Source organism: Bradyrhizobium sp. GW821-FHT13H05, from assembly GCF_058804065.1.
Genome location: NZ_JBXAPO010000002.1, coordinates 170,713 through 401,398, shown reverse-complemented (window position 1 = coordinate 401,398; position 230,686 = coordinate 170,713). Strand labels below are relative to the sequence as shown.

Below are 230,686 nucleotides of genomic sequence, written 5' to 3'. Positions count from 1 at the left end.
CGCAGGGCCGAATTGCACCAATGTCGCCATCGGTGGCGCCGGGAAAGATCGGCTCTATATCACGGAGTCAGCGACCGGCAGCGTGCTGGTCGCTGATATCGGCAGCCTCTAGAGCATCTGAAGGACCAGACATGAACACAAAACCCTTCGGCAAGACCGGCGCCAACGTCTCCGTCATCGGGCAGGGCACCTGGTATCTCGACCATGGCGACCGCAAGCGCGCGATCGCGGCGCTTGCGCACGGGCTCGATCTCGGCATGACGCATATCGACACCGCCGAGATGTATGGCGATGCCGAGCTCGTCATCGCCGACGCCATCGTCGGCCGACGAGACGAGGTGTTCCTCGTCTCAAAGGTACTGCCGAGCAATGCTTCGCGTCGCGGCACCATCACAGCCTGCGAGCGCTCGCTGAAGCGGCTCAAGACCGATCGCCTCGACTGCTATCTGTTGCACTGGCGCGGCTCGTATGCGCTCGAGGACACCGTCGCTGCATTCGAGGAGCTGGTGAAAGCGGGCAAGATCAAATCCTGGGGCGTCTCCAATTTTGATGCCGACGATCTCGACGAGATCCTCGATGTCTCCGGCGAAGGACGCATCGCCTGCAATCAGGTGCTCTATCATCTCAAGGAACGCGCGATCGAGCACGCCGTGATCCCGTGGTGCGAGAAGCATGGCGTCGCCGTCGTCGCCTATTCGCCCTTCGGTCACGACGATTTTCCCGCAAGCAACAGCAAAGGCGGCGCCGTACTGGCTCGCATCGCGGACGCGCGGCGCGTGACACCGCGTCAGGTCGCGCTGAGCTTCCTCACCCGTGCGACTACGGTGTTCGCGATCCCGAAGGCGTCGTCGGCGGAACATGCCAGCGAAAATGCGGCGGCCGGCGATCTCGTGCTGACGAAAGAGGAGATTGCGGCGCTCGATGCGGCGTTTCCGCGCGGTCCGAAACCGCGTGGTCTGCCCATGCTGTAGTGCAGCAAAGGCCTATTATTAATGGAGTATTGACGCGCGCGGACCTCAGTGCATATCGGCATCCTGTTTTCGGAAGTTGTGAAAGCGGCGCATTTGTCGTTTTTTACAACCGTTCCCGAATCGTATTTTCCCAGGTTCCAGCCGTGACACCGCCGCCCGCCGTAGCCGCAAGGCTCGACAGTATTGCCATGCCCATGCCGGAGAAGAAGGAGACGCGCCGCGCACCTGCGCGCGTCGATCATCCGTTCAAGGGCATCGCGTTGATCCTGTTGTCGACGGTGTTTCTCGGCTGCTCCGACACCGCCGCGAAATATCTCTCGACGAGCCTGCCCTCGATCGAGATCACCTGGATCCGCTTCCTCACCTTCGCGCTGATGTTCACGCCGGTGATGCTGCGGTCCTCGCCGTATTACGCGATGCGCACCGATCGTTTCGGCATGCATGTGATGCGCGGTGCGGTGCTGCTTGGGTCCTCGCTGTTTTTCATTACCGGCCTGGGCTTCCTCCCGATCGCGGAGGCGTCTGCTACTGGCTTCGTCGCGCCGCTGTTTGTCACTGCGCTCTCGATCCTCTTCCTCGGCGAGAAGGTCGGCATGCGCCGCTGGTTCGCCACCGCTCTCGGTCTCATCGGCGTGCTGATCATCCTTCGGCCGGGCACCGGCGCGTTTCATCTGGCCGCGTTCTTCCCGGTCGTCTCGGCGGCGTGCTGGGCCGGCACGCTGATCCTGACGCGCATGATGAGCGGCCGCGAGGCCGTCGTCACCACCATGGCCTATTCTTCGCTGACGGGCCTTGCGATCCTCACTGCAATCGTGCCGTTCGTCTGGGTGACGCCGTCCTGGACCGCGATCGCGCTCGGCATCTTCATCGGCGTCGCCTCGACCGCGGGCCAGTGGATCGTCGTGCTGGCCTATCGCTACGGCGATGCCTCGGTGCTGGCACCGTTCTCCTACTCGCAGCTGTTGTGGGTCAGCATTCTCGGCTTCTTCATCTTCGGCGAGGTGCCGAGCATCTGGACCATCATCGGCGCAGCCTTCATCGTTGCCAGCGGTCTTTACATCGCCCATCGCGAGCGCGTCCGCCGCGCCCAACTCCTGGTGCTGGAAGAGCGTTCCCCGAACGCCTGACACAATATCTCAGCGCCACTTCGTGCTATCAATGGCTCCAACCACAAGGGAGGAGCCGGATGCGCGCCGCGATTTTCAGGAACGGTGAGATTGTCGTTGGCGAGATGGCCGAGCCGAAGCCGGGCCAGGGCCAAGTCCTGGTCAAGACGCTCGCCTGCGGCATCTGCGGCTCCGACCTGCATGCGCGCCAGCATGCCCACCGCATGGTGGAGATGTCGCGGAAGGTCGGGCGCAAGCCGATGGATCTCACCCGCGATGTCGTGTTCGGCCATGAATTCTGCTGCGAGATCGTCGATTATGGTTCCGGCACAACGCGCAAGCTCAAGCCCGGCACCCGCGTCTGCTCGCTGCCGGCGCTGGTGACGCCGCAGGGCATCGAGGGCATCGGCTATTCCAACGACAATGTCGGCGGCTATGCCGAGGCGATGCTGCTCAGCGAAGCACTGCTGCTCGAAGTGCCCAATGGTCTTGCGCCCGAACACGCCGCGCTGACGGAGCCGCTCGCGGTCGGTGTTCACGCCGTGGCGAAAGCCAACATCCGTGGCGGCGAAGTGCCGCTGGTCATAGGCTGTGGCCCGGTCGGGCTCGCGGTGATCGCCGCGCTGAAGATCAGGGGTCTGCATCCGATCGTCGCCGCCGATTATTCGCCGACGCGCCGCACGCTCGCGGCCAAGCTCGGCGCGGACATTGTGGTCGACCCAAAAGTGTCGCAGCCCTATACGACCTGGGCCGAGCACGCCCAGATGTCGGACGCCGAGAAGGCGGCGCGGCCGCCGCTTCAGGCGATGCTACCGGCGCTGAAGCCCGCGATCATCTTCGAATGCGTCGGTGTGCCGGGCCTGTTGCAGCAGGTGTTCGAGGGCGCGCCGCGCGATGCGAAAATCGTGGTGGTCGGCGTCTGCATGGAGAGCGACAGAAACGAGCCCATGCTCGGCATCATGAAGGAGCTCAATGTCCAGTACGTGCTTGGCTACACGCCGGAGGAGTTTGCGGCGTCACTCCGCCTGATCGCGGAAGGTCAGGTGGATGCGGCCGCGATGGTGACGGCGGAAGTGGGCCTCGACGGCGTTGCGAAGGCGTTCGCCGACCTCGCCAATCCCGAGGCGCACACCAAGATCATCGTGCAGCCATGGCGATGACTTTTCTTTGTAGGGTAGATTAGTTAGCCGAAGGCGTAACCCACCCTACAAGACCGTCGTCAATATTTCGCAGGCACATACATCTCCGGCGGAATCGGTCCGCGGTGATAATCGGGATTGCGCACGCGCGGCGGCAGCACCACCGGTGCTCGGGCGACCTCCTGGTAGGGCATCTGGCTGAGCAGATGCGCGATGCAGTTGAGGCGGGCGCGCTTCTTGTCGACGGCATCGACGATCCACCACGGCGTATCAGGCAGGTGGGTGTGCTCCAGCATCGTCTCCTTGGCCTTGGTGTAGGCCTCCCAGCGGCTGCGGGCCTCGACGTCCATCGGGCTCAGCTTCCACTGCTTGAGCGGATCCCTGATGCGCATGCTGAAGCGGAACTGCTGCTCGTCGTCGGTGATCGAGAACCAGTATTTGATCAGGATGATGCCGGAGCGGATCAGCATCCGCTCGAACTCCGGCACGGTCTTGAAGAATTCCTGGTACTGCTCGTCAGTGCAGAAGCCCATCACGCGCTCGACGCCGGCGCGGTTGTACCAGCTGCGGTCGAACAGCACCATTTCGCCGCCGGCCGGCAGGTGCGCCACGTACCGCTGGAAATACCATTGCGTGCGTTCGCGCTCGCTCGGTGCCGGCAGCGCAGCAACGCGGCAGATGCGCGGATTGAGGCGCTGGGTGATGCGCTTGATCACGCCACCCTTGCCGGCGGAGTCGCGGCCCTCGAACAGTACCACGACCTTCTTCTTCTCGCTCTGCACCCAGTCCTGCAGCTTGACCAGCTCGCCCTGGAGGCGGAGCAGCTCCCGGAAATAGAGCCTGCGATCCACCGACGGGCGGAGCGCGTCGGTCTCGTCCAGCAGCTCGTCGAGCCTGCTGTCATCGAGCTCCATCTCCAGCTCTTCGTCGAGATCGTCGGTCATTTCCCGGATGATGCGCTCGCGTTTGGCCATTTCAGGGGTGCGGTCGGAAGCGGTCATGGGTCCTTCTTTCGGCAGAGTGCCTGTCGCCCGTGACCATCGACGGGGTTTGTTGCGGCCATGTGACAGTCGGCTCTACACCGGCAGTGCGATCGAATATTTGACCTGGCTGAGCGCAAAGCTCGACTCGATCGAGGCGATGCCGTCGAGCCGGGTCAGCTTGGTCTTCAGGAAGGTTTCGTAGGAGGCGAGGTCGGCCGCCACCACGCGCAAGAGATAGTCGCGGTTGCCGGTCATCAGATAGCATTCCAGCACCTCGTCCCATTTCGAGATCGCGCGCGCGAAACGGTTGAGGTCCTCTTCCTTCTGCCGCGCCAGCTTGATCGAGATGAAGACGCTGACATGCAGCCCCAGCGCCTTCTGGTCGACGGTCGCGATGTAGCGCGAGATGACGCCGCGCTCCTCCAAGAGCTTGACCCGGCGATGGCACGGCGACACCGAAAGCCCGACCTTGTCGGCGAGATCCTGCATGGTCAGCCGGCTGTCGTTCTGGAGGTAGCCGAGGATTTTGCGGTCGATGGCGTCGAGCTCTGGCATTGGAATGAAACCTGTATTTCGTGGGCTATTGTTGGTATGGTATCCTAATATAGGCGGGTATGACGCGATAAATTGGGAAATCTGGCCCGGTCCGCAGGGGTATGATCCGCCTTATTTTCCGGAGCATCGCCATGCCCGTCGATTCCGCGCGTCTTGAAACCCTGACTGCCCTTAGCCGCAAGGCGCTGTGGCTGTCGTCCTGGACCATCCACCACGCCAACCACATCCGCTCCAACGCGGACGGGTTGAAGGTCGGAGGCCATCAGGCCTCGTCCGCCTCGCTCGCCACCATCATGTCGGCGCTGTACTTCTCGGTGCTGCGGCCCGAGGACCGCGTCGCGGTGAAGCCGCATGCGAGCCCGGTGTTCCACGCCATCCAGTATCTGTTCGGCCGACAGAGCCGCGAGAAGCTGGAGAACTTTCGCGGCTTCAAGGGCGCGCAGTCCTATCCCTCGCGCACCAAGGACGTCGACGACGTCGATTTCTCGACCGGCTCGGTCGGCCTCGGCGTCGCGCAGACGCTGTTCGCCTCGCTGGTGCAGGACTACGTCAAGGCGCATGGCTGGATGAAGGACCGCCGCGAAGGGCGGATGATCGCGCTGGTCGGCGATGCCGAGATGGACGAGGGCAATATCTTCGAGGCGCTGGCGGAGGGCTGGAAGCACGGCCTGCGCAACACCTGGTGGGTGGTCGACTATAACCGCCAGTCGCTCGATGCGGTCGTCCGCGAAGGCCTCTGGGAAAAGTTCGAGACCGTGTTCCGCAATTTCGGTTGGGACGTGGTCATCGTGAAATACGGCCGGCTGATGCGCGAGGCGTTTGCGGAAGCGGGCGGCGAGGCGTTGAAGCGCTGGATCGACAACTGCCCGAACGCGCTCTACGCAGCGCTGTGCTTCCAGGGCGGCGCGGCTTTCCGCAAGCATCTGCATGACGAGATCGGCGACCAGGGCCCGATCACCAAGCTGATCGACAAGCGCAGCGACGAGGAGCTGCTGGCGCTGATGTCGAATCTCGGCGGCCACGACATGGCGAGCATGCTGGACGCGTTCGAATCCATCGATCACGATCGCCCGGTCTGCTTCATCGCCTACACCATCAAGGGCGTCGGCCTGCCGTTCCAGGGCCACAAGGACAACCACGCCGGCCTGATGACAGTCGCGCAGATGGAGAAATATCGCGAGAGCCAGAACATCCGTCCCGGCCATGAATGGGACAGATACGAGGGCCTCGCGCAGGATGCCGCCGAACTCGACGCCTTCCTCGCGCGCGTGCCGTTCAACCGGGACGGCCGCCGGCTGACCGCGCCCGTCGTCGAGGTCCCCCGGCAACTGGCGTTCAAGCCTGCGCCGCAGATGTCGACCCAGCAGGGCTTTGGCCTCGTGCTGAACGAGATCGCGCGCGGCGACAGCGAGCTGGCACAGCGCATCGTGACGACCTCGCCCGACGTCACGGTCTCAACCAATCTCGGCCCGTGGGTGAACCGGCGCGGCCTGTTCGCGCGCGGCGAGAAGGCGGACTTATTCCGCAGCGAGAAAATTCCCTCCACGTTCAACTGGGACTTCTCGCCCAAGGGCCAGCATCTCGAGCTTGGGATTGCCGAGATGAACCTGTTCATCATGCTCTCGGCGCTCGGCTTGTCGCACCAGATCAACGGCGCGCGGCTGCTGCCGGTCGGAACGCTCTACGATCCCTTCATCGAGCGCGGCCTCGATGCGCTGAACTATGCCTGCTACCAGGATGCGCGCTTCATGGTAGCGGCGACACCCTCGGGCATCACGCTGGCGCCGGAAGGCGGCGCGCATCAGTCGATCGCGACGCCGCTGATCGGCATGGCGCAGGACGGGCTCGCCTCGTTCGAGCCGGCCTTCGTCGACGAACTCGCCGTGATCATGGGCTGGGGGTTCAGCCACATGCAGCGCGATCCGGGTGAGGGCGGTTCCGTCTACCTGCGACTGTCGACGCGCAGCATCGAGCAGGCGCAGCGGATCATGACGCCGGAGCTCGAGCAGGGCATCACCGACGGCGCCTATTGGCTGCGCAAGCCGGGTCCGAATGCCGAACTCGTGATTGCCTATACCGGCGCGGTCGCGCCTGAAGCGATCGAGGCGACCGGCTTCATCGGCGAGAGCCGCCGCGATATCGGCCTGCTCGCGATCACCTCGGCCGATCGTCTCCACGCAGGTTGGACCGCCGCACGGAAATTGCGCCGTGACAGGCGCGGCGTGCAACACCTCAGCCATATCGAGAAGCTGCTGGCGCCGCTGCCGCGCGATTGCGGCATCGTGACCGTGATCGACGGCCATCCAGCTGCGCTCGGCTGGCTCGGCAGCGTCCGCGGCCATCGCGTCGAGGCGCTCGGTGTCGAGCAGTTCGGCCAGACCGGCAGCATCGCGGACCTTTATCGGCACTACGGCATCGACGCCAACGCCATCATCGATGCGGCCGAAAGCCTCACCACCGGCGCGCCGGTGCTGCATCGGAAAATGGCGGTGTAGTCGAGGCAACCTGGCAGTCATTCCGGGGCGATGCGAAGCATCGAACCCGGAATCTCGAGATTCCGGGTTCGCGCTAATGCGCGCCCCGGAATGACGGCCGGGCCACCTTGCCTCGTTCCCGCCATCGGCTCATATATCCTCCGTCCGCCGCAACGCTGGCCCCGCATATGGCGGGTTCAATTGCCGGCGCTTTCGTGCAAGGATGCCTGCCGAAACGCCCCCACCATGCCCCCAAGAAGAGGTTAACGATGGTCAATCGCATGCAATTCTACATCGACGGTGCCTGGGTCGATCCCGCCGTCAAGAAGTCCACCGCCGTGGTCAATCCGGCGACGGAAGAGGCGATGTACGAGGTTGCGCTGGGCTCCAAGGCTGACGTTGACAAGGCGGTTGCCGCCGCCAAGCGCGCCTTTGCGACGTTCTCCCAGACCAGCCGTGACGAGCGCGTCGCGCTGCTCACCAAAGTCATCGAGGTCTACAAGGGCCGACTCAAGGAGATCGGCGCTTCGGTCTCCGACGAGATGGGCGCGCCGCTGCCGATGGCGGAAAAACTCCAGGCCGGCGCCGGCCTTGGCCATCTCATGACCACGCTCGACGTGCTCAAGAACTATCATTTCGAGGAGCCCGTCGGCACCGCCATGGTGCTGCGCGAGCCGGTCGGCGTGGTCGGCATGATCACGCCCTGGAACTGGCCGCTGAACCAGATCGCCTGCAAGGTCGCGCCCGCGCTTGCCGCCGGCTGCACCATGATCCTGAAGCCGTCGGAATTCACTCCGACTTCGGCGCTGATCTTCGCGGAAATCCTCCATGAAGCCGGCGTGCCGAAGGGTGTGTTCAACCTCGTCAACGGCCTCGGCCCCGAGGTCGGCGCTGCCATGAGCGAGCACCCCGACATCGACATGATCTCGTTCACCGGCTCGACCCGCGCCGGCATCGATGTGGCCAAGCGCGCCGCGCCGACCGTGAAGCGCGTCAGCCAGGAGCTCGGCGGCAAGTCGCCGAACGTCATCCTCGAAGGTGCCGACCTCACGAAGGCGGTGACCGGCGGCGTGATGCACATGTTCAACAACTCCGGCCAGTCCTGCAACGCGCCCTCGCGCATGATCGTGCCGCTGTCCAAGATGAAGGAAGTCGCCGCGATCGCGAAGGTGGTCGCCGACAAGACCAAGGCCGGCGATCCCCGTGCCGAAGGCACCACCATCGGCCCGGTCGTCAACCGCGGCCAGTGGGACAAGATCCAGGGCCTGATCAAGAAGGGCATCGACGAGGGCGCAACGCTCGTCGCCGGTGGCCCGGGCTTGCCCGAGGGCGTCAACAAGGGCTTCTACGTTCGTCCGACCATCTTCGCCGACGTCACCCCTGACATGACGATCGCCCGTGAAGAAATCTTCGGACCGGTGCTGACCATCATCGGCGCCAAGGACGAAGCCGAGGCCGTGCACATCGCCAACGACACGCCCTATGGCCTCGCCGGCTATGTCTCGGGCGCTTCCGTCGAGGACGCCAAGCGCGTCGGCCGCCAGATCCGTGCCGGCAACGTCAACCTCCAGGGCGTGCCCAACGACCGCAGCGCGCCGTTCGGCGGCTACAAGCAGTCGGGCAACGGCCGCGAGTGGGGCAAGTACGGCCTCGAGGACTTCCTCGAAGTGAAGGCGGTTGCGGGCTTCAACGCGGCGTAAGTTTCAGCGCCTGACCAAACAAAGCGCCGGAGCGGGAAACCGCTCCGGCGTTTTTCTTGTAGCCCGCATGGAGCGAAGCGTAATGCGGGACCGGTCCCCGGATTGCGCTTCGCTCCATCCGGTCGAAGTCTATCCTTCGTCATTGCGAGCGAAGCGAAGCAATCCAGAATCTTTCCGCGGAGACAGTCTGGATTGCTTCGTCGCAAGAGCTCCTCGCAATGACGAGGAAAGAGACTATCCTCCCAACGCGCCCTGCGTGTTCACATACAGCGCGTAGATCGACTGGCTGGCCGCCATGAACAGGCGGTTGCGCTTGACGCCGCCGAAACAGAGATTGGCGCAGCGTTCGGGAAGCGCGATGCGGCCGATCATGACGCCGTCGGGCGCGAACACCACGACGCCATCGAGCTCGGGATCGCCCATGCCCCAGCCGCACCAGAGATTGCCGTCGATGTCGCAGCGCATGCCGTCAGGCGTGCCCGGACCTGCATCGATGTGAACGCGCTTGTTGGAAATCGCTGTGCCGTCGGCCGAGACGTCATAGGCGAGGATTTTGCGGTTCGGCACGCCGCGCGATTCCACGACGTAAAGAATCTTTTCGTCGGGCGAGAAGCAAAGCCCGTTCGGCCCGAGCACGCCTTCGGCGACGATGGTCGCCTTGCCGGTCTCCGGATCGAGCCGGTAGACATTCGGATCGATCTCGCTCTCGGCCTTGTAGCCCTCGTAATTGCCGAGCAGGCCGAAGGTCGGATCGGTGAACCAGATCGAGCCGTCGGATTTCACCACGACGTCGTTCGGCGAGTTGAGCTTCTTTCCGCCAAACGAGTCCATCAGCACGGTGATGCTGCCGTCATATTCGGTGCGGGTGACGCGGCGCCCGCCATGCTCGCAGGTGATGAGCCGGCCCTGGCGGTCGCGCGTATTGCCATTGGCGAAATTGGAGGGCTTGCGGAACACGCTGACGGCGCCGGTCTCCTCCTCCCATTTGATCATGCGCTGGTTCGGGATGTCGCTGCACAGGAGATAACGCCCGTCGCCGAACCACACCGGGCCCTCGGCCCAGCGCAGGCCCGTCGCCAGCCGCTCCACCGCCGACAATTTCAGCCAGTATTTTTCGAAGCGGGGATCCAGTGCTTTGATCGCGGGATCGGGGTAGTAGCTCGCCGGCCGCCAGCCTGACCGCTCCTGGGTCTGGGACGATGCCTCATTCATGTCGGTTCTCTCGTTTCGTTCCCTCTGGACAATGCTGCTATCATTAGAGACACGTGACGGCAAATCGACCACCAACGGCGAGGAAAGACATGCCGCGTATCTTGATGACGGGAGCTTCGGGCGGAATCGGAACGCGTCTGCGCAAACTGCTGCCGCCGATCTATCCGGATCTGCTGCTCAGCGATATCCGCAAGCCCGCCGATCTCGGCCCCAACGAGCAGTTCAAGGCTGCGGACCTCGCCGACCTCGCGCAGGTCGAGGCGCTCTGCGAGGGCGTCGATGGCATCATCCATTTCGGCGGCTATTCGGTCGAAGGGCCCTGGGACGACATCCTCCAGGCCAACATCATCGGCGGCTACAATCTGTTCGAGGCCGCCTACCGCAAGGGCGTCAAGCGCGTGGTGTTCGCCTCGTCCAATCACGTGGTCGGATTCTACCCGCGCCACCACAAGATCGGCACCGACGTCACCGTGCGCCCCGATGGGCGCTATGGCGTCAGCAAGGTGTTCGGCGAAGCGGTCGGCTCGCTCTATGCCGACAAGCACGGGCTGAAGGTCACCTGCATCCGCATCGGCAATTGCGACGAGCGGCCGCTCGATCATCGCCGCATCGCGATGTGGCTCAAGCCGGAAGATCTGGTGCAGCTCTGCCAGATCGGGCTCGAACATCCCGACATTCATTTCGAGATCTTCTACGGTGTGTCCCTGAACGAGCGCGCCTGGTGGGACAACCACCGCGCCTACGAATTCGGCTATCGCCCCACCGGCCGCTCCGAGGATCATGTGGCGCACGCCATGGCCGAACAGGCCAAGCTGAAGCCCGATCCGATCGGCGACCATTTTCAGGGCGGCGCGTTCTGCAGCAACGAATTCGATGGCGATAAGAGCCGGATTATTGATTGGAATAAGCGGTAACGTTTGTCGCGAACGCAGATGCGCTCCCTCGCCCCGTTCTTACGGGGAGAGGGCTGGTGTGAGGGGCTGTCTCCGCAAGGACGATAGAGGTTAGGCTCGCAGCCACTCACCACGCGTCGTTGCGAGCGCAGCGAAGCAATCCAGAGTCTTTCCGCGGAGGGATTCTGGATTGCTTCGCTGCGCTCGCAATGACGTGTTGAGGGAGCGCTGCTGCCAGTGAGCGTATGACTCGCGAAGGCGAAGGAGCGGCTGCGCTAGCCCTCTTCCCCAGCAATCCTCGCCAGATAATCCTTCTTGCTGAACTGCATGTGATCGACGCAGAGCTGCGCCAGCGCCCAGCTGTCGCGGCCCTTCAGCAGCTCGATCATCAGCTCGTGCTGGCGCCGCGACTGCGCGAGGCCGTCGCGGTCGGCGAGGTTTTTCGCACGCATCGGCAGCGTCAGGTTCATGTAGTCCTGGAGCGAGCGCACCAGATAGGGATTGCCGCAGGCGGAGAACAGCGCGAGGTGGAAGGCGTCGTTGGCCTCGTGGATGCCGCGGAGGTCTCGCACATCGGCTTTCGCGCAATACTGCAATTGCAATGCGGTCAATTCGTCGATCAGGCTTTGCGGCGCGGGCAGGGGGATCATCAGCGCGGCCTGCCGGGTCAGCATCTCCCGGACCTCGTAGATCTGCCGGACTTCCTCGGCCGAGTAGAACCGCACGGTGGCGCCGACATTCTTCTCGCGGCGGACGATGCCGCGGCGCTCGGCGTCGACCAGCGCTTGGCGCACGAAATGGCGGGAGGTGCCGTAAGCCGACATCAGCGCGTCCTCGGTCAGGCGCGCGCCCGGCGGCAGGCGGCCGAAGATGATGTCCTCCTCCAGCCGCGCGACGACGTCGTCCGGATCGTCGCGCCTGATAGCCATGGCGTCTGCGGTACGAATGTCGGACATGCCCTCGGCCTCCGGTTTGGGGCCGGTCTGTCTTGTGGAGCAGGGAAGGACCAGATTGTCAATAATTTGTGTCCGTCGGACGGGTGTGGGCCAGAATTGGCGCCTCTGAGCACCTGCGTTATTGACAATCGGGGGGCGCGATGTACCACAATGGCAAGGTGAATGGAGTGGCATGATGACGAGTGGCTTGCGCAAGGGTCTGACGAGCTATGGCGATGCCGGCTTCTCGCTGTTCCTGCGCAAGGCGTTCATCAAGGCCATGGGCTATTCCGACGACGCGCTGGAGCGCCCGATCGTCGGCATCACCAACACCTACAGCGACTACAATCCCTGCCACGGCAACGTCCCGCAGATCATCGAGGCCGCCAAGCGCGGCGTGATGCTGTCGGGCGCGATGCCGTTCGTGTTTCCGACCATCTCGATTGCCGAGAGCTTTGCGCATCCGACCTCGATGTATCTGCGCAATCTGATGGCGATGGACACCGAGGAGATGATCCGGGCGCAGCCGATGGATTCGGTGATCGTGATTGGCGGCTGCGACAAGACGCTGCCAGCGCAGGTGATGGCTGCGATCAGTGCCGATTTGCCGACCGTGGTCATTCCCGTTGGCCCGATGGTGGTCGGCCATCACAAGGGCGAGGTGCTGGGTGCCTGCACCGACTGCCGCCGTCTCTGGGGCAAGTACCGCGCCGGCGAAATGGACGATGCCGAGATCGAGGCCGTCAACGGCCGCCTTGCGCCGTCGGTCGGCACCTGCATGGTGATGGGCACGGCCTCGACCATGGCCTGCATGATCGAAGCCATGGGCCTGTCGCTGCCGATGAGCGCGACGATCCCGGCGCCGCATGCCGAGCGCTTCCGTCTGGCGGAGGCGAGCGGCCGTGTTGCCGCCGAGATGGCCAAGACCAAGGGGCCGAAGCCGAGCGAGCTGTTGACGCCGGCCTCGTTCAGGAACGCGCAGGTCGTGCTCCAGGCGATCGGCGGTTCGACCAACGGCCTGATCCACCTGACCGCGATGGCGCATCGCTCGCCGCATCGGCTCGATCTCGAAGTGTTCGACCAGATCGGCCGCGAGGTGCCGGTGCTGATCGATCTCAAGCCGTCCGGCGAGCACTATATGGAGCATTTCCATCACGCCGGCGGCGTGCCGAAATTGCTGGCGCAGCTCGGCGACCTCGTCGATCTCGATGCCAAGACCATAAGCGGCCAGACGCTGCGCGATGTCGTCGCCAACGCGGAAGACGTGCCGGGCCAGGACGCGATCCGTCCACGCGATAATCCGATCAAGAAGGAAGGCGGTCTCGCCGTCCTGCACGGCAATCTCGCGCCGCGTGGTGCCGTGATCAAGCAATCGGCCGCGAGCCCAAAACTGTTGCAGCACACCGGGCGCGCGGTGGTGTTCGAATCCGTCGAGGACATGACCTTGCGGGTCGACGATCCCGAGCTCGACGTGACCGCCGACGACGTGCTGGTGCTGCGCAATGCCGGCCCCAAGGGCGCGCCCGGCATGCCCGAGGCCGGCTATCTGCCGATCCCGAAGAAGCTCGCGCGCGGTGGCACCAAGGACATGGTGCGCATTTCGGATGCGCGCATGAGCGGCACCGCGTTCGGCACCATCGTTCTACACATCACGCCGGAATCCGCCGTCGGCGGGCCGCTGGCGCTGGTGAAGAACGGCGATATGATCAGCCTGGATGTTGCCAGGCGCAGCATCGAGCTGCTGGTCGATGCGGCCGAGCTGGAGCGCCGGCGTGCAGCTTTGAAGCCGGCGGCCGCGCCGGACGAGACCAAACGCGGCTATGCCTGGCTGTTCGACAAAACCATCTTGCAGGCCGACGAGGGCTGCGACTTCGACTTTATGCAGAGGACTGGACCAAAGACTGAGACGGGGTGATCAACCACCCGAACGAACGCTCAGACCGCACAAGCGGCGGGCGATAAAACAGGGGGAAACGATGATTGCACGATCCATGCCGAGATTCTTGCATGGCTTGGCGGTTCTGTCCGCCATGCTGTTCGTCACCGGGGCCGGGGCACAGGAGGTGAAGCATTATCGCTTCGCCTATGACCAGCCGCGCAACACCGGCTATTCCATCGCGGGTGACCTGTTTGCCGACAAGCTCAAGGAATTGAGCAAGGGCACCATGATCATTGACCAGTACCCCGGCGCGCAGCTCGGGCAGGAGCCGCAGGTGCTCCAGCTCGTGAAAGCCGGCGACGTCGAGTTCGCCATCATCTCCTCGGCCAACACCGCGACGATCTCGCCGCAGGCCGGCGTGATGTCGCTGCACTTCCTGTTCCGCGACGAGAACCATGTGATCAAGGGGCTGGCGGATCCCCGCGTGTTCGAAGCCCTCAAGACCATGATCGACGAGACCACGCAGGGCCTGCACGTCATCGCGACGGGCTCGCAGGGTGTGCGCCACATGTACTCCAAGCGGGAGATCCACAATGTCGCCGATATCAAGGGCCTGAAGATCCGCGTGCAGGCGACCGCGACCGAGGACATGATGTTCCCGGCCTATGGCGCCCAGACCGTCCACATGCCGTTCGGCAGCGTCTACACGAGCTTGCAAACCGGCGTCGTCGACGTCGCCGAGAACAGCATCAACGTCTACCTCGTCAACAAGCACTACGAGGTGGCGCCGGTCCTCAACATCACCGAGCACGAGGCCAACAACGCGCTGGTGTTCATCTCCGACAAGCTCTGGCAGAGCCTGTCGGCCGAACAGAAGGGGTGGGTGCAGGCGGCGGCCAACGAGATCAGCTCGAAGGAGCCGGCCAAGGCGTTCGATCTGGAACGTAGTGCGGCCGAGAAGCTGAAGAAGATGGGCGTGAAGATCGTCGATAACGTCGACAAGAAGAGCTTTACGGCGATCGCCGATCCCTATCTCGACAAGCTCGCCAAGGAGCTCGGCCCGCACGCCGAGAAGATCAAGAATCTGATCCGGTCGATCAATTAGATCGCCCGCGCAACACGGTGCGCTCCCTCTCCCGCTTGCGGGAGAGGGTTGGGGAGAGGGTGTCTCCACGGAGGGACAAACCCCCAGAGGAGAGAGCCCTCACCCGGCGCGCGGGACGATGCTTCGCATCGCCCGGGACGCGCCGACCTCTCCCGCAAGCGGGAGAGGTGTAGCCAACCCGCAGCCGGGAGCAACAATGCCCATCGCCGACAAACTGCTGGTGCAACGCCAACGCCACCTGAAATGGCGCCGGCTCGACTGGCTCGAGCTGGCGCTGATGATCCTCTGCGGCGTGCTCTGCTTCGGCTTCTCGCTGTCGGTGACGGCCGATATCGTCACCCGCACCATCGGCCATCCTTGGCTGTGGCTTCAGGAGGTGACATCGACGCTGTTCGTCTACGCGATCTTCGTTGGAACGGCAGCTGCGACGCGGCGCAACGACCACCTCTATCTGACCGCGATCTCCGAGGCGATGCACGGCACGCCGCGCGTTATCGTCGAAGTGATCATCCGCCTTGTCGTGCTTGGCGTCGCCTTTTGTCTGATCTGGTACGGCTACCAGAACTATCTCCGGGGCTTCGGCAGCTTTCGTCTTCCGTCGGGCACGCCGATCGCCTCGCTCTATGCGATCATTCCGCTCTCGGGGGTGCTGATCGGTCTGTTCACCATCGAGCAGCTGGTCAACGGACTGCGCAACGGCTTTGATCATCCCGAGCCGCCTGAGGAGGACACCGCACCCGTGATCGCGGAAACGCAGGTGAGGGCGCAGCCGTGAGCGCACCTGTCGTTCTGGCGTTGATGTCGATCTGCTTCCTGTCGTTCGGCTATCTCGGCGTGCCCGTGCCGTTCTCGCTGATGGCCGGCGTGTTCATCGGCGCGCTTCTCTCCGATGTCTCGCTCGCGGCGATCATCCAGAAGATCTTCGATGGCGTGGATTCCGAAGCACTGCTGGCGATCCCGTTCTTCCTGCTGGTTGGCGAGCTCATGAGCTCGGCCAATGTGGTGGTGCGAATAGCCAACCTGTCGGTGTCGCTGGTCGGGCATATCAGGGGGGGACTGTCGCAGGTCGTCGTCGTCTTCAGCATGTTCTTCTCGGAAATGTCGGGCTCGACCACCGCCGACGTCGCCGTGATGAGCCGAGCTTTGGGCGGCCCGATGAAGCGCGAGGGCTACGAGCCCGCCTTCATCGCTGCCATCATCGCATCGGCCTCGACCATCGCGGCGCTGGTGCCGCCGAGCATCACGGCGGTGGTCTATGGCGCCGTCGGCAACGTCTCGATCGCCGGCCTGTTCATGGCAGGCGTGGTGCCGGGCCTGATGATCGGCTTCGGCCTGATGATCTATTGCTATTTCTTCGGCCCCTCCGGCCTGCGCAAGCCGCGCGCCCCGCTGCGGCAGGTGGTGTTCGCGGCCGGCGATGCGGCCCTGCCGCTGATGATCCCCGTTATTTTGCTCGGCGGTATTCTCACCGGCTGGTTCACGCCGACGGAAGCCGGCGTCGTGGCCGTGGTCTGGATCATCCTGGTCGTGATCCCCGCGCTCAACCGCGGCCATATCAGGAAGATCCCGTACGATTTCTGTCTTGCTGGCCTGATCTTCTCGCTGCCGCTGGTGACGATCGGCGCCGCCAACGCGTTCGGCTGGATGCTCGCCTATTTGCGCGGCGCCAGCTACATCGCGGATGTGATCACCTCGATCGCCGGCAATGATCCGCATCTGATCATGCTGCTGATGGTGCTGCTGTTCACCGTTGTCGGCGATTTCATCGAGCCGGTGCCGACCATCATCATCTTCATGCCGCTGGTGAACGCGCTGACGGAAGCGGGCGACATCAACGGTGTCCACATGGGCGTGGTGCTGATCGCAACCCTCGCCTTCGGCTTGATCACGCCGCCTTATGGCCTGGTGCTGCTGATGGCGTCGAAATTCGTCGGCATCAGTTTCGCCAAGGCCTTGCGCGCCGCGTTGCCGATCTATGTGGTGTTCCTGGCGACGATCGCGTTCGCGATCTACTTCCCGAGCGTGGTGTTGTGGCTGCCGCAGCAGGTGCTGCCGGAGTCGGTCGGCTGCTTCAAATCGCCGGCGGGAACGGGCTACATCTGTCCCAAGTGATCTTCTTAAGTGACGACTTGCTCGACGCACCATGCGTGGTGTTCGCGTACGTAACGAAACGGCGTGCCGTGGCTATTCTTGAAATAGCTGCCAGCGAGCGCCTTCGCCATACCTTGCATCACCGCGTCGTGGCAGACGAACAGCAGGTCGTCGCCGGGATGACGGTCGAGCCACGCGGAGACGCAAGCCAGCGACCGTTCGGCCATGGCATCCCAGTTCTCGCCGTCGGCGGGCAGGATCGAGACGAGGCCGGTCGCGGACGTGACGCCGTGCTTGATCATGAGGTCGCGGACGGGCAGGCCCTCGAAGCTGCCGAAATCGAACTCGATGATGCCGTCGTCGATCGCAAGCGGTACCGAGATCGCGTCCGCGATGATCTCGGCCGTTCGCGCCGCGCGCACCAGCGGGCTTGCGACGATGCGGCTGATGCCGACACCGCGCAACATGCTGGCTGCCTCGTGCGCCTGCCGCAGGCCGTCCTCGTTCAACGGGTTGTCCGTCCGGCCCTGAAAAAGCCCCTGCCGGTTCCAATCGGTCGCGCCGTGGCGCAGGCCGTAGAAGGTGCGCGCAGGTGTCACTTCGACTTGCTCGTGAACTTTTTCACGGCAACGCGAAAATCCTCCGTGTTCATCGCCATGATGATCTTGTGCTCTTCGGCGTCGAGCTGCTGTTTGACCGGCGTGGTCGTGGCCGCATAGACCAGCGACTTGGTGCCGGATATCGCAGCGGGCGGGTTCTGCGCCAGCCGCTCGGCGAGTTGTCGCGTGGCGGCCTTCAGCTCGGTCGCGGGAACGGTCTTCACGACCAGGCCCCATTCATGGGCCTGCTGCGCGGTAAAATTGTCCTCGGCGAGGAAGATCTGCAACGCGCGGCGGGAGCCGACCGTTCCGACGATGCCGACCGTCGAGCCGCCATCCGGCGACACGCCGATCTTGGCATAGGCCGGCGTAAACTTGGCGTCATCAGCGGCGATGCAGAGATCGGTGACAAAGGCGAGGCCCATGCCGGCGCCGGCGGCCGAACCATGCACGCTGGACAGCGAGATCTTCGGCATGCGCCTTACGATCTCGATGAAGGCGTGATAGTGCTTCAAGAGCTCGCCAACCACCGGCGTCACCGTGCCCGCTTCGGCGGCGGCTCCAATCGTCTGAAGATCGCCGCCAGCCGAGAAGGCGCGGCCTTCGCCTTCGATGACCAAAACCCGGATGGCATCGTTGTCCTCGATATACGCCGCGAGCTGCTCGAGCTTCTGCGCAATCGCGAGGTTGATCGAGTTGAATGCGGCGGGGCGGTTGAGCGTGATGGTCGCGATCGGGCCGTCGATCCGCAGCAAGGCGGGATCGTCGGGCTGGGAAACGGGAGCTGGCATCTGAGAAATCCCCGGCATGAGGTCGTTCGTGCGACTAAATCGCAGAAGGCGAGGGGTGACAATCCCCGCCTGCCGCCCTTGCGCAACGGGGAACGATAGGCTCAAATGGGGCCTGCCTTTGTTGAGGGACGGACACGAGCGCCGGCTCCTCCTGGGCAAGCAAGCCAAAATCAGCGCGAGAGGAGACGACATGGGTGACGCTCGTGTCTTGCGGAAATGGGCTGTCCAATGACTGATGGCCCGGTGATCATTGTTGGTGCCGGCCATGGTGGCTACCAGGTCGCGGCATCCCTGCGCCAGGCGGGTTTTTCCGCTCCAATCTGCCTGATCAATGACGAGGCGCATCTGCCCTATCAGCGGCCACCTTTGTCCAAGGCGTACATCAAGGGTTCCGCCGGGCCCGAGAGCCTGATGTTCCGGCCGGAGAAGTTTTACCAGGACCAGAGGATCGAGCTGATCGCCGGCCGCGCCGTGTCGATCGACCGCGCCGGGCACAAGGTCCTGCTCGCGTCGGGCGAGACGCTGCCCTACGGCCACCTGATCCTGGCCACGGGCGCGCGCAACCGGCTGCTTGATCTGCCCAACGCCAATCTGCCCGACGTGAAATATCTGCGCATCCTGGACGACAGTGAGGCGCTGCGCAAAATCATGCCGTCGAAGACACGGGTGGTCGTGATCGGCGCCGGCTTCATCGGCCTCGAATTCGCCGCCACCGCGCGGATCAAGGGCCTCGAGGTCGACGTGCTCGAACTCGCCCCGCGCGTGATGGCGCGGGCGGTGACGGCGGAGGTCTCCGAATATTTCCAGGCCCGGCATCGCGAGGCCGGCATCCGCATTCATCTCGGTGTGCAGGCAACCTCGATCGAGGCCGAGAACGGGAAAGTCACCGGCGTCAGTCTCAGCGACGGACGGCACCTGCCGGCCGACCTCATCGTGGTCGGCGTCGGCGTGCTGCCGAATATCGAGCTCGCGGCGGAGGCGGGGTTGCCGGTTGCCGCCGGCATCATCGTCGACGAATACCTCTCGACGGCTGATCCCGACATCTCCGCGATCGGCGACTGCGCGCTGTTCGCCAGCCCGCGGTTCGGCGGCTCGCTGCGGCTGGAATCGGTGCAGAACGCCACCGACCACGCCCGCTGCCTCGCGGCGCGGCTGACCGGCGACCGCAAACCCTATGACGGCCATCCCTGGTTCTGGAGCGACCAGGGCGACGACAAGCTCCAGATGGCGGGCCTCACCACCGGCTACGACCGCGTCGTGCTGCGCGGCGATCCCGCCAAAAAGGCGTTTTCCGCGTTCTGCTACAAGGGCGAGAAGCTGCTCGGCATCGAGTCCGTCAACCGCGCCGGCGATCACATGTTCGGCCGCAGATTGCAGGCCATGGACCGCTCGATCACGCCGGAGCAGGCCGCGGATGAAGGTTTCGATCTGAAGAGTGCGCTGGCGTGACCTTCTCCCTCTCCCCGTTCTTACGGGGCCGCGACGAGCTTCGCTCGCGCTGAGAGGGTCGGGGTGAGGGGGGCTCTCCGCGAGGGCGGTGACAGTTTGATTCGCGGAGAGTCCCCCTCACCCGGAATCCGCGCTTTCAGCGCACATTCCGGCCTCTCCCCGCAAGCGGGGAGAGGCGAAGGAAGAATCGCGCACTAAAGAACAGCCGCCACTTCCGCGGCCGTCGGCATCGAGGGCCCCGCACCCATACGCTGTACGCTGATCGAAGCCGCGGCGTTGGCGAAGGCGAGGGCGGCGCGCAAGGCGGCGCCATCAGCCAGTTGCGCCGCGAGCGCACCCACAAAGCAATCGCCGGCGCCCGTAGTGTCGACCGCCTTCACCGCACGGCCGGGCACCGCAAACTCCTCGCTGGCAGCGAGCGCAAGTACGCCGCGCTTGCCGAGCGTGATGCAGATGGTCTGGTCCGCGCGCGCCTGAAGTTTTCGCGCGACGTCGATGATCCGCGTCGCGGTATCATCTTCAGAGAGCTCAACGCCAGCGAGGAAGCCGAGCTCGGTCTCGTTCAGCACGAGGATGTCGACGAGCGCGAGCAGCTCGCCGGACATCTTTTGCGCCGGCGCAGGGTTGAGCAGCGTCGTCGCTCCGGCGCTACGGGCGCGCTGGAAGTACGCGGCAATCGTCGGCAGCGGGATCTCGAACTGGCTGACAGCGACATCGCCCTTTGCCAGCGGAACGGAGGCCACATCCTCCGCGCTGACCAGCGCATTGCTGCCGGGGATGACGACGATGGTGTTGTCGGACTCGGCGACGGTGATGATCGCGGTGCCGGTATGCGTGTCGGCTTCGTGCACAGAGCCGAGATCGATGCCCTGAGCAGCGAGAAATGCCCGCAGCTCCGCCCCGAACGCATCCTGCCCCAGCCGCCCGATCAGCGTGGTCCGCGTCCCAAGCCGCGCGGCCGCGACCGCCTGGTTCGCACCCTTGCCGCCGGGAAAATACAGCACCTGTTTGCCGGCGACCGTCTCGCCGACCTTCGGGTGGCGATCGGCTGTCGCCACCACATCCATGTTGATGCTGCCGGCGACGAAGACGCGCCCCATAACTGCTCCTGCGAAGTCCTAGACCCTGACCTCGAACTCGTGCCTGACCTTGGCAATGTCCACGAGCGTCGGCAAGCCGGCCTCGTTGCCGAGCCGCTGGATCTTGAAGGTCGAGGCTGCCCGGGCAAAGTCAAAGTGCTCGCGCCAGCTTTTGCCGGGATGCGCCAGATACGAATAGACATAGGCGCCATGGAACACGTCGCCGGCGCCATTGGTATCGATCACGCGCTCGCGCGGGATCGGCATCGCCGGCATGATCTCGGTCGCGCCGGTTTCGTTGTACCAGAGCAGGCCCTTCTCACCCATCGTGACGCCGCCGATCTTGCAGCCGCGGGCCTTGAGATAGTCGAGCATCTTCTCCGGCGTCAGGTCCATCTGCTCGCACAGGCGCTCGGCAACGATGGCGACGTCGATGTACTCGAGCAGCTCATGCGTGTTGGTGCGCAGGCCGCCGCCGTCGAGCGAGGTCAGGATACCGGCCTCGCGGCAGACTTTTGCATAGTGGAGCGCGGCATCGGGCTGATGGCCGTCGACATGCAGCACGCGGCAGCCGCCGAGATTGAGGATCGGGAAGGGGTGGATGTGATCGTCGTCGCGGCATCGGACGATGGCGCGCTTGCCGTCCTTGGGCATGATGAAGGACAGCGAGGACTGGTTCACCTTCCGCCCATGCAGCGAGATTCCGTACTTCGCGCACATGTCCATGAACATGCGGCCGAGCCAGTCGTTGGCCGCGGTGGCGACGAGATCGGGCACGATGCCGAGCTTGGCGCAGCAGAACGCCGCCGTCACCGCATTGCCGCCGAAAGAGACCGCGTAGTCGGTTGCCACGTGCTTCTCGTCGCCGGTCGGCATGTGGTCGGTGATGAAGACGACGTCGATATAGGTCTGTCCGATAAAGAGAGCCTGCATTGGTTGTCCGTGATGCGCTGGGTGGTCCCGGCCGGCTGCTTACCTTAGCACCGCTTCTGCAGGAGCCAAAAATATTCGCAAGGCCAAAATATTCGCGAAGTCATGGCGATAGGCGCTTGAGGTCGGCCTGGGGCCGGAATACGACCGTGGCAGGGCCAGCGTTGCCCCGGGCAGAGCCAGCGCCCCTTTCAGGCGTTTCGGTTCCGGCCCCGTCGGGAGGGAGGGAACATGATCACCGGCCTCGATCACGTCGTCGCTCTGGTCAGGGATATCGGTGCGGCCAAGGCGGCCTATCAGACGCTTCTGGGGCGCGCGCCGGCCTGGCAGAATTCCGGCGAGGGCGCCGACCGGGTGCTGTTCACCCTCGACAACATGACCATCGAGCTGATGGCGCCGAGCGGCTTCAGCGTCACCGCCGACCGGATGCGTGCGCTGCTTGACGACCACGAGGGCGTGCTGGCCAGCCTGTGCTTTCGTGTCGCAGACATGAGCCGGATGCACCGGCGCCTGGACCGGGTGGCGCTCAAGCCCGATCCGGTTGCTGAGGTCGAGAGCAGCGACGCCGTCACCGATGCCGTGCTGCACTGGAAACGCACGCGCGCCGCCACCGAACTCACGCGCGGCGTGCGCATGTTCTTCCTCGAGCTGGCCGACGAGCGTCCCAAATCCGCCGTGACCGACATCGCGCCGATCGACGCGCTCGACCATGTCGTGATCACCACCGAGGATTCCGATCGTGCTGCCGCGCTCTATGGCGCGCGGCTCGGGCTCGATCTCGCGCTCGACCGCTCGCACCAGGATTGGGGCCAGCTGATGTTCTTCCGCTGCGGCGACCTCATCGTCGAGGTGGTGCGCCGCCCCGTAGCCGGTGGCGATTCCGCGCATGATCGTCTCTGGGGCCTGAGCTGGCGGGTCGCCGACATCGACGCCACGCGCGCCCGCCTAATCGCGGGCGGACTCGACGTCACCGAAGTCCGCAACGGCCGCAAGCCGGGCACGCGGATCATGACGGTGCGGACCGGCACCTGCGGCATCCAGACGGTGCTGCTGGAACGCTCGCCGAAGCCGGTGGAGTGACGGGCGACAGTCTTTCCACCCGTCATTGCGAGCGAAGCGAAGCAATCTAGAATCCCACCGCGGTAGCAGTCTGGATTGCTTCGTCGCTTCGCTCCTCGCAATGACGGCGAGTGCGTGGTAGAGGACGTATCAGACCACCCAGCGAGCACCCGGTTTGGCGAAGGCGAAGGCAAAGCGAACTCTGAAATGGCAGCGCGACCCCGAGGGGATGCGGCTGCGCATTCTCGAAGCGGCCAAGCAGGAGTTTTCCACCCACGGGCTCGCCGGCGCGCGCGTCGACCGCATCGCGGCCAAGGCCGGCGCCAACAAGCGCATGCTGTACTACCACGTCGGCAACAAGGACGAGCTTTACCTTGCGGTGCTCGAGGGTGCCTACGACAAGATCCGCAGCGAGGAGCGGGGGCTCGATCTCGAGCATCTCGATCCGCCCGAGGCGATCCGCCGCCTGATCGAGTTCACCTGGACCTATTTTCTCCGCAACCCTGAATTCCTGTCGCTGCTCCAGACCGAGAACCTCGCGCGCGCAAAGCACCTGAAGAAATCGACCAAGGTCAAGTCGATGCATTCGCCCTTCGTCGAGATGATCCGCACCGTGGTGCGGCGCGGCGTCGAGAGCGGCGACTTCCAGGTCGCGGTCGATCCGGTGCAGCTCTACATCTCGATCGCGGCGCTCAGCTTCTTCTATCTCTCCAACTCGGCGACGCTGAGCGTGATCTTCGGCCGCGACCTGCTCGCCAAGGACGCCAAGGACGAGCGCCTCGCGCACATGGCCGGCCTCGTGCTGGCGGCGCTGACGGGGCAATCCGCCGAATTATTCGCGATCGCGAAGACGCCGAAGTCGCGCGCTGCGGTGGCCCAGACGGCTTAGCCCGTAGCCCGGGTGGTCTCGTGCCCCGGACGCAGCGCAGCGCTCTTGCGGTGCGCTGCAGAGCCGGGGCCCATGCAACCGCCGAGTGCGGCGCCCTGGGTCCCGGCTCTGCGCAGCAACGCGATAGGGCGTTGCAGCGCGTCCGGGACACGAGAGCGTCGGCTCCGCCACTCGCCAACACCCCCGGAACCGGCCCAAAACGTCACAGGGAAATCTCTGGACAGTATTTATCCAACGGGTTAATTTCTCTCCACAACGAAGAAGAATGCCGGGAGTTGAGACGTGGCCGAACCGAAGCCGCAAAACGCGGTGTCCAAGATGCTGAATGCGGCCTGGGTTCGGCCGTTTTTGTTCCTGGTCTTCATCATCGTCGCCTGGGATATCGCGATCCGCATCTTCAGGATTCCCGCCTACCAGATCCCGTCGCCGGGCGATGTCCTCGCCGTGCTGCGCACCGACTGGCCGGAACTGCTGCGCCAGTCCTGGCCGACGACTTATGCGACCGTCTGCGGCTTTATGCTCTCCGCGCTGTTCGGCATTCCCATCGCGATGCTGATCGCGGGCTCGAAGACGGTGGAGAGCTACGTCTACCCGCTGCTGGTGTTCTCGCAATCCGTACCGAAGATCGCGATCGCGCCGCTGTTCGTGGTCTGGTTCGGCTTCGGCATCATTCCCAAAGTGATCTCGGCGTTCCTGCTCGGCTTCTTTCCGGTGGTGGTCTCCGCCGTGCAGGGCTTCAAGTCGGTGGATCCTGATATGGTCGATCTCGCCCGCGCCATGCAGGGCAGCCGCTTCCAGGTGTTTTGTGCGGTGAACCTGCCGCATGCGCTGCCCGCGATCTTCTCGGGGCTGAAAGTGTCGGTGACGCTTGCCGTGGTCGGCGCCGTCGTCGGCGAGTTCGTCGGCTCCAATTCCGGCATCGGCTACGTGATGCAGCGCTCGATCGGAACCTTTGATCTGCCGACAATGTTCGCAGCGCTGGTGATCCTGGCGCTGCTCGGCGTGGTCCTGTTCTGGATCGTGGACCGGATCGAGAAGCTGGTCATTCCCTGGCATGTCAGTCAGCGCGAGGACGTGATTTTCGCCTCTTAACAAAAACCAAGGCAACGAACGGCCACCAACGGCCGTCGCAACAAGGGCAAGGGAGAGTGACGATGAAGCGGTGGATAGGAGTTGTTTCGGCGGCGCTGATGGTGTTCGCGGCAGTGCCCGCACAGGCAGCCGACAAGGTCGTGCTGATGCTGAACTGGTACGTCTATGGCGAGCACGCGCCGTTCTATTACGGCAAGGCCAAGGGCATCTATGCTGCCGAAGGCATCGACCTGGAGATCCAGGAAGGCCGCGGCTCCGCTGCGACCACGCAGGCTGTCGCCGCCAAGACCGCTGATTTCGGCTATGTCGACGTTCCCACCATGATGCGCGCCGCGATCAAGGGTGCGCCCGTGGTCGCGACCGGCGTGCTGCTCCAGACCTCGCCGATGTCCGCGATGGGCTTCGTCGACAAGAACATCAAAAAGCCCGAGGACATCAAGGGCAAGACCGTGGCGATCACGCCGGCGGACTCCATGACCCAGATATGGCCGCTGTTCCTGAAGAAGACCGGCCTGAAGGAAAGCGACTTCACCACTGTGGCCGGTGACGGCCAGACAAAACTCAACGCCGTCATCAACGGCCAGGCGGATCTGCTGCTCGGCTACGTCATGGACCAGTCGATGAAGATCAAGGATGCCACCGGCAAGGATGTGTTCCCGATCAAGTTCGCCGACTACGGCATCAACATGGTCTCATCAGGCATCATCGCCAACGCCGACTATGTGAAGGCCAATGCCGACCTCGTCCGTCGCTTCATGTCGGCGACGACCAAGGCGGTCGAAGCGGCCGAGAAGGAGCCGAAGGCGGCGGCGCAATCGATCCTCGATGCCAACCCGAAGGGCGGCAAGATCGACACGCTGACGCAGGGGTTTGAGCTGACCATCCCGCTCTACCGGACCGCGGAGACCAAGAACAAGCGTCCGTTCCAGGTCACCGACCAGAACATGACCGAGACCGTCAACCTGCTGGTCGAATATGGCGGGCTCGATGCCAAGGCCAAGGAGAACCCGAAGGCCTTCTACACCAACGACTATCTGCCGAAGAGTGGCTCGTGAGCGCATCCGTCATTGCGAGCGAAGCGAAGCAATCCAGACTGCCTCTGCGGGAAAACCCTGGATTGCTTCGTCGCTTCGCTCCTCGCAATGACGGGGCTGAGATTTTTGTTCCATCGGATGTGACTGAATGATTCCGAACAAGGCCAGTTTAGCCGACCAGCCGGCCGCGCATCTGAGACTGGTGAGCGACCGGGTTGCGGGAGCGTCGGGCATCAAATTGTCCGGCGTGTCGAAGACGTACCGGACGCGCGACGGCGATGTGCCGTCGCTGCGGCCGCTCGACTTCCACATCAATGACGGCGAGTTCTTTGTCGTGGTCGGCCCCTCCGGCTGCGGCAAGTCCACGCTGCTCAAGCTGATCTCGGGCCTGCTGCCGCCCACCACGGGCGAGATCCTGGTCGAGGGCGAGAAGGTGACGGCGCCGCACGGCAATGTCGGCATCGTCTTCCAGAACGCGCTGCTGCTGCCATGGCGCAACATCCTGTCGAACGTGATGTTGCCGATCGACATGAAGCGGTTGCCGCGGCAAACATATCTCGATCGGGCCAGGGCGCTGTTGAAGATGGTCGGGCTCGAAGGCTTCGAGAAGAAGCTGCCCTGGCAGCTGTCCGGCGGCATGCAGCAGCGCGCCTCGATCTGCCGCGCGCTGGTGCACGATCCCAAGATCATGCTGATGGACGAACCGTTCGGCGCGCTCGACGCGCTGACGCGCGAACGCATGAATGTCGAGCTGATGCGGATCCAGCGCGAGACCAGGAAGACGGTGCTGCTGATCACGCACTCGATTCCGGAGGCCGTGTTCCTCGCCGACCGCGTGCTGGTCATGACCGAGCGTCCCGGCGCGGTCGCCGCGATCTATGACGTGCCGCTGCCGCGCCCGCGCTCGCTCGACGTGATGGCCGATCCTGTCTTCACGGAGCTCGTGCAGCGCATCCGCAAGCATTTCTTCTCGCAAGGTGCATTGGACTAAGGCATGGGATCGGACTTGCACGCGACCACGACGACGGTGCGCTCCCTCCCCCGCCTGCGGGGGAGGGTTGGGGAGAGGGTGTCTCCACAATGGGATACTCCCCCAGAGGAGAAAGCCCTCACCCGTCGCTACGCGCCGACCTCTCCCGCAAGCGGGAGAGGTGAGTCGCCCGCGGCTGTACCGCTCGCACAAAATTCACTTCGCTTCGTTGTGACACCATGTCCCCGCGCCTGAAGCTGCGAGACATCGCATTCTTTGAACGTCCCGTGCAGTTCGCGCGGCCGTTCCGCTTTGGTGCGATCACGATCAACGCGACGCCGCAGCTGTTCGTGCGGGTCGAGATCGAGGTCGAGGGCAGGGGCGTTGCGATCGGCGCCAGCGCCGAGCTGCTGGTGCCAAAATGGTTCGACAAGCGGCCGGAACTGTCGCCGGCGCAGACGGTGGACGGCCTGCGCCGCTCGCTGGAGATCGCGCGCGGGCTTTATCTGGCAAGAACCGGCTTCCAGACGGCGTTCGATCTGCATGCCGCCTGCATCGGTGCGCAGGTCGCCACCTGTGCGGTAAAGAATATTCCAGCGCTTGCCGCGGCTTACGGTCCGGCCGAGATCGACAAGGCGATCCTCGACGCGCTGCTGCGCGGTGTTGGCACGAACTTCTTCGATGGCATGGCGGGCAACATCGCCGGCATCGATGCGCGGCTGTCGCCGGATTTGAGTAACGGCGATATCACGCGGTTTCTCGGTCTCGCCAATCAGCACCGGTCGGAACGCGTTGCGATCCGCCACACCGTCGGCCTCGACGACAAGGTCGAGGGCGATGGCGGCGTCGCCGATCCCAAGGAAAACGCCGGCGCGCGCTATTTCAAGCTGAAGCTCGGCGGCGATCCCGATGCGGATGCTGCCCGTTTGACGCGTATCGGTCGGGAGCTGGCGAAACTACCCTTCGATTACAAGGTGACGCTCGACGGTAATGAGCAGTATGCGGACCTGACGGGGCTTGCGTCGCTGGTCCATCGGCTGGAGCACGATAGCGCCCTCGAGCCGATCTTTCGCAAGCTACTCTATATCGAGCAGCCGATGCCGCGCGACGTCTCGCGTCAATCGCCGTTGAGTGAAGTCTTGCGTTGGCGCGACTTCATCATCGACGAATCGGACGACTCCTATGATGCTTGGCCGGTCGCCCGCGAGCTGGGTTACCACGGCATCTCGTCGAAATCCTGCAAGGGCATTTACAAGTCGATCGTCAACTTCACCCGCATTGCCAAGCTGAACGACGATGGGGCGGAGTGTTTCGTCACCGGCGAGGACTTGACCTGCCAGCCTGGGCTGGCTCTTCAGCAAGATCTGGCACTCGGCGCGTTGCTTTGCCTCGAACACGCCGAGCGCAACGGCCATCACTATGTCGACGGCTTTGGCGAGACGCCGGCCGCCGAGGCGCAGGCCTTTGCCGCCGCCCATCCCGATCTCTATGCCGATGCCGGGCAGGGCATTCGCCTCTCCATTCACGACGGCGATCTCCTGACGGGATCGCTTCACGCAACGGGCTTTGCGACCTCGGTCCATCCGGACTGGTCGGCGCTCGCCCCGCTCGAACAGCCAACATCACTCTGGGAGAAATTGGCATGACCACGCAACGCCTTGGCCTCATCATGAACGGCGTCACCGGCCGTATGGGGCTCAACCAGCATCTGATCCGCTCGATCGTCGCGATCCGGGATCAGGGGGGCGTCCGGCTGAAGAATGGCGACCGCATCATGCCCGATCCGATCTTGGTCGGCCGCAGCTCCGAAAAGGTCGAGGCGCTCGCCAGGCGCTACAACATCACGCGCTGGACTACCGATCTCGATGCGGCGCTCGCCGACAAGAACGACACCATGTTCTTCGACGCCGCGACCACGCAGGCGCGTCCCGGCCTGCTGACCCAGGCCATCAATGCCGGCAAGCACGTCTATTGCGAGAAGCCGATCGCGACGAACTTTGAGGAAGCGCTTGAGGTCGTCAAGCTCGCCAATGCCAAGGGCGTCAAGCACGGCACGGTGCAGGACAAGCTGTTCCTGCCCGGCCTGAAGAAGATCGCCTTCCTGCGCGATTCCGGCTTCTTCGGTCGCATCCTCTCGGTGCGCGGCGAGTTTGGCTATTGGGTGTTCGAGGGCGGCTGGCAGGAAGCGCAGCGGCCGTCCTGGAACTATCGCGACGAGGATGGCGGCGGCATCATTCTGGATATGGTCTGCCACTGGCGCTATGTGCTCGACAACCTCTTCGGCAACGTCCAGAGCGTGGTCTGCATCGGCAACACCGACATCCCCGAGCGCTTTGACGAGCAGGGCAAGACGTACAAGGCGACCGCGGACGATTCCGCCTATGCGACCTTCCAGCTCGAGGGCGGCGTCATCGCGCACATCAACATGTCCTGGGTGACGCGGGTCTATCGCGACGACCTCGTCACCTTCCAGGTCGACGGCACCCACGGCTCAGCGGTCGCAGGACTCACCGACTGCATGATCCAGGCGCGGCAGGCAACGCCCCGGCCGGTGTGGAATCCCGATGAGAAGCGGTTGCACGATTTCTATGGCGACTGGCAGAAGCTGCCAGACAACGTCACCTACGACAACGGCTTCAAGGAACAGTGGGAGATGTTCATCCGTCACGTCTACGAGGATGCGCCCTACAAGTTCACGCTGCTCGAAGGCGTCAAGGGCGTGCAGCTCGCCGAATGCGCGCTGAAGAGCTGGAAGGAGCGGCGCTGGATCGACGTCGCCCCGATCAAGGCCTGAGGCCTGTTGAATAAGTCTCGATGTCTACCAAGCCGTCATTGCGAGCGAAGCGAAGCAATCCAGAATGTCTCTCCGGAAATAGTCTGGATTGCTTCGTCGCTTCGCTCCTCGCAATGACGGGGAGAGGTCAGAAGTCATGAACAAGCCCGTCCCGCCGATGTCATCCCTGTCGCTGAAACTGCCGAAGGCCGATCGCTCGATCGAGACCTACCGGCTCGCGGCCTCGCGAACGTTCCCCGCAAAGCTCGAGGGTCCGCTGAACCGCATCGCCTTCTCGGCCGTGCACACGGTCGTCGATCCCTTTGCGGACAACGATCCCTGGCTCTCCGCTGCCGTCGACTGGGACAAGACGATTGCCTTCCGCGAGCACGTCTGGGACCTCGGCCTCGGCGTTGCCGAAGCCATGGACACCGCGCAGCGCGGCATGGGATTGGACTGGCCAACCTCGCTTGAGCTGATCACGCGTTCTGTCGGCGCCGCCAAGCGGCGCAATGCGCTGGTGTTCTCCGGCGCCGGTACCGACCATCTCGCGGTCGAGGATGCCAAAAGTCTCGACGACGTGATCCGTGCCTATGAGGAACAGATCTCGGCGGTCGAGAAAGTCGGCGGCCGCATCATCCTGATGGCGTCGCGTGCGCTGGCCAAGCTTGGCCGCAATGCCGATGACTACGCAAAAGTCTATGACCGCGTGCTGTCGCAAGTCCGTGAGCCCGTGATCATTCACTGGCTCGGCGACATGTTCGATCCGGCGCTGACGGGCTATTGGGGCACCAAGGATCTGGACAAGGCGATGGACACGGCAGTGGCCATCATCAACGCCAACGCCGCCAAGGTCGATGGCGTCAAGGTTTCGCTGCTCGACAAGCAGCGCGAGATCGACATGCGCCGCCGTTTGGACAAGCGCATCAAGATGTACACCGGCGATGACTTCAATTACGCGGAGCTGATCGCCGGCGACAGCGAAGGCTTCTCGCACGCGCTGCTCGGCATTTTCGATGCGATCGCGCCGGCGGCGTCCTACGCGCTGTCCCGTCTTGCAGCGGGCGATGAAGCCGGCTTCCACGACGTGCTGGGGCCGACCGTGCCGCTGTCGCGCCACATCTTCAAGGCGCCGACGCGCTTCTACAAGACCGGCGTCGTCTTCATGGCGTATCTGAACGGCCATCAGGACCATTTCACCATGGTCGGGGGACAGGAGAGCACACGCTCGACGCTGCATCTGGCCGAGCTGTTCCGCCTCGCCGATCAGGCCGGGCTGCTCGCCAATCCTGAAATGGCGACGCGGCGGATGAAGACCGTGCTGGCCTCGCACGGGATCGAATAGTGATGCGCGATTTCTCGTCCGACCACCGCTGGCTGTCTCTGAACACGGCGACGGTCCGCAAGCAGGGTGATCTCGTAGAGATCATCGATGCCTGTGCGAAGCATGGCATCCGCGCCATCGATCCCTGGCGCGATCAGGTCGCTGCCGTCGGGCTTGACCGCGCCGCGCGCGCGGTGCGTGATGCGGGCCTCGATCTGTCAGGCTATTGCCGCGGCGGCATGTTCACCTCGGATACCTCGCGCCGGGGCGAGGTGCGCGACGATAACCGGCGCTGTGTGGATGAAGCCAAGGCACTGGGTGCGTCCTGCATCGTCCTCGTCGTCGGCGGCCTGCCGCAATATTCACGGCCGGGCAGCGAGCCGTCGAAGAACATCGTGGCGGCGCGCGAGCAGGTCGAGGAAGCACTGGCAGACATGCTCGACTACGCCAAACAGGCAAAATTGCCGCTGGCCATCGAGCCCTTGCATCCGGCCTATGCCGCCGACCGCGCCTGCGTGAACACCACAAAACAGGCGCTCGACATCTGCGACCGGCTCGATCCTGATCGTACCGGCATGCTCGGCGTCGCGCTCGACGTCTATCATATCTGGTGGGATCCGGAGCTGATGGTCCAGATCACGCGCGCCGGCAAGGATCGCCTGCTCGCCTTCCATGTCTGCGACTGGCTGGTGCCGACAAAAGACATCCTCAACGACCGCGGCATGATGGGCGACGGCGTCATCGACATCAAATCGGCGCGCGCGGCGGTCGAAGCGCAGGGTTTCGCCGGCTATTCCGAGATCGAGATCTTCTCGAACGACTGGTGGGACAAGCCGATGGACGAGGTGCTGCGCACCTGTATCGAGCGGCATAAGACAGTGGTCTAGATTCCTATTCCCTGCACACGCAAGCGGCAGCTCATTTAGCGGCGTCCGTTCGCTTCACGCATACCGGCTCGCCCGACCCGGTCGAAGTACAATCCCAACCCGCTCCAAATCCCGAATTTGCCGTCTGCCGCGAAAAGTTTGGGTATCCGACTGCGAGCACGACCAACGTCCCGAGGATTGCAAGAACGAATGCAATACCCAAGGCATCTCCGAGTCTGAGCGGCGGCCACGGCCATTTCATGGTGGCTGTATAGCAAAGCGCGAGTTACTACGCGAAGTGTGGTTGACGGTGATCAACTCTTGATACACCTTTTTGCGCTTTTTCATCCAAGGGGATCCACGAAGGATCGTCATGTCGCTCAAGATCGTACGCCGCTCTTTGCCAAACTTGGGCTGGGGTTATGGTCCACCCGGTGAAGGTCCGTTTCCAGCAATTATGCTCTTGCACGGTTCGGAAGGTGGTCGGTCAGGAATGATCTACAGGACCGCCGCTGTTCTGGCAGCGCATGGCTTTCTCGCGATGGCATTTCCTTATTCGAACGGTCGGAACGGCGGCGACATCATCGAGGTGCCACTCGATCGAACGGCGGAGGCTCTCTCTGCCCTGCGCTCGTGGCGGCTGGTCGCAGCCAAGATCGGACTTTACGGAATTTCACGTGGTGCTGAACATGCTCTGTTGTTGGCGTCCCTGATGGCCAGGGATGGTGTGGCCGGCCTTCCTGATGCGATTGCCGTGCACACTCCACCGGACGTCATTTGCGGAGCATTTAACTCCAGAATGTGGAGAGATGCCGGCGATCCCGGTTGGCGTCCTTGGGATCCGGCGGATCGTGCTTGGAGCTGGAGAGAATCGTCGGACCAACTGCTCCCAACGACAGTAATTGAAATCGAACGGTTTGATGGCCCAATCTTTATCAGTCACGGTACCAACGATGCCACGTGGTCTGTCGAGATGACGCGTCGGTTATGGGATCGGATGAAGCGTCATGGCCGCACTCCGGAAGTCCATCTATACGAAGGGGAAGGTCACTCGGTGAACAGCGACGTGGAAAATCAGCACAATGAGGAACTGATCGATTTCTTCGCTCGCAATCTGAGTCCGTAAGATGGGGTGAGCTCTTGCGAAACCCATCGCCTTGACAACCAGGGTCTAGTCCTTCTTGTTCCATCCAACTGCAACGATGAAGTTTGATGGGTTTCGCTTCGCTCTACCCATCCTACGAGTTCTGCAGGCACGCCGCCCGTTGCAGCATTGACCAATCTTCGCTTCAATCGTCTCTCACAGTCCAAGGGGGCATAGCCGGAAACAACTCATAGAGGATCCATGCCATCAATCGTCATCGCCCAGGGCGGCGGCCCCACCGCCGTGATCAACCAGACCTTGTGTGGCGCCATCCTTGCGGCGCGCCGGCATGATCCGTCGTTGCGCATTCTGGGCGCGCGCTATGGTGTGCGAGGCCTCACGGCGGGGAACGTCGTCGACCTCTCCACCATGCCCGAGGCCGAACTCCGCCGCCTCGGCAACACGCCCAATTCGGCGCTCGGCTCGACCCGCGACAAACCGGATTCCGGCGCATGTTCTGATATCCTCGCGGCTCTGGACCGGCTGGGCGCCCGCGCCTTTGTCTATATTGGCGGCAACGACACCGCCGGAACGCTCGAATTGCTGCGGCAGCAGTCGAGTGGCCCCTGCCATTTCGTGCATGCCCCCAAGACCATCGACAACGACCTGATGGAGAACGACCACGTCCCCGGCTTCATCTCGGCAGCCGCCTTCGTCGCCAATGCCCTTGTCAGCATGGATCTCGATTTTCGCGCCATGCCCGGCATCTATGTGGCCATCGTCATGGGTCGCCATGCCGGTTTTCTCTCCGCCGCGGCGGCAGGCTGGCAGCAATCGCCCGACGATGCTCCGCATCTGATCTACACGCCGGAAAAGCCGTTCTCGGTGGTCCAGTTCCTCGACGACGTCGATGCGGTTTACACGCGGCTGGGCCGCTGTATCGTCTCGATGTCCGAGGGCGTGCAGGACGAAGCCGGCCGGCCTCTCGCCGAGGCGCTGGCGGGCGAGGCGGTCGAGCGCGACGCCCATGGCAATCTGCAATTAACCGGCGGTGATCTCGGCATCGAGATCCAGAAAGCGCTGAAATCGCGTTTTCCTAAAGCGCGGGCGCGTGTCGACACGCTCGGCTATCTGCCGCGCGGATATATCGGCGTGATCGACGAAACCGACCGCAAGGAGGCTTTCGACGCTGGCGCATTTGCCGCGCAAAGCGCCTTGACCGGCAGCGGCTCGGTGGTGCTGCATTATGACGGCGAGCGTATCGAACCTCGGCTCGTGCCACTCGATCGCGTGGCCGGCAAAACACGCCATATGCCCGACGATTTCCTTGTCGGCAGCAATGCCGTTTCGGAAGAAGGAAGGCGCTATTTTCGGCGGCTTCTACCCCAGCGGCCCGATATCTTCCCGCCGTTCGTGTGACATTGCAGGAGAGAGTGTTCTCAACATGAGGCTCTCGCCCCATCCTGCGAGCTTGAAAATTCAGCGGCCGACAAGCACTACGGCCTCCGGCGCTTCGGCGGGCGCGGCTCCATCTGTCCGCACAAACACAAAACGCGATGCCACGGGGATCTGGGCATCGGCGCTGCCATCCTGGCCGATGAGAATGAGTCCCGCTCCGCCATTAGCTACATTCAAGATGACGGGGGTGCCATTCCACGTCCTGATTGGCTCCATTCCGATGATAAGAAATTCACCGATCGGCTGGTCAAAATATTGAAGCCTCAGCTGTGGCCCGACTTCTGCCGCCGCAAGTCCGAAACCCAGCTGTTTGGCCCGCGCATAAATGTCCGCCAGCAACGCAGTATCGGTCTGAAAGCCGAGTTCGGCCACCGATACCGCGAGAAGCTCTACGCTTGTTTTCGTGTCGCGAAGGGTAAAGATCGGCCGTGCGAGAATCTCGCCCGCCGAGTTTCCGATGCCGCAACCTGCCGCATCCAATGCGTTACTGAGGGTAAAGAAATTTGCAAACGTCCCGATTGAGATCGTCTTCCACGCGGGAACATCGACGGCGGATTTGATCAGGATTTGCGGCCTGTCAGCTGACGGAGCTTTCTTGAGTCTTAGTTGGTTCTGCAGGACATCTCGCGCCGTGCATTGAGCGCTGGCTTCGCTCGCAAACAGGAGGGCGCATGTGGCACACAGCACCGCAACAACGAGAATGCGACAGTGGCGCCATCCCGGCGAATGACACCGGATGGCATGGCAACAGACTTTCCTGCCAGCTGTTCGGTCCATAACGGACCTCTCTTATGCAAATGCAGCGCCGATAAAATCAGATTTCAATATGCTCGGGCGAGGACACGGCAGAAGGCCGGCGTTCTCGCAGCCTATAAAGGTTGGTCCCGAAAATCCCGCAAAGGTTCAGCGACGGTGACGTCGGATGACGAGCCCAACATAGGTCAGCGTGGGTGCAGTTCTTGCGCAAGTCTCCGGAGCCGCGCTACTTGCCCGGGCCGACGAGGTGCTCGATCTTCCGACGCGGGCCCCCCCTCAAGACAAATCCTGCGTCAGAATCGTCGAGAACTGCTCCAGCGCCCAGTCGACCTCGTCGCTGGTGATCACCAGCGGCGGGGCGATGCGGATGGTGTGCTCGTGGGTGTCCTTGGCGAGGATGCCCTTGCCCTGGAGGGCCTCGCAGTAGCGGCGGGCGCGGCCGGCCTCCGGATGCAGCTCGACCGCCAGCATCAGGCCGCGGCCGCGCACCTCGCGGATCGTGTTGGCGCGGATGTTCTTTAAGCCTTGCAGAAAGCGCGCGCCCTGACTGGCCGCATTCTCGATCATGCCTTCCTCGACCAGCACGCGCATCGCCGCGCGCGCCACCGCGCAGGCAAGCGGGTTGCCGCCGAAGGTCGAGCCATGCTGCCCGGGTTTCAATGTGCCGAGCACGTCGTTGTTCGAGAGCACGGCCGACACCGGATAGAAGCCGCCTGACAAGGCCTTGCCGAGCAGCGTCACGTCAGCCTCGATGCCCTCGTGCTGTTCGGCAAGCAGCTTGCCGGTGCGACCAAGCCCGGTCTGGATCTCGTCGAGCACCAGCATGACGTTGTTGGCCGTGCAGAGCGCGCGGACCTCAGTGAAATAGCCGGCCGGTGGAATGATGACACCGGCTTCGCCCTGGATCGGCTCGACCAGAAAGGCGACGGTGTTTGGCGTGATCGCTTGTTCCAGCGCCTTGGCGTCACCGAACGGGATGATCCTGAAGCCCGGCGCGAACGGTCCAAAGTGGGTGCGGGTCTCAGGGTCGGTTGAAAAGCCGACGATGCCCAGCGTGCGTCCGTGGAAATTGTCGGCGCAGACGATGATCTCGGCATGGCCGTCCGGCACGCCTTTCACCTCATAGCCCCATTTGCGCACCGACTTGATGGCGCTTTCGACCGCCTCGGCGCCGCTGTTCATCGGCAGCACCTTGTGGGAGCCGGTCAGCGCCGCGATCTCCTCGTAGAACAAGGCGAGCTGGTCGTTGTGGAAGGCGCGTGACGTGAGCGTCAGCCGGTGTGCCTGTTCCACCATCGCCGCCAGGATCTTGGGGTGGCAGTGACCCTGGCTGACGGCCGAATAGGCGGAGAGGCAATCGAGATAGCGGTTGCCGTCGGTATCCCAGACCCAGACACCTTCGCCGCGCGACAGGACGACCCCGATCGGCGCGTAATTGTGGGCGCCAAGGCGCGCTTCCGTTGCGAGGTAATCAATGACGGACGAGCTCATTCTTCGTCACTCCATTGCTGCGTGCCGGCGTCAACCGGCTGCACCACGCTCAAATTGATCCGGGCATCGGCGCGGTGCGCGATGCCGCTGATTTGCTTCCCTCGTCAAATGGTTATGCGGATCCAGATGGCAATCTTCTGCCGACCGCCGTCTACTGTGCATGGGGTTGTTTTCGACATTTTTGTTTTGGGCGATCAGCCGATCGCGCAAGGCACACTCAAAAACCCACGGAACCGCACCCGTCCGCCCCGCACCGGCTCGTCGCTCACGGCATAGTTCGGGAAGCGCGCCAGGAAGCGCGAGATCGCAATGGCCCCTTCCAGCCGCGCCAGCGCCATGCCGGCGCATTGATGCGCGCCGGTGGCGAAGGCGAGGTGCCGGTTCGGCGTGCGTGCGACGTCGAAGCGTTCAGGGTCCGGAAACTGCGCGGGATCGCGGTTGGCGGCACCGATGCACAGCGTCACCGATGTGCCGGCCTCGAGCATGATTCCGCCGATCTCGACGGGTTCGGTGGTCATGCGATTGCCGAGCTGGTTCGAGCTCTCGTAGCGCAGCATCTCCTCCACCGCGGTCTTGATCAGATCGGGGTTGTCGATCAGCCGCTGCTTCTGATCGGGGGTCCGGTGCAGCGCGACCAGGCCATTACCGATCAGGTTGGTGGTGGTCTCGTGGCCGGCATTGAGCAGGAAGATGCAATTGTGCAGCAGCTCCTTCTCGGTCAGCCGCTCGCCGTTGTCCTCGCCCTGGATGAGCCGCGTCAGCACATCGCGTTCGGGATTGCCGGGCTTCGCTCGACGGCGTGCGACCAGCGTTTCCAAATAGGCGAGGAAATCCGTCACCGCCTTGTTGCCGCGCGCAGCCACGTCAGGCGATACGACAGGTTCGAGCGCTCCGAGGATCGCGAGCGACCAGTCGCGCAGCGGCTCGCGTTCGTTGTGGGGGACATCGAGCAGATTGCCTATGACCTCGATGGGGATGGAGGCCGCAAAATCCTCGATCAGCTCGCAATGGCCTTTGGCGGCGATGGCGTCGAGCAAACCGTCGATCAGCTTGATGAGGTCACCCTCCATGCCTGCGATCGCGCGTGGCGACAGCGCGCCCATGATCAGGCGCCGCACGCGGGTATGCGCAGGCGGATCGTTGAAGACGAGGCTGGTGGTGTGGTGCTCGTAGAGCGGGGTGTCGCCGTATTTCGGCGCGAACTCGCGCTTCTTGTCCGAGCTGAATGACTTCGTGTTCTTGTAGGTGGTGACGAGATCGTCATAGCGGGTCAGGAACACGGTGCCGCTCGGCAGGCGCTTGACCGGCTCGTTCTCCCGCAGTGCACGATAAGTCGGATAGGGATCGGCGTAGAAGTCCGCCGTCAGCCTCGTTAGATCGAAATGGGCCGCCAGGTCTTTCGCACTTGCGTTCATCCGCCATACTCGCCTGATGAGACCGATATGCTGTTTTCGCTCTTTCGAGCGGCTCCGGTCACCGTCTACAGTCGGGCCGTGATTTGCAAGCCGACCGGACAGGAAAATGCACGCACGCGCTGACGCTGCCGACACGGCGCCGAATTGGCCCGACGATATTTTCGCGACCTTGCAACGCTTCGACGTCCGGCAGGTGCCTTACGTGCCCGATGCCGGCCATTCAAAACTGATCCAGCGCGTGCTGGGCTCGTCCACGATGTGCGGCATTGCGCTGACGACGGAGGAGGAGGGCGTGGCGCTGCTCGCCGGCGCCTGGACCGGCGGGCAGCGCGGCGTGCTGCTGATGCAGTCGAGCGGGGTGGGCAATTGCATCAACATGCTGTCGCTGATCCCGATCTTGCGCTTTCCGTTCCTCACGCTGGTGACCATGCGCGGCGAATGGGGCGAGTTCAATCCGTGGCAGGTGCCGATGGGATCGACCACGCAGGGCGTGTTCGAGCTCTCGGGCGTCCAGGTGCTGCGCGCCTCGAACGCAGCCGAGGTGCCGGCCGTGATGGAGGCCGCGGCTGCGCAGGCCTACAATGCGCTGACGCCCACCGCCGTTCTGCTGTCGCAGCGCCTGATCGGCGCCAAGGTTTTCACCAAATGAGCAAGGCCAATCTCCTCGACCGCCGTCAGGTCGTCTCCGCATTGCTGGCGAACCGCAAGGACGTGGTTGCAATCGGCGGCCTCGGCGCCTCCACCAACGATATGTGCGCGGCCGGTGACCACGCCCGCAACTTCTATCTCTGGGGCGGCATGGGCGGCGCCGCGATGATTGGCCTCGGCCTCGCGCTGGCGCAGCCGAAGCTGCCGGTGCTGGTCATTACCGGCGACGGCGAGATGCTGATGGGCATGGGCAGCCTTGCCACCATCGGGCTGCAAAAACCGTCCAACCTCTCGATCGTCGTGCTCGACAACGAGGCCTATGGCGAGACCGGCGGCCAGACCAGCCACACCTCGGCCGCCGCCGACCTGGTTGGCGTCGCCAGGGCCTGCGGCATCCAGGACAGCCAGTCGATCTCGACCATGGCCGAGGTCGAGGCCTTTGCGAAGGCCGTCCACGACGTCTCGGCGGGCCCGCGCTTCGCCAATGTGAAGATCGACAGCGCCAGCCTGGAGCGGATCCTGCCCACCCGGGACGGGACCTACATCGTCAACCGGATCCGCGGCGACCTCGGCTTCCAGCCCATTTAGGGCCCATCCAGTCCTTCCGGCGCCCCGGTCCTGCACGCGGGCCGTGCGGGCGCGGCCAATTTCCACTGATTTTACAACGCATTCAGGTTGCGATGCAGCATTATACTTGACTTTTGCGTGGGTGAGTGCTTACTCACTAGCATGAGCTCATTGCGTATGACGAGCGACCTGAGGCGTCAATTGATCCTCGGTGCCGCGAAACGCTGCTTCGCCCGACACGGTTATACCGGCACCACGACCAAGAGCGTGGCGGCCGCCGCTGCCATTTCCGAGGCGCTGCTGTTCAAGCATTTCCCGTCCAAGGCGGCGCTCTACGCCGAAATCCTCAGCGACGAATGCGAAGCCGATCCGGCACTGACGGACCTGCTCGAGCGGGAGCCTTCGACGGCCACGCTGGTCGAGTTGATCCGCGGCATGGTCCAGCATTTCCTCCACATCGCCGACGGACCTGACCAGGAGGAGGCGCAGCGCCTGCGACTGATGGCCACCAGCCATCTGGATGACGGCGAATTCGCCCGTCTGCTATATGCCAAGATCGAGAAGCTGATCGGGGCGGTTTTCCTCGCCTCGCTCGAGCGCGCTGTCGCTAGCGGTGACGCGCGGCCATTCAGCGGGGATCCGCTCAACCTGTTCTGGTTTGCGCATCACACGGTGATGACGGCTGCGCTGACCAGGCTGCCGGCCACGCCCTGTCTCGTCTACGGCAAGGCGAACGATCTGGAGCGGCAGCTCTGTGAGTTTCTCTTGAGGGGTATCGGACTTAACGACGCCGCAATTGCTTCGCATTTGGGCCACGAATGGGCGCCGCGTGCGAGCAAGACGGCGATTGCAGAAAGTGCATGACATGAACATCGTAGCCGAACACAAGATTTCGGGCCAACCGATCGACAACAAGGCTCCCAAGCGTCCGGTCCGGCCGGTGCTGTGGTTCATCATCGTCGGCACGCTGCTTGGTGTGCTGGTCGGTGGTCTCGTCTGGTTCAATTATTTCCGCGGCCAGATGATCAAGCAGTTCTTCGCCAACAACAAGCCGCCGCCGACCGCGGTCAGTGCGGCCGAGGCGAAGTCCGAGGTGGTGCCGAACCTGCTCACCGCGGTCGGCGGCCTTGCTGCCGTGCACCAGGTCGACGTCAGTGCCGACGTCAACGGCCGCGTCACCGAGATCAAGTTCGAGCCGGGCGCGCATGTCGAAGCCGGCACGCCGCTGGTGCAGCTGTTCGACGCGCCCGATCAGGGCGACCTCGCCAACTACAAGGCGCAGGCAACCGTCGCGCAGCTCTCGCTCGACCGCGCCAAGCAGCTGGCGTCGCGCCAGTTCGGTCCGCAGGCGACCGTTGATACGGCGCAGGCCGCCTATGATCAGGCGCTGGCGGGCATCGCCAAGACCGAAGCGCTGATCTCGCAGAAGCTGGTCCGTGCGCCGTTCTCCGGCGATCTCGGCGTCCGCAAGGTCGAGGTCGGCCAGTATCTGACGGCCGGCACGGCGATCGTGTCGCTGACCGATCTGTCGGAGCTGTGGGCCAACTTCACGGTGACGGAAAAGGATTCGGGCAACCTCAAGGTCGGCCAGCCGGTGCGGCTCAGGGTCGACGCCTATCCGGGCCGCACCTTCGACGGCAAGATCACCACGATCGAGCCGCAGGTCGCGGCCGACACCCGCAACATCCGCGTGCAGGCGACGGTCGCCAATCCGGAGAAGATCCTGAAGCCGGGCATGTTCGTGACCACGACGGTGGTGCTGCCGGCGAAGCCGGCCGTGATCACCGTGCCGGAAACGGCGGTCGACTACACGCTGTACGGCGACTCCGTGTTCGTGATCACCGAGAAGAAGGAAGAGGACGGCAAGACAAGCCTCTCCGCGGTCCGCACCTTCGTGCAGACCGGCAGCCGTGTCGACGGCCGTGTCGAAATCATCAAGGGCGTGAAGGTGGGCGACAAGGTCGTCGCCGTCGGCCAGCTCAAGCTGCAATCGGGCGCCGCAGTTGCGATCTCGACCGATCCGGCGCCGCAGATCCCGGCGCAGCCGCCGCGCTACTGACAATACAAGCGCGTGATCCGGCTCGGCCGGATCACGTCCGTTGAGACAAAGAAATCGAGATCGCCGCGATGCGCTTTACCGACATTTTCATCAAACGACCGGTCCTGTCGGTCGTCGTCAGCCTGTTGATCCTGCTGATCGGCCTGCGCGCGGCGATGGTGCTGCCGATCAGGCAATATCCGAAGCTTTCGAACACGGTCATCAACATCACGACCGTCTATCCGGGCGCGTCCGCGGACCTGATCCAGGGCTTCATCACGACGCCGATCGAGCAGGCGGTCGCCTCAGCCGAAGGCGTTGACTACATGACCTCGTCCTCGGTGCTCGGCACCTCGACGATCCAGGTCTACATCAAGCTGAACTTCGATCCGAACCAGGCGCTCACCGAGGTGCTCGCCAAGACGAACTCGGTCAAGTACCTGATCCCGAAGGAATCCAACGACCCGATCGTCACCAAGACCACCGGCCAGACCACGGCCGTGATGTATCTCGGCTTCTCCTCCGAGGAACTGTCGGGCTCGGCGATCTCGGATTATCTGACGCGTGTGGTGCAGCCGGTGCTGTCGACAGTCGACGGCGTGGCCTCGGCCGACATTCTGGGCGGCCAGACCTTTGCGATGCGGCTATGGCTCGATCCCATGAAGATGGCCGGCCGCAACGTGTCGCCGGCCGACGTCGCCGCCGCGATCACGGCCAACAACTTCCAGTCCGCGGCGGGGCAGACCAAGGGCTATCTGATCGTTTCCAACATCTCAACGAACACCAGCCTGACGGACGTCAACCAGTTCAGGAAGATGATCGTCAAGGCCAAGGACGGCGGCTTCGTGCGGATGGAGGACATCGCCACCGTCGAGCTCGCCGCGCAGAGCACGGATGCCAGCGTCGCCTTCAACGGCGAGCATGCGATCTTCATCGGCGTGAACGCGACGCCGCAGGGCAACCCGCTGACGCTGGTCAAGGGCGTGCGCGCGCTGTTCCCGGAACTCGAGCGCAACCTTCCGCCGTCGATGAAGATGAAGGTCGCCTACGACTCGACCAAGTTCATCCAGTCTTCGATCGACGAGGTGGAGAAGACGCTGGGCGAGGCCGTGATCATCGTGATCGTGGTCATCTTCCTGTTCCTGGCCTCGCTGCGCTCGGTCATCATTCCCGTCGTCACCATCCCGTTGTCGATGATCGGCGTCTGCACGTTGATGCTGGCGCTGGGCTTCAGCTTCAACCTGCTGACGCTGCTGGCGATGGTGCTCGCGATCGGCCTCGTGGTCGACGACGCCATCGTCGTGGTGGAGAACATCCATCGCCATCTGGAGGAGGGAAAGACACCGGTCCAGTCGGCGCTGGAAGGCGCGCGCGAAATCGTCGGGCCCGTCATCTCGATGACCATCACGCTCGCGGCCGTGTACGCGCCAATCGGCTTCCTCGGCGGCCTCACCGGTTCGCTGTTCCGCGAATTCGCCTTCACGCTCGCAGGATCGGTGATCGTGTCCGGCGTCATCGCGCTGACGCTGTCGCCGATGATGTGCTCGGTGCTGCTCAAGAACACCGAAGAGGGCTGGTTTGCGAAGCAAGTCAACAAGGTGTTCGGCGCGCTGACGCGCTGGTATGGGCGCAGGCTCGACCGCTCGCTCGACTACAAGGCCATCACCGGTCTGTTCGCGGTGACGATCCTCGGGCTGGTCGGCTTCCTCTATATGCACACCTCGAAGGAGCTGGCGCCTGAGGAGGACCAGGGCATCGTGTTCGCGGTGACCAAGGCGCCGAAATACGCCAACATCGACTATGTCGATTTCTACGGCGAGAAGCTCGACGAGAAATTCCAGAAGTTCCCCGAGACCGATCTGCGCTTCGTGCTGAACGGCATCAACGGCCCGCAGGGCGGCATCGCCGGCATGCTGCTCAAATCGTGGGACGAGCGCAAGCGCTCGTCGATCCAGCTGAAGCCGCTGGTGCAGGCCGAGCTTTCCAAGATCGAGGGCGTGCAGGCTTTCGCGTTCAACCTGCCGCCGTTGCCGGGCGGCCCGGGCGGTCTGCCGGTGCAGATGGTGATCAATTCCACCGCGGGATTCCAGACGGTCTTTGAGCAGATGGAGAAGCTGAAGGACGCCGCGCGCAAGAGCGGCATGTTCATCGTCTCCGACAGCGACCTCGCCTACAATCAGCCGAACGTGGAGGTCACGATCGACCGCACCAAGGCCCAGGATCTCGGCGTCAACATGCAGAACCTCGGCTCGACGCTCGCGGTGCTGCTCGGTGGCAACTACATCAACCGCTTCAACCTCGAGGGCCGTTCCTACCAGGTGATCCCGCAGGTCCCGCGCAGCAGCCGGCTCTCGCCGGAATCGCTCGGCGGCTATTATGTGACGACCAACACGGGCCAGCAGCTCCCGCTGTCGACCGTGGTCTCGGTCAGGACCAAAACCGATCCGAATTCGCTGACCCACTACAACCAGCTCAATTCGGCGACCTTCTCGGCCGTGCCGATGCCCGGCGTGACGGTGGGTTCGGCGGTCGACTTCCTCGAGGGCGAGGCCAAGAAGTTGCCGGCCGGCTTCAGCCACGACTATCTCGCGGACTCCAGGCAGTACGTGCAGGAGGGCAACCAGCTTGCGATCACCTTCGGCTTTGCGTTGATCATCATCTTCCTGGTGCTGGCGGCGCAGTTCGAGAGCCTGCGTGACCCGTTCGTGATCATGATCTCGGTGCCGATGGCGATCGTCGGCGCACTGATCCCGCTGTTCTTCGGCATGGCGACCATGAACATCTACACCCAGGTCGGTCTGCTGACCCTTGTCGGCCTGATCACCAAGCACGGCATCCTGATGGTGGAGTTCGCCAACGAGCTCCAGGTCAAGGAGCGGCTCGACCGCCGCTCGGCCATCGAGATGTCGGCCCGTATCCGCCTGCGCCCGATCCTGATGACCACGGCCGCGATGGTGACGGGTCTGATCCCGCTCCTGACCGCGACCGGCGCGGGCGCGGCCAGCCGCTTCTCGATCGGTCTGGTCGTCGTGGCCGGCATGTCGATCGGCACGCTGTTCACGCTGTTCGTCCTGCCCGCCGTTTATGTGGTGCTGGCGACCGACCACCGTGCGGCAGCCGATTCCGAGCGGAACAAGCAGGTCAACGAGCTCGACCTCGGCTCCAAGGCGTTGCGGCCGACCTGAGGCCGTTCGATCGAAGATTGCAAAGCGGCAATGGCCATCGCCATTGCCGCTTTTTTCTTGTCCCGTGCTAAACTTGCGCGGCGCGCTGTTGGCGCCGGGACAAGGAAAGCATGATGAGGCGGCGCGATTTCCTGAGCGGGCTCGGCTCTGTTTCGCTGTTGGGGCCGTACTCTGCCGCGGCCCAGAGCGGCAGGATCTACCGTCTGGGTACGCTGACGCCGATCGCGCCGGTTACGGAGGCGAGCCGGGGCGGCAAGATCCTGATCAAGGTGCTCGGTGAGCATGGGTTCAAGCTTGGCCAGAACCTGACCTTTGAAGCGCGGGGCGCGCTTGGCGATGTCACGTTGCTCCCCGCGTTGATCGCGGAGCTGAAGGCCAAGAACGTCGATGCCATCGTGATCATCGGCTACCCGACGGCAATGGCCGCCAAGGCGGCCGGCATTGCCACCGTTGCGGCCAGCGGCGTCGGTGATCCCGTCGAAACCAGGCTGATCGAGAGCCTGGCGCATCCAGGCGGCAAGATCACGGGGATTTCCGATGTCGCGGCGACACTCAGCGCCAAGCGGCTGTCGCTGCTCAAGGAGATATCGCCGAAACTGGCCAAGGTCGCCATGCTCTGGAACAAGGACGACCTCGGCATGACCATGCGCTATCAGGCGTCCGCGAAGGCTGCCCAGGCGCTTGGGCTGACCGTGCAGGCGTTAGGCGTCCGCGAACCCGACGATTTCGACGAAGCCTTTTCGGCGATGAATGACGACTTGCCCGACGGCATCCTGATGGTGGCGGACGCGCTCACCATCCTCAACCGCGAGCGCGTGTTCGAGTTCGCGGCCGTCCGAAAGTTGCCGGCGATCTACGAATTCGACGAGTTCGCGCGCGACGGCGGCTTGATGTCCTACGGAGCGGACTCGTCGGAATCCTTCGAGCGGGCGGCCGCGCTGGTCGCTCGCATCTTCAATGGGGCAAATCCCGGTGATCTGCCGTTCGAGCTGCCCACCCGTTATCCCCTGGTTCTCAATCTCAAGACGGCGAAGGCGACCGGACTTGAAATTCCGCCCACATTGCTTGCGCTGGCGGACGAGGTGATCGAGTAGCCTCGTGCGTGCTGGGGCAAGAGACAAGGTCCGGTCTTCTTGCTAGGTTCCCGGAAATGAGCCTGTCCCTCCATCCCTCCACCCCGCAAGCCAGGACGTTGCCGAGCGCGGCCCCCGAGGGGGCCTTGTCGGGCGAAGCGGCGGGGCGTCGGATCAGGACGCGGCTGTTTGCCAAATATGTCGCGCTGTTCGTGGCGGTCGTCGCCGTCGCGCTGCTGGCCAACGGCCTGTTCGAGGTCCTGTTCTATTATCGCGAGCACAAGGCCTCGCTGATCCGGGTCCAGCATGAGCAGGCCGAGGCTGCCGCGGCGAAGATCGGCCAGTTCATCAAGGAGATCGAAAGCCAGCTCGGCTGGACCACGCAGCTGCCGTGGACGGCGGGCTCGATCGAGCAGCGCAGGTTCGACGCGCTGCGGCTGCTGCGTCAGGTGCCTGCGATCACCGAGCTCGCCCAGGTGGATTCCACGGGCAAGGAACGGCTGCGGGTCTCGCGGCTGGCCATGGACGCGATCGACAGCGGGATCGACCTGTCGGCCGATCCGAAGTTCACCGAGGCGGTCGCGCACAAGGTCTATTACGGGCCGGTCTATTTCCGCCGGGAGTCCGAGCCCTACATGACGCTGGCGCTGGCCGGCGCGCGCAAGGATGCGGGCGTCAGCATCGCCGAGGTCAATCTCAAGCTGATCTGGGACGTGGTGTCCCAGATCAAGGTCGGCAAGCACGGACACGCCTATGTGGTTGGCCCGGAGGGGCGCCTGATCGCGCATCCCGATATCAGCCTGGTCCTGCGCAACACCGACATGTCCGGCCTCGCGCAGGTGCACGCCGCGCAGGCCGGAGGCGGCACCATGTCCGACGCGCTTCCCGAAGCGCGTAACATCCAGGGACAAAAGGTGCTGACCGCCTCGGCCCCGATCGAGCCGCTGCACTGGACGATGTTCGTCGAGCTGCCGGTCGAGGAGGCCTATGCCGCGCTCTATGCCTCGCTGCAGCGGCTGGCGATCGTGCTGCTTGCGGCGTCGATCTTCGCGGTTCTCGCGGGGGTATTTCTCGCGCGCCGCATGGTGGGGCCGATCCAGGCACTGCGCAGCGGTGCCGAGCGGATCGGGGGCGGCGATTTCTCGCAGCGCATCTCGATCCGGACCGGCGACGAACTCGAAGGGCTCGCCGACCAGTTCAACGACATGGGCGCGCGCTTGCAGGAATCCTATGCGGATCTCGAAAACAAGGTCGAGCAGCGGACGGCGGAACTCCGGCAATCGCTGAACGATCTGCGTACCGCCCAGGATCGCCTGATCCAGACCGAGAAGCTCGCCTCCCTCGGCCAGCTCACGGCGGGGATCGCCCACGAGATCAAGAACCCGCTCAATTTCATCAACAATTTCTCGGCGGTCTCGACCGAGCTGATCGACGAGCTCAACGAGACCCTGCAGTCGGCCTCGCTCGACGGCAAGACGAAGGAGGACGTCGACGAGCTGACCGGAATGCTCAAGGGCAATCTCGAAAAGGTGGTGCAGCACGGCAAGCGCGCCGACTCCATCGTCAGGAACATGCTGCTGCATTCGCGCGCGGGTTCCGGCGAGCATCGTCCCAGCGATATCAATGCCGTCGTCGAGGAGAGCCTCAATCTCGCCTATCATGGCGCGCGCGCCGAGCGGCCTGCCTTCAACGTCACGCTCCAGCGCGCGTTCGACCCCGCCGCCGGCATGGTCGACATCTATCCGCAGGAGATCACGCGTGTCTTCCTCAACCTGGTCTCGAACGGCTTCTATGCTGCGGCCAAGCGCAAGGAGAGCGCTGCGGGAGGCTTCGAGCCCACCTTGAGCGCTGTCACCAAAAACCTGGGCGACAAGGTCGAGATCCGGATTCGCGATAACGGCACCGGGATTCCGCCTGAGGTGAAGGCGAAATTGTTCAATCCGTTCTTCACCACCAAGCCGGCCGGTGAGGGCACCGGGCTCGGCCTGTCCATGAGCCATGATATCGTCGTGAAACAGCACGGCGGCACGATCGACGTGACGAGCGAGCCCGGCGTATTCACCGAATTCATCATTACGCTGCCGCGCAAGATGGCAGTGGGCGACACTCCCGGAGGCAAGAGTTGAACGTTTACATCCTGGTCGTCGATGACGAGCCCGACGTCGAGCCGCTGTTCCGGCAGCACTTCCGGCGCGACCTGCGTGCCGGCCGCTTCCAGATGGAGTTTGCTCCTTCTGCGGCCGACGCGCTGAGGCGTGCCGCCGAGGTTCGCGATCCCTCGCTGATCCTGATTCTGTCCGACATCAACATGCCCGGCATGAGCGGGCTCGACATGCTGCCGAAAGTGCGCGCCGACTATCCCCACGTTCCCGTCATCATGATCACCGCCTATGGCGACGCCGAGACGCGCAGAAAGGCGATCGAGCGCGGCGCCAACGGGCTCCTGACCAAGCCGATCGACTTTGCGCTGCTGCGCCAGGAAATCGACACGAGGCTCGAGCAAGCCGCATGAGCGCGACCATCCTCTTCGTCGACGACGAGCCGGATCTCGAGGCGCTGATCCTGCAAAAATTCCGCAGGCAGATCCGCGATGGGCTGCTTACTCTCGTCTTCGCCCGCGACGGCCTCGAGGCGCTGCAGTCGCTCGAGCAGAATCCCGATGTCGACATGGTGGTTTCCGACATCAACATGCCGCGCATGGACGGGCTGTCGCTGCTGGCGAAGCTCCAGGAAGCAGAGGACAAGAAGTCGACCATCATCGTCTCGGCCTATGGCGACATGAGCAACATCCGCACCGCCATGAACCGTGGCGCGTTCGACTTCCTGACCAAGCCGATCGACTTCGCCGACCTGGAAGCCACGATCCAGAAGACCATGCGTCACATCGAGATGCTGCGCGAGGTGCGACGGCGCCAAGCCGAGGCGGAGCGAGCCCATGCCGCGCTGTCGCGCCACTTCTCGCCGGAGCTCGCCAGGCGCCTGGCCGCAGGCGGCGAGGATGAAGGAATCCAGGTGCAGTGGCGCGATGTCGCGACCATCTTCACCGACATCACCGGATTCACCTCGCTGGTCGAGACCGCACCGCCCGAGACACTGGGCGAACTCCTCAACGAATATGTCGGCGGGATGACCGAGATCGTCTTCGCGCATGAGGGGACGGTGGCAAAGATCATCGGCGACGCGATCCAGGTGCTCTTCAACGCGCCCGGCGATCAGCCCGATTATGCGACGCGTGCGGTCGCCTGCGCCCATGATCTCGATGCCTGGGCGCAGGATTTCTGCACGCGCCAGAAGGCCAAGGGGGTGAACTTCGGCACCACCCGCATCGGCATTCACGCCGGGCCCGCGCTGGTCGGCAATTTCGGCGGCAACCGATTCTTCGACTACACCGCCTATGGCGATTCCATCAATATCGCGGCGCGGCTGGAGGCCGCCAACAAGCATCTGGGGACGCGTGTCTGTGTCAGCGCCAGCGTCGCCAAGGCGGCGGAGAATTTCCAGGGCCGTCCCGTGGGTGACCTGATGCTGCGCGGGCGCAGCGAACCACTGCGCGCGTTCGAGCCACTGCGGCAGGCGCGGTTCGAAGCGCCGGTGACAGCGCAATATTGCGAAGCGTTCGCCAAGATGGAGGCCGGCGACGTCGCCGCCATGCCGGCCTTCGCCGCGCTGGTCGGTGTGCATGCCGACGACCCGCTGGCCGGATTTCACCTGAAGCGCCTGCTCAACGGTGCCAAGGGCAGTCGCATGCAACTGGACTAGGAGTTCGTCATGGTCAGTGAGTTCTCTGTCGGCAACTACCGCTTCATCCCGTCCGTCTTTCAGTATTCGGCAGGCGCCGTTGCGGATGACGGTTATGAGATCGAGCGCGTCCGCTTCGACCGGCTGGTGCCGCTGGCCGAGGGATTTGCGCTGGCGGCAAAATTCATCCAGGAGGCGGGGCGGCCGCTGACGGCGTTTTGCGCCTGCGAGCTGCGTTCACCGGCGGCCTTCAGCGAAGAAGGCTTTCGCGCGTTCAACCTGCATTATGTGAAGACGCTGTCGGAATGGGGCATCTTCGACGGAAGTACCAATCCGGTGGCGCGCAGCAATGTCTGCCCGGAGATCGACCCGCCATCCGAACCGTCATTCCACGCGTTCTCCTTTACGCGCCCGACGCGGTCGAAGGCGCCGAGCTTCGTGATCGCCGGCGGTGCCGAGGCGCGCGAGGGCAGCGCCAGCTATGTTGAGCGTATCGTGCGTTACCGCGACCTTAGCCCGGATGGTTTGCAGGAGAAGGTACGCGTCACGACGTCTCACATGGAAAAGCGGATGGAGACGTTCGGCTTCGGCTGGAGAGACACGACAGCCGTGCAGGCCTATTCGATCCGCGACTTCCACCATGCGCTGGTCGACGAATTGGTCCGCCGTGGCGCTCTGCGCTCGGGTCTGACCTGGCATTTTGCCCGCCCGCCGGTGGTTGATCTCGAATACGAGATGGATTGCCGCCGCGTGCTGCGGGAGGTGGTGATCTAGCGCTGGCGCGGGTCGAGCGCGTCGCGCAGGCCGTCGCCGAGCAGGTTCAGCGACAGCACCACGAGGAAGATCGCTAAGCCCGGCCAGATCGCCATCCACGGCGCCTGGGTCAGGAAACGCTGCGCCGCATTGAGCATGCTGCCCCAGGACGGTGCCGGCGGTTGCTGACCGAGGCCAAGGAACGACAGCGCGGCTTCGGCGATGATGGCCGCCGCAATGGACAGCGTCGCCTGCACCAGCAGCGCCGGCAGGATGTTCGGCAGGATGTGCGAGAACGCGATCCGCCAGCCGGGGTTGCCGAGGGCGCGTGCGGCTTCGACATAGTCCTCGGCCTTGACGCTCAGCACCTGGCCGCGGGTCAGGCGGATGAAGATCGGGGTTGCCGAGATTCCAATCGCGATCATGGCGTTGCCGAGACTCGGACCGAGAAACGCGGCCAGCGCGATCGCCAGGATCAGGAACGGGCAGGCCAACATCGCATCCGTGATCCGGCTGATCAGCGCATCGACAAATCCACCGCGATAGCCCGCAAGCAGGCCGAGCGGCACGCCGACGCCGAGCGCGATCGCGACCGAGATGAGGCCGGCGAGCAGCGAGGCGCGCGCGCCATAGACGACGCGGCTGAGGATGTCGCGGCCAAGCTCGTCGGTGCCGAACCAGTGTGCTGCGGTTGGCGGCTTGCGCACCAGGCTCCAGCTCGTCGCGATGGGATCGTAGGGCACGACGAGCGGCGCGAGGACCGCAAGAGCGATCAATATCGTGAGCACGACGAGCCCGAACACCGCCGCCTTGCGCTTGAACAGCCGCCGCCGTGCGCGGCGGGCCGGGCTGTCCAGCTCATAGGCTTGCGCGGTGGAGGGGGCGGCAGGCAGCGCGGTGTCGGTCATGGCGTTAGTCCCGCAGCCGCGGATTGACGAGGATATAGGCGACGTCGGCAACCAGGTTCAGCGTGATGTAGACCGTGGCCGTCACCAGCACCACGCCTTGCACGACCGCGTAGTCGCGGTTGAAGACGGCGTCCACGATCAGCTTGCCGAAGCCGGGAATGGAGAAGATCTGCTCGGTCAGCACCGCGCCCGACAGCAGGGTGCCGAGCTCGAGCGCGCCGAGTGTGATGATCGGCGTCAGCGCGTTGCGCATCGCGTGCTTGAGGATGACGGAGCGCTCGGAGAGGCCCTTCGCGCGCGCCGTGCGGACGTAGTCGCTTTCCAGCACCTGGAGCATGGCGCTGCGGGTATGCCGCATCAGGATCGCGGAGATCGCGTTGCCGAGCACGAAGGCGGGCATGATGGTGGCGGCCAGGCTGGCGCGCCAGTTCTCGGTGAGCGGCACGTAGCCCGAGGCGGGCAGCCAGCCCAAATGAATCGAGAACAGGAAGATCATGAGGATTCCGAGCCAGAAATTCGGCGTCGAGATGCCCCAGAGCGCAAACAGATTGGCGCCATAGTCCCAGGCCGTGCCCTTCTTCACCGCGGAGACGATGCCGGCGGGAATGCCGATGCAGAACGCGATCAGGATCGCCATGGACCCCAGCTGGAGCGTCACCGGCAGTTTCTGTGCGATCAGCTCGCGCACCGGCATCTTGTTGCGCAGCGACTCGCCGAAATTGCCGGTGAGGACTCCCTTGAGCCAGTAGACATATTGCACGGGGATCGGCTGATCGAGCTTGTACTGCTGCCGGATCTGCTCGATGACGGCGGGATCCCGTTCTTCGCCGGCCATCACCAGCGCGGGATCTCCCGGCAGCAACTGCTGGAGCGAGAAGATCAGCACCGACACGAAGAACAGTGTCGGCACGATCTGCGCGATCCGGTGAGCGAGGAAGTTCAGCATTTTGCTACGCGCGTCCCGGGCGTTGACGCGATCACTTGAACTTCAATCCGACTACGCGGACGAGGCCATCGGGCATCTGCTTGTAGCCCTGGAGCTTGGTCGTGTGCGCAATCAGCAGCGTGCGGTGATAGATGTAGATGATCGGCAGGTCGGTGAGCAGGATATTGGTCAGCTTTTCGTAGATTGCCTTGCGCTCAGCGAAGCCCGAGATCGTCCGGGCTTCTTCCATCAGCTTGTCGGCTTCCGGGTTCGCGTAGCCGCCATCGTTCTGCGGTGCCTTGCTGCGCATGAAGATGTAGGAGTTACCGTCGGGATCGATGCGGCCGCTCCAGTTGATCTGGAAAACCTGGAACTCGCCGGCCTGGGACTGCTTGAAGGTCGTCGCAAATTCAACAGCGCGGATCTTGATGTCGAAGCCGGCTTCTGCGGCCATGGACTGCACGACCTGGGCGACGGCCTCGTACTCGGTGCCCTTGGGCACCATGTAGTCGACGGTGACGGGCAGGCTGACGCCCGCTTCCTTCAACAGCGCCTTGGCCTTGGCGATGTCGCGGCCCTGGATGGGGAACGACTTCTGGTAATAGGGATGCGTCGGGCTGACCCATTGATTACCGGGGGTGAACTCGCCGTTGAAGACGACCTGGTTGATGGCCTCGCGATCGATGGACAGATCGAGTGCCTTGCGCACCTTCGCCGATTGGCTGAGCGGCCCCTTGGCCTTGTCGTTGCCGATATTGATGGTCAGGCCCTGATAGCCGAGCTCCGCCGCAGTCGACAACACGAGGCGTGGGTCGGAGCGCACATCCTTGATGTCGGTGGCGAGCACGCGCTCGATCAGATCAAGCGCGCCGGACTTGAGGTTCGCAAGCCGTACCGTCGCATCGACGATCGGCAGGAACACGACGCGGTCGATATGGATATTGTCCTTGTTCCAGTAGTCGGCGAACTTCTCGAACACCATGCGGTCCTGCTGGACGCGCTCGACGAATTTGTAAGGGCCGGCGCAGACCGGATGCAGGCCAAACTTGTCGCCGGCTTCCTTCGCTGCCTTGGGCGACACCATCATGCCGGAGCGGTCTGTGAGCTGGGCGATCAGCGGCGAGTAGGGCGTCTTCAGCACCAGCTTGATGGTCAGGGGATCGACGACCTCGACATGGTCGACGCTGGCGAGCTCGGATTTGCGGAACGAGGTCGGCAGCGTCATGTGACGCTCGATCGAGAATTTTGCGGCTTCCGCGTCCAGCGGCTCGCCGTCGTGGAATTTGACGCCCGGCCGGAGCTTGATCGTCATCTCCTTGCCGTCGGCCGAGGTCTCGTGGGACAGCGCGAGCTGCGGCACGATGTTGAGCTTCTCGTCGATGTCGAACAGCTTGTCGCAGAAGGCGGAGAAGACGATGCGGCCGACATAGGTGCGGCCGATGCTGGGGTCGAGGATATCAGGATCCTCGGCGATGCCGATGCGCAGTGTGGTCTGAGCCTGGGCTGCGCCCATGAGCGACGTCAGCAGGGCCGACGCCAAAAGTGTCAAACGCATGAAACTCATCGCTCTCAACCTCTGTTTTGCGAGCTAGACCGGGTCCGTCCCCAATGAACTAACCCCGCCGCCGCGGACTGCTTCCGGGCCGCCGCTGAAGGCGGCGACCAATTTTTCAAGGACCGGCGAAAAGCCGCCGTCGGTGGGGACGATCGCCGCGGAGGACGGCAGTTCCGACGTTCGGTGACAAGCCGTTGCATGTCCGATGCCATCTGCCACCAGCTGTGGCATTTCGCTGCGGCAGCGGTCGATGACGTAGGGGCACCGGGTGTGGAAACGGCATCCGGGCGGTGGGTTCAGCGCGCTGGGGATCTCTCCCTGAAGCACAATCCGGCTGCGTTTTGCCCGCGGTTTAGGCACGGGGATCGCGGACAACAGAGCGCGGCTATAGGGGTGGCGGGGCGCTGCGAACAGTGCATCCGCTTCCGCCGTCTCGACGATCTGGCCGAGATTCATCACGGCGACATGGTCGGCGATGTGCTTGACCACGGCGAGGTCGTGCGAGACGAAGATATAGGCCAGCCCAAGCCGGTCCTGGAGCTCGCGCAGCAGGTTGAGGATCTGCGAGCGGATCGAGACGTCGAGCGCCGAGACCGGCTCGTCGCAGATGATCAGTTTGGGTTCAACCGCGAGCGCGCGGGCGATGGCGATGCGCTGGCGCTGGCCGCCGGAGAATTCGTGCGGATAGCGCCGCTCGAGCCGCGGCTCAAGCCCGACCAGCCGCAGGATTTCCGCGACGCGCTCGCGCCGCTGCGCTGGCGGCACGAGGTCGTGCAGCGCCAGTGGCTCGGTCAGGATCTGGCCGACCGTCATGCGCGGATTGAGTGAGGCGTAAGGGTCCTGGAAGATGATCTGCGCTTCGCGGCGAAAGGCGCGCAGCGCGCTAGCGTCAAGTGCGAGGAGATCGCGGCCCTCGAAACGGATTGCGCCGGCATCCGGCTCGATCAGCCGCAGCACCAGGCGGCTGACGGTGGACTTGCCGCAACCGGATTCGCCGACGAGCGCAAGTGTCTTGCCGGCGTCGAGCGAGAAGGACACGCCATCGACCGCTTTGACATGCGCCAGCGCCCGGCCGAACAGCGAGCGCTCGGCGACGAAATGCTTGACCAGGCCTTCGACCTCGAGCAGCGCCATCACGACACCAGCAGTTCGAGCGGCGCGCGGATGCAGCGCGAGAGGTGGCCGGGGCTGACTTCGACCAGCGGCGGCGGCGCCTTGATGCAGGCGTCCAGCACGAACGGGCAGCGCGCGCTGAAGCGGCAGCCGGCGGGCGGCTGGGCCATGTTCGGCACCATGCCCTCGATGGTCGCGAGCTGCTCGGCGCGATGGTCGAGGCGCGGGATCGAGCCGAGCAGGCCGACCGTATAGGGATGCTGCGGGGTAGCGAACAATTCGTCGACCGGCGCGCGCTCGACGATCTCGCCGGCATACATCACAGCGACCTCGTCGCAGACCTCGGCGACCACGCCGAGATCGTGGGTGATCAGGATGATGGCGGCGCCGCTCGCGGCCTTCAGCTCGCGCATCAGCTCGAGGATCTGCGCCTGCAGGGTGACGTCGAGCGCTGTGGTCGGCTCGTCTGCGATCAGCAGGCGCGGATCGCAGGCGAGCGCCATCGCGATCATCACGCGCTGGCGCATGCCGCCGGAGAGCTTGTGCGGATATTCGTCGATCCGTCGCTCGGGCGAGGGTATGTGGACGCGGCGCAACAGCTCGATCGCCCGCTCGCGCGCGCTCTTCCGCGAGCCGCCACGATGACGCAGGATCGTTTCGGTGATCTGGTCGCCGATGGTGAAGCTCGGGTTGAGCGAGGTCATCGGCTCCTGGAAGATCATTGCGAGCCGATTGCCGCGGAGGTCGCGCAGCGTCTGGTCCGAGGTCTTCAAGAGATCAAAGCCGTCGAAGCGGATCGTTCCGGATATCTCTGCGCTCTGCTTCGGCAGCAGGCCCATGATCGCCAGCGACGTCACGCTCTTGCCGCAGCCGGATTCGCCGACGAGGCCGAGCGTTGCGCCGTTGGCGACGCTGAGATCGACGCTGTCGACCGCATGGGTCACGCGGCCGTCATCGCCGTGGAAGCGGATGCGCAGATCCTTGATCTCGATGAGAGGGCTTGCGCTCATGCTTGTTTCGCCTGAGCAGCTTTGATGGTGGCCTCGATGACGCTGCGATCGGTGTTGCCGGCCGGGTTCTGCCGTGTCGGCATGGAGGGGCGGAAATGCACCCAGAGTTCCTGGCTGACGCGCTCAAGCCGTTCGAGCTCACCAAGCGGATCTGGATGATCGTCGGCGCGAATGTCCAGCGCCGGCCATTCCTCCTCGCCGTGGATCAGGAGCGCCGCGGATTGTTTGCCACGCTTGTCGCCGCCTGCGGCTTCGCCCGCGCGCATGGCGGCGAGCAGGCGGCGCGGAAAGGGCAGGGTGTCGTTGGCGATGTAGGTCTTTGCGGTCTCGTCGAGCACGTCGGCGCCGGCCAGCATGTTGCCGGCGATGGAGAAGCCGCTGCCCGCGATGTGACCACACCAGTCGACGCAATCGCGCCCGGTATGCGCAGCAATCTCGCCGCTCGCATCCATGATGTGGATCTGGCGGCTTTCGCGCCCGTCGTCGCTCGCGAGCAAGGTGGCGAGAACGTCATGAACGTTCAGGCCCTCACGCAAGAGCCTGACGCCGTCGATGCCGTAATAGGGATTGACGAAGGCCTGCGTCGCGATCGCGCCGAGGCCGGCCGCGATGTAGGGCACGCGTGCGCCGACGGCGAAGAAGCGGGTCGCTACCGCAATGCCGAACTGGCCGGTGGCAGGGTCTCGCGCGATGATCGACCAGGTCATGTGCTGCCTTCATCGTCCCGCGGCGTAGCCCTGCATGCCGCGGGGATTGGCGGCGGCGCGGCGGCGCACCCCGACGCGCGAGGCCGCGGTAAGGCGGCCCTCCGACCAGTCGGGCCCGACCTCGACGATATGCCCGCGCTCACGAAGATTCTCGATCGTCGCCTTGGGCACGCGGTTCTCGACCACGAGCACGCCGGGGCGCGCGGTGCGCGGCCAGAACGAGATCGGGAAATGCTCGGAGTGCCAGGCCGGGGCGTCGATCGATTCCTGGAGATTGAGGTTGCAATGGACATGGCGCAGGAAGAACTGCGTGATCCACTGGTCCTGCTGGTCGCCGCCGGGCGACCCCCAGGCGAGATACGGCTCGCCGTCGCGCAGCGCCATGGTCGGCGACAACGTGGTGCGCGGCCGCTTGCCGGGCGCGAGCGAACCGGGTTGGTTTTCCTCCAGATCGAACATTTGTGCGCGGCTGCCGAGGCAGAAACCCAGCTCGGGAATGACAGGCGATGATTGCAGCCAGCCTCCCGACGGCGTCGAGGACACCATGTTGCCAGCCTTGTCGATGATGTCGAAATGCACGGTGTCGCCGCGCACCTCGCCGAAGCGCCCCACGGTCGGTTCACCGGCGCCGAGCGCGCCAACGGCCTCGCGTTGGCCTTCAGCGCGGCGCAGCTTGACCACGCCGCCAAAGCCCTCGATCGCGCCGGGCCGGAGATCGAGCGAAGCCCTGTCGGTGACGAGCTTGCGGCGCTCGTCATTATAGGCGTCCGACAGCAGTGTCGCGACCGGGATCTCGCTGAACTTGGGATCGCCGTAGAATTTCTCGCGGTCCGCGAAAGCAAGTTTTGCGCATTCGATCTGGAGATGGATGAATTCCGGCCCGGTTGGATCGAGCCCGTCGAGTGCAAAGCCCTTGAGCAGTGCGAGCTGTTGCAGCGTCACCGGGCCCTGGCTCCATACGCCGGCCTTGCAGACGGTGTAGCGGCCGTAATCGTAGGTGAGCGGCGCCTCGACCGTCGGCTGCCAGCGCGCCATGTCGTCGGCCGCGAGCACGCCGCGATGCGGCGAGCCGCTGACGTCCATCACTTCCTGAGTCCGGCAGAACTTGTCGATGGCCTCCGCGACAAAGCCTTGCGACCAGGCTTTTCGCGCGCGCTCGATCTCGGCATCACGGCCGCCACCGCCGCTTTCGGCTTCGCTGAGAATGCGGGAGTAGGTCTCAGCCAGTGTCTTGTTGGTGAAGAGCGTGCCGGGCTTCGGCACTTCGCCGTTCGGCAGATAGACCGCGGCCGAGGTCGGCCAGTGCTTGCGGAACAATTGCTCGACGGTCTGGATCGTGGCGCAGGCGCGCTCGACCAGCGGGTAGCCGTCACGGGCGTAGGAGATCGCGGGCTCCAGCACGTCGCGCACGCGCATCGTGCCGTAGTCGCGCAGCAGCATCATCCAGGATTCGAAGGTGCCGGGAACGCAGGCGGCGAGCAGACCGGTGCCGGGCACCATGTCGAGGCCTTCGCTCTTGTAATGCGCGATGGTGGCGCGCGCCGGCGCCGGACCCTGGCCGCAGATTACTTCGGTGCGGCCGCGCTTCACATCATGCACGATCACAGGCACGTCCCCGCCGGGGCCGTTCAGATGCGGCTCGACCACCTGGAGCGTAAAGGCGGTGGCGACGCCGGCATCGAAGGCGTTGCCGCCTTTTTCGAGGATAGCCATGCCGACGGCGGTCGCGATCCAGTGTGTGGTGGCGACGACCCCGAAGGTGCCCTCGATCTCGGGGCGCGTCGTGAAGGGATCGGGATTGACGTTGCTGGCCATGGGTTACCTCAGTTGCGGCGCGCGCAATTGATCACAGGCAATGCCGTGCCGCCAATGCACAGGCTGCATGGCACGCGCGCGTCACGCCGGGACCGGCGCGGTGTTAACGGCGTGGCAGGCGACGCCGTCGATCAGTTCAGGCGCTTCCTTGCGGCAAAGATCGAACGCCAGCGGGCAGCGCGGATTGAAGGCGCAGCCGGGGGGCGGATTGATCGGGTTCGGGATCTCGCCCTTGACCGGAATGCGCTGGCGGCCGCTCATGGCGAGATCGGGCACGGCGCCGAGCAGCATCTTGGTGTAGGGCATGCGCGGGCGGGCGAACAATTCCTTGCCTTCAGCGATCTCGACGATACGGCCGAGATACATCACGCCGACGCGGCTCGCCATGTGGCGGACCACGGCGAGGTTGTGACTGATGAACATGTAGGTCAGACCGAACTTGTCCTGGAGGTCGCGCATCAGGTTGAGGATCTGCGCCTGCACGGAGACGTCGAGCGCCGAGGTCGGCTCGTCGCAAACGATGAACTCTGCGTCGGAGGCGAGAGCGCGCGCGATTGCGATGCGCTGGCGCTGGCCGCCGGAGAATTCATGCGGGAATTTCAGGCGGTCGTCGGGGTGCAGGCCGACGAGGCTGAGGAGTTCGCCGACGCGGGCCTGGATGTCGCGCTCGCCCTGGATCAGGTCGAAGGCGCGGATCGGCTCGGAGATGATGGCATCGACGCGGAAGCGCGGATTCAGGCTTGCATAGGGGTCCTGAAAGATCATCTGGATGCGGCGGCGGAGCTTTCGCCGCGCCATCGCGTGCCGCGGATCGGCCATCGGGATGCCGTCGATCAGGACGTCGCCGGAGCTTGGCGGCAGAAGGCCAACCACCATTCGCGCCACCGTGGTCTTGCCCGAGCCGGACTCGCCGACCAGCGCAAAGGTCTCGCCCTTCCTGATGTCAAAGGTAACGCCGTCGACAGCCTTGAGATATTCGAGCTGCCCGCCTTCGAGCACACGGTTGAGCCAGGGCTTCGAGACGTCGAAGACACGGCGCAGATTGGTGGCCTGGACGAAGGGCGTGCTCATGCCGCGCTCTCCGCCGGCACGTTGTCGTAGAGATGACAGGCGACCGACTGCGTGCCGCGCGGCAGCGGCTCCGGCCGGTCGATTCGGCAGCGATCGAACGCGGACGCGCAGCGCGGATTGAATGAGCAGCCGCGCGGGATCGCCGATAGCCGCGGCATCGAGCCGGGAATTTGCACCAGGCGCTTGTCCTCGCCGGCAAGCGTCGGGATCGCCCCCATCAGGCCTTTGGCGTAGGGATGCAGCGGATTCCTGACGACATCCTGCACCGGGCCGATCTCGGCGACGCGGCCGGCATACATCACGGCCACGCGGTCCGAGGCCTCGGCGATCACGCCCATGTCGTGGGTCACCAGCATCACGGCCGTGCCGTGGTCGCGCCCCAGGCGCTTGATCAGCGAGATGATCTGCGCCTGTACGGAGACGTCGAGCGCGGTGGTCGGCTCGTCCGCAATGATCAGCTCCGGCTCGGCGCAGATCGCCAGCGCAATCACCACGCGCTGGCGCATGCCGCCGGAGAATTCATGGGGATAGCCGTCGATGCGCTTTTCCGGCGCGGGAATTCCGACTTCGGCGAGCAGGTCGATGGCGCGGCGGCGGGCGGCCGTCTCGGACAGATTGAGGTGGGTCCGGATCGTCTCGATGATCTGGTCGCCGACCCTGTACAACGGATTAAGCGAGGTGAGGGGATCCTGGAAGATCATGCCGATCCGTTTGCCGCGAACGCGGCGCAGCTCTTCCGGCGGCAGGTCATCGATGCGCAGGCCCGACAGGCGGATCTCGCCGCCGGAGATGCGGCCGGGCGGATCGATCAGGCCGATCACCGAGAGGCCGGTGACGGATTTGCCGGCGCCGGATTCGCCGACCACCCCTAACACCTCGCCCTTGGCGATGTCGAAGGAGACGCCGTCGATGGCGCGCAGCGTGCCGCGGCGCGAGGAGAACTCGACCTGGAGATTGCGCACGGAGAGAACAGGTTCGGTCATGAGCGAGGCATACTCATCGAAGTTTCGGGTTGAGCGCGTCGCGCAGCCAGTCGCCCAGCAGGTTGATGGACAGGATCAGCGCGGCGAGTGCGATTCCGGGGAATGCGACGATCCACCATTCGCCTGCGAACAGATATCCGTTGCCGATCCGGATCAACGTGCCGAGCGAGGGCATGGTCTCGGGCATGCCCGAGCCGAGGAAGGACAGCGTCGCCTCGGTGATGATGGCGAGCGCGAGATTGATAGTGGCGATCACGAGGATCGGCCCCGTGGTGTTGGGCAGCACGTGGCGCAGCATGATCACGGGGGCAGGCAGGCCAATCAATTGCGCAGCTGCGACATAATCCTTGTTCTTCTCGATCATGACCGAGCCGCGCACCGTGCGCGCATATTGCACCCAGAAGCTCAGGCCGATCGCGAAGACCAGGACCGCCAGCATGCTCATCTCGTCGAGCTTGTTGCCAAAGACCGATTTGGCGATGCCGTTGATCAAAAGCGCGATCAGGATCGCCGGGAAGGAAAGCTGTACGTCGGCGATGCGCATGATCAGCCCGTCGACGGCGCCGCCGAAATAGCCGGCCGTCAGCCCGAGCAGGATGCCGAGTGCGCCGGACAGGACGACGCCGAGGACGCCGACGAGCAGCGAGATGCGCAGGCCGTAGAGGATCGCGGACAGCACGTCGCGGCCCTGCTCGTCGGTGCCGAGCAGGAACGGGCTTTGACCATCGGCAGTCCAGAGCGGCGAGATGCGCGAGTTCATCAGCTGGAGCTGTGCCGGGTCGAACGGATTTTGCACCGATAGAATCGGGGCAAAGATCGCGATCAGGAAGAACAGCAGCGTGACTGCAGCCGCGATCATGGTGATCTTGGAGCGGCGGAACGAATAGAACAGATCGCTGTCCAGTGCGCGCCTGAACCAGCCGGGTGCAGCGGCGGTGCGCTTCTCGGTCGTGTGCGGAACGACGGCCTCGCTCATCTCAGTGCGCCCGGCTGACCGTCGAGCGCAGCCGCGGATCGACGATGGTGTAGAGGATATCAACCATGAGATTGATGGTGACGAAGATCAGCGACACCATCATCAGGTAGGCCGCCATGATCGGGATATCGACGTTCTGAACGGCCTGCACGAACAGGAGGCCCATGCCCGGCCACTGGAACACGGTCTCGGTGATGATTGCGAAAGCAATTACCGAGCCAAATTGTAGCCCCGCCACCGTGATCACGGGAACCATCGTATTGCGCAGCGCGTGGCCGAAATGGATCGCCCGCGTGGTGAGCCCGCGGGCGCGGGCGAAGCGGATGTAGTCGGTGCGCATGACTTCCAGCATCTCCGCACGGACGAGCCGCATGATCAGCGTCATCTGGAACAAGCCGAGTGTAATCGAAGGCATGATCAACGCTTTCAAGCCGGACAGGGTCAGAAGGCCCGTCGTCCACCAGCCGATATGCACGACGTCACCCCGCCCGAACGAGGGCAGCCAGCCGAGCGTCACCGAGAACAGGTAGATCATGAGAATGCCGATCAGGAAGGTCGGCAGCGAGATGCCGATCAGTGAGACGGCCTGGAATATATGCGAGAGCCAGCTATCACGGCGCAGCGCCGAATAGACTCCCATCAGGATGCCGGTGACCATCGCGAAGATTGTGGCGCAGATCGCGAGCTCCAGCGTCGCGGGCATCCGCTCCATCAGCAGATTGGTGACCGGTAGGCGGAACTGGTAGGACACGCCGAACTTGAACTGCGCGGCGTTGCCGATATAGCGACCGAACTGCACGATCACGGGATCGTCGAGGCCGAGCGACTTGCGGATCGCGGCGCGTTCGGCGCTCGACGTATCCATCCCGACCATCTGGTTCACAGGATCGCCAGCGAAGCGAAACATCGAGAAGGAGATGATCCCGACCGCAATCATGACGCCGACGGCCTGGATGGCTCGGCGCAGTGTGAAAGCGAGCATCTGTTCCTTTCACATCTCTTTAGGGGCGCGCATCATCGCGTTAGCCCGAAACAGCAAGTCCCGGAAGCCAGATCTTGAAAGCGATGGCTTCCGGGACTTCACAACTTGTCGACACTTACTCGTCTTGCTTGGTCGCCCAGTACAACATGACCATGTTGTCCGCACGCTGGGTCAGCTTCACCTTCTTCGACACGCCCCAGGCGAGCGCCTGCTGATGCAGCGGGACATAGGCCCAGTCCTTGATCGAGACCTCGAAAGCCTGCTTGATCAGCTGATCGCGCTTGGTCGTATCGGATTCCATCAAAACCTTGTCGGCAAGCTCGTCGAACTGCCTGTTGCAATAGCCTGCGAGATTGGCCTCACCGCGGTTGGGATCCTTGGGATCGTCCCGGCAGCCCATGATGTCGTGCAGCACGTTCTGGGAATCGAGCGTATCCGGGGTCCAGCCCAGCATGTACAGCGAAGTCTTGTAGCCGCCGGGCTTCAGCACCTTGGCGAAATACTGGGCCTTTGGTTGCGCCAGCAAGTCCACCTTGATGTTGATGCGGGCGAGCATGCCGACGATTGCCTGGCAGATGGCTGCGTCATTGACGTAACGATCGTTCGGGCAGTCCATCGTCACCTCGAAACCGTCCGCATAGCCGGCGTCGGCGAGGAGCTTCTTGGCGGCATCGGGATCGAATTTCGGACGGGTGAAGTCCTTCGACGGAAAGATCTCCGGGGCCACCATCAATGCCGACGGTGTGGCGAGGCCGCGCATCACGCGATTCTTGATCAGCTCGATGTCGATCGCGCGGTAGACGGCTTCGCGCACGCGAACATCCTTGAACGGGTTCTTGCCCTTGATGTTGGAATACAGCAGCTCATCGCGCGCCTGATCCATGCCGACGAAGAGGGTGCGGAGCTCGGGTCCCGTCAGCACGGTCGCGTTCGGGCTCGCTTTGACGCGCTCGATGTCCTGGACCGGCACCGGCTCGATCACGTCAACCTCGCCCGACAGCAGCGCGGCAACACGCGTGGCGGGGTTGGCGATCGGCGTGAAAACGATTTCCTTCAGATTATGCTCCGGCTTGCGCCACCAGTTCGGGTTGGCCTTGTAGACGGTCTTCACGCCCGGCTGATGGCTCTCGATGATGAAAGGGCCGGTGCCGTTTTCATGCAGCGAGGCGTAGCTCGGGGTCGTCGCGGCGGCGGGCGTCGGTGCCACTGCATCGTTCGCCTCTGCCCATTTCTTGTCCATGATGTACCAGGTCGCCCACAGCGCGGTCAGGATGGGATTGGGCGAGGTCAGGATGAAATCGACGGTGTAATCGTCGATCTTGACGGCCTTGGCATCGGCGGGAACGCGGCTCTGGAAATTCGAACCTTTCGCTCGCACGCGCTCGGCTGAGAACACCACGTCGTCCGCGGTGAAGGGGTCGCCATTGTGGAACTTCACGCCCTTGCGCAGGTGAAAGCGCCAGCGTGTCGGCTCCGGCGTCTCCCAGCTTTCGGCGAGCGCGGGGATGATCTTCAAATCCTTGTCGCGGGCAACCAGGCCCTCATAGACATGACCGAGATGGGCACTGGTGGTCGACTCGTTCAGCGTATAGGGGTCGAGCGATTTGAGCTCACCCTGGTTGGCGTAGCGCAGCGTCTGGCTCGACGCCGGCGTGGCCGCCAACGCAAGCATACCGGCGAGCGTCGCCGCAAACAGACTTCGTCCGACTGACATTCTTGACCCTCTCCACTCGCCCGCGCCGTCATTTTTGATTGTTCGGCGGGGCTGATCGATCCATGTTGCCCAGAGTTCTCGACCCGTGCAAGCGCCATTCCAGCAAGGAACGCGCCAAGTTGCACCGCTGTGCAGCAATGCTGGCCGGCAATTTGGGGGTGAAAGGCCAGCGGGCGATATTCGACTTTCGACAGGCAAGGCCCCAGGGAATAAACGCGGAAACGACCCCACAGGCTGCCCGGCGGAATGCTAATCCGGCGGGGCGAGTTGATTGACCATATCCGCCGATTGCGGAGGCCGGCGTCCGGCCCCCGCCTCAGGTCGCTTGCGTCGCACGCCATGTCGCGGCGATACTGTGTGACGCCGCTCGAATCTCATCCGGAGGGGACATGAAAGTTAACATCGAAATCGACTGTACCCCCCTTGAGGCCCGCCAGTTCTTCGGACTCCCCGACGTGATGCCGATGCAGACCGCCGTGATGGACAAGTTGCAACAGCAGATGATGTCCAACATCGAGAAGGTCTCGCCGGAATCGCTGATCCAGAGCTGGTTCACTTTCGATCCCAAGATCGCCGAGCGGTTTCAGGACATGTTCGTCACCATGGCCGGCCTCGGCAGCCCGCGTAGCAGCGACAAGAAGAAATAATGCCGCCCGGGCCGGACAGGCCGCAGGATTCGGGCCGGCTTCGTCCGCCGGGCCTTGGTTTGCTGCTCGCCGAAGCCCGCGGCCTGTTCGAGTTCAACGCGAGCCTGCTGCTGTCGCCGGTCCTGATGCGCGCGCCCAGGGGCGACGGCCATCCGGTGCTGGCGCTGCCCGGTTTTCTCGCCAGCGATTTGTCGATGGCGCCGATGCGGCGTTATCTCGGCGAGCTTGGCTATGAGGCGCATGCCTGGAGGATGGGCCGCAATCTCGGTGGGCTCGGGCGGATGCGCGAAGCCTTGCGCGCGCGGCTTGCCGAAATCCATGCCGCGAGCGGGCGCAAGGTCAGTCTGGTCGGATGGAGTCTCGGCGGCGTCTATGCCCGCGATCTCGCGCTCCAGGCGCCCGAGATGGTCCGTTACGTCGTCACACTCGGCAGTCCGTTCGCCAACGACATACGGGCGACCAATGCGACGCGGCTCTACGAGGCGCTGTCCGGTGAGCGCGTCGAGGATATGGCGGAACTGCGCGAGGCGATCGCCGGCGATCTGCCGGTGCCGGCGACGTCGATTTATTCGCGTGCCGACGGTGTCGTGAACTGGCGGACCTGTCTGCTGCGCCCCTCGGACCGTGCCGAGAACGTCGAGGTGCATCTGGCCAGCCATATCGGGCTCGGTGTGAACCCTGCGGCGCTGTGGGCCGTGGCTGATCGCCTGGCGCAACCGGAGGGAGAGTTCTGGCCATTTGACCGGGCCGGGCCGTTTGCCATTGCATATGCCCCGTCGGAGCGGGCAATATCGACCTGACGAGAAGCGCTGCCTAAGGCGCCCGTCAAACTATTCGGGAGGGAACTATGGCTGACGGTAAGAAGCTGTCGTCGCTAGACGCGTCGTTTCTCTATCTGGAAACGCCTGAGATGCCGATGCATGTCGGCAGCATGGCGATCTTTCGCCTGCCCGACGATTACAAGGGCGACTTCTTCGAAGACTTCAAGGCGATGATCGTCTCGCGTCTGCACATCGCGCCGATCCTCAAAGCGCGGCTGGAGAAGGCGCCGCTCGACATCGACCATCCCTCCTGGGTCGAGGACGACCAGTTCGACATCGATCGTCATATCTTCCGCGCCAGCCTGCCGGCGCCGCGCGATCGCGCCACGCTCGAGCGCATCGTCGGCTGGATGCACGCCAAGCTGCTCAATCGCGCGCGCCCGCTCTGGGAGTTCTACGTGTTCGAGGGCATGAAGGACAACGAGGTCGGGCTCTATTCCAAGATGCACCATGCCGCCATCGACGGTGGCGCCGGTGCGGCGCTGACCAACATGATCTACGACATCTCGCCGGTCCCGCGGAAGGTCGATCCGCCGACGGGCGGCGCGAAGCCTGGACAGGAGCCGCGCGACATCGCGGCGAACCTGCTCGATTCCTACCAGCAGCTCTTCACCCAGCCGCTCGATGCCTCGGCGGCCGCGAAGAACTTGCAACTGCCGCGCACGGGCAAGAGCGATATCGGCTCGATCCTGTTCGACAACGCGATGTACCAGATCGAAAGTGCGGTGCGCTTCGCCGGCAATATCCCGACCATGGTCAAGAGCGTCTCCGACGTGCTCGGCAAGATCTCCGATCCCAAGTCGCGCGAGAGCCTTGCCAGCATGGTGTCGCCGCCGACCATGCTCAACAAGTCGATCTCGTCCGAACGCAGCTTCGCCGGCGTCTCGATTTCGCTGTCGCGATCCAAGGCGCTGGCGAAACAGGCCGGCGGCAAGCTCAACGACGTCGTGCTGGCGCTCGCCTCCGGCGTGGTCCGGCGCTACCTCAAGCAATACGGTACGCTGCCCGCGAAATCGCTGACCGCCGCCGTGCCGATCTCGCTGCGTGAGGAGGGCAACACCGAGGCCAACAATCAGGTGTTCGGCATGATCTGCTCGATCGCGACCAACATCGAAGATCCCAAGGCGCGGCTCGAAGCCATCATCGCGCAATCGACCAAGTCCAAGGAGATGTCGCACCCGCTGCGGGCATTGATGCCGCAGGTCTCAAACATCTCGATGCTGGGCGCGCCGATCGTCGTCCAGATCATGGCGTTGCTGTACAGCCGTTCCGACCTGTCGGACGTGCTGCCGCCGGCCGCGAACATCACGGTGTCCAACGTGCCGGGGCCGCGGCAGACGCTCTATGCCGCGGGCGCCGAGCTGCTGCATATCTTCCCGGTGTCGATTTCGACGCACGGACAGGCGCTCAACATCACCGTGCAGAGTTATCGCGACCAGCTCGATTTCGGCTTCATCGTCGGCGCCAACATCATTCCGCACGTGCAGGTGATGAGCGACATGCTGCCGGAGGAGTTCGCTGCGCTGGAGGCGGCCTATGCTCCGCCCGTGGCCGACATCAAGGGCGCTGCCGAGTAGGAATGTTGTGATGATCGAAATGCCGCCGCTCAAGTTCGTACAGACGAACGGAATCCGCATGGGCTATTACGAGGCAGGCCCGGTCACCGACACGCCGCCGATTGTGCTGTGTCATGGCTGGCCCGAGCTCGCCTTCTCCTGGCGCCACCAGATCAAGGCGCTGAGTGAGGCCGGCATCCGCGTGATCGCGCCGGACCAGCGTGGTTATGGCGCGACCGACCGGCCCGAGCCGGTCGAGGACTACGACATCGAGCACCTGACCGGCGATCTGGTCGGACTGCTCGATCATCTGGAGATCGACAAGGCGATCTTCGTCGGCCACGACTGGGGCGGCTTCATCGTCTGGCAGATGCCGCTGCGGCATATCGGCCGTGTCGCCGGCGTGGTCGGCATCAATACCCCCCATACCAACCGTGCCTGGGCCGATCCGATCGAACTCCTGCGGGCGCGGTTCGGCGACAAGATGTACATCGTTCAGTTCCAGGACCCGTCGCGTGAGCCCGACAGGATCTTTGGCAGCCGCGTCGAGCAGACCTTCGACGCGTTCATGCGCAAGCCGGCGCCGCGCCCACCCGACGCGCCGGCAGAGGAAGTGGTTGCCGGCGTCGGCGCTTCGCCGCGGGTCAATCTGGCGTTTCCGCAGATGATTGCGGCTTACGACGCGAAGCACGATCCGCGTACGCCGATCCTGTCGCCGGAGGAGAAAAAGGTGTTCGTCGACAATTTCACCAGGACGGGCTTCACCGGCGGCATCAACTGGTACCGCAACATGTCGCGCAACTGGCTGCGCTCCGAGGGGCTCGATCACACCGTGCGGGTGCCGTCGCTGATGATCATGGCCGAGAACGACGCGGTGCTGCCGCCGTCTTCCGCCGATGGCATGGACAAGCTGATTCCCGATCTGGAAAAATACCTGGTCCACGACAGCGGTCATTGGACGCAACAGGAGAAGCCGGAAGAGGTCAGCGCCAAGCTGATCGAATGGCGTAGAAGGCGGTTCGGCTAGCGCGCGTCATTTGCGAACTCGTCATTGCGAGGAGCGAAGCGACGAAGCAATCCAGACTGCCTCCGCGGATACATTTCTGGATTGCTTCGCTTCGCTCGCAATGACGACATTGAAGCAGGGGGACTACATTTCGATGTCATCCAAGAACCGTCTGGACCCGATCCCGCAACCGCCGACCAAACCGGTGGTCGGCAACATGCTGTCGCTGGACTCGGCGGCCCCCGTGCAGCACCTGACCCGGCTCGCCAAGGAGCTCGGCCCGATCTTCTGGCTCGACATGATGGGTTCGCCGATCGTCGTCGTCTCCGGCCACGACCTCGTCGACGAGCTCTCCGACGAGAAGCGCTTCGACAAGGCGGTGCGCGGCGCGCTACGGCGCGTGCGGGCGGTCGGCGGCGACGGCCTGTTCACGGCCGACACACGCGAGCCGAACTGGAGCAAGGCGCACAACATCCTGCTCCAGCCCTTCGGCAACCGCGCCATGCAGTCCTACCATCCGAGCATGGTCGACATCGCCGAGCAGCTCGTCCACAAATGGGAGCGGCTCAACGCCGACGACGAGATCGACGTCGTCCACGACATGACCGCACTGACACTTGATACGATCGGCCTGTGCGGCTTCGAGTACCGCTTCAATTCGTTCTACCGGCGCGACTACCACCCCTTCGTCGAGTCGCTGGTGCGCTCGCTCGAAACCATCATGATGACGCGCGGCCTGCCGTTCGAGCAGCTCTGGATGCAGAAGCGGCGCAAGACCATGGGCGAAGACGTCGACTTCATGAACAAGATGGTCGACGAGATCATCGCCGAGCGGCGCAAGAGCGCGGACGCCGTCGACGACAAGAAGGACATGCTCGCGGCGATGATGACCGGCGTCGATCGCTCGACCGGCGAGCAGCTCGACGACGTCAACATCCGCTACCAGATCAACACGTTCCTGATCGCGGGCCACGAGACCACCAGCGGCCTGTTGTCCACTACGCTCTATGCGCTGCTCAAGCATCCGGACATTCTCAAGAAGGCCTATGACGAGGTCGACCGCGTCTTCGGCCCCAACGTCGATGCGAAGCCGACCTATCAGCAGGTGACGCAGCTCACCTACATCACGCAGATCCTGAAAGAAGCGCTGCGGCTGTGGTCCCCGGCGCCGGCCTACGGCATCTCACCGCTCGCGGACGAGACCATCGGCAGCGGCAAGTACAAGCTCCGGAAGGGTACGTTCATCACCATCCTGGTGACCGCGCTGCATCGCGATCCCTCGGTCTGGGGACCGAATCCGGATGCGTTCGACCCCGAAAACTTCAGCCGCGAAGCGGAAGCCAAGCGGCCGATCAATGCCTGGAAGCCATTCGGCAACGGCCAGCGCGCCTGCATCGGGCGCGGCTTTGCCATGCACGAGGCCGCGCTTGCGCTCGGCATGATCCTCCAGCGCTTCAAGCTGATCGACCATCAGCGCTACCAGATGCATCTGAAGGAAACGCTGACGATGAAGCCGGAAGGCTTCAAGATCAAGGTGCGTCCGCGCGCCGATCGCGAGCGCGGCGCCTATGGCGGGCCCGTGGTGGCTGCATCCTCGATGCCGAAAGCGCCGCGTCAGCCGACGGCGCGGCCAGGTCACAACACGCCGATGCTGGTGCTCTACGGCTCCAATCTCGGCACTGCCGAAGAGCTCGCGACGCGCATGGCGGACCTCGCGGAGATCAACGGCTTTGCCGTGCATCTCGGGCCGCTCGACGATTACGTCGGCAAGCTGCCGCAGGAGGGCGGCGTGCTGATCATCTGCGCCTCCTACAACGGCGCGGCGCCTGACAATGCGACGCAGTTCGTCAAATGGCTCGGCGACGACCTGCCGCAGGATGCCTTTGCCAAGGTGCGCTACGCCGTGTTCGGCTGCGGCAACAGCGACTGGGCCGCGACCTATCAATCGGTGCCGCGCTTCATCGACGAGCAATTGTCCAAGCACGGTGCCCGCGCGGTCTATCCGCGCGGCGAGGGCGATGCGCGCAGCGATCTCGACGGCCAGTTCCAGAAATGGTTCCCGGCGGCCGCCCAGGTCGCGACCAAGGAATTCGGCATCGACTGGAACTTCACCCGCACCGCGGAAGACGATCCGCTCTATGCGATCGAGCCTGTTGCGGTGACCGCCGTCAACACCATCGTCGCCCAGGGTGGCGCAGTGGCGATGAAGGTGCTGGTCAATGACGAGCTTCAGAACAAGACCGGGTCCAATCCGTCGGAACGCTCGACGCGCCATATCGAGGTGCAGCTGCCGGCCAACGTCACCTATCGTGTCGGCGATCATTTGAGCGTCGTCCCGCGCAATGATCCGACGCTGGTGGATTCGGTTGCCCGCCGTTTCGGTTTCCTGCCGGCCGACCAGATCAGGCTTCAGGTCGCTGAGGGCCGCCGCGCGCAATTGCCTGTCGGTGATGCCGTGTCGGTCGGCCGCCTGCTCAGCGAGTTCGTCGAGCTGCAGCAGGTGGCGACGCGGAAGCAGATCCAGATCATGGCCGAGCACACCCGCTGCCCGGTCACCAAGCCAAAACTGCTGGCCTTTGTCGGCGAGGAGGCTGAAACGCTGGAGCGTTACCGCACCGAGATCCTGGCTCGGCGCAAATCGGTGTTTGACTTGCTGCTCGAATACCCGGCCTGCGAACTGCCGTTCCATGTCTATCTGGAAATGCTCTCCCTGCTGGCGCCGCGCTATTACTCGATCTCGTCCTCGCCGTCGGTGGACCCAGCGCGTTGCAGCGTCACGGTCGGCGTGGTCGAGGGGCCGGCCGCCTCCGGCCGCGGTACCTACAAGGGCATCTGCTCGAATTATCTCGCCAATCGGCGTGCGGGCGATGCGATCTACGCCACCGTGCGCGAGACCAAGGCCGGCTTCCGCCTGCCGGATGATCCGTCGGTGCCGATCATCATGATCGGCCCGGGGACGGGACTTGCGCCGTTCCGCGGCTTCCTCCAGGAGCGCGCCGCGCGCAAGGCCAAAAGCGCCACGCTCGGCCCGGCCATGCTGTTCTTCGGCTGCCGCCATCCCGATCAGGATTTCCTCTACGCGGAGGAGCTGAAGGCGCTGGCGGCAAGCGGCATCACCGAGCTCTTTACGGCATTCTCGCGCGCGGACGGGCCGAAGACCTATGTGCAGCATGTGCTCGCTGCAGAGAAGGACAAGGTCTGGCCGCTGATGGAGCAGGGCGCCATCATCTATGTCTGCGGCGATGGCGGCAAGATGGAGCCCGACGTGAAGGCGGCGCTGGTTGCGATCCACCGCGAGAAGAGCGGCAGCGATGCCGCCGCCAGCGTGCGCTGGATCGAGGACATGGGCGCGAAGAACCGCTATGTGCTGGATGTCTGGGCCGGAGGGTAGCCCAAAGCGTGCTCCCGTAGCCCGGATGGAGCGCAGCGAAATCCGGGGCGGTCTTTCCTCACGAGAGCGTTTCCCGGATTGCGCTTCGCTCCATCCGGGCTACGAGGCAAATCGTGCTAAAGCTCTCGCATGATTCCCTGGGAAAAGATCGACACCGCCAAGATTCCTGGCTCCGACGAAGAGCTCCGCCTGATGAAGCGTGGCAAGGAGTTTTCCATCAAGCTCGGCACCAACGAGCTGATGAACAACCGCCTGTCGGGCTCGGAAGCGGCACTTGCGACGCTGGCGGCGAAGCAGATCGAGAAAGTTACAAAGCCCGTCGTCCTGATCGGCGGCCTCGGCATGGGCTTTACGTTGCGTGCTGCGCTCACCGTGCTCGGGAGCAAGGCGAAGATCGTGGTTTCCGAGCTGGTGCCTGCGGTGGTCGCCTGGGCGCGTGGCCCGATGGCGGAGGTCTTTGGCGACAGCCTCGATGATGTCAGGGTGAAGATCCGGGAAACCGATGTCGGCGAAATCATCCGGGCGAAGAGCTCAGCCTACGACGCCATTCTCCTCGACGTCGATAACGGACCGGAGGGGCTGACTCGGAAAGGCAACGACGCGCTCTACAGTGCGAGCGGGCTGACGGCGGCGAAGACGGCACTGCGGCCGGGCGGCGTGCTGGCGGTCTGGTCGTCCGGACCCAACCCCGCATTCACCAAGCGTCTCAAACGCGCCGGCTTCGACGTCAACGAAGTCGCCGTCCGCGCCACCGGAAGAGGCGGCGGTGCGCGGCACGTGATCTGGATCGCGCGGAAGGGCTAAGCGGCTAGGCGTAGCCCGGATGGAGCGCAGCGAAATCCGGGGCCGTCGATCTGCGTGCAAGAGTGGTCCCGGATTACGCTGCGCTCCATCCGGGCTACGCCTCTGAGCTGGACTAGAACATCGTGTTGTTGTTCGCCGGGCTTTCCGGGATCGGCTGCACGACGTCCCAGTGCTCGACGATCTTGCCGTTTTCCAGCTTGAAGATGTCGACGATCGCGTTGCCCCTGGTGCCGGGCTCGCGAACCGCGTGAACGTGCAGGATCACATAGTCGCCGTCCACGAACGAGCGCTTGATCTCGCTGTGCGAGTTCGGAAATTTTTCACGAAGAAAACCGATGAACTTGCGAAAGCCGTCGGGGCCATCAGCGGCATTGGGATTGTGCTGGACAGGTTGCCGACATAGACGAGGGCCGCATCAGCGTCCTTCTGATTGAGGCCCTTCTCGTAGAAGGCGAGAACGGCGGTGCGATTGGCTTCTTCCTGCGTGCTGCCGGCGACCGCGGCGCCGTTGACGAGGGACAGCATGAGGATGGAAGCCGCAATCATTGCGACGGACCGGATGACGAGATGCATGTGAGCTCCGAGAGGCCGATGGCCTCTGTCTTGCGAGTGAGGGAGCCTGTATAGCTCTCGCGCCGGCTTGCGTTAAGAGAGTAACCGGAAGCTCACATGGTCACCGTGAGGAGACTTGCTTCAGTCTACGCCGCCTGCGCCGACGCGCCATGGGCGTGCTTGTCGATGGCGCGGATGATATCGGGCCAGAAGCGCATCGGCAGCGCGTGGCCCATGCCGTCGATCATCAACAGCTTTGCGCCCGGAATTGATTCTGCGGTGTCCTTGCCGCCTTCGGGACGGACCAGTGGATCGACGGTGCCGTGAATGACCAGCGTCGGAGTCTTCACGGCATGCAGCCGCTCCTTGCGGCTGCCGGAGGCGAGCACGGCGCGGAGCTGGCGGCCGACGCCGGCGGGATTGAGCCCGCGCGCGAACACGCGCTCGGCGCGATCAGGATCGAGCGCTTCTTCCTCCGGGAAGGAACCGGCGCGCAGCACCTTCCACGTCTGGCCGTAGCGGACGATGAATTCCTCCTTGCTGCGCGGTGGCGGCGCCATCAGCATGGCTGCGGCCTCGCGTGATGGCGGTGGCACGCGCGGATTGCCTGTGGTCGACATGATCGAGGTCAGCGAGCGCACGCGATCGGGAAACGACAGCGTCACCTCCTGCGCGATCATGCCACCCATGGATGCTCCGACCAGATGTGCCGACTTGATGCCGAGCGCGTCCATCAGTCCGACCGTGTCCCTGGCCATGTCGATCAGCTTGTAGGTGGCGGCCACGGGAATCCTGAGAAAGCGCAGCTTCAGCAGCTCGAGCGGCGTCAGCCGTTTGCCGCCCGTGAGATGGCTCGACTTGCCGATGTCGCGATTGTCGAAGCGGATCACGCGAAAGCCGTGCACGGCCAGCTGCTCGCAGAACGCATCGTCCCAATGGATCATCTGTGCGCCGAGCCCCATGATCAGCAGCAGCGGCTCGGCATTGTCGTTGCCGAAAATCTCGTAGCAGATGTCGATGCCGTTGGCGCGGACGGTTTGGGGCGGCTGATGAGCGGTCACGGGCGCGTTCCCTTGGCTTCTGATCCCTGTGTATCGCACGGTTTCACGCCGCAAAGAAGCCGCGTGCGCCGCACCGGATGACCTGCCGGTTGACCGCCATCGCGCAACGGTGTGGTATGGCCAAAAAAAGAAGGGCGTCGCAGCTCTCGATACCAGGAGGACGCCGATGACCGACAAGACCAACGACCCCGTCGCCATGTGGCAGAAGATGATGGGTGAGATGGAGAAGGGGTTCAACTCCTTCGCCAACCAGGCCATGTCGTCGCCCGAGTTTTCGCAAGCCGTGAACCGTGCGGGCGGCGTTGCTGCAGGTGCTCAGAAGCAGCTCGGCGAGCTCATGGAGAAATACCTCGTCTCGATGAACCTGCCGAGCCGGGAGCAGGTCACTGGCCTCGCAGAACGGCTCCAATCGATCGAAGCCCAGATCGGCGAAATGAAGTCGATGCTGAGCCAGATCGCGGCGAGTTCCGGGATATCGCAGGGCTTCGACGGGGCACCGAAGCCGCCGCGGACCAAGCGTCCGCCCTCCGAGAATGGAGGACAAACATGAATGCTCCTACCGGACTTGATTTTGCATCCATCCCGGAGCGCATCCAGTCCGAGGTGCAGCGCGCCATCCAGCGCAGCATCAAGGGCGTCGAATATTTCTCGACCTCCGGCCCAACGCTCGGCTCGACGCCGAAAGACGTGCTGCATTCGCGCGGCACGATGAGCCTCTATCACTACCGGCCGATGTCGGACGAGATCTACCGCGTGCCGGTGCTGATCGTGATGGCCACGACCAATCGCGGTTATATCCTCGACCTCGTGCCCGGCCAGAGTTTCATCGAATTCCTGCTGAAGCGCGGCTATGACGTCTACATGCTGGACTGGAGCGCGCCGCGGCCGGAGGAGAAGAGCCTGCGGATGGAGGACTACGTCCTCGATTTCATCCCGGATTGCGTCCGCCGCGTGCAGGTGGATTCCGGCGAGCGGGACGTCTCCGTCATCGGCTATTGCTTCGGCGGCGTGCTGTCGCTGCTTTACGGCTCGATCCACAAGGACGGGCCGATGAAGAATTTGATCTGCTTCACCACGCCGATCGACTTCCGCGAGATGAAGCTGTTCTCGAACTTCTCGGACCGACGCTATTTCGACGTCGACCGCCTCGTCGACAGCGTCGGCAACGTGCCGCCGGAAATGATCCTGTCCTCGTTCGAGATGTTGCGCCCGGCCTCGCGCACGGTCAGCCAGATCCAGCTCTGGGAGAACATCTGGAACGACGAGTTCGTCAAATCCTACCGGATGTTCGACCGCTGGGCGACCGATACGCTGCCGCTCGCAGGCGAATATTTCCGCACCATCACCAAGGACCTGATGTGGGACAACAAGCTGTTCAATGACACCATGTCGGTGGGCGGTCGGGCGGCGAAGCTGGAAGACATCAAGGTGCCGTTCCTGCACGCGGTCGCCGAGCACGACCATATCGTGCCCTATGATGCCGCAAAGCACCTGATCGCCAAGATTGGGTCGGAGGACAAGGAAGAGGTGATGCTGAAAGGCGGTCACGTCTCGTTGGTCGCCGGCGCCAACGCAGTGAAGCGGCTGTGGCCGAAACTGGATGCCTGGCTGGGGAAGAGATCGACATGAGTGAGCAGCGTTCCTATCCGCGTCACATCAAGACCGATGCCGGCGATATCGAGATCCGCCTGATGTCGCCCGCGGACGAGGCCGCGGTGCTGGCCTTCGGCAAGGGCCTGCCGACCCATGACCTGTTGTTCCTGCCGCGTAACATCAGTGAGCCGAAGGTGCTGTCGGCCTGGGTCAAGGAGATCGAGCGCGGCGCCATCACCAGCCTTCTTGCTGTCAAGGACGGCAAGGTCGTCGGCTGCGGCACGCTGGTGCGCGATCCGCATTCCTGGTCGCCCCATGTTGGTGAGATCCGGATGGTGGTTTCGCTCGACGTGCGCGGGAAGGGGGTAGGGCGGGCGCTGTCGCAGGAGACCTTTGCGCTCGCGCTGGGGGCCGGCCTGGAAAAGCTGTCGGTCCAGATGACGGTCGACCAGCAGGCGGCGATCGCGCTGTTCGAGAGCCTCGGCTTCAAGGCCGAGGCGCTGTTGCGCGACCATGTCCGGGACGTCGAGGGCAAGACCCACGACATCGTCGTGCTCGGCCACAACATCGCACAGGTCCAGGCCCAGATGGAGGCCTACGGCTTGCCGGGCGCGGTGCAGCACTAGGTCGCCTGGGGAACCGAACTGGCTAGAGAGGCGCCAAATTGCCTCCCATTAAGGCTGTTCACGATTTCGTGATATCGCAGTGCAATATGGATATTGCATCGCACAATTAACTATGCCATATAGGTCGTGCCCCGGGCCAACGAGGACGGGGTGAGCCCATAGCTCAACCCAATGAGGATGGAGAGAACCCCATGACCACCGAAACCAACACCGCTTTCGAAGGCTTCAAGGACGCATTCAAGAACATCCAGAACCTGGAAGTTCCCGAGGCCGCCCGCGAATTCGTCAAGAAGACCGCCAACACCGCCAAGGACCGTGCGGCCGAGGTGTTCGCTGGCTCCGAGCGCGTGACTGCCGCCGTCGAGAACGCGGTGTCCGAGTCCGTCACCGAGGCCGGCAAGATCAGCCGCAACATCCAGCAGGCGATCTACGAAGACGCCGAGGCGTTCTTCTCGGGCATCGACAAGCTCGCGTCCGCCAAGTCGTTCAGCGAAGCCGTCGAGATCCAGTCGAGCCTGCTCCGCGCCCGCGGCGAAGCGTTCGTCTCGCGCGCCAAGGCGACCACCGACTATCTCGGCAAGCTCGCCGCCAACGGTGCGAAGTCCGCTCAGGACAATTTTGCCAAGGTCTACACCAAGACCGCCTGATCCGGCGCCTGAGTAAAACTGAAATTTGAGGCCCGCTTCGGCGGGCCTTTTGTTTTTTTGCGCTGCCGTCATTGCGAGGAGCGAAGCGACGAAGCAATCCAGAGTCTTCCCGCGGAAAGATTCTGGATTGCTTCGCTTCGCTCGCAATGACGAGTACTGTGATGCAGTTATGCCCTCACCCGCCACCTTCTCCTTCGACAGCCCCGGCGACGCCGAACGCGCGGCCGAGCTGCGCCGCGTCAAGGCGCTGGCGACGCTGGTGCTGGCCTCGACGCTTGGTCTGTTCGTCGTCGCGAAATGGCTGCTGCCGGTGCATCCCGTGTTCGGATTCATCGCGGCCTTCGCGGAAGCCGCGACCATCGGCGGAATTGCCGACTGGTACGCCGTGGTCGCGCTGTTCAAGCGGCCGCTCGGCCTGCCGATCCCGCATACCGCGATCATCCAGAGCAACCAGGCCCGCATCGCCGACAAGCTCGGCGAGTTCATTCAGGTGCATTTCCTCGAGGCGGGTCCCGTCGAGGCCAAGCTGAACGAGATCGATTTCGGATCCTTCGTCGCCGACTGGCTGCGCGACCGCAAGCGCAGCGACGACCTCGCGCGCTTCGCGCTGCGCCTTTTGCCGGAGGCTGTTTCCGCAACCGAGACGTCGGGCCTGATGACCTTCATCATCCGCCGGATGTCCTCGCAGCTCCAGGCGATCGACCTGGCGCCGCTCGCGGCCGGCACGCTGCGCGGCTTCGTGGCGGAGGGGCGGCACCAGATCCTGTTCGATGATCTCCTGCGCATCATGCACGAGACGCTGAACCAGATCGAGACGATGGCGATGATCCGCGAGAAGGTACGCGCGGAGTTGCCGACCCTGCTCAGGCTCTATCGGGCCGACAAGTTTCTGGTAAACAAGATCGTGGCGTCCGCCACAGCTTTCTTCAATGAGGTGCGCAGCGATCCCAGGCACCCGTTCCGCGGCGAGTTCGACCGCATGGTGCTGAGCTTCGTTGACCGGCTCGGCACCGATCAGGCCTATATCGACCGCATCGATGGCTTGAAGCGCGATCTCTTGGCGCGGCCCGAGCTTGCCGATCTCGCCCGCACCGTCTGGGCCAATGCACGCTCTTTCATCGAGCGTAGCGCGTCAGGTGAGACACAGGTGCTTCAGCACCATCTCGCCGGCATGTTCGTCTCCGCGGGCGACGCGCTCGCCGGCGATGCCGAGCTGCGTGGCGAGATCAACAAGGGCCTTGTCGCTGTGCTGCGCAGCTTCGTCGCCGACCAGAAGAGCGGCGTCTCCACCTTCATCTCCGACCAGGTCAAGGCTTGGGATATGGCGCAACTGATTTCGCTGATCGAAATCAATGTCGGCCGCGACCTGCAATACATCCGCTTCAACGGCTCGCTGATCGGCGGGCTCGCCGGACTTGCACTCTACTCCGTAGAATTCCTGCTCCGATTGTTGTGACTTTTCCATCACGCCCGTTAGCATTAACGCGCGGGCCTATTGTGGCCCCGTGTCTGTCCGGCTTGAATGTCGGGAACCGGCCGCCTAGCTGATTCATGTTGCGCTGCGGAACGTTTGAGAAGCCGGCGTATTGGAATTCATGCCCATTGCCGGCATCGTAGCCGGCGCCTCCCAGGGGAAATATTGATGACCGCTACTGCCCAGACGCTGCGTCCGCCGTCCCGTACCCTGATGTTTCTGGAAGGGCGCGCGATCCACGAGTTCGGCGCATTCCTCGGCGCGCTGCCGCTGCTGAGCCTTGCGCCGCGTGGCGATGGGCATCCCGTGCTGGTGCTGCCAGGCCTTGTGGCCTCCGATGCGTCCACGCGCGCGTTGCGCACCTTTCTATCCGGCAAGGGCTACGCGGTGAGCGGTTGGCGCCAGGGCCGCAACTATGGCCTGCGTCCGGGCGTGCAGCATGCGATGGTCGATCTGGTCGAGGAGCTCAGCGACAGGCACGGCCGCAAGATCAGCCTGGTCGGCTGGAGCCTCGGCGGCCTCTATGCGCGCCAGCTCGCCAAGATGATGCCCGAGCGCGTGCGCCAGGTGATCACCCTTGGCAGCCCCTTTGCTGGTGACCCCCATTCGACCAATGCCTGGCGCGTCTATGAATGGGCGAGCGGGCAGAAGTCCGACGAGGTGGATCCGCAGTTCGGCGGCGAGCTTGCCGTCCCGCCGCCGGTGCCGACCACCGCCATCTTCAGCCGCACCGACGGCGTCTGCGCCTGGCAAGGCTGCATGGAGAAGCCGGGCGCGCAGACCGAGAGCATCGAGATCGAGAGCAGCCATTGCGGCATGGGGCACCACCCCGCCGCGGTCTATGCCGTGGCTGACCGGCTCGCGCAGAGGGAGGGCCAGTGGAAGCCCTTCGACCGCAGCGGCTGGCGCAGCCTGGCGTATCCCGACCCGCATAGGTGATCTCTTCGCCTCTCCCCGCGCATGTCCACCGAAGCTTCAGCGAAGGCGGATGCGGGGAGAAGGGGGAGGGTGTCCGCAACAGCGTCGTTCCCGTCCATTGTCGCGCCCGCATTAAACGCGCTATGCCTCGCGCATGGCGCATCCGCTCTCCCGCATCATCGACCAGCTCAAGCGCGAGCCGTCGCGCACCGGCTCCATCGTCATCACCGTGTTCGGCGACGCCATCGTGCCGCGCGGCGGTGTGGTGTGGCTCGGCACGCTGCTGGAATTCTTCCAAAGCCTTGATATCGACAGCGGCGTGGTGCGCACCGCGATGTCGCGTCTCGCCGCCGATGGCTGGCTAACGCGCGAAAAGGTGGGCCGCAACAGTTTCTATCGCCTGGCCGACAAGGGAAGTCAGACTTTCGAGGCCGCGACGCGCCACATCTATGATCCGCCAGCGTCGGACTGGACCGGGCGCTTCGAGTTGCTGCTGATCGGAAATGGCGAGGAGCGTGACGTCTCGCGCGAGGCGCTGCGCAATGCCGGTTTCGGCAGTCCGCTGCCGGGCGTGTGGGTGGCGCCGTCGGGCGTGCCGGTGCCGGACGAGGCTGCGGGCGCCATCCGTCTCGAAGTCTCCGCCGAGGATGACAGCGGCCGCCGCCTGCTCAGTGCGAGCTGGCCGCTGCAGCGCACCGCGGACGCCTATCTGAAGTTCATGAAGACGTTCGAGCCGCTCCGCGCTGCGCTCGTGCGCGGCGCGGATCTGTCCGAAGCCGATGCCTTCACCGCGCGCATCCTGCTGATCCACCACTATCGACGCGTCGTGCTGCGCGATCCGCTGCTGCCCGAGAGCCTGCTGCCGGCGGATTGGCCGGGCAGGGCTGCCCGCGAGCTCTGCGGCGAGATCTATCGCGCGCTGCTCGCCCCGTCCGAACAATGGCTCGATGGCCATGGGACCAATGAAAAAGGGCCGCTGCCGCCGGCCCGAAAACTCCTGGAACGGAGGTTCGGCGCCTGATTAATATGTTACAGAAATATCTTGCATGACGTGATTTTTGTTATATATTGTCCCCCAATAAAACGGGAGGATGCGCATGTATACCCAGGCGCTCAACACGGCCGAGGCCGACGATCGCGGTCTTGAGGATGCGGCCAAGGCTGCGCAGTTTCAGGCCCGCATCGATGCCGAGGAACGCATCGAGCCGAACGACTGGATGCCGGCGGCCTATCGCAAGACGCTCACCCGCCAGATTTCCCAGCACGCCCATTCCGAAATTGTCGGCATGCTGCCCGAGGGCAACTGGATTACGCGCGCGCCGACCTTGCGCCGCAAGGCCGCACTGCTCGCCAAGGTTCAGGACGAGTGCGGCCACGGGCTCTATCTCTACGCCGCCGCCGAGACGCTCGGCACCTCGCGCGAAGAGCTGGTCGATGCAATGCTCGCGGGCAAGGCAAAGTATTCCTCGATCTTCAATTATCCGACGCTGACCTGGGCCGACATCGGCACCATCGGCTGGCTGGTCGACGGCGCCGCGATCATGAACCAGATCCCGCTGTGCCGCTGCTCCTACGGCCCCTATGCGCGCGCGATGATCCGCGTCTGCAGGGAAGAGTCGTTCCACCAGCGCCAGGGCTACGAGATCATGCTGACGCTGTGCCGCGGCTCGGACGAGCAGAAGGCGATGGCGCAGGATGCGCTGAACCGCTGGTGGTGGCCGGTGCTGATGATGTTCGGCCCGCCCGATGCCACGAGCCAGCACAGCGACACCTCGACCAAGTGGAAGATCAAGCGATTCTCCAATGACGAGCTGCGCCAGAAGTTCGTCGATGCCACCGTGCCGCAGGCGCAATATCTCGGCCTCAATATTCCCGATCCCGGCATGATTCAGGACGCCGAAGGGCACTGGCGCTACAGCGAGATCGACTGGACCGAATTCAAGCAGGTGCTGGCCGGCAACGGCCCCTGCAACCGCGACCGCATCGCCGCGCGCCGCAAGTCGCATGACGAGGGCGCCTGGGTGCGCGAGGCGGCGGCCGCTTATGCCGCAAAGCGCGCGCAGCGCCAGACCGCACAAGCCGCCGAGTAGGGAGATCGCGATGGCCACACCGAACACGCCGCTGTGGGAAGTCTTCATTCGCAGCCGCAACGGGCTCGCGCACAAGCATGTGGGATCACTGCATGCGAGCGACGCCACCATGGCGCTGCAAGCCGCCCGCGACATCTACACCCGCCGCGGTGAGGGTCTGTCGATCTGGGTGGTGCCGTCCACCGCGATCACCGCGAGCGACCCCGCCGAGAAGGGCATGATGTTCGAGCCGGCGGAATCGAAGATCTACCGGCATCCGACGTTCTATGAGGTGCCGGAAGAAGTGGGTCACATGTGATGGCGAGCGCCAACACGGAGGTCACCGAAACACCGCTGGTGCTCTACGCGCTGCGCCGCGCCGACGATGCGCTGATCCTCGGCCACAGGCTATCGGAATGGTGCGGGCATGCGCCGATGCTGGAAGAGGACATGGCGCTCTCCAACATCGCGCTCGATCTGATAGGCCAGGCGCGCGAGCTCTACACCTATGCCGCCAAGGCCGAAGGCAAGGGCAACGACGAGGACAAGCTCGCTTACCTGCGCGATGTCAGGCAGTACCGCAATCTGCTGCTGGTCGAGCAGCCCAACGGCGACTTCGCCCACACCCTGGTGCGGCAGTTCTTCTATTCCGCCTTCGCGGACCTTTACTGGCGTGCAATGATGACTTCGCGGGATGCGACGCTGGCCGCCATCGCCGCGAAGTCGGAAAAAGAGAGCGCTTATCATCTGCGGCATGCCTCGGAATGGATCATCCGGCTCGGCGACGGCACCGATGAAAGCCATGCCCGTGCGCAGGCCGCGATCGATCACCTCTGGGCTTTCACTGGCGAGATGTTTGCCGTCGACGACGGCGAACGCGCCCTGATCCATGCCGGTATCGCCGCAGACCCCGGGACCTTGCGCGGTCGCTGGTTGACGACGCTTTCCGATGTCGTCAGTGAGGCGACGCTCAAGCTGCCGCAGAACGACTGGATGCAGCAGGGTGGCCGCGTGGGCCGGCACAGCGAGCATCTCGGCCATCTCCTGTCCGAGTTGCAATCGATGCAGCGCACGTTTCCGGGGCAGACATGGTGACGGTGCTCGACCGCGAAGCTGATCTGCGCCGACGTGCCTGGGATGCCGCGGCGGCCGTGGTCGATCCGGAAATTCCGGTGCTGACCATCGCCGATCTCGGCGTGCTCCGCGATGTCGTGCTCGACGGCGATCATGTCGAGGTCGCGATCACGCCGACTTACTCGGGCTGTCCGGCGATGAACATGATCGCGCTCGAAATCGAGGTCGCGCTGGAGCGTGCCGGTTTCCGTCAGCCGAAGGTGCGCACCGTGCTGTCGCCAGCCTGGACCACTGACTGGATGAGCGAGGAGGGTCGCCGCAAGCTGCGCGCCTACGGCATCGCACCGCCGCAAGCCTCAAGCTCACGCCGCGCGCTGTTCGGCGAGCAGGCCGTCCCGTGCCCGCAATGCGGCTCTGACAATACCGAGCTGCTGTCCGAATTCGGCTCGACCTCCTGCAAGGCGCTCTGGCGCTGCAAGGCCTGCCGCGAACCGTTTGATTACTTCAAGTGTCATTGAGAGACGCCAAATGCCAACTCCATCGTCATTGCGAGCGCAGCGAAGCAATCCAGACCGTTTCCGCGGTCGGATTCTGGATTGCTTCGTCGCTTCGCTCCTCGCAATGACGACCGTGGCCCAAGCCTAGGGTGTCCGAAATGTCCGCAGCCGCACCGCGCTTCCATCGCCTGGCCGTCAATGATCTCCGCCAGGAAGCCTCTGATGCCGTCTCGATGACCTTCGCCATCCCCGGCGAACTCGCCAACGATTACGCTTTCACCCCCGGGCAGTACCTCACGCTCCGCGCCATGCTGGACGGCGAAGAAGTGCGCCGCTCCTATTCGATCTGCTCGGGCCCTGACGACGGCGAGATCCGCATCGCCGTGAAGAAGGTCGATGGCGGCGCGTTTTCGAGCTGGGCAGCGGACGAACTGAAATGCGGCGATGAGCTCGACGTGATGACGCCGACCGGACGCTTCGGCGCGGTCCCGCCGGCGGATGCCGGACGCACCCATGTCGGCTTTGCCGCCGGCTCTGGCATCACGCCGATCCTGTCGATCGTGAAGGGTGTGCTCGCACGCGAGCCGGACAGCCGCTTCTTCCTGTTCTACGGCAACCGCGCCACCGACAACATCATGTTCCTCGAGGCGCTCGAGGAGCTGAAGGACCGGTTCATCGACCGGCTCTCGATCTTCCACGTCATCTCCGGCGAGGAGCAGGACATCCCGATCCTGCACGGCCGGCTCGATGGCGACAAGGTGAGGGTGCTGCTGCGCTCGCTGGTGCCGGCGGCAAGCGTCGATCACGTCTTCATCTGCGGCCCCCTTGGCATGAGCGAGGACATCGAGGCGACCTGCCGAGATCTCGGCATCGCGGAGGAACGCATTCACGTCGAACGCTTCGTCTCCGAATTCGGTGGCAAGCCGCGACCGAAAAAGGTCGTTGCGCTCGACGCGCCGCCGAAGGCGATTGCGTCGCTGATCATCGACGGCAAGCGCCGCGACGTGCCGGTTGCCGAGGACGAGGCGATCCTCGATGCCGCGCTGCGCGCCGGGGTCGATCTACCCTTCGCCTGCAAGGGTGGCATGTGCTCGACCTGCCGGGCAAAGCTGGTCGAGGGCGAGGCGCCGATGGACATCAACTATTCGCTGGAGCCGTGGGAGCTGAAAGCCGGGTTTGTTCTCACCTGTCAGGCCAAGCCATCATCGGAGCGGGTCGTGGTCGATTACGATCACGTTTGACAGCTGTGACCAACCAGCAGAACATCATGTGCAAGAAAATGCCCGGGAGAAGCGCGTGAACGTCAAAGCCGCCCTGTCGCCTGAGGATGTCGCCCGCGCTTGCGCCGATGCGATGTGGGCGGAGGATGACGCGAGCAAGGGTCTCGGCATGGAGATCGTCGAGATCGGCCCCGGCTTTGCCACGCTCGCGATGAATGTGCGGCCGGACATGGTTAATGGTCAGCGCATCGCTCATGGCGGCTTCATCTTCACGCTCGCCGATTCCGCATTTGCGTTCGCTTGCAACTCGCACAACGACCGCGTGGTGGCGGCTCAAGGCCAGATCACCTTCATCAGGCCGGGCAAGCTTGGTGATCGTCTTGTCGCGAAGGCATGGGAGGTCACCCGCGGCGGTCGCTCCGGTATCTATGACGTGCGTGTCACCGTCGGTGACACCGTCATCGCGGAATTCCGCGGGCATTCGCGCGTCATTCCGGGTACGTGGCTGCCGGCACAAGACCAATAAAGAAAAGAACAGATCAATGTGGGGAAACGAGGATGGCTTTGACGAGGCTCAAGGCAGGTGGCAACGCCTATAGTGCCGAGCTGGATGCGTACGAGCGTGCGTCCCGTGACGAGATCATGGCGCTGCAGACGCAGCGGCTGGCCTGGTCGCTGAAACACGCTTACGACAACGTCGCGCATTACAGGAAAGCATTCGACAAGGCCGGCGTGCATCCGTCCGACTTTCGCGGGCTCTCGGATCTTGCAAAATTTCCGTTCACGGTGAAGACGGATCTGCGCGACAATTATCCCTTCAACATGTTCGCAGTGCCGCGCGAGAAGCTGGTGCGCGTGCATGCCTCCTCCGGAACGACCGGCAAGCCGATCGTCGTGGGCTACACCCAACGCGACATCGACACCTGGTCGGAGGTGATGGCGCGCTCGATCCGCGCGGCCGGCGGTCGCAGCGGCATGATCATCCATAATGCCTATGGCTATGGCCTCTTCACCGGTGGTCTCGGCGTCCATTATGGCGCCGAGAAGCTCGGTTGCACCGTGGTGCCGGTCTCTGGTGGCATGACCGAGCGGCAGGTGCAACTCATCAACGATTTCAGGCCCGACATCATCACGGTGACACCGAGCTACATGCTGGCGATCCTCGACGAGTTCAAGCGCCAGAAGCTCGACCCGCGCCAGTGCTCGCTCAAGGTCGGCATTTTCGGCGCCGAGCCCTGGACCAATGCGATGCGCGGCGAGATCGAGGACGCCTTCGACATGGACGCGACCGACATCTATGGCCTGTCCGAGGTGATCGGCCCTGGCGTCGCACAAGAGTGTATTGAGACCAAGGACGGCCTGCATATCTGGGAAGACCACTTTTATCCTGAAGTGATCGACCCCGAGACCGGCGCGGTGCTGCCGGACGGCGAGAAGGGCGAACTCGTCTTCACCTCGCTCACCAAGGAAGCGTTCCCGGTGATCCGCTATCGCACCCGTGACCTGACACGGCTGCTTCCGGGCACGGCACGGCCGGGCATGCGGCGGATGGAGAAGGTGACGGGCCGCTCCGACGACATGATCATCCTGCGCGGCGTCAATCTGTTCCCGACCCAGATCGAGGAGGTGCTGCTCGCGACCGACTGGTGCGGCGGGCACTTCATCCTGGAACTCACCCGCGAAGGCCGCATGGACGAGCTGACCATCATCGCCGAGGCGCGGACGGAGAGCTGGGACGGCCGGGGTCTCGTCGATCACGCGGACCGTATCTCGACCCATATCAAGAACACGATCGGCATCAGCTCCAAGGTCCGGGTGGTCGCGCCCGCCACGCTGGAGCGCTCGCTCGGCAAGGCCAAGCGGCTCTACGACAAGCGGCCCAAGGACTGACTTGACGGATTGACTTGACCGGCCCCAAAGGCGACAAGGCCCGCGAGAAATCGCGGGTCTTTTCCATGTCATCAGCCGAACCCAGAGCCGTCGAGGCGCGCTGCGTCCGCCTCAATGCCAAGGCCGAGAACGCCGCCGCGATTGCGCCGATCGTGGAGCGTCATACCCTCACGCGTCGCCCGAACGATCTGCTGATCGAGGTGAAGGCCGCCGCCGTCAACCCGTCTGACGTCAAGGCCGCGACCGGTCTGATGCCCTATGCGGTTTTCCCGCGCACGCCCGGCCGCGATTACGCCGGTGTGGTGATCGACGGGCCGGCCGGCACGATCGGGCGTGAAGTGTTCGGCTCGTCAGGTGATCTCGGCATTCGCCGTGACGGCACCCACGCCAGCCATCTCGTCGTCGAGGCGGATGCAGTGGTCGAGAAGCCGACGACGGCGTCCTGGGAAGAGGCGGCCGGCATCGGCGTGCCCTTCGTCACCGCGATGGAAGGTTTTCGCCGCGCCGGCATTCCAAAGCCCGGCGAGACGGTGCTGGTGTTCGGTGTCAACGGCAAGGTCGGCCAGGCCACGGTGCAGATCGCGACCTGGCAGGGCGCGCGCGTCATCGGCGTGGTGCGCAAGGCTGAGGCCTATGAGGGCCACAGCAATGCGCCGGTCGAGGTGATTGACGCGTCCGCAACCGACGTCGCCACGCGCGTGCGCGAATTGACCGGCGGCAAGGGCGCCGACATCGTCTTCAATACGGTCGGCGATCCCTATTTTCAGGCCGCGCACAAGTCGCTGGCATTGCGGGGCCGGCAGATCCTGATCGCCGCGATCGACCGCATCGTGCAGTTCAACATCCTCGAGTTTTACCGGGGACAGCACACCTATGTCGGCATCGACACGCTTGGCCTGTCGTCGACCGCAACAGGCGCGGTGCTGCGCGACCTCGGTCCGGGCTTTGCTGGCGGGCACCTGAAGCCGTTCCCGATCAAGGCGAATGCGATCTATCCGCTCGAGCGCGCGAAGGAAGCCTATGCCGCCGTTGCGGGCTCGTCGCGCGATCGGGTCATCCTGAGGCCGTAACACACCGTCATTGCGAGCGCAGCGAAGCAATCCAGAAATGCATCCGCGGAGACAGTCTGGATTGCTTCGCTGCGCTCGCAATGACGGCGGATGGGTTTGAGAACAACAGATGGAATCCACCCAACTCGTCGTCCTCGCCGGCCTCGCCATCGGCCTCATTTACGGCGCCGTGGGCCTGCTCAGTGGCTTTTGCCTGATGAGCAGCATGCGCGGCTGGCTGGCGGAGGGGGACGGACGGCTGGTGCGGTCCTATGCGCTGGCGATTGCGGTCGCGATCGCCGCGAGCCAACTCCTCGCCGGCAACGGCGTGGTCGACCTCGGCAAGTCGATCTATCTGCAACAAACCTTCTCGGTGCCGGTGCTGTTTCTCGGCGGCCTGTTGTTCGGTTACGGCATGGTGCTGTCGAACGGGTGCGGCTCGCGCGCGCTGGTGCTGCTCGGCCGCGGCAATCTCCGTTCCTTCGTCGTCGTGCTCGTGCTCGCCATCGCCGCGCAGATGACGCTCAAGGGCTTGATCGCGCCGGCGCGCATTGCGCTGATTCAGGCTTCGCAAACCACCGTCAGCGCCAATTCGTTGTCGTCCTTGCTGGCGACGCTCGGTCCCGGCGAAGCGGTCTCGCGCGCGCTGGCCGCGGCCGCGATCGTCGTCGCGTTGATCATGTTTGCATTCGCGCATCCGGCGTTCCGCCGCTCGCCGGGCCAGATCGGGGCAGGAATCATCGTCGGTCTGCTCGTCGCCGGCGGCTGGTTCGTCACCGGCTATCTCGGCGCCGACGACTTCAATCCCGTCCCGGTGACCTCGTTGACCTTCGTCGCGCCGATCGCCGATAGCCTGCAATACGCCATGCTCTCGACCGGACTGACGCTGAACTTCGGTGTCGCAACCGTGGCCGGTGTTTTCGGCGGTAGCTTCGCCACGGCACTCGCTACGGGCCGTTTCCATCTCGAAGGCTATTCCTCGCCGCGCCACATGCTGCGCTCGGCCGGCGGCGCGGCGCTGATGGGGATCGGCGGCGTGATGGCGTTCGGCTGCTCGATCGGGCAGGGGCTCACCGGCGTATCGACGCTCGCGCTCGGCTCGTTCGTTGCGCTCGCCGGCATCCTGCTCGGTACGACGGTGGGCCTGCGCGGACGCCTGCGCGTTCAGCCGCTCGCGGTGGCCTGACGGCGCAGCAACCGGTCGCCCAGCGTCGCCAGGCCGATGCCGGCGACGATCAGTCCGGCCGCGACAGCCAGGCTCACGTCGATCGGTTCACCGAGCAGGATCGCGGCGCTGGCGATGCCGACGATCGGCGTCGCGGTGGTGCCAAGCGCGGTGGTCAGCGCCGAGATGCTCTTGTTGACCATCGACATCGCCCAATAGGCCAGCGCTGTCCCGATCAGGCCGGAATACAGGAAGAGCAGCACGAGTCGCCACGACCATTCCGCGTGCGGCAGGCCGTCCGTGATTGCCGCCGAACCCGTCAGCACGATCGTCGCGACGAGCACCTGCCAGATCAGCAGCTGAAGCGGAGACGCGATCCAGCGATGCGCGCGGATATAGATGATGTTCCCGGCCCAGGAGATCGCGGCCAGGATGACCATGCCGGCGCCGAGCACGACGTTGGTGTTGGTCCAGTCGATCGAGGTGGGGTTCAGGATCACGGCAAGGCCGATCAGCCCGAGCAGGGCACCGGCGAGTTTTGGCGCAGTCAGCGTATCCTTCCCCAGCACGGGTGCGGCGATCGCGACCCAGAGCGGCGTGGTGTAGCCGAGCACGATGGCCTTGCTGGCGGGCAGGAAACGCACACCGGCCGCAACCAGGACCGAGAACACCGTCATGTGCAGCAGCGCTACGCTGAGCACCACGGGAATGTCGCGCCGCTCCGGGATCACCAGGTTGTTGCTCAAACCGAGGATCACGAACAATGCAGCCAGCGCGATCCAGCTCCGGATCGCCGACGCCCACAGTGGCGGAAGGAACTGGACGAGCTGTTTCGTCACCGACCAGTTCACGCCCCAGGCGAGCACGACGATGAGGAACAGGCCGACGGCTGCGCGAGGCGAGAGGGAGTTCATCGCAAAATCCTTGAAGCAGTTCCATCAGGCGGATAGCATTTTGATTGGCACCTGAAAAAGTGCCAGACTGGAAAGGAATAAGGTGCCAGTTTCAGACAGCATGATCTCCGCCCTGATCGACCTGAAGCGGGCCGACGACGACGGGCTGGTGGCCCAGTTGACGAGCCAGCTCCGAAGCCTGATCGCGATCGGTCGTCTCGGCAAAGGCCGAGCGCTGCCGTCGAGCCGCAGGCTTGCAAGCGATCTCGGCGTCTCGCGCAACACCGTCACTTATGCGTTCGAGCAGCTCGCCGCGGAGGGATATCTCGAGGCATCACAAGGGCGACGTCCTATGGTCACGGTCGGCGGCGGCCGTGGCGTAGAGACGGCTGCCGTCGCACCGAGCGTTCGCTCTGGTAAGCCGCGTCTCTCGCCTTGGGCGTCGAAGCTTAAGCAGACCGATTGGCCGATGTCCTATCAGGCGCCGCTAAAGCCCCTGCGCCCCGGGCACGGAGATGCGCGGGAGTTTCCGAACGAAGTGTGGGCCCGCTGCCTGCGTCGCAGTGCCGTGCGCGCAGCCAAGCGCGAGCTCGGTCCGGTCAACCGCGCACACCTCTGCGAGGCCCTGGCGCATTATCTCGCGACCAGCAGAGGCGTCCGCGCCACGGCCGATCAGATCCTGATCCTGCCCAGTGCGCAGGCGGCGCTGACCTTGGTTGCGGGTTCGCTCATTACGCCCGGCGACGAGGTCTGGGTCGAGGACCCCGGCTATCCCGGCGCCGCAGCTGCCTTCCGTGCCTCCGGTGCGCGCGTGAGCGGCATCGGGCTGGACGAACAGGGCATGCAGCGGATGCCCGGAACGGCCGCGCCAAAACTCGTCTTCATGACACCATCGCACCAGCATCCGACCGGGCGGCTGATGTCGCTGGCACGCCGCACCGAATTCTTAGCGCTGAGCAGGCCCGGCAAGACCTGGATCGTGGAGGACGACTACGACGGCGAATTCCACTATGACAGCCGCCCCGTGCCGGCCTTGCAGGGGTTGGACGCCCATGGCCGCGTGTTCTATGTCGGGACGTTCTCGAAGGCGATGACCTCGGATATCCGACTCGGCTATCTCGTCGTGCCACCGGCGCTGGTCGGCACCTTGGAGATCGCGCAGCGGCACATCGGGCTGATCGCGTCCAGCCATATCCAGGAAGCACTGGCCGAGTTCATTGCCGATGGACATTTCCTGGCACATCTGCGCCGGGTGCGCCGGCTCTATCACGCGCGCCGCGATCATCTGGTGGAGGGACTGGAGCGCCATCTCGGTGAGGTGCTCACGGCCGAAGTTCCCTCGGGCGGCATCCAGCTGGTCGCGCGCCTCAAGCGCGGCCGCACCGATCAGGCGGCGATCAGGCGGCTGGGCGAGGCGGGCGTTATGACGCGAGCCCTGTCCAGCCTGGCGTTGGAACGGCCGCGCGATCACGGCCTGCTGCTCGGCTTTGCGGCGTGGCGCGAGAGCGAGATCAGCGCGGCGCTGCGAATGATGGCATCGTGTTTCTAGCGCGGCTATTCCACGGCCTTCGTCACGATGCGGATCTCCGATGTCAGAGTCCGGTGCACCGGGCACTTGTCGGCGATCTCCATCAATTTCTTGCGCTGCTCGGCATCGAGCGCGCCGTCGATGGCGATGTCGCGCTCGATCTGGTCGAGCATGCCGTCGCGCGTCTCGCACTCCGCGCAGTCCCTGGCGTAGATTTTTGAATGCTTCAGCGTGACGGTGACGCGGTCGAGCGGCAGCGACTTGCGGTCGGCATAGAGGCGCATGGTCATGGAGGTGCAGGCGCCGAGCCCTGCGAGCAGGAAGTCATAGGGGCCGGGGCCGGCATCCTCGCCGCCGGCCGCGGCCGGCTCGTCCGCCACCAGATGATGCGGGCCGACGGTGATGATCTGGTTGAACTTGCTCTTGCGGGTCTCCTGCACCACGACCTTGCGCGGCTCCGCGGCAATATCCATCGTCTTCGCAGGCGTTGCCGCGTCGATGTAGCGGCTTGCCCAGGCCGCGATCATTTCGGCCACATAGAGCGCGTCGGCCGGTTTGGTCAGCAGGTGATCGGCATGGTCGAGCGAGACGAAGCTCTTGGGGTGTTTTGCCGCAACGAAGATCCTGGTCGCATTGTCGATGCCTACGGTGTCATCGACAGGAGACTGCATGATCAGCAGCGCCTTGTGCAGACCTGTGATGTCCTTCATCAGCTCATGCTCGGCGACGTCGTCGAGGAATTCCCGCTTGATCCGGAACGGGCGGCCCGCGAGCGAAACCTCAACTTCGCCTTGCGCGCGGATGTTGTCGATGTGTTCCTTGAAGAGGCCGGTGACGTGGGCGGGATCGGATGGCGCCGCAATGGTGACCACCGCTTTCGCCTCGGGCACCTTGCTGGCCGCGGCGAGAATCGCGGCGCCGCCGAGGCTGTGGCCGATCAGGATCGACGGCGCCTTGCGTGTCGAACGCAGATGATCGGCCGCCCGCACGAGATCGGCGACGTTGGAGGAGAACGTCGAATTGGCAAAATCGCCCTCGCTAGAGCCGAGCCCGGTGAAATCGAAGCGCAGCACCGCGATGCCCCTGGCGGCGAGTGCGACCGAGATGCGTTTTGCGGCCAGCGTGTCCTTGCCGCAAGTGAAGCAATGCGCGAATAGCGCGTACGCCGCGGGCTCCCCGTCCGGCAGCTCAAGTGCTGCGGCAAGCTGATGGCCGCCTTCGCCGGTGAATTGAAAGCGTTCCGTTGGCATGGGCTTCCTCCCCGCTCTTACTCGAACCTAATCGCCCGAGTAGCGCTGCTCGGCCCAGGGATCGCCGCGGTTATGATAGCCGCGAACTTCCCAGAAGCCGGGCGCGTCCTCGGTCAGGAACTCGATGGCCTGGAGCCATTTGGCACTCTTCCAGAAATACAGATGCGGCACCACCAGCCGCACAGGGCCGCCGTGCTCTTCGGTCAGTGGCTGGCCTGACCAGCTATGGGCGAGCAGGGCGTCCTCGGCGGCAAAGTCTTCGAGCGCGAGGTTGGTGGTGTAACCGTCAGACGAATGCAGCAACACGAAGCGTGCATCCTCGCGCGGCTGGCAGGTTGCGAGCAGCTCGCGCGTCGCAAGCCCCTCCCATTCATTGTCGTAGCGCGACCAAGTCGTCACGCAATGAATATCCGAGGTGAACTGCTCCTGCTTCTGCGCCGCGAATTCGGCAAAGGTCCAGAACACGGGATTTTCGATCGCGCCATAGACGTCGAGCCGCCAGCGCTCGCGCGAAACAGGCGGCATGACCCCGAGGTCGAGCACCGGCCAGTCCTTGGTCAGGTGCTGGCCCGGTGGCAGGCGCTGGTCCTGCGGGCGCGTGACCTTGCCCGTGAGGAAGCGGCCCTCGCGCGCCCATTTCTCCTTGGTGCGCGTCAGCTTGCTGTCGGGCTGCTGCTCGTCGTTGGCCATGAGCTAATCGTGGCGATGCATCGCGGAGGCGTGCTTGGTGTCGCGCATGGTGGAATAGATGATCAGCGACAGGAAGATGACGCCGGCGAGGTAGTAATAGAACCACTCCTCATGCCCGATGCTCTTGAAATAGAGCGCGATCGCCGGTGCGGTGCCGCCGAAGATCGATACGGTGATTGCGTAGGGCAGGCCGACGCCGAGCGCGCGGACATTGGTCGGGAACAGCTCGGCTTTCACCACCGCGTTGATCGAGGTGTAACCTGCGACGAACAGCCAGGCGCAGCAGATCAGGATGAAGGCCATGAACGGCGACTTGGTCTCCTTCAGCGTCATCAGCAGCGGAACTGTCGCGAGCGTGCCGGCGATACCGAAGAAGATCAGCAGCGGCTTGCGACCGATCTTGTCGGAGATCGCGCCGTAGATCGGCTGGAGGATGGTCGCGAAGATCAGCGTGCCGAAGATCACGAAGGTGGTCTGGTCCTCGGTCAGCCCGACCGAGAGTTTCACAAACGTCTGCATGTAGGTGGTGAAGGTGTAGAACGCCGCGGTACCGCCGGCGGTGAGGCCAACCACCAGCAGCAGTTCGCGCGGATAACGCAGCAGATTGGTGATCGAGCCGGTCGGTTTCACGACCTTCTTGGCTTCCTCGAACGCCTCGGTTTCGTGCAGGTTGCGACGCATCACCGCCGCAAAGATCGCGAGCGCCGCGCCGATCGCAAACGGGATGCGCCAGCCCCACGCCTTCAGTTCCTCCGGCGTCAGGAAGACCTTCTGCAGCAGCAGCAGCACGATGATTGCGGTGAGCTGACCGCCGATGAGGGTGACGTACTGGAAGCTCGAATAGAAGCCACGGTGCTTGGGGTCGGCCACTTCGCTCAAATAGGTGGCGCTGGCGCCATATTCGCCGCCGAGGCTCAGGCCTTCGATGACGCGGGCGAGCGCCAGGATCACCGGTGCGGCGAACCCGATCGTGGCATAGGTCGGCGTCAGCGCGATGATCAGCGAGCCGAAGCACATGAAGACGACCGACAGCGTCAGCGAGATGCGCCGGCCATAATGGTCGGCGATATAGCCGAACAGCCAGCCGCCCAGCGGGCGCATCAGGAAGGTCGCCGCGAATACGACGGCGACGTTCAGCTGCTGGACGACGGGATCGTTACCGGGGAAGAAGGCCGGGGCAAAGTAGAGCGCGAACGCCGTATAAGCGTAGAAATCGTACCATTCGACGAGATTGCCGATCGAGCCGATCAGGATGGCCTTGATTCGTCGCTCCGCGTCGGCGACGTCAAAATGTTCGGGGGCCGGTTTGATTGCTTGCTCTGTCACGTCCGGCCTCTCCGCTTCCTTGGTCTTGGGGAGGCCTACATCGCCTTTCCAAGCAGAAATGGCAACTGGCGGGGACCTCTCACCGTGCCCTGCGACCAGGTCACCGTGCCTGCCGGATCGAGCCGGAAGTCCGGAATCCGCTTCAGCCATTCCTCCAACGCAACCTGCATCTCCATTCTTGCAAGGTTGGAGCCGACGCAGCGGTGGATGCCGAGGCCGAAGGCGGCGTGGCGGTTCTCCCGGCGGTCAATCACGACTTTGTCAGCCTCTGGAAACATCCTGGGGTCGCGGTTGGCGGCCGGGAAGGACAGCAGCACCATGTTGCCCGCCTTGACCGGGCAGCCCGAGATCGTGGTTTCCTTGACCACCTCGCGGGCCATCGTCACCGGCGAATAGGCCCGCAGCAGCTCCTCCACCGCGTTGGGGATCAGCCCGGGCTCGGCGATCAGGCGCTCGCGGTCGGCGGGCGTCCGGGCGAGGTGCCAGAGCGAGGAGCCGATCGCGCTCCAGGTGGTGTCGATGCCGGCGATCAGCAGCAGGCGCAGCGAGCCCAGCACGTGAGACTCTTCCAGCGGCTGGCCTTCCTTGTCCCTGGCATTCATCAGATAGGAGATGAGATCGTCGGTCGGCCTCGATCTGCGCTCCTCGATATGCGTCCTGAAATAGGCGCTCATCTCCTGAACGGCCTGGAGCAGCTTGCTCTCGTCCTTGATGCCGAGTTCGAGGATCATGTGGATCCAGTTGATGAAGAGGTCGCTGTCGCTCTCGGGGATGCCGAGCATGTGGGCGATGGCCTGGACCGGGATGTATTTGGCGTAGCGCGCAGCCGCATCGACCTTGCCGTCGCCGATGAATCCGTCGATCAGCTCGTTGCAGATCGCGCGCATCCGCGGCTCGAGCTTCTTCATCGCATCCGGCGTGAACGGCGGCAGCAGCAATTGCTTGGCGGGCTTGTGCACGGGCGGATCGGAGGTGATCGGCGGGGCCGCGTTCCTGGCGACCTCGGGCCTGATATCGCGGACGATGATGCGGCGTGAGGAGAAATGCTCGGTGTCGTTGGCGATCTCGCGCACGGCGTCATAGGTCGTCGGCATGTAGCAGCCGAGGAAACGTTCGGTATGCACCACCGGGCTCGCGGCGCGTAGTTCCTCCCAGATCGGGAAGGGATCGTCGGTCCATTGCGGATCGGTGTGGTCGAAATCGTTGACCCAGTCGGTCACAGGCGGATGGGCGGCGGGCTGGCTGACGTCGGACATGTCGAATCCCTTGAGGCTCGTGTTCGCTGAAAGCACGCGGTCGCGGCGGGGCCGCGCTACTCCTCGATCACATCGATCGCGATTTCCGGGCAGTTGGATTTGGCAAGCCAGGCCTTGTCTTCGAGACCGGGCGGAACGACGCCGTCGCCGGCCTCATGGGCGTTGCCGTATTCGTCGAGCTCGAACAACTCGGGCGCCAGCGCCTTGCAGCGGGCGTGGCCCTGGCATTTGTCGGGATCGACGTGAACCCTCAGTCGCTCTGTCATGGCGGCTTCCTCGGTCGTGTGCGCGGGGGCCCGAAGGCCGGCGCGTTCCTCATGTCAATTTATCGGCGGCATTTGCCGCCTGCTTTAAGTTATATGCTATTACATTCGCGACGGGCTTTCCCTGTCAAGCGCAAACTTATAGGCTTCGCCGTAACATGCGTTCACAACTCGCTCGCAAGCCTGAGAACACCTACCACCACGGCGATCTCCGCGACGCCTTGATCAAGGCGGCGTTGCGCGAGGCGGAGCAGGGCGGCGCCGAGGCGATCAGCATCAAGGCGCTTGCCAAGCAGCTCGGCGTCTCGCAGCCGGCGCCGTATCGGCATTTTGCCGACCGTGATGCGCTGCTAACGGCGGTGACGGCGGAGGCGTTCCGGCAGTTTAGTGCACTTCTGCGCGAGGCGGTGGCGAAGCCCTCGAAGCAATCGAAACTGTCGCGGCTGGCGCAAGCCACGCTCGATTTCGGTCTGCGCCGCAACGGCATCTATCGCCTGATGTTCGCCTCCCGCACCGTGTCATGCGCGGCCGAGGGCAGCGAGTTGCACGAGGCCTCGCGCGAGACATTTGGGCTCGTGATCGAAGCCCTGGAAGCGCCGGCGGTCGGCTTCTTGCGCGAGCGGCAGGCGCTGAAGATCTGGGCCGCGCTGCACGGCGTGGTGATGCTGGCCGAGCAGGGCCTGTTCACAGGCGAGGCCGCGCATGCCACGCGCGAGGAGCTGGTCGAGGATTTCGTCAACGAAACGAAGGCCGCGCTCGCGGTCGCGATCAAGGACGCGCAGCGCCGAAAGAAGACCGGCGCCTAGACCTTTGCTTTCAGCATCCTCATCAGCTTGTCGACCGCGCTGTCCGGGGTTGTCACGACCGGGCGGCTGGTGACCTCGGCGACCAGCGGGGCTGTCGCCGCGATGCTGAACTGTGCCAGCGCGATGACGTCGCAATCGCGCAAATCACGCGAGGCCTCCGCGATCAGCCGGTCATGCTTGGCACGGTCGCCGCGGTCGAGCGCGGCGAGCGCGCCTTCAGCGAGTTTCGGCACAACCTGGACGGAGGCCGGAAACTCCGGCGGCATCGAGGCCAGAGTCGGCGGGAAGGTCGAGAGCAGGCCGATCTTCTTGCCCATCGTCACCGCGCGCTCGATCATGGCCTCATTGGGCTTGAGCACCGGCATCGGTGCATGGGCGCGCGCCACGGCCTCGATGCAGGGGCCGAAGGCCGAGCAGGTGAACAGGATTCCGTTCGCTCCCGTTGCCGCCGCATAGTCGCCGAGCGCGAGGAAGCGCTCGGTCATGGCGTCGTTGAGCGCACCGTCGCGAGCCAGATCCGCCGACAGGCTGTCGTCGAGCAGGTTCATCAGCCGCGCCTCCGGCCACGCCTTTGCGAACGCCGCCTCGATCGGGGCGATGGAGTGCTTGAGGGCGTGGATCAGGGCGATGCGAGGAGACGTGGTCATTGGAGGTGACTACCTGGCAGGTCTCGTGCCCCGGACGCAGCGCGGCACGAAGTGATGCGCTGCAGAGCCGGGGCCCATACTTTTAGGGCGTCGAAAGTCATGGCCTTCGGGGTCCCGGCTCTGCGCAGCAGCGTTGCACGCTGCAGCGCGTCCGGGACACGAGAGACATTTACTTGAACGGCACGGCGTACATCAAGCCACCCTTGCTCCAGAGGCCGTTGAGGCCGCGCTCGAGCTTGAGCGGGCTCGCCTTGCCGACATTGCGCTCATAGATCTCGCCGTAATTGCCGGTGGCCTTGATCGCGGTGACCAGCCATTTGTTGTCGAGCCCAAGCCGCGAGCCGAGGTCGCCGGAGGCGCCGAGCAGCCGCTGGATCGCGGGCGTCTGCGACTTCGCCATCTCCTCGACATTGGCTTGTGTGACGCCGAGCTCCTCGGCCTCGATCAGGCCGTAATGCAGCCAGGTGATGATGTCGCTCCAGACCTCGTCGCCGTTGCGGGTGAAGGGGCCGAGCGGCTCCTTGCTGATGGTCTGCGGCAGCACGACATAGTCGGCCGGGTTCGGCGCAGCCGTGGTCACGGCTCCGGCAAGCGCGGAGGCGTCCTGGGTCATGGCATCGCAGCGGCCGCCGAAGAAGGTCTGGTACATGGTGTCGACGCGGTCGAACACCAGCGGCTTCCAGTCGATGCCGTTGGCGCGGCCGTAATCGCCGAGCGTGACCTCATGCGTGGTGCCCTGCGCGACGCAGACGGTGGCACCCTTGAGGTCCTTGATCTCCTTCACGCCGAGGTCCTTCTTCACGACAAAGCCCTGGCCGTCGTAGAAATTGACCGGACCCTGGCGCAGGCCCAGCGTGACACCGCGCAGATATGTCTGCGTCGAGTTGCGGTAGAGCACGTCGATCTCGCCCGATTGCAGCGCCGTGAAGCGGTTCTGCGCGGTCAGCGAGACGTAGCGCACCTTGTTGGCATCGCCGAGCACGCCGGCCGCGAGCGCACGGCAGTAATCGACGTCGAGACCTTTGTAGTTGCCTTGCGAGTCCGGCGCCGAGAAGCCGGCAAAGCCGGCACTGACGCCGCACACCAGCGTGCCGCGGCTCTTTACCGTGTCGAGCGTCGCAGCCGAAGCCGCAACCGTCGATGCTGCGAGCATGCTCGCCGCGATAACCACTTTCCTCATCATGCTACTCCCCTCAGTGATTGACACTACGCAACAATTTGTCGACGGCAGTGCCGAGCTTGTCGACGATCAGGTCGATCTCGTCAGCCGAAGCGATATAGGGCGGCGCCAGCAGCACATGGTCGCCGCGGACGCCGTCCACGGTGCCGCCGCCGGGATAGCAGCCGAGCCCGTTGGCGAAGGCCTCCGCCTTGATCTTCTGGTTGAGCTTGAGCGCCGGATCGAACGAGGTGCGCGTCGCGCGATCGGCGACCAGCTCGATCGACCAGAACAGCCCGCGCCCCCTGATATCGCCGATATGGCGGTGATTGCCGAAGCGTTCGGTCAGCCGCTGCTCGAGCTGCTTGCCGCGCTGGTTCACTTGCTCAAGCAGATTGTCGTCGCGGATCACGTCCTGCACCGCGAGCGCGGCCGCGCAGGCGAGGGGATGCGCCAGATAGGTGTGGCCGTGCTGGAACGCACCGGAGCCTGAGCGGATCGTGTCGATGATCTTGCCGCTCGCGAGCATCGCACCGATCGGCTGATAGCCGCCACCGAGCCCCTTCGCGATCGCCTGGATGTCTGGCGCGACGCCCTCCTGCTCCCAGGCATGCGTGGTACCGGTCCTGCCCATGCCGCACATGACTTCATCCAGGATCAGCAGCGCGCCGTGCCGGTCGCAGATCTCGCGCACCGCTTTGAAGTAGCCGTCCGGAGCGGTCACGGCACCGGCGGTGGCGCCGACGACGGGCTCGGCGAGGAACGCCGCAACGGTGCTCGGGCCGAGCCGCTGGAATTCGGCTTCGAGTTCCGCCGCCAGCCGCGCCACGAACTGCGCATCCGACTCGCCCTCGTGCTTCTCGTGATAGGCAAAGGCCGGCGTCACATGGCTGAAGGCCACCGAGAGCAGCGGCGCATAGGGCGCACGCCGCCAGGCATTGCCGCCGGCGGCGAGTGCGCCGAGCGTGTTGCCGTGATAGCTCTGCCGCCGCGCGATGAAATGCTGCCGCTGCGGTTCGCCGCGCTCGATAAAGTATTGCCGCGCGAGCTTGATGCTGGCCTCGATCGCCTCAGACCCGCCGCTGACGAAATAGGCGTAGGCGAGGCCGCCGGGCTCGTGCCCGACCAGCCTGTCGGCAAGCGCCTCGGCCGGCTCGGATGAGAAGAAGGCGGTGTGCGCATAGGCCAGCGTCGAAGCCTGTTTCGCCATCGCCGCGATCACGCGCGGATGCTGATGGCCGAGGCAGGAGACCGCTGCCCCGCCCGACGCGTCGATGATGCGCCGTCCGTCCTCGGCAAAGAGATAGACGCCTTCGCCGCCGATCGCCTTGGGCGGCGTTTCGCGGAGCGATCGATGCAGCACGCGGCTGGTGCGAGTGCTCATGGTCAACCTTTCTCTGGGACGTAAGTGGAAGCCGCGGCGAGCCGCGCCTCGGTACTTTCCAGGCGTTTCTTCGCGGCTGTGCCGCCGAGCGAAAACGTCACCGCGGCGAGCGACTGCGCAATCGCGATGGCGCCGGTGAGGCTCGGAAAGAAGCCGGGAGAGGAGGCCGCCTCGAACAGCAGCACATGGTCGGCACCCTCGGCCATCGGCGCCGAGAGGCTGTCCGCGATGGCGATCAGCGTTGCGCCACTGTGATGAGCGGCTTGTGCAACGCGGACGCTCGCATGTGTGTAAGGCAGAAAGCCGATGACGATGACGGCTTCACCTGGCCGGAAGGCGCCGAGATCGAGATCGTCGGGGCCGGACGCGCCGACGAGTTGCACCTGCTCGGGGCGGAACAGCCGCAGCTCGTAGTTCAGCAATTCCGCGACGCTGCGGCAGCTTCGGTAGCCGGTGATCCAGATCCGCTTGGCGTCGTGTAGCGCGCGGGCCGCTTCCGCAATCGGCTGCGCCGGGATGCGCGGAAGGCCGGCGGCTTCGGCCTCGAGCTTGTCCGCGACGAGCGCGACATCCGCGTTCGGGCCGGGGCGGCGGCTCTTGGCGCGGCCGGAGAAGGGCGAGGTCGGTGACGGCCGTCGCGCTTCCGTCAGCGCCGCGCGCAATGCGTCCCAGCCGGAATAGCCGATCGCCTTGGCGAGCCGCGTGAAAGCCGCAGGATCGGCGCCGGCCTCCGCGGCAAGGTCGCGCATCGAACGGGTGGTGGCGTCGTAGTCATTGGCCGCGACGAAGCGCCCGACTTCCTGCAACCGCATCGGGAGCGATGGCAGTGCAATGCGCAGTTCGCTCAGGGGCGAGGATTTCGCTGGCTCGGCCATGAAACATTTGTTGCATGAATTAGAGTTTGGTGCAACAGTTGACGTGCGCTGCCGGAAATCGCTGCATTTCGAGAAGGATTTTTGTGCTGTGACCGCCGATCTTCCCAGACCGCCGCCGCGCCGCCGCTTCCTCGCGCCCGGGCCCAACGAATTGAAGGGGCTGTTCTGGCAGGTTCTCGTCGTCGGGATCGTCGTCGCCGTCATCGCCTTCCTCTGGTCCAACACCGTCACCAATCTCACGGCTCGTCGCATCACGACAGGCTTCGCCTTTCTCGGTCGCGAAGCCGGCATGCCGATCGCCGACAGCCTGCTCGCCTACAGTCCGAGAGACAGCTACCTCTGGGCCTTCGTCGTCGGCATTGCCAACACGCTGCGCGTCGCCGTGATCGGCATCGTGCTCGCGACGATCCTGGGCACGTTGATCGGCATTTCGCGGCTGTCGGCCAACTGGCTGCTGTCGCGGCTCGCGGCGGTCTATGTCGAAACCCTCCGCGACATCCCCCTGCTGCTCCAGCTTCTGTTCTGGTACGTGCTGATGCAGACGCTGCCGGCTGCACGCGCGGCGTTCAGGCCTGTCGAGGGCGTGTTTCTCTCCAATCGCGGCCTGATCCTGCCGGCCATTCCGGTTGGTTCGCCGCAGCTTTGGGTGCTCGGCGCAGCGGTGCTGGGGCTTGCCGCGTTCTTTCTGATCCAGCGGTGGCTGATCGCGCAGCAGATGCGGGACGGCAAGCCGAGGCCGGCCTGGCCCTTTGCGGTCGGCCTTGTCCTCGCGCTGCCGGCGGCGGTGTCCGTGGCGCTTGGCGTGCCCTGGACGATCGAATGGCCGGAACTGCGCGGCTTCAATTTCGTCGGTGGGCTGACGCTTGCGCCGGAATACTTTGCGCTGCTGATCGCGCTCGTCACCTACACCTCAGCCTTCATCGCCGAGATCGTGCGCAGCGGCATTCAGTCGGTGCCGCGCGGCCAGTGGGACGCCGCCAACGCGCTCGGCCTGCGCCGCAGCTTCATGCTGCGGCAGATCATCCTGCCACAGGCGCTGCGCGTCATCGTGCCGCCGATGACGAGCCAGTATCTCAATTTGACCAAGAACTCCTCGCTTGCGGTCGCGATCGGCTACCAGGACGTGGTCTCGGTCGCCAACACCACGCTGAACCAGACCGGGCAGGCGATCGAGGCGATCGCGCTGATCATGGCGGTGTTTTTGACCATCAGCCTCGGCATCAGCTTCTTCATGAACTGGTATAATTCGCGCATCGCGCTGGTGGAGCGCTGAGCATGACGGCGATCACGGACATTCCTGACGCACCGCGCGCCGCCCGCCGCCCGCAGATGGGAAATCCGGTGCTGCGCTGGCTCCGAACCAATCTGTTCTCGTCGATCCCGAACGGTATCCTCTCGGTCGTGCTTCTGGCTGTGCTCGCCAAGGGCGTCTTCAGCTTTGTGCAATGGGGTATCGCCAATGCAGTCTGGTTGACACCGGCGAATGACTCCAGTGCGTGCCGTGCCGTGCGCGGCCTTGGCGCCTGCTGGGCGATCATCCCGGAAAAGTACCGCTTCATCCTGTTCGGCACCTATCCGTTCGACGAGCAGTGGCGGCCGGCGCTGTCGGTGGTGCTGTTCATCGCGCTGTTCTATCTCTCCAGCCGCCGTGCCTTCTGGCGACGCGAGCTGGTCTATCTCTGGATCGGTGCGCTGGCGCTGATCAGCGTGCTGATGTGGGGCGGCGTGCTCGGCCTCTCCTTTGTCTCGCAGGACCGCTGGGGCGGATTGCCGGTGACGCTGATCCTGGCGACGTTCGGTCTTGCATTCGGCTTCCCGCTCGGCATCCTCGTCGCGCTCGGCCGGCGCTCGAAACTGCCGGCGATCCGCTCGCTCAGCGTGCTCTATGTCGAGCTGATCCGCGGCGTGCCGCTGGTGAGCCTGCTGTTCATGGCGAGCGTGATGTTTCCGCTGTTCATGCCCAGCGGATTCAACATCGACAAGCTGCTGCGCGCCCAGGTCGCGATCATCCTGTTCGCAGGCGCCTATCTTGCCGAAGTCATTCGCGGCGGCCTCCAGGCCGTGCCGCGCGGACAGTATGAGGCTGCCGACGCGCTCGGGCTGTCCTATTGGCGCAAGCACCGTCTGATCGTGCTGCCGCAGGCGATCCGCCACGTCATCCCGCCGCTGGTCAACACGTTCATTGCCTTTTTCAAGGATACCAGCCTCGTCCTGATCATCGGTATCTTCGACCTGCTGACCACGGCCAAGACCGCGATCATCGATCCCGCGTGGCAGCAGTTTTCGGTCGAGGTCTACATCTTCGTCGCCGCGATCTACTTTGTCTTTTGTTTTGCGATGTCGCGCTACAGCCGTGGCCTGGAGGCGACGAGCGCGAGGTAGGGCATCTCGTGTCCCGGACAAGGTGCAGCGCGAAAGCGCTGCGCCGCAGAGCCGGGACCCAGAAGATGCACGGGAAGTCATTGAGACATGGGCCCCGGCTCTGCAGCGCACCGCCGAAGAGGCGCTGCGCTGCGTCCGGGGCGCGCGAGTGAGGCTACTTCTTCACCTTCGGATCGATCGGCGTATTGCCGCGCAGGCCCAGAATATCCTCCAGCACCTTCGCACCCGCAATCACCTGCGCATCCGCGCGCGGAGCGCCGACGATCTGCACGCCGACCGGCAGGCCAGACGCCGTGAAGCCGCAGGGCAGCGAGAGCGCAGGGCAGCAGGCCAGCGTGATGGCGTAGACGATGCCGAGCCACTCGACGTAATTGTCGAACCGCTTGCCGGCGCATTCGGCGACGTAGCGGTGCTCGATCGGGAAGGGCGGCACGATCGTGGTCGGCACCAGCAGCAGGTCGTAACTCCTGAAGAACTCGATCGCACGGGCGGTCATGCCGACGCGCTGCGCCTCGGCGCGCGCAAGCTGCTCGACGGTGAGCTTCAGGCCCTCCTCGATGTTCCAGATCACCTCGGGCTTGAGCAGGTCGCGCTTGGTGCGCAGCAAATTGGCCTTGGTGATCGCAAAATCGAAAGCGCGCAGCACGTGGAAGCATTCATGCGCCTCGCGCCAGTCCGGATGCGCCTCCTCGACGATGGCGCCGGCCTCCGCGAAGCGCTCGGCCGCCTTGCGGGTGATCGCCTTGACCTCGGGATCGACAGGCGTGATGCCGAGATCGGGTGAATAGGCGATGCGCTTCGGCTTCCTGCCCGTTTGTGCTGCCGACAGGAACGAGGTTGCAGGCGCCGGCAGCGACAGTGGATCGTCCGCATAGTCGCCGCTCATGGCATCCAGCAGCAGTGCAAGATCCTCGACGTTGCGCGCCATCGGCCCGACGACGCCGAGATTGCGATCAATGCCCGACTTGGGCGTGTGCGCGACCCGGCCGATGCTCGGCCGCATGCCGACGACCCCGCAGAAGGCCGCGGGGCTGCGCAAGGAGCCACCCATGTCGGAGCCCTGTGCGAGCCAGGCCATGCCGGTGGCAAGCGCCACGGCTGCGCCGCCGGAGGAGCCGGCCGCCGACTTGGTCGTATCCCAGGGATTGAGCGTCGCACCGAACACCTCGTTGAAGGTGTTGGCGCCGGCGCCGAATTCCGGCGTGTTGGATTTGGCGTAGACGACCGCGCCATTGGCCTCGAGGTTCTCGACCATGAGGTCGGATTTTGCGGGGATGTTATCCCTAAAGATCGGCGAGCCCTGCGTGTTCAGGACGCCGGCAACATCGGTAAGATCCTTGATCGGCACCGGCAATCCTGCGAGCAGTCCGCGCGCGCCGGCCGGCTTCTGCATCAACGCCTTTGCATTGGTTCGCGCGCGATCGAAGCACAGCGTAGGCAGCGCGTTGACCTTCCCGTCGACCTCTTTGATGCGCTTCTCCAGCACATCCAGTAGTTCGAGCGGCGAGACGTCGCCGGAGCGCAGCTTGTCGACGACGGTGCAGGCGGTTTCGCGGATCAGGTCTTGAGACAACTATTTTGCTCCTCTGTTACCAAGCATTCCGTCATTGCGAGCGCAGCGAAGCAATCCAGAGTCTTTCCGCGGTGGGATTCTGGATTGCTTGCTGCGCTCGCAATGATGCGGATAGAGTTAACCCCAGCCCGCGCTGATGCCGCCATCCACGGTATAGATCACACCCGACGTATAGCCGGCGCGATCCGACGCCAGGAACGCCATGAGATCGCCGATCTCGCGCGCATGCGCGGGGCGGCCGAGCGGCAGGCTTTTCTGGAATTCCTTGTAGCGGCTTTCGTCGCCGAACTGGTGCTTCGCGCGCGTCTTGAGCAGCGTGACGTGGCGATCGGTGCCGACCGGGCCGGGATTGATGCCGACCACGCGGATATTGTCCGCAAGGCTCTTGCCCCCGAGCGCGCGGGTGAAGGCCATCAGCGCGGCATTGCCAGCGCTGCCGCAGATGTAGTTGGCGTCGAATTTCTCGCCGGCAGCACCAATGTCGTTGACGATGACGCCGCCGCCCTTTGCTTTCATCTGCGCGTAGATCTGCCGCGTCAGGTTGATGTAGCCGAACACTTTCAATTCCCAGGCGTGCCGCCAGGTGACCTCGTCGATCTTGTCGATCGACCCGCCCGGGATGTCGCCGGCATTGTTGACGAGAATGTCGATGTCGGCGGCCTCCCTGGCGAGCCGCGCCAAATCCTCTGCGTTGCGCAAGTCGACGATGCTCGTCGCGGCATCGATCTGGTGTGCGGAGCGCAGGCGATCGGCGAGCGCCTTGAGCTGCTCGCCATTGCGGGCGGCGAGCAGGAGATGCGCGCCTTCCTCGGCAAACGCCTCGGCGGCGGCTGCGCCAATGCCTTTGGACGCGCCCGTGATCAGGACACGCTTGCCACGCAGATGCAGATCCATGGGGTTACTCGCTCGGTGGGAACAGGATGAAATCAGTAGGCGCTCGGCCGCGCCATGGTCAACATTGCAGTGCAGCGTTGCACTGCCGCCGAGTTTGGTCCATTGCAGTGCGGTCAAAAAGACGGCGGCTGCCGGACCAACCAAGGACGTTCTCGATGAGCAAGAAACAATACCGGATCGCGGTCATTCCCGGCGATGGCATCGGCAAGGAAGTGATGCCCGAGGGCCTGCGCGTTTTGGAGGCAGCAGCCAAGAAGCATGGCGTGTCCCTGCATTTCGATCATTTCGATTTCTCGTCCTGGGACTATTACGAGAAGCATGGGCAGATGATGCCCGACGACTGGAAAGAGAAGATCGGCAAGCACGACGCGATCTACTTTGGCGCGGTCGGCTGGCCGGCGAAGATTCCGGATCACGTCTCGCTGTGGGGCTCGCTGATCAAGTTCCGCCGCGAGTTTGACCAGTATGTGAACCTGCGCCCGGTGCGGCTGATGCCCGGCGTGCCGTCGCCGCTGGCGGGCCGCAAGCCCGGCGATATCGATTTCTGGGTGGTGCGCGAGAACACCGAAGGCGAATATTCCTCCGTCGGCGGCCGCATGTTTCCGGACACCGATCGCGAGTTCGTGACGCAGCAGACGGTGATGACCCGCACCGGTGTCGACCGTATCCTGAAGTTCGCTTTCGAGCTCGCCCAGTCGCGACCGAAGAAGCATTTGACCTCGGCGACCAAGTCGAACGGCATCTCCATCACCATGCCCTATTGGGACGAGCGCGTGGAGGCGATGGCCAAGAAGTTTCCGGGCGTGAAGTGGGACAAGTACCATATCGACATTCTCACCGCGAACTTCGTGCTGCACCCGGACTGGTTCGACGTCGTGGTCGGCTCCAACCTGTTCGGCGACATCCTCTCCGATCTCGGTCCGGCCTGTACCGGCACGATCGGCATCGCGCCGTCGGGCAACATCAATCCCGAGGGCGATTTCCCCTCGGTGTTCGAGCCGGTGCATGGCTCGGCGCCTGACATCGCGGGGCAGGGCATTGCCAACCCGATCGGTGCGATCTGGTCGGGCGCGATGATGCTCGACCATCTCGGCGAGAAGGTCGCCGGCAAATCGATCGTCGAGGCGATCGAGCGCACGCTCGCCGAGCGCACGCTGCGCACCAAGGACCTCGGCGGCAACGCCGACACGACGGCCTGCGGCAAGGCGGTCGCGGAGATGGTGGACTAAGCCGAGTTACCAACCACGGGTTCGTGCCGGCGGAGGCCGGGACGAACCCGATAGGGATTGCTCAGCCCGCGATCTTCTCGATCGTCACCTGATCCAGTCCGAACTTCTTCCCGGCCTCCAGGATCTCCTGCCAGGTGGTCGGATCGACCGGAATGCCTTCGGCGAGCCGCTTCGTCTTGGTTTCGCGCTCGGGATCGCCGGCGATTTTCACCTTGTCGACGCCGGGGGCGGGCGGCGAGCCGGTGTGCCAGGCCACAAAACTCTCGACTTCGCGCGCCAGGTTCTCGCCGGTGCCGAGCTTGCCCGGGTCGATGATGATCGAGAGCATGCCGTTGAGGACGTTGTACTTGCCGTCGGACGGGCCCTTGACCGCCTGTCCGCCGGACAGCGCGCCGCCGAGGATCTCGCACACCAGCGCCAGCCCCGAACCCTTGTGCTCGCCGAACGGCAGGATGGCGCCGTGCGGCGGGATCACGGTGTAGCGCGGATTGGTGGTCGGCTTGCCTTCGTTGTCGATAATGGTGCCGGGCTCGAGCTCGACGCCCTTGTTGTGGGCGACGCGGGTCTTGCCCTGCGCGATCCTGCTGGTGGCGAAGTCGAGCACGATGGGGTCCTTGCCCCTGCGCGGAATGCCGACGCAGAACGGGTTGGTTCCGTGGCGCCCATCGCTGCCGCCCCAGGGCGCCACGATCGGGCGCGAGATCACGTTGACGAAGTGGATCGAGACCAGCCCGTGGTCGATGCACTGCTCGGCCCAGTGGCCGATGCGGCCGATATGGTGCGAGTTGGAGAGGCCGACGAGACACACGCCGTTGCGCTTGGCGCGCTCGGCAGCCAATTCCATCGCCTCATGGCCGATCACCTGGCCGTAGCCGGTGAGGCCGTCGAGGGTAAGAAGTGGACCAGTGTCGAGCACGATCTTGACGTGCTGGTTCACGGCGAGGCCGCCCGTGGTAACGCTCTGGACATAGCGCGGGATCATGCCGACACCGTGCGAGTCATGTCCTTTGAGGTTCGCCTCGACGAGGTTGGTGGACACGAGCTCGGCTTCGCGGTCCGTAGACCCGCCGGCCTTGACGATGGCACGGACGACGTTGGTGAGCGGCTCTGCCTTGATGGTGCGATAGTCGGCCATTGTTGTTGCTCTTATCCTTTCACGATCCGGCGGCAGTGGATCCATGCCGCTTCAATCAGGTTCTCGCTGGCTTCCGGCGTGCGGAACGCCGAATGCGCCGACAGCGTCACGTTTGGAAGCTTCGTCAGCGGATGATCGCCGGGCAGCGGCTCGATGTTGAAGACATCGAGGCCAGCGTGACGGATGTGGCCCGACTTCAGGGCGTCGATCATCGCGGCCTCGTCGACAACAGCGGCACGCGCGGTGTTGATGAGGATGACCCCGGGCTTCATCGCGAAAATCTTCTCGCGCGTGATCATGCCGCGCGTTTCGTCGTTGAGCAGAAGATGCAGCGACACGACGTCGCTTTTCGCCAGCACCGTGTCGAGATCGGCAAACTCGACGCCCGGAAAACTCTTCGGCGAGCGGTTCCAGGCGATCACCTTCATGCCGCTGCCGGATGCAATGCGAGCGACCTCGGCAGCGATCCCGCCAAAGCCGATCAGGCCGAGCGTCTTGCCGGTAAGCTGCATGCCGTCCTCGCGCAGCCAGCTGCCGGCGCGCATCTCGCGGTCCATCATCGCGATGACGCGGGCCGAGGCCCACATCAGCGCGATCGCGGATTCCGCCACCGCGGTGTCGCCATAGCCCTTGATCAGATGCACGGAGATGCCGAGCTCGGCGAGCTCCTCAGGATTCATGTAGCTGCGCGCGCCGGTGCCGAGGAACACGACGTGTTTCAGCCCTGCGCATTTCTTCGCGACCTCGGTCGGGAGCGCGGTGTGATCGACGATCGCGATCTCGGCGCCATCGAGGATCTCAGGATATTGCGCGGGCTTGATGTCGGGATCCCTGTTGATCCGCACCTTGGGATCGCCGGGCTGCTCAAGCCGCTCCATGATCATGGCGAGGGCTTCGTTGGCGTCGACGAAAACTCCGCGCATGGCTCTCTCCGGTCAGGATGCGACGCCAGCGATGGCCAGCACGGTGTGCATCAGCACGTTGGTGCCTGCGGCGCAGTCGGGCTGTGTGGCGTCCTCCAGCTCGTTGTGGCTGATGCCGTCCTTGCAGGGCACGAACACCATCGCCGCCGGCATGACGGTGTTGAGATTGCAGGCGTCGTGGCCGGCGCCGGAGGTGATGCGGCGCGAGGAGTAGCCGAGCGTCTTCGCCGCGTTTTCGACCGCGGCAATCAGCTTCGGATCGAAATGCGTCGGCGGCTTGCGCCAGACCAGGTCGATCTTGACGTCGACCTTGCGGCGCACGGCGATCTCGGCAATGGCGGCACGCAGGTCGCGATCGAGCGCATCCATGATCGCGCCGTCCGCGCTGCGGCAATCCATGGTGAAGGCGATCTCGCCGGGAATGACGTTGCGCGAGGGGTTGGCGATGACGGCCTCGCCGATGGTGCCGACCGCCTTCGGTCCGTGCTTCTTCGCAATGGCCTCCACCGCCAGCACGATCTCCGACAGTGTTGCCAGCGCATCGCGCCGCAGCGGCATCGGGGTCGATCCGGCATGGCTCTCGAAGCCGGAGATCTTTCCGTCGTACCAGAGCACGCCTTGGCCGGAATCGACCACGCCGATGGTCTTGCCCTCGGCTTCCAAAATAGGACCCTGCTCGATGTGCAGCTCGACGAAGCAGCCGAGCTTCTGGAAGCCGACCGGCTTGTCGCCGCGATAGCCGATGCTGTCGAGCGCCTGGCCGACGGTGGTGCCGTCGATGTCCTTGCGCGAGAGGATGTCGTCGGTGGTGAAGTCGCCGACATAGGCGGCGGACGCCATCATCGCCGGTGCGAAGCGCGAGCCTTCCTCATTGGTCCAGTTGACGATGCAGATCGGTGCTTCGGTCTCGATGCCGGCGTCGTTGAGCGTGCGGATCACTTCCAGCGCGCCGAGCGTCCCCAGAATGCCGTCATACTTGCCGCCGGTCGGCTGCGTGTCGAGATGCGACCCGATGCCCACGGGCAGCTTCGACATGTCGCGGCCCTTGCGCAGACCGAATTGCGAGCCGAGTGCGTCGGTGTGGACCTCGAGGCCGGCGTCCTCGCAGGCCTTGCGGAACCAGTCGCGAACCTGCTTGTCTTCGCTGCTCAGCGTCAGCCGCCGCACGCCGCCCTTGGCCGTCCCGCCGAATTGCGCGGTCTCTTGGATGGAGCCCCAGAGGCGGGCGGAATCGATTTGCAGGTTGGTGGCGGCTCGGCTCATGCGGTCGGTCTCTCGATTGTCCGGCGCCTGTTTCAATGACGCGCCAGCGCGGGCGCGTCAACAGTAACGCTGCTCTGCGCAATCTGACAGGCAAGCTCGGCGACGCGCTCTACCGCCACCACATCGGGCGAGGCCAGCCAGCTTGCGGTGAACGTCAGCGGCGCGATCGCAAGATCGGTGTCGAGCAGTTGCAGTCGCCCGTCGGCGAGCTCGTTCTCGACGATGGCGTCGGGGATCACCGCGATGCCGAGCCCTTCAACCGCCATGTGAATGACGGTCGCAAGCGACGCGGAGGCATGCAGCCGGATCGGCGGCAGCTCCGGCCGGTCGAACACCTCGCGCACGACTTCGTAAGGCTTGGTCTTGCGCGGGAAAGTGATGATCGGAAAGCGCGCGAGCTCCGCCGGCGTCACGGGTCCCTTGCCGAGGCCGAGCGAGGGGCTGGCGAGAAAGCCGATCGGGTAATCGGCGAGCACGCGATTGTGCACGCCGGAGGCCGACAATGGCCCGACCACGAAGGCAAGCTCGATCTCCTGCGCGAGCAGGCGCGCGGTGAGGTTCGGCGTGATGTCGACCTCGATCTCCAGCGACAGGTTCGGATAGATCTCGTTCACGCTCTTCACGAGCCGCGGCAGCCAGGTGTGCACGATGGTCTCGGCCACACCGAGCCGCATCACGCCGCGCATCGCGGAACGGTCGCCGATCTCGGCCATCATCTGCGCGCGCAGGCCAATCAGCTTCTCCGCATAGACCATCATCTGCCGGCCGCTCGGCGTCGGCGAGGCCACGCGATGATCGCGGTTGAGGAGCTTCACGCCCATCTCGCGCTCGAGCTGGGCGATGCGCTGGGAGATCGCCGGCTGGGTCGTATTGAGCCGTGCTGCAGCGCCGCGAAAGCTGCCGAGCTTCACAACCCAGAGGAAGGTTTCGATCGATCTGAAGTCCAGCATTGGAACGATTTTCCCGATCGATAAAGAATATTTATCGATATTGATTAGAAAGGAAGATTAGACTTTATAGCACGCTTGGTGTTGGCTTGTCTTTGTCGAGTTTATAGGCAGGTCGATCACATGACTGTTTTGGTGGCAGCGCAGCAAACTGAAACATCCGGCACCCTCCCGAGCCGTCAGGCCCGGCTCGCCTATCGCGGCGGTGAGGTGGGTTCCACCGCTGGGGTCGCCCCCGGCTTCGTCCAGGGCAATCTGGCGATCCTCCCCGCCGAATACGCCGGTGCCTTTCACCGCTTCTGCCAGCTCAACCCGAAGCCGTGCCCGATCATCGGCATGTCCGACGTCGGCAGCCCGCACATCCCCGCGCTCGGCGCCGATCTCGACATCCGCACCGATGTGCCGCGCTACCGTGTCTGGCGCGACGGCGAAGTCGTGGACGAGCCGACCGACGTCACCAAGTACTGGCGCGACGATCTCGTGACCTTCGTGCTCGGCTGCTCATTCTCGTTCGAGGAGGCACTGCTCGACGAGGGCATGCCGATCCGCCACATCGAGCAGAATGTGCGCGTGCCGATGTACCGCACCAACATCGCATGCGGCGAGGCCGGTCCGTTCGCCGGACCCATGGTGGTGTCGATGCGTCCGTTCAAGCCGGCCGATGCGATCCGCGCGGTGCAGATCACCTCGCGCTATCCGGCCGTGCACGGCGCGCCGGTGCATCTTGGTCATCCGCACCTGATCGGCATCAAGGACATCGCCAAGCCCGACTACGGTGATCCCGTGCCAGTCGCCGATGACGAGATCCCTGTGTTCTGGGCTTGCGGCGTCACGCCGCAATCAGTGATCAACGCCGCCAAGGTGCCGTTCGCAATCACGCATTCACCCGGCCTGATGCTGGTGACGGATCTGAAGAACAGGACCATGGCCGTGATTTAATGGGCAGCGTTTGCTGCTTCTTCAGGCTTTACGCTATCTGCCAATCGCTTCATTCGATACGCGCAATTCAGTAACAGGGGACTTTGCCCATGACGATCACTCGCCGCGACGTTCTGCTCGGAGCCACCGCCACCGCCGCGTTGATGCCGCTAGCCGCGCGCGCGCAAACCAACGAAGTGGTGATCGGCGCCACCTATCCGTTGTCGGGTTCGGGCGCCCAGGTGGGTGTCGATGCGCAACGCGCGTTCGAAACCGCGGTCGACATCATCAACAACGACCAGGACTTCGACCTTCCGCTCGCGAAGGGCCTGGGCTTGCCGGGTCTCGGCGGCGCCAAGATCCGTCTGGTGTACGCCGATACGCAGGGCGACCCGCAAAAGGGGCGCGCCGAAGCCGAGCGCCTGATCACGCAGGAAAAGGTCTCCGCCATCCTCGGTTCCTATCAGAGCGCGGTCGCGGTCACGATCAGCCAGATCTGCGAGCGTTACCAGACCCCGTTCCTGTCGGCAGACAACTCCTCGCCGAGCCTGCATCGCCGCGGCCTGAAGTATTATTTCCGCGCTGCGCCGCACGACGAGATGTTCTCGGCCGGGATGTTCGATTTCCTCGATGCGATGAAGAAGAAGGGCGCCAAGACCGACACGCTGGCGCTGTTCCACGAAGACACGATCTTCGGTACCGACTCCGCCAACGCCCAGACCAAGCTCGCGACCGAACGCGGCTACAAGATCGTCGCCGACATCAAGTACCGCGCCAACTCGCCGTCGCTGTCGGCTGAAGTCCAGCAGCTCAAGGCCGCCAATGCCGACGTGCTGCTGCCCTCGAGCTACACCACCGACGGCATCCTGCTGGTCAAGACTATGGCCGAGCTCGGCTACAAGCCGAACGCCATCGTGGCGCAGGCCGCCGGCTTCTCCGAAAAGGCACTTTACGACGCCGTCGGCGACAAGCTCGAAGGCGCGATCACCCGCGGCAGCTTCTCGCTCGATCTCGCCGCGAAGCGGCCGATGGTCGGCAAGATCAACGATCTGTTCAAGGCGAAGTCGGGCAAGGACCTCAACGATAACACCTCGCGGCAGTTCATGGCGATGATCATCATCGCGGACGCCATCAACCGCGCCAAGTCCACCGACGGCGAGAAGATCCGCGACGCGATGGCCGCAACCGAAATTCCGGGCGAGCAGACCATCATGCCCTGGAAGCGCGTCAAGTTCGACGACATGGGCCAGAACAACGACGCCGATCCGGTGCTGCTGCAATATATCGGCGGCAAGTTCGTCACCATCTTCCCGTCGCAGGCGGCGGTTGCCGATGCGATCTGGCCGATGAAGTAAAGCGACCAGGTTGCGGGCGGGGGACGAAGCAACGTGACAGCCGAGACCATTATCCAAAGCCTGGCGAGCGGCCTCTTGATGGGGCTGCTCTACGGACTGATCGCCGTTGGCCTGGCGCTGATCTTCGGCCTGATGGACGTGGTCAACTTCGCCCATGGCGAGTTCCTGATGCTCGCGATGTACGTGACTTTCTTCCTGTTCACGTTCTTCGCGATCGATCCACTGCTGTCGGCGCCACTGGCCGCCGCCGCCTTGTTTGTTCTGGGGGCGGTGGTCTATCTCGTGGTCGTCCGGTTTGCGATGCGCGCCAAGGCCAATGTCGGCATGGTGCAGATCTTCGCGACCTTTGGCCTAGCGATCGTGATGCGCGGCCTGGCGCAGCTGTTCTTCACGGCCGACTATCGCAGCGTCCCCAACTCATGGCTCGGCGGCAAGACGATATCGGTCGCCGGGATATTCCTGCCGCAGCCGCAGCTCTTCGGCGCGCTGGTCGCGATCGCGGCGTTCGGCGGGCTCTACCTCTTCATCAACCGCACCGATTTCGGCCGCGCCCTGGAGGCGACCCGTGAGGATCCCGGTGCCGTGGCCCTCGTCGGCATCGACAAGAACCGCGTGTTCGCGCTCGGCTGGGGCCTCGGCGCTGCCCTGGTGGGGCTCGCCGGCGCCATCATGGCGAGCTTCTTCTACATCTATCCCGACGTCGGCGCATCCTTTGCACTGATCGCCTATGTCACGGTGGCGCTTGGCGGCTTCGGCAGCGTGTTCGGCGCCTTCGCCGGCGGCATTATCGTGGGTCTCGTTGAGGCCACAACTGCGCTCGTGCTGCCGCCATCATTGAAGTCGGTCGGCATCTATGCCGTCTATCTCCTCGTGGTCTTCATCCGGCCACGCGGCCTGTTCGGATCGATGTGAGATGGACAAGAGCTTCACAGAGCGGCGTCGCCGCGAACTCCTCGTTGCGGCTTGCCTTGCGGTCGCCGCGGCGCTTGTGCCGCTGTTCGTCAAGAATCCAAACGTCCAGAACATCATGATTTTGACGCTGATGTTCGGGGCGCTGTCGCAGAGCTGGAACATCCTTTCGGGCTATTGCGGGCAGATATCGCTCGGGCATGCCCTCTATTTCGGTTTGGGCGCCTATACCACCACACTCTTGTTCACGAAGTTCGGCGTGCCGCCCTGGTTCGGCATGCTCGCCGGCGGCGCCATCTCCGCCTTGATCGCGATGGCGCTCGGCTATCCCTGTTTCCGCCTTGGTGGCCACTACTTTGCGATCGCCACCATCGTGATCGCCGAGATCGGCTTGCTGCTGATCCAGAACTGGGAGTGGGCGGGTGCGGCCCTCGGCATCGAAATGCCCGTGCGCGGCGATAGCTGGCTGAAATTCCAGTTCGCCCGCAGCAAGCTGCCGTACTTCTATTTCGCGCTGGCGCTCGCCTGCATCGCCTGGTTCGTCACCTGGTGGCTGGAAGATTCCAAATGGGGCTATTGGTGGCGCGCGGTGAAGGATAATCCCGATGCAGCCCAGAGCCTCGGCGTGGTTGTGTTCGATTCCAAGATGGGAGCTGCGGCTGTCTCCGCCTTCCTGGTCGCGATCGGCGGTAGCTTCTATGCCATGTACGTGTCCTATATCGACCCCGGCAGCGTCATGGGCTTCCAGTTCTCGCTGCTGATGGCGCTGCCGGCGGTACTGGGTGGCATCGGCACGCTGTGGGGGCCGCTGCTCGGCGCGGTCATCCTGATTCCGCTCACCGAGCTGACGCGCTCCTATATCGGCGGCTCCGGCCGCGGCGTCGATCTCATCGTCTATGGCACGCTGATCGTCGTGATTGCGCTGGCACGGCCGGAAGGTCTGATCGGGCTGTTCTCGCGCCGCAAGGAGGCTGCACGATGACGGCTCTCCTCGAAACCCGCGGCGTCTGGCAGCGTTTCGGCGGCCTCGTCGCCAACAGCGATGTCTCGATCTCGGTCGGACGCGGCGAGATCGTCGGCCTGATCGGTCCCAACGGCGCCGGCAAGTCGACGCTGTTCAATCTCATCGCCGGCGTGCTGCCGCCGACGCAGGGCTCGATCATCTTCGACGGAGAGGATGTGACCAACCTGCCGGCGGCGGAACGTTGCCAGCGCGGCGTCGGGCGCACCTTCCAGGTCGTCAAGAGCTTCGAGACCATGACCGTCATCGACAACGTCATCGTCGGTGCTCTCGTGCGCAATACTGTGATGCGCGAAGCCCGACGCAAGGCGCATGAAGTGCTGGAGTTCACCGGCCTCGCCGCCCGCGCGGACGTGCTCGCGAGCGACCTCGTGCCGGCTGAAAAGCGCCGCCTCGAAGTCGCGCGTGCGCTCGCAACCGAACCGAAACTCCTGCTGCTCGATGAAGTCCTCACCGGCCTGACGCCGACCGAGGCGCAGACAGGCGTCGCGCTGGTGCGCAAGGTTCGCGATGCCGGCATCACCGTGTTGATGGTCGAGCACGTCATGGAGATCGTGATGCCGCTGGTCGATCGCGCCATCGTGCTCGACCTCGGCAAGGTGCTGGTCGAGGGCAAGCCGTCTGATGTCGTCCGCGATCCCAAGGTGATCAGCGCATATCTGGGAGATCGTCATGCTGTCGGTGCATGAAGTCACGACCGCCTATCAGGGCCTGGTCGCGATCTCCGCGGTCTCGATCGAGGTCGAAAGGGGCGAGATCGTCTGCGTGGCCGGCGCCAACGGCGCGGGCAAGTCGACCTTGCTGAAATCCATCGCCGGCGCCGAACGCCCGCGTTCGGGCACGGTGACGTTTGACGGCAAGCGCCTCGACGGCATGGCGCAGCACCACATCACCGCCACCGGCATCGCCTATGTGCCGGAAAACCGCCGCCTGTTCCCGCGCCTCTCAGTGCGCGACAATCTCCGCCTCGGCAGCTATCTGTATCGCAGCGAAGCGAACCGCGAAGAGCCGCTCGATCTCGTCTTCAAACTGTTCCCGCGCCTGTCCGAACGTCTTGAGCAGCGCGCCGAGACACTCTCCGGCGGCGAGCAGCAGATGCTCGCGATCGGCCGCGCATTGATGACGCGTCCGCGTCTGTTGATGCTGGACGAGCCCTCGCAAGGCATCATGCCGAAGCTGGTGGACGAGATCTTCCAGGCGGTGAAGCGCATCCGCGATGCCGGCATGACCGTGCTGATCGTCGAGCAGCGCATGGCCGAGTGCCTCGAGATCGCCGACCGCGCCTACATCCTGCAAACCGGTCGCGTGCTGATGCAGGGTGCCTCGGCGGAGATCAGGGGCAATCCGGATGTGAGGAAGGCGTATCTGGGGCTGTAGCCGCACGCACAGTGCAGTAGCCCGGATGAGCGCAGCGATATCCGGGGCAAGTGGTCCCGCATGTCGCTTCGCTCATGCGGGCTACGATCGTCGCCACAACCTCCGTCATTGCGAGCGCAGCGAAGCAATCCAGAATCCCTCCGCGGAAAGACTCTGGATTGCTTCGCTACGCTCGCAATGACTGGGACAGAGCCGGGCTAATGCTCGTGCCCATGCTCCGGCAATGTCACCCCGAACACCTTCACCAGATCCTTCACCTGCTCCGGTGACAAATACCGCGGGTTCATCCCGCGCAGCAGCAGGTAGAGCTTCGCCGTCTCCTCCAGCTCCTCGGTCGCGAACACCGCAGCCTCCAGCGTGTCGCCGGCGACGACCGGGCCGTGATTGGCGAGCAGCACGGATGAATACTTCCCCGCCAGTCCCTTGATCGCATCCGCGACGGCGGGGTCGCCGGGCCGGTAGTAGGGCACGAGCGCGGTGGCGCCGCATTTCATCAGACAATAGGCCGTCATCGGCGGCAGCGCGGCGCGCGGATCGATTTCCGGCAGCATCGAGAGCGCAACCGAATGGGTGGAGTGCAGGTGCACGATGGCGCGTGCACTGCCGCGCGTGTCGTAGAGCGCGGTGTGCAGGGGAATTTCCTTGGTTGGCGCATCCCCCGAGATCAGGCGGCCCTGGCCGTCCAGCCGCGACAGTTTCGCTGGATCGAGGAAGCCGAGCGAGGCGTTGGTCGGCGTCACCAGCCAGCCGCCGTCATCCAGCTTGACGCTGATATTGCCGGAGGAGCCCGGCGTCAGCCCGCGCTCGAACAGGGAACGTCCGAAGCGGCAGATATCCTCACGCAGCAATGTCTCGTTGCTCATGGCCGTCATGCCTGCTTGTCTCACGCTTTGGCAGCGCGGCCAAGCCGTGTTATTCGGGTTGGTAAGCCGCCGCAAAGGCTGGCCATCCGGGAAACGTTCGCAAGAATAAGTTGAAGGGTCAGTTGCATGTCCGCCACCACGTCACAGAATCAGCGCATCGCCGTCGTCGGGCTCGGCTCGATGGGATATGGCATGGCGACCTCGCTGAAGCGCGCCGGCCATGCCGTCACCGGCTGCGACGTTTCAGCCGAAGCCGTGGCGCGCTTCGTGAACGATGGCGGCGGCGGCGCCAAGACACCGGCAGAGGCAGCCAAGGACGCCGATATCGTCGTCAGCGTCGTCGTCAATGCCGCACAGACCGAGACGATCCTGTTTGGGAAGGACGGCGTCGCCGAGACCATGCCGAAGGACAGCGTCTTCATATCTTCGGCCACCATGGACCCGGACGTTGCGCGACGCCTCGCAAAACAGCTGGAGGCGACCGGCCGGCATTATCTGGATGCGCCGATCTCCGGCGGCGCGCAGCGCGCCGCGCAAGGCGAATTGACGATCCTCGCCTCCGGCAGCTCCGCCGCCTTCACAAAGGCGCGGCCGGCGCTCGATGCCATGGCCGCAAAGCTCTACGAGCTCGGCGACGCCGCAGGGCAGGGCGCGGCCTTCAAGATGATCAACCAGTTGCTGGCCGGCGTGCACATCGCTGCCGCCTCGGAAGCGATCGCGTTCGCCGCCAAGCAGGGCCTCGACATCCGCAAGGTCTATGAGGTGATCACGGCCTCCGCCGGCAATTCCTGGATGTTCGAGAACCGCATGCCGCACGTCCTCGACGGCGATTACACGCCGCGCAGCGCGGTGGAAATCTTCGTCAAGGACCTCGGCATCATCCAGGACATGGCGCGCAGCGCCAGGTTCCCGGTGCCGGTCTCCGCCGCAGCACTCCAGATGTTCCTGATGACATCAGCCGCCGGCATGGGCCGCGACGACGATGCCTCGGTCGCGCGCATGTATGCGCAGGTCACCGGCGTCAAACTTCCCGGCGACAAGTAGAGCCAAGAGGATTTCCAATGCCCCGTTTCGCCGCCAACCTCTCGATGATGTTCACCGAGGTGCCGTTCCTCGATCGCTTCGATGCCGCAGCGCAGGCCGGCTTCACCGCCGTCGAATTTCTCTTTCCCTATGAGCATCCGGCCGAGGCGGTTGGCGAGCGGCTCAAGCGCAACGGTCTGACCCAGGCGCTGTTCAACTTGCCGCCAGGCAACTGGAATGCCGGCGAAAAGGGCTTTGCGGCGCTTCCCCAGCGCTTCGCCGATCTCAAGGCAAGTCTCGAGACCGCGTTGCCTTACGCCAAGGCGACCGGCGTCAAGCGGCTGCATCTGATGGCCGGCATCGCCAATCGCGGCGAACGCGTCGCCATCGAAGCGTTCTACAAATCGGTGGCATGGGCGGCGGAGTTCTTCGCCCCGCACGGCATCGACATCGTGATCGAGCCGATCAATGCCCGCAACGTGCCCGGCTACTTTCTCAACGATTTCGGCTTCGCGCGCGACCTGATCCAGGAATTGCGGCTTCCGAACCTCAAGCTCCAGTTCGACATCTACCACTGCCAGATCATCCACGGCGACGTCACCATGCGGCTGCGCGAGATGATGCCGATCATCGGCCACGTCCAGATCGCCAGCATTCCCTCACGCAACGAGCCCGACGGCGAGGAACTGAACTATCCCTTCCTGTTCGAGGAACTCGACCGGCTCGGCTATGCCGGCTTCGTCGGCTGCGAATACAATCCGCGTGGCAAGACCACCGATGGCCTCGCCTGGTTCAAGCCTTACGCGGGAGTGAAGCCGTGAGCCTCGCAGCGAAAATTTCTCTTGGCTGCATCGCCGACGACTACACCGGCGCCTCCGATCTCGCCAACACGCTGACGCGCGCGGGCCTGCGCACGGTGCAGACCATCGGCATACCCGCCGATGATCTGGCGCTGCCCGAGGTCGATGCCGTCGTGGTGTCCTTGAAGAGCCGCTCGATCGAGGCCGGCCTTGCCGTGTCGCGCTCGCGCGCGGCGGACAAATGGCTGCGCGGCCGCGGCGCGGGCCATGTGCTGTTCAAGATCTGCTCGACTTTCGATTCCACGGATGCCGGCAATATCGGCCCGGTGATGGACGCGTTGCGCGCCGATTGCGGCGAGGGGAATGTGCTGGTGACACCGGCGTTTCCGGAGACCGGCCGCACCGTCTACCAGGGCAATCTCTTCGTCGGTGCCGTGCCGCTGAACGAGAGCCCGCTGAAGGACCACCCGCTCAACCCGATGCACGATTCCAACCTGGTGCGCGTGCTGGCGCGCCAGAGCAAGACGCAAATCGGCCTCGTCGACCTCGCCACCGTCACCCGCGGCGCAGACGCCGTGCGGGCGCGGCTGGCCGAACTCGCGGGCAAGGGCATTGGCGCTGCGATCATCGATGCCGTGTTCGACCGCGATCTCGAGACCATCGGCCTCGTGGCGGCCGAACATCGGCTGTCGGTCGGCGCCTCCGGCATCGGCCTTGGGCTGGCGCGGGCGCTGGTCTCGACGGGAAAAGTCAAATCGGCTGCGGCGAGCGGCGACACCGGCGCTGCGGTCGGCGGCCCGGCGGCGTGCCTGGCCGGAAGCTGCTCGCAAGCGACGCTCAAGCAGATCGCCAGCGCTGAAAAGGTCATGCCGGTGCTTCATCTCGACCCTGACCGTATTCTTACGGGAGCGGGCGAAGCGCAGCGTGCGCTGGGCTGGGCAAAGCCACGTTTGGCCGAGGGTCCGGTGCTGATCGCATCGAGCTCGACACCGGATCAGGTCGCCGCGCTCCAGTCGCGTCACGGCTGTGACGCGGCCGGGCATGCCATCGAGCAGGCGATGGCCGATATCGCAGAAAGCCTTGTGAAATCAGGCGTGCGGCGTTTGGTCGTTGCCGGTGGCGAAACGTCAGGCGCCGTCGTCGATCGGTTGAAGATTCCCGGATTTCTCGTAGGAGTAGAAATTGCCGCGGGCGTTCCGGTGCTGCGCGCGGTCGGCGCTGGAGGCGACATGCTGCTCGCACTCAAGTCCGGAAATTTCGGTGGGCCGGAGTTTTTCTCGGATGCGCTTGGGCTCATGCGCTGAGCGCGGGGCGTTCTTAGCTGCCTGTTCATCTCTTTCAGGCTCCGTATCCGTACGGAGTCGTAGTCAACATCCGCTCAGTCGCTCTGTTGCATGATGTCGGCGTCGCTCCCTTTTGGTTGATTCTTTGACCTCCGGACGCGCGCCGGCGCCAGCACAACGAGAGCCGATTATGTTCGCCACCATTTCCATTCGTGCCAAGATCATCAGCGTCGTGGCGTTCCTGCTGGTCGCGATGGCCGGCATGGGTCTGCTCGCCGTCATGAAGATGCGGTCGATGAATGCCAACACCACCGACATCACGACCAGCTGGATGCCCAGCGTGCGGGTGCTGGGTGATCTGCGCGCAGGCGTGATTACCTATCGCAACGTGATTCGCGAGCACATGCTCGCAGAGACGCTGGAGGAGAAGCTCGCGTCGGAGAAGACCCTCGCGACAGTGGTGGAGGCGAACACCAAATTCCGTCAAAGCTACGAGCCGATGATCACGTCGCCGGAGGAACGGGCACTCTACGTTGAATGGTCGAAGATCTGGGATGAGTACAAGAAGGGCACCCAGGAGGTCATGGCGCTGTCGCGCAAGGAGGCCGGCAAGGTCCCGCACGAGGCGCATGAGCTGAACACCAAGACCGTCAACAAGATCGGACTTCAGGCCGACGAGGTCCTGCGCAAGGACATCGAGCTCAACACCAAGGGCGGCGATCAGGCCGCGCAGGACGCCGCCGACAGCTATTTCTATGCCTTCATGCTGGTCTCGATCATTCTCGGTGTTGCCGTCGTCATCGGCACGGGCGTCGGCTTCTACCTCGTCCACGACGTCTCCAGCGGCATCAACTCGATCGTCGAGCCGATGCAGGCGCTCGGCAAGGGTGACCTTTCCGCCGATGTCCCCCATCGCGGCGAGAAGACCGAGATTGGCGCCATGGCTGACGTGCTCCAGGTCTTCAAGGAGGCGCTGATCGCCAAGAAGGCCGCCGACGAGGCAGCTGCGGCTGACGCCGAAGCCAAGATCGAGCGCGGCCGCCGCGTCGACAACATCACCCGCGAATTCGAATCGATGATCGGCGAGATCGTCCAGACCGTGTCCTCGGCCTCGACCCAGTTGGAGGCCTCCGCCTCGACCCTGACCTCGACCGCCGACCGATCCCAGAGGCTGGCGACCACGGTTGCCGGCGCTTCGGAGGAAGCCTCGACCAACGTGCAGTCGGTGGCCTCGGCGACCGAGGAGATGGCGTCGTCGGTGGGCGAGATCAGCCGTCAGGTGCAGGAATCAGCGCGGATGGCGGGCGACGCTGTCGGCCAGGCACGCGCCACCACCGAGCGCGTCAGCGAGCTTTCCAAGGCGGCGTCCCGCATCGGCGACGTCGTCGAGCTGATCAACACCATCGCCGGCCAGACCAATCTGCTGGCGCTCAACGCGACCATCGAGGCGGCGCGCGCAGGTGAAGCCGGCCGCGGCTTCGCGGTGGTGGCGTCCGAGGTGAAGGCGCTCGCAGAACAGACCGCCAAGGCGACCGGCGAGATCGGCCAGCAGATCTCCGGCATCCAGGCGGCGACCAACGACTCGGTCGGCGCGATCAAGGAGATCTCCTCGACCATCGAGCGGCTCTCCGAAATCTCGTCGGCGATCGCAGCCGCCGTGGAAGAGCAGGGCGCAGCCACCCAGGAGATCGCCCGCAACGTGCAGCAGGCAGCGCAGGGCACCCAGCAGGTCTCCTCCAACATCACCGACGTGCAACGCGGTGCGACCGAGACCGGCACGGCCTCCTCGCAGGTGCTGTCGGCGGCGCAGATGCTGTCGAACGACTCCAACCGGCTGAAGACTGAAGTCAGCAAGTTCCTGACCAACGTCCGCGCGGCGTAAAGTCGCCGGAATAGGTACTCGACTACGCAGGAGCGGCGCCATCGGCGCCGCTCCTTTGCTTTTGGCGCATGTTTCAGTGCGTGCTGACTTATTTTTCACGTGGGCACTACGGTTCCATTTCTTTACGAGTTCCGAACCCTGCGAACCTTAACTCGTCGCAGTGTTTTGGAGACTCAATCGTGAAGCTGCTTTCATTTTCCGCCATTCGTTCGATTCAATTGAAGATCGCCCTGATCGCCGGCCTCTGCCTGGCGGTGACCTGCATCGTACTGATCGGCTACGGCCTGTTCTCGACGCAGAGCATGAACCAGTACGTGACTCACGAGGTCATGCAGCTGGTCGACCATCAGACCAAGGAGAGCCTCATGAATCGGGCCTCCACCGAAGCCAACGCCATCAAGGCCGAGCTGGAGGTGGGGTTTGATGCGGCGCGCACCACTGCGCATGCCTTCGCGACGCTGGCCGACGAGAAGACCGGCACGCCCATCGCGGCGCGGCGGACCCAGTTCAACGCACTCCTGCGCCACGTGCTCGAGCTCAACCCAGCCTTCAACGGCACCTACTCGGCCTGGGAGCCCGGCGCGCTGGATGGCGATGATGCGGCATTCAAGGGCCGCAAGGAGGCGGGCTCGGACAATACCGGTCGCTTCCTGCCCTATTGGACACGCAACGCCAGCGGCGCCATCGCCGTTCAGCCGCTCGTCGAGTACGACAGCAGCGAGCGGCATCCCAATGGCCTCGTGAAGGGCGCCTGGTACATCAACCCGAACACCACGGGTAAGGAAAACATCCTGGGCCCGTTGCCCTACATCGTTCAAGGCAAGGCCGTCTTCCTCGCGACCATGTCGGTACCGGTCATGATCGACGGCAAATTCCGCGGTGTCGCCGGCGCCGACTACAATCTCGATTTCGTGCAGAAGCTGGCCGTCAAGATCAACGGCTCGCTGTTCGAGGGCAAGGGCAAGGTCGCGATCCTCAACGATACCGGCCTGATCGTCGCCAACAGCGCCAACCAGGACGTGATCGGCAAGAACGCGTCGGAAGCCGACCCGCGCTGGAGTGAGAGCCTCGCCATCGTCAAGTCTGGCAAGGGCACGGTGCAGGACGATCCCAAGTTTGCCAACATCGACATCTATGCGCCGATCCGCTTCGGGCTCACCGAGAACGCCTGGTCGGTCGTGATCTCGATCCCCCGCGAGGTGGTGCTGGCGTCCGCACGGCAACTCGATGCCTCGCTCAGTGCCCGCGCGACCTCCAACACGTTCTGGCAGCTCGGTGTCGGTCTCGTTATCGTGCTTGCGGCGATCTTCCTGATCTCGTTTGCCGCACGCAAGATCGCGCGGCCGATCCAGGATTGCGCGAATTTCGCCGACGGCATCGCCAAGGGCGATTTCAATCAGCAGCTCGAGATCGAGCAGGCCGACGAGGTCGGCACGCTGGCGACGTCGCTCAAGTCGATGCAGGGCGACATCAAGCGCGGCATCGAGCAGCGCGCCCAGGACCAGGCGACGGCCGATCGCGAGCGCCGGCGCACGATGAACGAGCTGGCCGACAGCTTCGAAGCCTCGGTCGGCGGTATCGTGGAGACGGTGTCGGCCGCATCCGGTGCGCTGGAATCCTCGGCCGGAACGCTCACCTCGACCGCCGAACGGGCGCAGCAGCTCACCAGGGTCGTCGCTGCTGCGTCCGACCAGGCATCGGGCAATGTGCAGTCGGTGGCCTCGGCGACCGAGGAGATGGCCTCCTCGATCGGCGAGATCAGCCGTCAGGTGCAGGAATCCGCGCGGATGGCGAGCGACGCCGTCGGCCAGGCCCGCGCCACCACCGAGCGCGTCAGCGAGCTCTCCAGGGCGGCCGCCCGCATCGGCGACGTCGTCGAGCTGATCAACACGATTGCCGGCCAGACCAACCTCCTGGCGCTGAACGCGACCATCGAGGCGGCGCGCGCAGGTGAAGCCGGCCGCGGCTTCGCCGTGGTCGCCTCCGAGGTGAAGGCGCTGGCCGAGCAGACGGCGAAGGCGACCGGTGAGATCGGCCAGCAGATCTCCGGCATTCAGGTTGCGACCAACGACTCGGTCGGCGCGATCAAGGAGATCTCCTCGAGCATCGAGCGCCTGTCGGAGATCTCTTCGGCCATTGCCGCTGCCGTGGAAGAGCAGGGTGCGGCGACACAGGAGATCGCCCGCAACGTGCAGCAGGCAGCGCAGGGCACCCAGCAGGTCTCCTCCAACATCACCGACGTGCAGCATGGCGCGACCGAGACCGGGACGGCCTCCTCGCAGGTGCTGTCGGCGGCGCAGATGCTGTCGAACGACTCGGGCCGGCTGAAGAGCGAGGTCAGCAAGTTCCTGACCAACGTCCGCGCGGCGTAAGCCAAGTTGCAGCCAACTCCGTCATCCCGAGGTGCGATCCCCGGGGCGCACTTGCGCACCGGGGTGAGCATCGAAGGACGGGCGGTTCCGATGCAGCCGGGCCGTCGCCCTTCGAGGGCCGCTGAATAAGCGGCCACGTCCAGGGACAACGGCTTTGCCGTTGCGCGGGGGTGACGGGGACGCAGTTTATGCGGCATCCTTCCTTCCCCCTCGCATAGCTGCGATGCTTATTCCGCAGCGCGGTAGCACGGAAGTGAATGGCGCGCCTTCGCTTGGCATTGGCGCTGTCGCCGGTGCTCAGGTAAAGGGGAAAGAGGATCCCCGTGGGGGCGGATTCCGTATCCCTGCTTGACCTGGAATTGCCTGGCGAATGATTGCTCTGGTCCGTATTGCCCTGAGCCGACCCTATACGTTTGTCGTGCTCGCGCTCCTGCTCCTGATCATCGGGCCGCTCGCAGCGCTGCGGACGCCGACCGACATCTTTCCCGAAATCCGCATCCCCGTGATCGGCGTGGTCTGGCAGTACACCGGCCTGCCGCCGGATCAGATGTCCGGCCGCATCACCACGCCGTTCCAGCGCTCGTTGACGACCACGGTCAACGACATCGAGCACATCGTCGCCAATTCCTATAACGGCTTCGGCATCGTCAAGATCTTCTTCCAGCCAACGGTCGACATCCGCACCGCCAACGCGCAGGTCACCGCGATCTCGCAGACGCTCTTGAAGCAGTTGCCGCCCGGTGCGACGCCGCCCTTGATCCTGAACTACTCGGCCTCGACCGTGCCGATCATCCAGGTGGCGCTGTCGGGCGACGGCCTGACCGAGCAGAACCTCGCCGACATCGGCATCAACAATCTGCGGACCCCGCTGGTCACCGTCCCGGGCGCTGCGATCCCGTATCCGTTCGGCGGCAAGCAGCGCCAGGTCCAGATCGACCTCGACCCGACCGCGCTCCAGGCCCGCGGCCTGTCCGGCCAGGACGTCGCCAATGCGCTGGCAGCCCAGAACCTGATCACGCCGGTCGGCACCCAGAAGATCGGCACCTTCGAATACAACATCCAGCTCAACAACTCGCCGCTCAAGATCGACGAGCTCGGCAATCTGCCGATCAAGACCGTCAACGGCGCGATGGTCTATGTGCGCGATGTCGCAACCGTCAGAGACGGCAACCCGCCGCAGACCAACATCGTCCATGTCGACGGCAACCGTTCGGTGCTGATGATGGTGCTGAAGGCGGGCGCAACCTCGACGCTCGATATCATCGCCGGCATCAAGCAGAAGGTGATTGACGTCAAGGACCAGCTGCCGGATGCGCTGAAGATCGGCTTCATCGGCGACCAGTCGGTGTTTGTCCGCGGCGCGATCCAGGGTGTCGCCTTTGAAGGCGTGATCGCGGCGCTGCTCACGAGCGTCATGATCCTGCTGTTCCTCGGCAGCTGGCGCTCGACCATCATCATCGCGGTCTCGATCCCGCTCTCCGTGCTCGGCGCCATCATCATGCTCTCGGCGATCGGCGAGACGCTGAATATCATGACGCTCGGCGGTCTCGCGCTCGCCGTCGGTATCCTCGTCGACGACGCCACCGTCACCATCGAGAACATCAACTACCACCTCGAGCAGGGCAAGCCGGTCGAGCAGTCGATCCTCGATGGCGCCAACCAGATCGTGACGCCGGCCTTCGTGTCGCTGCTCTGCATCTGTATCGTGTTCGTGCCGATGTTCTTCCTCACCGGCGTCGCGCGCTTCCTGTTCGTGCCGATGGCCGAGGCCGTGATGTTCGCCATGATGTGGTCGTTCATCCTGTCGCGCACGCTGGTGCCGACCATGGCGAACTATTTGCTGCACCCGCATGTCCATCACGAGGGCGAGCCGCCGAAGTCGCGCAATCCACTGGTCTGGTTCCAGCGCGGCTTCGAGGCGCGGTTCGAGCGCATTCGCGGCGGCTATCATAATTTCCTCGGGCTTGCGCTCGCACACCGCCCGGTGTTCGTGATCGGCTTCCTCTGCGTGGTCGGCGCGTCCTTCGCCCTGGTGCCATTCCTGGGGCGCAACTTCTTCCCCGCGGTCGATGCCGGCAACATCCTGATGCATGTCCGCACCCAGGTTGGCACCCGTGTCGAGGAGACCGCCAACCAACTCGCCGACGTGCAGAAGGCGGTCCGCAAGTTGATCCCCGGCGAGATCGAGACGTTGACCGACAACATCGGCATGCCGATCTCCGGCATCAACATGACCTACAACAACACCGGCGTGATCGGCCCGCAGGACGGCGACATCCAGATCAAGCTGAAGGAAGGCCACAAGCCGACCGAAGAGCACGTGAAGGTTCTGCGTGAGCAATTGCCGCGGCTGTTCCCGGGCGTCAGCTTCTCGTTCCTGCCGGCCGACATCGTCAGCCAGATCCTGAATTTCGGCGCGCCCGCGCCGATCGACCTCCAGATTCGCGGCGCCAATATCAGCGCCAATTTCGCCTACGCCAACAACCTGCTGGCAAAGGTCCGGCGCATTCCGGGCGTTGCAGATGCGCGCATTCAGCAATCGCCGAGCAACCCGACCTTCAACATCGATGTCGACCGTACCCGCGCGCAATATGTCGGCCTGACCGAGCGCGACGTCACTAACAGCCTCGTGGTGAACCTTGCGGGCTCATCGCAGGTCGCGCCGACCTATTACCTCAATCCGGACAACGGCGTTTCCTACTCCATCGTGATGCAGACGCCGCAATACCAGATCGACTCGCTCAGCGCGCTGCAGACGCTGCCGATCACGGCAACCGGCAATGCGCAGTCGCCGATCCTGGGCGGCATCGCCGACATCAAGCGCTCGGTCTCGAGCGCGGTGGTGTCGCAATACGATATCCAGTCGATGGTGCAGATCTTTGCCACGACGTCGGGCCGCGATCTCGGCGCGGTGTCCAACGATATCCGCCAACTCATCGCCGACACCGCCAAGGAGGTGCCGAAGGGCTCCTCTGTCGTTCTGCTCGGTCAGGTGCAGACCATGAACAGCGCCTTCACCGGCCTGCTGTTCGGCCTGCTCGGGGCCGTCGTGCTGATCTACCTCCTGATCGTCGTCAACTTCCAGTCCTGGTCCGATCCGTTCGTGATTATCACCGCGCTGCCGGCCGCACTCGCCGGCATCGTCTGGATGCTGTTCACGACGCAGACCACGCTGTCGGTCCCGGCGCTCACGGGGGCCATCATGTGCATGGGTGTTGCCACCGCCAACAGCGTGCTCGTGATCTCCTTTGCCCGTGAGCGCTATGAGGAACTCGGCGATCCCATCGCAGCCGCGCTCGAAGCCGGCTTCGTCCGGTTCCGCCCGGTGCTGATGACCGCGCTCGCCATGATCATCGGCATGGCGCCGATGGCCCTGGGGCTGGGCGAGGGCGGCGAGCAGAACGCGCCGCTCGGCCGCGCCGTGATCGGCGGCCTGATCTTTGCAACCTTCGCCACGCTGATGTTTGTTCCCGTGGTGTTCAGTATGGTACACAAGAAACAAGGCGCCAAAGCCGCCGCCCCATTGGAGACCGCGCATGTCGCCCACTGAACCCCGCTCCCCGGTGTCGCACCGGAAACTGGGCATTTTCGGCGTGGTGGCGCTGATTGCGGCAGGCCTCGTCGTGGGCACCGGCATTCGTGCCCGCGAGGAACAGGACTCCAAGCTGAAGGAATGGACCGATGATCAGGCGGTTCCCAGCGTCGCGGTGACCCTGCCCAACGCCAAGGCTCTCAATTCCACCCTCGATCTGCCAGGCCGGCTGGAAGCCTATTCCCGCGCGCCGATCTTCGCGCGCGTCTCGGGTTACCTGAAGAGCTGGAGCGCCGACATCGGCGCACGCGTCAAGGCCGGGCAGGTGATTGCCGAGATCGAGGCGCCTGACCTCGACCAGCAGCTGTTGCAAGCCCGCGCCGATCTCGCCAGCCAGCAGGCCAGCGCCAGGCTGTCGGAGGCAACGCTGAACCGCCGCAAGACGCTGGTCGCCTCCAATTTCGTCTCCGCGCAGGAAATCGACGAGCGCACCGCCGATCTCTCCAACAAGAACGCGGCTGTCCATTCCGGGCAGGCCAATGTTGAACGCCTTGAAGCGCTGGCCGGCTACAAGAAGATCACCGTGCCATTCGATGGCGTCGTCACCGCGCGCGACACCGACGTCGGCGCGCTGATCAACGCGGGTGGCGGCTCGGGCCCGGCGATGTTCGTCGTCTCCGACATCACCAAGCTGCGCGTCTACGTCAACGTGCCCCAGAATTACGTGCCGGCGATCAAGATCGGCGCCAAGGCCACCATCGTGCTGCCGGAGTATCCGAACCGGACCTTCCAGGCGACGGTGGAGGCATCCTCGCAGGCCGTCGACGTCGCCTCGGGCACCACGCGCATGCAGCTTGGGCTCGACAATTCGAGTGGTGAGCTGATGCCCGGCGGCTACGCCAGCGTGAAGCTGAACCTCCAGCGCGACTCCGCGCCGCTGAGCATTCCCGCCAGCGCCCTGATCTTCAATGGCAGCGGCCTGCGTGTCGCAACCGTCGGTGCGGACGACAAGGTGCTGTTCAAGACCGTGACCATCGCCCGCGATCTCGGCCGCGAGATCGAGCTCGCCTCGGGGATCGCAGCCGATGACCGAGTCATCACCGCCCCGCCGGACGGTCTCTCCGATGGCGATGCGGTCCGCGTGGTCGGCGCCGGTGCCAAGGGCAAGCCGGCCACGGCGTCAGAGAAGCAGCCGCCGAAGAGCTAAGGGCGGTCTCGTAGGGTGGGTTAGCGAAGCGTAACCCGCCTCTTCTCGTGCCGCGACAAAGTTGGTGGGTTACGCTTCGCTAACCCACCCTGCGAAAATTAAGCCACCCGCCACTCCGGCACGCCATCCGCAGCCATCGTGATCCCGCCGAGCGAGCCGACCGGCGTGCGCTCCATGTTGAGCAAATGCGCCAGCGTCGCCGAATCGCTCGCCGGAATCCGCCCCAGCGTACGCCGGTCGTCCTCCGTCCGCAGCATCACCACGCCGTGCTCGACATCGCCGCCTCGGCCATAGAGCACCGTAAAGCTCTCGACCTTGCCCTTGCCTGAGGCCTCCGTCACGAACTCCGGCACCGCGCGCTTGTTGCGGTCTGCGTCCGCCTGCACGCTCGTCTCCTGCGCAAGCGCTTCGCGCGGCGGAGCCTTCGACACCACCAGTGCGTGATGCTTGGTGACGAAGCCGCCCTGCCCATAGAGCAGGCCGAGCTTGGCGCCGCCGCGCACCCGCCGCACCATCGCGCAGGCCGCGTGCGTCATGTAGGTATTGAGCGGCGCGCCGAAGAAGGTGAGGCCGCCGGTCACGGTCGGCTGCACGTCGGCGTCGAGGCCTAATGTCCGCCGCGCCATCTTGGGCACGCAGGGGAAGCAGCTGTAGAGCTCGATCGCGTCGAATTTTTTGCCGTCGCCACCAGCGAGATCCATCACGCTGTTGAGCACCGCATTCTGTGGATGGCTCTCGTAAAACTGATCGCGCAGGAGATAGTCGCGCGACTCCTCTGCCGAGGCGCCGCCGAGCGGATAGACCAGCTTGTGCTCGGCAATGCCAGCCGCACGCGCCTTGGCAAGGCTGGTGAGCAGCAACGCGCCGCCCATGTTGACGCTGGGATTGGCGACCATAAGCTTGTTGTAGGGCCACGCGATCAGGCGGTTGTCCGCGGTCGGCGTTATGATCTCGTCCGGCGCATAGCGCCGCTTCAGCCAGGCATTTGGATTTTGCGCGGCGGCCTCCGAATAGCGCGACCACAGCGTGCCTGATTCCGCCATCGCCTCGCGCGGCGTCTGGCCCCAATGCGCCGACGATGCTGCCTCGTAGAACGGGTAGACCGTGACGGGCCGGAACACGCCGAGCTTCACCGCCAGCGGCTTCTGGAATGCCGCGCCGCGCTTGGGCTCCTCGACATCATGTGCGAACGGCGTCCATGGCAGCTTGGCGCCGGCGCGCTCGGCCTTGGTTGCAGTCGACTGCGCTTCGGCACCGCAGACCGCGGCGACGCTGCATTCGCTGCGCGCGATGCGCTTTGCTGCCTCGTGGATGTAGCGGATCGGACTCTCGCCGCCGACCGGGCCGTAATAGCAATGCGCCGGTTGAACGTCGAGGCGCTCAGCCAGCAGTTTCTCGGGATCGCGATAGCGCCAGCTCAGGAAATTGACGACGTCGAGCGATTGCACCTCGCCGAGCAGCTTTGCGCCCGCATCTTGTTCTGCGCGCCGCAATGCCTGCTCGAGCAGATCGAGCGGCTCGAGACCGGCGGTGATTTCCTCGGGGCGGTCGACGATCTCGCCGATGCCGACGATGACGGGGATGCGGTCTTCGGGGATGGTGGTCTTGTCGGTCATGGCCTCAATTCACGATGTCAGTTGGCTTGTCATTGCGAGCGTAGCGAAGCAATCCAGAATCCTTCCGCGGCGGCAGTCTGGATTGCTTCGCTACGCTCGCAATGACGTTGTGGTTGTCACTCCGCCACCAGCGCATTCATGTGCTCGACGGCTTCGGCGAACTCTTCCTTGAACTCCTGCACGACCGCTCCCGCCGACTTCACGCTGTCGATCAGGCCGACGCCCTGTCCGACGAAATAGCTGACGAGATCGCGCGCCTTGGCATTGCCGCTCGCGGCCGCACGGTCGATCGCGTGGAAGGCGTCGCGGCTGATGATGCTTTGCAGCGGCATCGGCAGCGCGCCGGGGCTGTCCGGCGCGCGGTCCCACGCATCGGTCCAGACCGAGCGGAGCTGCCGCGCCGGCTTTCCGGTACGGCCCTTCGAGCGGATCGCATCGCGCGAAGACGCCGCGATCATCTTTTCGCGAAAAATCTCCGTGGTCTCGGCCTCGACGGTGGCGAGCCATACCGAGCCGGTCCATGCACCGGCCGCGCCCATCGCCATGCAGGCCGCCATCTGCCGGCCCGTCATGATGCCGCCGGCCGCCAGCACCGGCACGTCGCGGATATTCTTGATCGCCTTGATCACCTCGGGCACCAGCACCATGGTCGAGACCTCGCCGCAATGGCCGCCGGCCTCGGTGCCCTGCACCACGAGAATGTCGACGCCGGCCGCGACCTGGCGCAGTGCATGTTCCTTGGCGCCGACGAGCGCTGCGACCGGTACGCCGTGGGTCTTGCCCATCTCGATCATCGCCTTCGGCGGTACGCCCAGCGCATTGGCGATCAAGCGGATCGGATGATTGAAGGAGACTTCGAGCAGCTGAAGCGCCGTCTTGGCGTCGAACGGCTGCGGCTGGTTGTCGGCCACTTCAGTGGTCGTCAGCTCGATGTCGTATTTTTTCAGGAGGTCGCGCGTGTACTTGCGGTGCTCCTGCGGCACGCGCGCCTCGAGGCTCTTCCAGGTGACGTCCTTCTCGCCAGAAGTCGAGATGTTCTCGGGGATCAGCACGTCGATGCCGTAAGGTTTGCCATCGACGTGGTCGTCGATCCATGTCAGCTCGCGCTCAAGCGTATCCGGCGTGTGCACGGTGGCACCTAACACGCCAAATCCGCCGGCGCGGCTGACGGCGGCAACGACGTCGCGGCAATGGCTGAAGGCGAGCAGCGGGAACTCGATGCCCAGCATGTCGCAGATCGGCGATTTCATGGCTCTCTCCCGGCGGCCCTCGCGTTGCTGTTGTTGTTGTCCCGGCGAAGGTTCCTCGACGCTAGCTCATCGTCGCCCGCGATGCCATTCCGGATTCGGCCGCGCATCTTGCGTGCAGACGCCACGCGCAGAGTAAGCCATTCCGCTGCACAAAATAAGCAGACCAGAGCCCGCCGATTTGCCCCTTGCGCTTTCGTGGACGCGAGAGAATGCTGGCCCACAACAACAGAAAACAATCAGGGAGTGTCATCGATGTCGCCAGCGCAATCGAGCCCAGCCCAGACCAGCGAAGCCTACGACGTCGTCATCGTCGGCGCAGGCTTTGCCGGCATGTATATGCTGCATCGTCTGCGCGGGCTGGGTTTCTCGGCACGTGTCTACGAGCAGGGCGATGGCGTCGGCGGCACCTGGTACTGGAACCGCTATCCCGGTGCGCGCTGCGATGTCGAGAGCATGCAGTATTCCTATTCGTTCTCGGAAGAGCTTCAGCAGGAATGGGACTGGAGCGAGCGCTACGCGCCGCAAGCAGAGATCCTGAAATACGCCAATCACGTCGCCGACCGTTTCGATCTGCGTCGCGACATCCAGTTCAACACCCGCGTCGAGCGCGCCGCGTTCGACGAGGGCGAGAAAAGCTGGTCGGTGACGACCTCCGACGGCAGGACGGTCGGTGCTCAGTTTGTCGTGCTCGCCACCGGCTGCCTCTCCAACGCGCGCAAGCCCGATATCAACGGCCTCGAAAATTTCAGGGGGCCCGTCTACCACACTGGCAACTGGCCGCACGAGCCCGTGGACTTCACGGGCCTGCGCGTCGGCCTCATCGGTACGGGATCATCAGGCATCCAGTCGACCCCCGTCATTGCCGAACAAGCAAAACATCTCACTGTGTTTCAGCGCACCGCAAATTTCTCGATTCCCGCCCGCAACGCCGCGCTCACCGACGAGGAGCGGAGTGCGTTCCGCAACAACTATCCGGAGGTCCGCCGCTTCGCCCGCGAAGTCGCGCGCAACGGCATCTATGCCGAGCAACCCGATCGTGGCGCGCTCGACGATGGTGATGACATCAGGAGTGGCAAATATGCGGCCCGCTGGGAGCGCGGCGGGCTCACCTTCTTGTATGTCTACAACAATCTCGGCCTCGAGCTGTCAGCCAACGACACCGCGGCAAATTTCGTGCGCGGTAAGATCGCCGAGATCGTGAGGGATCCCGACACCGCAAAACTGCTCCAGCCGAACAGCCATCCGATCGGCACCAAGCGCATCTGCATCGACACCGACTACTTCGCGACCTTCAACCGGCCGAACGTTTCACTGGTCGACATCAAGACCAGTCCGATCGAGGAGATCACCGCGAACGCCGTCCGCGTCGCTGGCGTGGACCACGAGGTCGACGCACTGGTGATGGCGACCGGCTTCGATGCCATGACCGGATCGGTCGCGAAGATCGATATCCGTGGCCGCGGCGGGCAAACGTTGAACCAGAAATGGGCGGAAGGCCCAAAGACCTATCTTGGCCTGATGAGCGCGGGTTTTCCGAACCTCTTCATCATCACCGGGCCCGGCAGCCCGTCAGTGCTCTCGAACATGATCGTGTCGATCGAGCAGCATGTCGACTGGATCGCCGACTGTCTCGCCCACATGCGCAAGCAGGGCCTTGCCACGATGGAGGCGGACGGGGAGGCCGAGGAGAAATGGGTGGCGCATGTCAACGAGGTCGCCCACGGCACGCTCTATCCGCAGGCCAATTCCTGGTACATGGGCGCCAACATCCCCGGCAAGCCGCGCATCTTCATGCCCTATATCGGCGGCGTCGGCGTCTACCGGCGGATCTGCAACGAGGTCGCGGCGAAGGGATATGAGGGATTCGTGATGGAGACCGAGGCCCGGTCGCGCAGGGCGATGTCAGGCTAGCTCCGCCCAACATTTCGGCGCTACTGTCTGGCGAAACGTAATTATTCGGTAAGCCCCCTCCATTACAACGAAGGCGCGCAGGCGCGGAATGACTATCTGGAATGGAGAGTGCGATGGCTTGGTTCAACAACATGTCTGTTGGGCGCAAGCTGCTGCTCACATTTTCGGCAGTCGTGCTGCTGGTCGTCGTGCTCGGCGGCTTCGCGCTGAAATCGCTGTCCGACCTGCATGGCGCCGCCCGTGAACTGTCCGGCAACTGGCTCCCCAGCGTCGATAAGGCGAGGGGCCTGCAATACCAGATCGCCCGCATCCGGACCAACCAGCTCTCGGTGCTGATGGCCAAGGATGGCGATCGCGAGGAGATTCGCCAGACCCTGCGCAAGATCGAGCAGACCGTGACCGACAGCCTCAAATCCTACGAGGCATTCGTGACCTCGCCGGAGGAGCAGGCGGCGCTGAAGCGCCTCAGCGGGCACTACGCCACTTTCCTGGAATCGGACAAGGCGCTGGACATGCTGGCCAGCAATCCCGAAGGCGCCCGCGAAAGCTTCTTCGCCGGCAGAAACCAGTTTCGCGAACTGCTCGAGGACGCCGACAAGCTCGTGAAGGTCAACACCGACGGCGCCGGCCGTTCCGTCGCCACGGCGGAATGGACCTACGACAATGCCCGCACCGTCATTGGGGTCGTGTTGCTGGTCACGATGGCGCTCGCGGCCGCGGCCGGCTTCGTGCTGCGTTCGGCCATCGGCAAGCCGCTGCTGGCGCTCGACAAGGCGATGGGCCGGCTCGCCCAGAACGACACCACGACCGAAGTGCCGGCGACGGCGCGGCGCGACGAGGTCGGCGCCATGGCCCGCGCCGTGCTTGTCTTCAAGGAGGGCATGATTGCGGCCGATCAGATGCGCGCGCGCCAGGAGGAAGAGCGGCAGGCCAAGGAGCGGCATGCCGCCTACATCATGGGGCTGGCGCAGGACTTCGATGCGGCGGCAAGCTCCGCCATCGGCGGCGTCGCCGATGCGGCGAGCCGCATGCAGGCGACCGCCGGCGGCCTGTCGTCCACGGTCGGCCAGACCGGCGAGCAGGCCATGACGGTGGCTGCGGCCGCGCAGCAGGCCTCGGCGAACGTGCAGACCGTGGCCTCCGCCGCCGAGGAGCTGACCTCCTCGATCCACGAGATTTCCCGGCAGGTCGCGCTCGCCTCGCAGGTCAGCCACAAGGCGGTGGACCAGGCCAACCGCACCAACGACATCGTCGGCGGCCTTCAGCAGGCGGCGCGCCGGATCGGCGAGGTGATCGATCTGATCAACCAGATCGCCAGCCAGACCAATCTGCTCGCGCTGAACGCGACCATCGAGGCCGCCCGGGCCGGCGATGCCGGCCGGGGTTTTGCCGTCGTCGCCAACGAGGTGAAGAGCCTGGCCGCGCAGACCTCGCGCGCGACCGACGAGATCGGCCAGCAGATCGCTTCGGTGCAGCAGGCGACCGCGCAGGCGGTCGATGCGATCACCGCGATCGGCAGCACCATCCAGGAGATCAGCCAGATCTCGACTACAGTCGCCTCGGCCGTGGAAGAGCAGGGCGCGGCCACGCAGGCCATCGCCCGCAGCGCTGAACAGGCCTCCGCCGGCACCGGCACGGTGACCCAGAACATCGAGGGGGTGAGCCAGTCGGCGCGCTCCGGCGGCGGCGCCGCGCAGGAGATGCTGTCCGCAGCCACCTCGCTGTCGCATGAGGCCGACCAGATGCGCTCCCTGGTCCAGGACTTCCTCGGCAAGGTCAAGGCTGCATGACGCGGCCTTGAGGCCCGCGCCGGACGCAGGGCCGGCAGGGCTTGTCATCGGCCGTTGGCGGGCTAATTAATGCAGGCGCATCTTTCCGCCGGAGCCCCCGCATGACCGACGCCCCCGCCTACGTGCCGCCCAAAGTCTGGACCTGGAACAAGGAGAATGGCGGGCAGTTCGCCAGCATCAACCGCCCGATCGCCGGCCCCACCCACGACAAGGAGCTGCCGGTGGGCAACCATCCCTTCCAGCTCTATTCGCTGGCGACGCCGAACGGGGTGAAGGTCACCGTGATGCTGGAGGAGCTGCTGGCGCTCGGCCACAAGGGCGCCGAATACGACGCCTGGCTGATCAGGATCGGCAATGGCGACCAGTTCGGCAGCGGTTTTGTCGACATCAATCCCAACTCGAAAATCCCGGCGCTGATGGACCGCTCGGGTCCGGAGCCGATCCGGGTGTTCGAATCCGGCTCGATCCTGTTCTACCTCGCCGAGAAGTTCGGTGCCTTCCTGCCGAAAGACATCAAGGCCCGCACCGAAGCGATGTCCTGGCTGTTCTGGCAGATGGGCAGTGCGCCCTATCTCGGCGGCGGCTTCGGCCATTTCTACGCCTACGCGCCGACCAAGATCGAATACGCCATCGACCGCTTCGCGATGGAGACCAAGCGCCAGCTCGACGTGCTCGACCGCCGCCTCGCCGATAACGAGTATCTTGCGGGCAAGGACTACACCATCGCCGATATCGCGGTGTGGCCCTGGTACGGCGCGCTCGCCAAGGGCCTGGTCTACGGTGCCGGCGAATTCCTGTCGGTGCAGGACTACAAGAACGTGCAGCGCTGGACCGACCAGATCGCACAGCGCCCCGCCGTGAAGCGCGGCCGCATGGTCAACCGCGTCTCCGGCGATCCCGCCAGCCAGCTCCACGAGCGGCACGATGCCAGCGATTTCGAAACGAAGACGCAGGATAAGGTCGCGCCCGCGACGTAAGTAGGTAGGGTGGATTAGCGAGCGGACTGCGCGAAGCGCGGTCCGTTTGCGTAATCCACCATCCGTCCGTGCATTCGGCGGATTACGCTTCGCTAATCCGCCCTACGGCTCCTTCGCCCCCTCCGCAGCCGGAAACACCACGCGATCGTCCGTGCGGCAATAACGGTCGGCGAACATGCGGCCGATCGGGTGATAGCGGTCCATGTGCACCCGCATCGCCTTGTCGTCCCACAGCTCGTCGCGGATATGGAAGTGGAGGCCTTCGCCCATGATCAGGCGGCGATCGTCGTTGACGTCGATCAGCTTCCAGAGCTTGCACTCCATCGCCCAGGGCGTGTCGGCGAGCCTGGGCACCGCGATCTTGCTTGAGGGTGCGAGTTTCAAACCGAGATAATCGGGCTCGCCGATATCAGGCGGAAAGTCACCGCTCGACTCATGCATGGCTTTCGCCAGCGGCTCGTCGGCAATGTTGACCACGAACTCGCCGGTGCGCTGGATGTTGAGGAAGGTGTCCTTGTCCTGGCCGTTGGACTTGCGGTTCGCCGCGAACATGCACAGCGGCGGATCCTCGCAGAAGGCGTTGAAGAAGCTGAACGGGGCGGCGTTGACCACGCCTGATGGACCGATCGAGGTCACCCACGCGATCGGCCGTGGCAGGATGAAGGACGTCAGCACCTTGTAGCGCTCGCGTGGCGTCAGGTCGCTGGCGGCGTAGTCCATGGCGGCTCCTGTGTGGGTCTTCCCCTCTCCCCGCAAGCGGGGAGAGGGGAAAAGAGAGAAGGTGGTTCACGCCATGCTCAGCTCGTGCCGTCCCACCACCATCCAGTGCACCTCGTCCGGACCGTCGGCAAAGCGCAGGTGACGCACGTCCTGATACATCTCGGCGAGCGGCGTCCAGTGCGAGATGCCGGTGGCGCCGTGCATCTGGATCGACTGGTCGATGATCTTGCAGGCGCGCTCGGGCACCATGGCCTTGACCATGGAGACCCAGACGCGGGCCTCCTTGTTGCCAAGCACGTCCATGGCCTTCGCCGCCTTCAGCACCATCAGCCGCATCGCCTCGATCTCGCAGCGCGCCTGCGCGATGATCTGCATGTTGCCGCCGAGATGGGCGATCTTCTTGCCGAAGGCTTCGCGGGTGAGACCACGCTGCACCATCAGGTCGAGCGCCTTCTCGGCCTTGCCGATGGTGCGCATGCAGTGATGGATGCGGCCGGGGCCAAGACGAAGCTGCGAGATTTCGAAACCGCGGCCCTCGCCGAGCAGCATGTTCTCCTTCGGCACCCGCACATTGTTGAAGCGCATGTGCATGTGGCCGCGCGGCGCGTGGTCCTGGCCGAACACGTACATGGGGCCGAGCACCTCGACGCCGGGCGTGTCGCGCGGCACCAGGATCTGCGACTGCTGCTTGCTGGGCGCTGCGTCCGGATTGGTCTTCACCATCACGATGAGGATCTTGCAGCGGGGGTCGCCGACGCCGGAGATGTAGTACTTCTCGCCGTTGATGACCCATTCGTCGCCGACCAGCTTTGCCGTGGTCGAGATGTTCTTGGCATCGGAGGAGGCGACGTTCGGCTCGGTCATCACATAGGCCGAGCGGATCTCGCCGTTCATCAGCGGCTTCAGCCACTTCTCCTTCTGCTCCTTGGTGCCGACGCGCTCCAGCACTTCCATGTTGCCGGTGTCGGGCGCCGAGCAGTTCATGGTCTCGGACGCCAGCGGGCTCTTGCCGAGTTCGGAGGCGATATAGGCATAGTCGAGATTCTTCAGGCCCTGGCCGGTCTCGTCGTCGGGCAGGAAGAAGTTCCAGAGGCCTTCCTTCTTGGCCTTGTTCTTGGCGACCTCGAGCACCTCGAGCTGCTTCGGCGTAAAGCTCCAGCGGTCTTGCTTGCCTTCGCCGGCCTTGGCGAATTCGATCGACATCGGCTCGACGGTGTCGCGGATGAACTTCCTGACATGATCGTAGAGCGGCCGGACCTGGTCCGACATCCGGAGGTCGTTGAGCTCGTCGCCGGGATTGAGGGTGTAGTTGGTGGTGCGGGGAATATAGGCGTGCTTTGTCATTGTTCCTCCCGGGGTCACTGAGATCGCGCTGGGCCGGAGAATAGTCGCAGCGCGCGCAAAGCGCGAGCGCGCATTTCCTCAGGCGACCCATGCCATGTGATGGAATATCGCGAGGGCGTTTGAAATGTTGTTTGAATGGCGCCGAAGCATCGGCCTGCCCGTGCGCCAATCTCCGCTGTCATCGCCCGATTTAATCGGGCGATCCAGTACTCCGTGACGCCAATGATTCACGGAGAAGCCGCGGCGTACTGGATTCCCCGCTTTCGCGGGGAATGACAGGGGTGGCTGTGGCTAGCCTAGTTCGGCATCCGGTGCATTGCGCAGATCTTGTTGCCGTCGAGGTCGCGCAGATAAGCGAGATAGAGCTTGTTCCCCGCGCCCTCGCGGATGCCGGGCGGATTCTCGATCGGCGTTCCGCCGGCGGCGATGCCGGCGGCGTGCCATTTGTCGACCTGCTCAGGCGAGTTGGCGGCAAAGCCGATCGTGCCGCCGTTGGCGCAAGTCGCAGGCTCGCCGTTGATCGGCTTGGTCACCGAGAACACGCCGGTCTTGGTGAAGTAGAAGATGCGGTGGCCATCGACCTTGGCCGGGCGCACCTCGAGCGTGTTGAGCAGGTTGTCGTAAAAGGCCTTGGCCTTGTCGAGGTCGTTAGTGCCGATCATGATGTGCGAGAACATTTGCCCATTCCCCTCAGAGTTTGTAGCCCGGATCGAGCGTAGCGAAATCCGGGTCTTGCTTGCTGCTGAAAATCCCGGATTACGCTTCGCTCGATCCGGGCTACGAGACTCAAAATGCCGTATACCCGCCGTCGATCACGAACGTGTCCGCGGTGTGATAGGACGACGCCTTGCTCATGAGATACACGGCGATGCCGCCGAAATCGGATGGCTCGCCGAAGCGGCGCTGCGGAATCCGCGGCATCACATTGGCGACGAATTTCTCGTTGCCCATGATGCCCGCGGTCATGTCGCTCTTGATCCAGCCGGGCAGGATCGCGTTCGCAGTGACGCCATGGCGCGCGAGCTCGACGCCGAGCGCGCGCACCAGCGCATTGATCGCGGCTTTCGTCGCGGCATAGTGCTCGTTGCGCGCGGTGCCGAAGATCGAAGCGAGGCTCGAGGTCGCGACCAGCCGGCCGAACGGATCGCCGGCACTGGCGCGGTCGACCATGTCGCGGGCGGCGGCCTGGAATGAATGAAATACACCGTCGAGATTGGTCGCGAACATCGAGCTCCATTCCTCTTCGGTGCGCTCGATGAAGGAACGCCTTCCGCCGCCGCCGATGCCGGCATTGGCAAAGCAGCCGTCGACCCGGCCGAAGGTGTCGATCGTTGCTTTCATCGCTGCGTTCACCGAGGCCGGATCGGTGACGTCGCAGACGCGGCTATCGACCTTGCCGGAGAGGCCCGCCATGCTCGCGGCAGCAGCCTTGTTCTTGTCAGCATTGCGGCCCCAGATCGAGACGTTGCAGCCCTGGCCGGCGAGCGCCTGCGCGATGCCGAGCCCGATACCGCCGTTGCCGCCGGTGATCACGGCGACGCGGCCGGAGAGGTCGAAAAGGTTCATGGCGCGTTTCCTGTTCTTGGCACGACATGCGTCAGCCGGTGCGCGCAAGATCATGCGATATGACGGTGGGGTATGCTTTTGCCACCATGGACAAGCCCGCGCCAAAAATCAAATATGCGCCGCGGCAAAACCAATTCCGGTCTGCGAAACATCGCTAGGACCAACTGACGAGGAAACCATGCAGTTCAAACACGTCATGCTCGATTTCGATGGTTCGGTCGCGATCCTCAAGCTCGACCATCAGGAGGTGATGAACGCGGTCTCCATGGACATGCTGGGCGGGCTTGCGGAGGCGCTCGACGCGATCGAGGAGAAGAAGGACGAGGTGCGCTGCATCGTGCTGACCGGCGCCGGACGGGCGTTCTGCACCGGCGCGAATCTCCAGGGCCGCAACAACCAGTCGAAGAAGACCAAGGCCGGCCTGACGCTGGAGACCGGCTTTCATCCCTTCCTGCGCCGCATTCGCAATCTGCACTGCCCCATCATCACCGCGGTCAATGGGCCGGCGGCGGGTGCCGGCATGAGCTTCGCGCTGCTCGGCGACATGATTTTGTGCGCGCGCTCGTCCTATTTCTTGCAGGCCTTCCGCCGCATCGGCCTCGTGCCGGATTGCGGCTCGACCTGGCTGCTGCCGCGCCTGGTCGGCCGGGCCCGCTCGATCGAATTGTCGCTGATGGGCGAGCGCTTGCCAGCCGAGAAGGCGCTCGAATGGGGCCTCGTCAACCGCGTCTACGATGATGGCGTGCTGATGGAGGAGGCGATGAAGCTCGCGCGCGACCTCGCCAGCGGTCCGACGGTGGCGCTGTCGCTGATCCGCAAGCTCTATTGGGACAGCCCGGAAAACTCCTTCGAGGATCAGCTCAATCTCGAATTCCAGTGCCAACTCCGGGCCGGCGACACCCAGGACTTCCGCGAGGGCGTCGGGGCGTTCCTGGAGAAGCGGCCCGCGCAGTTCAAGGGCAAATGATCGAGGCGGAGCTTTCCCGCAGCGTTCAGCGCTGGTGTCCCGGAGCGACCGGCGTCACCGGCGCGGCAAGGCTGTCCGGTGGCGCCAGCCAGGAAACCTGGCGTTTCGACATCGTGCATCCCGACGGTGCGATCGGCGCGATCCTGCGCCGCTCGCCGAAGGGCTATGGCGCTGCGCCGACGCGGGCGGCAGGCCTCGACGCTGAAGCGCAACTGATGCAGCTCGCCTTCGAGGCCGGCGTGCCGTCGCCGCGCGTGATGCATGTGCTCACGCCGGATGACGATCTCGGCACCGGCTTCATCATGCAGCGCGTCGAGGGCGAGACCATCGCCCGCAAGATCCTCCGTGATGACGAGTTTGCAGCGGCGCGGCCACGCCTCGCACGGCAGATCGGCGGCGTGCTCGCTGGCCTGCACAAGCTGCCGCAGGACATATTGCCTGAGCTGCGCAGCAGGTCGGCGACCCAGGAGATCTCCGAGTTCGATCGCGACTATCGCAGCCTGAACTGGCCAAAGCCCGTGTTCGAGTTGGCGCTGCGCTGGCTCCGCGACCACGATCCCGGCCCGTCGGCCGAGACGACGCTGGTGCATGGCGATTTCCGCAACGGCAATCTCATCATCGGCGCCGACGGCGTCCGTGCCGTGCTCGACTGGGAACTTGCCCATCTCGGCGACCCCATGGAGGATCTCGGCTGGGTCTGCGTCAACTCCTGGCGCTTTGGTGAGATCGACAAGCCCGTCGGCGGTTTCGGCTCGCGCGAGGAGATGTTCGCCGGCTACGAGGCGGCCGGCCGCAAGGTCGATGCAGAGCGCGTCAAATTCTGGGAAGTGATGGGCACGCTGCGCTGGGGCATCATGTGCGGCGGCATGATGCAGCGCTTTCGCGAGGGCCCGGATCATTCGATGGAGCGCGCCATGATCGGCCGCCGCGCCTCCGAAACCGAGATCGATCTGTTGCGCCTGCTGGCGCCGCGTGGGAGCTGACACATGCAGGACGAACCGACGCCGGTTGAGCTGACCAGATCAGTCGCCGATTTCCTCCGCAACGACATCACGCCGCTGATCTCCGGCCATCAGGCCTTCAAGCTGCGTGTCGCCATCAACATCCTCGATCTCGTCACGCGACAACTGACGCAGGAGGAGGGGAGCGATGCGAGCGAGGTCGAGCGGCTGCGCGCGCTGCTCGGTGTCGATGGCTCGGTCACCGATCTCAACCGCGCACTCGCCGACCGGATCGCCAAAGGCGAGGCGGATCTCGCAACGCCGGGGCTGGTCGAGCATCTGTGGGCGACCACGATGGACAAGCTCGCCGTCGATCAGCCGAACTACGCGTCATACAAGCGGGAGCTGGGACGTTAGGTGAGCTTCGTAGCCCGGATGGAGCGAAGCGTAATCCGGGACGGTCGCGCGAGAAGATGCCGCTGCCCCGGATTGCGCTTCGCTCCATCCGGGCTACGCCTCAGTCCCTCGCAACCGTCATTGCGAGGAGCGAAGCGACGAAGCAATCCAGACTGTCACCGCGGAAAGATTCTGGATTGCTTCGCTCCGCTCGCAATGACGGCGGAGGGACCGCCTGTTACTTCCCCACCCATTTCGGCGGCCGCTTCTCCGAGAACGCCTTCGGACCCTCGATGTAGTCCTGCGATGCCACCATCGCTTTCACGGCGGGATACTCGCGCTGCTCCTCGATTGCCTGCTCCAGCGACACGCCGAGCCCCTTCTGGATCGTCTGCTTGGACGCCCGGATCGACATCGGCGAGTTCTTCGTGATCATCTCCGCCCAGCGCAGCGCGCCTGCGAGCGCCTCGCCTTGCGGCACCACCTCGTTGACGAAGCCGAGCTCGTGGCCCTCCTTGGCGCTGACATGGCGCGCGGTGAGGATCATGCCCATGGCGCGCTTCAAGCCGATCTGGCGCGGCAGCCGGTGCAGGCCGCCGGCGAGCGCGGCGAGGCCAACGCGCGGCTCGGGCAGGGCGAAGGTCGCGTTCTCGGAAGCAATGATCAGGTCGCAGGCGAGCGCAATCTCGAAGCCGCCGCCCATCGCCACACCATTCACCGCGGCGATGATCGGCTTGTCGCAGTCGAACCGCGCAGTGAGGCCGGCAAAGCCGCCCTTGTCCCAGCCGCGTTTTCCCCCGGCCGCCTGCCACTTCAGATCGTTGCCGGCGCAGAACGCCTTGTCGCCGGCGCCGGTGACGATCGCGACCCATTGCTCGGGATCTCCGGAGAAATCGTCAAACACCTTCTGCAACTCGAAATGCGCATCGGTGTGCAGCGCGTTGTAGACCTCGGGCCGCGACAGCGTGATGATCGTGATCGGCCCCTTGCGTTCCACCTTTGAGAATTTCAGCTCCATCGCGCGCTCCCGCATTTTCTCGTCAAGGAATATTGGCGTCATACTACCGCGCCTCAGTGCTTGGGCACCATCGAATTGCGCAATGCGCCTTGCGCCTCTGGCACGCCTCGCTTTGCTTGACTTGGAGACGCTCTTCTCACCTTAATCGTGCGAAGCAAAAACGCGCCTAGCGCCTTAACGCAAAACGATAAAATCATCCGGGAGAGAACCGTGGATTTCTCGCTGCCAACAGATCTCGTCGCCTATCTCGGAGAGCTCGATCGTTTCATCGAACGTGAGATCAAGCCGCTTGAGGAGGCCGACGACAACATCCGCTTCTTCGACCATCGCCGCGAATGGGCGCGCACCGATTTCGAGAACGGCGGCCTGCCGCGCCACGAATGGGAGGCACTGCTGCGGAAAGCCAAGGATCTGGCCGACGCCGCCGGCCATCTGCGCTTTGCGGTCTCGAAGCAATATGGCGGCAAGGATGGCTCCAATCTCTGGATGGCCGTGATCCGCGAGCACTTTGCCGCGAAGGGCCTCGGCCTGCACAACGATCTTCAGAACGAGCACTCCATCGTCGGCAATTTTCCCGTCGTCACCATGCTCGACCGCTACGGCCGCGACGACCAGAAAGCGATGATCGACGGCTCGATCAAGGGCAAGTACCGCATCACGTTCGGTCTCACCGAGCCCAATCACGGCTCGGACGCCACCCACATGGAGACGCGCGCGGTGCCCGCTGTCCGCGACAACGTCAAGGGCTGGATCATCAACGGCGAGAAGATGTGGACGACGGGCATGCACGTCGCCACGCATTGCGCGCTGTTCGCACGCACCAGCGGCAACGACGGCGATGCCCGCGGCATCACCTGCTTGCTGGTGCCGGCGAAGAGCCACGGCGTGAAGGTCGAGGAGTACATGTGGACCTTCAACATGCCGACCGACCATCCCCGCGTCAGCTTTACCGACGTGTTCGTGCCCGAGGATGCGCTGTTCGGCGAAGTCGGCCGCGGCCTGTCGCTGGCGCAATGCTTCGTGCACCAGAACCGCATCCGCCAGGCGGCAAGCTCGCTGGGCGCCGCCGTCTACTGCATCAACGAGAGCGTGAAATATGCGCGTGAGCGAAAACCGTTCGGCAAGGCGCTTGCCGAGAACCAGGCGATCCAGTTCCCGCTGGTGGAGCTTGCAACCCAGGCCGAGATGCTGCGCCTCTTGATCCGCAAGACCGCGTGGGAGATGGACAAGCTCACCGAGGAACAGATCGAGCGCACGCTGTCCGACCGCGTCTCGATGTGCAACTACTGGGCAAACCGCCTCGCTTGCGAATCCGCCGACCGTGCCATGCAGGTCCATGGCGGCATGGGCTACTCACGCCACAAGCCGTTCGAGCACATCTACCGCCACCACCGGCGCTACCGGATCACGGAGGGCAGCGAGGAGATCCAGATCCGCAAGGTCGCGGGGTTTTTGTTCGGGTATATGGGGCCGGGGAAGCATTAGCGGAGGCGGCGTGCGCAGCGAAGCAATCCAGGGTCTTTCCGCGGCGGCAGTCTGGATTGCTTCGTCGCAAGGGCTCCTCGCAATGACGGGGAGAGAGGCAGGCATCTGTCTCCACACCGTCATTGCGAGCGAAGCGAAGCAATCCAGAATTTTTCCGCGGAGATCGTCTGGATTGCTTGGTCGCCTCACGATCAGTTCACCCGCCGGTCCTTCCCCGCCCAATACGGCTCGCGCAGCTGCCGCCGCAAAATCTTCCCGCTCGGATTCCGCGGCAACGCCGGCAGAAACTCCACGCTCTTCGGCGTCTTGAATCCGGCGATGCGCTCGCGGGTGAAGTTGATGATGTCGGTGGCGGTCGCCTGCTTGCCGGGCTTCATCACCACCACGGCCTTCACCGCCTCGCCCCATTTGTCGTCGGGGATGCCGATCACGGCGGCTTCGGCGACATCGGGGTGATCGCACAGCGCGCTCTCGACTTCGGCCGGGTAGATGTTCTCGCCGCCGGAAATGATCATGTCCTTGATGCGGTCGTGGATGTAGAGGTAGCCGTCCTCGTCCATGTAGCCGGCGTCACCGGTGCGCAGCCAGCCGTCGCCGCGCAGCGTCGATGCGGTTGCCTCCGGCAAATTCCAGTAGCCGGCCATGTTGGAGCCCGAGCGCGTTGCGATATCGCCGACCGCGCGTGGCGGCAGCGGCTGGCCGTCCGCATCGAGGATCGCGATCTCGACGCCCGGCAGCGCCTTGCCGGCCGAGCGCATCCGCTCCAGCCCCTCGACGTGATCTTCCGGCGGCAGCGCGACGATGGTGCCTGTCGTCTCGGTCATGCCGTACATCTGCACGAAGCCGCATTTGAAGACCTCGATGCATTCCTTCAGCAGCGCCGCCGGAATCGGCGAGGCGCCATACAGCATGTACTTCAATCGTGAAAAGTCGACCGTCCTGGCACGCGGCTGCCGCACCACGAACTGCATCGCCGCCGGCACCATGAACAGTTTTGTGATGCCGGACTGCTCGAAGAAATCCAGCACCTTGGTCGGATCGAACTCGCGTGCGATCACGCCGCGCGCGCCGTGGTAGAGACCCATCACGCCCCAGCCGGAGCCGCCGATATGGAAGATCGGCATCGCCACCAGCGAGACGTCATCGGTCGACCACCGGTTCCACTCCGGCTTGTCCTCGGCATTGCCTGTCTGCACCAGGTTGAGGAAGTTCGCATGCGACAGCATCGCGCCCTTCGGCTTGCCTGTGGTGCCCGACGTGTAGAGCTGGATCGCAAAGTCCTTCGTGTCGATTGCAACCTTCGGGTCGTCACCGCTCTGCGCATCGCGCCACGCCGCAAAATCCAGCCATTCCGGCGCGCCGCCTTCGGTGGTGATGATGGTGCGCACGCTCGGCAGCTGGTCCTTGATCTGGCGAACCTGGGTGATGAACTCCGGCCCGACGAACAGCACCGGCGCCTTGCAATCGGCGACGATGAAGGCGACCTCGGGCCCGGCGAGCCGCCAGTTCACCGGCGCCATCACCACGCCGGCCTTCATTGCGCCCATCAGCAGCTCGAAATAGAGGTCGCTGTTCTTGCCGAGATAGGCGATGCGGTCGCCCTTGTTCACGCCTATCGCGACAAGCGCGTTGGCGACCTTGTTGGTCTTGACGTCGAACTCGGCAAAACTGGTGACGCGACCCTCGAACTCGTAGGCGGTGGCGCTGCCGCGGCTCGTCGCGCGCTCGCGCACCACGTCGGCGAGGTTCGCCAATGGCTGTGTGGTGGACATGTCTCTCCCGTCGGCGTTTTTGTTTTATGCCCGGGAGTGTGGCGTCATCCGTGGGGGAAGACAAGACAGGAGAGGCGAAGCGTGGTTTCGTGTCCCGGACGCGCTGCAGCGCTCTCGCGCTGCTGCGCAGAGCCGGGACCCATTCTTCTTGTCCTTGAAGCGTTATGGGCCCCGGCTCAGCAGCGCACCACGCCGCGCTGGACGATGCTTCGCATCGCCAGGGGCGCGTTGCGCTGCGTCCGGGGCACGAGACTACCCCCGCTTGGCCCGGTCCTTCTCGTTCTGCGCCATGATGCTTTCGCGCGCGGTTTTCCAGTCGTCGTCGCTCCAGTCGCGGAGCTGGTAGAAGTTGCCGCCCATGGCGAGTGCCTGCGCGCCGTCCATGGCGATGGTCTCGCCATTGATCCAGTCGCAGCCGCCGGAGATCAGGAACACCGCGGCGTTCTGCAACTCCTCCATGGTGCCGACACGGCCCATCGGGTTCATCGCCTTGGTGCGTGCTCCGGCTTCATCACCCGGCTTGATGCGCTTGCTCATGCCCTCGGTCGGGATCTCGCCGGGCGCGATGGTGTTGAGGCGGATGCCATAGCGGCCCCATTCGGTCGCAAGCGACATCGTCATCGCGTGGATCGCCGATTTGCTCATCGCCGACGGCACCACGTAGGGCGAGCCGTTGCGCACCCAGGTCGTGGTGATCGAGACCACGTTGCCCGGCTGCTTCAGGGCGATCCAGCGCTTGCCGACCGCGTGCGTCACGTAGAAGGTGCCGTGCATGACGATGTTGGCGACTGCATCGAAGCCGCGCGGCGAGAGGTCCTCGCTGCGCGAGATGAAATTGCCGGCGGCATTGTTGATGAGGTCGGTGAGCGGCGCGTCGCGAAAGATGGTCTCGACCATCTCCTCGACTGCGAGCGCATTGCGGATGTCGACGCCGTGGCTGGTGACGCGGCCGCCATACTCGGCCATCAGCTCGGTCGCGGTCTCGTCGCAGACGATCTTGCGCCGGCCGCAGATATGCACCTCGGCGCCGAGCTGGAGAAAGCGCGCCGCCATCGACCTGCCGAGCCCGGTCCCGCCGCCGGTGACAAGGATGTTCCTGCCGGCCAGAAGATTTTCCTTGAACATGGCTGTTTCTCCCGTACGGATTGTCAGTTAATTGGTCGATTGACTAAATCCGGCCGCCGTCTTCCTGTAAAGCGGCACCGAACAAGAACAGGCAAGAACCAGGGGAGAATTCATCCATGGAAGAGCGCGTCTCGATCTCGATCTCGGAAGGCGTCGCCGACGTGCGGCTGGTGCGCGCGGACAAGATGAATGCGCTCGATCAGGCGATGTTCGAGGCGCTTGTCGCGGCAACCGAGCGGCTTTCAAAGGAAAAAGGTGTGCGCGTCGTCGTGCTCTCAGGCGAGGGCCGCGCCTTCTGCGCCGGCCTCGACATGGGGCGTTTTGCCGCCATGAAGGAGAGCGGCGGCAACGGAATTCCGGGTGGCGAAAATCGCGACCTCACCAAGCGGACGCATGGCCAGGCAAACTTTCCGCAACAGGCAGTATGGGGCTGGCGCCAGTTGCCGGTGCCGGTGATCGCGGCGGTGCACGGCGTTGCCTTCGGCGGCGGCTTCCAGCTCTCACTCGGGGCCGACATGCGCTTCCTTAGCCCTGATGCGCGGATGTCGGTGATGGAGATCAAATGGGGCCTCGTCCCTGACATGGCGGGCACGCCCATTCTTGCCTCGCTGGTGCGCGACGACATCCTGCGTGATCTCACCTACACCGGCCGCATCTTCTCCGCGCAGGAGGCGATGGCTTACGGCCTCGCCACGCGCATCTGCGACGATCCGCGCGCCGCAGCGCTCGAGGTCGCACGCGAGATCGCCGGCAAGAGCCCCGATGCGATCCGCGCGGCGAAGCGGCTGCTGAACAATCTTTCGGTCGATCCGGGCCCCGCGCTGCTCGCAGAATCGGTCGAGCAGCAGAAGCTGATCGGCAGTGCGAACCAGACCGAAGCAGTGCGCTCCAATCTGGAGAAGCGCGCGCCGAAGTTTGCGGATTGACGACCTGTCGTTCCGGGGCGATGCGTAGCATCGAACCCGGAACCTCGAGATTCCGGGTCTGGTCCTCCGGACCATCCCGGAATGACAACACAAAAAAAAGAACAACAAATATGAGCGAAACGTCCTCATTCCTCGGCATCGTCTCCGGCGATCGCCGCCGCACCCACACCGAAGTCGCTGGCCGTGCCGATCGCATCGCCTCCGGCCTCGCCAGGATCGGCGTCAGGCAAGGCGATTGCGTCTGCATGCTGATGCGCAACGACATCGCCTTCCTGGAGGCCGCTTACGCCGCCATGCGGCTGGGTGCCTATGGTGTGCCGATCAATTGGCACTTCAAGCCGGAGGAGATCAATTACATCCTCAATGACACCGGCACGTCCGTGCTGATCGGGCATGCCGACATGCTGCACGCCCTGCGCGATGCGATTCCGAACGGCGTCACGGTGCTCAGCGTGCCGACGCCGCCGGAGATCCTGTCCAACTACAAGATCGATCCGGATCATCTGACCACGCCGGACTTCGCGATCGAGTTCGAATCCTGGCTCGCACAATTCCAGCCTTATGACGGCCCGGTCGTGCCGCAGCCGATGAACATGATCTACACTTCGGGCACAACGGGCCATCCCAAGGGCGTGCGGCGCAATGCGCCGACGCCGCAGCAGGCGGCTGCCGGCGAGCGCATGCGCGCGATGATCTATGGGCTCAAGCCTGGCGCCCGCGCGATCCTGCCGGGCCCGCTCTATCACTCCGCACCGAACTCGTTCGGTATCCGCGCAGGAAAGCTCGGCGGTGCGTTGGTGCTGATGCCGCGGTTCGAGGCCGAGGAATTCCTCGAGCTGATCGAGCGCTTCAAGATCGACACTATCTTCATGGTGCCGACCATGTTCATCCGCCTGATGAAGCTGCCGGAGGCGGTGCGCAGGAAGTACGATATCTCTTCGCTGCGCCACATCATCCACGCCGCTGCGCCATGCCCGGCCGACGTCAAGCGCGCCATGATCGAGTGGTGGGGGCCGGTGATCTACGAGTTCTACGGCTCGACCGAATCCAGCGCAGTTACCTTCGCAACGTCAGAGGATGCGTTGAAGAAGCCCGGCACCGTCGGCCGGATTTCGCCCGGTGCCGAGCTGCGCTTCATCGGCGATGACGGCCGCGTGCTTGATGTCGGCGAGATCGGCGAGATCTATTCGCGCATGCCTGAAATGGCCGACTTCACCTACCACAACAAGCCGGAGAAGCGCGCCGAGATCGACCGCGACGGCTTCATCACATCAGGCGATGTCGGCTATATCGACGAGGACGGCTACGTCTTCATCTGCGACCGCAAGCGCGACATGGTGATATCGGGCGGCGTCAACATCTATCCGGCCGAGATCGAGTCGGTGCTCCATGCGGTGCCCGGCGTGCATGATTGCGCGGTGTTCGGCATCCCCGATGCCGAGTTCGGCGAGGCGCTGATGGCGGTGGTGGAGCTGCAACCGGGCATCGCGCTCGATGCAGCCGGCATCCGCGCCCAGTTGAAGACCTCGCTCGCCGATTACAAGGTGCCCAAGCATATCGAGATTCGCTCGGGGCTGCCGCGCGAAGACTCCGGCAAGATCTTCAAACGCCGCCTGCGCGATCCCTATTGGGAGCAGGCGGGGCGGAAGATCTGACGGTGCGTAGCCCGGATGGAGCGCAGCGCAATCCGGGACGGTGCTTGTGCTTGAGACCCCGAATTTCGCTGCGTTCCATCCGGGCTACAAGACCGAAGCCGATCCCGCGCCCCTATGCCAGCTCCCCGCCCACGAACAGCAGGAACGATCGGCCCGGCACCTTGTAGATGCCGTCGAACTCGAACCGGGCGCCGGACGCACCGTCGCTAACGTTGGTATCGAGCAGCAGCGACCAGCACGGACCTGCCGTGGTATGCGGCAGCTTGAAGTCGACCTCGCCCTCAAAACTGTTCAGGATAATCAGCACGCTGTCGTCCTCGCCGTGGCGCGGGATCGCAGTTTTTCGCGCGCGGCCGTCGAGCACGACGCCGAAGCATTTTTGCCAGCCGCTCTCCCAGTCGGCGCTCGACATCTCGCTGCCATTGGCGTTGACCCAGACCACGTCGCGGATGTCGAGCTGGGTGTCGTGCGCGCCGGTGAGGAAACGGCTGCGGCGCAGGATCGGATAGTCGCGGCGGAGCTGGATCACGCGCTTGGTGAAGGCGAGCAGCTTTTGCGAATCCTCGCCCATATTCCAGTCGAACCAGGAGATGTCGCTGTCCTGGCAATAAGCGTTGTTGTTGCCTTGCTGGGTGCGGCCGAACTCGTCGCCGCCGAGCAGCATCGGCGTGCCCTGCGACAGCAGCAGCGTCGCCAGCATGTTACGCTTCTGCCGTTCGCGCAGCGCGAGGATATCCTTGTCGTCGGTCGGGCCCTCGACGCCGCAATTCCAGGAGCGGTTGCTGGAATTGCCGTCGCGGTTGCCTTCGCCATTGGCTTCGTTGTGCTTGTCGTTGTAGCTCGCCCAGTCGTTCAGCGTAAAACCGTCATGGGCGGTGATGAAGTTGACGCTGGCCCATGAGCGCCGGCCGCCCCAGCGGTTGAAGATGTCGCTGGAGCCGAGCAGTCGCGCGGCGAGCGCGGAGGGCGGGGCGTCGCCCCGCCAATAATCACGCACGATGTCGCGATATTTGTCGTTCCACTCCGCCCAGCCGGGCGGGAATCCGCCGACCTGGTAGCCGCCGGGGCCGCAATCCCAGGGCTCGGCGATCAGCTTGACGGTTGACAGCAGCGGATCCTGGTCCATCGCCTTCAGGAAGCCGCTCTGCTCGTCGAAGCCGTAGACCTCGCGGGCGAGGATGGTGCCAAGATCGAAGCGGAAGCCGTCGATATGCATGTGGCCGGCCCAGTAGCGCAAGCTGTCCATTACCATCTGGATCACGCGCGGATGCGACAGGTTGACGGTGTTTCCAGTGCCGGTGTCGTTGATGTAATAGCGCCGCCGGTCCGGCAGCAGGCGATAATAGCTCGCATTGTCGATGCCCTTGAACGACAGCGTCGGGCCAAGCTCGTTGCCTTCGGCGGTGTGGTTGTAGACGACGTCGAGGATCACCTCGAGGCCTGCGCCGTGCAGCTTCGACACCATCTCCTTGAACTCGCGCAGGCTGTTCGGCACGTCGGATGCGTAGCGCGGGTCGGGTGCGAAGAAGCCGATGGTGTTGTAGCCCCAGTAATTGACCAGGTTCTTTCTCAGGAGATTGTCGTCGTTGATGAAGGAGTGGATCGGCAGCAGCTCGACCGAGGTCACGCCGAGCGACGTCAGATGCGCGATCATCTCAGGCGCGGCGAAGCCGGCATAGGTGCCGCGGAGATTCTCCGGCACATCGGGGTGCTTCTTCGTAAAGCCCTTCACATGCGTTTCGTAGACGATGGTCTCGTCCCAATGGACGTTCTGCCGGGCGGCCTCGGCCTGCCAGTCGAAGTCAGGATCAACCACGACGCATTTCGGCATGAACGGCGCGCTGTCGCGCTCGTCGAAGGTGGTGTCGTCGCCCGTCTCCATCTTGTAACCGAACACCGCCGGGTCCCATTTCAGGGTGCCGGCATGGGCGCGCGCGTAGGGATCGAGCAGGAGCTTGTTGGGATTGAAGCGATGGCCGGCCTCGGGCTGATAGGGGCCGTAGACGCGAAGGCCGTAGAAGGTGCCGGGCCCGACGCCGGCGATGTAGCCGTGGAAGACCTGGTCGGTATATTCCGGCAGTTCAAACCGATGGGTTTCGCGGTCGCCGTCGAACAGGCAGACCTCCACCTTGGTGGCGTTGGCGGAAAACACCGCAAAGTTGGTGCCCTTGCCGCTCCAATGGGCCCCCAGCGGATAGGGCAGGCCTTCCTCGATGACAAAATCGGACATGAAAATCCCCCAGGCCCCAGTGGCCGCCTCGGCAACGCCACGGCGCCCTGAATGTTTCAAACGCCGTGCCATTCTGGGCGCTGCGTGCGTCAATTCGATGAAGTGAGGGCGGCTGACGCCATTTGAGGCAATCAAATGCGGCGGGAGCCGATGGCCATCTTCGCAGCGACGATCTGCACACCTATATAGGTGGGGTCATTGACCGCGGATAAAACCATGACCCCCGTTTCCATCCTTCTCAACATCCTCTGGATCCTCATCGGCGGCGCCTGGATGGCGGCTGGCTGGCTGATCGCTGCGGTCATCATGGCGATCACCATCGTCGGCCTGCCCTGGGCACGTGCGGCGTTCAACATCGCCGTCTACACGCTGATGCCGTTCGGCTCGCGGGCGGTCAATCGCTACGAGGTCACCGGTGTCGAGGATATCGGCACCGGCCCGCTCGGGGTGATCGGCAACATCATCTGGCTCGTGCTGGCCGGCTGGTGGCTGGCGCTCGGCCATCTCGTGACCGCATTGGTCCTTGCGGTCACCATCATCGGCATCCCCTTCGCATGGGCCCATCTGAAGCTCGCGGGCATCGCGCTCTGGCCGATCGGCAAGGTGATCGTGCCGGCTTAGGGCGAACGCGCAGGATGGGTAGAGTGCCATTCGGTCCACGATGCTCGCAAAAGCCGCCTTCTTTCTAGCGATTCCCATCTTGCTTTTTGGGTTCTACCAACAATGGAAATTTCGCGATGAGTGGGAGGAAGACCACGGTCGTGGATTGAGTTGGACACGGAAGAACCGGTTATTTGTCACGGCTTCTTTTTTGGGGACGCTATCGCCGCGCTGTTCGCGCAGACGACGAAAGCTTTGGCTCGGAGTAGTGTCGTTTTTCGCTTTGTGGATGGCGGCGGCACTCCTTTCTTCACATTCCTGAACCGAGCGGACTTGAGGCCCGTGGGATGGGTAGAGTGCCAGCGAAATCCATCAATCCGTCGCCGATGACGAAGCATGATGGGTTTCGCAAGAGCTCAACGCATCCTGCGCGCTTGACGGTGTCGCCTGTAGGTCGGGCACTCGGCGAGATGATTCGAGCCATTCGCTGCCTGCACGCTTACGTCGCAACGGGATGGGGACGGCATCAATTTTTTCCGAATTGTTGCGACCGTGTCACAGACTATGCCAAGAGACCGTGGCTATAAAGATGGATTGATTTGGTTTTCGCGGCAGTCCATCGATTTTCCGGAATGGCCATGGCTTCGACACGGATCGGCTTCGGCACCGCGCTTCTCCTCGCATCAGCCATCGGCGCTTCCGCGGCCGACATGCCCGTCAAATACAAGGCCCCGCCGCCCGACCCCTGGAATTGGGGTGGGCTCTATGGCGGCGTCAACGCAGGCTACAGCTTCGGCCGCGACACGATCGCGGAGGACGTACAGGTCGCGGCGGGCCGGGTCCTGCCGACCGGCGGGGTGGTGGGCGGCCAGCTCGGTTACAACTGGCAATTCGGACGGTTCGTCTTGGGCTTCGAAGGCGACGCGCAGTGGTCGGGTCAGAGCGGCCGGACTTGCTCGGGCAACATATGCTTCCAGAACTTCAACGACGAAAATCTTGCCGGGAATTACGAGCACAAGCTCAAATGGTTCGCGACGGCGCGCACCAGGCTCGGCCTCGCCAATGCCGGCACCTTGTTCTACCTCACCGGCGGCGCGGCCTGGGCCGGCGTGCGCGAAACGACGACGTGGGTCCTCGACAATATTCCCGCTTCGAACACCGCAAATCACAGCCTTACCGGCTGGGCGTTCGGCGGCGGCATCGAGGGCCGATTGTCACAGGACTGGACCGTGAAGGCCGAGTACCTGCACCTCGAATTCGCTCCGATGGGCATGAGCGGACGATATGCCGGGAGCAGCGGCCCCGTTTCCTTCGATCTTACGAGCACATCGAGCAGCCGCGTCACCGACAACATCGTCCGCGTCGGGTTGAACCGGCGGTTGTGGAATGGGCCGGCGGCGGCGCCGCCGCTGCCGTCCGATCCGGCCGAGACGGCCTGGCGGTGGACCGGACTCTATGCCGGCCTCAACGCAGGCTATGGTGTCGGCAACGGCTCGTTCCGCGAATTCGAGTTCATCGATCCGTCCGTGCCTCCCGCCCCGACCGAACTCACCCACTATTTCTCGTCATACGCTCCCCATCAGATCTCGCCTCAGGGCGCGCTCGCGGGCGGCCAGCTCGGCTATAACTGGCAGTTCGACCGGCTGGTGATCGGTGTCGAAGGCGATGGGCAGTGGAGTGGTCAAAAAGACGTTTCATGCGCGGCCAGTTGCACCGGCTTTCTCGGGGCGGAAACGCTGACGCAGAAGATCAACTGGCTGGCAACCGTTCGCGGACGATTGGGCTATGCCGATCGCGGCTATCTGTTGTACGTCACGGCGGGCGGTGCGCTCGCCGAAATCCAGGAGACCGAACTCTTCTCGGACTTCAACAGTCTTGTGCCGTCGACATTCAAGCGAACGAATGGCGGCTGGGTCGCCGGCGCCGGCATCGAAGCCTGGGTGTTCGGCAACTGGACCGTCAAAGCCGAATATCTGCATTTCGATCTTGGTTCAGTCAGCCACACCTATGCGACGGGAGTTCCCGTCGCCGTCAACACCGTGACGTCACTGGGCAGCCAGGCCCAAGTCCGCAACGACGTCGTTCGCATCGGCGTGAACTACAAATTGACTGAAAACTGAAATCGAACGACGTTCGGAGAACGTGCGGCCACCCCGTCGCGCGCCCGTTGCTCAGTTCGTAGGAGGGGTAGAGCGTGAGCGAAACCCATCGATCCGTCTGCCGCTGACGAAGCATGATGGGTTTCGCAAGGGCTCAATCCATTCTACGCGTGCTGCGCCCGTTGCACTGTCAGCTTTTGGCCGGTTGCCGATCTAACGCGGCGGAATGCGTGAAAGCAGCTTGTGACCCGGAACGGACCCCAATCTTTTTCGCGTCCTTCGAGAGGTAGCTGGCTCCCGCCTTCCTGGCCGCTTTGATGGCAACCGCCCTGATTGGGGCTGCCCTAGTTGGAAAATGGCCGCTAGGATAACCGTGCTGATTGCTTGATCTCAGCTCAAACAGCATTGGGGTAAGTCATGAAGTCAATTTTTTCACTCGCATTGGCTTTCGCTATTTTCGCTAGCTCTGCATCATCCTTCGCACAGACGACGCCACCTGCGACTCCGAAATCCGCACCAAAATCGGGTGCCCCGACCATGAAGAAGTCCAAGTTGCACGATGGTTGTCACAGCCGTGCAGCCCAGATGTCGGGCAAGCCTTGCAACTAAGCGCACCTTGAGGAGGAGCTGAGGCCGCATCAGTTTGCGGCCTCTTTCATCAGGTCAATCCGGCGATGTCGCCTGTTGGCCCTTCGCTCAATGTTTCGGGTTGCGCCCCGCGGATGTGGTCAAAGCTCGCAGGATGGGTAGAGCGCCAGCGAAACCCATCAATCCGCCCGCTGGAGGCGAAGCATGATGGGTTTCGCAAGGGCTCAACCCATCCCACGCGGGCTGATCAGTCATTCGCGCCGACCTCCGTAAAAAGGAACCCCGCCGGCGTCTTGGTAAAGACGAAGATGAGCTCGCCGCAGAAGACGAAGTAGTTGTCGTTGTTCTCTTGATCGCGATCGTAGACGGCCTTGCCGCGCTGGATGCACGCGCGATTTTTCGCCGTGAACGAGGTCGGGTAGGTCTTGGCGCGAAATTGCGCGGCGTCGCGAATGGCGCTGTCGTTCATGAACGGCAATCGTGTCATGCCGGCGACGGCGGCGGAATCGTTTGTCCTCAGCGCCGCGCGAAACGTCTCGATGAAGCCATCGAATTCCGTCTGCAAGGCAGGAGAAGCGACGGCTTTCTTCGGCGCCTGGGCGACGGCTGGAGCAAGGTTCACGAAAGCGGTTGCGAGCATCATTCTCAGCAAAAATCCCACGGGTCCGCTCCGTCCATCGACCAATCAAGGTGTTCCGGCCGAACCAAATCCATGGTGCTCTGTTGCGTCAAGGACTTTCTGGCTCGCCGGCGCAGCGTTAACTCCGCTGAGTTCTTCGCATCCTGCCCCGAAGACGACATGCTACCGGGCTTCATGCGTCATCCCGACGGCATCGCGCGACAGCGTGCCTCGTCGGAGACGTCGTTGGCGCGATCACCTGCTGCCCAGATCTTCCGCAAAACGTAGCAGGTAACCATCCGGGTCTTGCACCAGGAACTGCCTATTGCCCCGCTCTTCGCCTGCGATCCTGTACCAGGCATCGTGACAATCTCTGAACAGCGGCCAATTCGTCCGCCTCAGGGCTTCGACAAGAGGGGCCACGGAATTGACGAACATTTGGAAGTTGATCCCGCGCCCCAACGGACGTTCAAAGGCCCCGGTCTCCCAATTGCCATTTCGTTGGTTCAACATGACCTGGGAGCCCTGCAGCTCGATGTACATGAAGCGGCTTTCAGGTCGCTGATATGCAATCTGGAAACCCAGTATTGTGCACCAGAACGCCTTGCTCTGCTCTAGGTCAAACACGTCGAGCTCAGGGACGAGCCGGGCGAAGCCGCCATTGGGCAATCTATCCCTCGATGTTTCCATGACTCGCGAACTCCCGGAGTAACTTCGCTGCAGCCACTGCGGGTGCGGCGCTATTCACGCGGGGATATTCTTACCATTGGTTGGCACGTTGAGGAACACATCTCACCTTGTGAGAGCTCTCGGTCAGTGCCGGAGATGTCCACGTCTGGCCCTTAGCCGACTTGGCGTGCGTATCCGGTCGAAGACAGCTTATGACCCATTGCCGAACTTAGGCGCTCCCCGTCCTCAATGGCCACCACCGTGCGGAAATCAAGAAGAGCCCAGCGGCAGGAACGGTGACCATGAGTGAGAATATCAACCCGGCTCCGCCTCCGACTAGAGAGGCGATAACTGAAGTCGTAAGGACAGCTATCATCGTCCATCGGGCGGGATGACCGCATATTGATTGCGGAAACCCGAGACAAGCTAGCGAGGCGAACGCCACTAACGGAATGGACACGTGCGCAAGAAGCTTGACCAGCCATAGAGCCTCAACGCCGTTGTTACCCGCGAAGTGACCAAGGCAGGTAAGCACTGTGGCTAGAATGGCGAGCGAGGCAACCCACGCTCCAACGACCCTTACGATAAGACGAAGTCTCATTGGGTATGCCTTGCGATGAGCCAGCGGAGCGTCGGCCGTCCCTATTTGCGACCTCCATTATAGCAGCGCCATGTTGCAAGGGCTGTGAGGTCGGCTTTCGGGAGGTGAGCTGACCGGCATCATGCGAGCGGCCGAAGGCAGCCTTTGACCCTGAAGCGGACCTCAAGTGCCGTCCTGGTTGGGACTAGCAGGAGGCCACTGAAACACTGCAAGCGCGTCTTCGGCAAGTTGAAAACATCGTCTTGAAAACATGCGCTCCGTCCAGACGGAACGCAGGGCAGCTTCGACTGCTTCGCGGGGCGCCGCTGGATATCGTGTCAACAATTCCGTCACAAGCTCCTCAAATTGCGCGCCCTTTGGCTCCTTCGGTATGGAGCCAAACGACAATGGAAATTCGGGGTTGCGGTCTACATCGTAGTAGGCGTCGTACCGGTAGTCGTCGCTCATGACTTCGGAAACAACGCCGACCTCGAATGAAGCTTCTCGTATCCAGTCATGGCCTGATCTGCGCCACCAGTACTCCAAGACTTCAAGTTCTACGACCGTCGTCGATGGTCCGGCCTCACAGCAACCGATGTTAGGAGGATCACCGTAATGCAGACCCCGGTGGCAGATGGCGGTTGCTACATCCACGTCTTCCTTGAAGTACGGCCGTGTAATCGCCAATCGAAGCTGATGCCCACAGCATTGACATGCGGCGGGAACCAGAACGGCCTCACGCGCATAAAAATTCGCGACCGCGTCCGGCTTGAAAGGTCCATAGCGCGGAACTGCTGACTCATCGAACCATGAGGGCTCCTCGCTTATGCGACTACGGATATCGGCGTAATTCGTATACAACGCGGCCTCCAAGACCGGCAGCCAATCTAAACAGGGTAGCGCCACTTCAACGCGCGGCGCAGGAAAAGCAAAGCTACGATGATCGCAATGGTGGCGAACCAGAGGAAAGCTGGAACGGGCGATTGATTGTGAATGTGGGCGATGTACAGCACTAGGCCCAACAGGATTGCAACCAGCGCGTTCGACACCCAGTACAACGGCGAGCGCCCAATTCCAGTCACTGCGAGTTCAGCAGCTCGTTCGCGTGCTTTTGCTATGCGCCACCAACAACAGCCGAAGAATGCAAAAGCAATAAGCCAGTTCATTCCAGCACAATCAGTTGGACTTGCGTCGTTCGTCTTCGAACGGCGGACGACAGAGATGCCTCGTGAGGCGCCCCTCATTGCCCCACCCGTAGCGCTTAGCGAACGGAACGTACACAAGGCAGGCCAGGCCCAACGTTATCAGTACCACAATGAGGCTGAGGCCGAGGAACACGTAGATGCTGGACGTACCCCCGACGACGAGGACGAGCATAAGGGAGGAACGAATGCTGAAAGGCGACATGCCCGCTAAAGTAGCATAAGGACGCTCTTAGCTGGCGGCTCTCTGACGAATAGGGTTTGCAGACCATTAAGTCAGCTTCTGGCCCCATAGCTGACCTACCGCAAGCATCGCGGCGTAGTCCGCTTCCGTCCCAGGGCGGACTTGCAGACCATCGGCTTCGTTGCCCTCACACTGCCGGAACTGCCACGCGCTCAGTCGCCTTTCGCACACAATTCCTCGCGTTGCCCGACGGGCAAAACACGCCACATGCAGGTCAAGGCATGGGTCCGCAGATATTCTGATTGACCGAATTTATATCTTCGGGTAAACCGCAAAACATCCCGGCCCGCCAAAGGGGCGTTTCGCGATCGTCACGATACGCAGGCCGGGAGGCGATGGACGCGGCAGCGCCGGCGCGTGACGGGATGGCAGGGCGGGTAGTCCCCGTGAGCCATTGCGATCCGCGGATCGACACGGCGCGGTCACAGCGTCTCACTTCGGTTTCGGGGGCGAGCACGCGCGAGCTTCCGGATGTCCGGGGAGGGACGTCCGCGGACGGCAAAAGCGTGTGGTCCTGACGCCCGGGGTCTGTGCGTCAAGGCTTGCGGTGGTGAAGCGGCCCGACCGGGTGCGCGCATCGATCATCCGCAAGGCGACGGGGGCAATAGTGCAACGCTCCCCGGGGAGAGCGCGCCATAAGCCGTAAAACCATTGCGCAGGGAAGGCCGGGCGACCGGCAACACCTGTGGTCACCCCGCGTGCGTCTCTCGTATGCGGACCCTGGGTGCCAGCCGGCGCCCGGCCTTCCCTGCGCCCTTTGTTCTCGATGAGGGCGAAACGGACAGCAAAGCTCGGGCGCCTGCGCCGCGAGACCGCGAAGGCATGTTTATCGATAAGACCTCTATTCTCGTGCCCCGGACGCAGCGCTGCGCGCCGCGTCTTCGCGGTGCGTCCGGGACACGAGCGACGAAGGCAGTGTGCGCCGCTCCCAAGTTCGTCTTGCGCTGCGGTAGAAAAATATCGCACACTCGACCCGCCGGGCAGCCAAGCGAGCTCGAACCAGGGAGCGAGCCATGTCCCTCCAGACATTACCATCCGATGCCGCCGACCATCGCCTCAACCGCCCGGAGGACGTCCAGGCGCTGGAGGCGGATGCGCGGCTGCGGGATGACATCCGCCTGCTCGGGCGCATCCTGGGCGACACGGTGCGCGACCAGGAGGGGGCGGACTTGTTCGACCTGGTCGAGCGCATCCGCCAGACCTCGATCCGGTTCCACCGCGATGAGGACCGGCTCGCCCGCCGCGAGCTCGAGCAGATCCTCGACAGCATGTCGACCTCGGAGACGGTGCGGATCGTCCGCGCCTTCAGCTACTTCTCCCACCTCGCCAACATCGCCGAGGATCAGAACAACATCCGCCAGATGCGCGCGCGTACCGCGGCCAAGAGCGGCAGCTCCGGCGTGCTGGCGGAGACGCTGGCCCATGCCAGGGGCGCCGGGATCAGCGCCGACACGCTGCGTAATTTCTTCAAGACCGCACTCGTCAGCCCGGTCCTGACCGCGCACCCGACCGAGGTCCGGCGCAAGAGCACTATGGACCGCGAGATGGAGGTCGCAGCCTTGCTCGACCGTCGTGAGCGGGTCGCGCTGACCGAAGACGAAGCCGCCGCCAGCGACGAGCAGCTCCGCCGCGAGGTGCTGACGCTGTGGCAGACCAATCTGTTGCGCCGGACCAAGCTCACGGTGCTCGACGAGGTCGCCAACGGCCTGTCGTTCTACGACTACACCTTCCTGCGCGAGGTGCCGCGGCTGGTCAACGTGCTCGAAGACCGGCTGGAGGAAGGCGGCGAGGCGGCGGCAAGCGAGCTCGCCTCGTTCCTGCGCATGGGCAGCTGGATCGGCGGCGATCGCGACGGCAATCCCTTCGTCACCGCCGACGTCATGCGTGGTACGCTGCGGCTGCAGTCGAGCCGGGTGATGCAGTTCTATCTCAACGAGCTGCACGTGCTCGGCTCGGAATTGTCGATCGCGGCGCATCTCGCCGACGTCTCCGAGGAGCTGCGCAAGCTTGCGGAGCGGTCCCCCGACACCTCGCCGCACCGGAGCGGCGAGCCCTATCGCCTCGCGGTCTCCGGCATCTATGCGCGCCTGACCGCGACGGCCGAGATGCTTCAGGTCGAGATCACGCGGCGGCCGGTCGGCAAGGGCGCGCCGTACGAAAGCGTCAAGGAGCTCAAGGCCGATCTCGACGTGCTGCACCGTTCCTTGATCGCGAATAACGCGCGCGTCATCGCGCGCGGCCGGTTGCGGCTGCTGCGGCGCGCAGTGGATTGCTTCGGCTTCCATCTGGCACGGCTGGACATCCGCCAGAACTCGGCGGTGCATGAGCGGACCATCGCCGAACTGATGGATGCCGCCAATCCCGGCATGTCCTATCTCGCGCTCGGCGAGGACGCCCGTATTTCGTTGCTCACCAACGAGCTGCGCTCGACGCGCTCGCTGGTGTCGCCATTCGTCAAATACAGCGACGAGACCATGGGCGAGCTCAACGTTTTCCATGCCGCCGCCGAGGCGCATGCGAAGTTCGGCTCGGACGCCATTCCCCAATGCATCATCTCGATGTGCAAGAGCATGTCCGACATGCTCGAAGTGGCCGTGCTGCTGAAGGAGGTTGGCCTCGTTCATCCCTCCGGGCGCAGCGCCATCAACATCGTGCCGCTGTTCGAGACCATCGAGGATTTGCAGGCATCAAGCGTCATCATGGACCGCATGCTGTCGCTGCACGATTACCGTCGCCTCGTCGACAGCTGTGGCGGCGTGCAGGAGGTCATGCTCGGCTATTCCGACTCGAACAAGGACGGCGGCTTCGTCACCTCGGGCTGGGAGCTGTACAAGGCCGAGATCGGCCTCGTCGACGTGTTCGAGCGGCATCACGTCCGCCTGCGCCTGTTCCACGGCCGCGGCGGCTCGGTCGGCCGCGGTGGTGGGCCGAGCTATGACGCCATCATCGCCCAGCCCGGCGGCGCGGTGAACGGCCAGATCCGCATCACCGAGCAGGGCGAGATCATCTCGTCGAAATATTCCAACGCCGAAGTCGGCCGCAACAATCTGGAGATCCTGGCGGCCGCGACGCTGGAGGCGAGCCTGTTGCATCCGCGCCAGAGCGCGCCGCGCCGCGAATATCTGACCGCGATGGACGAGCTGTCGAACCTCGCCTTCAAGGCGTATCGCGGCCTGGTCTACGAGACCGACGGCTTTGTCGATTATTTCTGGGCCTCGACCGTCATCAACGAGATCGCGACGCTGAACATCGGCAGCCGTCCGGCCTCGCGCAAGAAGACCCGTGCGATCGAGGACCTTCGCGCCATTCCCTGGGTGTTCTCATGGGCGCAATGCCGCCTGATGCTGCCGGGCTGGTACGGCTTCGGCAGCGCAGTCGAGCAGTGGATCGCCGAGCATCCCGACAAGGGCATGCCGTTCCTGAAAGAACTCTACAAGGAATGGCCGTTCTTCCGCATGCTGCTGTCGAACATGGACATGGTGCTCGCCAAAAGCTCGATCGCGATCGCCTCGCGCTATGCCGAGCTGGTGCCGGACGAGGCGCTCCGCGAAAAGATCTTCGGCCGCATCCGCCGCGAATGGCATTCCTGCATCGAGACGCTGCTCGACATCATGGGCCAGGACCGGCTGCTCCAGGGCAACCCGCTGCTGGAGCGCTCGGTGCGTCACCGCTTCCCCTATCTCGACCCGCTCAACCATGTGCAGGTCGAACTGCTGAGGGAGCACCGCGCGCAGAACCCGGATGAGCAGGTGCTGCGCGGGATTCAGCTCACCATCAACGGCATCTCGGCGGGGTTGAGGAATACGGGGTAGAGCGACTCTCTCAGCCGTCATGCCCGGGCTTGTCCCGGGCATCCACGTTCTTCGTTCCGCGCTTCAAGACGTGGATGGCCGGGACAAGCCCGGCCATGACGCATGGAGGGAGCGGAGCCACTCAGCAGAAATGCGCCCCCTGCGTCTCCACATAGACCGAGTACAGCGACTGGCTCGCGGTCATGAACAGACGGTTGCGCTTCCGGCCGCCGAAGCAGAGATTGGCACAGGTCTCCGGTAGCAGGATCTGCCCGATCCGCGCGCCGTCGGCCCCCGAAAACACTTGCACGCCGTCATAGCCCGGACCGACCCAGCCGGCGCCGACCCAGATATTGCCTTCGGTGTCGACGCGCAGGCCGTCGGGGAAGCCCGACTTGCCGTCGAGCTTCATGTCGATCAGCCGCTTCGGGTTCGACAGTTTTGGGCCGTCGATGTCGTAGGACCACACCACGTTCTCGGCCTGCGGATAATGCGTGATGCCGGTGTCGCAGACATAGAGCTTCTTGTAGTCGTGCGAGAACGCGATGCCGTTCGGCTTGAACGGCTCGTCGGCGACCTTCGCAACCTGTCCGGTCTGCGTGTCCAGTCGATAGACGGCTTCCTTCTGATACGGCTGCAGCGAGCCGGTATTGGCGAGCTTGCCCTCGTAGATGCTGATCGCGCCATAGCCGGGATCGGTGAACCAGATCGCCTTGTCGTTGGGATGCACGACCATGTCGTTCGGGCCGTTGAGCGGCTTGCCATTGGCCTGCTCGGCCAGCGTCGTCACCGAACCGTCATGCTCGTAGCGGACGAGGCGGGTGCGCTCGGCCGTGATCTGGCGGCCCTCGGTGTCGAACGAATTGCCGTTGGCCTCGTTCGACGGCTTGTGGAACTGCTCGGAGATGTGGCCGTCATCGTCGAGATAGCGCAGCTGCCGGTTGGCCGGGATGTCGCTCCAGACGAGATATTGTCCCTGCGCATTCCACGCAGGCCCCTCCGCCCAGAGGCAGCCGGTGTAGAGCCGCTTGATCGCGGTGTTGCCGACCTTGGCCTTGAAGCGCTTGGGGTCGATGGCGACGATATCGGGGTCGGGATAGCGCTGCGGCTCGGCATTGGCGCCGAAGTCGCGGGCGTCAGCGTTCGAGGCAAGCAGGGCGGATGCGGCCACGGTCGCGGCGCCCTTGAGCAGCGTGCGGCGGCCGAGACCACCGCTTGCAGTCGTGTCGTCGGAGTTGGTCAGTATTCTTGTCATGGTTTCCTCCCAAGATTTTGTTGGGAGGCCACCATCCGCCTGCAATCGGGCGTAAAGCGGGGCGATCTCCGGACAAGACAACCGGAGATCGCAGGGCAGGGATGCCGGAAATCCGGCTAGACGCTTAGACCGGATCCCAGGGGAAGATGTCGGCGGAGCGGTCGAGCTTGTAGAACGAGCCCTTCAGCGCCGGCATGCCGTGTTCCGCGATCGTCTGCGGCGTCCAGCCTTCGCTGCGATGAACCGAGCGGAGCGGACGGTTCTGGCTGAACAGGAACAGCTCGTTCATGCGCGCGCCGAAGATCTGGCCACTCACCTCCTTGGCGGAATCGGAGAGCAGATAGGCGCAGATCGGCGCGATCTTCTCCGGTCCCATCTGCTTGATCTTCTCGACGCGCGCCTTCTCGGCTTCGGTTTCGGTCGGGATGGTGCCGATCATGCGGGTCCAGGCGAACGGCGACACGCAGTTCGAGCGGACATTGAAGCGGCCCATGTCGAGCGCAATGGATTTGGAGAGCCCGATGATGCCGAGCTTGGCTGCGGCGTAGTTGGCCTGGCCGAAATTGCCGATCAGGCCCGAGGTCGAGGTGAAGTGCACGAAGGAGCCGGACTCCTGTTCGCGGAAAATCCGCGCCGCGGCGTGGCTGACGTAGAACGAGCCCATCAAATGGACCTTGATGACCGCCTCGAACGCCTCGACGCTCATCTTGTGGAAGATCATGTCGCGCAAAATGCCGGCATTGTTGACGACGCCGTCGAGCCGGCCGAAATGATCGGTCGCGGTCTTCACGATCTTGCTGGCGGGGACAGCTTCCGCCACCGACTCGAAGTTGGGGACCGCAATGCCGCCGCGCTTCTTGATCTCCTCGACCACTTCCTCGGCCGGGGATGCGCTCGAGCCGGCGCCGTCGGCGGCGACACCGGGGTCGTTGACGACGACCTTGGCGCCTTCGGCAGCGCACAGCAGCGCGATCTCGCGCCCGATGCCGCGGCCTGCGCCGGTGACGATGATGACCTTGTCTTGCAGTGATTTGCTCATGTGGGTTCTCCGCTAGTCGTTCCAAATTCCGCCGTCATTCCGGGATGGTGCGAAGCACCAGACCCGGAATCTCGAGATTCCGGGTTCGCGCTCTGCGCGCCCCGGAATGACGGGCCACTACCTCTCGTTCGTAAACACGATCGTGCCAGATGCGGCGAACATGCCGCCGACGCCATGGCACACCGAAATCTTCGCATTCGGTACCTGCGCCGGCGCGATGCCGCGCATCTGCCGCACGCTCTCCTGGAGCGCGTACATGCCGTACATGCCCGAGTGCATGTAGGACAGGCCGCCGCCATTGGTGTTGAGCGGCAGCTTCCCGCCGGGGCGCGTGTTGCCGTCGGCAATGAACTTGCCTGTCTCCTCGTGCGGCATGAAGCCGAGGTCGCCGAGGCCGAACAGCGGCAGGTGCGCAAATGCGTCGTAGATCATGAGATGATCGACGTCCTTGTGCGCGATGCCGGCTTCCCTGAACGCCAGCGGCCCCGCGGTCTTGAACGCGCGCGAGGAATTGAAGGTCTCCATCTGGCTGACCATCGGCGTCTCGACGCTCTCGCCGGTGCCCATGATGTAGACGGGCTTGCGCGGAAAGTCCTTGGCCCGGTCGGCCGAGGTCAGGATCAGCGCGCCGCCGCCGTCGGTGACGAGGCAGCACTGCAGAAGCCGGAACGGATAGGCGATCATGCGCGAATTGAGGACGTCGGCGACCGTGATCGGGTCCTTCATCATCGCCCGCGGATTTTTCGCCGCCCATTCCCGCTGCACGACCGCGACCGAGGCCAGTTGCTCATGCGTGATGCCGTAGGTCTTCATGAAGCGCAGCACGGGGATCGGGAACATGCTGGGCGGGCCGTAGACGCCGAACGGGGCCTCGAACTGACCTTGCAGGCTGTCGGCGGGGATCGAGCGCGGCGCCTTGCCGATCATCGACTTGCCGCTCTCGGCGTGCGTGATCAGCACTGTCTTGCAGAGCCCGGCCTCGATCGCCGCGGCCGCATGGCGGACGTGCAGCATGAACGAGCAGCCGCCGACCGAGGTGCCGTCCACCCAGGTCGGCTTGATGCCGAGATAGTGACAGACCTGCTGCGGCGTCTCGACCGCGGTGGCGAAGCCGTCGATGTCCGACAGCTTCAGCCCGGCATCGGCAATGGCGTTGAGCGCTGCATCCGCGTGAAGCTGGAGCTGCGAGGCGTTGGGGACGATTCCGAGCTCGGTGGTCTCGGCCGCGCCGACGACGGCAACGTGGTTGCTGCGCATGGCCTACCCCTTCGCCGGACGGAACACGGGGAGGGTGATCTTGTCGTCGAGCGCCTCGAAGGCGACCTCGAGCTTCATGTCGAGCGCGAGCGCTTCCGGGGTCTGCGGGCAGTCGATGATGTTGCTCATCATGCGCGGTCCCTCGGCAAGCTCGACCACGGCGATCGCGTAAGGCGGCGTGAAGCCCGGCGCGGCGGGGCGGTGGTTGATCACGTAGCTGTAGAGGAAGCCCTTGCCGCTCGCCTTGAAGACAGAGACCTTGCGCGAGGCGCAGGACGGGCAGAACGGGCGCGGCGGAAAATAGACATGCGCGCAGGCGTCGCAGCGCTGCAGGCGCAGTTCGCCAGCCTTCGTGCCATCCCAGAAATGCTGGGTCTCCGGCGTCGGTTTCGGTCGCGCGCGCTGCGGTTCGGCCATCTCGGAGACCCCTCCCAAAAGGCAGGCTTCACGCCTGCCCGTTTCGATCTTGATGCGACAATCGACCATGGCGCGTCAACGGTCCAGCAATGTGCATGCATGCCATCATGCGCACAATGCTTGTGTCGAACTGAGGCCGCGCTATAGATTGCGCGCGCAAATATTCCGTGAGACAGACATGCCCGATTTTCCGACACTGGCGAAGCTCGCCGACGACCTCGAAGGCGGCCGCACCACCTCCCGAAAACTGGTCGAGGCGTGCATCGCCAGGATCGCCGACCCCGCCGGCGAAGGTCAGCGCACCTTCATCCATGTCGACAAGGACGCCGCGCTCGCGACCGCGGACGCGATGGATGCCTTGCGCAAGGTGAAAGCGGCGCCGTCGCGCTATGCCGGTATCCCGGTCTCGATCAAGGATCTGTTCGACATCAAGGGCCAGGTGACGCGCGCCGGCTCCCGCGCGCTCGACGATTCCCCGGCTGCCGAGCAGGATGCGGCGACCGTGGCGCGGCTGCGCAAGGCCGGTTTCGTCTCGATCGGGCGGACCAACATGACCGAGTTCGCCTATTCCGGCATCGGAATCAATCCGCACTACGGCACGCCGAAGGGCGCCTGGAACCGGGCTGTTGGCCACGTGCCCGGCGGCTCGTCCTCGGGCGCCGCGGTCTCCGTGCTCGACGGCATGGCGCATGGCGGGCTCGGCACCGACACCGGCGGCTCCTGCCGGATTCCGGCCGCCTTCAACGGCATCGTCGGCTACAAGCCAACGCAGCGCCGCGTGCCGCTCGACGGCTCCGTGCCGCTGTCGTTCTCGCTCGACAGCATCGGGCCGCTGGCGCGGTCGGTCAGCTGCTGTGCCATTCTCGACGCGGTGCTTGCGAACGAGCCGATCGTCGCGCTGAAGCCGCGCCCCGTGAAGGGCATGCGGCTGGCGGTGCCGACCACGATCGCGCTCGACGACCTCGACGCGGAAGTGGCCGAGACCTTCGAGCGCGCGCTGAAATCGCTCGCCGATCACGGCGCCATCATCGAGCGCATCGAGATGGCGGAATTCCACGACGTCGGCCCGATGAACGCCAAGGGCGGCTTTGCGGCGTCCGAAAGCTACGCCTGGCATCGCTATCTCATCACCTCCAAGGGCGACGTCTACGACCCCCGCGTCTCCGTCCGCATCCTGCGCGGCGAGGCGCAGAGCGCGGCCGACTATATCGATCTCCTCAACGAGCGCCGCTCGCTGATCGCCCGCGTCAATGCGCGCATCGCGCCCTATGACGCCTTGGTGCTGCCGACCACCGCCAACACGCCGCCGAAGATCGCCGATCTCGCCGACGACAAGGCGTTCACCACGCAGAATTTGCGCGCGCTGCGCAATTGCACGCTCATCAACATGATCGACGGCTGCGCCATCTCGCTGCCTGCGCATCGCGAAGGCGACGTCCCCGTCGGCCTGATGCTTGCAGGCGCGGGTGGCTCGGACCGTCGTATCTTTGAACTTGCTGCCGGCATGGAGGCCGTAATTCGTGTTTGACCTGACTTTCACCGTCGATGCCCAGGACACCACCACGCCGCTGACGCTGGCGATCGACCAGATGGTCATCGCCGGCTGGACCGGCCGCGATCCCGTCGCGCGCGACAAGCACATCAAAGAGCTGCAGGAGATGGGCATCGCCCCGCCGGCCTCGACCCCGATCTACTACCGCGCCTCGGCGCGGCGGCTGACCCAGGACAACAGCATCGAATGCACGGGCGGCGATTCCTCCGGCGAGGTCGAGTTCGTGCTGATCGGCTGGCAGGGCCGCATCTTCGTCGGCTGCGGCTCCGACCACACCGACCGCAAGGTCGAAGCCTACAATGTCACGGTGTCCAAGCAGATGTGCGACAAGCCGATCGCATCCACGCTGTGGGAGCTCGAGGACGTCATCGGGCATTGGGATAAGATGATTTTGCGCTCCTGGGCCACGATCAATGGCGAGCGGGTGCTCTACCAGGAGGGTACGCTGGACGCGATGCTGCCCGTCGCCGACCTCATCGCACGCGGCTTTGGTGGCGGCAAACTCCCCGATGGCTGTGTGATGTTCGGCGGCACCTTTGCCGCCAAGGGCGGCATCCGCCCGGCCGAGCGGTTCGAGTTCGAGCTGGAAGACCCCGTGCTGAAGCGCACGATCAAGCACGGGTACGATGTGACGACGTTGCCGGTGTTGGGCTGAGCTCTCTCCGCCGTCATTGCGAGGAGCGAAGCGACGAAGCAATCCAGACTGGTTCCGCGGAGGGATTCTGGATTGCTTCGCTTCGCTCGCAATGACGGGGAGACAGTCATCGGAAATCGGGTGGCGGGGTGAACGTCAGGCTGCGAAAGTGATCGCCATGACAATGACCGCACGAAAATCGGCCCCGCCCGCCGCAGACCTCGCCACCCATGTCGACACCCTCGACTGGCCCCAAATCACCGTCGAGCTCGACTCCCAGGGCTGCGCCATCCTGAAAGACCTGCTCACGCCCGACCAATGCCGCACCATCGCCGATCTCTACTCGTACGACGTCAACTTCCGCAGCCGCATCGTCATGGGCCGCCACGGTTTTGGCCGCGGCGAATACAAGTATTTCTCCTATCCGCTGCCTGATCTCATCGCGCAGCTGCGCCCGGCGCTCTACGCGCACCTGCAGGCCGTCGCCAATCGCTGGAACGAGGCGATGGGGATCGATATCCGCTATCCCGCCGCACATGCGGCGTTCCTCAAGCGTTGCCACGAGGCCGGGCAGGCGCGGCCGACGCCGCTGCTGCTGCAATACAGGGACGGTGACTTCAATTGCCTGCACCAGGACCTCTATGGCGAGCACGTGTTCCCGCTGCAGGTCGCGATCCTGCTCTCCGAGCCCGGCCGCGATTTCTCCGGCGGCGAGTTCGTGCTGACCGAGCAGCGCCCGCGCATGCAGTCCCGCGCCGAGGTGGTTCCGCTTGCGCAAGGCGACGCGGTCGCCTTCGCTGTGCATCACCGCCCGGTGCAGGGGACACGCGGCACCTACCGCGTTAATCTGCGCCATGGCGTCAGCCGGGTTCGCTCTGGCCAGCGCCACACGCTGGGTGTGATTTTTCATGATGCCAAATGAGCGCTGCGATTGACGGCTGATCTGTTCGATACCGTTGCCGAAGCCCAGCCGTCGCGCGAGGAGATCGCCGACGGCGCTGTGCTGCTGCGCGGATTCGTCAAGCCGATCGAGCACGAGCTGATTGCCGCGGCGCGCGCGATCGTGGCGCAATCGCCGTTCCGGCGGATGACCACGCCCGGCGGCCATCTGATGTCGGTGGCGATGACCAATTGTGGCGAGCGCGGCTGGATCACCGACCACACCGGCTATCGCTACGACCCGATCGATCCGAAAACCGCCGCGCCATGGCCGGCGATGCCGCCGGCGTTCCGCGATCTCGCGCGCGGCGCGGCGGAGCAGGGCGGCTTTGCCGGCTTCGCGCCCGATGCCTGCCTCGTCAACCGCTACGAGCCCGGCACGCGGCTGACGCTGCATCAGGACAAGGACGAGCTGGACTATGCGGCGCCGATCGTCTCGGTCTCGCTCGGCCTGCCCGCGACCTTCTTGTTCGGCGGCATGGCGCGCGGCGACAAGCCGAGGCGCTTCCGGCTCGTCCATGGCGACGTCGTGGTCTGGGGCGGGGCCAGCAGGCTCGCCTATCACGGCGTCGCGCCGCTCGCCGATGGCGAGCACGCGCTGCTGGGGCGGAAACGGATCAATTTGACCTTCCGAAGGACGCGTTGACGCGTTTTCTCGCAGCCCCCACTCGTCTAAGCTCGGGACGGGGGAGGCGGCGACATGACGACAACACAGCTCTCGGCCGACACCGGGACGGCCAACCGCACCGGCCTTTATCTCGCCGCGCTGCAACTGGTGTTCACGCTGGGTTGGACCACCTACGTCATCTATCTGCCAAAACTCGCGGCCGAGGTCGGCATCGCGCCATCAGCTGTCATCCTCATCCTGATGCTGGACCAGGCGATCTTCACCATCGCCGACACCGCCATGGGGATCGCCGCCGACAAGCTCGCGCCCCATGTCGGCAGGCTCGGCCTTTTCGTCGGGATCGTCGCCGCGATCTCCTGCGGCGCGTTCGTCGCGCTGCCCTTCGTCGCTGGAACAGGGGCTGGAGCGCAGCTCTGGTTCATTGCGCTGATCGTGGTGTGGTCGATCGCATCCTCCGCACTACGCGCGCCGCCGCTGACCTTGCTCGGCAAATACCGCGCGCGGCCGCAGGTGCCGTTCCTCGCGGCGCTCGCGATGCTCGGCTATGGCGTCGCCGGCGCAATCTCGCCCTATCTCGGCGTCGTGATGCGCGAGCACGATGCACGGCTGCCTTTCGTGATCTCCAGCGCCGTGCTGTTGCTCACGGCGCTAGGGCTGTCGCGCATCGAACACGATGTCGCGCGGGATACCGCGCCGCCGACACCGGCCGAGGCGGCAAAGCCGCTGGGCCTGGTGCCGATCGCTTTCATCGTCGCGATGGTGGCGCTCGCGCTCGGCTATCAGCTGCACTTCGCCCTGAACAGCGCGCCGTTCTACCTGCGCTTTGCGAGGCCCGATGAGCTGCAATGGCTGATGCCGGTGTTCTGGATCGGCTTCAACATCGCGATGTTTCCGGCAAGCCTCGTCGTCAAGCACCGTGGCGGCGTGATCGTGATGGGCGCGGCCGGATTGCTTGGCGCGGTCGCGATCGCTGCGGCCGAATTCGCCGGCAGCCTCAACACGCTGATCGCCGCGCAGTTTCTCGCTGGAGCCGCGTGGGGCTGCATGTTGATGAGCGCGATCTCGGCCGCGCTTGCGATCGGCTCGACCGGCGCGGAGGGAAAGGTCACCGGCCTCGTCTTCTCGGCGCTGGCGCTCGGCACCTTCGCGCGGATGGCGGCGGTCGCCGGCGGCCTGCAGAAGATGCCTGATTACGCACCGCTGCTGCACTGGGCGCCGGTCGCCTGCTGGTCGGTCGCAGGCGCCGGCATGTTGGTGATTGCGGCCGCGCGGCTACAGGGCGGACCTCACCTCAAGGCTTCGGCGGGTGAATGAATGCCCAGGGGCTCACCTCTGAGTCCCGCGTCACCTCGACCGAGATCAGATACGGCCCGCCGTGCGCGAGCGCCTTCTCCATCGCCGCCTTGAACTGATTCGGCGCGGTGACGCGCGCGGATGCGACACCAAAGGACTCCGCGAGCTTAACGAAATCCGGATTGACCAGATCCGACGCCACCACGCGGCCGTCGAAGCGCTCGCGCTGGTCGCGGCGGACATTGCCGTAGGCATTGTTGTTGAACACCAGCGTCACCACGCCGATGTTGAACTGCACGGCGGTGGCAAGCTCCTGCACGCCGAACATGAAGCCGCCGTCGCCGGTGATCGCCACCACCGGCTTATCAGGGTTGGCGACCTTGGCGCCAAGCGCAGTCGGGAAGCCCGAGCCGAGCGTGCCCTGATAGCCCGAGGTAATGAAGGTGCGCGGCTCATAGATCGGAAAGCCGTACCAGGAGGCGAAACCGAACTGCGACAATTCATCTGTGACGATCGCGTTCGCCGGCAACACCTCGCGCAGGATGTTCAGATACGCCATCTGCGGCTGGATGCGCTGGATTTCCGCCAGCGCGGTCGCAGTCGCCTCACGGATCGCGGCGCGGCGGCCGGCGGTCTTGCTGTAGCCGGCCTTGCTGACGGCAGCGGCGAGATCGGCGGTCGCGGCCCTGGCATCTGCGACAATGGACGTGTCCGAGATGAAGCGCCGCATCTCGACCGGATCGATGTCGATGCGAATGCTCTTCAACCCGTCAGGCCGGAACGGCCAGCGCGACATAGTCGGCAACTCCAGCCGCGAGCCGATGCCGATCATCAAATCGGTCTTCGGCCACAGTCTGTAGGCGGCGGCCATGGTGAGCCCGAGCTCATGCGCATTGGAGACGATGCCGCGGCCGCTGCGGAAGGCGACCACGGGCGCATCGATCATCTCGGCGAGCTCGAGGATTTCCTCGCGCGCCTCGATCGCGCCGCTGCCGACGAAGATCATCGGCGCCTTGCTGGCCTTGATCAGCGCAGCCGCCTGCTTGATCTGATCGGGATCGGGCAATGGCGCGGGCAGGGGCTCCAGCACCTTTGCCGCACAGGTGTCGGCGCGCTGGGTGAAGATATCCCAGGGCATCTCGACCGAGGCCGGACCGCGCCGTCCGGACATCATCTCCTGGAAGGCGCGGGACACGGTGGTCGGCGCGTTGCCGGGCGTTTCGATGCGGTCGGCCCATTTCACGTAAGTGCGCAGGGTCGCGAGCTGGTCCGGCATCTCATGCAGATGGCCGCGGCCCTTGCCGAGAAACTGCGTCGGCACCTGTCCGGTGACGCACAGCACCGGCTCGTTGCAGCCGTAAGCGGTGAGCAGCGCCGCGCTGGCGTTGAGCACGCCGGGGCCGGGCACCACGCTGAACACGCCGGGCCGGCCGCTGGAGCGCGCATAGCCGAACGCCATGTAGCCGCAGGCCTGCTCGTGCCGCGCGCCGATCACCTTGAGCTGGGCCTGGTGGAAGGCGTCGAACAGGCCGTAGACCTGCGCGCCGGGCAGGCCGAACACGGTGTCGACGCCGTGGGCGACAAGGCCGCTTACGATTGCTTCGCCGCCGGTGAGGGTCGTCATTGCATCATTCCACTTCGATTGCTGTTTCAGGCTTCGTCGACGACGCCGTTGCGCAAAGAACCAATGCCCTCTGCCGCGACCTCGATCAAGTCACCCGGTTTCAGATAGCGCGGCGGATCGAACCGCGCACCGGCGCCGGTCGGCGTGCCCGTGACGATGATGTCGCCGGGGACCAGCGTCGCGAAGGTCGAGATATAGCTGATGAGATAACGGAACGGAAACATCAGCCGGCTGGTACGGTCGTCCTGCCGCAGCTCGCCGTTGACATGCGTGGTCAGCCTGACGTCGGCGATCTGCGCTTCCCTGGTGTAGGGCACGAGCCACGGGCCGAGGCTGCCGCTGGAATCAAAATTCTTGCCCTGCGTGACGTTGAACTTCGCATGGCGCAGCCAGTCGCGCACCGAGCCCTCGTTGCAGAGGGTGAGCGCGGCGATGTGGTCGAGCGCCGCGCTCTCCGCGATGTGACGGCCGGGCTTGCCGATCACCAGCACGATCTCGCCTTCATAGTCGAGCTGTGCGGATGCGCGCGGGCGCACCAGCGGCGTGTCATGGCCGACGAAGGAGCGGGGCGAGCGCATGAACATGCTCGGATATTTCGGCGCGTCCTGGCCGTCCTTGTACTCGGCGTTACGATCAGGATAGTTGACGCCGATGCAGATGATCTTTTCGGGTGCAGGCACCGGCGGCAGCCAGGTGATGTCGCCGGGCGCGTGATCGGGCGTCATGCTGGCAGCCTCCTCGGCGAGCCTCACCAGCTTTCCGGCCGCGATCACCTCGCGCAGCGTCGGATAGTCCTTTGCATAGCGCGGCGAGAGATCGACGATGCCGCCCTCCAGCACGGCGCCGTAGCGGGTTTCATCCTTGACGGAATAGGTGGCGAGGCGAGGGAGCTTCATCGCTTAATCCGCCACCAGCACGTCGGCCACGAAGTTCGGCTCGCGCACGGACTGGCCGGCGAAGGGCGAGCCCTGCTCGAACCACGAGCGCGGGGCAGGTGCACCCCACAGCGTCTGGCGGCGCGGATCGCGCAGCGACCAGCGCAGCGGCTCGTGGTCGTGATCGCCCGTGAAATAATCGCTGGTGTAGAGCTCCAGCCGGTGCCCATCAGGGTCGCGGACGTAGAGGAAGAACGCATTCGAGATGCCGTGACGTCCGGGGCCGCGCTCGATGTTCTTGACGAAGCCTTGCGAGGCCATGACGTCGCAGAGATGGATGATGTTCATCGCCGTCGGCGTCCAATAGGCGAAATGGTGCAGGCGTGGGCCCTTGCCGTTGGTGATCGCAAAATCGTGGACATTGCCCTTGCGATGCATCCAGGCCGCCGCAATGCGCCCGTTCGGCCCGTCCTCCTCGGCATATTCGGTGAGGCGGAAGCCGAGCCGCGCATAGAACTCGACGGTGTCCTGCACCTCGGCCGCGAAGACGTTGAAATGATCGAGCCGCTGCGGGTGGCAACCCCGGTAGAGGTCGTAGCGGCGCAGCAGATGCGGCCGGCGATCCATCGACGCATAGAGCTCGATCTGGAAGCCGAAGGGATCGGTGAATTGCAGCGTGCGGCCCTGGAACGGCTGGTCGACGAAGGCATAGCCAAGGCCGTTCTCGGACAAGAATTTTGCGGCCTTGTCGAGATCCCCGTCATTGCCGACCTTGAAGCCGAGCCGTGCGCAGGCGGGGACGGCCGCTTTGCGCAGCACCAGCGAGTGATGCTGATGCTCCTCCGCGGCGCGCAGGTACACGACCTTATCGTTGGCATCCTCGACGTGCAGGCCGACGGTGGTCTCGTAGAACTCGCGGCTCAGCTTCAGATCGGTCACGTCGAGCACGACATGGCTGGAGCGGATGATGTTGAACGGCGGCTCGAAGATATGTTGCGGTACGGGCATTGCGTTTCCCCTCTTGAGGCCCCCGTCATTCCGGGGCGGCTCGCAGAGCCGAACCCGGAATCTCGAGGTTCCGGGTTCTCCGGGCCGCGCTTGCGCGGTCCCGTCGCCCCGGAACGACGGCGGTTCTAGTTTCCCAGTTTCTGAATCTTGTGCGTGCCCCGCGCCAGCGAGACGTGCTTGGTTTCCATGTAGAAGTCGAACGAATAGTCGCCGCCGTCGCGGCCGATGCCGCTCGCCTTCATGCCGCCGAACGGCGTCGGCAGGTGGCGGACGTTTTCCGAGTTCAGCCAGATCATGCCGGCTTCCAGCGCGTCGGCGACACGCAGCGCACGGCCGACATCGTTGGTCCAGACATAGCCGGTGAGGCCATAGCGGATGTCATTGGCGATCTCGACGGCGTCCGCCTCATCACGGAAGGGCAACACGGTGAGGAACGGGCCGAACACCTCCTCCTGCGCCACCCGCATCTTGCCGCTCGCACCGGTCACCAGTGTGGGCTCGACATAATGTCCTCCGCCGGGGCCGTCATAGGCCTTGCCGCCGACCGCGATCACAGCACCGTCCTGGCGCGCGACGTCGAAATAGGAGCAGACCTTTGCCAGATGCCGCTCGTGGATCAGCGGTCCGATCTCGGTAGCGGGATCGAGGGGATGGCCGACCTTCAGCGCCTTCACGCGCGCGGTCAGCTTCTCCACGAATTTCTCCGCGATGTTCTGCTGGATCAGCAGGCGGCTGGAGGAGGTGCAGCGCTCGCCGTTGAGCGAGTAGATCATGAACACGACGGCATCGAGCGCGCGGTCGAGATCGGCGTCGTCGAATACGATGACAGGGTTCTTGCCGCCGAGCTCGAAATGCACACGCTTCAGCGTTGGCGCGCCCTGCGTCATGATGGCCGAGCCTGTCGCGCTCTCGCCGACGAAGCCGATCGCCTTGATGGCGGGATGCTCGGTCAGCGCCTTGCCGGCCTCTTCGCCAAAACCATGCACGGTGTTGAGCACGCCGTCGGGCACGCCGGCCTCCTTGACAAGCCTTGCCAGAATGGCGGCCGTCACCGGCGACCACTCCGCCGGCTTGTGCACGACGGTGCAGCCCGCCGCGAGAGCAGGGGCGATTTTCCAGGTCGAGAGCATGAACGGCGTGTTCCACGGCGTGATCACACCGACCGGGCCGATCGGCACGCGGGTCGAGATGTTCCAGTGCTCGTCGCTCGGCGTGTTCTGGCCATCGCGAGCCTCGGCGCATTTGTCGGCGAAGAAGCGGAAGTTTTCGGCTGCGCGAACGGCAGCCTTCGCCATGAACCGATACGCCTGCCCGGTATCGATGCATTCGAGCACCGCGATGTCTTCGGCGTTGTCCTCGATGGCGTCGGCGACGCGATGCAGCAGCTTCTTGCGCATCGCAGGCCCCATGTCGCGCCAGGACTTGAAGGCAAGGGCAGCAGCAGTGGCCGCGCGGTCGATGTCCTCGGCATTGCCGCGCGCGACGCTTGCGAGCACAGCGCCATCGACCGGCGACTTTGTCTCAAAGGTCTCGCCTGAGATCGAGGGAACGGTCTTGCCGTCGATCATGTGGCCGATGCCATCCGCGCGCAGCGTCTTCAGCAGCGGCGCGACGCGGTCGCGATTGGCCTGGAACACATCGGCTTTCGGGGTGGGCTTATCCATGGGCGGGCTCCACCTTCAGGGCGTCGTGGATGTTGTTGCGCTTCCAGCTGGTGTCCTTGTCGTTGATCTGCATGTCGAACGAGAGGGCGAACTTGCTGGCGGTGAAGACGGGATCCAGGTGTTTTGAAAGCGCCTGAAACACGTGCTCGCCGGCTTTCTGACGGGTGGGAAGGTCGCGGCCCTCGCCGATACGCAGCACCATGTCGAGGAAGCCGTAATCCTGCCTGTTATCGGCAATCGCATAATGCTCGCACCTGACAGCGCGCACGCGGATGCCACCGAGCGGGAAGATGCCGGTCTCGACCGCCGCCTTGCGCACGACCTCGCAGACGGCGCCGATGTCGAGGCGGCCGTCGAGATTGGCTGAATATTCGATCGTGAAATGCGGCATCGCGGTTTCACTCCCTGTGTCGTCTTGTTGCTTTACGCGAAGTAGCAGCTCACCGAGCCGTAGGCGCCATAATCGGCCTGAATTGTGTCGCCCTTGCGGGTCTCGATCGGACGGATGAAGGAGCCGGCGAGCACGACCTGTCCCGGTTCGAGCGCGAGCCCGAGCGGCGCGATCTTGTTGGCAAGCCAGGCGACCGCGGTCGCGGGATGATTGAGCACGCCGGCGGCAAGGCCGGTTTCCTCGAGCTGGCCGTTCCTGAAGCACAGCGCTCCGATCCAGCGCAGATCGGCGTCGAGCGGACGGATCGGCCGACCGCCGAGCACGATGCCGGCATTCGCGGCGTTGTCGGCGATGGTATCAAAGATCTTTCGCGTGGCTTTCGTCCTGGGATCGACGCGCTCGATCCGTGTGTCCAGAATCTCCAGCGCCGGCACGACGAAGTCGGTGGCGTTGAGCACGTCGAACATCGTGCAATCAGGGCCCGCGAGGCGCTTGCTCATGACGAAGGCGAGCTCGGCCTCGACGCGCGTGGCGATGAAGCGCTCGGTCGGAATGATCCCGCCATCGGCGAAGAACATGTCGTCGAGCAGCACGCCCGAATCCGGCTCGTCGATATTGAGCGCGCTCTGCATCGCCTTCGAGGTCAAGCCGATCTTGTGGCCTTTGACGATGCGCCCCTCGGCGATCTTGACGTCGACCCAGGCCTTCTGAATCGCGTAGGCGTCAGTGATGCTGATGCCAGGGAAGTCCTGCGAGAGCTGCCGGATCTGCACGCGGGTCTTCTCCGCCTGATGCAGACGGCTCGCGCAAGCTTGGATATCGTCGTTGGAAAGCGCCATCTGTGATCTTACAAATCGTGGTGCTCCGAGATACTTAACATGTTAAGTGAATGCGTCAAACACAATTTGGCTTGCTGCACTGCAAACATTTTGCAGTCTGAAAGGGCGTCATGACGAAGAGGCCGGCGGATCCCGCCAACGCAAGCGCGCCTGCCGCGCGCCAGGTCCCGATGCGCGATTTCTCGCGCTCGCTGCCGATGTCGCTGTTGCGGGCGCGCGAGGCGGTGATGCGGCAGTTTCGCCCCTCGCTGCGCGAGCACGGCCTGACCGAGCAACAATGGCGCATCATGCGTGCGCTGGCCTCGATCGAGGCCGCCGAGGTGACGGAACTTGCACGCACGGCGTTTCTGCTCGGACCGAGCCTGTCGCGCATCCTGCGCGATCTCGAGGCGCGCAACCTGATCGAGCGCAAGACCGCGAAGGCCGACCAGCGCCGCAGCATGGTCTCGATCTCGAAGGAGGGCGTGAAGCTGATGGCCTCGGTCGCGCCGTCCTCGGAAGCGATCTATGCGGAGATCACCCGGCGCTTTGGCGCGCGCAAGCTCGCCGAGCTGCAGGAGATGCTCGGGCAACTGGAGGTGTGCCTTGCTTCCAGCGACGCAGGTGACGACGTGACGGACGAAACGTAACGGCAAATTTGCATGATCACTTTCCCGCTACGCATGACTGTCATCATTGCATAACGCGTGGGCGGCGATTTCGTCGCGAAAAGCCCTTCTAAAAACGCTGAGAATAGACAGCCGTCACGGGTGTTCATCACTATTGGGTGCGCGCTCTGCGCACTTAGTCGATGTCAGCGCAATATCCATTTACTCGTATCGGCAGAATTCGTAACTAGCATCCGGCTCTGTATTCAGCGATAGAGCCAAACAGAGCAAAGACAAGAAGGGCCGACAAGGATGCCCGGTCCCAGGGAGGAATGAATGAGACTGACGAGACGCGACTTCGCGGCCGGAATGGCTGCCGGTATTGCCGCTCCATACCTCATCAAGAGCGCGAACGCGCAAGGCGCCACCATCAAGATCGGCATGTGCGCGCCCGTCACCGGCCCCGCCGCCGAGTCCGGCGGTTACGCCATCAAGGGCGCCAGGCTCGCGCTCGAAGCCGTCAACAAGGCCGGCGGTATTTTGGGCAAGCAGGGCGAATTGATCGTCGAGGACGATCAGACCACCAATCCCGGCATCGTGCTCGCCTTCTCCAAGCTCGCTTCTCAGCCTGATATCGTCGGGTTCCTCGGCTCGATCCGCTCGACCCAGGTGCACGCGATGGCGCCTGACGTGATCAAGCTTGGCAAGCCCGTGATGATCGGCGGCACCGATCCGAAACTCACGCATATCGACAATCAGTGGCTGTTCCGCTTCCGCCCCAATGACAGCTATTCCGGCCGCGTCATCGCCGAATTCGGCGTCAACACGCTCGGCAAGAAGAAGTGGGCCGTACTGCATTCGACCGACGCGTTCGGCACCGCCGGCGGCAACGCGCTCACCGGTGCGCTCGAGAAGCTCGGCTGCACGACCTTCGATCAGGGCTATGCCAACCAGAGCCAGGATTTCACGCCGGTCGTGCTCGCGATCAAGCAGTCCGGCGCCGAGATTCTCGGCTCCTACTTCACGTTCGAGAACGACCTCGGCATCTTCGCCCGCCAGCTCCGTCAGCTCGGCGTCAACATTCCCTGGGTCGGCTCGCCCTCGATCGTCAACATCACCGCGCTGAAGCTCGCCGGTCCCGCACTCTACAACACCTACGGTGTTGCCGACTATGCCGAGGATTCCAGCGAGGGATCGAAGGCGTTCGGCAAGATCTATCGCGACGCCGTCAAGGTCGCGCCCGACAACCAGAGCTCCTGGACCTTCGATGCCATCACGGTGCTGTCGGCAGCGATCAACAAGGCCGGCTCGACCGATCCCGCCAAGATCCGCGAAGCCATCCTCGCGATCAAGAAGTTCCCGGGGGCCGAGGGCGAATACAATTTCGACCAGAACGGAGACGGTCTCCACGGCTACAACATCGTGAAGAACGAGAAGGGCACCATCGTCTTCGACAAGCACATCGAGTTCAACGACTGACGTTGACGCGACCTCCCCGATGCCGGTCGGGGAGGTCGTGACGTCCTTTGTCGAACGCATCCGACCTCCAACAGATCGCTTGTCATGGATCTCGCCCTACAGCTCCTTTTTACCGGCATCGGTATCGGCGCCGTCTATGCGCTCGTCGCGCTCGGCTTCGTGCTGATCTTCCGAGCCACCAATGTGGTGAACTTCGCCCAGGGCGAATTCTCCATGGTCGCGGCCTATCTGATGGTGGTCGCGGTCGAAGCCGGTCTGCCCTATTGGGCGGCCTTCATCGTCGCGTTGCTCGGCATGGCGCTGCTCGGCGTGATCTTCAATCTCGGCGTCTATTATCCGCTGCGCCACCGCACCTATCTGCCTGTCATCATCGCCACCATCGGCGCCTCGATCCTGCTGGCGAACTCGGTGCTGGCGATCTACGGCCCGCAGCCGCAGGTGCTGGAAGGCTGGTTCGAGACACCAGGCATCCAGGTCGGCCCGGTCTATCTCGACAGCCAGTATCTGCTGATCATCGGCGTCACCATCTGTCTCGTGATCTTCAATTTCTGGTTCTTCGAGAAGACGCTGCTCGGCAAGAAGCTGCAGGCGACCTCGCAGGACAAGGAAATGGCCTCGCTGCTCGGCATTTCCGTCTCCACCATGATCATGATCACCTTCATCTATTCGGCGGTGCTCGGCGGCCTCGCCGGCATCCTCGTCGCGCCCGTGCTGTTTGTCTCGATCCAGATGGGCTCGACCATCGCGCTGAAGGCGTTCGCGGCCACCATCATCGGCGGTTTCGGCGACGTCGCCGGCGCCATCATCGGCGGTCTTGCGCTCGGCGTGATCGAGACCTTTGGCGCGGCATACATTTCTGTGCCGTATAAGGACGGCTTCGCCTTTCTCGTTCTGGTCGCCTTCCTGATCTTCCGGCCGCAAGGCATCTTCGGCGAACGCGTGGCGGAAAAGGCATGAGCGCACCCAGCGACAACATGCCTTTACCGGCGCCCGCCATCCGTTCAAAACCGCTCGTGATCCGGCACCTGCCGTACTTCATCGGCGCGGCGATCCTGGTCGCGCTCGCGGCCAACATGCGCTTCGACGGATACGTCCACAACATCCTGCTCCAGGCCACCACGTTCTCGATCGCGGTGTTCGGCCTCTCGGTCGTGCTCGGCCTGTGCGGCCAGATCAATCTGGCGCAGGCCGCGTTCTTCGGGCTCGGCGCCTATGCGGTCGGCATCGGGACGAATGATCTGCATGTCAGCTTCTGGCTCTGTCTCGTCGGCGGCTGCCTGATCTCGCTGCTGGCAGGCGCGTTCCTCGGCATGTCGACCTTGCGGCTTGGCGGGCATTATCTCGCGATGGTGACGATCTCGTTCCAGCAGATCGTCACGCTGGTGATGATCAACGCGATCTGGCTGACGCACGGCCCTGACGGCGTCTCCAACATCAAGCGTCCCGACCTGTTCCAGACCTCGCAGAGCTATCTTGCCTTCTGCGTCGCGATGCTGGCGATTGTCGGCTATCTGGTCTGGCATCTCTCCGACACCAAGCTCGGCCGCGCCATGCGCGCGGTGCGCGACAACGAGCTGGCGGCGGGCGTCAACGGCATCGACGTCTTCCGCACCAAGATCTACGCGTTTGCGCTCTGCGCGTTGCTCGGCGGTCTCGCAGGCGGGCTTTTCGCGGGCGGCTTTGCCTATGTCAGCCCCGATCAGTTCTCCTTCGCGGAATCGATCGTGTTCCTGACCATGTCGCTGCTCGGCGGCGTGGCCTCGCCGATCGGCTCGGCGATCGGCACGGGATTGCTGATCCTGATCCCGGAATGGCTGCGCTTCCTCAAGAGCGTGCCGGGCCTTTACCTCGCGATCTACGGCCTGTTCGTGATCCTGATCATCCGTTTCATGCCCGATGGCATCTGGGGTTTTGTCGCCGATGCCTTCACGCGCTGGCGCGCCAAGCTCGCGGCGCCTCCGGTCGCGGGTGCCTTGCAGTTGAAGCCGGCGATGACCGGTGGCGACATTGTGCTGGAAGTCACCGGTCTCTCGAAATATTTCGGCGGCCTCAAGGCGGTCGATGGCGTCGACATCGCCGTGAAGCGCGGCGGCGTGCATGCGCTGATCGGGCCGAACGGCTCGGGCAAGACCACCACGCTCAACGTGCTCTCGGGGCTCTACCAGGCAACGTCCGGCAGGATCGTGCTCGACGGCACCGATATCACCAACATGCCGCCGCATCAGCGCACGGCATCGGGCCTCGGCCGTACGTTCCAGAACATCCGCCTGTTCCGCTCGATGACGGCACTGGAGAATGTCGAGATCGGCGCGGAGCGGCCCGGCAACACCATGGTCGGGAAGGGCGATGACGCCCTGACCGAGCGCGCGATGGAGGCGCTGACCTTTGTCGGCCTCGGCAGCCGCGCCAACGAGCTGATCTCGAGCTTCTCCTACGGCCATCAGCGCCTGATCGAGATTGCGCGTGCGCTTGCTTCGAATCCGACGCTGCTCTTGCTCGACGAGCCCGCGGCCGGCCTGAACTCGACCGAAAAACTCGAGCTGCATGAGCTGCTCAAGCGCATCGCAGCGCAAGGGCTCACCATCCTGATCATCGATCACGACATGACGCTGGTCTCGGAAGCGGCCCAGCACATCACCGTGCTCAACTTCGGACGCCGCATCGCGGACGGCGAATCCATGGCCGTGCTGCGTCATCCCGACGTCGTCTCCGCCTATCTCGGGAGCGAATGATGCCGTTGCTCGAAATCCGCAATCTCGTGGTGCGCTACGGCGAGATCGAAGCGCTGCGTGGCGTCACCTGCGCCGTGGAGGAGGGGCAGGTCGTGACGCTGCTAGGGGCCAACGGCGCCGGCAAGTCGACGACCTTGCGCGCCATCTCCGGTCTCGCCAAGCCGACCTCCGGCGACATCCTGTACGACGGCAAGTCGATCGCCGGCCTCGGTCCGGAAGCCATCGTCCGTATGGGCATCAGCCACGTGCCCGAAGGTCGCCGCGTCTTCCCGGGTCTCACCGTGAAAGAGAACATCATGCTCGGCGCCTCCAATCGCCGGGCGCCGACCTCGGAGATCTCGCGCGAGGCGGACGCGATGTTCGACCTGTTTCCTGATATCCGCAAGTTCACAGGCGCGCTGGGCTGGACGCTGTCCGGCGGCCAGCTCCAGATGGTGGCAGTCGCGCGCGGGCTGATGGCCAAGCCGCGGCTGCTGCTGCTGGACGAGCCGTCGCTTGGGCTCGCACCCGTGATCGTGCAGGCCGTGTTCAAGATCATCTCGGAGATCCGGCGCAACACCACGGTCCTGCTGGTCGAGCAGAATGCACGCATGGGCCTGTCGGTCGCCGATTACGGCTACGTGCTGGAGACCGGCCGCATCGTGCTCGGCGGCAAGCCCGACGAGCTCTGGGGCAATGAAGCGATCCGCGCCGCCTATCTCGGCGGCCATGCCAAGGTCAGTGCGTAGCCGGAGGGTTCCGTCCAGGGGCACAGTCCGGGTTGGCATCCCCTTGCCGGATCAACCCGGGCGGCGATACTGTCGGCGCCCGCGAGGCCCGCATCCAGCGGGCGAGCGCATAGGTCTTGCGTCATTGCGAGCGTAGCGCGGCGAGCCGGATCGCGGTAACAGCGGTGTCGTGCTGTCGCGGCGCTCGTCATGGTGACGGAGGCCCAACAACAAAGAAGGAAGGCAACGTGGCGAACAAGGTCAAGGAAATCTGGAAGTCGGGCAAGGCCGTGGTCAACGCGTGGCTGGCTATACCCTCCGGCTTCTCGGCCGAGATGATCGCGCAATGCGGCTTCGACAGCGTCACCGTCGACATGCAGCACGGCGTGCAGGATTACCTGTCGATGGTGCAGTGCTTCCAGGCGATGGACAAGCATCCGGTGACCCCGATGGTCCGCGTGCCCTGGAACGAGCCCGGCATTATCGGCAAGGTGCTCGACGGCGGCGCTTATGGCGTGATCTGCCCGATGGTCAACACGGCGCAGGAAGCCAAGAACCTCGTCTCGTATTCCAAATATCCGCCGCAGGGCGTCCGCTCCAACGGCCCGATCCGCGCCGGCATGTACGGCACCGCGGGCTCCTACCAGAAGACTGCGAATGCCGACACCATCCTGCTGCCGATGATGGAGACCAGGACCGCGGTCGAGAACATGGAAGCGATCCTCGACGTCGAGGGCATCGACGGCGTCTATATCGGCCCGTCCGATCTCGGCTTCTCCTACGGCCTCGAGCCGAAGCTCGACCGCACCGAGCCCGAGATCCTCGCGATCTACGACAAGATCATCAAGGAATGCGGCAAGCGCGGCCTCAACCCCGGCATCCATTGCAGCGGCGCCGAAGGTGCGGCGCGCGCCGTCAACATGGGCTTCAAGCTGGTGACGCTCTCGAACGAGGTCGGCCTGATGACGACCTACGCCAAGATGCAGGTCAACGCGACCCGCAAGGATTCCGGCGGCAAGGCCTAGGCACTCTCGTGTCCCGGACGCGATGCGGTGCGTAGCACCGCTTCGCAGAGCCGAGACCCAGAAGCTTGTGAGCGACACGATAGATGGGCCCCGGCTCAGCAGCGCACCGTTTTACGCTGCGCTGCGTCCGGGGCACGAGACTTGAAGACCCAAGGAGACCACCCATGACCATCAGCCCCGTCATTCGCCTGCATCCCGATGATGGCGTGCTGATCGCGCGCGCGAGCCTGCCGCCGGGGACGGTGGTGGCCGACGGCGTCACCACGGTCGAGCGCATTCCCTCCGGCCACAAGGTCGCGATCAAGCCGATCGCGGTCGGCGAGCCCGTGATCCGCTACGGCCAGATCATCGGCTTCGCGACGATACCGATCGCGCCGGGCCAGCACGTGCACGTGCAGAACATTGGCATGGGCGATTTCGCCAAGGACTATGCCTATTGCGCCGACGTCAAGCCGACACCGAATTTCGACCTGCCGGCGACCTTCGAAGGCATTCGTCGCCCTGACGGCCGCGTCGCCACGCGCAACTATATCGGCATCCTCACCTCGGTGAATTGCAGCGCGCATGTCGCAGGCCTCGTCGCCGACGTCTTCAAGAAGAATCCCTTCACCGGCGACAATCCGCTGGCTGAATTCCCCAATGTCGATGGCGTCGTCGCACTGACCCACAAGACCGGCTGCGGCATGACGCAGAACGAGCCGCTCGCGCTGCTCCGCCGCACGCTCGGCGGCTATGCGCGGCACGTGAACTTCTCCCACGTCATCGTGCTCGGCCTCGGTTGCGAGGTGAACCAGATCGGTGGGCTGATGGAAGAGCAGAAGCTCGCCGGCCGCCTGCGTGCGATGGACATCCAGGAAGTCGGCGGCACCCGCAAGACGGTGGAAGCCGGCATCGCCTTCGTGCGCGAGGCGCTCGCTGACTCCAACAAGGTCAAGCGTGAATCCGTACCGGTGAGCGAGCTCACTGTCGCCCTGCAATGCGGCGGCTCGGACGGTTATTCTGGCGTATCCGCCAATCCGGCGCTGGGTGCGGCCAGCGATCTCATCGTGCGCCACGGCGGCACCGTGATCCTGTCGGAGACGCCCGAGACCTACGGCGCCGAGCATCTCTTGACGCGCCGCGCGGTGAGCCGCGAGGTCGGCGAAAAACTCGTCGATCTCATGCGCTGGTGGGACGAATACACGATGCGAGAAGGCGCCGAGATGAACGCCAATCCGAGCCCGGGCAACAAGGCCGGCGGTCTCACCACCATTCTGGAGAAATCGCTCGGCGCGATGGCCAAGGCCGGCACCACCAATCTCGTCGACGTCTTGCGCTACGCCGAGCCGGTGACCAAGCGCGGCTTCGTGTTCATGGACACGCCCGGCTACGATCCGGTCGCCGCGACCGGCCAGGTCGCCGGCGGCGCCAATCTCGTCTGCTTCACCACCGGCCGCGGCAGCGTGTTCGGCTGCAAGCCCGCGCCCTCGATCAAGCTCGCCACCAACACGCCCATGTACAAGCGCATGGAAGAGGACATGGACGTCAATTGCGGCACCATCCTCGAAGGCGAGGAGAGCGTCCAGGAGTGCGGCCAGCGCATCTTCGAGCTGATCCTGAAGACGGCCTCGGGGCAGCCGACCAAGAGCGAGAGCTTCGATTTCGGCGGTGCCGAGTTCGCGCCCTGGGTGCTCGGCGCGACGATGTGATCGCGCGCGGGCCGCGCACCTCTCTGCGAAAATATGCAGGACGCAGGCGGTCCCTCGGTAATCTTACGGAGGTGCCATTTGACCGCGCGGGTTTCCGCGCTCACGCCCGATTAACCCTGTTGCCCTAGGTTGGAGGGCGATGCGGGCTCCACTCCTTCGAGGCGTTGCCCTTCGCAAGGATTGGACGACGGATGACGCGCACGATACGGCCGACCGGCGTGGAAAATCTCCTCGGCGAGGAGGAGCTGATCGTGTCGAAGACCGATCTCAAGGGCCGCATCACCTACGCCAACGACGTCTTCGTCCGCATGGCGAAATACAGTTACGCCGAGCTGATGGGCGCGCCCCACAGCCTGATCCGTCATCCCGACATGCCGCGCAGCGTCTTCAAGCTGCTCTGGGACACACTTCAGTCCAGGCAGGAGATCTTCGCCTACGTCGTCAACCTGGCGAAGGACGGCAGCCATTACTGGGTGTTCGCCCACGTCACGCCGACATTCGACGAACGCGGCAATATCGTCGGCTATCATTCCAACCGCCGCAAGCCGGAGCCTGCGCAGATCGAGCGCATCAAGCCGATCTACAAAACGCTGTGCGCGGAAGAGGCACGGCATGCCAATGCCAAGGACGGCATGCATGCGAGCTTCGAGGCGATGGTCGGACTGCTGAAGCAACAGGGTGTCGGTTACGATGAATTTGTGCTCTCTCTCTAAGGCGCAGGGAGCGACCGCGCTCGCATGTGTTCTTGCAATCGTTGCGCTCGGACTCTCGCTTCTCGGCGTGACCGGGATCGCCAATGCGGCTTTGTTCGGCACGACGGTCGTGCTGCTCGGCTACGCCGTCTGGTGTCAGCATCGCGCGGCGGTCGCCGTCGATGAGGTCGCCGATGTCTGCCGCAAGGCTTCGCATGGCGATCTCGAAGCGCGCATCCTGAGCGATCGGCAGGCCGGGCGGATCGGCGCGCTCCAGAAGTCGGTCAACGACATGCTCGACATCACCGATGCCTATTTGCGTGAAGCTTCGGCGTCGATGGAATACGCCAGCCGCGGCAAGTACTTCCGCAAAATCCTTGCGCGCGGTCTGCCTGGCTCGTTCCGCCGCTCGGCCACCGTCATCAATTCCGGTACCGATAGCCTCGGCCGTCGCGTGGTCGAGATCGGGGATCTCGCAAAACAGTTCGGCACGCATCTCGACCAGGTTGCGGGCACGCTGATGGGCGCCGCGACCGATCTCGAATCCGACGCCGGCCAGATGGCGGCGGCAGCCGAGAAGACCAGCCGGCAGACCTCCGGCGTGCTCAGCGCCTCCGACCAGGCCTCGCGCAACGTCGCGACCGTCGCCAGCGCCGCCGAGCAGCTTGCGTCCTCGATTGCCGAGATCAGCCGCCAGGTGGCCGGCTCGACCACGAGCACGGGGCGTGCGGTGAACGAAGCCAATCGCGCCGGCAGCGAGATCCGCACGCTTGCGGACGCTGCGATGCGGATTAACGACGTCGTCAAGCTGATCAGCGAGATCGCCTCGCAGACCAACCTCCTGGCGCTCAACGCCACCATCGAGGCGGCGCGGGCTGGCGAAGCCGGCCGCGGCTTTGCGGTCGTGGCCTCCGAGGTCAAGAGCCTCGCCAACCAGACCGCGAAGGCGACCGAGGAGATCAGCGCCAAGGTCGGCGAGATGCAGCAATCGACCACCAATTCGGTCGCCGCCGTCGAGGCGATCGCGCAGACCATCGCCGAGATCGACGGCATCACCGCCTCGATCGCGACCTCGGTCGAGCAGCAGGGGCTCGCGACCCGCGAGATCGCCCGCAACGTTCAGGAGGCCTCGGCCGGCACCTCGCAGATGTCCTCCAACGTGACAGGCATCAGCGAAGCCGCCGCCGACACCGGCCGGGTCGCAAGCCGCGTCAACAGTGCCTCCGAGCGCGTCCACGGCGAGGTCGAGACGCTCCGCCGCGAGGTCACGCAGTTCCTGCAGCGGCTGACGTCGGCGGCGTAAGACGTCCGGCAACGACGCGGAAGCGGTCGGCCCGCACCTTGCATAGGCACGGTCTGCCCGTTGTTAGTGCTTGATCGCGATCACCAGCGGTGTTCTGCTCAAAAAAGCTGCTGGAGTACCGCACCCCGTGTCGATCTACGTCGCATTACACCACGTCACGCACTACAAATACGACCGCCCGATCGATCTTGGCCCGCAAACCATCCGTCTGCGGCCGGCGCCGCACACGCGTACGCCGATCCTGAGCTATTCGCTCAAGGTCACCCCGGCCAATCATTTCGTGAACTGGCAACAGGACCCGCAGGGCAACTGGCTCGCCCGCTATGTCTTCCCGGAGAAGACGACCGAGCTGAAATTCGAGGTCGATTTCACGGCGCAGATGACCGTGGTCAACCCGTTCGATTTCTTCGTCGAGCCCTATGCCGACAGCTTCCCGTTCGAATACACCAAAGACCTGAAGACGGAGCTTGCGCCGTATCTCGAGACCATCAAGGCCGATCGCCTGTTCGCGAAGTTTCTCGACTCGATCCCTCATGAGGCCCCGAACACCGTCAACTTCCTGGTCGATCTCAATCGCGAGCTTCAGAAGCACGTCCGCTACATCATCCGCATGGAGCCCGGCGTGCAGACGCCGGAGGAGACGCTCTCCTCTGGCGCCGGCTCGTGCCGCGACTCCGCCTGGCTCCTGATCCAGACGCTGCGTCATCTTGGCCTCGCGGCGCGCTTCGTCTCCGGCTATCTGATCCAGATCCGTCCCGACATCGATCCGATCGAGGGGCCGCCCGAAGTCGAGAACGACTTCACCGATCTGCACGCCTGGGCCGAGGTCTATCTGCCGGGCGCGGGCTGGATCGGCTTCGACGCCACCTCCGGCATGCTCGCGGGCGAGGGGCACATCCCGGTCGCCGCCACGCCGCATTATCGCTCCGCCGCGCCGATCTCCGGCGGTGCCGGCTTTGCCGAGGTCGAGTTCGCCTTCGACATGAGCGTGAAGCGCATCCGCGAGGCGCCGCGCATCACAAAGCCGTTCTCCGACGAATCCTGGGCGCGGCTCAACGACCTCGGCGAGCAGGTCGACGGCGATCTCGCCGCCGAGGACGTGCGGCTCACCATGGGCGGGGAGCCGACCTTCGTCTCGGTCGACGATCTCGAAGCGGCGGAGTGGAATACGGAGGCCGTCGGCCCGACCAAGCGCGCACTCGGCGACGATCTGATCCGCCGCCTGCGCGATCGCTTCGCGCCGGGCGGCCTGCTGCATTACGGCCAGGGCAAATGGTATCCGGGCGAGAGCCTGCCGCGCTGGGCGTTCGGCCTGTACTGGCGCAAGGACGGCGTGCCGATCTGGAAGAATGCCGACCTCATCGCCAAGATCGAAAACCCGCGGCCCGCCGCGACAAAGGACGCCGAGGCCTTCATGGAGGGCGCGGCGCTGCGGCTCGGGCTCGATCCCGGCTACATCATGCCGGCCTATGAAGACACCGCGCTGTGGCTTCGGAAGGAAGCCGAGCTTCCCCACAACGTCGATCCCTCCGACTCCAAATTGTCCGATCCGGAGGCGCGTGCGCGGATCGCGCGGGTGTTCGAGCAGGGCCTCAACAATCCTCGCGGATATGTGCTGCCGGTGCAGCGCTGGAATGCGCCGCCACGCTGGCGTAGCGAGCGCTGGCAGCTCCGGCGCAATCATCTGTTCCTGATGCCGGGCGATTCGCCGCTCGGCCTGCGCCTGCCGCTCGACTCGCTCGGTTACGTGCCGCCCAACCAATATCCCTACATCGTCGAGCGGGACCCGATGGAGGCCCGCGGCAAGCTGCCGGTGTTCAGCCTGCCGGCGCGTCCGGAATCGCCGGAGCGGGTCGAGCCCGAACAGCTCAATACATCCATCCCGGTCCGCACCGCGATGTCGGTCGAAGTCCGCGACGGCGTGCTCTGCGCGTTCATGCCGCCGGTCGAGCAGATCGAGGACTATCTCGAACTGATCGCCGCGCTAGAGGCGACCGCCGAGGAGATGCAGCTCCAGGTTCATGTCGAGGGCTACCCGCCGCCGTTCGATCCGCGCATCGAGGTCATCAAGGTGACGCCCGATCCCGGCGTGATCGAGGTCAACATCCAGCCGGCGAAGAGCTGGCGCGATGCGGTCGAGATCACCTCCGGCCTCTATGAGGATGCGGGCAAGGTGCGCCTCGGCGCCAACCGTTTCCTGGTCGACGGCCGCCACACCGGCACCGGCGGCGGCAATCATGTCGTGATCGGCGGCTCCAGCCCGGCCGATTCACCATTCCTGCGACGCCCCGATCTTCTGAAGAGTCTCGTGCTGTACTGGCAGCGGCATCCGTCGCTGTCCTACTTCTTCTCCGGTCTTTTCATCGGCCCGACCAGCCAGGCGCCGCGTATCGACGAGGCGCGCCACGACAGCATCTACGAGCTCGAGATCGCGCTCTCGCACGTGCCGCCACCGGGCTACCAGACGCCGCTGTGGCTGGTCGACCGGTTGTTCCGGCATCTGCTCGTCGACATCACCGGCAACACCCACCGCGCCGAGATCTGCATCGACAAGCTCTATTCGCCTGACGGTCCCACGGGGCGGCTCGGCCTCGTTGAATTCCGCGCGCTCGAAATGCCGCCGGATCCGCGCATGTCGCTGGCGCAGCAGCTCCTGATCCGCGCGCTGATCGCAAAATTCTGGCGCGAGCCGCAGGCCGGCAAGTTCGTGCGCTGGGGCACCGCGCTGCATGACCGCTACATGCTGCCGCATTTCATCTGGGAAGATTTTCAGGATGTGCTGTCGGAGCTGAAGCAGTCCGGCTATCCGTTCGAGGCGGAATGGTATCTGGCCCAGCTCGAATTCCGTTTTCCCGCCTTCGGCCGCATCCATCATGGCGGCGTCACGCTGGAGCTGCGACAGGCGCTGGAGCCCTGGCATGTGCTCGGCGAGGAGGGCTCGGCCGGCGGCACCGTGCGCTATGTCGATTCATCGGTCGAGCGGCTTCAAGTGAAGGCCGAGGGCTTCATCGAGGGCCGCCACATCATCACCTGCAACGGCCGCCGTCTGCCGATGACCTCGACCGGGCGCTCCGGGGAGGCCGTGGCCGGCGTGCGCTTCAAGGCCTGGCAGCCGGCCTCTGGCCTGCACCCGACCATTCCGGTCCATGCGCCGCTGACCTTCGACCTGATCGACACCTGGAACGGCCGTTCGCTCGGCGGCTGCGTCTATCACGTCGCCCATCCCGGCGGGCGCAGCTACGAGACCAAACCCGTCAACACCTACGAGGCCGAGGCGCGGCGGCTGGCGCGCTTCCAGGACCACGGCCATACGCCGGGCCCGATGCAGCCGCCGCCCGAGGAACGCACAAATGAGTTTCCGCTGACCCTCGACTTGCGGACCCCGCTCCTGCAATGAGTATGAGGGTGGGGCAGGGAGAGGCGCATGGGCGAGGGCGCAGCCGGACAGGACGACCAGGCGGGCAGGGCGCAAAGTCAGCGCGAAGGCCAGCAGCGCATCGCGCAATGGATCCGCGACTATAGCCGTCTGCCCGGCATCCCCGACGAGTTCCTGGGGCCCGACGGCGCCCCCCGCGCGGTCTGGAGCCGCTTCTTCGACGCCTTCGGCGCGCTCGCACCCGACGAGATCGAGCGGCGCTTCGGCATGGCCGACCGCCACCTCCGCGAGGCCGGTGTCACCTACCGCGCGCCCGGCGACAGCGCCGACCGGCCGTGGTCGCTGAGCCATCTGCCGCTGCTGATTGACGAGGCCGACTGGAAGCAGCTCTCGGCCGGCATCACCCAGCGCGCCGAGCTGCTCGAGCTCGTGCTGCGCGACATCTATGGCGAGGGCCGGCTGGTTGCCGAAGGCGCGCTGCCCGCGGCCGCGATTGCCGGCAGCCCGGAATATCTCCGTCCCGTCTGCGGCGTGCCGCCGCCGGGCGGACGCTATCTCTCGCTCTATGCCGCCGATGTCGGCCGCGGCCCCGACGGCCGCTGGTGGGTGCTCGGCGATCGCACGCAGGCCCCCTCGGGCGCGGGCTATGCGCTGGAGAACCGCCTGGTGCTCTCGCGCGCCTTCTCCGATCTCTACAAATCGATGAACGTGCCGCGCGTCGCGCCGTTCTTCGAGGCGTTTCGCGACAGCCTGCGCGCGCGCGCCGATCGCGACGAGCCGCGGATCGGCGTGCTCACGCCCGGCAGTTTCAGCGAAACCTATTTCGAGCACGCGACGCTGGCGCGCTATCTCGGTTTTCTCCTGGTCGAGGGCGACGATCTCGCCGTCAGCGACAATCGCATCCACATCCGCACGGTTGCTGGGTTGAAGCGGCTCGACGTGCTCTTGCGCCGCGTCGATTCCAATTCGCTCGATCCGCTCGAGCTCGATGCCTCCTCGCGATTGGGCGTGCCCGGCCTGATCGACGTGCTGCGCAAGGACGGCGTCGTCGTCGCCAACATGCCGGGCTCCGGCGTGCTGGAGGCGCGCGCGATGCTCGGCTTCCTGCCGGCGCTCAGCCGCCGCCTGCTCGGCGAAGAGCTGAAGATGCCGCACATCGCGACCTGGTGGTGCGGCCAGCGCTCGGCGCGCGAGGAGGTGCTGTCGCGACTCGACGAGGTCGCGATCGAGGGCGCCTATCGCCGCGGCGTTCCCGGTTTTGACAGCAATGGTCCTGTGCTGGCGAGCGAGCTCGATGCATCCGGACGCCAGCGCCTGATCGATGCCATCGGCGGGCGCGGCATGGATTATGTCGGCCAGGAAGTGGTGCGGCTCTCGACCATGCCGGTGTGGGAGCGGGGCCAGATCACGCCGCGTCCCTTCGTGCTGCGCGTGTTCGCGGCCGCGACGCCCGAGGGGTGGGCCATCATGCCCGGCGGCTTCTGCCGGATCGCCGAGCAGGCCGATGCGCGTGCGGTGTCGATGGGCGACGGCGCGCGCGCCGCTGACGTCTGGGTCGTCTCCGGCAAGCAGGTCTCGACCGCGTCGTTGCTGCCGGCGATCGACAAGGTGCGCATCCGCCGCATCGCCGGTGTGCTGCCGAGCCGCGCGGCCGACAATCTGTTCTGGCTCGGCCGCTATCTCGAACGCGCCGAAGCGACGCTGCGGCTGGTGCGCGCGCTCGGTTCGCCGAGCGGACCCAACAAGGGCACCGCGGCCTCGCTGCAATCGGCCGAGCGCATCCAGCGCCTGCTGGTGGCCTGGGGCGCGATCTCGCAAACCTCGCGCGCGGCACCCGGGCGCATCGTCGCAGAGGCGTTGCAGAGCGCGGAACGCTTCGGCTCGGCCCTGTCGCTGGTGCGTGCGGCGCAGCGCACGGCGACATCCTTGCGCGAGCGGTTGTCGCCCGATGCCTGGCAAGTCATCACCGAGATGGCCGAGCGTCTCGCAGTCGAGGTCGAGGACGACGACAGCGTCTTGAGCGCGGCCGAGCTGACCCTGCAGGAACTGGCGAGCTTTGCGGGTCTGGCGCAGGAGAACATGAACCGCGCCGCCGGCTGGCGCTTCCTCGACATCGGCCGCCGCACCGAGCGTGCCATCAACACGGCCCGCTTCGCGCGCCAGTTCGCCTATGACGAGGCCGGCGACGAGGATCTCGACATCCTGCTGACGCTGGTGGATTCGCAGATCACCTATCGCTCGCGCTATCTGCTGGCACCGATCCTCGCTCCCGTACGCGATCTCGCGGTGCTCGACAGCTACAATCCGCGTTCGGTGGCGTTCCAGGTCGCGACGTTGAACGAGCACATCGCCGCGCTGCCGAGCCTGAAGGAGCACGGCCTGATCGAGCAGCCGCAGCGCCTCGCAGTGGCGGTGCAGTCCATGCTGGCGACCGCCGAAGCCGAGAAGCTCGAGGTCAAGACGCTGTTCTCGCTGGAGCAGGACCTGCTCAGCCTCGCCGAGGCGATCGGGCTGCATTACTTCCCGCACGGCCCCAATGCCAGCCGGCCGGAAAAGCTGACGGGGCTGGCGTGATCTACGACATCCGTCACGTCACCACCTACGAGTACGAAAGCCCGGTCAGCTTTGCCCGCTGCACGCTGCGGCTTGAGCCGAAGGACGGCAACGGCCAGGAACTGATCTCGCACAAGGTCGAGATCCGTCCGCGCCCGTCCGAGCGCCACGTTCGCCGTGACTTCTTCGGCACGCTGACCGAGAGCGTGGTGATCGAGACCGCGCATCGAAACTTGCGCATCGACTCGCGCTCGCGCGTCTCCGTCTCGCGAAAACCGCCGGCCCGGGATGCTGCTGGCCCGGCCTGGGAAACCATCCGCGACATCGCGTTCGAGGCGACAAGCCTCGGGCCGTCCTCGCCGGTCGGCTATGTCTTCGCGAGCCCGCTGGTGCCGGTGCTGCGTCCGGTCAGCGCCTATGCGGCGACGAGCTTTCCGCCCGGCGCGGGCATCCTTGCCGGTGCCGTCGATCTGATGCACCGCATCCGCACTGAATTCCGCTACGACCCCAAGGCCACCGTGATCTCGACGCCGCTCAACGAGGTCTTCGACAAGCGCCATGGCGTCTGCCAGGACTTTGCCCATGTCATGATCGCGGGGCTTCGCGGCCTCGGTTTGCCGGCCGCCTATGTCAGCGGCTATTTGCGCACCATCCCGCCGGCGGGCCAGCCGCGCCTGCAGGGCGCCGATGCCACCCACGCCTGGGTCTCGCTGTGGTGCGGGGCGGAGCTCGGCTGGGTCGATTTTGATCCGACCAATGATCTCCTGCCTGCCAACGACCACATCGTGCTCGCGGTCGCCCGCGATTTCTCCGACGTTTCTCCGGTCGACGGCATCATCGTCGGCTCGCCGAAGCAGAAGCTCGGCGTCGCCGTGGACGTGCTGCTGGTGGAATGACCGGGATTTCATGACCCGCGCGGACGAACCCGGCGGGAAAATTTGTTTCGGCGTATTTCCTGACTGTGGCCAAGCGCCGTTCATTAAGTGCTTGTTAACGCTGTCCCGCGACATATTGGCCCATCATCATTGCTGAAGCTGCCTGCGGACATCCGCGGCAAAGCTTCCGGCGGAGATTCCATGACTGCGACTTCGATCGCCTTCGCGCCGGCGGCAGCCGGCGCGCCGGACGCTGCTGATTGCCTGCTGAGGGGACGCGAGCACTACCGCCGCGGCGAGCTCAGGGACGCCATCGCGATCTTCCAGGCGGGACTTGCGTTTACGGCTATGATGTCGATCGGCAGCGCCAACGATGTCGCGGCCGATCTCCATGCCGCGCTCGCCAATGCCTTCATGCTTTGCGACGACATCGTGTCCGCGGGCGAGAACTACAAGGCCGCCTTGCGCCTGGCGCCGCATCTCGTCGCCTGCTGGTGCAATCTCGGCATCGTCCATCAGCGCAGCGGCATGGCGCAGCAGGCGATCGCGCTCTACCTGGAGGCGCTCCGGCTCAACCCCGCGCACCGGCCGTCGCGGACCAACCTCGTCGAGGCGCTGGTCGCAACCCGGCAGTTTTCGATCGCAAGGTCACTCCTGCTCGAATTGCTGGAGGAGACGCCTGAGGATGCCGGCCTCCACAGCCAGCATGGCAAGGTCTGCTTCGAGCTCGGCGAGACCTTTGAGGCCATCGCGCATTTCGAGCGGGCGATGGCGCTCGCGCCTGACCAGGCCGACAATTTCTACTGGATCGGCGCGATCCGCCAGGCGCGCGACGAGAACGAGGCGGCGCAGGCGGCCTACGTCCGCGCCGCAGAAGTGCATCCGGTCCTGCGCAAGCCCGCAATCAAATCGCCGCCTTCATTCCGCGCGCTGGCGCTGTTTGCTCCCTTCGTCGGCAACACGCCGGTCGAGTTTCTGTTCAAGGACTGCACTTACCAGACCAGCATCCTGTCGCTGCTGCCCGGAAGCCGGCCTGATATCGCGATGCTCGCGTGCGAAGCCGATGTCATCGTCAACCTCGTCTCCGATGCCGACCAGGGCGGGGAGGTTCTTCCTTTCGCTGCCGCCGTTGCAAACGCCCTCGGCAAGCCTGTCATCAACGATCCCGCAAAAATCCTGCGCACGACGCGCGATGCGACCGCTCTGGCACTGGCCGGCATCGACGGCTGCCTTGTGCCGCGCACGATCCGCATCAAGGCCGGCGAGGGGAGTGCCGCAAGCCATGAGCCTGCATTTCCGCTGCTGGCGCGACCGGCCGGAACCCATGGCGGCGACATCTTTGAGAAGCTCGACGACGATGCGGCGCTGACCGCGTTTCTCACCGAGCACGTGGACCATGATCGCTATGTGATCGACTATGTCGACTATCGCTCGATCGACGGATTCTTCCGCAAGTACAGATTCCTGTTCGTCGGCGAGGACATCCTGCCCTATCATCTGGCGATCGGTGACGACTGGAAGCTCCATCGCGACAGCACGCAGATGGCGCAGCATGCCTGGATGCAGGAGGAGGAAGAGCGCTTCCTGCGCGATCCCGGCCAAGTCTTCGGCGCCTCGCATGATGAGATGTTGCGCCTGATCCGCGACCGCATCGGCCTCGACTATTTCGGCATCGACTGCGCCCTCGATCGCGACGGCCACCTCGTCGTGTTCGAGGTCAATGCCTCCATGCTGGTGCACGACCAGAACCCGGATTGTCCCTACAAGGACCCTTACATCCGCCGGATCAAGGTCGCCTTCGATGCCATGCTGGGGCGCATCGCCCGAGGACATTGACGCGGCCGTCCGCAGTGCGGTGCAGGCGTCCTCGCCCGACCTCCAGCCCCGGCGAGGCGTCCCTCCTTACGGCATCAATCGTCCGGTCGGCCATTGGCCCGGCCGGCCCCGCATAGCCCGCCGCCCGAGGTGTATCGGACCGTGACCGCAACCGCGATGCTGCGAAGCGGGACCGCAACATATTTCCGTGTTCTTGTTTCCGGATTTGGCCAGCCAGCCCAAGATGGGCTATGCTGGCGGCTGCGTCGAGGACAATAATGAGACGTCGGGAGCGGGCTTGGGACACCACCGACAGACGGGGCTGCATCCATGATGACGTTACCGAGACTGGCGGCTGAATCCCTGGAGAAGTTGCTGGGCTCGTTCATGCGTCGCAGGTTCGAGGAGCCCTATGCCAGGGTTCTGGAGGCCTCGACGCGCACGGCGATGGAATGCATCGGCAACAGCGATGCGCTTTACCACAACATCGAACATACGATGCTGGTGACGCTGGCGGGCCAGGCGATCCTCATGGGGCGCAATCTCCACACCCACCTTGCCGCGGAGGACTATCTCCACGTCCTCATCGCCTGCCTCGCGCACGACATCGGCTATGTCCGCGGGCTGTTCGAGGAGGACGATGAAGACGGTTTCCTGATCGACGAGGCCGGGACCAAGGTGTCGCTTCAGCGTGGCGCATCCGACGCCAGCCTGATGATGTATCACGTTGACCGGTCTAAACTTTTCGTGAGGCGGCGGCTGCCGCCGATCCGTGGCGTGGACTCCGAGCGCGTCGCCCGCGCCATCGAGGGGACCCGCTTCCCGGCCCGCGAAGGGCAGGAATATGACGCGGATGCCTCGATCCTGCGCGCAGCCGATTTCATCGGCCAGCTCGGCGATCCCAACTATCTGCGCAAGGCCAACGCGCTCTATTACGAGTTCGAGGAGGTCGGCATCAACCGCCAGCTCGGCTACGACTCGCCCGCCGACATCGTGAATCGCTATCCGCAATTCTACTGGAACAGCGTCGCACCGCACATCCAGACCGAGATCAGCTATCTCAACAAGACCGAGATCGGCCGGCAGTGGATCGCCAATCTCTACAGCAACGTGTTCCGCGCCGAACGCGAGATCTCGCTGTCCGGGCCGCAGAAGTAGGTCGGCCTTCGCGGTGCCGTAGTCCGGATGTCGCTTGGCTCATCCGGGCTGCGACCGCGACGACACCGCCAAATCCGTGAGCTAATCATGCAACAAAAAACCATCGCCACGGACGTTCTCGACATCGCCTATCTCGACTACGGCGCGCCCGACGGCTGGCCCTGCATCATGGGCCACGGCTTTCCCTATGACGTGAACGCCTATGCCGAGGCTGCGCCGCTGATCGCACAAGCCGGCGCACGGGTGCTGGTGCCCTGGCTGCGCGGCTACGGCCCGACGCGGTTTCGTTTCCCCGAGACGCTGCGCTCCGGCGAGCAGGCGGCGCTCGGCGCCGATCTCCTCGCCTTCATGGATGCGCTTCGCATCGCGCGCGCGGTCGTCGGCGGCTATGATTGGGGCGGGCGGGCAGCCTGCGTGGTCGCGGCGCTGTACCCGGAGCGCGTGGTTGGGCTCGTCTCCGGCAATTCCTACAACATCCAGAACATCGCGCGCGCCATGGAGCCGGCTTCGCCTGCGCATGAGGCGGCGCTGTGGTATCAATATCTCTTCCACAACGAGCGCGGCCGCCGCGCGCTGGAACAGAACCGGCGCGGCTTTGCCCGCCAGCTCTGGTCGATGTGGTCGCCGACATGGGCCTTCGACGACGCGACGTTCGAGAAGAGCGTGGCGTCGTTCGACAATCCTGATTTCGTCGACGTCGTGATCCACTCCTATCGCCACCGCTATGCGCTGGTCGCGGGCGATCCCGCCTATGCCGGGATCGAGGCAAAGCTTGCGGCACAGCCGGCGGTCCGCGTCCCGACCATCGCGATTGACGGCGACAGCGACGGCGTCAGTTCCGGCACCGCCCATCATTCGCGCAAATTCGAGGGTTTCTTCGAGCGGCGCGTGTTCGCGGGCGCCGGTCACAATCTGCCGCAGGAGCGGCCGGCGGAATGGGCGCAGGCCGTTGCTGACGTGCGCAAGGCGGCCGGGCGATAGGTTTCCGCACGCTTCCGGGACATCGTCCTGCACGTATAGATTGCGTGCGACGCAGAAAAAGGGGAAAACTTGCAGACCCTGATTCTGCATCACTCCCTTTGTCGCAGCGTTGTTTCCCACGGTGATGATATGGGCTCGGCGACCAGGACCGCGAACGCGTCGTTCAGCATCATTGGCGTGCTGATTGCCTTTGGCGTCGGCAGCGCAGCCCTGCTTGCGGCCGGACGACGGGACTATCCGGAACTCCACACCATTCTCGACACCGGAATCACCCTCGTCACCGGGCTGCTGGCACTGCTGCTCTGGGACATGGGCGCCCGCGTCAAGCAGCCGCTTTTCACGCGGCTCGCGATCGCCTTCGGCGCGACCTTCGTCCTGGAGTTTCTCCACGTCCTGGTGATCGTGGAATGGACGGGGTCGCTGGCTTTCGTCATGCAGCTGCGGGAATTTCTCCGGCCGGCGACGTGGCCGCCGGCGGCCCACATCCTTGCAGTCGGAATTCTCGCCGCGATCTGGTCGGCGCGGCGGGACCGGGTCGGGATGCCGGCCTTTGCACTGTTCATGGCCGTCGTCGCCGTGCTTTTGGTCGTGATCTTCCAGCGCCTTCCGCCCTATCGTCCTCCGGGCCTGCTCGATATCACCCGCCCGGTGTTGATCCTGGCGCCGCCATTGTGGGCGATCACCTGCGTCTTGTGCTGGCGGCTGCGAATGACGGAGCGCATTTTCGGGCCGCTGGCGCTGATGGGTGTGGTCGTTCTGCTCGGCCATGTCGCGATGCTGTACTCCCAGGCACCGCACGACACCGAGGCGATGGTCGCTCACCTCGGCAAGGTCGCCGGGCGCCTCGTCCTGCTGCTCTCGCTGATGCAGATGGCCTCATCGGACATGCTGGAGCGGATGCGGGCGGAAGCCCAGCTTGCGCGGTTGAACGAGGAGCTGGAAGAGCGTGTCGAGGAGCGGACCGCACAGCTCGGAGCGTCCAATCTTGCGCTGGAATCCGAGATTCTCGTGCGCAGGCATGCGGAGCAGAAGGCCCAGGCGCAGCTCGCCCGGCTGAGCCTGCTGCACCAGATCACCCGCGCGATCGGCGAGCGGCAGGATCTCAACAGCATTTTCCAGGTGGTGGTGCGCAGTCTCGAAGACCAGTTGCCGGTGGATTTCGGTTGCCTGTGCTTTCACGATGCGGTCGATCACGTGCTGACGGTGGAATGCGTCGGGATCAAGAGCGGTGCGCTCGCCATGGAACTCGCGATGCCCGAGCGGTCGCGGATCGACATCGACGAGAACGGCCTTTCGCGTTGCGTGATGGGTCAACTCGTCTACGAGCCGGATATCACGCGGTCGTCCTTTCCGTTCCCGGCCCGGCTCGCGCGGGGCGGGTTGCGCGCGATGGTGCTGGCCCCGCTCCAGGTCGAGAGCCGGGTGTTCGGCGTCCTCGTCGCGGCGCGGAAAGAGGCGGACAGCTTCAGCAGCGGCGAATGCGAATTTCTGCGGCAGTTGAGCAAGCATGTCGCGCTCGCCGCCCATCAGGCGCAACTCCACGGCGCCCTGCAACAGGCTTACGAGGATCTGCGCCAGACCCAGCAGGCCGTGATGCAGCAGGAGCGGCTGCGCGCCCTCGGGCAGATGGCGAGCGGCATTGCCCATGACATCAACAATGCGCTCTCGCCGGTGTCGCTCTACACCCAATCCTTGTTGGAACGGGAGCCGAACCTGAGCGCACGCACGCGCGATTATCTGGAGACGATCCAGCGGGCGGTCGACGACGTGGCCCATACCGTGGCGCGCATGCGCGAGTTCTACCGGCAGCGCGAGCCGCAACTGACGCTGATGCCGGTCCAGCTCAACCAGCTCGTGCAGCAGGTCGTCGACCTCACGCGGGCGCGGTGGAGCGACATGCCGCAGCTCCGCGGAACCGTGATCGCGCTGCGCACCGAGCTCGCGGAGCATTTGCCCGCGATCTCCGGCATCGAAAGCGAAATCCGCGAAGCGTTGATCAATCTCATCTTCAATGCCGTCGATGCGGTGCCCGGCGGCGGCACGCTGACGCTGCGCACGAGGCTTGCCGACGGCGCGCACGGGCGCGGCCAGGTGCGGATCGAGGTCGCTGACGACGGGTTGGGCATGGACGAGGAGACCCGCCGGCGTTGCCTCGAGCCGTTCTTCACGACCAAGGGAGAGCGCGGAACGGGATTGGGCCTTGCAATGGTGTATGGCGTCCTCCGGCGGCACAACGGCGAGATCGAGATCGACAGCGCCGTCGGTCGCGGCACCATTGTGTCGTTGAATTTTCCGGTCCCGCAAGCGGTGCCGGCCGCGCCGTCGCAGGACAGGCCTGAATCCGCCAGGCCATCCCGGCTGCGCCTGCTGCTGGTCGATGACGATCCGCTCCTGCTCAAATCATTGTGCAATACACTGGAGGCGGAGGGGCACGTCGTGGCGACGGCCAATGACGGCGTCGCGGGCATCGCCGCGTTCCGCGCCGCCTTCGCGCGCGGCGAGACCTTCGCCGCCGTGATCACCGATCTCGGCATGCCGAACGTCGACGGCCGCAAGGTGGCGAGCGCGATCAAGGCCGCTTCGCCCGCCACGCCCGTGATCATGCTGACCGGATGGGGCAAGCGCCTGATGTCCGAGGATGACATTCCGGCCCATGTCGACCACCTCCTGAGCAAGCCGCCGAAGCTTCGCGAATTGAGGGAAACGCTGGCGCAATGCTGCGAGCCCGGCCGCGCACAGGGTGCGATAGAGGTGAGCGAATAGGAAATGCCCGCCGCAAAACCAAAGGCCCGCATCCTGGTGGTTGACGACGAGGCTGCGCAGATGAGGGCGCTGTGCAACACGTTGCCGGGTGAGGACTACGAGCCGGTCGGCTTCACCGACGCCCAATCCGCGCTGGCGGAGCTGCGGCGCTCGAAATGCGACCTCCTGCTCGCCGATCTGATGATGCCGGGCATGGACGGCATCGAGCTGCTGCGGGCCGCGCGGGAGATCGATCCGCATCTGGTCGGCATCATCATGACCGGCGACGGAACCATCGCGACGGCGGTCGAGGCCATGAAGGCGGGGGCGCTCGACTACATTCTCAAGCCGTTCAGGCTCAGCGTCGTGATTCCCGTGCTGGAGCGCGCGCTCGCGGTGCGGCGCCTTCATCTGGAGAATGCGGAGCTGGGGCTGCGGGTCCGCGAACGGACCCTCGAGCTCGAAGCCGCCAACCGGGAGCTTGAGGCATTCGCCTATTCCGTCGCGCACGATCTGCGCGGTCCGCTCTCGGTCATCGTCGGATATGCGGAGACGCTGATCGAGGATCATTCCGCGCAATGGCCGGACCAGCCGCGACAGCTGGCCGGCGCCATCATGGCAAGCGGCGAGCACATGCAGCGCCTGATCGACGGATTGTTGCGTCTGTCGCGGTTCGGCCGCCAGCCGCTGTCGAAGGGGCCGGTCGATGCCGGCGCACTCGTCGGCGAGATCGTGGACGAGCTGCGCCGCCAGCATGGCGGCCGTGAGGTGTTCGTTCATGTGGGCGACATTCCCGGCTGCGTCGGCGATCAGGCGCTGCTGCGGCAGGTGCTCGTCAATCTGCTCTCCAATGCGTTCAAGTTCACCCGCGCCCGGGAGAAGCCGCTGGTCACGGTGATCGGCTGGACCGAAGGGCGCGAAAGAATCTATTGCGTGCGCGACAACGGCGCCGGCTTCGACATGCAGCAGGCCGACAAGCTGTTCGCGGCGTTTCAGCGGTTTCACGATTCCGATCAGTACGAGGGCACGGGGATCGGCCTCTCGATCGCATCGCGTATCGTGCAGCGCCACGGCGGACGCATCTGGGCCAGCGCCGAGGTCGGCAAGGGGGCGGCGTTCTATTTCAGCATCCCGGATTGAAGCGTCGCATTCGATCTTGATTTGCGTCAATGTTGCTGCCGCTCCGGACTGCTCTGCTGCCTGTCGTCCCGGCGCGGCTCATGCTATCCTGTGCCCCCGGGCTTCTCATGCAGGAGTGGCGTCATGACAAGTGCTTCGGATACGTCTCATCATTCAAGTCTGGGGTCGGGCATCGCGGCGCTGCATGCCAAATGGGGCTGGATCGTCGCGCTCGGTGTCGTCTACCTCATCGCCGGCTTCGTTGCGCTCGGCAGCATGGTGATGGCGACCGTGGCGAGCGTGATCGTGGTCGGTGCGATGATGATCGTCGCGGGGGTCACCGAGGTGATCGGCGCATTCCAGATGAAGAGCTGGGGCAAGTTCGTGATCTGGGCCTTGCTCGGCGTGCTCTACATCGTCGCGGGTTTTCTCACCTTCGAGAATCCGTTGTTCGCAGCAGCGCTGCTCACCTTGTTCCTCGGCGCGTCGCTGCTGGCCTCCGGTGCCGTCCGTCTGTTTCTCGCTTTCAGCATGAAGCGCGAGAGCCCGTGGGTCTGGGTGGCGCTGTCGGCCGTCGTCACGCTGCTGCTCGGGCTATTGATCCTGGCGCGCTGGCCGGTCAACAGCGTCTACATTCTCGGCCTCTTCCTCGGCATCGACCTGATCATGGCGGGGGCGGGCTGGGTCAGCCTCGGCCTCAGCCTGAAGCAGCGCCGCTGAAGCCTCCGGCGAAGTCCGCGGCACTGAAGCGCGATCAGATTCGGATGAATCGTCATCGCGCTTCGGGTTGCTTTGGCAGATCAATCCAGCGGCATCTCGTCGAGCGGCCAGATCGGGCGGCGAACCCTGCGATAAATGAGGGTCGTGTAGTCGTTCGTGGCAAGGCCGCCGCTGTCGGCCAGGATCACCTCCTTGGCCATCGGCCCGAAAGCGGCGCGGAAGTGGTGGGCGGACTTGACCGCGACGACCCGAAACTGCGCCGGCTCCGCGCCGAGAATTCGGAACATTTCCTGATCATAGGTTTGCAGCGTGTTGGTCGACAGGGCGATCGAGATGCCGTTCACCTCGAGCAGGGCGGAGGGGCCGAGCGTCATGGGCTGACCGGCATTCATCGGTCCCTCGCAGACGAAGGCACCGTCCGACAGCGCGGCGACGCGCCCAGCCAGCGTCAGTGGCGGCCCGTAGCTTGCGGGATCGCGCTTGGCGCCGACAACGACATCGAGGCTGGCCCCGAGACCTGCGGCATGACAGCGGGCGGCGGCTTCGGGATCGCCAAGGACGCCGAGGAGCACGCCTTTGACGTTGGCCTTCAGCAGCGTCTCCAACAGGCGAACGCCGTCGCCATAGGCGCCTGAACCCGGGTTGTCGCTGTAGTCGGCAATGACAAAAGGACGGGTATCGACGACATCGGCTGCGGCCTCCGCGGCAAGCCTGGTCGCGGTCGGCAGATCATACACCGCGACCGTGACCTCGGCGCGGCGACGGACCATCTCGTCATAAAGCGCGGCCGCAGCCTGCCGCGCCGCCGTCTCGGCCGCGTTGTGCGAGACATCGTAGGTCACCTGCACGCTGGGGCCGACCTCGGCAATGTCCGAGCGGCTGAAACCCGCGCAGACGTCGACCGACAACAGGCCGGGCGTTTGTGCCTCCATGTTCGCGGCGCGCGCCAGGAGATCGCTCATCACGCCGCCCTGGGTTCGGCCGTGATTGCATCCGTCGAGCAGCGGTCCCTGCAGGTGGACGACCTTCGGACGGATGTTGCCGTCCATCGCCGATTGCAGCAGATCGGCCGCGCGGACCGCCGTCTCGTATTGGTCGATATGCGGATAGGTCCGGTAGGGCAGCATGATGTTGGCGAGCCGCCCCATGCGTTCGGTGACGTTGGCATGCAGGTCGAGCGTCACCGCGATCGGGATCGTCTCGCCGAGCCGCTTGCGCAATCCCTCCAGCAGCGCACCTTCGGCATCCTCGTCGGTCTCGGTCACCATCGCGCCGTGCAATGCGAGGATGACGCCGTCGAGCGGGCCCGTCTCGCAGGCCGCGTAGAGCAGGCGTTGCAGTTCGGCCCAGCAGTCGGCCGTCACCTTGCCGGACGGCGTGGCCGAGGCGGCGATCGGCTGCACCAGGGTCCAGCCGTAGCGTTTGGCCGCAGCCAGATGCCCGGCGATCTCCATCCTGGTGGCGCCGAGCGCGGGGGCGATCTCGGCACCCAGGAGAAACAGCCGCTTGCGGTAATCATCGAGCGTGGTCGGAACGATCGAGAACGTGTTGGTCTCGTGGGCGATCTGCGCGGAGAGCACACGTCGCGTCTGGCTCATGGGGGCTCCTTGTTGTTCATGGAAGCCGCGCCCGGTCTCGCGTCCTCACAGGGCATTTCGCTAGCATCGAATCGGGCTGCGCCACCAGCAGCTTGACGCAAGACCGTCATGCAGAACTCCGCTGGTCTGGTGCGCTGAAAAAAATGGCGCCGCTTGCGCGGTCGATAATCACCGGGGAGAAACCATGAAAGCCGCTTTGGCCCTGGCCGCAGCGCTGGCTGCCGCCTGCTTGTCCACATCAGTATCAGCGCAAAAATCCTACGGCCCCGGTGTCAGCGACACCGAGATCAAGATCGGCAACACCATGCCCTATAGCGGCCCCGCATCGCCGCTCGGTATCACCGGCCGGGTGATCGCTGCCTATTTCGACGAAATCAACGAGAAGGGCGGCGTCAACGGCCGCAAGCTCAACCTGCTGTCGCTCGACGACGCCTTCTCGCCGCCGAAGACGATGGAAGCCGCGCGGCGCCTCGTCGAAGGCGACGGCGTCGCCTTCATCTTCGCCACCATGGGCACCGCGCCGAGCTCGGCGATCGCAAAGTACCTCAACAGCAACAAGGTGCCGCAGCTGTTCCTGATCAGCTCGGCCTCGAAGTGGAACGATCCCGCCAACATGCCGTGGTCGATGGCGCTGCCCTGGGCGCCGAACTACACCAGCGAGGCCGCAATCGACGTCGCCTATGCCCGCGCCAAGAACCCCAATGCGCGCTTTGCGGTGCTTTATCAGAACGACGATGCCGGCAAGGAGTATCTGCGCGGTGTCAGGGAAGCACTTGGCGCCGACGCTGATAAAGCGATCGCGATGGCCTCGAGCTTCGAGGTCACCGATCCCACCGTCGATTCCCAGGTGCTGACGCTGGCGAACACCAAGGCCGACGTCTTCATGATTTACTCAGTGACACCGCGCGCCTGCGCGCAGGCGATCCGGAAAGCGCACGAGGTCGGTTGGCAGGCGACGCGCTTCCTCGCCTCCGGCTGCGCCAACAAGGCGACCGTGATGGTGCCGGCCGGGCTCGATGCGGGCAAGGGCGTGCTGTCGCTCGGCTCGCTCAAGCCGTTCGTCGAACAGCCGAAGGACGATCCGGCAATGATGGCCTATATCGACTTCATGAAGAGGCGCCTGCCCAATGCCGACACCAACAATGTCGCTGGCCTTTACGGCTACACCGTCGCCGAAGCGCTGGTGGTCCTGCTGAGGCAATGCAAGGACAACATGACGCGCGAGAACATCATGGCGCAGGCGTCGAACCTGAAGAACGTGCCGCTGTCGCTGCTGATGCCCGGCATCACGCTGAACACCACGCCGCAGGATTTCCGTCCGATCAAGGACGGCTATATGCTCCAGTTCGACGGCAACGACTGGATCGTGGCGAGCGAGCTGTTGCGCGGGACGTGAGGCGATGCGCGAAGCGCTCTCGGGCAAGGGGCTTCTCTCCGCGAATTCGGAATCGTAGGGTGGGCAAAGGCGCACTTGCGCCGTGCCCACCACCGATCCAACACTGATGCAGAAGCGGTGGGCACGCTTCCGCCTTCGCTCTACGAGCTACGGCGGACGAGTCGCTTTGCCCACCATACGTACTGTTACCTTCCGCCGGGACGTGTGCTCGCGCGCAATCATGCAAACCGGTCGCGCATCTCGCTCGGATTGACGCCGAACTGCCGGGTCATCGCCCGTCTCAGCCGGGCCTCGGAGCCCAGCCCCGTGCGACCTGCAATCTGTCCAAGACTGAGATCCGTCGTGTGAAGAAGCGACCGTGCGAGATCGCACCGGATCTTCTCGACCGCCTTCGCAGGAGACAGGCCCGTGGCTGCCTCGAAGCGGCGATGAAAAGTTCGCGGTGACTGGCCAGCAGCCTCGGCCATCTGCTCCACGGTCCACGGCAGGCAAGGATCGCCTGCAATCTTGCAACTCAAGACATCGAAGGGTGCCGCGCTCGCCGCCTGTAGCGCGAGAGGCTCGCTATACTGCTTCTGACCGCCGGCTCGCCGCATATAGACGACGAGGCGGCGGGCGACGCGCGCGGAAAGTGCTGCGCCGTGGTCTTGTTGCACCAGGTTGAGCATGAGGTCGATGCCGGCGGTTACGCCGGCGGTCGTCCACACGGGTCCGTCGTTCAGGAAGAGTGGCTCGGGATCGACCTTCACATTTGGAAATTCTCGGGCCAGCCGATCGGACGAGCGCCAGTGCGTGACGGCCCGGCGACCGTCCAGAATGCCTGCCTCCGCCAGAAGGAAGGCGCCCGTACAAACCGAGCAAACGCGCGCGGCGCGTTGGCTCAGATCATTCAGCGCAATGCGCGCCGACGGATTCTCGCGGAGGTCATGAACACCGGGCCCTCCGGGAACCACGAGCATGTCGACCGCGCCCTCCTTTGGAATGTCGCCGGCCACTATGGCGAAACCGGATGCGTTCTCGATCAAGCCAGCTTGAAGCGCAACGATCCGGACATCGTAGGGTGGGTCTGCACCTTCTTCGTTCGCGGTGCTCAAAACCTGGGCTGGCCCCGCGATGTCGATGATCTGAACGCCATCGAACGCCAATATCAAAACCGTTCTTGGTGGCAGTTTTTGGTGTCTGTTTGACATATACGCGCTGCCGATCATGAACGAGAGTTGGCAACATGATGTTTGCGAGGAAACGTTTCTGTCAAGTTCCTCAGCGGAGATGAAGATGAAGCTCACTCGACGTGACGCACTCGGCTTGGCCATTACCACTTCGGTGCTCATACGCGGCAGCAACTTTGCCCAGGCTGCTGACGGCGCCGCTGCGGGCACATCATCGAGGCAACCCATGCATTGTAACATCGTGACCGTGCCGGACATGGTACAGCTCGACATCACCGGCCCATTCGAAGTGCTTGCTCGCACGCCGGGTTGGACCGTCGATCTCGTCGCTGCGACGATGGATCCCGTGCGAACCGACCGCGGACTTCGTCTGGTCCCGACCGCCACGCGCGAGACCGCCAGAAAGAGCGACATCATCGTTATCCCCGGAGGTACGGGAATCGACACCGCGATGCTCGATCCGCAGTGGGTCGCTTACGTGAAGCAGGAGGCGAAACGGTCCCAATACATCTTCGGTATTTGTACCGGCTCTCTGCTGCTCGGCGCCGCCGGTCTCTTGCAAGGGCGCCGGGCCGGCGGTCACTGGCAGGCCCGCGACCTGCTCACGAACTTCGGTGCGATCGTCTCCAATGATCGGATGACGCAGGACGGCAATATCTACACGTCAGGTGGCGTGACCTCGGGGATCGATGTGGCGCTCCGCGTGGTCGGAGATCTCGCCGGCGAGGAGACGGCGCGCAAGATCCAGCTCGCCATGGAGTACGATCCGGCGCCTCCCTTCAAGGGCGGTACCCCCTATACCTCACCACCGGAAATCGTGGCGGCGGTCCTGGCCGACTCGACCAAGCGGCGTGCGACGCGCGAGACCCAGGTGGCGGAAGCCGCCGCTACCATGCGTCAGTCAAACTGACGCCTGCGCCATATCGGCTGACCAGCGCTGGCGCATCGCCACGATGCCGAGCGTGCAACAACAGTTGCGTCCCACAGTTCACCGTTGCAAAATCGGGGGATTGATGGACAGGGACAGATGGCTTCCCCGACGCCGCGCATTCGGCACCTGAACTGGAACTTGCTGCGGACCTTCCTGGTGATCGCGGAGGAGCGGAGCCTCACGAAGGCTGCCGAACGGCTGCATGTCCGGCAGCCAACCGTAACGGCCTCGCTTCAGAAGCTCGAAGAAACGCTCGGCGCTCAGCTGATCCAGCGGGACAGCCGCCGTTTCGTGCTGACCAGCCGGGGCGAAGCGCTGCGGAAGGAATGCCAGGAGATCTACCAGCGCGTCGAGCGGATCGGTGAGCGTCTATCGACCGACGAGGACGATCTCAGCGGCTCGGTCCGCATCATGATCGTGACCGAGGCTGTGTTGCCGGCGCTCGACCGTGCGCTGGGGCTGATGCATCGGCGGCATCCGTCGGTCACGATCACGCTGAACGTGGCCAATAGCCAGGAGATCGTGCGCGCCGTCGCCCAGCGCGCCCTGCCATTCGGATTTTGCCTGCTTGCGAAGCCGCTCGCTGCGCTCGACTGCACGTTGATGCTGCGTGAAGACTTCGGGATCTTCTGCGGACGCACGCACGCCCTGTTCGGACGGGAGGACGTCACCCTGGAGGAGTTGCGCGCCGAGCCGGTCGTCTCCTTTACGTGCGCGCAGGATGGAGGAGCCCTGGAGCCGATGGTGGCGCTGCGGGAAGGCGCCGGCCTCGGATCCCGGACGGCGGGACTGTCGTCGCATGTCGGCGAAGTCGCCCGCATGATTGCGGCCGGGATCGGCATCGGCATTCTGCCGGTCGCCGCGGCCGAACGCGGGATGGAGAAGGAGTTGCTCTGGCGTCTGCCCGTGCTGCAGGACCAGCTCGGCGCCGATCTCTATTTTCTGCAGAACCCGGAATATGCCCTCGACCGTGCCGAAAAGGCTTTCCTCGACCTGTTCCTCAGCATCGCGCTGAAACCCGACGGCCTGCCGCAAACCGAGTCCGCGATCCAGAGTTAGGCGATCCCCGCCCGGTTCAACACGCTCCGAAGCAGGACGTTGACCCCGGGCTCGATGTCCGCGAGCGTCACGTTCTCGGCTTCGTTGTGCGACAGCCCACCTTCGCATGGCGTGAAGATCATCGCGGTCGGGAGGTGGTCGGCGACGTGCATGGCGTCGTGACCGGCCTCGGTGAGAAGATCCATCGTGCTGTAACCGAGGTCTTCGGCCGCGTCGCGTGTGAGCGCGATGCAGCCTGGGTCGTATTCCATGCCGCCATAGCTCCACTGCTCCTTGATGGTGACCTTGCAGCCCGACCGCCGTTCGATTTCGGGAATCTCCGCCTCGAAAGCGGCCAGCATCGCGCTTGCGACCGCAGCCTCCGGATGACGGACGTCGCAGGTCATCTCCACCAGGTCAGGAAGGATGCCAAGCAGGTTCGGCTCCACCTTCAGACGCATGGTGGTGGATTTGCCGCCGGTGTCGTGCCGGCTCCAGCCGATGTCGTCGATGGCAAGCGTCACCCGCGCGGCCCCCACGATCGCGTTCTTGCGCTTCGGCATCGGCGTGGGGCCGACATGGCCGACCTCTCCGCGAACCTCGACGATGAGGCCGCGCACCGAGAAGGCGCCCGTCACGATCCCGACCTGGCGCTTGGCCGCGTCGAGCTTCGGTCCCTGCTCGATGTGCAGCTCGAACAGACTGTCGAACGCATCGGGCGAGAGGCGGTCGGCTCCCTTGAAACCGATCCGGTCGAGCGCCTGGCCGAGTGTCACGCCATCCTTGTCGGTGCGGGCGTAGGCAAAGTCGAGTGACTTCTGCCCGGTGAACGTGGCGGAGCCGATCATGGGCGGCTCGAAGCGGGCACCTTCCTCGTTGGTCCAGTTGACGATGACGATCGGTCGACGCGTCGTCACATCGTGGTCGTTCAGGGTGCGCACGACCTCGAGCCCGGCAAGGACGCCCAGAATGCCGTCGAAACGGCCGCCCTTGATCTGCGTGTCCAGATGACTGCCCACCAGCACGGCCTTGGCGTCCGGATCGCTCCCCGGCCGCGTCGCGAAGATGTTGCCGATACCGTCGACCTGCACCGTGCAGCCGGCCGCTTCGCACCAGCGCACCAATTCGCGCCTGATCTCGCCATCCTCCTCGGACAGCGCGAGCCGCTTGAGCCCGCCCTTCGCGGTCCGGCCGATCTCGGCCGACCGCATCAGGCTCGACCACAAGCGCGCCATGTCGGGACGGATGTTGCTGCTGCGTAAAACCATTCGAATCCACCGGGCTGACGAGGTGGAGCAACGATACAGGACGCGACGCCGCGGCTTAAATAGATATGTCCTATGTCTCTCATCGATCAGGAATGGAGCAGAGCGCGCACATTCTGCGCGCATCCTGATCGTTTTTTGGCGCTTTGAACCGGCGCCGCGCGACTATTCCTGACATCGATAATTCCTATTTGGCTTTCCGCCGGCTCCCGGCAACAGTCGTCCCCCGCCGGACTGCTCACCCAAGCGATTCCAAAGCGAGGATCCGACCATGGCTTACGCGACGACCGACCCGGTGGCAGCGATTGCCGCTCCTCCCCGCAGCATGAAGCAGATCGCGGTCGCAAGCGTGATCGGCACCACTGTCGAATGGTATGATCTCTTCGTCTTTGCGACCGCCTCCGCGCTCGTCTTCAACAAGGTGTTCTTCCCCAGCTTCGATCCGCTGGTCGGGACACTGCTTGCTTTCGGAACCTTCGCGTCGGCCTATCTCGCCCGCATCGTCGGGGCAGCTCTGTTCGGCCATTTCGGCGACCGGCTTGGCCGCAAGTCGATGCTGCTGTTCTCGCTGGTGCTGATGGGGATCGCGACCTTCGCGATCGGCCTCTTGCCCAACTACGAAAAGATCGGCGTCTGGGCGCCGATCCTTCTGCTCTCGCTGCGCGTCGTGCAGGGCCTTGCGCTCGGCGGCGAATGGGGTGGCGCGGTCCTGATGGCGGTCGAGCACGCGCCCAGTCACCAGCGCGGCCTCTACGGCTCCTGGGTGCAGATCGGCGTCCCGGCCGGCACATTGCTGGCCAATCTCGCCTTCCTCCTGATCAACGCGGCCCTGCCGGCCGCCGACATGTTGTCGTGGGGATGGCGCATCCCGTTCCTGGCGAGCATCCTTCTCGTTCTGATCGGCGGCTACATCCGGCTGAACATTTCGGAGACACCAACCTTCAACAAGGTGAAGCAATCGTCCGAGCAGGTGAAGCTGCCTTTCGCCGAGTTGATGAAGAAATCCTGGAAGACGGTGGTCCTGGGCGGCATCGCCACGATGTCCACCGGCTCGTCTTTCAATCTGATCGTCGCGTTCGGGCTCAGCTACGGCACGAAGAACCTCGAATTCACGCGCAACGAGATGCTCACGGTCGTCCTGCTCTCCTGCGCGGCGTGCCTGGTCCTGCTGCCCTTCTTCGGCTGGCTGTCTGATCGCTGGGGCCGTCGGCCGATCATCATTGGCGGGATCATCGCCGAAGCGCTGGTCGCTTTCCCGCTGTTCTGGCTGATGGACACCCGGACCTTCGCGGGGGCGCTTGCGGGCTACCTCCTGATGATGACGGCCTTCGCAGCCAATTACGGGCCGATCGCCACCTTCCTGGCGGAGCTGTTCGGCACCAAGGTGCGCTATTCGGGCCTGTCGATCGCCTACATGCTTTCAGGCGTGCTCGGCAGCGCGGCGACGCCTTTTGTCACGACATGGCTCCTTGCCACGACCGGTAAGGGCTCATCGGTCGCCTGGTACATGATCGGTTCGGCGGTCCTCTCCACCATCGCACTGCTGCTCCTCGTCGAGACGGTCAAGCGAGATCTGACCGAAGCAACGTGACGCGCAGACGGGCCCGCCTTTCCGCCGGAAGTTTGCTTGTGACGTCTGATCGTGCCGACCTTGCCGAGGCGGTGCGCCTCCTGCTCGACGTAGAGACCGCGACGATCGGGCACTTCCTCGACGACGGCTTCATGCCGCCGGTGATCCAGTGCCTGCGGGATCGGGTCAGGATCTGCGGACCCGCCTTCACGGTCGCGCTGCCGGGCGATGACGGAACCGCGCTCGCCTTGGCGCTGTCGCGGGCGAAAGCCGGCGACGTCCTGGTGGTCGAGCGTGGAGACGACGACCGCCACGCCTGCTGGGGCGCCGTCACGAGCGCGGCCGCGGAAGCGGCGGGCCTTGCCGGCATCGTGATCGACGGGTTCGTGACCGATCTCAGCGCGATCCGGGACAAGGGACCGCCGGTCTGGTGCAAAGGACGATCCCCGCTCACGACCAAGCGGCGGGGCGGCGGCACTATCGCAAGCACCGTGCGCTGCGGCGGCGTCCTGGTCGAGCCTGATGACATCGTTCTGGCGGACGAGAACGGCGTACTGGTCCTCAAGCCGTCAACCGCGGCTGCGATTGCGCGCAAGGCGCTCGCGATCCAGGCTGACGAGCCCGGGATCATCGCCCGGCTTCTGGCCGGCGAAAAGCTGGACGCCGTGTACAATCGGCCGGTCGACGATCACGAGAGTCATGCCGCGAAGGCGGCGCGACCGGAGCCCGCACCCATCAACAAGGAGGTGATAGAGATCCCTGTCATCTCGGCTGCGATCCACAGGCTCGGCGCTCCGACGTCGGCGATCGTTCGAACGGATGATTTCATCTTTACATGCGGCATGCCGCCGATCGATTGCACCACCGGCGAGATCGTCACGGGCGCCATCGAGGTTCAGACGCACGCCTCGCTCAATGCGCTCAAGACGGCGCTGGAGCACGCTGGCTCCTCGCTCGCGAACGTGGTGAAAGTTACGATCTACGTGACCGACCCCGCCATGATGAGTGGCGTCAACAAGGTTTATCGGGAATTCTTTGCCGGCGAGTGGCCGGCCAGAACCTCGGCCGCGATCCGACCTTGGCCGCTGCCGTTTGACATCGAGATCGAATGCGTCGCCGCGGCGAGTTGACCTGATCGCTCCTGGCTTCTCTGAACTGCTCGGTTTCTGGCGGAAGTAACCATGCGTGTGCAGGGCATGGTCGGGCAGGGGTGGTTCTGCGTATGAGCCTCGACGATCAGTATGGGGAGATGAGCTCCATCAGCTCCTTCGCCTGCTCGGCAGCCAGATTGCTGATCTGGTCGGCTGCATCGAGAGTCAAATACCATCCCAACGGCGTCTCGGCTGCGTGTTGCGCCGTCAGGCAAATGTCTTCGTTGCGTCTGACGCATCTCAATGGCGGGAATAGCTTCTGGGCCTCGCTTGCCGCATGCAGGTTCCGGCCGCAGCGCATCTGGAAATCTCGATAATAGTCGAGATCATAGGTGCGTTCGGGAGACGTAATCTCTACCGCCTCGTCCGTATGAGCATCCTTCGCTCTCACATAGGCGCGTAACCCGGACCACTTGAACAGTCGCGCCACCAGGCTCTCGCTCTCAGGTTCCCATCGGATCGGCGGATAAAAGAACCAGCGCGAATACCCCTTGTTGCGAAGCGCTTGCTGCCAAGCGGCGCATCGTTGATCCGAAGGACGGGTGTTTCCGTTCAGGCGCACGATCTTCAGTTCTGCCGGCTTCTTGATTTTTGGGCTGTTGCTCAAAAATGCGCGCAGCGTCGCCGCGCCCGAATTATCAAAATACCCGCCGTCGACGATGTGAATCTCCTGACCGTTCTTCGCTGCGATCCCCGCCGGAGAAATGAACGGAAAACGGGCGCTATTGAGCACGGCAATTCCGACCGGAATGTCGTCGAGACCCGCCTGCGAATTCCACCACGGGGCATTTGACCACGCAGTCCGCTGCCCGGTCTCCACGTTCGTCGCCGAAAACAGCAAATAGGGCGGCCGGTCTGAATTGCCTGCGTCAACACTCGTGAGAGGTCGGGCGAGACCGACCGCGCCGGACATGTCCTTGTAGGCGAAAGCTTCCAGGATCGCCTGTTGCCAGCTATCGAGCAGAGCTTGCCCTCGGACCGGGTTGCCCCATGGCAAGAACAGATCGCCCGTCAACAATCCGGCGAGTAGCTTGGATAGATGGTCTTGTGCGAGCACGCCGTAGACGAGATCGCTCGTCGGCGATCCGAAAGCGTTGCCGGTCCGGCAGTCGGCCCACGCTTTATCGCCTTGTGCCCGCTTGTAGTCCTGACGCAGGACCGCCCAGATGGCGATGCCAAGACTGCCTCCGGATACGCCGCTGGCAGCGAAAACATGCTCGCCAAACTTTCCGCATGTCCAGTCATCGGCCATGGCGAGCACCTGGGCGGTGAACATTGCAGCTCGAAGACCTCCGCCATCGGCATAAATGGCAAGCTGCACGCCCGGCCGATCAACCGCTGTCCAGTCTGCGCTGTTCGCAGCGGTTTGCACCGCGGGCTCTGACTTCAGTTCCTCTCGGCCGTATTTCTCCTGGGTGTTGAGCACCATGGCCGCAATCAACAGAATGGCCAAAACAGGGTCGATGCCTCGCGTCCCGGTCAGCCGATGCGTAAGTACCATGAGGAGGGCAACCGAGATGCACGCCCACGCAAAGAAAAGGAAGGCGACTGGAATGCTGCCGACACTCCAGACGGCTGTTTGCAAAAATCCATAGGACAGCGCGAGCCTGACAATCGCCATGAGCAAGATGAGGCCGATCAGAAACCCGCCTGTGACTCCGGTCGAGGGATAGAGGCGCGCCGGCACGAGACGCCGCGCCCGAATCGTCAGGAGAGCCGCGGCGAGCGGCGTCAAGATGCTGATCGCAAAGGCGATAGCATTGTCTTCACTTCGGGTTCTTTCGTCCATCGTCATCCATACGAAGGTTGCGATGGCGGAGACGATGAAGGCGAGGACCGGCGTCTCACAATCCGGATCCTTCGATCTCAGGCAAAACGTCCAATAAACAACCGCGATGACAAGCGAGATACCTGCAGGAACCGCCTGTTTGGGAAAGAAACTATGCACAGTTGCGTACATGAACGCATAGTGGATGAAGGCCAGGCTGCCGACGAATATGAGCGCGGCAACGGGCCCGACGAGCGGATCAACCTCCTCCGAAGGGCTCCGTTTCTGCCAACGGCGGAACGGCAAATTCCCGAGCAGAAGTGTTGCGATCGACAGCGCCGCCGCGACAATGACTGCACTGAGCCAGAACGCTCCATAGAGGATCCAGCCAACGGCTTGTGAATCTGCGCCGATCCATCTGATCCATTGCGTTGGAGTGAGTGCGAAGTTGAGGCCCCAGAGCAGCTGTTGCGTTTGGCCGCTGAAGCACAAAAGCAAGGCAAGTATTGCAAATGCAAACGTGCTGATCCACGCGCGGTAGAGCAAAATCTCCCACAGCCGTACCAGGCCGGACCAGCACGAGACGATGATCGTTCCCATTGCGACGCCCGCATATTCATGACCGCGAGATAATCGCCGTTTCGGCGAAGATCATCCGATTGAGCTCAGGTCCCTTTGAAGAGGATCAGTCCAATGACTGTCGCGCAGGCCAGCCAGACGGCGCGCCCCTGGTCCTGAAGGTTCTTCAACTCCAGCAAACGCGTGGCGCGCTGAGCAGGATCTTCGTGAATGCGACGCTCCGATCGGAAAACATACTCACAAAAGAAAAAGAGGGGCGCAGCGATCGTGAGCAACCCATAAAAGCCCTTCAGGATAATCCAGCGCTTTGCGGTGGGAGGCCAGCCGTGAAAGAGACCGTAGACGCCGACGAGGAGGAGCAGGATGTAGCTGATCGCGCCAACGGGCAGCGCAATGGCCCCCTGCTTGCCGATCACTCGGAAAAGGCGCTCCCACCAGGCTTCAAGCCGTTCCTGGAAAGACATCGTCACTCTCCAAACCACCAAAGGTTCCGGCATTGCGGAAAAGCAATAGAGCGGAATTGTGACAGCGCATGAAAACGACCAGTAATTGAGCTGCCCGAATTTTCAGCGCCCTCAGGAGGACGTTGCAACGAAGGCAGTCTTCCAGGTCCGTGCTGGCTTGCCCGGTCGCTCTGGCATGCACCCGGGCGGAGTGAAGTGGAGCACCGTAATCGGATTTGAGAGCACGCCGCCCGCGAGATGCTCGGGGTGGGAGGAGGCGGGTGACGCGCCGGTCGCCATGATCACATCATGCCAGTGTTTTGCCCGACGTGTCAAACGGGATTCGTAAAATCCGCAGAAGCCGGCGGTCAAGCCATTGATAAGGCTGATGCCGGCTACTGTGCATGGGGTTGTTTTCGCGTTTTTTGCTCGGAGGCCTGCTCGCCGCGGGCCTCGCGGCGACAGGCGGGCCGTCATCCCGCCTTGGCGACGCCGCTATCCGCCGATCCCGAGCGCAAGTTCTGGAAGAACGTCTCCACCTCGCGTGACAGCGTCTCCGCCGTCTCCGTCAGGCTGCTCGCCGCCGTCAGCACCGAGGATGCCGCGGTGTCGGTCTCGCCGATGGCGTCGCGCAGCGAGGTGATGTTGGCAACCAGCGTCTCGTTGCCCTGGGCGGCCGATTGCGCGTTGGAGGAGATCTCGCGCGTGGCCTGGTCCTGCTGGCCGACGGCGGTGGCAATCGCCGAGGTGACCTCGTTGATCTCGCGCACCGCGCCGCCGATCTCGCGCACGGCGTCGACCGCGTTGCGGGTCGAGGCCTGGATCATCGCGACGTTCTCGCTGATGTCGGCGGTCGCCTTGGCGGTCTGCCCGGCGAGCGCCTTCACCTCATGGGCAACGACGGCAAAGCCGCGGCCGGCATCGCCGGCGCGGGCGGCCTCGATGGTGGCGTTGAGCGCGAGCAGGTTGGTCTGCTCGGCGATGGCCTGGATCAGGCTCAGCACCCCGTCGATGCGCTGGGTGGCGGCGGCAAGGCTCTCGATCTCCGCGATCGACTTCTCGGTGCGCTGGCCGGTCTGCTCGACCGCGCCGGCGCTCTGCCGCACCTGGCGACCGATCTCCTCGACGGAGGCCGACAGCTCCTCGGCTGCGCCTGCGACCGCCGTGACGTTGTGGGAGGCCTGCTCGGTGGCGTTCGCCGCCGTGCCGGCGCGGCCGCTGGCGTCGGCGGTGACACGCGTGATGGTCTGCGCGGTTTCGCGCATGACGGAGGCGTTGTCGCTGAGGCCGCGCATGATCGCGCCGATCGCCTCGCGGAACGCTTCGACGGATTGCTCGATCTGGCGGGCGCGCTGCTCGCGCGCGGCAGAGTCCTGCGAGACCTGCGAAGCGAGGTTGCGGTTGCGCCCCATCGCGTCCTGGAACACCTGGATCGCGCGGGCCAGCGCGCCGATCTCGTCGGCACGCTCGGAGTGCGGCACGGCGACGTTCTCGGCGCCGTCGGCGACCTGCTTGATGGTCGCAGTGATGGATGCGAGCGGGCGCGCGATCGAGCGGGCGATGATGACGATGCCGATCACGACCAGAGCCAGCGCGACGCCGCCGAGGCAGGTCAGGACGAAGGAGAGGGTGCGGTTGGTCTCGGTCTCCTGCGCGATCTGTTTAGCGCGCTCGGCATAGACCTTGGAGAGCGCCTCGAGGTCCTTGTTCAGCGCCGAGCGGACGGCGCGGTTGGCGTCGTTGTCGCCCCATTCGCGGCCGGCAGCCGCATTGATCTCGACGCCGCGGCGAACCAGCTCCTTGCGGAATTCGACGAACTGCTCGATGCGCTTCTTGAAGGTGGCGAACTGCTGGGCATCGTCAGTCTTGACGATGCTCTCCCAGCCCTTCACGACATTGAGTATCTGGTCGTTGAACTTGAGCAGGCCTTCGCCGTATTTCTTCACCACCGCGGGTTCGGTCGACATGTAGACGCCGCGCGATTCCATCACCACCGCATACACCAGCGAGTTGACGCGCTCGACGTTCAGCGCGGCCGCATTCGCGGTCTCGATCGCGGCGGTCAAATCGGCGCCGCGGCGGGTGTTGTAGTCGGACAGCATCGCGATCGCCGCCGTCAGCAGCGCGAACAGCGTGAAGATCGCATAGAGCTTGGCGGCAAGCGTGAAACGGCCTGCCAGGCGCGTGGCATTCCCAGATCGGTCTGATGTCATGGTGTTCAGGGGCCCGGAATGGCCTGCAGCGGCCGGTGAGCGCGGTCATCTAAAATTCATGCAAAACTATGCAGAACGAAGATGGATGCGGCGTTAACGCGCAAGTCTGGGGTGCACACCCAGGGTCGAGGGAAATACGAGTTATCTCAGTGATTTGCCGCGGGCCTATCGGTTTCCGGCAGATCGCCCCCGGGGATCGCCCGGACTGCCCCAAACATCAGCGTGCACGCCGGCCGCCAAGCGCGTATTCCCTGATGCCAGGGCCGGCTTCGAGATCGATCTGGAAGTAGGCCTTTGGCCGACGAACCCCGGAGGGGCCCCTTGGTCTACCGCCATACCATCGACGCCACGACCTACACCTTCCCGGACCTGCGCGACCTGCTCGCCAAGGCGACCCCGACGCGCTCCGGCGACCGGCTGGCCGGCATTGCCGCAGGCAGCGCCGAGCAGATGATCGCGGCGCGGATGGCGCTCGCGGATGTCCCGCTCGGGCAGTTCCTGCAGGAAGCCGTCATCCCCTATGAGGCCGACGAGGTCACCCGTCTCGTCATCGACAGCCACGACGCCAGGGCGTTTGCGCCGGTGGCCTCGCTCACGGTTGGCAGCTTCCGCGATTGGCTGCTGTCGGAGGCAGCAACGCCCGCCGTCCTGCGCAAGCTCGCGCCCGGCATCACCCCGGAAATGGCGGCGGCGGTCTCGAAGCTGATGCGCAACCAGGACCTGATCCTGGCGGCGCGGAAATGCGAGGTCACCACCGCCTTCCGCAACACCATCGGCCTGAAGGGGCGGATGAGCACGCGGCTCCAGCCGAACCATCCGTTCGACGACGCCAGGGGCATCACCGCCTCGATCCTCGACGGCATCCTGCTCGGCGCCGGCGATGCCTGCATCGGTATCAATCCGGCCAGCGATGATCCGGCCGTGATCGCCCAATTGCTGCGGCTGCTCGACGAAATCATCGCGCGGCTGAAGATCCCGACGCAAGCTTGCGTGCTCACCCATGTCACCACGACGCTGTCGCTGATTGGGCAGGGCGTGCCGGTCGACCTCGTCTTCCAGTCGGTCGCCGGAACCGAAGCCGCCAACCGCAGTTTTGGCATCGACCTCGCTTTGCTGAAGGAGGGGCAGCAGGCCGGGCTGTCGCAGAAGCGCGGCACGGTCGGCGAGAACGTGATGTATTTCGAGACCGGACAAGGCTCGGCACTGTCGGCCAATGCCCATCACGGCGTCGACCAGCAGACCTGCGAGGTGCGCGCTTATGCGGTCGCACGTGCCTATGCGCCGCTGCTGGTCAACAGCGTGGTCGGCTTCATCGGCCCGGAATATCTCTACGACGGCAAGGAAATCATCCGGGCGGGGCTCGAGGATCACTTTTGCGGCAAGCTGCTCGGCCTGCCGCTCGGCATCGACATCTGCTACACCAACCATGCCGAGGCGGACCAGGACGACATGGACAATCTCCTGACCCTGCTGGCGGCTGCCGGCGTCACCTTCATCATGGGCGTCCCCGGCGCCGATGACGTCATGCTGAACTACCAGTCGACGTCTTTTCACGACGCGCTCTATGTCCGCGACGTCTTCGGCCTGCGCCGCGCACCGGAATTCGACGATTGGCTGGTGCAGTCCGGTCTGGCGGGCGCAGATTTCCGTCTTGCCGGCGATGCAGGCCTGCTGCCCGATTTTGCCTCGCGCCTGATCGCCTGACGGGCCGCAGGCGCTCCCCCCCCCCAGGAGAAGTCAAGGAAACCATTGGTCCCTCTCGGAATTATGCTCATGCCACAATATTGAGAAATTCCAGCGACAGCATTACGCTATGTGTCTGGCTGGCAATTTCCGCAGCTATGTCGAGTGGCGGGGGAGCTTTGATGCGAGCTGAAAGTAACGGTACGTCCCGGCGGATTCTCTGCGTGTTTCCGCGTTACACGTCGTCGTTCGGTACGTTCGAGCATTCCTACCCATTGACCGACGGCGTCAGCGCCTTCATGCCGCCGCAGGGGCTCTTGCTGCTCGCGGCCTATCTGCCCGAGGAGTGGCAGGTCAAATTCGTCGACGAGAATCTCCGTCGCGCCACGAAGGAGGAGTTTGCATGGGCCGAGGCGGTCTTCGTCAGCGGCATGCACATCCAGCGCCAGCAGATGAACGACATCTGCCGCCGCGCGCATGACTTCGATCTGCCGGTCGCGCTCGGTGGGCCCTCGGTCAGTGCCTGCCCGGATTATTATCCGTCGTTCGACTATCTCCATGTCGGCGAGCTTGGCGATGCCACCAATCAGCTGATCGAGATATTGGCGCGCGACACGGCGCGCCCCGAAGCGCAGGTGGTGCTCACCACCAACGACCGCGTGCCGATGACGGAGTTTCCGATCCCGGCCTACGAGCTTGCCGACGTGAAGAAATACATGCTCGGCAGCATCCAGTATTCCAGCGGCTGTCCCTATCAGTGCGAGTTCTGCGACATCCCCGGCCTCTACGGCCGCAATCCACGCATCAAGTCGCCGGAGCAGATCATCGCCGAGCTCGACCGCCTGCGCGAATGCGGCATGACCGACACGGTCTATTTCGTCGACGACAATTTCATCGGCAACCGCAAGGCCGCGCTGGATCTGCTGCCGCATCTGATCGAATGGCAGAAGAAGACCGGATACGTGGTGCGGCTCGCCTGCGAGGCGACGCTGAACATCGCCAAGCGGCCCGAGATCCTCGAGAAGATGCGCGATGCCTATTTCATCACGATCTTTTGCGGCATCGAGACGCCCGATCCCGATGCACTGAAGGCGATGCAGAAGGACCACAACATGATGGTCCCGATCCTGGAGGGCGTGCGCACCATCAACTCCTACGGCATGGAGGTGGTGTCTGGCATCATCATGGGGCTCGACACCGACAAGCCGAACACCGCCGAGGCGCTGCTCGCCTTCGTCGAGGAGTCGCGGATTCCGCTGCTCACGATCAATCTGCTCCAGGCGCTGCCGAAGACGCCGCTGTGGGACCGGCTGGAGAAGGAAGGGCGCCTGGTCGAGGACGAGGGGCGCGATTCCAACGTCGACTTCCTGCTGCCCTATGACGACGTCGTCGCCTCCTGGAAGCACACCATGGGCGTCGCCTACGAGCCCGGGAAGGTTTTCGAGCGTTTCCAGTATCAATGCGACCATGTCTATCCTCACCGCCTCAAGATGCCGGTGCCGGACGAGATGAAGACCTGGCCCAACATCAGGCGCGGCCTCGTCATGCTGCGCAACATCTTCTGGAAGGTCGGCGTGCTCGGTGACTACAGGCGGGTGTTCTGGAAGTTCGCGCTGGGACGCATCAAGCGCGGCGACCTCGAAGGCCTGATCGGCTGCACCCTGATCGCGCACCATCTCATCACCTTTGCGCGCGCGGCATCGAGCGGCGAGCAGAACGCCTCGAACTATTCGATCCGGCTGCGCGAGGCCGCCGTTCCCGCCGAATGACCGACAAGTCCGTTCCGGCTCGTCCGACCATTGACCTCAGGTCATTGACGCCTGCGCGCGTTGCGCTCGGGCGCAGCGGCGCCAGCGTGCCGACAAAGCCGCTGCTCGATTTCACGCTGGATCATGCCCGTGCCCGCGATGCCGTGCATGCCGCCTTCGATGCGCCGCGACTGGTTGCCGATCTCTGCGCGCTTGGCCTCGTCGTCACCGAAGCGAGGAGCCAGGCGGTCGACCGCAGGGATTATCTGCGCCGGCCGGATCTGGGCCGACAGCTTGATGCAGGCTCCGCCGAAGCGCTCGCGCGAGACGCCTCCGAGCCATGCCAGCTCGCAATCGTGATTGGCGACGGCCTGTCGGCGGCGGCGGTCCACGCCCATGCGGTGGCGCTGCTGACGCGCCTGCTGCCGCTGCTGGTGGAAGGCGACGCTGTCGCGCTCGGCCATGTCGTCGTCGCCTCAGGCGCGCGTGTCGCGCTCGGCGACGAGATCGGCGCGATTCTCGGTGCGCGCATGGTCGTGATGCTGATCGGCGAGCGGCCGGGCCTGTCCGCGCCCGACAGTATCGGTGCCTATCTGACCTTCGCGCCGAAGCCGGGCCGCACCGATGCCGAGCGCAATTGCGTGTCGAACATCCACCACGCTGGGTTGAGCTATGACGAGGCCGCCTTCAAGATCGCCTGGCTCGCCCGCGAGGGGTTGGCGCGGGAGGTCACCGGCGTGGCGCTGAAAGACGAGAGTACGGACCGTGCGCCGCGTCGAATTGGCCCGGCTCCGCCCGAATGACGGGCATTCCGGCAAAATCGCCGCATCTTGATCGGTTTGGCCACGCTTCGCCTGCTTGCGAGAAGGGCTGTTGACCTGCTAAACCGCTGCCGGCGATTTTCCGCGCATTTTCAAGGGGCAAGCCTCCCATTGGTATGGCATTTTCAAGCCGTTCGCGGGACGCAATAAGCTCACAGCTTGAGCCGATTTAGGAACTGGATAAGGCATGCTCGAAAAGCACAGCGAGAGTGAGGTTCATGTCGACAAGGTCGAGCAGGGGCCTGCGTCCTCCATCGCCTTCGGGCTGGAGCGCATCGGGCTGATCGCCGTCCGGGCACCGATCGTGTCCTGCATCGTCCTGCTCGTGCTGATCGTCGGCGCGGTGTTTGGCATTCACCGGATCAAGATCGACGATTCGCTGTCCCAGCTGTTCCGGTCCAACACGCCGGAATTCCGCCAGTATGAAGCGGTGACAAAGAAGTTCCCGGCCGAGGAATTCGACGTCCTCGTCGTGGTCGAGGGCAAGACCCTGCTGGCGCGGAAAAACCTCGAGAAGCTGCGCGACTTCGTCACCGACATGCAGCTCGTCGAAGGCACGCGCGGCCTGGTCTCGCTGTTCTCCGCGCGTCAGGCGCCGGCACCGGGCAAGCTGCCGGCGGCATTGTTCCCGGCCGAGCTCCCCGAGGGCCCGGCTTATGACAAGTTCATCGAGACCGTCAAAGCCAACGAGATCATCCGCGGCAAGCTGTTGTCGGAAGACGGCACGCTCGCGCTGATCGTGCTGTCGCTCGATCCGGAGGTGGTCGCCTCCAACAAGCTGACCAAGACCGTCGCCGACATCCGCGCCCTGATGAAGGAAGATCTCAGCGACACCGGACTCAACGTGCAGCTCTCCGGCGTGCCGGTGATGCAGCTTGAGATCCGCAACGCGGTCGAGCGCGACGGCCTCACCTACAACATCCTCGGCATTCTCGCCGGCTGCGTCATCGCCATCATCTTCTTCCGCAAGATCTCGTTCATGGTGGCGGCGGCGTTCCCGCCGATGATCGCGATCCTGCTGGCGCTTGGCGCGCTCGGCTGGGCCAATTTCAACCTCAACATGTTCCTGAACGTGATGACGCCGCTCATCATGGTCATCAGCTTCTCGGACTCGATGCAGCTCACCTTCGCCGCGCGCGACCGGCTGATCGCAGGCCAGGACAAGTTCACCGCATTCAAGAACGCGGTGCTGGTGGTGGGCCCGGCCTGCGTGCTGACGCACGGCACCGCCGGCATTTCCTTCATCGCGCTCCAGTTCTCCGATTCCGACCTGATCCGCAAATTCGGCGAGGCGGGCCTCGCCGCCACCCTCATCGCGCTGGTCGCGGTGTTGTCGCTGGTGCCGGTGTTCGGCGTGCTGCTGGTGCGGAACGAGAAGGTCTTTGCGACCAAGTTCCAGAGCGCGGATGCCGGTGTGCAGGCGCTGCGCAATTTCTGCTACTGGATCGCGGTGCGCATGGTGGGCCGTCCCGGCCTGTTCAGCCTGATCGCGGTGGTGTTCGTCGCCGGCCTCGGCGTGATCTACGCCAATCTGGAGCCGCGCTACCGGCTTGCAGACCAGGTGCCGGACAAGCGCCAGGCGGTCGCCGCCAGCGACCGGCTCGATGCCAAGCTGACCGGTGCCAATCCGGTCAACGTGCTGATCCAGTTCCCTAAGGGCGAGACGCTCTACTCGCCGGAGACGCTCCAGACCATCGCGGACGTGCATGCGACCGTCGAAAAGGCTGCCGGCGTCGGCAATGTCTGGTCGCTTGAGACTCTGCGCCGCTGGCTTGCGGAAAAGGCCGGCGGCGCCGACGTCGCGACGCTTAAAGAGTATGTGAGCGTCATTCCCGAGCATCTGGTGCGTCGGTTCATCGACGCCGAACAGGACGCCGTCGTGGTCGCAGGCCGCGTGCCGGACAAGGATTCCAGCCAGCTCCTGCCAATCGTCGACAAGCTCGATTCCGAGCTCGACGCCGTCCGCAAGAAGCATCCCGGCTATGAAGTGGCGGTAACGGGCCTTGCCGCCATTGCCGCGCGCAACTCGGCCGGCATGATCGAGAAGCTCAACCGCGGGCTCACCGTCGAGTTCGCGCTGGTCGCAATCTTCATCGGCTTGGCCTTCCGCTCGTGGGTCGTGATGTTCGCCTGCATCCTGCCGGGCATCTTCCCGGTGGTGATGTCGGGAACGGTGCTGTGGGCGATGGGCGAGGGACTGCAATTCGCCAGCGTCGTCGCGCTCACCGTTTCGTTCGGCCTTGGCTTGAGCGCCACCATCCACTTCCTCAACCGCCTCAGGCTGGAGAGCAAGCCGGGCGTCGGCTCGGCGCTTGCCGTGGAGCGGGCGACCGTGCTGGTCGGCCCGGCGTTGATTCTGACCACGCTGGTGCTGGCTTGCGGCCTCGTCGTCACCGTGTTCTCCGACCTGCCGTCGCTGCGGCTGTTCGGCTGGCTCAGCGCCTTCTCGATGGTCATGGCGCTTGTTGCCGACCTCTTCATCCTGCGGCCGACGGCGATGTGGCTGATCAACCTGCACGCCAAGCTTCAGGGCGACAAGCCGGCGATCTGAGCGGCTTCATCCACCGGACATGGAATCGGCGCAGTCTGAACGACTGCGCTGGAAATCCGACCGGGGATAGATCATGGGAACGACACGGCACGATAGCTCCATCGTGGCGTTTCAGCAGAAGCGAGGCGGCGATTCAGCCGCCTTTTTTGTCCCGTTCCTGACATCGGACATGATTCTGCTCGACGCCGGTTGTGGACCCGGGACCATCACGGCCGCACTCGCAGGCATCGTCGGAAAGGCGATCGGCGTCGATATCGAGCCGAAGGCCATCGCCGCAGCCAGCGGGCTCGCGGCGGAGGCGGCCCTGACCAACCTCTCTTTCGTCGAAGCCGACATAACTGCACTTCCGTTTGAGAACGAGGCGTTCGACGCGGTGTTCTTTCATGCGGTGCTGTACCATCAGAGCCAGGTGGTGCTGACGCGAACGCTGGCGGAAGCGCGTCGTGTACTGAAGCCGGGCGGCCTCGTCGCAACACGTGACGCCGATGTCGGCGGCAACATTCTTCATCCCGAACTCGACGGCGTGCGCCTCGCGCTCGACCTCTGGCAACGATGGTACGAGCATGACGACCCGGAGGCGCTTCGCTTCGGCCGCCGGCAGAGCTCCATTCTTCGCGCGCACGGTTTCACGCCGGTCTGGGCCGGCGCCAGCTATGTCAATCACAGCGCCGATGCGGCGAGCCGCAACGAGGCGGTCGCCGATGCCAGGCGGAGCCTGCTCGGACTCGGCCCGCAGCTCCAGAGCAAGTCGCTCGCCACCGATGACGAGATTCGGGCGGCACTTGCCGGATGGGACGCCTGGGAAGGCGATCCGGACGCCGTGTATTTCAGATGCCGCTGCGAATGCGTCGCGCGCAAGGACTGATCGTGTCTTGCGTTCACGGGGCGATCTGAACGATCCCGCAGGAGCTGAACTTCCCGCGCGCGTCCTTGGGTGCCGTTCCCGGCGAACAATATCATGCCCGAAATCCGCATGCCGGCCGTTGAAGATCGTGACAAAGCGCGGAGGAGCGACAATATGGTTGACGTCGGTGATGTCGGGGCGGCCTTCAGGACCGCCGTGAGCCATCACGCCGGCGGCCGCCTTGCCGAGGCGGGAGCGCTCTGCCGTGCCATCCTCACGAAAGACCGTCGCTTTCGGGATGCCATGGTTCTGCTGGCGGTGGTGCTCTGCCTCGACGGCGCGCCAGAAGCGCGCGCTGAGGCCATCGAGTTGTTGCAGTGCGCCTTGGCGATCCGTCAGAACGATGCTCAAGCACTCGAGATTCTCGGCGACGCCTTCACGGTCGAGTGCCGTCGCGTCGACGCTATTGCTTGTTATCGGCGTGCCATCCGGTTGGCGACGACACGCGCTCAGCTCCATTCCAAGCTCGGTATTGTCCTCAACGATAGCGGTCTGCATTCCGAGGCAGTCGAAGCCTTGCAACGGGCCGTCAACCACGATCCGAACTCGGCCGTGATTCACTTCAACCTGGGTGTCGTGCTCAAGGACGCCGGCCGGCCGGATGCCGCCGTCGATGCCTACCGGCAGGCAATCAAGCTGCGTCCCAACGGTGCCGATTCCTACGCCAATCTCGGCCTCGCGCTGGAGGAGCTAGGTCGCTGCGACGAGGCGATCGTGTGCTACCGCAAAGCGCTGGTCCTCGATCCCTCGCATGTTGAAGCCTCGATCAATCTCGGGGCGGCTCTTGAAGAGCTCGGCTATCGTGACGAGGCAGTCACGGCGTGCCGCCAGGCGCTGGCGCTCGATCCGGCGCATGTTGACGCGCATATCAATCTCGGCGTCGCCCTCCAGGGGCAGGACGAGCTCGACGCTGCGATCGCATGCTACCGGCAAGCACTCGTGCTGGATCCCGAGAACGCAATGGCGCTGTCCAATCTCGGCGTCGCGCTCCAGCAACAAGGGCTTGGCGAGATTGCGCTCGATCTTCTTCAGCGCGCTGCGGCGCTGGCACCGGGCTCTGGCAAAGCCCGCTTCAATCTGGCGGTCAATCTGTTGCGGCACGGCAAGCTTGGCCAGGGCTGGGAGGAATACGAGTGGCGCTGGCGCGGCGGGGTTCGCAACCTCAAGGCGCCCAACCTGCGGCAGCCGCTCTGGCAAGGCGAAGATCTTGCCAACCGAACCTTGCTCGTACGTCCCGAGCAGGGGCTTGGTGACGTCCTGCAATTCGTCCGTTATCTCCCGCTGCTGACGCGCGCCGGTGCCCACGTGATCATGCTCGCGCCCGCCGGGCTCGAGCGACTGCTACGCTCATCGCTCACCGGTATAACGGTGATCGGCAGCAATGAGCCGCAGCCGGACTTCGACTTTCATATTCCGCTCATGAGCCTGCCGCGATTGTTCAGGAGCGATCTCGACAGTATCCCGGCCGAGATCCCGTATCTCGCTGCCGATCCGGCGGGAGTCGCGGCCTGGCGTCAGAGCCTCGGCGCTGACGAGGACTTCCGTGTGGGGGTCGTCTGGTCCGGCAACCCGAATCACAAGGGCGATCGTCAGCGCTCGATCGCCGCGGCCGTGCTGCTGCCCGAACTGCTCGTCCCCGGAGTACGACTTTATGGCCTGCAGAAAGATGTCCGGCCGGCGGATCGCGCCACCTCGCTCGAACTGTCGCACGCCGTTACCGATCTGTCGCCAGCCCTCAATGATCTGGCAGACACGGCGGCTGCCCTGTGCGCCCTTGATCTGCTGATTTCGGTCGACACATCCGTCGTGCACCTTGCCGGCGCACTCGGACGCCCGGTATGGACCTTGCTGCCGTTCACCCCGGATTGGCGCTGGCTCCTCGAGCGCGAGGACAGTCCGTGGTATCCGACTGCGAGATTATATCGACAGCAGCGTCGAAACGACTGGAGCGGCGTCTTCGAGCGGCTGCGCGCCGATCTGCGGGGGCGGACCATGCACCAGGCGCCAGATTGATCGCGTCTCGCGCTCACGTGTCGATACGGACGATTCCGTACGGATTGAACTTGAAGTTGTCCTCGGCGTAGTCTTGCTCCCGCGAGAGCGTCAACTGGCGATCGCGCAGCGTCGCCTCGACGCCTCGCTCGGCCATGGCGTTGGCAATCTCCTCCATGAGCATCACGGCCGACCATTCGTTGCCGCGCGATTTCGCGACATAGATATCCGGCAGGCCGACCAGGTGATAGCCGACAGTTTCGTTGTAGCGATCGCCGCCGAGCGGGCGCTTGGCGAACGCAAGACGGCACGTCTTGGCAACGGCGAGGGTCATGCCAAGGCCCTCGCTGGTCGTGGCGCCCTTGCGCGCCTGATCGGCGAGACTGCGCCACCGCGCGATGCCATGGGCAACGCCGGCGCTTTCGCCTTTCACGGCGGTGGCACCGGCCTCGATCATCTCCTCGACGATGCGCAAGGCGGCGGCCGAATAGGCGACTGCTTTCTGCTGCTCCAGGGGCGGGCTCAGCAAATAGAGCACTGCTTTGTGGTTGGCCACGGCGGCTTCGTCGGAGGCGCTCCATGCGTTGGGAAACACGCGATCCCAGCACACACCGAACGATCGCTCCATGTGCGGATCGGGTTTGGCTTGCGAATAGGTGCGGTCGATCTCGAAGTTGAAATCCGCGATCGCCCTGGCGACCGCCTTCGGCGGATGCAGCAGGCTGTCGTCCTTGCCGAGGAAGCAGAGCACGTGACGCGGTTTTACCGACGAAGGCTGCATGTCCATCCCCCGTGGGATTGACGGTTGATCATTGGCCCATGCGCGACTGGCGGCGAAGAGCCCGACGGCTTTGAGCAGGTGTCTGCGTAGATGGTTCATGTCAGCAAAAAGCCCCCGGCTCGCGAGAACCGGAGGCGCGTTCCTTATCCGTTGGGAAGGGCGTCAGCCCTTCGTCATCGTGATGTTGACGCCGCGGATCTCGCCCTTGGAAGAGATCTGCACCGTCTGCTTGGTGCCATTGGTGCGCAGCGACAGATTGGCGGCAAAGCCGTTGGCCTCGACGAACACGTCGATCTGGCCGCCGCCGGCGGTGCCTTGCAAATTGCCGAAGATGTTGCGGTTGGATTCGCTCCAATTGCCGGAGATCCGCTCGCCCTGGCTCGTCACGTCGCTGGTGAGGTCGAACTTGTAGCTGTCGGACGCGCAGTGCAGGGCCTGCTTGAGGGCGAGACCGCTGCCAGCGACCTTGTAGTCCGCCTTGCAGCGGATGCGTTCGGTGGAACCGTCGGACAGCGACACCGTGCCGGTGCCGGTCCACGCGCCGTCGAAGCCGGCAAACGGTCCAGACGACTGAGCGTGGCTTGCCGAAACCGAGAAGAGCAGCGCGGCCCCAATGCCGGCCACCTTGATCGCCTGTCCAGATCGCCCAAAGAATTGCATTTTGAATATCCCGTTTTCGAACGACGTTTGCTCAGGAAGAACGTCTCGCCACATCGAAGGTTTAGTGTTGCGAGCCTGTGTCAGGTTCAACGCCCGGCGGCCAGAGATGGTGGTTCACGGGGCCCCCGCGCCATACCCGGAGCCAGCGATTTCCCGTGTTTCGGTATGTTTCTGGCGGAAATGGCGACGTGGACAGATGCAGCGCTGCAACAGCCATGCAGTAAAATGCGCGGTGCCTGAATTATGACTTAGTATCAACCTCTTACATCTGCCAATGAGGGGCAAGGGAAGACCCGATTTGGTGGGTGTGGCGCCAATTTGGCCGCATTTGCCAGTGCTTGTGCCTTCTCCCAAGGCCGCACTTTCAGCGGCGACTTGCCATCAGAATAAACCGTTCCGGTCGTCCGCCCAGTGCTGTCCGGGATCGGTGCGATTCTGCCGTCAGAATGAAGGAATACAATGCGTAAGCTTCTCGTCGCTCTCACCCTG

194 protein-coding genes and 2 pseudogenes (2 of these 196 running past the window's edge) are annotated in these 230,686 nt (G+C 64.3%); 121 read left to right on the top strand and 75 right to left on the bottom strand.

The features are described 5' to 3' along the window. The 4 genes from AC1RR3_RS06300 to AC1RR3_RS06285 form a co-directional block, all read left to right on the top strand. On the top strand, positions 1–112 hold the 3' portion of the coding sequence (locus tag AC1RR3_RS06300; protein ID WP_492821413.1) for an SMP-30/gluconolactonase/LRE family protein. Its footprint begins 785 nt before the window's first position; 112 of the gene's 897 nt are visible here — the last part of the coding sequence; its start codon lies beyond the left edge, outside the window; the stop codon is at positions 110–112. A gap of 19 nt (positions 113–131) precedes the next feature. Then, positions 132–971: an aldo/keto reductase gene (locus AC1RR3_RS06295; protein WP_492820467.1), complete on the top strand. Its 840-nt coding sequence runs from the start codon at positions 132–134 to the stop codon at positions 969–971. A 188-nt stretch (positions 972–1,159) separates the two neighbouring features. Continuing rightward, on the top strand, positions 1,160–2,098 hold the full coding sequence (locus AC1RR3_RS06290) for a DMT family transporter (protein WP_492821411.1): 939 nt from the start codon (positions 1,160–1,162) through the stop codon (positions 2,096–2,098). A gap of 59 nt (positions 2,099–2,157) precedes the next feature. Further along, the gene (locus tag AC1RR3_RS06285; RefSeq protein WP_492820465.1) at positions 2,158–3,237 is read left to right on the top strand and encodes a zinc-binding dehydrogenase; all 1,080 of its coding nucleotides are present in this window, start codon (positions 2,158–2,160) and stop codon (positions 3,235–3,237) included. Between the two features lie 59 nt (positions 3,238–3,296). Here the strand turns inward: AC1RR3_RS06285 and ppk2 are convergent, their stop codons facing one another. Together ppk2 and AC1RR3_RS06275 are read right to left on the bottom strand one after the other, a co-directional pair. Continuing rightward, on the bottom strand, positions 3,297–4,217 hold the full coding sequence (gene ppk2, locus AC1RR3_RS06280; protein WP_492820463.1) for a polyphosphate kinase 2: 921 nt from the start codon (positions 4,215–4,217) through the stop codon (positions 3,297–3,299). Between the two features lie 75 nt (positions 4,218–4,292). Continuing rightward, positions 4,293–4,754 carry an Lrp/AsnC family transcriptional regulator gene (locus AC1RR3_RS06275; protein WP_492820461.1) on the bottom strand — a complete coding sequence of 154 codons (462 nt, stop codon included), beginning with the start codon at positions 4,752–4,754 and terminating at the stop codon, positions 4,293–4,295. Between the two features lie 131 nt (positions 4,755–4,885). Between AC1RR3_RS06275 and AC1RR3_RS06270 the strand changes: the two genes are divergently transcribed. Together AC1RR3_RS06270 and AC1RR3_RS06265 are read left to right on the top strand one after the other, a co-directional pair. Next, positions 4,886–7,249, top strand: a complete 2,364-nt coding sequence (locus AC1RR3_RS06270; RefSeq protein WP_492820459.1) for a thiamine pyrophosphate-binding protein — start codon at positions 4,886–4,888, stop codon at positions 7,247–7,249. A gap of 248 nt (positions 7,250–7,497) precedes the next feature. Then, on the top strand, positions 7,498–8,928 hold the full coding sequence (locus AC1RR3_RS06265) for an aldehyde dehydrogenase family protein (protein WP_492820457.1): 1,431 nt from the start codon (positions 7,498–7,500) through the stop codon (positions 8,926–8,928). A gap of 234 nt (positions 8,929–9,162) precedes the next feature. On the opposite strand, the gene AC1RR3_RS06260 is transcribed toward AC1RR3_RS06265, so the two are convergent. Next, positions 9,163–10,140 (bottom strand): SMP-30/gluconolactonase/LRE family protein, encoded by a 978-nt coding sequence (locus AC1RR3_RS06260; RefSeq protein ID WP_492820455.1) that lies wholly within the window; start codon positions 10,138–10,140, stop codon positions 9,163–9,165. An 89-nt stretch (positions 10,141–10,229) separates the two neighbouring features. On the opposite strand from AC1RR3_RS06260, the gene AC1RR3_RS06255 reads away from it, so the two are divergent. After that, on the top strand, positions 10,230–11,054 hold the full coding sequence (locus tag AC1RR3_RS06255; RefSeq protein ID WP_492820453.1) for an NAD-dependent epimerase/dehydratase family protein: 825 nt from the start codon (positions 10,230–10,232) through the stop codon (positions 11,052–11,054). A gap of 254 nt (positions 11,055–11,308) precedes the next feature. Here the strand turns inward: AC1RR3_RS06255 and AC1RR3_RS06250 are convergent, their stop codons facing one another. Then, the gene (locus AC1RR3_RS06250) at positions 11,309–11,989 is read right to left on the bottom strand and encodes a GntR family transcriptional regulator (RefSeq protein WP_492820451.1); all 681 of its coding nucleotides are present in this window, start codon (positions 11,987–11,989) and stop codon (positions 11,309–11,311) included. A 175-nt stretch (positions 11,990–12,164) separates the two neighbouring features. Here AC1RR3_RS06250 and AC1RR3_RS06245 point away from each other — a divergent pair, with 175 nt between their 5' ends. The 4 genes from AC1RR3_RS06245 (at position 12,165) to AC1RR3_RS06230 (ending at position 17,064) form a co-directional block, all read left to right on the top strand. Then, complete coding sequence (locus tag AC1RR3_RS06245) at positions 12,165–13,883, top strand: IlvD/Edd family dehydratase (RefSeq protein ID WP_492820449.1); 1,719 nt, start codon at positions 12,165–12,167, stop codon at positions 13,881–13,883. A gap of 61 nt (positions 13,884–13,944) precedes the next feature. Then, positions 13,945–14,952, top strand: a complete 1,008-nt coding sequence (locus AC1RR3_RS06240) for a TRAP transporter substrate-binding protein (RefSeq protein WP_492820447.1) — start codon at positions 13,945–13,947, stop codon at positions 14,950–14,952. A 196-nt stretch (positions 14,953–15,148) separates the two neighbouring features. Further along, positions 15,149–15,727, top strand: coding sequence for a TRAP transporter small permease (locus AC1RR3_RS06235; protein WP_492820445.1), 579 nt, complete (start codon positions 15,149–15,151; stop codon positions 15,725–15,727). Further along, complete coding sequence (locus tag AC1RR3_RS06230; protein WP_492820443.1) at positions 15,724–17,064, top strand: TRAP transporter large permease; 1,341 nt, start codon at positions 15,724–15,726, stop codon at positions 17,062–17,064. Before AC1RR3_RS06235 ends, AC1RR3_RS06230 begins: the two co-directional genes overlap by 4 nt. Positions 17,065–17,069: 5 nt before the next feature. Here the strand turns inward: AC1RR3_RS06230 and AC1RR3_RS06225 are convergent, their stop codons facing one another. Together AC1RR3_RS06225 and AC1RR3_RS06220 are read right to left on the bottom strand one after the other, a co-directional pair. After that, complete coding sequence (locus tag AC1RR3_RS06225) at positions 17,070–17,642, bottom strand: histidine phosphatase family protein (protein WP_492820441.1); 573 nt, start codon at positions 17,640–17,642, stop codon at positions 17,070–17,072. Beyond that, positions 17,639–18,433, bottom strand: a complete 795-nt coding sequence (locus tag AC1RR3_RS06220; RefSeq protein WP_492820439.1) for an enoyl-CoA hydratase/isomerase family protein — start codon at positions 18,431–18,433, stop codon at positions 17,639–17,641. Before AC1RR3_RS06220 ends, AC1RR3_RS06225 begins: the two co-directional genes overlap by 4 nt. 228 nt (positions 18,434–18,661) lie before the next feature. On the opposite strand from AC1RR3_RS06220, the gene AC1RR3_RS06215 reads away from it, so the two are divergent. Beyond that, a complete protein-coding gene (locus tag AC1RR3_RS06215) occupies positions 18,662–19,882 on the top strand; it encodes an NAD(P)/FAD-dependent oxidoreductase (RefSeq protein ID WP_492820437.1) in 1,221 nt (406 codons plus the stop codon). 194 nt (positions 19,883–20,076) lie between these two features. Here AC1RR3_RS06215 and rbsK read toward each other — a convergent pair whose 3' ends face one another. Next, positions 20,077–20,982 (bottom strand): ribokinase, encoded by a 906-nt coding sequence (gene rbsK / locus AC1RR3_RS06210; protein WP_492820435.1) that lies wholly within the window; start codon positions 20,980–20,982, stop codon positions 20,077–20,079. 18 nt (positions 20,983–21,000) lie between these two features. Beyond that, the gene (locus AC1RR3_RS06205; RefSeq protein ID WP_492820433.1) at positions 21,001–21,894 is read right to left on the bottom strand and encodes a sugar kinase; all 894 of its coding nucleotides are present in this window, start codon (positions 21,892–21,894) and stop codon (positions 21,001–21,003) included. 228 nt (positions 21,895–22,122) lie between these two features. On the opposite strand from AC1RR3_RS06205, the gene AC1RR3_RS06200 reads away from it, so the two are divergent. From AC1RR3_RS06200 to AC1RR3_RS06150, 11 genes are all read left to right on the top strand, one after another. Next, positions 22,123–22,971: a VOC family protein gene (locus AC1RR3_RS06200; protein WP_492820431.1), complete on the top strand. Its 849-nt coding sequence runs from the start codon at positions 22,123–22,125 to the stop codon at positions 22,969–22,971. Between the two features lie 208 nt (positions 22,972–23,179). Further along, a complete protein-coding gene (locus AC1RR3_RS06195; protein ID WP_492821409.1) occupies positions 23,180–23,839 on the top strand; it encodes a TetR family transcriptional regulator in 660 nt (219 codons plus the stop codon). Between the two features lie 282 nt (positions 23,840–24,121). Beyond that, positions 24,122–24,931 (top strand): ABC transporter permease, encoded by an 810-nt coding sequence (locus tag AC1RR3_RS06190; protein WP_492820429.1) that lies wholly within the window; start codon positions 24,122–24,124, stop codon positions 24,929–24,931. Between the two features lie 62 nt (positions 24,932–24,993). Beyond that, complete coding sequence (locus AC1RR3_RS06185) at positions 24,994–25,986, top strand: ABC transporter substrate-binding protein (protein ID WP_492820427.1); 993 nt, start codon at positions 24,994–24,996, stop codon at positions 25,984–25,986. A gap of 127 nt (positions 25,987–26,113) precedes the next feature. Continuing rightward, on the top strand, positions 26,114–26,956 hold the full coding sequence (locus tag AC1RR3_RS06180; protein WP_492820425.1) for an ABC transporter ATP-binding protein: 843 nt from the start codon (positions 26,114–26,116) through the stop codon (positions 26,954–26,956). A gap of 218 nt (positions 26,957–27,174) precedes the next feature. Beyond that, positions 27,175–28,581 (top strand): enolase-like domain-containing protein, encoded by a 1,407-nt coding sequence (locus AC1RR3_RS06175; protein ID WP_492820423.1) that lies wholly within the window; start codon positions 27,175–27,177, stop codon positions 28,579–28,581. Continuing rightward, a complete protein-coding gene (locus AC1RR3_RS06170; RefSeq protein WP_492820421.1) occupies positions 28,578–29,729 on the top strand; it encodes a Gfo/Idh/MocA family protein in 1,152 nt (383 codons plus the stop codon). The genes AC1RR3_RS06175 and AC1RR3_RS06170 overlap by 4 nt, the downstream gene beginning before the upstream one ends. A gap of 136 nt (positions 29,730–29,865) precedes the next feature. After that, positions 29,866–31,053: a dihydrodipicolinate synthase family protein gene (locus tag AC1RR3_RS06165; protein ID WP_492820419.1), complete on the top strand. Its 1,188-nt coding sequence runs from the start codon at positions 29,866–29,868 to the stop codon at positions 31,051–31,053. Positions 31,054–31,055: 2 nt separating this feature from the next. Next, complete coding sequence (locus AC1RR3_RS06160; RefSeq protein WP_492820417.1) at positions 31,056–31,919, top strand: sugar phosphate isomerase/epimerase family protein; 864 nt, start codon at positions 31,056–31,058, stop codon at positions 31,917–31,919. Between the two features lie 352 nt (positions 31,920–32,271). Continuing rightward, positions 32,272–33,024, top strand: coding sequence for an alpha/beta hydrolase family protein (locus AC1RR3_RS06155; RefSeq protein WP_492820415.1), 753 nt, complete (start codon positions 32,272–32,274; stop codon positions 33,022–33,024). 219 nt (positions 33,025–33,243) lie between these two features. After that, a complete protein-coding gene (locus tag AC1RR3_RS06150; protein WP_492820413.1) occupies positions 33,244–34,401 on the top strand; it encodes a diphosphate--fructose-6-phosphate 1-phosphotransferase in 1,158 nt (385 codons plus the stop codon). 60 nt (positions 34,402–34,461) lie between these two features. Here AC1RR3_RS06150 and AC1RR3_RS06145 read toward each other — a convergent pair whose 3' ends face one another. The 3 genes from AC1RR3_RS06145 to AC1RR3_RS06135 all read right to left on the bottom strand — a co-directional run bounded on the left by AC1RR3_RS06145 (position 34,462) and on the right by AC1RR3_RS06135 (position 38,102). Then, positions 34,462–35,217 carry a hypothetical protein gene (locus tag AC1RR3_RS06145; RefSeq protein ID WP_492820411.1) on the bottom strand — a complete coding sequence of 252 codons (756 nt, stop codon included), beginning with the start codon at positions 35,215–35,217 and terminating at the stop codon, positions 34,462–34,464. A 255-nt stretch (positions 35,218–35,472) separates the two neighbouring features. Then, entirely contained in the window at positions 35,473–36,687 is a 1,215-nt protein-coding gene (gene rocD / locus AC1RR3_RS06140) for an ornithine--oxo-acid transaminase (RefSeq protein WP_492820409.1), read from the bottom strand. 194 nt (positions 36,688–36,881) lie between these two features. Then, on the bottom strand, positions 36,882–38,102 hold the full coding sequence (locus AC1RR3_RS06135; protein WP_492820406.1) for a cytochrome P450: 1,221 nt from the start codon (positions 38,100–38,102) through the stop codon (positions 36,882–36,884). Between the two features lie 106 nt (positions 38,103–38,208). Here AC1RR3_RS06135 and AC1RR3_RS06130 point away from each other — a divergent pair, with 106 nt between their 5' ends. From AC1RR3_RS06130 to cnbZ, 10 genes are all read left to right on the top strand, one after another. After that, the gene (locus AC1RR3_RS06130) at positions 38,209–38,751 is read left to right on the top strand and encodes a phosphonopyruvate decarboxylase (protein ID WP_492820404.1); all 543 of its coding nucleotides are present in this window, start codon (positions 38,209–38,211) and stop codon (positions 38,749–38,751) included. Beyond that, positions 38,748–39,338, top strand: a complete 591-nt coding sequence (locus tag AC1RR3_RS06125) for a thiamine pyrophosphate-dependent enzyme (RefSeq protein WP_492820402.1) — start codon at positions 38,748–38,750, stop codon at positions 39,336–39,338. Before AC1RR3_RS06130 ends, AC1RR3_RS06125 begins: the two co-directional genes overlap by 4 nt. A gap of 156 nt (positions 39,339–39,494) precedes the next feature. After that, positions 39,495–40,181 (top strand): TetR/AcrR family transcriptional regulator, encoded by a 687-nt coding sequence (locus AC1RR3_RS06120; protein ID WP_492820400.1) that lies wholly within the window; start codon positions 39,495–39,497, stop codon positions 40,179–40,181. 1 nt (position 40,182) lies between these two features. Beyond that, positions 40,183–41,376: an efflux RND transporter periplasmic adaptor subunit gene (locus tag AC1RR3_RS06115; protein WP_492820398.1), complete on the top strand. Its 1,194-nt coding sequence runs from the start codon at positions 40,183–40,185 to the stop codon at positions 41,374–41,376. A 68-nt stretch (positions 41,377–41,444) separates the two neighbouring features. Next, entirely contained in the window at positions 41,445–44,540 is a 3,096-nt protein-coding gene (locus AC1RR3_RS06110) for a MexW/MexI family multidrug efflux RND transporter permease subunit (RefSeq protein ID WP_492820396.1), read from the top strand. Between the two features lie 113 nt (positions 44,541–44,653). Then, on the top strand, positions 44,654–45,634 hold the full coding sequence (locus AC1RR3_RS06105; RefSeq protein ID WP_492820394.1) for an ABC transporter substrate-binding protein: 981 nt from the start codon (positions 44,654–44,656) through the stop codon (positions 45,632–45,634). Between the two features lie 56 nt (positions 45,635–45,690). Then, positions 45,691–47,739: a sensor histidine kinase gene (locus AC1RR3_RS06100; RefSeq protein ID WP_492820392.1), complete on the top strand. Its 2,049-nt coding sequence runs from the start codon at positions 45,691–45,693 to the stop codon at positions 47,737–47,739. Beyond that, positions 47,736–48,125: a response regulator gene (locus AC1RR3_RS06095; RefSeq protein WP_492820390.1), complete on the top strand. Its 390-nt coding sequence runs from the start codon at positions 47,736–47,738 to the stop codon at positions 48,123–48,125. The genes AC1RR3_RS06100 and AC1RR3_RS06095 overlap by 4 nt, the downstream gene beginning before the upstream one ends. Further along, positions 48,122–49,372, top strand: a complete 1,251-nt coding sequence (locus tag AC1RR3_RS06090; protein ID WP_492820388.1) for an adenylate/guanylate cyclase domain-containing protein — start codon at positions 48,122–48,124, stop codon at positions 49,370–49,372. The genes AC1RR3_RS06095 and AC1RR3_RS06090 overlap by 4 nt, the downstream gene beginning before the upstream one ends. A gap of 9 nt (positions 49,373–49,381) precedes the next feature. Next, positions 49,382–50,125, top strand: a complete 744-nt coding sequence (gene cnbZ, locus AC1RR3_RS06085) for a 2-amino-5-chloromuconate deaminase CnbZ (RefSeq protein ID WP_492820386.1) — start codon at positions 49,382–49,384, stop codon at positions 50,123–50,125. Here the strand turns inward: cnbZ and AC1RR3_RS06080 are convergent. The 12 genes from AC1RR3_RS06080 to AC1RR3_RS06025 form a co-directional block, all read right to left on the bottom strand. Further along, positions 50,122–51,012: an ABC transporter permease gene (locus AC1RR3_RS06080; RefSeq protein ID WP_492820384.1), complete on the bottom strand. Its 891-nt coding sequence runs from the start codon at positions 51,010–51,012 to the stop codon at positions 50,122–50,124. The two genes, cnbZ and AC1RR3_RS06080, sit on opposite strands and share 4 nt — an antisense overlap. A 4-nt stretch (positions 51,013–51,016) precedes the next feature. Further along, a complete protein-coding gene (locus AC1RR3_RS06075; RefSeq protein WP_492820382.1) occupies positions 51,017–51,958 on the bottom strand; it encodes an ABC transporter permease in 942 nt (313 codons plus the stop codon). A gap of 31 nt (positions 51,959–51,989) precedes the next feature. Then, positions 51,990–53,501, bottom strand: coding sequence for an ABC transporter substrate-binding protein (locus tag AC1RR3_RS06070; RefSeq protein ID WP_492820380.1), 1,512 nt, complete (start codon positions 53,499–53,501; stop codon positions 51,990–51,992). A gap of 24 nt (positions 53,502–53,525) precedes the next feature. Then, positions 53,526–54,626: an ABC transporter ATP-binding protein gene (locus AC1RR3_RS06065; RefSeq protein WP_492820378.1), complete on the bottom strand. Its 1,101-nt coding sequence runs from the start codon at positions 54,624–54,626 to the stop codon at positions 53,526–53,528. Next, entirely contained in the window at positions 54,626–55,615 is a 990-nt protein-coding gene (locus tag AC1RR3_RS06060; protein WP_492820376.1) for an ABC transporter ATP-binding protein, read from the bottom strand. The genes AC1RR3_RS06065 and AC1RR3_RS06060 overlap by 1 nt, the downstream gene beginning before the upstream one ends. Continuing rightward, entirely contained in the window at positions 55,612–56,322 is a 711-nt protein-coding gene (locus AC1RR3_RS06055) for a DUF1028 domain-containing protein (protein ID WP_492820374.1), read from the bottom strand. Before AC1RR3_RS06055 ends, AC1RR3_RS06060 begins: the two co-directional genes overlap by 4 nt. A gap of 9 nt (positions 56,323–56,331) precedes the next feature. Then, the gene (locus AC1RR3_RS06050; RefSeq protein WP_492820372.1) at positions 56,332–58,137 is read right to left on the bottom strand and encodes a gamma-glutamyltransferase family protein; all 1,806 of its coding nucleotides are present in this window, start codon (positions 58,135–58,137) and stop codon (positions 56,332–56,334) included. Between the two features lie 81 nt (positions 58,138–58,218). Then, positions 58,219–59,208 carry an ABC transporter ATP-binding protein gene (locus AC1RR3_RS06045; RefSeq protein WP_492820370.1) on the bottom strand — a complete coding sequence of 330 codons (990 nt, stop codon included), beginning with the start codon at positions 59,206–59,208 and terminating at the stop codon, positions 58,219–58,221. Further along, on the bottom strand, positions 59,205–60,191 hold the full coding sequence (locus AC1RR3_RS06040) for an ABC transporter ATP-binding protein (protein ID WP_492820368.1): 987 nt from the start codon (positions 60,189–60,191) through the stop codon (positions 59,205–59,207). Before AC1RR3_RS06040 ends, AC1RR3_RS06045 begins: the two co-directional genes overlap by 4 nt. Before the next feature lie 13 nt (positions 60,192–60,204). Continuing rightward, entirely contained in the window at positions 60,205–61,167 is a 963-nt protein-coding gene (locus AC1RR3_RS06035; RefSeq protein WP_492820366.1) for an ABC transporter permease, read from the bottom strand. Position 61,168: 1 nt separating this feature from the next. After that, complete coding sequence (locus tag AC1RR3_RS06030; RefSeq protein ID WP_492820364.1) at positions 61,169–62,149, bottom strand: ABC transporter permease; 981 nt, start codon at positions 62,147–62,149, stop codon at positions 61,169–61,171. Between the two features lie 115 nt (positions 62,150–62,264). After that, positions 62,265–63,863 (bottom strand): ABC transporter substrate-binding protein, encoded by a 1,599-nt coding sequence (locus tag AC1RR3_RS06025; RefSeq protein WP_492820362.1) that lies wholly within the window; start codon positions 63,861–63,863, stop codon positions 62,265–62,267. 389 nt (positions 63,864–64,252) lie between these two features. Between AC1RR3_RS06025 and AC1RR3_RS06020 the strand changes: the two genes are divergently transcribed. The 6 genes from AC1RR3_RS06020 to AC1RR3_RS05995 all read left to right on the top strand — a co-directional run bounded on the left by AC1RR3_RS06020 (position 64,253) and on the right by AC1RR3_RS05995 (position 72,088). Then, on the top strand, positions 64,253–64,510 hold the full coding sequence (locus AC1RR3_RS06020; RefSeq protein WP_254129974.1) for a DUF6489 family protein: 258 nt from the start codon (positions 64,253–64,255) through the stop codon (positions 64,508–64,510). After that, positions 64,510–65,310, top strand: a complete 801-nt coding sequence (locus tag AC1RR3_RS06015) for an esterase/lipase family protein (RefSeq protein ID WP_492820360.1) — start codon at positions 64,510–64,512, stop codon at positions 65,308–65,310. Before AC1RR3_RS06020 ends, AC1RR3_RS06015 begins: the two co-directional genes overlap by 1 nt. Before the next feature lie 47 nt (positions 65,311–65,357). Further along, positions 65,358–66,908 (top strand): WS/DGAT/MGAT family O-acyltransferase, encoded by a 1,551-nt coding sequence (locus AC1RR3_RS06010; RefSeq protein ID WP_492820358.1) that lies wholly within the window; start codon positions 65,358–65,360, stop codon positions 66,906–66,908. A 10-nt stretch (positions 66,909–66,918) separates the two neighbouring features. Next, positions 66,919–67,914, top strand: coding sequence for an alpha/beta fold hydrolase (locus tag AC1RR3_RS06005; RefSeq protein WP_492820356.1), 996 nt, complete (start codon positions 66,919–66,921; stop codon positions 67,912–67,914). Between the two features lie 133 nt (positions 67,915–68,047). After that, positions 68,048–71,284: a bifunctional cytochrome P450/NADPH--P450 reductase gene (locus AC1RR3_RS06000; RefSeq protein ID WP_492820353.1), complete on the top strand. Its 3,237-nt coding sequence runs from the start codon at positions 68,048–68,050 to the stop codon at positions 71,282–71,284. Positions 71,285–71,413: 129 nt separating this feature from the next. Continuing rightward, positions 71,414–72,088: a spermine/spermidine synthase domain-containing protein gene (locus AC1RR3_RS05995; RefSeq protein WP_492820351.1), complete on the top strand. Its 675-nt coding sequence runs from the start codon at positions 71,414–71,416 to the stop codon at positions 72,086–72,088. Positions 72,089–72,200: 112 nt separating this feature from the next. Here AC1RR3_RS05995 and AC1RR3_RS05990 read toward each other — a convergent pair. After that, positions 72,201–72,661: pseudogene (locus AC1RR3_RS05990) on the bottom strand (nuclear transport factor 2 family protein). A 125-nt stretch (positions 72,662–72,786) separates the two neighbouring features. After that, positions 72,787–73,701 (bottom strand): alpha/beta fold hydrolase, encoded by a 915-nt coding sequence (locus tag AC1RR3_RS05985; RefSeq protein WP_492820349.1) that lies wholly within the window; start codon positions 73,699–73,701, stop codon positions 72,787–72,789. Positions 73,702–73,867: 166 nt separating this feature from the next. Between AC1RR3_RS05985 and AC1RR3_RS05980 the strand changes: the two genes are divergently transcribed. The 16 genes from AC1RR3_RS05980 to AC1RR3_RS05905 all read left to right on the top strand — a co-directional run bounded on the left by AC1RR3_RS05980 (position 73,868) and on the right by AC1RR3_RS05905 (position 87,944). Further along, entirely contained in the window at positions 73,868–74,251 is a 384-nt protein-coding gene (locus AC1RR3_RS05980) for a hypothetical protein (RefSeq protein ID WP_492820347.1), read from the top strand. Next, on the top strand, positions 74,248–75,330 hold the full coding sequence (locus AC1RR3_RS05975; protein WP_492820345.1) for a PHA/PHB synthase family protein: 1,083 nt from the start codon (positions 74,248–74,250) through the stop codon (positions 75,328–75,330). Before AC1RR3_RS05980 ends, AC1RR3_RS05975 begins: the two co-directional genes overlap by 4 nt. Continuing rightward, complete coding sequence (locus AC1RR3_RS05970) at positions 75,327–75,920, top strand: GNAT family N-acetyltransferase (RefSeq protein ID WP_492820343.1); 594 nt, start codon at positions 75,327–75,329, stop codon at positions 75,918–75,920. The genes AC1RR3_RS05975 and AC1RR3_RS05970 overlap by 4 nt, the downstream gene beginning before the upstream one ends. Positions 75,921–76,111: 191 nt before the next feature. Next, entirely contained in the window at positions 76,112–76,567 is a 456-nt protein-coding gene (locus AC1RR3_RS05965; RefSeq protein ID WP_492820341.1) for a phasin, read from the top strand. A 169-nt stretch (positions 76,568–76,736) separates the two neighbouring features. Next, positions 76,737–78,023: a DUF445 domain-containing protein gene (locus AC1RR3_RS05960; protein ID WP_492820339.1), complete on the top strand. Its 1,287-nt coding sequence runs from the start codon at positions 76,737–76,739 to the stop codon at positions 78,021–78,023. A gap of 186 nt (positions 78,024–78,209) precedes the next feature. Beyond that, on the top strand, positions 78,210–78,980 hold the full coding sequence (locus AC1RR3_RS05955; RefSeq protein WP_492820337.1) for an esterase/lipase family protein: 771 nt from the start codon (positions 78,210–78,212) through the stop codon (positions 78,978–78,980). Between the two features lie 133 nt (positions 78,981–79,113). Next, complete coding sequence (gene paaX, locus AC1RR3_RS05950) at positions 79,114–79,980, top strand: phenylacetic acid degradation operon negative regulatory protein PaaX (protein ID WP_492820335.1); 867 nt, start codon at positions 79,114–79,116, stop codon at positions 79,978–79,980. 76 nt (positions 79,981–80,056) lie between these two features. Continuing rightward, complete coding sequence (gene paaA, locus AC1RR3_RS05945; protein ID WP_492820332.1) at positions 80,057–81,049, top strand: 1,2-phenylacetyl-CoA epoxidase subunit PaaA; 993 nt, start codon at positions 80,057–80,059, stop codon at positions 81,047–81,049. 10 nt (positions 81,050–81,059) lie between these two features. Further along, positions 81,060–81,347: a 1,2-phenylacetyl-CoA epoxidase subunit PaaB gene (gene paaB, locus AC1RR3_RS05940; protein ID WP_008136594.1), complete on the top strand. Its 288-nt coding sequence runs from the start codon at positions 81,060–81,062 to the stop codon at positions 81,345–81,347. Next, positions 81,347–82,123 (top strand): 1,2-phenylacetyl-CoA epoxidase subunit PaaC, encoded by a 777-nt coding sequence (paaC, locus tag AC1RR3_RS05935; RefSeq protein WP_492820329.1) that lies wholly within the window; start codon positions 81,347–81,349, stop codon positions 82,121–82,123. The genes paaB and paaC overlap by 1 nt, the downstream gene beginning before the upstream one ends. After that, positions 82,117–82,620, top strand: a complete 504-nt coding sequence (gene paaD, locus AC1RR3_RS05930) for a 1,2-phenylacetyl-CoA epoxidase subunit PaaD (protein ID WP_492820327.1) — start codon at positions 82,117–82,119, stop codon at positions 82,618–82,620. Before paaC ends, paaD begins: the two co-directional genes overlap by 7 nt. Before the next feature lie 137 nt (positions 82,621–82,757). Then, on the top strand, positions 82,758–83,840 hold the full coding sequence (gene paaE, locus AC1RR3_RS05925) for a 1,2-phenylacetyl-CoA epoxidase subunit PaaE (RefSeq protein WP_492820325.1): 1,083 nt from the start codon (positions 82,758–82,760) through the stop codon (positions 83,838–83,840). 55 nt (positions 83,841–83,895) lie between these two features. Continuing rightward, complete coding sequence (paaI, locus tag AC1RR3_RS05920; protein WP_492820323.1) at positions 83,896–84,345, top strand: hydroxyphenylacetyl-CoA thioesterase PaaI; 450 nt, start codon at positions 83,896–83,898, stop codon at positions 84,343–84,345. A gap of 32 nt (positions 84,346–84,377) precedes the next feature. Continuing rightward, positions 84,378–85,709: a phenylacetate--CoA ligase PaaK gene (gene paaK, locus AC1RR3_RS05915; protein ID WP_492820321.1), complete on the top strand. Its 1,332-nt coding sequence runs from the start codon at positions 84,378–84,380 to the stop codon at positions 85,707–85,709. 65 nt (positions 85,710–85,774) lie between these two features. Beyond that, complete coding sequence (locus tag AC1RR3_RS05910) at positions 85,775–86,779, top strand: quinone oxidoreductase family protein (protein ID WP_492820319.1); 1,005 nt, start codon at positions 85,775–85,777, stop codon at positions 86,777–86,779. A gap of 109 nt (positions 86,780–86,888) precedes the next feature. Beyond that, on the top strand, positions 86,889–87,944 hold the full coding sequence (locus tag AC1RR3_RS05905; protein ID WP_492820317.1) for a YeeE/YedE family protein: 1,056 nt from the start codon (positions 86,889–86,891) through the stop codon (positions 87,942–87,944). Here AC1RR3_RS05905 and AC1RR3_RS05900 read toward each other — a convergent pair. Then, entirely contained in the window at positions 87,923–88,837 is a 915-nt protein-coding gene (locus tag AC1RR3_RS05900) for a DMT family transporter (RefSeq protein WP_492820315.1), read from the bottom strand. The genes AC1RR3_RS05905 and AC1RR3_RS05900 overlap by 22 nt on opposite strands. A gap of 100 nt (positions 88,838–88,937) precedes the next feature. On the opposite strand from AC1RR3_RS05900, the gene pdxR reads away from it, so the two are divergent. Beyond that, positions 88,938–90,365: a MocR-like pyridoxine biosynthesis transcription factor PdxR gene (gene pdxR, locus AC1RR3_RS05895; RefSeq protein WP_492821407.1), complete on the top strand. Its 1,428-nt coding sequence runs from the start codon at positions 88,938–88,940 to the stop codon at positions 90,363–90,365. 5 nt (positions 90,366–90,370) lie between these two features. Here the strand turns inward: pdxR and AC1RR3_RS05890 are convergent, their stop codons facing one another. Genes AC1RR3_RS05890 through AC1RR3_RS05870 form a run of 5 tightly spaced genes read right to left on the bottom strand, consistent with a single transcriptional unit; the run spans position 90,371 to position 95,132 of the window. Then, positions 90,371–91,594, bottom strand: a complete 1,224-nt coding sequence (locus tag AC1RR3_RS05890) for a bifunctional alpha/beta hydrolase/OsmC family protein (protein WP_492820313.1) — start codon at positions 91,592–91,594, stop codon at positions 90,371–90,373. Between the two features lie 27 nt (positions 91,595–91,621). Beyond that, positions 91,622–92,284, bottom strand: coding sequence for a sulfite oxidase-like oxidoreductase (locus AC1RR3_RS05885; protein WP_492820311.1), 663 nt, complete (start codon positions 92,282–92,284; stop codon positions 91,622–91,624). Positions 92,285–92,287: 3 nt separating this feature from the next. Then, positions 92,288–93,610, bottom strand: coding sequence for an MFS transporter (locus AC1RR3_RS05880; RefSeq protein WP_492820309.1), 1,323 nt, complete (start codon positions 93,608–93,610; stop codon positions 92,288–92,290). Positions 93,611–93,645: 35 nt separating this feature from the next. After that, a complete protein-coding gene (locus AC1RR3_RS05875; protein ID WP_492820307.1) occupies positions 93,646–94,866 on the bottom strand; it encodes a cytochrome P450 in 1,221 nt (406 codons plus the stop codon). A 56-nt stretch (positions 94,867–94,922) separates the two neighbouring features. Next, the gene (locus tag AC1RR3_RS05870; RefSeq protein ID WP_027558597.1) at positions 94,923–95,132 is read right to left on the bottom strand and encodes a ferredoxin; all 210 of its coding nucleotides are present in this window, start codon (positions 95,130–95,132) and stop codon (positions 94,923–94,925) included. A 155-nt stretch (positions 95,133–95,287) separates the two neighbouring features. Between AC1RR3_RS05870 and AC1RR3_RS05865 the strand changes: the two genes are divergently transcribed. Beyond that, positions 95,288–95,935 (top strand): TetR/AcrR family transcriptional regulator, encoded by a 648-nt coding sequence (locus tag AC1RR3_RS05865; RefSeq protein ID WP_492820304.1) that lies wholly within the window; start codon positions 95,288–95,290, stop codon positions 95,933–95,935. On the opposite strand, the gene AC1RR3_RS05860 is transcribed toward AC1RR3_RS05865, so the two are convergent. From AC1RR3_RS05860 to AC1RR3_RS05845, 4 genes are all read right to left on the bottom strand, one after another. Then, complete coding sequence (locus AC1RR3_RS05860; RefSeq protein WP_492820302.1) at positions 95,932–96,582, bottom strand: arylsulfatase; 651 nt, start codon at positions 96,580–96,582, stop codon at positions 95,932–95,934. The two genes, AC1RR3_RS05865 and AC1RR3_RS05860, sit on opposite strands and share 4 nt — an antisense overlap. A gap of 169 nt (positions 96,583–96,751) precedes the next feature. Continuing rightward, positions 96,752–97,765, bottom strand: a complete 1,014-nt coding sequence (locus tag AC1RR3_RS05855; protein WP_492820300.1) for an amino acid ABC transporter substrate-binding protein — start codon at positions 97,763–97,765, stop codon at positions 96,752–96,754. A 10-nt stretch (positions 97,766–97,775) separates the two neighbouring features. Then, positions 97,776–99,125, bottom strand: a complete 1,350-nt coding sequence (locus AC1RR3_RS05850) for an aspartate aminotransferase family protein (protein ID WP_492820298.1) — start codon at positions 99,123–99,125, stop codon at positions 97,776–97,778. Between the two features lie 2 nt (positions 99,126–99,127). Then, positions 99,128–100,000: a MurR/RpiR family transcriptional regulator gene (locus AC1RR3_RS05845; protein WP_492820296.1), complete on the bottom strand. Its 873-nt coding sequence runs from the start codon at positions 99,998–100,000 to the stop codon at positions 99,128–99,130. 88 nt (positions 100,001–100,088) lie between these two features. Between AC1RR3_RS05845 and AC1RR3_RS05840 the strand changes: the two genes are divergently transcribed. Together AC1RR3_RS05840 and AC1RR3_RS05835 are read left to right on the top strand one after the other, a co-directional pair. Then, entirely contained in the window at positions 100,089–101,273 is a 1,185-nt protein-coding gene (locus AC1RR3_RS05840; RefSeq protein WP_492820294.1) for an amino acid ABC transporter permease, read from the top strand. A gap of 2 nt (positions 101,274–101,275) precedes the next feature. Beyond that, positions 101,276–102,382, top strand: coding sequence for an amino acid ABC transporter permease (locus tag AC1RR3_RS05835; RefSeq protein ID WP_492820292.1), 1,107 nt, complete (start codon positions 101,276–101,278; stop codon positions 102,380–102,382). Positions 102,383–102,536: 154 nt separating this feature from the next. Here AC1RR3_RS05835 and AC1RR3_RS05830 read toward each other — a convergent pair whose 3' ends face one another. Next, positions 102,537–103,955, bottom strand: a complete 1,419-nt coding sequence (locus AC1RR3_RS05830; protein ID WP_492820290.1) for an amidase — start codon at positions 103,953–103,955, stop codon at positions 102,537–102,539. Between the two features lie 117 nt (positions 103,956–104,072). Then, positions 104,073–104,849, bottom strand: a complete 777-nt coding sequence (locus AC1RR3_RS05825) for an SDR family oxidoreductase (protein WP_492820288.1) — start codon at positions 104,847–104,849, stop codon at positions 104,073–104,075. Positions 104,850–105,004: 155 nt separating this feature from the next. Between AC1RR3_RS05825 and AC1RR3_RS05820 the strand changes: the two genes are divergently transcribed. After that, on the top strand, positions 105,005–106,078 hold the full coding sequence (locus AC1RR3_RS05820; protein WP_492820286.1) for a tartrate dehydrogenase: 1,074 nt from the start codon (positions 105,005–105,007) through the stop codon (positions 106,076–106,078). A 61-nt stretch (positions 106,079–106,139) separates the two neighbouring features. On the opposite strand, the gene AC1RR3_RS05815 is transcribed toward AC1RR3_RS05820, so the two are convergent. The 4 genes from AC1RR3_RS05815 to AC1RR3_RS05800 are packed head-to-tail and all read right to left on the bottom strand — an operon-like array spanning position 106,140 to position 110,349. After that, positions 106,140–107,213 carry a malate/lactate/ureidoglycolate dehydrogenase gene (locus AC1RR3_RS05815; protein ID WP_492820284.1) on the bottom strand — a complete coding sequence of 358 codons (1,074 nt, stop codon included), beginning with the start codon at positions 107,211–107,213 and terminating at the stop codon, positions 106,140–106,142. 11 nt (positions 107,214–107,224) lie between these two features. Beyond that, on the bottom strand, positions 107,225–108,136 hold the full coding sequence (locus tag AC1RR3_RS05810) for an NAD(P)-dependent oxidoreductase (RefSeq protein WP_492820282.1): 912 nt from the start codon (positions 108,134–108,136) through the stop codon (positions 107,225–107,227). A gap of 12 nt (positions 108,137–108,148) precedes the next feature. Next, the gene (locus AC1RR3_RS05805) at positions 108,149–109,399 is read right to left on the bottom strand and encodes a Zn-dependent hydrolase (protein ID WP_492820280.1); all 1,251 of its coding nucleotides are present in this window, start codon (positions 109,397–109,399) and stop codon (positions 108,149–108,151) included. Positions 109,400–109,431: 32 nt separating this feature from the next. Further along, positions 109,432–110,349: a LysR family transcriptional regulator gene (locus AC1RR3_RS05800; protein ID WP_492820278.1), complete on the bottom strand. Its 918-nt coding sequence runs from the start codon at positions 110,347–110,349 to the stop codon at positions 109,432–109,434. Positions 110,350–110,469: 120 nt separating this feature from the next. Here AC1RR3_RS05800 and AC1RR3_RS05795 point away from each other — a divergent pair, with 120 nt between their 5' ends. The 6 genes from AC1RR3_RS05795 to AC1RR3_RS05770 all read left to right on the top strand — a co-directional run bounded on the left by AC1RR3_RS05795 (position 110,470) and on the right by AC1RR3_RS05770 (position 115,926). Further along, complete coding sequence (locus AC1RR3_RS05795; protein ID WP_492820276.1) at positions 110,470–111,285, top strand: putative hydro-lyase; 816 nt, start codon at positions 110,470–110,472, stop codon at positions 111,283–111,285. 89 nt (positions 111,286–111,374) lie between these two features. Next, positions 111,375–112,619 (top strand): ABC transporter substrate-binding protein, encoded by a 1,245-nt coding sequence (locus AC1RR3_RS05790; RefSeq protein WP_492820274.1) that lies wholly within the window; start codon positions 111,375–111,377, stop codon positions 112,617–112,619. A gap of 33 nt (positions 112,620–112,652) precedes the next feature. Continuing rightward, positions 112,653–113,531, top strand: a complete 879-nt coding sequence (locus AC1RR3_RS05785; protein ID WP_492820272.1) for a branched-chain amino acid ABC transporter permease — start codon at positions 112,653–112,655, stop codon at positions 113,529–113,531. A 1-nt stretch (position 113,532) separates the two neighbouring features. Then, positions 113,533–114,510, top strand: a complete 978-nt coding sequence (locus AC1RR3_RS05780) for a branched-chain amino acid ABC transporter permease (protein ID WP_492820270.1) — start codon at positions 113,533–113,535, stop codon at positions 114,508–114,510. After that, positions 114,507–115,238: an ABC transporter ATP-binding protein gene (locus AC1RR3_RS05775; protein ID WP_492820268.1), complete on the top strand. Its 732-nt coding sequence runs from the start codon at positions 114,507–114,509 to the stop codon at positions 115,236–115,238. The genes AC1RR3_RS05780 and AC1RR3_RS05775 overlap by 4 nt, the downstream gene beginning before the upstream one ends. Beyond that, a complete protein-coding gene (locus AC1RR3_RS05770; RefSeq protein WP_492820266.1) occupies positions 115,222–115,926 on the top strand; it encodes an ABC transporter ATP-binding protein in 705 nt (234 codons plus the stop codon). The genes AC1RR3_RS05775 and AC1RR3_RS05770 overlap by 17 nt, the downstream gene beginning before the upstream one ends. A gap of 197 nt (positions 115,927–116,123) precedes the next feature. Here AC1RR3_RS05770 and otnC read toward each other — a convergent pair whose 3' ends face one another. Continuing rightward, entirely contained in the window at positions 116,124–116,798 is a 675-nt protein-coding gene (gene otnC / locus AC1RR3_RS05765) for a 3-oxo-tetronate 4-phosphate decarboxylase (protein ID WP_492820264.1), read from the bottom strand. 117 nt (positions 116,799–116,915) lie between these two features. On the opposite strand from otnC, the gene ltnD reads away from it, so the two are divergent. The 7 genes from ltnD to AC1RR3_RS05730 all read left to right on the top strand — a co-directional run bounded on the left by ltnD (position 116,916) and on the right by AC1RR3_RS05730 (position 128,888). Next, complete coding sequence (gene ltnD / locus AC1RR3_RS05760; RefSeq protein WP_492820262.1) at positions 116,916–117,833, top strand: L-threonate dehydrogenase; 918 nt, start codon at positions 116,916–116,918, stop codon at positions 117,831–117,833. Between the two features lie 17 nt (positions 117,834–117,850). After that, complete coding sequence (gene otnI / locus AC1RR3_RS05755; RefSeq protein ID WP_492820260.1) at positions 117,851–118,633, top strand: 2-oxo-tetronate isomerase; 783 nt, start codon at positions 117,851–117,853, stop codon at positions 118,631–118,633. Further along, on the top strand, positions 118,630–119,916 hold the full coding sequence (gene otnK, locus AC1RR3_RS05750; protein ID WP_492820258.1) for a 3-oxo-tetronate kinase: 1,287 nt from the start codon (positions 118,630–118,632) through the stop codon (positions 119,914–119,916). Before otnI ends, otnK begins: the two co-directional genes overlap by 4 nt. A 169-nt stretch (positions 119,917–120,085) precedes the next feature. Then, the gene (locus AC1RR3_RS05745; RefSeq protein WP_492820256.1) at positions 120,086–121,777 is read left to right on the top strand and encodes a methyl-accepting chemotaxis protein; all 1,692 of its coding nucleotides are present in this window, start codon (positions 120,086–120,088) and stop codon (positions 121,775–121,777) included. 179 nt (positions 121,778–121,956) lie between these two features. After that, positions 121,957–124,149, top strand: coding sequence for a methyl-accepting chemotaxis protein (locus tag AC1RR3_RS05740; protein WP_492820254.1), 2,193 nt, complete (start codon positions 121,957–121,959; stop codon positions 124,147–124,149). A 370-nt stretch (positions 124,150–124,519) separates the two neighbouring features. Continuing rightward, a complete protein-coding gene (locus AC1RR3_RS05735) occupies positions 124,520–127,699 on the top strand; it encodes an efflux RND transporter permease subunit (RefSeq protein WP_492820252.1) in 3,180 nt (1,059 codons plus the stop codon). Then, positions 127,686–128,888 carry an efflux RND transporter periplasmic adaptor subunit gene (locus AC1RR3_RS05730; protein WP_492820250.1) on the top strand — a complete coding sequence of 401 codons (1,203 nt, stop codon included), beginning with the start codon at positions 127,686–127,688 and terminating at the stop codon, positions 128,886–128,888. The genes AC1RR3_RS05735 and AC1RR3_RS05730 overlap by 14 nt, the downstream gene beginning before the upstream one ends. Positions 128,889–128,986: 98 nt before the next feature. Here AC1RR3_RS05730 and AC1RR3_RS05725 read toward each other — a convergent pair whose 3' ends face one another. Next, the gene (locus tag AC1RR3_RS05725; RefSeq protein ID WP_492820248.1) at positions 128,987–130,504 is read right to left on the bottom strand and encodes an acetyl-CoA acetyltransferase; all 1,518 of its coding nucleotides are present in this window, start codon (positions 130,502–130,504) and stop codon (positions 128,987–128,989) included. Positions 130,505–130,620: 116 nt separating this feature from the next. Continuing rightward, positions 130,621–131,754, bottom strand: a complete 1,134-nt coding sequence (locus AC1RR3_RS05720) for a nitronate monooxygenase (protein ID WP_492820245.1) — start codon at positions 131,752–131,754, stop codon at positions 130,621–130,623. Between the two features lie 252 nt (positions 131,755–132,006). On the opposite strand from AC1RR3_RS05720, the gene AC1RR3_RS05715 reads away from it, so the two are divergent. The 3 genes from AC1RR3_RS05715 to yghU all read left to right on the top strand — a co-directional run bounded on the left by AC1RR3_RS05715 (position 132,007) and on the right by yghU (position 136,432). Beyond that, positions 132,007–133,665, top strand: a complete 1,659-nt coding sequence (locus tag AC1RR3_RS05715) for a flavin-containing monooxygenase (protein ID WP_492820243.1) — start codon at positions 132,007–132,009, stop codon at positions 133,663–133,665. 113 nt (positions 133,666–133,778) lie between these two features. Beyond that, the gene (locus AC1RR3_RS05710) at positions 133,779–135,455 is read left to right on the top strand and encodes a methyl-accepting chemotaxis protein (protein ID WP_492820241.1); all 1,677 of its coding nucleotides are present in this window, start codon (positions 133,779–133,781) and stop codon (positions 135,453–135,455) included. Positions 135,456–135,556: 101 nt separating this feature from the next. After that, positions 135,557–136,432: a glutathione-dependent disulfide-bond oxidoreductase gene (gene yghU / locus AC1RR3_RS05705; protein WP_492820239.1), complete on the top strand. Its 876-nt coding sequence runs from the start codon at positions 135,557–135,559 to the stop codon at positions 136,430–136,432. Positions 136,433–136,534: 102 nt separating this feature from the next. On the opposite strand, the gene AC1RR3_RS05700 is transcribed toward yghU, so the two are convergent. The 4 genes from AC1RR3_RS05700 to AC1RR3_RS05685 form a co-directional block, all read right to left on the bottom strand. Continuing rightward, positions 136,535–137,152 (bottom strand): flavin reductase family protein, encoded by a 618-nt coding sequence (locus tag AC1RR3_RS05700; RefSeq protein WP_492820237.1) that lies wholly within the window; start codon positions 137,150–137,152, stop codon positions 136,535–136,537. A gap of 66 nt (positions 137,153–137,218) precedes the next feature. Then, positions 137,219–138,496, bottom strand: coding sequence for an acyl-CoA dehydrogenase family protein (locus tag AC1RR3_RS05695; RefSeq protein ID WP_014496881.1), 1,278 nt, complete (start codon positions 138,494–138,496; stop codon positions 137,219–137,221). Positions 138,497–138,792: 296 nt separating this feature from the next. Continuing rightward, complete coding sequence (locus AC1RR3_RS05690; protein WP_008138639.1) at positions 138,793–139,173, bottom strand: VOC family protein; 381 nt, start codon at positions 139,171–139,173, stop codon at positions 138,793–138,795. 109 nt (positions 139,174–139,282) lie between these two features. Beyond that, the gene (locus tag AC1RR3_RS05685) at positions 139,283–140,062 is read right to left on the bottom strand and encodes an SDR family NAD(P)-dependent oxidoreductase (RefSeq protein WP_492820234.1); all 780 of its coding nucleotides are present in this window, start codon (positions 140,060–140,062) and stop codon (positions 139,283–139,285) included. Positions 140,063–140,240: 178 nt separating this feature from the next. Here AC1RR3_RS05685 and AC1RR3_RS05680 point away from each other — a divergent pair, with 178 nt between their 5' ends. From AC1RR3_RS05680 to AC1RR3_RS05670, 3 genes are read left to right on the top strand one after another with little or no spacing between them, the layout of a single operon-like run. Beyond that, a complete protein-coding gene (locus tag AC1RR3_RS05680) occupies positions 140,241–141,029 on the top strand; it encodes an enoyl-CoA hydratase/isomerase (protein WP_492820232.1) in 789 nt (262 codons plus the stop codon). Continuing rightward, positions 141,026–142,012 (top strand): phosphotransferase family protein, encoded by a 987-nt coding sequence (locus AC1RR3_RS05675; protein WP_492820230.1) that lies wholly within the window; start codon positions 141,026–141,028, stop codon positions 142,010–142,012. Before AC1RR3_RS05680 ends, AC1RR3_RS05675 begins: the two co-directional genes overlap by 4 nt. A 3-nt stretch (positions 142,013–142,015) precedes the next feature. Beyond that, positions 142,016–142,387, top strand: a complete 372-nt coding sequence (locus tag AC1RR3_RS05670) for a DUF6285 domain-containing protein (protein ID WP_492820228.1) — start codon at positions 142,016–142,018, stop codon at positions 142,385–142,387. Positions 142,388–142,604: 217 nt separating this feature from the next. Here the strand turns inward: AC1RR3_RS05670 and AC1RR3_RS05665 are convergent, their stop codons facing one another. After that, complete coding sequence (locus AC1RR3_RS05665; RefSeq protein ID WP_492820226.1) at positions 142,605–143,384, bottom strand: enoyl-CoA hydratase-related protein; 780 nt, start codon at positions 143,382–143,384, stop codon at positions 142,605–142,607. Positions 143,385–143,594: 210 nt separating this feature from the next. On the opposite strand from AC1RR3_RS05665, the gene AC1RR3_RS05660 reads away from it, so the two are divergent. After that, positions 143,595–144,869 (top strand): acyl-CoA dehydrogenase family protein, encoded by a 1,275-nt coding sequence (locus AC1RR3_RS05660; RefSeq protein WP_492820224.1) that lies wholly within the window; start codon positions 143,595–143,597, stop codon positions 144,867–144,869. Positions 144,870–145,060: 191 nt separating this feature from the next. Here the strand turns inward: AC1RR3_RS05660 and AC1RR3_RS05655 are convergent, their stop codons facing one another. Beyond that, entirely contained in the window at positions 145,061–146,641 is a 1,581-nt protein-coding gene (locus AC1RR3_RS05655; RefSeq protein ID WP_492820222.1) for a fatty acid--CoA ligase, read from the bottom strand. A 252-nt stretch (positions 146,642–146,893) separates the two neighbouring features. Continuing rightward, complete coding sequence (locus tag AC1RR3_RS05650; protein WP_492820220.1) at positions 146,894–147,766, bottom strand: SDR family oxidoreductase; 873 nt, start codon at positions 147,764–147,766, stop codon at positions 146,894–146,896. A gap of 116 nt (positions 147,767–147,882) precedes the next feature. Here AC1RR3_RS05650 and AC1RR3_RS05645 point away from each other — a divergent pair, with 116 nt between their 5' ends. Both AC1RR3_RS05645 and AC1RR3_RS05640 read left to right on the top strand, forming a co-directional pair. Continuing rightward, positions 147,883–148,692, top strand: coding sequence for a crotonase/enoyl-CoA hydratase family protein (locus AC1RR3_RS05645; protein WP_492820218.1), 810 nt, complete (start codon positions 147,883–147,885; stop codon positions 148,690–148,692). 110 nt (positions 148,693–148,802) lie between these two features. Beyond that, positions 148,803–150,347 carry an acyl-CoA synthetase gene (locus AC1RR3_RS05640; RefSeq protein WP_492820216.1) on the top strand — a complete coding sequence of 515 codons (1,545 nt, stop codon included), beginning with the start codon at positions 148,803–148,805 and terminating at the stop codon, positions 150,345–150,347. Positions 150,348–150,459: 112 nt separating this feature from the next. Here the strand turns inward: AC1RR3_RS05640 and glgX are convergent, their stop codons facing one another. After that, the gene (gene glgX / locus AC1RR3_RS05635; RefSeq protein WP_492820214.1) at positions 150,460–152,577 is read right to left on the bottom strand and encodes a glycogen debranching protein GlgX; all 2,118 of its coding nucleotides are present in this window, start codon (positions 152,575–152,577) and stop codon (positions 150,460–150,462) included. 216 nt (positions 152,578–152,793) lie between these two features. Here glgX and AC1RR3_RS05630 point away from each other — a divergent pair, with 216 nt between their 5' ends. Both AC1RR3_RS05630 and AC1RR3_RS05625 read left to right on the top strand, forming a co-directional pair. Then, a complete protein-coding gene (locus AC1RR3_RS05630; protein ID WP_492820212.1) occupies positions 152,794–153,198 on the top strand; it encodes a YccF domain-containing protein in 405 nt (134 codons plus the stop codon). A 617-nt stretch (positions 153,199–153,815) separates the two neighbouring features. Beyond that, complete coding sequence (locus AC1RR3_RS05625; RefSeq protein ID WP_492820210.1) at positions 153,816–155,297, top strand: outer membrane protein; 1,482 nt, start codon at positions 153,816–153,818, stop codon at positions 155,295–155,297. Positions 155,298–155,671: 374 nt separating this feature from the next. On the opposite strand, the gene AC1RR3_RS05620 is transcribed toward AC1RR3_RS05625, so the two are convergent. From AC1RR3_RS05620 to AC1RR3_RS05600, 5 genes are all read right to left on the bottom strand, one after another. Further along, positions 155,672–155,815, bottom strand: a complete 144-nt coding sequence (locus AC1RR3_RS05620) for a hypothetical protein (protein ID WP_492820208.1) — start codon at positions 155,813–155,815, stop codon at positions 155,672–155,674. A gap of 296 nt (positions 155,816–156,111) precedes the next feature. Beyond that, complete coding sequence (locus AC1RR3_RS05615; RefSeq protein WP_492820206.1) at positions 156,112–156,333, bottom strand: hypothetical protein; 222 nt, start codon at positions 156,331–156,333, stop codon at positions 156,112–156,114. Between the two features lie 405 nt (positions 156,334–156,738). Next, positions 156,739–157,173: a bleomycin resistance protein gene (locus tag AC1RR3_RS05610; RefSeq protein WP_492820204.1), complete on the bottom strand. Its 435-nt coding sequence runs from the start codon at positions 157,171–157,173 to the stop codon at positions 156,739–156,741. 742 nt (positions 157,174–157,915) lie between these two features. After that, positions 157,916–158,593 carry a hypothetical protein gene (locus AC1RR3_RS05605; RefSeq protein WP_492820202.1) on the bottom strand — a complete coding sequence of 226 codons (678 nt, stop codon included), beginning with the start codon at positions 158,591–158,593 and terminating at the stop codon, positions 157,916–157,918. 26 nt (positions 158,594–158,619) lie between these two features. Then, positions 158,620–158,898, bottom strand: coding sequence for a hypothetical protein (locus AC1RR3_RS05600; RefSeq protein WP_492820200.1), 279 nt, complete (start codon positions 158,896–158,898; stop codon positions 158,620–158,622). Between the two features lie 1,293 nt (positions 158,899–160,191). Here AC1RR3_RS05600 and ppc point away from each other — a divergent pair. Then, entirely contained in the window at positions 160,192–162,990 is a 2,799-nt protein-coding gene (gene ppc / locus AC1RR3_RS05595; protein WP_492820198.1) for a phosphoenolpyruvate carboxylase, read from the top strand. A 121-nt stretch (positions 162,991–163,111) separates the two neighbouring features. Here ppc and AC1RR3_RS05590 read toward each other — a convergent pair whose 3' ends face one another. From AC1RR3_RS05590 to AC1RR3_RS05575, 4 genes are all read right to left on the bottom strand, one after another. Beyond that, positions 163,112–164,224, bottom strand: coding sequence for an SMP-30/gluconolactonase/LRE family protein (locus AC1RR3_RS05590; protein ID WP_492820196.1), 1,113 nt, complete (start codon positions 164,222–164,224; stop codon positions 163,112–163,114). Positions 164,225–164,348: 124 nt separating this feature from the next. Next, positions 164,349–165,263 carry an SDR family oxidoreductase gene (locus AC1RR3_RS05585; protein ID WP_492820194.1) on the bottom strand — a complete coding sequence of 305 codons (915 nt, stop codon included), beginning with the start codon at positions 165,261–165,263 and terminating at the stop codon, positions 164,349–164,351. Between the two features lie 117 nt (positions 165,264–165,380). After that, positions 165,381–166,520, bottom strand: coding sequence for a thiolase C-terminal domain-containing protein (locus tag AC1RR3_RS05580; RefSeq protein WP_492820192.1), 1,140 nt, complete (start codon positions 166,518–166,520; stop codon positions 165,381–165,383). A 3-nt stretch (positions 166,521–166,523) separates the two neighbouring features. Further along, positions 166,524–166,937 carry a Zn-ribbon domain-containing OB-fold protein gene (locus tag AC1RR3_RS05575; protein ID WP_008138608.1) on the bottom strand — a complete coding sequence of 138 codons (414 nt, stop codon included), beginning with the start codon at positions 166,935–166,937 and terminating at the stop codon, positions 166,524–166,526. Positions 166,938–167,115: 178 nt separating this feature from the next. Between AC1RR3_RS05575 and AC1RR3_RS05570 the strand changes: the two genes are divergently transcribed. The 5 genes from AC1RR3_RS05570 (at position 167,116) to AC1RR3_RS05550 (ending at position 172,004) form a co-directional block, all read left to right on the top strand. Next, positions 167,116–168,465, top strand: coding sequence for an amidase (locus AC1RR3_RS05570; RefSeq protein ID WP_492820189.1), 1,350 nt, complete (start codon positions 167,116–167,118; stop codon positions 168,463–168,465). Continuing rightward, on the top strand, positions 168,458–169,144 hold the full coding sequence (locus tag AC1RR3_RS05565; protein ID WP_492820187.1) for a DUF2848 domain-containing protein: 687 nt from the start codon (positions 168,458–168,460) through the stop codon (positions 169,142–169,144). Before AC1RR3_RS05570 ends, AC1RR3_RS05565 begins: the two co-directional genes overlap by 8 nt. A gap of 157 nt (positions 169,145–169,301) precedes the next feature. After that, positions 169,302–170,045: a 2OG-Fe(II) oxygenase gene (locus AC1RR3_RS05560; RefSeq protein WP_492820185.1), complete on the top strand. Its 744-nt coding sequence runs from the start codon at positions 169,302–169,304 to the stop codon at positions 170,043–170,045. Positions 170,046–170,054: 9 nt separating this feature from the next. Next, complete coding sequence (gene alkB, locus AC1RR3_RS05555) at positions 170,055–170,708, top strand: DNA oxidative demethylase AlkB (protein ID WP_492820183.1); 654 nt, start codon at positions 170,055–170,057, stop codon at positions 170,706–170,708. 54 nt (positions 170,709–170,762) lie between these two features. Continuing rightward, positions 170,763–172,004: an MFS transporter gene (locus AC1RR3_RS05550; RefSeq protein ID WP_492820181.1), complete on the top strand. Its 1,242-nt coding sequence runs from the start codon at positions 170,763–170,765 to the stop codon at positions 172,002–172,004. On the opposite strand, the gene AC1RR3_RS05545 is transcribed toward AC1RR3_RS05550, so the two are convergent. The 6 genes from AC1RR3_RS05545 to hpaH all read right to left on the bottom strand — a co-directional run bounded on the left by AC1RR3_RS05545 (position 171,982) and on the right by hpaH (position 178,384). Then, positions 171,982–173,607: a thiamine pyrophosphate-dependent enzyme gene (locus AC1RR3_RS05545; RefSeq protein WP_492820179.1), complete on the bottom strand. Its 1,626-nt coding sequence runs from the start codon at positions 173,605–173,607 to the stop codon at positions 171,982–171,984. The genes AC1RR3_RS05550 and AC1RR3_RS05545 overlap by 23 nt on opposite strands. A 26-nt stretch (positions 173,608–173,633) precedes the next feature. Next, positions 173,634–174,503, bottom strand: a complete 870-nt coding sequence (locus tag AC1RR3_RS05540) for a fumarylacetoacetate hydrolase family protein (protein ID WP_492820177.1) — start codon at positions 174,501–174,503, stop codon at positions 173,634–173,636. Positions 174,504–174,506: 3 nt separating this feature from the next. After that, positions 174,507–175,490 (bottom strand): 3,4-dihydroxyphenylacetate 2,3-dioxygenase, encoded by a 984-nt coding sequence (hpaD, locus tag AC1RR3_RS05535; protein WP_492820175.1) that lies wholly within the window; start codon positions 175,488–175,490, stop codon positions 174,507–174,509. Between the two features lie 125 nt (positions 175,491–175,615). After that, a complete protein-coding gene (hpaE, locus tag AC1RR3_RS05530; protein WP_492820173.1) occupies positions 175,616–177,154 on the bottom strand; it encodes a 5-carboxymethyl-2-hydroxymuconate semialdehyde dehydrogenase in 1,539 nt (512 codons plus the stop codon). Next, a complete protein-coding gene (locus tag AC1RR3_RS05525) occupies positions 177,147–177,545 on the bottom strand; it encodes a 5-carboxymethyl-2-hydroxymuconate Delta-isomerase (RefSeq protein WP_492820171.1) in 399 nt (132 codons plus the stop codon). The genes hpaE and AC1RR3_RS05525 overlap by 8 nt, the downstream gene beginning before the upstream one ends. Before the next feature lie 32 nt (positions 177,546–177,577). Further along, entirely contained in the window at positions 177,578–178,384 is an 807-nt protein-coding gene (gene hpaH, locus AC1RR3_RS05520; RefSeq protein ID WP_492820169.1) for a 2-oxo-hept-4-ene-1,7-dioate hydratase, read from the bottom strand. Positions 178,385–178,494: 110 nt separating this feature from the next. Here hpaH and hpaR point away from each other — a divergent pair, with 110 nt between their 5' ends. From hpaR to AC1RR3_RS05430, 18 genes are all read left to right on the top strand, one after another. Continuing rightward, positions 178,495–179,013: a homoprotocatechuate degradation operon regulator HpaR gene (hpaR, locus tag AC1RR3_RS05515; RefSeq protein WP_492820167.1), complete on the top strand. Its 519-nt coding sequence runs from the start codon at positions 178,495–178,497 to the stop codon at positions 179,011–179,013. 294 nt (positions 179,014–179,307) lie between these two features. After that, on the top strand, positions 179,308–180,450 hold the full coding sequence (locus AC1RR3_RS05510; protein ID WP_492820165.1) for an ABC transporter substrate-binding protein: 1,143 nt from the start codon (positions 179,308–179,310) through the stop codon (positions 180,448–180,450). 84 nt (positions 180,451–180,534) lie between these two features. Next, positions 180,535–181,407: a branched-chain amino acid ABC transporter permease gene (locus AC1RR3_RS05505; RefSeq protein WP_071915720.1), complete on the top strand. Its 873-nt coding sequence runs from the start codon at positions 180,535–180,537 to the stop codon at positions 181,405–181,407. Continuing rightward, the gene (locus AC1RR3_RS05500) at positions 181,404–183,182 is read left to right on the top strand and encodes a branched-chain amino acid ABC transporter ATP-binding protein/permease (protein ID WP_492820162.1); all 1,779 of its coding nucleotides are present in this window, start codon (positions 181,404–181,406) and stop codon (positions 183,180–183,182) included. Before AC1RR3_RS05505 ends, AC1RR3_RS05500 begins: the two co-directional genes overlap by 4 nt. Further along, complete coding sequence (locus tag AC1RR3_RS05495) at positions 183,182–183,910, top strand: ABC transporter ATP-binding protein (protein ID WP_492820160.1); 729 nt, start codon at positions 183,182–183,184, stop codon at positions 183,908–183,910. The genes AC1RR3_RS05500 and AC1RR3_RS05495 overlap by 1 nt, the downstream gene beginning before the upstream one ends. A gap of 227 nt (positions 183,911–184,137) precedes the next feature. After that, positions 184,138–184,914, top strand: a complete 777-nt coding sequence (locus AC1RR3_RS05490; protein WP_492820158.1) for an HpcH/HpaI aldolase family protein — start codon at positions 184,138–184,140, stop codon at positions 184,912–184,914. 164 nt (positions 184,915–185,078) lie between these two features. Next, complete coding sequence (locus AC1RR3_RS05485; RefSeq protein WP_492820156.1) at positions 185,079–186,602, top strand: UxaA family hydrolase; 1,524 nt, start codon at positions 185,079–185,081, stop codon at positions 186,600–186,602. A gap of 191 nt (positions 186,603–186,793) precedes the next feature. Further along, on the top strand, positions 186,794–187,315 hold the full coding sequence (locus AC1RR3_RS05480) for a PAS domain-containing protein (RefSeq protein WP_492820154.1): 522 nt from the start codon (positions 186,794–186,796) through the stop codon (positions 187,313–187,315). Next, positions 187,293–188,597 carry a methyl-accepting chemotaxis protein gene (locus AC1RR3_RS05475; RefSeq protein WP_492820152.1) on the top strand — a complete coding sequence of 435 codons (1,305 nt, stop codon included), beginning with the start codon at positions 187,293–187,295 and terminating at the stop codon, positions 188,595–188,597. The genes AC1RR3_RS05480 and AC1RR3_RS05475 overlap by 23 nt, the downstream gene beginning before the upstream one ends. Positions 188,598–188,724: 127 nt before the next feature. After that, positions 188,725–191,994, top strand: a complete 3,270-nt coding sequence (locus tag AC1RR3_RS05470) for a transglutaminase family protein (protein WP_492820150.1) — start codon at positions 188,725–188,727, stop codon at positions 191,992–191,994. A gap of 27 nt (positions 191,995–192,021) precedes the next feature. Beyond that, positions 192,022–194,547 (top strand): circularly permuted type 2 ATP-grasp protein, encoded by a 2,526-nt coding sequence (locus AC1RR3_RS05465; RefSeq protein WP_492820148.1) that lies wholly within the window; start codon positions 192,022–192,024, stop codon positions 194,545–194,547. Next, positions 194,544–195,422 (top strand): transglutaminase family protein, encoded by an 879-nt coding sequence (locus tag AC1RR3_RS05460; RefSeq protein ID WP_492820146.1) that lies wholly within the window; start codon positions 194,544–194,546, stop codon positions 195,420–195,422. The genes AC1RR3_RS05465 and AC1RR3_RS05460 overlap by 4 nt, the downstream gene beginning before the upstream one ends. 180 nt (positions 195,423–195,602) lie before the next feature. Beyond that, positions 195,603–197,237 (top strand): ATP-grasp domain-containing protein, encoded by a 1,635-nt coding sequence (locus tag AC1RR3_RS05455; RefSeq protein ID WP_492820144.1) that lies wholly within the window; start codon positions 195,603–195,605, stop codon positions 197,235–197,237. Positions 197,238–197,546: 309 nt separating this feature from the next. Then, positions 197,547–198,374 (top strand): metal-dependent phosphohydrolase, encoded by an 828-nt coding sequence (locus AC1RR3_RS05450; protein WP_492820142.1) that lies wholly within the window; start codon positions 197,547–197,549, stop codon positions 198,372–198,374. Between the two features lie 87 nt (positions 198,375–198,461). Next, on the top strand, positions 198,462–199,355 hold the full coding sequence (locus AC1RR3_RS05445) for an alpha/beta fold hydrolase (RefSeq protein WP_492820140.1): 894 nt from the start codon (positions 198,462–198,464) through the stop codon (positions 199,353–199,355). 129 nt (positions 199,356–199,484) lie between these two features. Then, positions 199,485–202,118: a sensor histidine kinase gene (locus tag AC1RR3_RS05440; RefSeq protein ID WP_492820138.1), complete on the top strand. Its 2,634-nt coding sequence runs from the start codon at positions 199,485–199,487 to the stop codon at positions 202,116–202,118. A gap of 3 nt (positions 202,119–202,121) precedes the next feature. Further along, positions 202,122–203,237, top strand: a complete 1,116-nt coding sequence (locus tag AC1RR3_RS05435; RefSeq protein WP_492820136.1) for a response regulator — start codon at positions 202,122–202,124, stop codon at positions 203,235–203,237. Between the two features lie 123 nt (positions 203,238–203,360). Next, positions 203,361–203,936: an HdeD family acid-resistance protein gene (locus tag AC1RR3_RS05430; RefSeq protein WP_492820134.1), complete on the top strand. Its 576-nt coding sequence runs from the start codon at positions 203,361–203,363 to the stop codon at positions 203,934–203,936. Between the two features lie 80 nt (positions 203,937–204,016). Here AC1RR3_RS05430 and AC1RR3_RS05425 read toward each other — a convergent pair whose 3' ends face one another. Then, complete coding sequence (locus tag AC1RR3_RS05425; RefSeq protein ID WP_492820132.1) at positions 204,017–205,534, bottom strand: M81 family metallopeptidase; 1,518 nt, start codon at positions 205,532–205,534, stop codon at positions 204,017–204,019. 184 nt (positions 205,535–205,718) lie between these two features. On the opposite strand from AC1RR3_RS05425, the gene AC1RR3_RS05420 reads away from it, so the two are divergent. Further along, positions 205,719–206,930 carry an ABC transporter substrate-binding protein gene (locus tag AC1RR3_RS05420; protein ID WP_492820130.1) on the top strand — a complete coding sequence of 404 codons (1,212 nt, stop codon included), beginning with the start codon at positions 205,719–205,721 and terminating at the stop codon, positions 206,928–206,930. A 218-nt stretch (positions 206,931–207,148) separates the two neighbouring features. Here AC1RR3_RS05420 and AC1RR3_RS05415 read toward each other — a convergent pair whose 3' ends face one another. After that, a complete protein-coding gene (locus AC1RR3_RS05415; RefSeq protein ID WP_492820128.1) occupies positions 207,149–208,357 on the bottom strand; it encodes a GlxA family transcriptional regulator in 1,209 nt (402 codons plus the stop codon). Between AC1RR3_RS05415 and AC1RR3_RS05410 the strand changes: the two genes are divergently transcribed. Further along, positions 208,356–209,009 (top strand): DJ-1/PfpI family protein, encoded by a 654-nt coding sequence (locus AC1RR3_RS05410; protein WP_492820126.1) that lies wholly within the window; start codon positions 208,356–208,358, stop codon positions 209,007–209,009. The genes AC1RR3_RS05415 and AC1RR3_RS05410 overlap by 2 nt on opposite strands. Before the next feature lie 117 nt (positions 209,010–209,126). Continuing rightward, positions 209,127–210,089 carry a LysR family transcriptional regulator gene (locus tag AC1RR3_RS05405; RefSeq protein WP_492820124.1) on the top strand — a complete coding sequence of 321 codons (963 nt, stop codon included), beginning with the start codon at positions 209,127–209,129 and terminating at the stop codon, positions 210,087–210,089. Here the strand turns inward: AC1RR3_RS05405 and AC1RR3_RS05400 are convergent. Next, entirely contained in the window at positions 210,086–211,336 is a 1,251-nt protein-coding gene (locus AC1RR3_RS05400; RefSeq protein WP_492820122.1) for a Zn-dependent hydrolase, read from the bottom strand. The two genes, AC1RR3_RS05405 and AC1RR3_RS05400, sit on opposite strands and share 4 nt — an antisense overlap. Before the next feature lie 268 nt (positions 211,337–211,604). Here AC1RR3_RS05400 and AC1RR3_RS05395 point away from each other — a divergent pair, with 268 nt between their 5' ends. The 3 genes and pseudogenes from AC1RR3_RS05395 to AC1RR3_RS05385 all read left to right on the top strand — a co-directional run bounded on the left by AC1RR3_RS05395 (position 211,605) and on the right by AC1RR3_RS05385 (position 214,033). After that, positions 211,605–212,924 (top strand): MFS transporter, encoded by a 1,320-nt coding sequence (locus AC1RR3_RS05395; RefSeq protein WP_492820120.1) that lies wholly within the window; start codon positions 211,605–211,607, stop codon positions 212,922–212,924. A 131-nt stretch (positions 212,925–213,055) separates the two neighbouring features. Then, positions 213,056–213,451, top strand: a pseudogene (locus tag AC1RR3_RS05390) (RraA family protein); the annotation flags it as partial. A gap of 186 nt (positions 213,452–213,637) precedes the next feature. Beyond that, entirely contained in the window at positions 213,638–214,033 is a 396-nt protein-coding gene (locus AC1RR3_RS05385) for a RidA family protein (protein ID WP_492821405.1), read from the top strand. 106 nt (positions 214,034–214,139) lie between these two features. Here AC1RR3_RS05385 and AC1RR3_RS05380 read toward each other — a convergent pair whose 3' ends face one another. From AC1RR3_RS05380 to AC1RR3_RS05370, 3 genes are all read right to left on the bottom strand, one after another. Next, complete coding sequence (locus AC1RR3_RS05380; protein ID WP_492820118.1) at positions 214,140–216,422, bottom strand: hypothetical protein; 2,283 nt, start codon at positions 216,420–216,422, stop codon at positions 214,140–214,142. Between the two features lie 65 nt (positions 216,423–216,487). Beyond that, complete coding sequence (locus tag AC1RR3_RS05375) at positions 216,488–216,865, bottom strand: hypothetical protein (RefSeq protein ID WP_492820116.1); 378 nt, start codon at positions 216,863–216,865, stop codon at positions 216,488–216,490. A 452-nt stretch (positions 216,866–217,317) separates the two neighbouring features. Then, on the bottom strand, positions 217,318–219,057 hold the full coding sequence (locus tag AC1RR3_RS05370) for a methyl-accepting chemotaxis protein (RefSeq protein WP_492820114.1): 1,740 nt from the start codon (positions 219,055–219,057) through the stop codon (positions 217,318–217,320). Between the two features lie 321 nt (positions 219,058–219,378). Here AC1RR3_RS05370 and AC1RR3_RS05365 point away from each other — a divergent pair, with 321 nt between their 5' ends. The 6 genes from AC1RR3_RS05365 to AC1RR3_RS05340 all read left to right on the top strand — a co-directional run bounded on the left by AC1RR3_RS05365 (position 219,379) and on the right by AC1RR3_RS05340 (position 228,777). After that, positions 219,379–220,761 (top strand): ethanolamine ammonia-lyase subunit EutB, encoded by a 1,383-nt coding sequence (locus tag AC1RR3_RS05365; RefSeq protein ID WP_492820112.1) that lies wholly within the window; start codon positions 219,379–219,381, stop codon positions 220,759–220,761. A gap of 161 nt (positions 220,762–220,922) precedes the next feature. Then, positions 220,923–222,509, top strand: a complete 1,587-nt coding sequence (locus tag AC1RR3_RS05360) for a B12-binding domain-containing radical SAM protein (protein WP_492820110.1) — start codon at positions 220,923–220,925, stop codon at positions 222,507–222,509. Next, positions 222,506–223,291, top strand: a complete 786-nt coding sequence (gene eutC / locus AC1RR3_RS05355; RefSeq protein ID WP_492820108.1) for an ethanolamine ammonia-lyase subunit EutC — start codon at positions 222,506–222,508, stop codon at positions 223,289–223,291. The genes AC1RR3_RS05360 and eutC overlap by 4 nt, the downstream gene beginning before the upstream one ends. A 205-nt stretch (positions 223,292–223,496) precedes the next feature. Then, positions 223,497–225,860, top strand: coding sequence for an efflux RND transporter permease subunit (locus tag AC1RR3_RS05350; protein ID WP_492820106.1), 2,364 nt, complete (start codon positions 223,497–223,499; stop codon positions 225,858–225,860). A 73-nt stretch (positions 225,861–225,933) separates the two neighbouring features. Continuing rightward, positions 225,934–226,725 (top strand): class I SAM-dependent methyltransferase, encoded by a 792-nt coding sequence (locus AC1RR3_RS05345; protein WP_492820104.1) that lies wholly within the window; start codon positions 225,934–225,936, stop codon positions 226,723–226,725. A gap of 93 nt (positions 226,726–226,818) precedes the next feature. Further along, complete coding sequence (locus AC1RR3_RS05340) at positions 226,819–228,777, top strand: tetratricopeptide repeat protein (RefSeq protein WP_492820102.1); 1,959 nt, start codon at positions 226,819–226,821, stop codon at positions 228,775–228,777. Between the two features lie 13 nt (positions 228,778–228,790). Here the strand turns inward: AC1RR3_RS05340 and AC1RR3_RS05335 are convergent, their stop codons facing one another. Then, positions 228,791–229,636 (bottom strand): hypothetical protein, encoded by an 846-nt coding sequence (locus tag AC1RR3_RS05335; protein ID WP_492820100.1) that lies wholly within the window; start codon positions 229,634–229,636, stop codon positions 228,791–228,793. A gap of 63 nt (positions 229,637–229,699) precedes the next feature. Beyond that, a complete protein-coding gene (locus AC1RR3_RS05330; protein ID WP_492820098.1) occupies positions 229,700–230,197 on the bottom strand; it encodes a hypothetical protein in 498 nt (165 codons plus the stop codon). A 459-nt stretch (positions 230,198–230,656) separates the two neighbouring features. Here AC1RR3_RS05330 and AC1RR3_RS05325 point away from each other — a divergent pair, with 459 nt between their 5' ends. Next, positions 230,657–230,686: the beginning of a hypothetical protein gene (locus AC1RR3_RS05325; protein ID WP_008144014.1), read on the top strand. 204 nt of this gene lie beyond the right edge of the window; only the first 30 of its 234 coding nucleotides appear in the window; its start codon is at positions 230,657–230,659; the stop codon falls past the right edge of the window.

Coding starts and splice junctions, on each gene's coding strand:
- AC1RR3_RS06285 (WP_492820465.1), top strand. CDS start 2,158: ATGCGCGCCGCGATTTTCAGGAACGGTGAGATTGTCGTTGGCGAGATG.
- AC1RR3_RS06265 (WP_492820457.1), top strand. CDS start 7,498: ATGGTCAATCGCATGCAATTCTACATCGACGGTGCCTGGGTCGATCCC.
- AC1RR3_RS05575 (WP_008138608.1), bottom strand. CDS start 166,937: ATGGCCGAACCGCAGCGCGCGCGACCGAAACCGACGCCGGAGACCCAG.
- AC1RR3_RS05380 (WP_492820118.1), bottom strand. CDS start 216,422: ATGGGAACGATCATCGTCTCGTGCTGGTCCGGCCTGGTACGGCTGTGG.
- AC1RR3_RS05845 (WP_492820296.1), bottom strand. CDS start 100,000: ATGGCCGAGCCAGCGAAATCCTCGCCCCTGAGCGAACTGCGCATTGCA.
- otnC (WP_492820264.1), bottom strand. CDS start 116,798: ATGACGGCCATGAGCAACGAGACATTGCTGCGTGAGGATATCTGCCGC.
- paaK (WP_492820321.1), top strand. CDS start 84,378: ATGGCTTTGACGAGGCTCAAGGCAGGTGGCAACGCCTATAGTGCCGAG.
- paaB (WP_008136594.1), top strand. CDS start 81,060: ATGGCCACACCGAACACGCCGCTGTGGGAAGTCTTCATTCGCAGCCGC.
- ppc (WP_492820198.1), top strand. CDS start 160,192: ATGTCCCTCCAGACATTACCATCCGATGCCGCCGACCATCGCCTCAAC.
- AC1RR3_RS05825 (WP_492820288.1), bottom strand. CDS start 104,849: ATGGATCTGCATCTGCGTGGCAAGCGTGTCCTGATCACGGGCGCGTCC.
- AC1RR3_RS05395 (WP_492820120.1), top strand. CDS start 211,605: ATGGCTTACGCGACGACCGACCCGGTGGCAGCGATTGCCGCTCCTCCC.
- AC1RR3_RS05435 (WP_492820136.1), top strand. CDS start 202,122: ATGCCCGCCGCAAAACCAAAGGCCCGCATCCTGGTGGTTGACGACGAG.
- AC1RR3_RS05445 (WP_492820140.1), top strand. CDS start 198,462: ATGCAACAAAAAACCATCGCCACGGACGTTCTCGACATCGCCTATCTC.
- otnI (WP_492820260.1), top strand. CDS start 117,851: ATGCCCCGTTTCGCCGCCAACCTCTCGATGATGTTCACCGAGGTGCCG.
- AC1RR3_RS05655 (WP_492820222.1), bottom strand. CDS start 146,641: ATGTCCACCACACAGCCATTGGCGAACCTCGCCGACGTGGTGCGCGAG.
- AC1RR3_RS05455 (WP_492820144.1), top strand. CDS start 195,603: ATGACTGCGACTTCGATCGCCTTCGCGCCGGCGGCAGCCGGCGCGCCG.
- AC1RR3_RS06110 (WP_492820396.1), top strand. CDS start 41,445: ATGCGCTTTACCGACATTTTCATCAAACGACCGGTCCTGTCGGTCGTC.
- AC1RR3_RS05610 (WP_492820204.1), bottom strand. CDS start 157,173: ATGGAAACATCGAGGGATAGATTGCCCAATGGCGGCTTCGCCCGGCTC.
- AC1RR3_RS05905 (WP_492820317.1), top strand. CDS start 86,889: ATGGAATCCACCCAACTCGTCGTCCTCGCCGGCCTCGCCATCGGCCTC.
- AC1RR3_RS05665 (WP_492820226.1), bottom strand. CDS start 143,384: ATGGAGCTGAAATTCTCAAAGGTGGAACGCAAGGGGCCGATCACGATC.
- AC1RR3_RS06100 (WP_492820392.1), top strand. CDS start 45,691: ATGAGCCTGTCCCTCCATCCCTCCACCCCGCAAGCCAGGACGTTGCCG.
- AC1RR3_RS05560 (WP_492820185.1), top strand. CDS start 169,302: ATGACAATGACCGCACGAAAATCGGCCCCGCCCGCCGCAGACCTCGCC.
- paaX (WP_492820335.1), top strand. CDS start 79,114: ATGGCGCATCCGCTCTCCCGCATCATCGACCAGCTCAAGCGCGAGCCG.
- AC1RR3_RS05405 (WP_492820124.1), top strand. CDS start 209,127: ATGGCTTCCCCGACGCCGCGCATTCGGCACCTGAACTGGAACTTGCTG.
- rbsK (WP_492820435.1), bottom strand. CDS start 20,982: ATGGGGCGCGTCTTCGTCGCCGGCAGCATCAACATGGATGTGGTGGCG.
- AC1RR3_RS05725 (WP_492820248.1), bottom strand. CDS start 130,504: ATGACCGACAAGACCACCATCCCCGAAGACCGCATCCCCGTCATCGTC.
- AC1RR3_RS05590 (WP_492820196.1), bottom strand. CDS start 164,224: ATGACAAGAATACTGACCAACTCCGACGACACGACTGCAAGCGGTGGT.
- AC1RR3_RS05650 (WP_492820220.1), bottom strand. CDS start 147,766: ATGTTCAAGGAAAATCTTCTGGCCGGCAGGAACATCCTTGTCACCGGC.
- AC1RR3_RS05700 (WP_492820237.1), bottom strand. CDS start 137,152: ATGGACTACGCCGCCAGCGACCTGACGCCACGCGAGCGCTACAAGGTG.
- AC1RR3_RS06215 (WP_492820437.1), top strand. CDS start 18,662: ATGACTGATGGCCCGGTGATCATTGTTGGTGCCGGCCATGGTGGCTAC.
- AC1RR3_RS06165 (WP_492820419.1), top strand. CDS start 29,866: ATGAACAAGCCCGTCCCGCCGATGTCATCCCTGTCGCTGAAACTGCCG.
- AC1RR3_RS06275 (WP_492820461.1), bottom strand. CDS start 4,754: ATGCCAGAGCTCGACGCCATCGACCGCAAAATCCTCGGCTACCTCCAG.
- AC1RR3_RS06045 (WP_492820370.1), bottom strand. CDS start 59,208: ATGAGCACGCCCTTCGTCCAGGCCACCAATCTGCGCCGTGTCTTCGAC.
- AC1RR3_RS05885 (WP_492820311.1), bottom strand. CDS start 92,284: ATGGCCAACGACGAGCAGCAGCCCGACAGCAAGCTGACGCGCACCAAG.
- AC1RR3_RS06240 (WP_492820447.1), top strand. CDS start 13,945: ATGATTGCACGATCCATGCCGAGATTCTTGCATGGCTTGGCGGTTCTG.
- AC1RR3_RS06040 (WP_492820368.1), bottom strand. CDS start 60,191: ATGACCGAACCTGTTCTCTCCGTGCGCAATCTCCAGGTCGAGTTCTCC.
- AC1RR3_RS05860 (WP_492820302.1), bottom strand. CDS start 96,582: ATGACCACGTCTCCTCGCATCGCCCTGATCCACGCCCTCAAGCACTCC.
- yghU (WP_492820239.1), top strand. CDS start 135,557: ATGACCGACGCCCCCGCCTACGTGCCGCCCAAAGTCTGGACCTGGAAC.
- AC1RR3_RS05480 (WP_492820154.1), top strand. CDS start 186,794: ATGACGCGCACGATACGGCCGACCGGCGTGGAAAATCTCCTCGGCGAG.
- AC1RR3_RS05450 (WP_492820142.1), top strand. CDS start 197,547: ATGATGACGTTACCGAGACTGGCGGCTGAATCCCTGGAGAAGTTGCTG.
- AC1RR3_RS05400 (WP_492820122.1), bottom strand. CDS start 211,336: ATGGTTTTACGCAGCAGCAACATCCGTCCCGACATGGCGCGCTTGTGG.
- AC1RR3_RS06075 (WP_492820382.1), bottom strand. CDS start 51,958: ATGCTGAACTTCCTCGCTCACCGGATCGCGCAGATCGTGCCGACACTG.
- pdxR (WP_492821407.1), top strand. CDS start 88,938: ATGATCTCCGCCCTGATCGACCTGAAGCGGGCCGACGACGACGGGCTG.
- AC1RR3_RS05625 (WP_492820210.1), top strand. CDS start 153,816: ATGGCTTCGACACGGATCGGCTTCGGCACCGCGCTTCTCCTCGCATCA.
- AC1RR3_RS05960 (WP_492820339.1), top strand. CDS start 76,737: ATGCCCTCACCCGCCACCTTCTCCTTCGACAGCCCCGGCGACGCCGAA.
- AC1RR3_RS06070 (WP_492820380.1), bottom strand. CDS start 53,501: ATGAGTTTCATGCGTTTGACACTTTTGGCGTCGGCCCTGCTGACGTCG.
- AC1RR3_RS05890 (WP_492820313.1), bottom strand. CDS start 91,594: ATGCCAACGGAACGCTTTCAATTCACCGGCGAAGGCGGCCATCAGCTT.
- AC1RR3_RS05345 (WP_492820104.1), top strand. CDS start 225,934: ATGGGAACGACACGGCACGATAGCTCCATCGTGGCGTTTCAGCAGAAG.
- AC1RR3_RS06055 (WP_492820374.1), bottom strand. CDS start 56,322: ATGACCTGGTCGATCATCGCGCGAGACCCTGCCACCGGCCAGTTCGGC.
- AC1RR3_RS05690 (WP_008138639.1), bottom strand. CDS start 139,173: ATGTTCTCGCACATCATGATCGGCACTAACGACCTCGACAAGGCCAAG.
- AC1RR3_RS06005 (WP_492820356.1), top strand. CDS start 66,919: ATGATCGAAATGCCGCCGCTCAAGTTCGTACAGACGAACGGAATCCGC.
- AC1RR3_RS06150 (WP_492820413.1), top strand. CDS start 33,244: ATGCCATCAATCGTCATCGCCCAGGGCGGCGGCCCCACCGCCGTGATC.
- AC1RR3_RS05425 (WP_492820132.1), bottom strand. CDS start 205,534: ATGAGCCAGACGCGACGTGTGCTCTCCGCGCAGATCGCCCACGAGACC.
- AC1RR3_RS05550 (WP_492820181.1), top strand. CDS start 170,763: ATGACGACAACACAGCTCTCGGCCGACACCGGGACGGCCAACCGCACC.
- ppk2 (WP_492820463.1), bottom strand. CDS start 4,217: ATGACCGCTTCCGACCGCACCCCTGAAATGGCCAAACGCGAGCGCATC.
- AC1RR3_RS06260 (WP_492820455.1), bottom strand. CDS start 10,140: ATGAATGAGGCATCGTCCCAGACCCAGGAGCGGTCAGGCTGGCGGCCG.
- AC1RR3_RS05340 (WP_492820102.1), top strand. CDS start 226,819: ATGCCCGAAATCCGCATGCCGGCCGTTGAAGATCGTGACAAAGCGCGG.
- AC1RR3_RS05350 (WP_492820106.1), top strand. CDS start 223,497: ATGCTCGAAAAGCACAGCGAGAGTGAGGTTCATGTCGACAAGGTCGAG.
- AC1RR3_RS05680 (WP_492820232.1), top strand. CDS start 140,241: ATGCAGTTCAAACACGTCATGCTCGATTTCGATGGTTCGGTCGCGATC.
- AC1RR3_RS05720 (WP_492820245.1), bottom strand. CDS start 131,754: ATGAAATCGCCGATCTGCGACATGCTGGGCATCGAGTTCCCGCTGCTC.
- AC1RR3_RS05510 (WP_492820165.1), top strand. CDS start 179,308: ATGAGACTGACGAGACGCGACTTCGCGGCCGGAATGGCTGCCGGTATT.
- AC1RR3_RS06250 (WP_492820451.1), bottom strand. CDS start 11,989: ATGTCCGACATTCGTACCGCAGACGCCATGGCTATCAGGCGCGACGAT.
- AC1RR3_RS05875 (WP_492820307.1), bottom strand. CDS start 94,866: ATGTCCGACGTCAGCCAGCCCGCCGCCCATCCGCCTGTGACCGACTGG.
- AC1RR3_RS06255 (WP_492820453.1), top strand. CDS start 10,230: ATGCCGCGTATCTTGATGACGGGAGCTTCGGGCGGAATCGGAACGCGT.
- AC1RR3_RS05475 (WP_492820152.1), top strand. CDS start 187,293: ATGAATTTGTGCTCTCTCTCTAAGGCGCAGGGAGCGACCGCGCTCGCA.
- AC1RR3_RS06030 (WP_492820364.1), bottom strand. CDS start 62,149: ATGCTCGCTTTCACACTGCGCCGAGCCATCCAGGCCGTCGGCGTCATG.
- AC1RR3_RS06290 (WP_492821411.1), top strand. CDS start 1,160: ATGCCCATGCCGGAGAAGAAGGAGACGCGCCGCGCACCTGCGCGCGTC.
- AC1RR3_RS06195 (WP_492821409.1), top strand. CDS start 23,180: ATGCGGCTGCGCATTCTCGAAGCGGCCAAGCAGGAGTTTTCCACCCAC.
- AC1RR3_RS05430 (WP_492820134.1), top strand. CDS start 203,361: ATGACAAGTGCTTCGGATACGTCTCATCATTCAAGTCTGGGGTCGGGC.
- AC1RR3_RS06160 (WP_492820417.1), top strand. CDS start 31,056: ATGCGCGATTTCTCGTCCGACCACCGCTGGCTGTCTCTGAACACGGCG.
- AC1RR3_RS06130 (WP_492820404.1), top strand. CDS start 38,209: ATGCACGCACGCGCTGACGCTGCCGACACGGCGCCGAATTGGCCCGAC.
- AC1RR3_RS06060 (WP_492820376.1), bottom strand. CDS start 55,615: ATGAGCGCAAGCCCTCTCATCGAGATCAAGGATCTGCGCATCCGCTTC.
- AC1RR3_RS06180 (WP_492820425.1), top strand. CDS start 26,114: ATGATTCCGAACAAGGCCAGTTTAGCCGACCAGCCGGCCGCGCATCTG.
- AC1RR3_RS05620 (WP_492820208.1), bottom strand. CDS start 155,815: ATGGTCGGGGCACCCGATTTTGGTGCGGATTTCGGAGTCGCAGGTGGC.
- AC1RR3_RS05800 (WP_492820278.1), bottom strand. CDS start 110,349: ATGCTGGACTTCAGATCGATCGAAACCTTCCTCTGGGTTGTGAAGCTC.
- AC1RR3_RS05645 (WP_492820218.1), top strand. CDS start 147,883: ATGGAAGAGCGCGTCTCGATCTCGATCTCGGAAGGCGTCGCCGACGTG.
- AC1RR3_RS06175 (WP_492820423.1), top strand. CDS start 27,175: ATGTCCCCGCGCCTGAAGCTGCGAGACATCGCATTCTTTGAACGTCCC.
- AC1RR3_RS06105 (WP_492820394.1), top strand. CDS start 44,654: ATGAGGCGGCGCGATTTCCTGAGCGGGCTCGGCTCTGTTTCGCTGTTG.
- AC1RR3_RS06220 (WP_492820439.1), bottom strand. CDS start 18,433: ATGCCAGCTCCCGTTTCCCAGCCCGACGATCCCGCCTTGCTGCGGATC.
- ltnD (WP_492820262.1), top strand. CDS start 116,916: ATGTCCGCCACCACGTCACAGAATCAGCGCATCGCCGTCGTCGGGCTC.
- hpaR (WP_492820167.1), top strand. CDS start 178,495: ATGACGAAGAGGCCGGCGGATCCCGCCAACGCAAGCGCGCCTGCCGCG.
- AC1RR3_RS05465 (WP_492820148.1), top strand. CDS start 192,022: ATGGGCGAGGGCGCAGCCGGACAGGACGACCAGGCGGGCAGGGCGCAA.
- AC1RR3_RS05805 (WP_492820280.1), bottom strand. CDS start 109,399: ATGAGCCGAGCCGCCACCAACCTGCAAATCGATTCCGCCCGCCTCTGG.
- AC1RR3_RS06000 (WP_492820353.1), top strand. CDS start 68,048: ATGTCATCCAAGAACCGTCTGGACCCGATCCCGCAACCGCCGACCAAA.
- AC1RR3_RS05600 (WP_492820200.1), bottom strand. CDS start 158,898: ATGAACTGGCTTATTGCTTTTGCATTCTTCGGCTGTTGTTGGTGGCGC.
- AC1RR3_RS05995 (WP_492820351.1), top strand. CDS start 71,414: ATGATTCCCTGGGAAAAGATCGACACCGCCAAGATTCCTGGCTCCGAC.
- AC1RR3_RS06205 (WP_492820433.1), bottom strand. CDS start 21,894: ATGCAGGCTCTCTTTATCGGACAGACCTATATCGACGTCGTCTTCATC.
- AC1RR3_RS06020 (WP_254129974.1), top strand. CDS start 64,253: ATGAAAGTTAACATCGAAATCGACTGTACCCCCCTTGAGGCCCGCCAG.
- AC1RR3_RS06235 (WP_492820445.1), top strand. CDS start 15,149: ATGCCCATCGCCGACAAACTGCTGGTGCAACGCCAACGCCACCTGAAA.
- AC1RR3_RS05820 (WP_492820286.1), top strand. CDS start 105,005: ATGAGCAAGAAACAATACCGGATCGCGGTCATTCCCGGCGATGGCATC.
- cnbZ (WP_492820386.1), top strand. CDS start 49,382: ATGGTCAGTGAGTTCTCTGTCGGCAACTACCGCTTCATCCCGTCCGTC.
- AC1RR3_RS05420 (WP_492820130.1), top strand. CDS start 205,719: ATGAAAGCCGCTTTGGCCCTGGCCGCAGCGCTGGCTGCCGCCTGCTTG.
- AC1RR3_RS05815 (WP_492820284.1), bottom strand. CDS start 107,213: ATGGCCGACTATCGCACCATCAAGGCAGAGCCGCTCACCAACGTCGTC.
- AC1RR3_RS06050 (WP_492820372.1), bottom strand. CDS start 58,137: ATGGCCAGCAACGTCAATCCCGATCCCTTCACGACGCGCCCCGAGATC.
- AC1RR3_RS05715 (WP_492820243.1), top strand. CDS start 132,007: ATGTCGCCAGCGCAATCGAGCCCAGCCCAGACCAGCGAAGCCTACGAC.
- AC1RR3_RS05775 (WP_492820268.1), top strand. CDS start 114,507: ATGACGGCTCTCCTCGAAACCCGCGGCGTCTGGCAGCGTTTCGGCGGC.
- glgX (WP_492820214.1), bottom strand. CDS start 152,577: ATGTCCGATTTTGTCATCGAGGAAGGCCTGCCCTATCCGCTGGGGGCC.
- AC1RR3_RS05440 (WP_492820138.1), top strand. CDS start 199,485: ATGGGCTCGGCGACCAGGACCGCGAACGCGTCGTTCAGCATCATTGGC.
- AC1RR3_RS05360 (WP_492820110.1), top strand. CDS start 220,923: ATGCGAGCTGAAAGTAACGGTACGTCCCGGCGGATTCTCTGCGTGTTT.
- paaE (WP_492820325.1), top strand. CDS start 82,758: ATGTCCGCAGCCGCACCGCGCTTCCATCGCCTGGCCGTCAATGATCTC.
- AC1RR3_RS05975 (WP_492820345.1), top strand. CDS start 74,248: ATGAATGCTCCTACCGGACTTGATTTTGCATCCATCCCGGAGCGCATC.
- paaC (WP_492820329.1), top strand. CDS start 81,347: ATGGCGAGCGCCAACACGGAGGTCACCGAAACACCGCTGGTGCTCTAC.
- AC1RR3_RS05410 (WP_492820126.1), top strand. CDS start 208,356: ATGGTACAGCTCGACATCACCGGCCCATTCGAAGTGCTTGCTCGCACG.
- AC1RR3_RS06155 (WP_492820415.1), top strand. CDS start 32,272: ATGTCGCTCAAGATCGTACGCCGCTCTTTGCCAAACTTGGGCTGGGGT.
- AC1RR3_RS06120 (WP_492820400.1), top strand. CDS start 39,495: ATGACGAGCGACCTGAGGCGTCAATTGATCCTCGGTGCCGCGAAACGC.
- AC1RR3_RS05865 (WP_492820304.1), top strand. CDS start 95,288: ATGCGTTCACAACTCGCTCGCAAGCCTGAGAACACCTACCACCACGGC.
- AC1RR3_RS05505 (WP_071915720.1), top strand. CDS start 180,535: ATGGATCTCGCCCTACAGCTCCTTTTTACCGGCATCGGTATCGGCGCC.
- AC1RR3_RS05870 (WP_027558597.1), bottom strand. CDS start 95,132: ATGACAGAGCGACTGAGGGTTCACGTCGATCCCGACAAATGCCAGGGC.
- hpaE (WP_492820173.1), bottom strand. CDS start 177,154: ATGGATAAGCCCACCCCGAAAGCCGATGTGTTCCAGGCCAATCGCGAC.
- AC1RR3_RS06245 (WP_492820449.1), top strand. CDS start 12,165: ATGACGAGTGGCTTGCGCAAGGGTCTGACGAGCTATGGCGATGCCGGC.
- AC1RR3_RS06125 (WP_492820402.1), top strand. CDS start 38,748: ATGAGCAAGGCCAATCTCCTCGACCGCCGTCAGGTCGTCTCCGCATTG.
- AC1RR3_RS05580 (WP_492820192.1), bottom strand. CDS start 166,520: ATGCGCAGCAACCACGTTGCCGTCGTCGGCGCGGCCGAGACCACCGAG.
- AC1RR3_RS05375 (WP_492820116.1), bottom strand. CDS start 216,865: ATGTCTTTCCAGGAACGGCTTGAAGCCTGGTGGGAGCGCCTTTTCCGA.
- AC1RR3_RS06135 (WP_492820406.1), bottom strand. CDS start 38,102: ATGAACGCAAGTGCGAAAGACCTGGCGGCCCATTTCGATCTAACGAGG.
- AC1RR3_RS05495 (WP_492820160.1), top strand. CDS start 183,182: ATGCCGTTGCTCGAAATCCGCAATCTCGTGGTGCGCTACGGCGAGATC.
- AC1RR3_RS06015 (WP_492820360.1), top strand. CDS start 64,510: ATGCCGCCCGGGCCGGACAGGCCGCAGGATTCGGGCCGGCTTCGTCCG.
- AC1RR3_RS05730 (WP_492820250.1), top strand. CDS start 127,686: ATGTCGCCCACTGAACCCCGCTCCCCGGTGTCGCACCGGAAACTGGGC.
- AC1RR3_RS05790 (WP_492820274.1), top strand. CDS start 111,375: ATGACGATCACTCGCCGCGACGTTCTGCTCGGAGCCACCGCCACCGCC.
- AC1RR3_RS05525 (WP_492820171.1), bottom strand. CDS start 177,545: ATGCCGCATTTCACGATCGAATATTCAGCCAATCTCGACGGCCGCCTC.
- AC1RR3_RS06115 (WP_492820398.1), top strand. CDS start 40,183: ATGAACATCGTAGCCGAACACAAGATTTCGGGCCAACCGATCGACAAC.
- AC1RR3_RS05850 (WP_492820298.1), bottom strand. CDS start 99,125: ATGAGCACTCGCACCAGCCGCGTGCTGCATCGATCGCTCCGCGAAACG.
- AC1RR3_RS05370 (WP_492820114.1), bottom strand. CDS start 219,057: ATGACATCAGACCGATCTGGGAATGCCACGCGCCTGGCAGGCCGTTTC.
- hpaD (WP_492820175.1), bottom strand. CDS start 175,490: ATGCCCGTACCGCAACATATCTTCGAGCCGCCGTTCAACATCATCCGC.
- AC1RR3_RS05330 (WP_492820098.1), bottom strand. CDS start 230,197: ATGCAATTCTTTGGGCGATCTGGACAGGCGATCAAGGTGGCCGGCATT.
- AC1RR3_RS06035 (WP_492820366.1), bottom strand. CDS start 61,167: ATGAGCGAGGCCGTCGTTCCGCACACGACCGAGAAGCGCACCGCCGCT.
- hpaH (WP_492820169.1), bottom strand. CDS start 178,384: ATGGCGCTTTCCAACGACGATATCCAAGCTTGCGCGAGCCGTCTGCAT.
- AC1RR3_RS06090 (WP_492820388.1), top strand. CDS start 48,122: ATGAGCGCGACCATCCTCTTCGTCGACGACGAGCCGGATCTCGAGGCG.
- AC1RR3_RS05980 (WP_492820347.1), top strand. CDS start 73,868: ATGACCGACAAGACCAACGACCCCGTCGCCATGTGGCAGAAGATGATG.
- AC1RR3_RS05955 (WP_492820337.1), top strand. CDS start 78,210: ATGACCGCTACTGCCCAGACGCTGCGTCCGCCGTCCCGTACCCTGATG.
- AC1RR3_RS05615 (WP_492820206.1), bottom strand. CDS start 156,333: ATGAACGACAGCGCCATTCGCGACGCCGCGCAATTTCGCGCCAAGACC.
- rocD (WP_492820409.1), bottom strand. CDS start 36,687: ATGAGCTCGTCCGTCATTGATTACCTCGCAACGGAAGCGCGCCTTGGC.
- AC1RR3_RS05570 (WP_492820189.1), top strand. CDS start 167,116: ATGCCCGATTTTCCGACACTGGCGAAGCTCGCCGACGACCTCGAAGGC.
- AC1RR3_RS05335 (WP_492820100.1), bottom strand. CDS start 229,636: ATGAACCATCTACGCAGACACCTGCTCAAAGCCGTCGGGCTCTTCGCC.
- AC1RR3_RS06270 (WP_492820459.1), top strand. CDS start 4,886: ATGCCCGTCGATTCCGCGCGTCTTGAAACCCTGACTGCCCTTAGCCGC.
- AC1RR3_RS06185 (WP_492820427.1), top strand. CDS start 24,994: ATGAAGCGGTGGATAGGAGTTGTTTCGGCGGCGCTGATGGTGTTCGCG.
- AC1RR3_RS05710 (WP_492820241.1), top strand. CDS start 133,779: ATGGCTTGGTTCAACAACATGTCTGTTGGGCGCAAGCTGCTGCTCACA.
- eutC (WP_492820108.1), top strand. CDS start 222,506: ATGACCGACAAGTCCGTTCCGGCTCGTCCGACCATTGACCTCAGGTCA.
- AC1RR3_RS05855 (WP_492820300.1), bottom strand. CDS start 97,765: ATGATGAGGAAAGTGGTTATCGCGGCGAGCATGCTCGCAGCATCGACG.
- AC1RR3_RS05970 (WP_492820343.1), top strand. CDS start 75,327: ATGAGTGAGCAGCGTTCCTATCCGCGTCACATCAAGACCGATGCCGGC.
- AC1RR3_RS05545 (WP_492820179.1), bottom strand. CDS start 173,607: ATGACGACCCTCACCGGCGGCGAAGCAATCGTAAGCGGCCTTGTCGCC.
- AC1RR3_RS05795 (WP_492820276.1), top strand. CDS start 110,470: ATGACTGTTTTGGTGGCAGCGCAGCAAACTGAAACATCCGGCACCCTC.
- AC1RR3_RS05640 (WP_492820216.1), top strand. CDS start 148,803: ATGAGCGAAACGTCCTCATTCCTCGGCATCGTCTCCGGCGATCGCCGC.
- AC1RR3_RS05835 (WP_492820292.1), top strand. CDS start 101,276: ATGACGGCGATCACGGACATTCCTGACGCACCGCGCGCCGCCCGCCGC.
- AC1RR3_RS05415 (WP_492820128.1), bottom strand. CDS start 208,357: ATGTCCGGCACGGTCACGATGTTACAATGCATGGGTTGCCTCGATGAT.
- AC1RR3_RS05675 (WP_492820230.1), top strand. CDS start 141,026: ATGATCGAGGCGGAGCTTTCCCGCAGCGTTCAGCGCTGGTGTCCCGGA.
- AC1RR3_RS06065 (WP_492820378.1), bottom strand. CDS start 54,626: ATGGCGCTGCTCGAGGTCGAAGGCCTGGTCAAGCATTTCGTCGCCGAG.
- paaD (WP_492820327.1), top strand. CDS start 82,117: ATGGTGACGGTGCTCGACCGCGAAGCTGATCTGCGCCGACGTGCCTGG.
- AC1RR3_RS06200 (WP_492820431.1), top strand. CDS start 22,123: ATGATCACCGGCCTCGATCACGTCGTCGCTCTGGTCAGGGATATCGGT.
- AC1RR3_RS06145 (WP_492820411.1), bottom strand. CDS start 35,217: ATGGACCGAACAGCTGGCAGGAAAGTCTGTTGCCATGCCATCCGGTGT.
- AC1RR3_RS05585 (WP_492820194.1), bottom strand. CDS start 165,263: ATGAGCAAATCACTGCAAGACAAGGTCATCATCGTCACCGGCGCAGGC.
- AC1RR3_RS05780 (WP_492820270.1), top strand. CDS start 113,533: ATGGACAAGAGCTTCACAGAGCGGCGTCGCCGCGAACTCCTCGTTGCG.
- AC1RR3_RS05670 (WP_492820228.1), top strand. CDS start 142,016: ATGCAGGACGAACCGACGCCGGTTGAGCTGACCAGATCAGTCGCCGAT.
- paaA (WP_492820332.1), top strand. CDS start 80,057: ATGTATACCCAGGCGCTCAACACGGCCGAGGCCGACGATCGCGGTCTT.
- AC1RR3_RS06080 (WP_492820384.1), bottom strand. CDS start 51,012: ATGACCGACACCGCGCTGCCTGCCGCCCCCTCCACCGCGCAAGCCTAT.
- AC1RR3_RS06170 (WP_492820421.1), top strand. CDS start 28,578: ATGACCACGCAACGCCTTGGCCTCATCATGAACGGCGTCACCGGCCGT.
- AC1RR3_RS05735 (WP_492820252.1), top strand. CDS start 124,520: ATGATTGCTCTGGTCCGTATTGCCCTGAGCCGACCCTATACGTTTGTC.
- AC1RR3_RS06025 (WP_492820362.1), bottom strand. CDS start 63,863: ATGTCAGTCGGACGAAGTCTGTTTGCGGCGACGCTCGCCGGTATGCTT.
- AC1RR3_RS05900 (WP_492820315.1), bottom strand. CDS start 88,837: ATGAACTCCCTCTCGCCTCGCGCAGCCGTCGGCCTGTTCCTCATCGTC.
- AC1RR3_RS05500 (WP_492820162.1), top strand. CDS start 181,404: ATGAGCGCACCCAGCGACAACATGCCTTTACCGGCGCCCGCCATCCGT.
- AC1RR3_RS05770 (WP_492820266.1), top strand. CDS start 115,222: ATGCTGTCGGTGCATGAAGTCACGACCGCCTATCAGGGCCTGGTCGCG.
- AC1RR3_RS06295 (WP_492820467.1), top strand. CDS start 132: ATGAACACAAAACCCTTCGGCAAGACCGGCGCCAACGTCTCCGTCATC.
- AC1RR3_RS05485 (WP_492820156.1), top strand. CDS start 185,079: ATGACCATCAGCCCCGTCATTCGCCTGCATCCCGATGATGGCGTGCTG.
- AC1RR3_RS06010 (WP_492820358.1), top strand. CDS start 65,358: ATGGCTGACGGTAAGAAGCTGTCGTCGCTAGACGCGTCGTTTCTCTAT.
- AC1RR3_RS05810 (WP_492820282.1), bottom strand. CDS start 108,136: ATGCGCGGAGTTTTCGTCGACGCCAACGAAGCCCTCGCCATGATCATG.
- AC1RR3_RS05630 (WP_492820212.1), top strand. CDS start 152,794: ATGACCCCCGTTTCCATCCTTCTCAACATCCTCTGGATCCTCATCGGC.
- AC1RR3_RS05910 (WP_492820319.1), top strand. CDS start 85,775: ATGTCATCAGCCGAACCCAGAGCCGTCGAGGCGCGCTGCGTCCGCCTC.
- AC1RR3_RS05540 (WP_492820177.1), bottom strand. CDS start 174,503: ATGAAGCTCCCTCGCCTCGCCACCTATTCCGTCAAGGATGAAACCCGC.
- AC1RR3_RS05695 (WP_014496881.1), bottom strand. CDS start 138,496: ATGACAAAGCACGCCTATATTCCCCGCACCACCAACTACACCCTCAAT.
- AC1RR3_RS05745 (WP_492820256.1), top strand. CDS start 120,086: ATGTTCGCCACCATTTCCATTCGTGCCAAGATCATCAGCGTCGTGGCG.
- AC1RR3_RS05965 (WP_492820341.1), top strand. CDS start 76,112: ATGACCACCGAAACCAACACCGCTTTCGAAGGCTTCAAGGACGCATTC.
- AC1RR3_RS05685 (WP_492820234.1), bottom strand. CDS start 140,062: ATGAACCTTTTCGACCTCTCCGGCCGCGTCGCCGTGATCACCGGCGGC.